The organism is Desulfonatronovibrio hydrogenovorans DSM 9292, assembly GCF_000686525.1.
Classification (GTDB): Bacteria; Desulfobacterota; Desulfovibrionia; order Desulfovibrionales; family Desulfonatronovibrionaceae; genus Desulfonatronovibrio; species Desulfonatronovibrio hydrogenovorans.
The window spans coordinates 9,995-234,784 of sequence record NZ_KK365986.1 but is presented as its reverse complement, the minus strand read 5'-3'; the positions used below and the strand labels follow the sequence as shown (position 1 = coordinate 234,784).

Here is a 224,790-nt window from a genome sequence, read left to right as displayed (position 1 = left end):
CTGTTCACCTGCTCACTGGCTGAAGACTGTTCCTCAGTTCCAGTGGCAATGTTTCTGACCTGGTCCGCCACATCCTCCACCAGTTCAACAATCTTTTTCAGGGCGTCACCGGAATTATCAGCCAGGGAAATGGCTTCATCAACTGCAGCCACAGCCCGGTCCATGCCGTCAATATTGGCCTTGGCTCCGTTCTGAATGGAAGCAATTACTTGGTCTACTTCCTGAGTGGCATTCATGGTCTTTTCAGCCAGCTTCCGCACTTCATCAGCCACCACAGCAAAGCCCCGGCCTGCATCACCAGCCCTGGCAGCCTCAATGGCAGCGTTCAAGGCCAGGAGGTTGGTCTGGTCAGCAATATCTTCAATCACATCCATGATTCTGTCGATCTGGGTGGCCTGGCTGCCAAGTTCATCCAGACTGTTTTTGACTGATCGGGACATTTCCTGGACCCTGGCAATGGATTTTATGGAATCGTCCACTATTCTTGCCCCTTCCTTGGCCTCGTCCCTGGCTTTGTCTGCTCCACTGGCTGCACTGGAAGAGTTCTGGGCCACCTCCAGAATGGTGGCATTCATCTGTTCCATGGCGGTTGCTGTCTCGGTTGTCCTGCTTTTCTGTTCCTCAGCTCCCCGGCTGGACTGCTCCACCTGGGCTGAAAGCTCTTCTGAAGCCGAGCTGACCCGACTGACGATTTCCTCAAGCTGGGAAGCAGCATCCAGCATCCCTTCCCTTTTGGCCTTTTCCGCCTGGTCCTTGGCCTGTCTGGCCTGGTCCGTGGCCACCCTGGCCCTTTCCGACTCCTGCTGAGCCTGGCTGGACTCGGATTCAGCCTCCTCTATTTTGGCCTTCAGATTGCCCACCAGGGTATTCAATGCCTCAGACAGCACCCCCAGTTCATCTTTGTTTTTCAGGCTCAGTTCCTGGTCAAAGTCTCCCCTGGCCACGCTGGTGGCAAAGACAGTGGCCTTGGTGATGGGTCGACTCAGGGCCCTGGAAAAGAAGTATCCGGCCAGGATCATCAATCCGCCTATCAGAACTGATACCACCAGGATGGAACTAAGCACTTCGGATTGAGTGCCCTCGATAACTGTCCTTGGCTGTCCCAGAAAGAACATACCGGCCTGATCACCCTGAGCATCAATTATTGGCCAGTAAATCGTATCATACATATCGCCCAGGATGGGGCTTCTGTCCACAAACACCCCTCCTTGCTCAAGTACGGTCTGAATCACCTGCTGGTTCTCCATACTGGTTCCCACAACCCGCTGTCCATCCCTGCGGATGGTGGTGGAAAGCCTGGTGTCACCTTCAAAAATAGTGGCCTCCACTCCCAGTTTGTCCCTGATCTGATCAACAAAGGCGTGACTGCTGAAATTTGCCCCCAAAACAAGGCTGCCAGCGATGTTATCCCTATCCCCTACAGGGTGTCCGGAGCGGATGGACAGGGACAGGTGCTCCCCTGATTCAACTCCAGACACTGACCTGCCCTGCAAAGCCTGCTGGACAACGTACTGGTTCCTGATATTATCACCTGCCCGGTCTATATGCCCCCTGGCCAGGACATTTCCCTGAGCATCAGTAAAGGATATGAACTCCACGTCAGTTGAATTGATGATCTCCTGTCCGATACTGCCCAGGAAATCCCGGTCACCCTGTTCCAGGGCGGTTTTCACATCCGGATTAGCCGAAACCAGGCTGCCGATGGAATTCATAAAACTCTCCACTTCCTCCAGCTCCAGGTCAAAAGCCACCCTGTAGTTTTCCAGTCTGTCCAGAGAATCCTGATCCAGGTTCCGGGTGACAAAATAGTTGGTGGTTAGAAATATTGCCGCACTTACCAGTAAAACTGTCCCGCCTACCATGGTCAGGATTTTCCAGAATATTGAAAGTCTCATATTTGCCCCCCCCGGGGGTAGTCTTGTTAATATATTTATGAATAAACCGCAGCCTGCTAGACCTGCTTTAAAACACTCTTTTCATCTGCAGCCAGAAGCTTGTCCAGATCAAGCATGATCAGCAGCCTGCTTTCCAGCTTCCCCACTCCGCTAATATATTCCGCATCAATTCCAGCCACCACCGGAGGAGGAGGCTCCACCGTGTCCGCTGGAATGCGCAAGACCTCAGAAACCGCATCCACCACAAAACCCACGGACATGCCTTCCATTTCTATAACCACAATCCTGGTGTTTTTGTCCCGCTCAGCAGGCTCCAGGCCAAACCTTCTGCGCAGATCTATGATGGGAATGACCCTGCCCCTGAGATTTACCACACCTTCCACAAAATCCGGCGCTCTTGGCACCTTGGTGATATCCAGCATCCGGATAATTTCCTTGACACTGAAAATCTCTATGCCGAATTCCTCTTCCCCCACCTTAAAGGTGACCAGCTGAAGAATCCCGGTTTTGCCGACCTGTTCATGATTTGTCATTTCAATCCTCCTGTCTGATTCAATGTCTTTATCCAAAACATGTTCCTGAATCAGGTAGTTCTAACCTAAACCAAGGGATTTTCCATGTAACTTTCTGACATTACTGTCATTATCAGCACCAGGAAGACGCGTGGCAATCTCATGGATAACTAGCTGAGATTGCTTTGCTCACAATGACCAGGAAAAATCCCTCAGCTTAGGCCTAAATTATTTATGGCCTCACCCTCCCCGGCTCTGAATCATAGCCCTGGACAGTCCCAGGCCACCCCAGGATAAAGGTATAACCATTTTTTTCTCCAGAAACACCTGCACCTCAACCAGCTTCAAACCTAAAAGCCGAGCTTTGGTACATAAAAATCTTTTTTTCTTCTGGCAGCTTAAACCCAAAAAACCAGGGCAATGGTATTACCATTACCCTGGTTTTTTGGGTTTTGTCAACTATGCTCAAAAAATTACATGCTGAAATTTAAGCAATCGCTTCAGCGAATATCTCTGAAACCAGACTGGATGGCTACAAAATCAGATGCCCCAGGAGTCCGCTGATCTCTCCCCAGATGATGGCTGCACCCAGGAAATCACCGTTGATTCCTTTCATTTTCCGGCCCAGTCTGTAGAAAAAAACAAGTCCTCCAGCCAAAAGCAGTCCGGATATCAGCACTGTCTTAATCGGAACCAGGACCAGGGCCAGACCCAGAGTCACCGCCAGATTAAGGACGATTGCCCGGGTCCTGGTTCCTCCCTTGATAAATAATGATCCAAGGCCTGGCCGGGACAGATCTTTTCCCACAAAGGCAAGTGCCCAGGCCCCGAACCGGCCCAGAACAACCGCCCAGACAATAACTGCCCACTGCTCCAGCCGGATGACTTCCCCCAGCAGAACCAGCTGCCCTCCCAGACCAAAAAAAATCCCAGCCACACCAAAGGCCCCTGTCCGGCTGTCCTTGACTATGGTCCAGAACCTCTCCCCGTCAGCCTGGCTGGCCCAGCCATCCCACAGATCAGCCCATCCGTCCCAGTGCAGCCCCCTGGTCAGATAAAAACCCAGTCCCAGGACCATCAGGGCCTGGACCAGAGGATAATTACCAGCCAGACCCAGCAGGCAGGGCAGGACCATGATCACCCCCAGAACCAGGCCCACCAGGGAAAACCAGGCCATGGATCCGGCCAGGGATTCTTCATCCCCTGATCTGGCCGGGACCATCCTGGTCAGAAAGGACATGGCCAGCATGAAACTGGAAGCCGCCTGCATCACTGCTCCTTGTTAAAACACCATTCGCTTGGAAAAGCCCTTGCCCAGGACGTTAAAAGTATTTTCAATAATCACAAAGGCATTGGGATCCTTGGTAAATATGATTTCTTCCAGTCTTTTGAGCTGAAAATTGTTTACCACGGTGAGCACTATTTTCTTGCGCTCCCCGCTGTAGGTCCCCCGGCCATACAAATAAGTGGACCCCCTCTGGACCTGCTGGCCGATGAGCCTGGACATGGATTCCGGAAATTCCGTAATGATAAGCACCATCTTGCGCTGGTTGAACATGGCCATGAAGTAGTCAGCCACCAGAGCTGTTACAAAAACACTGGTCAGAGAATAAAGCACCAGGTCGGTTTCCAGGAACATGAATCCAAAGCCGAACAGAATCAGGTTGAAGAAAAAACCGCTCTGTCCGATGCGGATATTAAACTTCTGAAACAGGATAACCCCGATGATATCCAGGCCTCCGGTTGATCCGAATGACCTGAGGCTGATGCCCATGCCCGCTCCCAGCAGAATACCATAGGTCAGGGCAGCCAGAAACGGATCTGTAATGGGCAATTCAAGGTGGACTGTCTCCAGAAAAAAGGCGGTTACCAGAAGCCCGTACAGACTGTAAAAAAAGAACCTCCGGCTGACCAGTAAAAGACCGGCCGCAAAAACCGGAATGTTCAGGACCAGCATCCATATGCCAGGACTCATCGACCCGGTGATATAATAAAGTAGAAGGCTCAAACCGGAAAATCCACCGGCTATGAACTCATGATGGATGGCTATGCCATTGATGCCCAGGGCAATAATCAGCCCGGCCAGGGTCAACAGGCTGAGACACCATACATGCCCGTAAACAATCTTGCGGACCAGAGCGGTCATTTTTTCCTCCTGCATTTTATTTTTGACCTGAGCAGGCGGCTCATCCTGCTTCCAGGCCGGCATGGCCCTGTTTCAAGGTCTGCCTGATATTCGGTCTGACAGGACCAAAGCTAAGTCCAGACCAGGCCAAAATGAGCCTTCTGGTCTCTGAGACCTGGCCACAGGCCCCTGCTGCAATGACCAGAAAAAAGCCTTCAATTCAGAGCTGGTTACCTGGAAAAAAACCATCAGGCAAATGCCAATGGCCCTCTATCCCCGGACCAGCCCTCTGGCAACCTTTTTTTGCAGGGTTGACCCCGGTCAAGGGCAGGTTTATTGGTATGTACACCTTTAAGGAGCCTGGATCTTTCTTGTTTTTCATGATCGGCCAGACCATGCTTTATTTTCACATCAGCCAACCCCAAAGGAATCTTTATCAAATGGATTTTCAACCTGTTCTCCTTGACCACCAGGACAGATTCAACTCCTTGCTGGCCAGGACCCCTCAGATCGCCTCGGATTTCAGCTTTGCCAATATCTATGGATGGGCCGAGGAATACGGCCTCAAGCTGGCCTTTACCCGGGATCACGCCTGGATCAGGCAGGACCGGCCTGCTCAGGCTTACTGGGCTCCAGTGGGCAATTGGGACCTGGACTGGGAACAGGCCTTTAAGGACCTGCCCAGCCGGGCCAGACTGGTCAGGGTGCCGGAAAAGCTGGCCCTGGTCTGGAAAAAGGATTTACCAAAACTTGACATCCGCTCTGACCGGGACCACTGGGATTATCTCTATTCCGTGCCTGAACTCATAGAACTCAAAGGTAACAGGTTTCACAAGAAGAAAAACCTGTATAACCAGTTCATCAAAAATTATGACTATGAGTATGTAGTGCTGGGAAAAAAATACATTGAAAAGGCCCTGACCCTGCAGACGGAATGGTGTCTGTGGAAGGAGTGCAACGACTCAGGTGCCCTGGAAGCGGAAAACCAGGCCATTGTAAGGGTTTTTTCCCAGTGGGAGAAAATCAGAGGGCTGTTCGGAGCCGGACTCATGGTCGGCCGGGATATGGTGGCCTATACAGTGGCTGAGGCCCTGCCGGACAGGACCATTGTCATTCACTTTGAAAAAGGCTGCCCCGGATACAAAGGGGTATACCAGGCCATTAACAAGCTCTTTCTGGAGAATTCAGCCCGAGATTTTGAAGTGGTCAACCGGGAGCAGGACCTTGGCGATCCAGGCCTGAAAAAAGCCAAAGAATCCTACAACCCCACAGGCTACCTCAAAAAGTATACTGTCAGACTCTGATCCTGAACTAAGGATTTCTTCATGTAACTGACCAGTATCAGAGTCATTGCCAGCACCCGGAGGGTGGGTGGCAATTTCATGAATAACTGCTCGCATGGATAACTGACTGAGATTGCTTAACTTGCAATGACCAGGAAAAACCCCTCAGCTCAGGCCTGGTGGCAAAAGCAGGTCCCCTGAACCCGTACCCATGGCTGATTTTCTTTTTGAGCGGTAAATCTATTCTTCTTCCAACTTGTCCCAGAACTTGCAAGTCTTTTCCGGACAGGCCACATGCTCACCCCGGGTCTTGGTGGACTTGCGGACCAGGATCTTGTGGCCGCATTTGGGGCATTCTTCCTGAACCGGATAATTCCACACAGCATAATCGCATTTGGGATACTGGTTACAGCCGTAAAACACCTTTCCCCGGCGGCTCCCCTTTTCCACCATCTCCCCTGGACAGTCCTCCACCGGACAGGGGATGTCCGTGGAAAAAGGAGCAGTGTATTTGCATTGGGGATAGTTGTCACAGGCAATAAACCGGCTTCCGGTCCGGGCCTTTTTCAGGACCAGATCACCCTGGCAGTCAGGGCAGGTTCCTACTTTTTCCCTGATCACTGGTTCAGCCTCCAGAACCTTTATTTTCCCGGAATCGTCCCTGGTGAAATTGGCCGTGCTTTTGCAGTCCGGATAGGCTGAACAGGCCAGAAAAGCACCGTTGCGTCCGAAACGGATGAGCATGATCTGTCCGCATTTTTCACATTTAATGTCGGTCTCTTTACCGGCCTTGACCGTGGCCATTTCTTTCTTGGCCTTTTCCAGGGTGGGATAAAATCCGCCGGTGAACTGTTTTAAAAGCTCGACCCAGTCCTTTCTGCCTTCAGCCACTGTATCCAGGTCTTCTTCCATCTGGGCGGTGAATCCGGCGTCCAGAAGAGAGGGAAAATGTTTGACCAAAAGATCGCACACTTCAGAGCCAAGCTCGGTAGGCCGGAAGTTTTTTTCTTCCAGGCTGACATACTCCCGGTCCAGCAGAGTGGAGATGATGGCTGCGTAGGTGGACGGTCTGCCTATCCCCAATTCTTCCAGCTTGCGGACCAGGGATGCCTCGGAATACCTGGCCGGGGGCTGGGTGAATTTCTGCTCCTTGCTCAGGGACTTAAGATCCAGGGCCTGATCCGGTTCAAGTTTGGGCAGGAAGATATCTTCTTTGGCACTTCCCCCGGAATAGACCTTTAAAAATCCGTCAAAAATCAGCCTTTCCCCTTTGCTTCGCCATAAGGTATTGGCCGCTGACACCGTGACCGTGGTGTCCCAGAACCTGGCCGGGGCCATCTGAGAGGCCATGAACCTCTCCCAGACCAGCTTGTAAAGCATGTATTCATCCCTGGGCAAATAGGACCTGATCTCTTCCGGGGTGATCCCGGGGTCCACCGGCCGGACAGCTTCATGGGCGTCCTGGGCCGAGCCCTTGGATTTGAAAAACCTGGTCTTGGCTGGATAGTAATCTTTGCCCAGGCTGGACAAAATCCATTTTTTGGCTGCTTTCTGGGAATCCTTTGATACCCGGACCGAATCAGTCCGCATATAGGTGATCAGGGCGGTGGTGCCTCTGTCACCCAGGTCCACACCCTCATAAAGACGCTGGGCAACGGACATGGTCCTCTTGGCTGTAAACCCCATCCTGTTGCTTGCTTCCTGCTGCAGGGTGGAAGTTATAAAGGGCGGCTTGGGATCCCTTTTGCGCTCCTTCTCTTCCACTGCTTCCACCTTGAACCGGGACTTCTGCAGGACTGCATCCAGGGCCATGGCCTCTTTTTCAGAACCCACCCTGGCCTTTTTATTGTCCACCTTCCACAGATGACTTTCAAAGGCCTCTGCCTTGTCCGGGGCCAGCATGGCTTTGAACACCCAGTATTCCTCAGGGATAAAGGCCTGACGCTCCCTTTCCCGTTCCACGATCATCCGCAGGGCCACTGACTGGACCCGGCCTGCTGACAATCCCCGCTTGACCTTGTTCCAGAGCAGAGGAGAAATCTTGTATCCCACCAGCCGGTCAAGGATCCGTCTGGCCTGCTGGGAATTAAAAAGGTTTTCGTTCAGATCCCTGGGATGGTCCAGGGCCTCTTTCACTGCCCTGGAAGTAATCTCGTTGAACTGAATCCGCTTGATATTGGTGTTCTGTTTTTTGATCAGCTGGGCTATGTGCCAGGCAATGGCCTCTCCTTCCCGGTCCGGGTCAGGGGCCAGGAAAACCCGCTCAGATTTTTTGGCGCTTTGCTGCAGCTGATTGACCACTTTTTTCTTGCCGTAGATAATTTCATACTCCGGCTCAAAATCTCCGTCCTCACTTACCCCCAGAGTCTTTTTGGGCAGATCCCGGATATGGCCCACTGAAGCCTCCACCAGGTAGTCCTTGCCTAGAAATTTTTTAATGGTCTTTACCTTGGCCGGTGACTCAACAATAATTAAATCCTTACTCATAATGGTGCTGCGTATAAGCACTGGCTTTTTCTTTGGCAAGCAAAAATTTATCCACCCCTTTTTCTTGCCATGGATGTTTTTTTTCTTTATGCCCCAAAAACCGTTCCAGCCCGGACCTGACCCAAAGCGCCTGATGACTCAAAAAGATGCCGGGCACAATTTAAAAATTACCGGGCATTAACGGCCGGGTCAGGCATCATCCGGCCGGGAACAGAAACTTAAGCAAGAATCCTTGGAGCAGATATGAAAACAGCACTCATCGGCTTTGCCGGAAGCGGCAAAACCGAACTTTTCCGGGCCCTGGCCGGGCCTGGAGCGGCCGGGGTGTCCAGGGCCATGGTCAAAGTGCCCGAACCAAGACTGACCCCCCTGGCCAAAGTCTTTAACCCCAAAAAGATCACCCAGACTGAAATTGAATACCAGGACCTGCCTGGCAGCGGAGGCTCAAAATCTCTGGGCAATAAAGTCCTTGGTGAGATCAGAGGCTGCGACTGCCTGCTGGCAGTACTGGACGCCTTTTCCGGGGCTGTTGATCCCCGGGAGCAGCTCCAGGCCGTGGAAGCTGAATTCATTGTCTCGGACCTGGCAGTCATAGAAAAGAAGCTGGAAAGGCTGGCCCAGGACAAACAAAAGGCCAAACACCTCTATGATCCCCGGGTGGAGGAACTTCTGCAGCAGGCCATGGCCATCCTGGAACAGGAAAAACCCCTGCGCCGGGACAAAGACCTGTGCTCCCAGCCAGGACTCAAGGGCTTTGCCTTTCTCTCGGCCAAACCCATCCTTTATGCCTGGAACATTTCTGAGTCCAAAATGGATGGCTTTACTCCTCCGCCGGATGAACCGGGAACCATGCACATTGCTGTCTCAGCCATGCTGGAAAGAGAGATGTCCGAGCTGGACGATCCAGAAGAACTGGCCATGTTCATGCAGGATCTGGGAGTCCAGCAGTCAGCCCTGGACAGGGTAATTGCCAGGACCTACAGTCTGCTGAGCCTGATCACTTTTCTGACTGCCGGAGAAAAGGAGGTCCGTTCCTGGGCCCTCAGCCGGGGATCAACCGCAGCCCAGGCTGCCGGAACCATCCACTCCGACATCCAGAAGGGATTCATCCGGGCCGAGGTCCTTGGATGGGAGGATTTCCTGGAGTGCCTGGACATGAAAAAGGCCAAAGAAAAAGGAGTCCTCCGCCTTGAAGGCAAGGACTACATCGTCAAAGACGGAGACATCATCACCTTCAGGTTCAATGTCTGAGAAAAATGCTCGATAATGTATCTGTAATCCTTGTCAGACCCAAATACCCGGAAAACATCGGGTCTGTAGCCAGGGCCTGCATTAATATGGACTGCCCCGGCCTTATCCTGGTCAGCCCCAGGGATTTCGACCTGGACAGGGCTGCCCCTCTGGCCACGGCCAGGGGCAAAAAACTCCTGGAGCAGGCCCTGGTTGTTGATAATCTGAAACAGGCCCTGACTGGATTTCACAGGGCCTATGCCACCACTGCCAGGCTGGGCAAGTGGCGCAAGGGAATCCTCACTCCCTGGGAAGCAGGAGCCCAGATCATGGATCTGGAATCCGGACCGGCCAGATCAGCCCTGGTCTTCGGCCCTGAAGACACCGGCCTTTTGAACGAAGAGGTTGAACTCTGCTCCCATATCCTGTCCATCCCCACTTCCAGAGATGCCTGGTCCCTGAACCTGGCCCAGGCAGTGCTCATCGTGCTTTACGAGTGCTTCAAACAGGTCCCTGTGACCGATTCCCGCAGGATCAAACCCGGAGACTCGCGCCTCATCACCATGGAGGAAAACCGGGTCCTGCACCAGAACATCCAGGAAGCCCTCCTGGAAATCAACTTTCTCCAGCCTGACAACCCGGATTATTTCATGATGCCCTTGAAAAGATTCATGTCCAGGGCAGACCTGAGGCTGCATGAATTCAATCTGCTCATGGGAATCTGCAGACAGATCAGATGGATGGCCGGGAAATAACTTTTTTTTGCTCTATTCCCCCTGGCCCTCACTTTTTTGTTCCTGACCCTGCCCCCCTTGCAGTTTGAAAAAGTCCTTATCAGGCAGGCTGTTCAAAAATTCCAAGGGCAAGAAACAAAAAAAGTTCAAGGTCGCAGCGTAGTTATCCATACGTAAGGGTTTGAACTTTTTGGAACGACCCAGCAATTGGGAGATTTTCAACAGCTTGCTAAGAAACCTTCATGCCCTGGACGTATCTTTCAGAGCTTTTTCCAGACCAGCCCTGGTAAAGGGCTTGAAGGTGATCCCGCTGACTCCGGCCTTCAGGGCATCCTCTTTGTCCTGGGCCTCGTTCTGGGTGGTAACCATGATAATAGGCAGGTCCGGGCCAGGAAAAATCTGCCTGAGGGCAGTGGTCAGTTCTATTCCGGTCATTCCGGGCATGTTCAGATCGGTGAATACCGCCCTGGGCCGGTTATCCCTGATCCATTCCAGGGCCTGGTCCGGGTATTCAAAGAGTACCGGCTCAAAGCCCATTTCGTACAGGGTGGCCTTGTAGATATTCAGGATCATCCTGGAATCATCCACAGCAACAGCCACTGGCCTCTTGTCCTCCTGGTCTTCCTGAATGCCGATCCTTTGGGCCAGATCAGGATATCCGTATTTCTGGAGGAGCTCATGGAAAAAGGCCCGCCGGTCAGGCGGACAGTTTCTGGACAGGTGGGTCATGGCCATTTCCTGGAACGCAGCCACCTCAATCAGACTCATAAACAGGTTTTTGGCCTGGGCATTGATAACCGCCCTGACCGTTTTGATGGCATCATGATCCTTTTGTCTGACCATGTTCCTGACCCCGGCCACCAGGATCTCACTCAGGTTCCGGTCAATGGCTGAAGCTGCAGCCACGCAGACGTGTTCTTCCTGATCAGTCAGCCCTCTGGCCAGGATGTAGGCCCCCTTGTCCAAAGGAAGCATGCCCAGGGCTTCAAAGGCTGCAAACCTGACATTGGGGTCACCGGGCTGGCGGCTGATGAGTTTTCTGATGAACACCAGGGCAGAGACATCGCCGATGGCTCCTAAGACATTGAGGGTGTGGATCTGCAGATCAGGATCATCAGTTGACAGGTTCTCACCCAGCATGGGTACGGCCTTGGGTCCGATGCGGACCAGCCTTTCCTTGGCATAGGTCCTTAGATGGGCGAAATGTGAGCCTATGGCCTGGTTCAGCCTCTCCAGGGATGTCCGGTCCTGAATCCGGGAAAACACGTCCAGGATCAGAATGTCCATCTGGTGGTCATGACCGGTTTTTTCAGCCAGCCTGTGCATGGCCGTAGGTGTGCCCATGCCCTCCAGGGCCTTGATGGCCCTGATGATCAAATGCTTGCTGTTGGAATAAAGATATTCGCTGACCGGATTCACCGCTTTGGAATGGCCCAGGACGCCCAGCCCGGTTATGGCCGGGCCAAGGATTTCTTCATCCAGCTCACTATCCAGGATTTCCAGGAGCACTTCTCCGGCCCCATCGATCCTGGCTTCAGCCGCCAGGCTGATGAACAGTTCCCTGGGTTCAATACCGTCCCTGATCATGGTCAAAAGCAGCTCAGGATCTTCCAGGGATTTCATGGTCAGGATCTCCCTTACCCTTGGCAGTTCCCGGCTGATCCCGGTTTTTTTATGGATCAGACCGGCCAGCAGGGGAACGCAGAATCCGGGTTCTGCCTGTTCCAGAATGGACAAAAGCCCGTCCTGGGTGCTCCTGTCCACCTGATCCAGATATGAAAGGACTATTCCAGCCTTGATGGAATCTTTTTTCAGGGTATTGTCCTTAAGTTCGGACAGCAGATGCCTGGGATCAACCTGGCTCACGTTTTAACCCTTCCTATCCGGGCTTGAACTACTGCCCAGCTTTTTTAGGACATCCAGAAGCAGCCTTGAGAGCAGCTGGTTGGTCTTTGCTGCCACCTCCAGGATCTCCTGATGGGACGTCTCTGCCATGCAGTCCGGCAGGTTCTTGTTGGTCAAACAGGACAGGCCCAGGACCCGCATATTCATATGCCTGGCGCAGATGACCTCCAGAACCGTGGACATGCCGATGGCATCCCCGCCCAGAATCCTGAAGGCCCTGGTTTCTGCCGGAGTCTCCAGAGACGGACCTTTGATGCCCACATAAACCCCCATTTTGAGGGGGATACCGAGACTAAGAGCCCTGTCCTGGATCAGATTCAGCAAATCCGGACAATAGACCCGGCTCATGTCCGGGAACCTTGGTCCCCACTCCGGCACGTTCTCCCCGGCCAGGGGGTTTTCTCCGGTCAGATTGATATGATCGGAAAAAACCATGATCTGCCCGCTGTCAAAAAGCGGATTCAGGGACCCGGCTGCGTTGGTCACAATGGCTGTCCCGGCCCCCATAACCCCCAGCACCCTCATGGGCAGAACCACATCCCCGGGACTGTAGCCTTCATACAGATGGGCTCTTCCACTCAGCACGGCTAAGTTAAACCCGTTGACTTGACAAAAATGAAGACTTCCGGAATGACCGGCAACAGTTGACTGGGGAAAATTGGGAATCTGATCATAGCCAATGCTTTCCAGAGGGTTTAAAGCTGTCACCAGATCGCCCAGGCCGCTGCCAAGGACCAGTACGCCACCTGGCTTGATCCTGGAAAATTCTTTTTTGAGAAAATTATGGGTTTCAAGGACTTTTGTTTTTGCCGACATAATGCTATCCATTCCTGGTTGACAGTTTTCATTAACAGCCAGAATCCGCTGACAGACCTGAAAAGGCCAGGCATATCCGCCTGTGGGGCTGTCTTCCGGCTGAGCAGCGTGAGACCATTGATCTTTGTATTCCGGGATAGATGGGCATTGCTGAACATCCCCTTGCCCGCTAAAGTTACTGCATGAATTAGACGAACAGTACACTGGACAAATGACCCATGCTAACCATTCTTCCTAAGGATATTTAATGGATATTGCAACTTTTTTCGGAATCATTGTCGGGTTTTCCCTGGTCATCGGGGCCATTTTCCTGGGCGGAGCCCTGGATACCTTCATCAATATTCCCGGAATGATGATTGTTATGGGGGGGACCTTTGCCGCCACCAGCATCAACTTTCCGGTCAACCAGATTATCAAGGCCTTCAGGGCTGCTTTTTACATCTTTTCCGGGAAGATGGTCACCCCCAACGACGTGGTCAACACCATGGTCAGGATCGCTGAGATCAGCCGCAGGGACGGACTGCTGGCCCTGGAAAATATCAAGACTGAGAATGCCGTTTTAAAAAAGGCCTGCCAGCTCATTGCCGACAACACCGATCCCATGATGATCTCCCAGACCCTGCGCATTGAAATATCCTCTCTGCGCAACCGGCACGCCATAATCCAGGACGTTTTCAAAAAAATGGGCACCTTTGCCCCCAGTTTCGGAATGATCGGAACCCTTATCGGACTGGTCCAGATGCTGACCAGACTGGATGACCCGGCCAGTATCGGCCCGGCCATGGCCGTGGCCATTCTGACCACTTTTTACGGAGCCCTTCTGGCCACCCTGCTCTTCCTGCCCATAGCAGGCAAGCTTAAAAGCAGGACCCAGCAGGAAACCCTGCATCTGGAGATCATCTTTCAGGGTGCCCAGTCCATCCTGGAAAATAACAATCCCAGGATAGTCTACGAAAAACTGTCCTCCTTTGTCCCTCCTGTGGAGAGAAGAAATGAACGAGGCTAATCTGCCTGTCCAGGATCTTGAAGAAGAAGACGACACCAGGGCCTGGGTGACCATCTTTGCCGATATCGCCCTTCTTTTACTGGTCTTTTTCATCCTGTTGTTTTCTTTTTCCACCCTGAGCGACCAGAAGTTTGAAGAGACCATCCTGTCTGTGCGCCGGTCTCTGGGCCAGCAGGACACTGAAGAGTGGGGATTGCGCATCCGGACTGACACGGCCGGGGTGCTCATGGATCAGGCTGCCCAGTACCGGCAGATGGTGGAATCCCAGAAACGGGTCTTTTCCGATATCCGCTACTACCAGAACCAGAAAGGTCTGGAAGGGGTTGTGGGAGCCCATCTGGATGCGGGCACCATTACCCTTCGCCTTCCGGCCAGTGCCCTGTTTGATCTGGGCCAGGTTGAACTCAAACCCGAGGGTAAAAAACTCTTGCAGGACTTAAAAGATGTGTTTATTCGCCATCACGACCAGCGGATAAACATCCAGGGACATACCGACAATATTCTGCCCAGACCCGGAGGAAGATTTCAGGACAACTGGGAGATTTCAGCCCTGCGGGCTCTGAACACCCTGCGTTATCTCATGGAGATAGGCATTGACCCCAAACGGATGACCGCCACCGGTTTTGCTGATCTCCAGCCCTTATATCCCAATACCACAGATGAAAACAGGGCCAGGAACAGGCGGGTTGAATTTGTCCTGGAAAAGCATATCGGAGGTTAAATGGCTGACTTTTTTGATCAGCTGGATCTCGAATATCAGAGTACAACCCAGCGCAAGGCATACCGGGTGAACATACCTGATCTTAAGATCAGCTTTGGAAACGATCCTGAACTCTATCCAGCCCTGGATATCAGTGCCAGGGGGGTGGCCTTTTCCATTGGCAAAGATCAGAAACCTGCCCTTTCTCCGGGCGGGCAGGCTGAACTCTCTCTGGTCATCAGGGACAAGGTTTACCTGAAAGACCTCCAGGCCAGAGTGGTCAAGCTCAAAGACAATTTCGGGGCCTGCGAATTCCAGGATCTGCCCCTGCGCCAGGAAGCCCTGCTGGACAAGCTGGTGCTGGAGGTCCAGAAAAAAATGATTGAACTGCAGAGAAAACAAAAAGAACAAGAAAAAGAAGAAGATGAAGAGAAATAAAGTACTTATTGCCAACAGAGGCGAAATCGCCCTGAGAATCATGAAGGCCTGCCAGGACCTCGGCCTGGAGTTCGCTTGCGTCTATACCAAGGAGGACGCCGGTTCCGAACACTGCACCCAAGCCCTCAAAACAGGGGGGGACAAGGCCCTGTACAGGATCAGTTCCTACCAGGACCCCAATGAAATCTTTGCTGTGGCTGATGCCTCGGGATGTACAGCCGTCCATCCTGGCTACGGCTTTTTTGCCGAGGACTACCGCTTTGCCAGGCGGGTGGAACAGCGATCCAGAAAGCTGAGTTTCATAGGCCCGTCCTGGAAAGTAATCCAGGAACTTGGAGACAAGATCAACACCAAACGCCTGGCTAGAAAACTTGATGTACCCACTGTACCCGGTTCAGACAGGCCCATTGTGGACGACCTGGAAGCTGAAGAACTGGCAACTTCCCTTTTTGCCTTTCAAAAGGAAATGGGAGTGGAACAGCCCGTCATCCTGGTCAAGGCCTCGGCCGGGGGCGGGGGCATGGGCATTGAAGAAGTGGGCGATCCGGACCGGTTCAGGACTGTGCTGCGCAGGATCAAGAACTACGCCAAGCGCCAGTTCAGGGATGAGGGCGTGCTCATTGAACAGCGGATTTTTGATTTCAACCATCTTGAGGTCCAGATCCTGGGCGACCGCCACGGCAACCACGTCCATTTCGGCACCAGAAACTGCACTGTCCAGAGTGTGGGCCGCCAGAAAAGAATTGAGGTGGCCCCTGGCTTTGATCCTGAAAACATCAGCTATGCCTTTGACGCTTCCAAGGTCCTGAAGGACATCACGGAGTACTCCCTGCGCATGGCCAGGGAGGTGGGCTACGACAGTGTGGGGACCTGGGAATGGATAGTCAGTCCCACCGGGCAGCCCTTTTTGATGGAGGTCAACACCAGGATCCAGGTGGAAAACGGTGTGTCGGCCATCATTTCCCGGATCAGGGACAAAGAGGTGGATCTGATCCGGGAACAGATCAGGGTCGGCCTGGGTGAAAAGCTGGGCTTTGACCAGAAGGGAATCGTGTTCAGCGGAACCGGAATTGAATACCGGATTCTGGCTGAAGATCCGGACAACAATTTCATCCCCTGGGTGGGCCGGATTGAAAAGTTCTCCTGGTCTCCCCAGCCGTGGCTGCGCATGCACACCCATGTGCCCACGGACAGGCCCTATGACATCCCCACGGAGTTTGATCCCAACCTGGCCCTGGGCATCATCTGGGGCCAGGACCTGGAGCAGGCCAAAGAACGCGGCCTCAGGTTTCTGGAAGACCTGGTCCTTGAAGGCAGGACCCCTTCTGGAGAATCTCTGAAATCAAATATTGATTTTTTGAAGAAAAAAACCGATAAACTCCTTGTTTTTTAGTAAGGCTAACAATCATCCAGGCAGAAGCTCCCTGTGACCTGCCTTCTGATCAAGGATTCTGTTGAAACAGGATTTATTTTTTGCTGCTGCAATCTGCCCCAGGGTGGAATCGCGGTCTCATGATAACTGGCTTGAGACTGCCGGCTGGCAGACCAAAGTTAAGAAGACCCGCCAGGATCAGATATCCGGGCGGTCCTGGTTCATTAAAGTCATGAGCCTGGATATTCAGAGAGAATTAAAGCTGGCCTTTCAAGGGTACCTTGAGAAAACCCATCCAGGGCCGGGCGGTCGGACTGAAATCTTGATAACCACCAGTAAAAACAAAAATTCAATATGACTGAAATAGAAAAACAGATCCAGGATCTCACTGAACGCCTGAGGTACATCCAGGATATTTTCGGCAACCGGGAAAATGCCAATATCGCCCTTTTGGGTTCCAAGCTGAACGACTTCACCAAAAACCGCCAGTCCCTGGACCAGGCCCAGGTCAAGAGACACCTTTCCTCCCTGAGTGACCTGTTCAATTTCCTGGAAAGCAAGCTGGAAAAGGAACTCACTCCCATGGACCGGGTCAGAATTGTCAGGCATCCCCAGCGGATCAGCCTGGGGGACATCCTGGAAAATGTCTATGACAACTACACTGAGATCGGGGGCAAGGACGAATACAGTATTGACCCGTCCATGATCATTGCCAGGGCCTATATCACCCGCAAGGTGGGGAAAAAGGTCTACAAGCAGCCGGTCATGGTCATCGGCCAGGAAAAAGGGCATGGTCAGGAATTCAGGAACGGCGGCTCGGTCAAGCCCTGGGGCAATGCCAAGGCCATGGAATACATGAAGGTCGCTGAAACTGAAAACATCCCCATCCACACCTATATTTTCACGCCTGGCGCCTTTCCGGTTGAGGACTACCCAGGGGCTGCCCAGCAGATCGCCAAAAACATCTACGCCATGGCCGGGCTCAAGGTTCCGGTGGTGGCGGTTATCTCCGAAGGAGGTTCAGGCGGGGCTGAAGCCATTGGTCTGGCTGACACCAGGATCATGCTTTCCCATGGGTATTATTCAGTTATTTCCCCTGAAGGCGCCGCAGCCATTGAAGGACGGATCAAAGGTGAAATGAGGGCCACCCCTGAACTGGTGGACCGCTGCGCCAGACAGCTCAAGATCACGGCCAGGGACAACCTGAAAATGGGATATGTGGACCGGATCCTGGACGAACCAGCCCTGGGAGCCAGACCGGAACACTTTGATTTTTTCAAGAAGCTCCGCCAGGAAGTCATCATGGCCACTGACGAGATCGTGCTTTCAGTCCGGGGGTTCAAGCTCTTCCGGGCCATTGCCCTGAAGAAGCTGAACAACCCCAATATATATGTCCGGTGGAGTCTGTCCCCCAAATCCAAGGAACGCCTGTCCTGGCAGAGATACCAGAAGTTCAGGAACCTGAGCAGGCAGTTTCTCATAGACAAAACCCCGGCCTGGCAAAAGGCCCTGTCCACTGTCAGTCACGGCGGATCATCTGTTTATTCTTTTCTGCGCTATGAATTTCTGGGCCGGCACCAGAGAAAGATCACCCATCTGGCTGAAGACGTCCAGGGCGAAGTCCAGGCCCTGTTCGGCCGGATCATGAACAAAGGCTCGGAAATCATCCAGAAGATTCCAGTCCTGAAAAAGGAAAAGGAAGAGACCTGCAACCTGACCACCCTGTCCTCCTGGGAATCAGGCATGTCCTGGGATGAGCACTGCCGGTACATCAGCCCCCAGGCCAACCAGGACCGGACCATCACCTGCCCCAACAGCTCCAAGTTCGGCTGCCTTGATCTCTGGGCTCCGGACCTGTTCGGTGACTTTGCCGGGGTGTGCAGCTATTGCGGACACCATTTTTCCATGGAATATGAATGGTACCTCTTTAATGTGTTTGATTCCAGGTCCATCCGGGAGTTCAACTCCAAGGTGGAGAGTTCCAATCCCCTTGGCTTTGACGGCCTTGATCTCAAACTGGAACAGGCCAAGAAAAAGACCGGTCACAAAAGCGCCTGTATGACCTTTGAAGCCGAGATCAAGGGAGTGCGGATGGTGGTGGCCATGCTCATGGCCGGGTTCAGGGGAGGCAGCGTAGGAGTGGCTGAAGGTGAAAAATTCATCCAGGCTGCTGAGCTGGCCAGGACCAAGCACCTGCCCTTTTTCGCCTATGTCCACGGCACAGCAGGCATCAGGATCCAGGAAGGGACCAACGGAGTCATCCAGATGCCCAGGTGTACCCTGGCTGTACGCAGATATCTTGAATCCGGGGGATTGTACCTGGTTTTGTACGACACCAACTCCTATGCCGGACCAGTGGCCAGTTTCCTGGGCTGCTCACCCTACCAGTTTGCAGTCCGTTCAGCCAATATCGGCTTTGCCGGTCCAGGGGTCATCCGGGAGACTACCGGCCAGGATATTCCTCCGGACTATCACAAGGCCTTTATGACCCTGTCCCGCGGCCACATCCAGGGAATCTGGGACCGCCGGGAGATCCGCACCAACCTTTACCACGCCCTGATGACCATGGGCGGCGAATTTCTGTATTACAGGTAGACGCCAGAAGGAGTCCCCCTTGATCGATATAATATCCCTGCTCGATGAAATAAAAAAAGCTCCCTTTAAGGAGATCACCGTGACAACCCCCCATTCCGGGGAGATTGAATTCATGGTCCGCCAGGCCGGAGAAAAGGTCATGGGCGCATCCGGGACCTGGAAGCACAAGCCCGGCACCCTGCTGGCCTACCTGACCAGAGAGGGCAATAAAAAGCCGGTTTATGCCCCGGAAAAAGGTGAAGTGGTCATGTTCCATGACATCAAGGATCATGAATTTGTCCAGGCCGGAACCCCCCTGCTTCAGATCAGACACTATCTGACCAAGCAGGAGGTCAAGGACATCATCCTTAAAAAGGCCCTGCACCTGTTTACTGCTCCGGAAAAGGGCAAGTACTATTTTGTCTCCGCAGTGGACCTCAAGCTCAAGGCCAAGGGCCTGGGCCAGGTCAACATCAAGGACGGTGAGGAAGTATTGATCCTGTCCCGGATGAAAAGAGAAACCACCCTGACCTACACCGGACCGTCAGGCTACATCTATACAGTCTATTTTGACTCCAGCGAAAGTGTTGAGGCCGGGGCTCCCCTCATCGGGGTCTGCCCCAGAGATCAAATCGAGAACATCAAGGAAGTCGTGGCCAGGATTCAGAGCGGCTGGGAGGAAAAGGAATAATGGGTGAGATGATTCAGGTCCGGGTGTCAGCCGGAATTTTCGACCAGGACAAGGCCTTGAAAAAATGGTCTGCAGCAGCCAAACTGGCCTTTGGGCCGGACTGGGACAGGGATTTTTCAGGACGCAACCTCTTGACCGAACTGGTGGATGCCCTTTACGATAAACATAGACTGGGCATGCTGCCCAAAAATATGGCGGATATCCTGGCTGATGACATTGCCCAGGCCCATCAGCTCCACCACAAACTCCAGCACTATCTGGCTGAACGCGCTCCCCAGGATGCAGACCGGATAACCTATGACCTGGAGGAAGTGCTGGACCGGATTCAGGAAAAAGCAGACTGAAAACTGGGCTGAGGGATTTTCCTGGTCATTGCCAAGCCGGGAACCGGCTTATACCCCGGGGCCACTTTTCAACCCTGGAAGGCACAGGCTCCAGAGGTTTTACATAGCCCCCGGACCAACCAGTTCTTAATTCTAGACTGCTTTCAAAATGATTTTAATCAGCGTAAATCAGTGAGATCAGCGGCTGAAAATCTTCTTTCTTCTTGCATCTGATAAGATTCAAAGACAAAGAATATCAGCCGCTGATTGCGCAGATCTTCGCAGATAAGAAAAGCGTTGCCAAAGAGTTGATAATAGAGAACATAAAGATCATCTTGATTGCAAATTGGAATTAACTATGTGTTGAAAAAGTCCTTATCAGGCAGGCTGTTCAAAAATTCCAGGTGCAAGGAGCAAAAAAAGCTCACGGTCGCAGCGTAGTTATCCATAAGTAAGAGTTTGAACTTTTTGGAGCGACCCGGCAATTGGGAGATTTTCAACAGCCTGTTAATCATAACCAAAACTTCAGGAGGTATCATGGCTGGTTCCATGAATAAAGTAATCCTGGTGGGCAGACTGGGACAGGACCCCAAGCTGGCCTATTCAGCCAGCGGTCTGGCTGTGGCCAATTTCAGCCTGGCCACTGATGAGTCCTATACCGACCGGGACGGAAACAAGGTGGACAAAACCGAATGGCACCGCATCGTGGTCTTTGGCAAGCAGGCTGAACTCTGCTCCAACTATCTTTCCAAGGGCAGTCTGGCTCTGGTGGAAGGGAGCCTGCAGACCAAAAAATGGCAGGACCAGCAGGGCCAGGACCGTTACACCACTGAGATCAAGGCCCAGCGGGTCCAGTTCATGGATTCCAGAGGCCAGGGCTCCTATGTTCCAGCCCCGGACCAGGACAATAAGAAACAGTCCTCCCAGGACCGGGAGCAGATGGGTCCGGCTTTTCCCTCGGAAGCAGGCGGCATGGATGATGCCCCGTTCTAATCCCTGCAACCAGATCCTGATATCATCTCCTGGGTTAACCGGATACCCTTTTGCCACTTAACCCTTGCACCTTGAAAACCAGCTTCATCCTGGCAGCCTTGCCCTGGCTGCCAGGGTGAAGGATAAAGGGACAGAGTCTTTTGAGGCCAAAGACTCATGACCCGGCCTGTTTGTCATTTTGCCAAAGGCGCAGCCCATCCCCAGGCTCTACTTGGGACAAACAAAGCATTATATCATTTTATCTTCATTCTTGACCCTCAGCCCTTTTTCCCGGTGCCAGGCACCCCCTTGCATTGATTACCAATCAAATATAGATTGAATGATATTAAGGAGGAGGCAACATGCAAAATACCAGAACACTATCCCCGGAAACCATGACTGCGGTTGAAATGCTTGAAAGCATTACTCCTGGTCAAAGAAGCCAGGCCCTTGAAATACTCAGAAATTTTGTGGATGAAATCAATAATGAGCAAAAATGGCAGAAACTGTATGCAGAATCATCCGAACCAATGATCCGCATGTCCAGGCAGGCCCTTGAAGAGCATCAAAGTGGTAACAGCCGGAAAATGCAGCCTTAATGGATTCCTTTACAGTTAAATCCTACTGGAAGGCTTACAATGAGCTGCCTGAAGAAATCAGACAGCTGGCCGACAAAAAATTTGCCGTATTGGTTTGCCTGGAGGCCGCCAAGCAATCCCCCAAGCTCCCCTTGGGGCAGGCGAAGCATTATATCATTGCCAGGCCCGGAATCAGCTGAAGCAATCCCTGACTTTTTCCTCTTTTCCCTTCCCCTTCCCCTCTTAGCTCTTAGACCTCCCCAAAGGTTCAAAAATCTGTACAGTAAAAAAATTTTTACTTTTGACCATTTTTTTGACAAAAAACCCTTGCATTTTGTTTTCAGGCCATATAGACAAAGGCTCAACACTTGGAAACGAGTGTCCGGCGTCAGGAGTTTGTTTTCAAATTTTATTTTTCTCAAGCAAAAGGAGAAAGTTTTATGAAACGTTTTATCGTGATGGCCGTCATGGCTGCCTTTATCCTGGGCACCGTTGGCATGGCTCAGGCCGTGCAGATCAACGCCAAGGGTGACTGGCAGATGAGCGGTAACTATGTTAAAAATCCTAACTTTGACAAAGACGAAAAAGACGACAGGTTTCAGGCTGTTCAGCGCCTGCGTACCGCTTTTGAGTTCGTGGCCAATGAAAACCTGAAAGCAGTGTTCCGTTTTCACGTGGAAAACAGATGGGGTGAAGAAGGACATACGACAGGCGTCAGTGGCCGCGACAAGCTTGGCTATGACTTGGCGTATCTTGATTTCATGATCCCCAACACTGATGTTAACCTCAAGGTTGGTAAGCAGGCCGTTGCTCTGCCCAACACCTTGGGCTCCCACATCCTGGATGAGTTTGTTTACGGTGTAACCGCTGGTACTCAGTTCAATGACATGGTTGGTCTGACACTGGGTTGGTCCAGATTTATGGACGAAGAAGGAAGCGGGTATGATCAGAGCGGCAACAGAAGATATTCAAAAGACGAACTGGATGTATTCTTTGCCATTGTTCCGGTAACCATGGACGGATTCCAGGTTAACCCCTTTGTAGCTTACGGCTACTCAGGCAAAAATGCTTTTGCAGATATAGATGCTGATGAAACTTATGCTGACTGGAACGGCGAAAGCGCCAACCACTACTGGCTGGGCATCAATGCAACTGTAGATATGTTCGACCCCATCGTGGTCATGGCTGACTTAAACTATGGCGGCAGAGGCGAAATAGCCAGAAATGCTGATGACGAAAAAATGGGTGAAACCCGCGGCTGGATCGCCAACTTGGCTGTCCAGTACAATATGGACCTGTTCACTCCTCAGGTATTCTTCCTTTACGAATCTGGTGAATCCAGATCCAGCATGGAAGATGGCAAAAAGGGCAAGCGGATGCCCACTCTTATTCCGGACGTGAACTTCACCTCCTTCGGCTTCAACGGCTCCAACTTCCGTGGTGTTGGCCGCAACCGCATCGCCGGCCTGGCTGACGATGACCACATGGCCACCCTGGGCGTAATGGGCGCTGGTTTCAAACTCATGGACATCTCTTTTGTCGAAAACCTGACCCACGAATTCCAGTTTGCTTACTATCGGGGTACCAACCATAAGGACTACAGAAATGTAGACCCTGATGAGTACATCCTGATGACCAGCAAGGACAAGGCCTGGGAAGTAAATTTCAACACTCAATACCAGATGTATGAAAACCTGGCTGCCATTCTCGAACTTGGCTACATCAACGCCGACTTTGCTGATCGTCGCGATGGCGATAACAAAGTTAAGGTGCTTGACGACGACGCCTGGAAAGCTGCCTTTGGTTTCCGCTACCGCTTCTAGTACACCTAAGTACTTATCCTGACGCCACAAAGGCCGGGGGCTCACGCCTCCGGCCTTTTTTATGCTATGCCCCCGCAGGGTGGGCAGCAATCCATGCTGCAAATCCAGCCAAGAAATCCTTTTAGCAGAAAGCGACAGCGATTACCGCACTTCGCTCAAGACAGGCGGAGCAGCGGAGCAGCAGTTCACGAGCTAAGTCCGGCAATACTTATGTTGCCAGGAGCCATAGCGACCCTCACACTGCGCCTGGGAGGGCATATAATCATGCTTATTACCAGGCCGTCAATCGGCTGAAGAGATCTCAACCTATTCGCTAAATTTTCTATCTGCCCGTCTGACAGCCTAAGACAGCTCCCCACCATGTCATTGTCAGAAAGACACAAAACCCAAGCCTCACTCCTTGCCCAAGACAAATGACTTTTTTCGACCAGAGCATTCAAATCTCTTGCTATGTTAGCAAAACTTATCTAAGAAAAATCACCAACAATTTTCTGATAATTATCCACCATTTTCTAATTATATTTTATGCAAAAGGAGGAAATTGCATGAAGCGTCTAATGATCATGGCTCTGCTGGTCGCCTTTGTCCTGGGCCTGACAGCCCCGGCCCAGGCTGCACTGGTCCGGGCCAAAGGCGACTGGCAGATGAGCGGAAATTACGTTAAAAATCCACAACTTGACAGTGATCTGAAAGACGACAAATTCCAGGCAGTTCAGAGGATCAGAACCACTTTTGAGTTCATTGCCAATGAAAACCTCAGGGCTGTTTTCCGCCTGCACATCGAAAACAGGTGGGGTCAGGAAAATCATCAGGTTGGAACAAGCGGCAGAGGGACCCTGGGCTACGACCAGGCCTATCTTGATTACTTCATTCCCAACACTGAAATCAACATCCGGGCTGGAAAGCAGACCGTGGTCCTGCCCAATACCTTGGGTTCCCACATCCTGGATGAGGAAGTCTACGGCCTGACCGCTTCCATGCCCTTTAACGATACCTTTGGCCTGACCCTTGGCTGGACCAGACTGTTTGACGGATATGATCAGGGACTGGATACCAACAGCAGCGGGTTTATCAATTCATATTCCAAGGACGAAGTAGACACCTTTTTCGCCATCCTCCCGGTCACTCTTGACGGGGTACAGCTTAATCCCTTTGCAGTGTATTCCAGGGAAGGCAAATTTGCCAGGGCTCTTGACGGGGCAACCGATATGGATGTTACCGCTGACCCTGCTACCATGGACAATGCAGACCGGTACCGGTCCAGGGACCGCTACTGGCTGGGTCTTAACATGACCCTGGATATGTTTGATCCCATCGTAATCATGGCTGACTTCAACTATGGCTCTTCAGGCAAGTACTTTACTGGAATAAATCCCGGCGGAACTCCAGGCGGCGACTTTGATTTCAGCAAGCATGGGGAAACAGCCGGCTGGATAGCCAATCTGGCAGTTCAGTACAACATGGACCTTATGAAGCCCATGGCTTTTTTCCTGTACGAATCCGGAGAGTCCAGATCCAGCGCCTACCCCCACACCAAGGGCAAGCGCATGCCTTCTTTTGTGTATAACGGCAACTTCATGTCCAGCCTGAACTTCTCATCCTTTGGTTTTGAAGGCTCCAACTTCCGGGGCAATGCCGAGAACGCCCTGTGGGGCCTGAACTGGCCGTCAGGCAAGTGGGCTCTGGGTATCAAGCTTCAGGAGATCAGCTTTGTGGACAAGCTCAGCCACGACTTTCTGGTGGCTTACTATCAGGGAACCAACCACAAGAGCCTAGTCAATTTCAGAGATTATGCCGGGGGCAACGACCCCAATAGCCCGGATGATCCAGAAATCTTCATGACTACCAAGGACAGTGCCTGGGAAGTAAATTTTGACACCAGGTACCAGATGTATGAAAATCTGGCTGTAATCCTTGAGCTGGGCTATATCAATGCTGACTTCAAGAAAAGATACGGTGAAAAATTCCTGGACGATCCGGCCTGGAAAGCAGCCTTTGGCTTCAGATACATGTTCTAAAGTTACTGTACATCCAGACCTGAAAAAGGCCGGCAGGTTGAACCTGGCCGGCCTTTTTCATTACAATAACGCTCTTCTTATCTGCAGAGATCTGCGTTATCAGCGGCTGATATGCTTTATTTTTTGATATTTTCGGACGTACAAAAAAAGAAGATTTTAAGCCGCTGATCTGGTTGATTTCCGCTGATTGAAGTTTGACTTCAGCCTACCAGCCATTAACTTCCTTTCTCTGTTTACCTTTTGAAATACCTTGATTTTTATTGATAAAAAAACTAATTTAAGGTCACTAAAGCCATTCATCTTAATTTAGTCTTCTTCACAAAATTTTTCTCGCAGGGGGAGAAATCTGCATGAAACGCTTTCTGATTCTGGCAATGATTATTGGGTTTGTCTTCAGCTTTGTAGCCCAGGCCGCAGCTGTCACTTTTCAGGCCAGGGGGGACTGGAGAGTTCATTTTAACTACGTGGAAAACCCGAGGTTCAACAAAGATTTCAAGGATGACAAATTCCAGGCCATGCAACGGATGCGAACCAGCTTTGAGTTCATTGCCAGTGAAAACCTGCGCGGAGTACTCCGGATTACTACTGATAATGTTCGGTGGGGAGAACGCGCTGCAACCGGCCAGTTTGATGTTGGAGAAACTGTAAGTCTGGGCTTTGATCAGGCCTACATCGAGTACTATGTCCCCAGCACAAAAATCAATGTCAAAGCCGGCCTGCAGACTGTTGTTCTGCCCAACACCCTGGGCTCCCACATCCTGGATTCTGAAGAATATGGTGTGGTGGCTTCCACCCCTGTAAACCAAAAACTCGGACTGACTCTGGGTTGGCTGAGGGTCAACGACAAGCGGGAAAGATGGGACCTTGGAGGAGGCAACTTTGAAAAATCCAGGGATGAAGTTGACCTTCTCTTCACAGTTGCCCCCTTTACCCTGGAGGGATTGCAGATCAATCCCTTTCTGGCCTATGCCCGGGCTGGAAAGTACGCACCGATATCCTACACTGATTTTTACGGAAACAATCCATTCTGGGTGGATGCTTCGGGGTTTAACTGGAAACAGATGAACGTATTCTGGGCCGGAATCAACATGACCCTGAACCGGTTTGATCCATGGGTGGTCAATGCGGATTTCAATTATGGACAATCCAGCAGATACCTGAGTTATACAGAACCGGATAATATATATCTGGTGGGCGATAAAATCGGAGAAACAGCCGGCTGGATAGCCAGCCTCTCAGTGGCCTGCAAAATGGACATGATGACTCCTGAACTCTTCTTTCTTTATGAGTCAGGCGAGTCCAGGACCAGTCTCAGGGGCGACAAAAAAGGTCGGCGCATGCCTGCTTTGACCCCCAGACTGACCATGTCTTCTTTTGCCTTTAACGGGTCCAATTTCGGATCTGACCCTGGACATGCTGCCGGACAGGTTCCTGCTTTCACCCAGAGATCAGCCATGAACATGCTTCGAACCACGGGCATGTGGGCCGCAGGCTTCAGGCTGGGTGACATCAGCCTCATGGACAGGGTATCCCACGATTTTCTGCTAGCTTACTACCGGGGCACCAACCACAAGGATTATCTTGATGAGGAGGTTGGAAACCAGGTTTTCACTACCCGGGATTACCTGTGGGAAATCAACTTCGACACAACCTACCAGATGTATGACAACCTGGCCGCCATCCTGGAGCTGGGCTACATCAACGTCAATCGAGCCAGCCGCACGAATAACGGAGATCCTGTTGACGTACCTGGAGATAATTCCTGGAAAGCAGCCTTTGGCTTCAGATACCAGTTCTAAGCTTACTGGTGTATTCCAGACCTTACAAAGGCCGGCCAGGTTGAACCTGGCCGGCCTTTTTCATTATATAATGCTCTTCTTATCTGCAGAGATCTGCGTTATCAGCGGCTGATATGCTTTGCTTTTTGATCTTATCGGATGCACAAAGAAAGAAGATTTTAACCCCCTGATCCCCTTGATTTCCGCTGGTTAAAATCATTTTGCCGGCAATCCAGAACAAAAGCTGCAACCAATCCCCACTCTCTGCCCTGGACAGACACGGCCCAGTGTCATTGCCAGGCCGGGAACCGGCTGAACCAGTACTTGTTACCAAAAGCCATGGCAACAAAGTAATCTATGCCCATCTTCCCTTTCCCCTTGGCCCTTGCTTCTAACTATCGACCCTGCCGCCAAGCGCCCAACCCCTGCCAGTTCAAACCAATAAACAAATCCCAGCCCGGAATAAACCTGATCTCTGTTCCCTGGACATCCATTGAATAATCAAGTTCATTGTTGACCACATAAACCATATCCGGCCCATAAGCCTGGATAAAACTTCTCAGGGATCTGCTTATCCTGGGCTTTTTCATTGCCCCGGACTTGACCTCCACTGCCACCAGCCGGTTATCATGCTTCAGGACAAAATCCACTTCAGCCCCTGAAGTGCTCCTCCAGTAATATAGCTGATCCTTGAGCAGGTTCAGCCTCTTGCAGAGTTCAGAGAAAACAAGATTTTCCGTAAGCGCTCCCCTGTCTGCCCGGTTTCCTAGGTCATCAAATCCTCCAAAAAGATAATTTCTTATCCCGTTGTCCAAAAAGAAAATTTTAGGCCTTGAAGTTATTTCCGCCCTTTTGCCGCCCACAAAGGGAGGCAAAAGTCTGATAATATGACTCTGTTCAAGGATGCTTAAGTACTGGGCTACTGTGTTCACGCTGATGCCCAGATTATCAGCAAAGCTGGAATAATTGGTCAGATTGGCGGTCTGAGAAGCAGCCAGCTCCATGAGTTTCCTGAATGATGAAGGATTTTTGATCTGGTACAGGTCTGATGCATCTCTAAGCACAAAGGCTTCGGTTAATCGTCCCAGAACATCCTGCCTGTTTCTGCTCAGCCAGGCTTCAGGATATCCTCCGTAAAGGGCAAGTTCATGCCAGATCTCCCTGGCTTTTATTCTGGCTACTGTTTCAGATTTATTACCAGGAACAAGTTCCCTGAGTCCAAAGGGGTGCAGAACATGCCTGATGGCCCGGCCGGCCAGGGATTCCCTGGTTTTAGATTTAAGATGATAGCTGGATGAACCAGTAGCCAGTATTTTTTTCTCAGGCTTGAGATCAACCAGACCCTTTAAAAACAGGCCTGCCTCTTCAAGGTGCTGTGCTTCCTCAAAAAAATATCCAGCTGCATCAGGAGCCAGCCTGTCCAGCTCATCCAGAAACAGGGCCGGTGATGAGCAGAGTTCTTTCAGAAGCTGTTCTTCGCAATTAATAAAAACAAATGGGCTTAATGAACTGCTGATAGTTTTCCAGGCCAGGGTGGATTTGCCGGCCTGCCGGGGTCCAATGATCAGGCTCACCTTGTCCCTGCTTAGTTCAGGACTGAATGATCTTGGAATATAATTTTCCGGAAGATGACGGGCCGCATGCCCCGGCCAGACAGACTGATCCTCTATCCAGGGGTTCAGATGCAGCATTACCCTGTAGGTGCTTAGATCCATGTCAATCCCTCCAATGGTTGACATAAAATTAAGCCTGATAGATTCATTCGTCAATGAAAATTATCAGGCTTAATTTTATGTCCAACTCGAAATAAGGGCTGTCATATTAATCCTGGCATGACGGTCACTGTCAGCAGGGCATAAGCTGATCCCCAGGCTCTGTGCTTCCTTCCCCCCTTTTCTCATACCACCTGCTGTTTAGAATCAATTGCATCATTTTTCGACTTTTCAATCATTCTGACAATTGCTATGTTTTGATTATGAACATCAATGACCAGTTAAACTACTGGCTGGAAAGCGCTGAGCACGACCTGGACACTGCTGACAGCCTGTTTTATTCTGAAAAATATGACTGGTGTCTGTTCATGGGTCACCTGGTGCTGGAAAAAGCCCTGAAGGCTGTATACGTACTTGAACATAATGCTCATACTGCCTCCAAGGACCCACAACCTGGTCAGGCTTGTCCATGAATCCAGCCTGGAAATGGATCAGGAGACCCTTGTCTGGCTGGACCGGGTTAATGATTTCCATATCGAAGCCAGGTATCCGGATTATAAGCGCGAATTTTACAAAATATGCACCAGGGATTTTGCACTGCATCATCTCGAAAAAATCAAGGAGATGTTTTCATGGTTGAAATCCCATCTGAAATCAGGTCCATTGTAGAAAATTATATCCAGTCCCTTGAAAGCAGCAGAATTCGCATCCGTCATGCAATATTGTTTGGAAGCCGGACTGCAGGCAGGGCAGATGAATGGAGCGACATTGATATCGCCATTGTTTCAGACGACTTTGAAGGAATAAGATTCAAGGACAAGGAAAAAATCAGGAAAACCACCCTGGCAACAAGCTTTCTTCTCTCACCATTGCCTTTTAAAACATCCGACTTTTCAGATGATAATCCATTGGTCCGCCACATCAAGGCAACCGGACTGACTATCAAGTGAACTCGCTCCAGTCGGGACAGGTCGCTATGGTCTAAAACTCCCTGACAATGACAGGCAGGGTCTGTTGTCATTGCCAGGCCGGGAACCGGCTGAACCAGCCCTTGCTATCAGGAGCCATGGCAACAAAGTAATCTATGCCCATCTTCCCTTTCCCCTTGGCCCTTTTTTTCCATCCTTTCCCTACTCTGCCCGGGGCGGGTTTCTGTGGGCCGGGACTATCCTGACAAACCGCTCCCCGGCCTGTTCCAGGATCTTTTCCACTTCCCTGGCCTCCTCATCCTGAAAGGTTGACCTCAGACCCTGGACATATCCCCTTAAAAGCTCCCTGATCCCGGCCAGGTCGGATGAATCAACCTTTTCCACAGCCACATCCGCCCCTGCGGCCAGCCGCCTGGTTATGGACTCCACCCTAAAGCCCCATTCCGGATAAAGGCATTGATAAACCACCCCGCCGGTCATGCCTGAACAGATCCAGGGTCCAGGATCACCCAGAACCACCACCCGTCCACCAGTCATGTATTCAAAGGCAAAACCCTTCAAATGAGCCCTGGCAGCCAGGTTGCCCAGTTGGTCCCGGACCCTGGAGGTGATCCTGGCTCCGAACACCGCATCAGCTCCGGACATGCGGATACAGGCCCTGGAATCGGCATAATTCTGGACCATGAGCAGCCCTTCAATGGCTCCATAGGCAAAGCTCTTGCCGGTTGATCCGTCCACCCTGCGCCCCATGAGATTGGCTCCCTTGAATACCTTGCAGGTTCCGCCCAGACTGCTCTTGGCAGTACCGTCCTGAGCGCCTCCATCCACGGTCAGATCAATCCCCCGGATATTGAAGGCGCAAAGCCCATTGCCCGGAACCGAGGAATCCAGCCTGATCCTGAACCTGCGCTTGCCCGCATCCCCGAACTGGCGGACCACTTCTCCAGCCAAATAGGTCCCCATGGCCCGGTCCACGCTGCGCACGTACCGGTCGGTAAACCGGACCTCTGATGTTTCCTCATCCCTGAATTCAGCCATGGAAATATCCGAAACCAGCCTGGTCAGATAATTAAGAGGCTTGCGGACCATGCGCAGGGCCCCCAGTACGCAGGACGGACCGAACATGGCCGGTCGGGTCAGCATCTCTTCAAGACAGATCTCCTGCTTGTGGGAGATCTGGGTCAGAAGGTCGGTCCGGCCCACAGCATCTCTGACCCTGGCAATGCCCAGCCCGGCCAGAATGCTGCGCATCTCCTCTCCAAAACAGGTGAACAGGCGGACCAGGTTATTGGTTTCTACGGCCTGGTCCATGGGTGTAAACCCCTTGACCCCCCGCTGGCTGGCCTCATCCTTGGTCCTGACCTGGGTGGAAATACCCCTGGGACAGGTATCCAGGTGGCAGCGCATGCAGCTGATGCAGCCTATGCCCATGAGGGCAGCCGTGCCCATGGCAGCCCGGTCTGCCCCCAGAAGGATCATCTTCAGGGCATCAGCCCCGCTTCTAAGACCTCCATCGCACCAGATCTCCACCTCATGGCGCAGACCGCATTCCACCAGAGCTTTATGGGCCTGGCTCACTCCAATCTCCACAGGCAGACCCACGTACTTTTTGCTGTGCTCCCTGGCTGCGCCAGTACCGCCGTCAAATCCGGAAATATTGACAATATCAGCCCCGGCCTTGGCCACGCCCACGGCAATGGTGCCCACCCCGCTGGTTACCGGGATCTTAACCGAAATCCGGGCCAGGGGGCTGGCTGTCTTGAGTTCAGTGATAATCTGGGCCAGGTCCTCAATGGAATAGATATCATGATGGTTGGAAGGGGAGATAAGGGCAATACCCGGCTTGCAGTGCCTGGCCCTGGCCACCATTTCCGTGACCTTCTGTCCGGGCAGATGTCCGCCTTCGCCGGGCTTGGCCCCTTGGCCGATCTTGATCTCCAGAAAGTCCGCAGAATTGAGAAACCCCATGTGCACCCCGAACCGGCCCGAAGCAATCTGCTGGCCCCTGTTGCTACGGTACCTGCCCAGCATGTCCGGGATCTCACCCCCTTCGCCGTTTAAACAGACAATATTCAGGGCTTTACCAGCCTGGGCATAGGTCCTGAAGGAGCTTTCTCCCTGGGAACCGAAACTCATGGCCGGAATGACCAGGGGCATGGAATGGCCGTTAATGCTGATATCCACATCCTGCATGGTCAGGGGGCTGGTTCTGGCAGAAGGGGCAAAATCCAGGACATGGCGCAGGGCAACTGGATTTTCCCGGTCCAGGTCCTGCAGTTCCCTGGCCAGCTCTTTGAAGCCGGTTTTGCCAGTGGCTGCTCTGCGCATGACCCGGCCCACCCTGGGATTTCTGGCCGGGTCTTTCCATAGCCCGGGATCACTGGAAGCAGCCCTTAAAAGGCGCATCCGGCCCATTTCTTCCAGACCGGAAAAGCCAAGACCAGCCTGAGCTGATCCGCAGAAATTCGGACACCTGAATATCTTCTCCAGCTCAGCTGCCAGACCCATGGAGGAGAAAATCCGGCCATAGCCGCAAAGCTCGTGGATGCCCATGGTGGACATGACCTTTTCCATGCCCTTCTGCAGCACGTCCATGGTGTTCTGCAAAGCCTGCTCCGGGAGAAGGCCTTCATCCAGATACTCCAGGGCCACCTTCCAGATCATGTACGGGTTTATCGCGTCAGCTCCCATGCCCAGCAGGCACATGATGTCGTGCAGATTACGCACAGCCCCGGACCTGACAATTATGGAGCAGGACCGGCGCAGGCCCTTTTCCTCCAGATAGTTGCCCACAAAGGCCGTGCCAAGCAGGGGATCAATCTGCACCCTGCCCCTGGAAAAACTTCCAGAATCATCCAGCACCACCAGGACCCCGCCTTTTTGCACTGCTTCCCCGGCCCTGGCTGCCAGAGTCTGAAGACTTGTTTTCAGACCTTCTTCCGGATCAAAGGTGGCATCCAGCACCTTCAGCCGCTTAAGGTCCCGGCCCTGGCCAGTGAAAAAACCGGCCACCTCTTCCAGGATTCCAGCCCGGTAAGAAGCTTTAATTCTGGAGATGGCTTCCAGACCGATCCCATCAACCCTGAACCCTCCCAGGAGCAGGGGAGTGCCCAGCTCCAGGCCCACTGGCCTGGACGTCCCGGTCAGACCCGACCTTGGCCGGTCGCCCAGAATGACATGGGTGGAAAAATGATCAGCCTCCCGTTCCCGGTCAATGGCCGGGTTGGTGACTACAGCCACGTTTTCCTTGAAGTACTCCGAAACATTGGGCAGGCCCTGAGCATTAAACCAGGCCAAAGGCCCCTGATAACCCATGGACCCGATAACCGCCCTGCCGGTCCGGGCGGTCTTTTTGCGGATGTCCAGGTCGTACCTGTGCCATCCCAGGGCAGCCAGGAGATTTTCCCGGACCGGCTCATCCTGGTCCGCCCACTGGTCATTCAATCCGGTCAGCTTGGTGGCCCGGGCATTGTCCTGCTCTATCCCGGGGATCTCCCGGTACAGAAACCTGGCCTGGCCCGAGAGATCCTTGCGGCTTTGCATCAGCCTGACCAGCTGGTCCTGATAGGCCTGGTAATCAAACACAATGGCCCGCCTGGCCGGAGCCGAGAAAATGGCTATTTTCTCGCCCGGAGCCAGAGGCCTGGGGTCCCTGGCTGTATCTTCCAGATCCACCACCCCTTTTTCCGAAGACAGGTAATAATTGTAGTCGCTCTCTCCAAACCAGAGGGGCCTGAGTCCCAGGGCATCCACACTGCCCAGGCAGACATCCCCGTGCCTGGCAATTATGGCTGCCGGACCCTGGGCCGAGGGTGGAAAGAACCAGCGGTAAAAATCATAAACCCGGCCCAGGTCTTCGGGATACTGCCCCACCTCACTGGACACGGCTGGAAAAACCATGGCAAAGGCCTCCACCGGATCAAACCCGTGGCTGTTGATCAGCCCTTCAACAGCCCGGTTCAGGTCCTGGGAATCGCTGCCACCGGGCACCGGTTCAATGCCCAGGTTGCGGGAGGCCCCTCTGAGCCTTTCAATGGTATTGATCTCTCCGTTATGGGCCAGCAGGGAAAAAGGCTGGGTCCGCTCCACCGTGGGCAGGGTATTGGTGGAGTAGCGGCTGTGGCCCAGGCAGATCCTGGAGCCGGCAGCCGGATCACGCAGATCCGGAAACACCCGCTGCAAAAGGTCTGGACCGCCTCGGACCTTGTAAACCGAACTCTGCCTGGACAAAGACGCAATATGCAGCTCAGGCACTGAACTTTCCAGTTCCAGCTGGACCCTGAAAAGGAGCTTTTCAGCCGGAGACTTGAGATCCTGACCAACCAGCCCGGCAACCTGCCAGAACAGGGGAGCCTCGGCCCTGGCCATGGGGCCCAGCTCCTGGTCATTGGTGTTGCCCCTGACTTCCAGGAGAATATCCAGGCCGCGTTCTTCAAACACTTTTCTAACCCGGTCCAGGACATGGTCTGCCTTTGATCTGATCTTGTGGGGCAGCATAAAGTGTCCCACAAAAAAACCGCTGGAATCAGCCAGATGAGGGGAAAGACCGGCCCTGTGCAGCCTGCGGCTCCAGAGTTCGCGGGGAACGTCCACCATAATGCCGCATCCGTCCCCTTCGTCGTTTATGTCCCCGGAACGATGGGCCATTTTTTTCAAAGCCTCAATGGTCCGGACGATATTAGCGTGATTGGCCTTACCCCGCTTGTCAATAAAGGCAATAATGGCACAGGCGTCCTGTTCCTGGCAGATGGGCTTGGCTGATATGCTCTGCAAATGATCCTCCCTGGCTGATTTCTGGTTTGCCCCGGCCCGAAGCTTGTTATTCATAGCTCCCAGCCTGGGGGATGTACATATTAAGTATTTTCCTCATGTTTTTTCCTTCTCATGCCCTGCTCCTCAAGCTCAAGGGTGGCTTTGGTCCGGGGGTGAAACAATCTTGATTCTTTCTGCCCGGAACACCTCAATTTTCAAAAGTATGCTTCACCCCACTGAACCAAAGTGTTTACCCTTTTCCGGACACGAAAAAAACTATGTGAATTTTTTCTGTTTTCCCAGACCAGTCCAGCCTGCATCCCTTACCGGCCCGGATCTGATCAGTCCAGGATCTGCCACTGCCTTCTTGATTAAAGTCGGAAAATTCCTTAACCATAAACCTGCAGTTGATTCTGACTTGATAATATCCGGTGGACATGACAAGGATCAAAATAAATGGCTGAGATACATGGAAAAGTGCTCATCGTGGATGATGAGCAGGATATCCGCCTGTCCCTGCGGGGCATTCTGGAGGATGAAGGTTACCAGGTGGTGGAAGCAGAAAGCGGGGAACACGGCCTGGCTGCAGTGGAACCAAGCATCGACCTGATCCTCCTGGACATCTGGCTGCCGGGAATGGACGGCCTCCAGGTTCTGACCCGGCTTCATGAAAAGCATCCCGACATCCCGGTGATCATGATTTCAGGCCACGGCAATATCCAGACCGCAGTCCAGGCCATCAAGAACGGGGCCTTTGACTTTATTGAAAAACCTTTGTCCCTGGAAAAGGTGCTCATCACCTCCCAGAAGGCCCTGGAATTTTCCAGCCTCAGAAGGGAAAACCGCAACCTCAGGCTGAACACCAAAGGCATTACTGTCCGGGACATCACCGGCCAGTCCGGGGTCATCAGGGAACTCCGCCAGGCCATCGATCAGGTGGCCCCCACCGAGGCCTGGGTCCTCATCACCGGAGAAAACGGAACAGGCAAGGAGATTGTGGCCCGTTCCATCCACATCAAAAGCAAACGGGCCGACCAGACCCTGGTGGCGGTCAATTGTGCGGCCATCCCGGAAGAACTGATCGAATCTGAGCTGTTCGGCCATGAAAAAGGGTCCTTTACCGGAGCTTCCGGGTCCAGGCAGGGCAAATTCGAGCTGGCCCACCAGGGAACCCTGTTTCTTGATGAAATAGGAGACATGAGCCTCAAGACCCAGGCCAAGATCCTGCGCATCCTCCAGGAACAGAGTTTTGAACGGGTGGGTGGCCACCGGACCATCAGCGTCAATGTCCGGGTCATTGCAGCCACCAACAAGGACCTGCTCCAGGAAATAAAAAAAGGGAATTTCCGGGAAGATCTGTACTACCGCCTGAATGTCTTCCCCCTGAACCTTCCTCCCCTGCGGGAAAGAAAAGAGGACATTCCAATCCTGCTGGAGGAGTTCATCCATCAGCTCAGCCAGGAGCACAACTTCAAGCCCCTGTCCTTTACCAGGGAAGCCGTTGCTGTCCTCCAGAACCACTCCTGGCCGGGCAATGTCCGGGAACTCAAGAATTTTGTGGAACGCCTGTACATCCTCTACCAGGGCCAGGAAGTTACTCCAGCCATGCTCCCCGGTGAGATCAGCTGTGCCCGGATGCAGTCCGGACTTGAACCGGCAGGATTCCAGGACGGCCAGGAACTGCCCGGTGATTTCAAGCAGGCCAGGTCCCGGTTTGAAGCCTGGTTCCTGGACTGCAAGCTCAAAGAGTACGACGGGAACATCTCCAGGCTGGCCGAGGCCATCGGCCTGGAACGGAGCTATTTGTACCGCAAGCTCAAAAGCTACGACATCAGCACTGATTAGGGAGCCGGCACCTCAAACCTTTCCGCTCCGGGCCGGGCAGAGCTGTATCCGGACCAGGACCAGCCGGCAACCCCGGCCCTGCGCCTTGGGAATGCTATTCCACCACCCACACGCTGCAGTTCTTGATATGGTGAATGATCTTGGTGGACACGCTGCCGAACAGAAACTCCTCAGCCTTGGAAACACCTCTCCGGCCCACAACAACAGTTCCAAAACCGCCCTCTTTCTGGGCATGCATGATCTGATCGGCCACACTCCGTCCGGCCTTCCGGCCAGAGGGACAGGTGAATTCAGCACCAGGCAGATAATTGACTGTGATCCGTTCAGACTTGACTCCGTGTTTCAGCAGAATCTCCCTGGCCTTGTCCAGGAACACCCTGATCTTTTCCTGCTCTTCCTGACAGGCCGCGCACCACGACTCTTCATCCGGATAAATATCCCGTTCAGGCAGGCGTTCAGCGTAAAACAAATGAATATCGCAATCCCCTGCCTTGCCGGTCATAACTCCGGTGTATTCAACCGCCCGGGCTGAGTTATCCGAGGCATCGACAGCCACAAGGATTTTCTTGAAGTTCATCTGCACCTCCCTGGTTAAAGGTCAGCAAAAAAAGAAAACTGGCCGTTAAGCCGGGACTCATCCTTTTGCAAGATCCCTGCTGGCTTTGGCCAGATCTCCCAGCAGCTCGTCAACGCTCTCATAGGTAACGTAGGTCCCTTTGGAAAAATGCATCAGGACATGATTAAGGGACCTGGGGATGTAGGGAAAAAGCTTTTTCAGGTTAATGAGCCGGTTGGGAAAAAGCACAGAAAAATCATCAGGAGAAAGCCCATTGAAAAACTCCCGGCCGGACCGGGTCGAAGGAAGGCTGACATTGTCATGGACCCCTTTTCCGGTGATAAAAAGCAGGATACTGCCCAAGCCGAACAGGTCCAGGCCAAAGGGGTTTTCCACGCTTTCATAGGCATAGTCAAAATCAATCCACCTGTAATGGCCTGATCCGTATTCGACAAAGATATGGTCCCGCCGCACATCCCCGTGTTTTTCACCGTGGTGATGCATGAAGCCGAGGGCCTCGCAGGCCCCCATGAATTTTTCCAGGATCTCAGGAAATTTCTCCTGAAAATAGGTTTCATGGTCCATGTCCAGGTCTTCCACAATATTGTCCAGGCTCTTCCCCCAGACTATGTCCAGGATCCGGACCGGATTTCCAGCATCATCCAGAAGAGTCCGGCCCTGCATGAACCTTAAGTCCCCCCTGACCAGATCCAGAATCCTGGATTCCTTCCTGGGGCTGCGAAAACAATTGATGGTCAGCTGTCCGATTTTCTGATCAAATTTTTCATGAAAGACCAGTTTGAGGATGTGCCTCTCACCAGTATCAAGATCCCGGCACCGTTTGACCCAGAACTTGGGATCCTCCATACCGAACCGCCGTTCAGCCTCATCCCGGAGCACCAGAAAACGCCTGTCTTCCAGGCTGATGACGTCTCCGTAGGAGATATCCATGAACTCGGTGGTGTCAGTATATATTTTTCCACAATGCCTGGTGGGAAAGGAAGGCATGAGTTCCTTGAGCAGTTCTCTGGCCGAATTATCCAAGTCCTCACCTCCTTTGTTCTGGGAAGTTCATCAGCCTGTGGCTGGCTGTCCAGGAGCACCTGACCGGGCAGAGGCAAGCCGGGCCGGCTCAAGCCATCGCAGTCAGGATACTCATGAAATTGCCCCGCCCTGGCTCCAGTCTGAACTGAATAAAGGGAATTAACTTGCAAGGGTATTTTGCCCAGACAAATGCAGGGCTTTCAATGACAGTCAGCCGGACTGTTCATTTGAAAATCGCTCAGTAAAGGTAAATATAAGACAGTCCGGAATATTAGTCAAAAAATCATGATCAGGCTGCCCTGCCGACCGCAGGTCTTTGCTTTGCGATAGGAAAAAAACAGGTCCTCCCGGCATCTGGTACACAGATCAAGGGAAAATATTTTTTCAGGCCTTACCCCTGCCTCCAGGAGCTGATCCCTGGTCAAAGACCATAAATCCATGGTTCCTAGCCGGGGATCATAGTATCTGGAATAATCACTGGTCCAATGCTCATCCAGCCGGTCAAATCTGGCACAGCACGGTCCCAGGCTGGGGCCGCGCACAGCTGTCAGTTCCCCGGGACTCAGCCGGTAACGGGCGCAGAAATCAGCAACCCCTGTTCCAGGAAATCCAGCCCTGTTTCCCCGCCAGCCCACATGCAGGCCGCAGACGAATTTCCCGGATTCATGGGCCAGAAAAATCGGCTGGCAATCAGCTGTCTTGATCAGTACAGCAGCCCCAGGACAGGAGGTCCCGGCTCCGTCCCCCCTGAGATCTGATCCCTGGAGGAAATCCCCGGACAGGTCAAAATGGATCTTTGTGCCATGAACCTGGTTAAGTTCAACCAGTCTTTCAAAGCCCAGCTCCTTCTGCAGGGCCTGACGATTATTCAGAACATTGTTTTCTTCATCCCCGACCTCAAAAGAAATATTGCCTGAGCTGAAGTTGCCGGAACTGATCCCGCCCAGCCTGGTTCCGAATACACATCTGATCCTGTCCATCCCTGGAAAACTAAACTGCAGATACTTCAATATTGCCCCCAGTCCGGAGGATGTGAATATAAAATCTCCTCCTCATGCTTTGTCTTTATCATGCCTTGCTCAACAAGGGCCGTTTAAGCCCGGATGTGAGAAATTTTAACCTGAACTGAACGATTTTTAATGTAGCTGTCCAGTATTGGTGCCATTGCGGGCACCCGGAGGGTGCGTGGCAATCTTATGGATAGATATCCTGACCGAGGTTACTTCTGCCGGTTCCCGGCTTGGCAATGACCAAAAAAACCTCAGTCCGGGAAAGATTTGCCCCTGGATCACTTCAGCTCAGCCCGTTTCCAGAACTCCCTGCTCAGCAACAATCATATCCACCGGCACATCCCATTCATCCCTGGGCAGCTGATCTGTTACTTGAAAATCATACCCAAAACCAATAAGTAAAGGTTTGGGACCGGTCAGACCGGACAGGTAGCGGTCAAAAAATCCCCGGCCATAGCCCAGGCGGACCCCGCAGCGGTCAAAGGCCAGGCCGGGAAGAATGCACATGGCCTTACTTTTGTTGATAAATTTTTGGGCTGAATCCGGACATGGCTCGTCAATGCCGAAAGAACCCGGTTCAAGGCTGTCAAGACCTGTGACCCGGTAATAGTCCATGGTGCAGGAAGTGCAGTCGCATTTGGGAGCATAGACTTCTTTGGACCTGGCAACCATCTCCAGGATCAAAGACCTAGTGTCAACCTCGTTTCTGACAGGCAGATAAACCAGACAGGCCGGGTATTGACCCATCAGAGGCAGATCAAGAAAATTCCTGATGATCCTGCGGCTTTTCCGGGCCACTTCATCCCTGGTAAGTCCGGCCCTGGCCAGAAGCATTTTCTGTCTGATGTCCTGTTTGGTCATGATCTTTATCCCAAGAACATTGGCCGGTTTTAACTGTGATAACTGGTCTGCATTACTAAATCAGGAAGATAAACCAAGGCCTGACTCCAACCGGGACCGGCTGAAGAACTTATAACTCAGGAGAAAACAATGAACAATCCATATATCAGGGGGATCGTGCTGGGCGGATCAGTAGGCCTCATTGCCACCTGGTTCGGCATGGAACCTATCCGGGCCCTCTTTTTAGGCATCCTCTGCGGCCTTCTGGCCGTGCTGACCCGGATGGCAGCCCAGAAAGGAAAGAACAGAAAACTATAGTTCCAGATACCGGCCTGTGACTGAATCCGGGTTATCCCGGATCTCCTCTGGAGTGCCCCGGGCCACTATCCGGCCACCGTTTTCACCCCCTCCCGGACCCAGGTCCACAACATAGTCAGCGCAGGCCACAACATCAAGGTTGTGCTCAATGACCACGATGCTTGCCCCCTTGTCCACCAGCCTGTTCAGGACCTGAATCAGCTTGCCCACCTCGTGGGTGTGCAGGCCTGTGGTGGGCTCATCCAGGATGTACAGGGTCCCGGGCAGGCTCTTTTTGCTCAATTCCCTGGAAATCTTGATCCTTTGAGCCTCCCCCCCGGACAGGGTGGTGGCTGGCTGGCCCAGTCTCAGGTACTCCAGGCCGACCTCCTCCAGAATGCCCAGTTTCCTCTCCAGGATGGAGTAACTCTTGAAGAATTCCCTGGCCTGCCGCACTGACAGATCCAGGACCTGGGAAATATTCAACCCCTTGTACTCCACATCCAGGGTCTCCCGGTTGTATCTCTTGCCTTCGCACACCTCGCAGGTCACATAGATATCAGGCAGAAAATGCATCTCCACCTGGATCTGACCGTCTCCCCGGCAGGATTCACACCGCCCCCCCCGGACATTAAAGCTGAACCGGCCGGGCTTGTATCCCCGTTTTCTGGATTCCACGGTCTGGGCAAAGATCTTCCTTATTTCATCAAAGACCTTGGTATAGGTGGCTGGATTGGATCTGGGGGTCCGGCCGATGGGAGACTGGTCAATGGCAACAATCTTCTCTATCTGCCCGGCTCCGCTGATGGAGCTGATGAGCCCGGGATTATCCACTTTGAGCCCCCTGGCCAGGGCCAGGTGTTTGTACAAAGAATCAACCACCAGAGAACTTTTACCTGAGCCGGACACCCCGGTGACCACCACCAGACCTTTCAGGGGAAGCTCAAAGTCAATATTCTGGAGGTTATTGGTCCTTATTCCGGTCAGGATTATGGACTGGGCAAGCTTTCTTCTGCTGACCGGTCTGGGGATGGTCAGATCCTTGCGCAGGTACTTTCCGGTCAGGGAGCTGTCCGCCTGGAGCATCCCGGCCACGTCCCCCTGAAAAACAATCTCACCCCCCAGGGCCCCGGACCCCGGGCCAAGCTCCAGGACATGATCAGCCGACCTGATGGTGGCTTCGTCATGTTCCACCACCAAAACCGTATTTCCCCTGCTCTGCAGCTGGCGCAGGGTGCTAATCAGCCGGTCATTATCCCTGGGATGAAGACCGATGCTGGGTTCGTCCAGGACATACGTCACACCCACCAGGCCCGATCCCAGCTGTCCAGCCAGCCTGATCCTCTGAGCCTCTCCTCCGGACAGGGTGGACATGTTCCTGGCCAGACTGATGTAGTCAAGACCCACATTAACCAGGAACTTCAGTCTGTGGCTCAGCTCCCGGACAAGAGGACCAGCGATCTTTTTTTCCAGCTCTCTGAATTTCAATTTCTCCAGCCACTCCAGGGCCCTGGCAATAGGCAGACTGGTAAAATCCCGGATATTCATATCCCGGACATAGACGGCCAGAGACTCAGGTCTGAGCCTGGCTCCCTGACATTGAGGGCAGGGTCTGGCCTGCCTGAACCTGGACAGTTCATCGCGCCAGATATGGCCGAACCCGTAGCCTTGCTCAAGCAGAGCCAGGACTCCGCTGAAACCCAGGTCTTCATCTCCAGCAAAAAGTGCCTCCAACCCCTGGGGAGAATATTCAGCTAATGGAGTATTCAGATTAAAGCCGAACTTTTGGCCCAGCTTTTTCAGATCCCTTTCATATCTGGACAGGATTTTGGGATTTTTCCAGGGAATAACCGCCCCCTGATTCAGGGACAGACCCTTGTTGGGAGCTATGAGTTCCGGTTCAAAGTAGTCCACACTGCCGATACCCGAGCATTGGGCACAGGCTCCCTGGGGGCTGTTAAAGGAAAAAAGCTGAGGGCTGGGCCTGGGCATGGATATCCTGCATTCCGGGCAGACCGCCTCAGTGCTGAAAAAGATCTCTTCTCCATCAATGACCGAGACCTTTAGAATTCCGGATGACAGACTCAGGGCCAGTTCAACCGAATCAGCCAGCCTCTTGCGGATCCCGGATTTAAGAATGAGCCGGTCCACCACAAGATCCATGGAATGGCGCCGGTTCTTGTCCAGCTCAGGCAACGGCTCCAGGGGAGTGACCTGTCCATTGATCCTGACCCGGGCAAAACCCTGGGCCTTGAGCTTTTTCAACAGCTCAAGATGGGTGCCTTTTTTGTTCTCCACTAAGGGGCTGAGGATCATAAACCTGGTTCCTGGTTCCAGGTTGATGATATCGTCAATAATCCTGGAGGAGGACTGGGCTGTGATCTCCCGTTGGCATTCAGGGCAGATGGGCTGGCCCAGTCTGGCAAAGAACACCCGGAGAAAATCATATATTTCGGTCACTGTGCCCACAGTGGAGCGCGGATTGCGGGACATGGAGTGCTGCTCAATGGAAATGGCCGGAGAAAGTCCTTCGATCTTGTCCACCTGAGGCTTGTCCAGCTGGGGCAGAAACTGCCTGGCATAGGCTGACAGGGACTCAACATAGCGCCTCTGACCCTCGGCATAGATGATGTCAAAGGCCAGGGTGGACTTGCCAGAGCCGGATGGTCCGCAGATGACCACCAGACTGTGCCTTGGTATGTCCAGGGAAATGGACTTCAGGTTGTGATGCCTGGCTCCTGTTACTGATATGTATTCTTTCATGGCTGGATCAACTGTCCGGTAAAAGGTTAACCTGGTCTTGTCCGGGCAGGTTGCCCCGGTCCCTGCAGGGAATGGCCCACCCTGTCTTTTTTGCTTGCTTCATGACCGGGCCATGACTTAGGCTGGGTCTGGCGGACTGGGAGATGGTCCTCAATTCAAACATTATGCTCAAACAATATAGAATGAAACGAATAAAATTCATTGTCAACGGCCGGGTCCAGGGAGTAGGATTCAGACCCTTTGTCTTTCGTCTGGCCACGGAACACGGGCTTGCCGGCCAGGTCTCCAACAATGAACTGGGGGTTGTCATCGAAGTCCAGGGACCAGGTCCGAGTCTGGAAAAATTCCGGTCCAGCCTGACCACCAGACAGCCTCCCCTGGCTGAAATCACCCATGTCAGGACCATTGACCTGGAACCCGCAGCCGGTGCAGAAGGTTTCTTTATCACCCCCAGCTCTGGTCAGGGTGAGCATCAGGTCCTCATCAGTCCTGACGCAGCCATCTGTCCTGACTGTGAACAGGAGCTGCTGAATCCCCGGGACAGAAGGTTTCTTTATCCATTCATCAATTGCACCAATTGCGGCCCCAGACTGACCATAACCAGGTCCATACCCTATGATCGGCCCATGACCTCCATGGCCTGTTTTGCCATGTGCCAGGATTGTCTGGCCGAATACAACGACCCCATGGACCGGCGCTTTCATGCCCAGCCCAATGCCTGTGTCCGGTGCGGGCCTGAAGTGTGGCTTACTGATAAGCAGGGAAACCAGCTTGTCAAAGGGGATCAGGCCATTAGTATGGCTGCCCGGGCCATCCAGGCCGGGAAAATAGTGGCAGCCAAAGGCCTGGGGGGATTTCATCTCATCTGTGATGCCTGCCAGGACCACAGCGTTCAGGAGCTGCGCACAAGAAAAAACCGGCCGGATAAATCCCTGGCCGTGATGGTGGCTGACCTGGATACTGCCCGGAAAGTTGGACACATAGATCAGGAACAGGAAAAACTTCTGACCAGCCCGGCCCGGCCCATAATAATCCTGACCCGGAAGTTCGAAACTGTCCTGAGTTCCAGTTTGTCTCCGGACACCAGCACCCTGGGGATCATGCTTCCCTATACCCCTTTGCACATGATCCTTTTTTACCACCTGAAAGAATTGGCCCCCAGTGACCTGATCCAGGCTCTGGTCATGACCTCGGGCAATTTCAGTTCAGAACCCATCAGCCTGGGCAACCGGGAGGCCCTGAACCGGCTGGAGCCCATTGCCGACCTGTTTCTCCTGCACAACCGGGATATACTGATCCGCTGTGATGATTCTGTTTTGAGCGCATCCCAAGCTGGAACCCATTTCTTTCGCCGGGCCAGAGGGTACACTCCTTCTCCGGTCTTTTTGTCCAGCCAGGGACCTTCCATCCTGGGAACCGGACCGGAGCTCAAAAACACCATCTGCCTGACCAAAAAAGACCAGGCTTTTGTATCCCAGCACATCGGTGACCTGAAAAATCTTGAAACCTATGATTTTTTCCTGGAAACCATCAGCCATTTCCAGGATATCCTTAAAACCAGGCCCCAGGCAGTGGTCTGTGATCTCCATCCGGATTACCTGAGCTCCAGATATGCCCGGGATGAGTCCGGACTTCCGGTTTTCACCCTGCAGCACCACTTTGCCCATATTTTTTCAGTTATGGCTGAAAACCGGCATGACGGGCCTTGTCTGGGCCTGGCCATTGACGGCACAGGACTAGGCCCGGACCGGACCCTGTGGGGAGGAGAGCTGCTTGTGGTGGATAACACTCTGCCCTCCATGGAAAGACTGGGGTCTTTCTCTCCGGTGGCCCTGCCCGGTGGAGAAAAGGCCATTGAAGAGCCTTGGCGCATCGCCTTGAGTTTTTTGCATCAGCTGGGAGCCCTGGACCAGGATTTTCTGCCCTGGCAGAAAAAATTTAAAAACCAGGAGATTATTGTCCGCAAGATGCTCAACCAGAACATCAACGCGCCCCTGTCCACAGGCTGCGGCCGGCTGTTTGATGCAGTCAGCGCTCTTCTTGGGCTGGTGGAATCCATAAATTATGAAGGCCAGGGAGCCATCATCCTGGAAAAGATCCAGGACTTTAGTGATCAAACCGTCTATCCGGTGGAAGTCTCGGACCAGGACGGCCTGCTGGTCCTGGACACCCTGGGACTTTTCTCCAGAGTCCTTGATGACCTGCGTTCGGGAACCAGTCCGGAGAAAATCAGCCGGCGCTTTCACCTTTCCCTTGCGCACGGGATTTGCAAATGGGCTTCCATGGCAGCCCGGCAGACCGGCATCAAAACCCTGGGCTTAAGTGGCGGGGTCCTGCAGAACATCACCCTGCACAACCTGTTATGGACCGGTCTCCAGTCCAGGGGGTTCAAGGTCCTGACCCACAGGCTGCTTCCGCCCAGCGACGCCTGCATTTCCCTGGGCCAGGCCGTATACGGCCGGATAATGCTGAAAAAATAAACCAGAGGCTGTCCGGCCTGTCAGACAGTATTTAACCGGCCCGGACAATATTTTAAAAAGCTGTACCAGGAATCCAGACCTGAGATGAATCAACCCTGCCCCAGAAAAGCCCTTATTCTAAACCTGACCAGATTCGGGGACCTCATCCAGAGCCAGCCGGTTTTGACCTGGCTTAAAAAACAGGGATACACCACCCACCTTGTCTGTCTGGAAAATTTTGCTGCTGCAGCCAGGCTCCTTAAAGATGCAGACTACATCCGCCCCCTGCCCGGAGCTAAGATCCTGGCCCTTACCGACGCATCCTGGATCAAGGCGGTGGCCGAACTTGAAAGGTGGGCCCAGGGGATGATCTCCAGCCAAAAATTTGACGTGGCCGTCAACCTGACCCCCTCAGTCAGCTCCAGGCTCCTGACCAGTCTTGTCCGGTCCGGCGAATTACGGGGGTTTTTCCTGGATGAAATGGGCTATGGCTGCTATTCCGGCAATTGGGCCGCTTTTCTCCAGGCATCTTCAGCCCACAGAGGATGCAGCCCCTTTAATGTCACTGACATGTTTGTCCGGGCTGCCCATCTCAGCCCGGACCGGATCAGACTCAGGGTCAAAAAGCCTGACCCGGGCCTGGTCAATGCCATGGCCGAAAATCTTGCCAGGGCATCGGGCAGCCGCTCTTTTTCCGGGTACATGGCTTTTCAGCTGGGAGCCAGCGACAGCAGGCGGCGCTGGCCAGTAAAAAATTTCGCCCGGCTGGGAGACAGGCTGGTAAAGGAGCTGAACATCTGTCCGGTTCTTCTGGGTTCGGAAAATGAACAGGATCTTGGCCGCAGATACCAGGATCTTTCAAAGCAGTCTCTGGTCAATCTCATCGGACGCACCGATCTGGATGAGCTGTCTGCCGCCCTGGTCTGCACAGGGCTTTTGGTAACCAACGACACCGGGACCCTGCACCTGGCAGCCGGACTTGGCATCAAAAGCATCTCTTTTTTCCTGGCCACTGCCCAGCCCTGGGATACCGGACCTTATCTGGACGGCTGTCTGTGTCTGGAGCCGGAGATTAAATGCCATCCCTGCTCTTTTTCCCACCAGTGCCAGAATGACCTGGCCTGCAGACAGACCATCTCAGCGGATCTGGTTTTCAGGATACTGAACCGGTTCAGGCTGGAAAAAAAATGGCCATGCCTTGCAACAGATCAGGCCAGGATCCGGGAAACCTCCATCAAAGATGGCTGGTTCAGGCTAAAGCCCATGAACGATTCCGCCTGGAATGATTATTCCAGATGGATGGCTGTCCAGAGCCACTTCTACCGCCTCTTTCTGGATGGTCACCCCCTGACCTTCCCGGATCAGACCATGAGACCCGGACCGGATTTCTGCCAGGAGGTCACCACCCGGATCAGTGAGCTGCTTCCCCTGCTCAACCTGGCCATGGAACAGGCCTCTGTCCTGAAAAAAACGGCTGTCTCCCTGCTCAAAAAAAGATTTCTGACCACCTGGCAGAAGCTGAGCCGCGAACTGGCCCAAAGCCCTCACTTTCCGGTTCTGGGCATGCTCTGGACTTATCAGAGCCAGGCCGCATCAACCGACCTGGACCAGATAGCCGACCTCTGCCGCGCTTACCATCTGCTCCTGGAAAATATGCAAAGTTTTCTGAACCATTCATAACAACCATTTTCTTTTGCTGTTCATCCCGGTCCCAGCCTTACCCGGGACTGCTGCCATCCTGCCCTGCATCCGGCTGAAAGTCTTTTCCCTGTTCAAACATGTTCAGGATGTCTGGCTAAATAATCCTGGCACACATATTGTATAAAACCCTTCAAACCCTGTTGGATAGACAAAATTTTCCCATATCAAATTTAAGCCCAATGACTACAGGAGGTCAGAATGATCGTAATAGACGGTAAAACAAGCGATCTCAGCATCAAGAACTTTAACAACCTTGAGGATCTGCTCGTCAATGTCATGGAAGAGGACCAGATGAACAAGCGCATAGTCACCGACGTCCTGGTCGATGACGAGGCCTTTTCAGAAATTTATCCGCACCAGGCAGAAGACCTTGAAACCGGGGAGATAAACAAGGTGGAAATCCGGACCATGGACACCACGGACATGGCCATCAACATCACCCGTGAACTTTACAAGGTCATAACCCTCATGTCCAAAGGCGGAAAGCAGGTTGCTGAATTCTTCCGCCAGGCCGACGACGCTGAAGCCCTGGACATGTACCAGGATCTTCTTGAGGTCACCAGGGACTTCATGGGCATGGTCAGCGTACTCAAAGAGGAATTTCAGCTGAAAAATAACCAGCGTATGGAAAAAGGCGTGGAAAGGCTTTCCGAGCTGTTCACCGAAATGATCGAGGTCCAGGAAAACGAGGACTGGATCCTCCTGTCCGATCTCATTGAGTATGAATTCCTGCCCCTGGTTGAAAACTGGAAAAAAATCGTTTCTGAAATAAGGGAAGAACTGCGGGGGGTAGCCTGAAAAAAACAGGACCAGCCCTTAAGCAAAAGGGACTCAAACCCACTGGTCCGGGTCCTGTCCTGCCAGGACAGCCCAACTACTCAGCCACCCATTAAGAAATCCCTGGAAGGAGATCCCATGAACAACGCATCAGCCCGACTCGACCTGGCCTATGATTTAAGCTGCAGAGAACTGGCCAGCCTTGAGGAGGAAGACATTGAACAGGCCCATGAACTGGCTGAAGAACGGGCAAAAATATTTGACGAGCTTTTTTCTTCCAGCTCCTCGGCCCGGCCTGAGCAGTTTACTGAAAAACTGAAGAAGCTGCAGAAAATGCAGTTTCAGCTGACTGACTCAGCCAGAAAACTGCACGGAACCCTCAGGGAAGAATTAAAAAGGGTCAAAGGCGAAAACCAGAGATTGACCGGCTACAAAAAATGCTCATCCATCACCCCCATGTTCAGTTCATACCTCAATAAAAAAGGCTGACCTTTAGTGCCGGGGGAACCATTGGCTTCCCCCGGATTTCATCCCCCTTATATCCCTGCTTAAATTTTTTACCTGTCAGGTCTTGATTAACAGACCTGTCTTCTTTACAATAACCTCTTGACAAAAATGTGTCTTGTCCGGCTTCTTAATTCTTTTTAAGTACAACTTTTTCTCAGGAGGTTGAAATGAGTGGTAAAAATTGGTTCAAGGCTGTGACGGCCTTTTTGCTTGTGCTTTTTTTGAGCTCGCCGTCCATGGCCCAGACCATCAGGATTGCGGTGGCTTCACCGTTTACAGGTGCCCTGGCCGCCTACGGCGACAACGTAAGAGCCGGAGTCACCCTTAAAGTCGAGGAAATCAACGCCCAGGGCGGAATCAACGGTCAGCAGATCCAGGTGGAGTGGATGGACGAACAGTGTGAGCCCAGGGAGGCTGCCACTGTTTCCTCGCGCATTGCCCAGAACAGGAATATTGTCGGCGTGGTAGGCCATCTCTGCTCATCTGCCCATCTGGCTGCCCTGCCCACATATCTGCGTCAGGGCGTTCCGGTCATCTCCCCCACTGCCACCAGCGTGGCCATCAGTGACCAGAGCAAGGACCGCAACGGCAATACCTGGGCCTTCCGGGTTGTCTACCGTGACGACTACCAGGGAGAATTCCTGGCCAGGTACGTCAATGAAGTCCTTGAACTGCAGAACATTGCTGTATTTTATGAAAACAACGACTATGGCATCGGACTCAAGGACGCCTTTGTCAACAAGGCCAGGGAACTGGGCCTGAATATCGTGGGCCAGGAAGCATATATCAAGGGAGCTTCAGACTTTAATCCTCAGCTGACCAGACTTCGCGGCAGCAATCCCGATGGCCTGTTCATCTCCGGATACTACCCTGAAGGCGCTCTCATTGCCGGGCAGGCCGACAACCTGGGCATGAAAGTGGCCAAATTCGGAGCCGACGGCTTTGACAATGCCGATTACATCAGCCTGGCCGGATCATCCGCTGAAAACACCTACCTGACTGTACCATTTTTGCCTGACGTGGCTGAAGGCGAAGCTGAGGCCTTTCTCCAGAACTTCAGGGAACGCTTTGACCGTGAAGTGGACTGGATGAGCGCCAATGCCTACGATGCAGCAGGGATTCTTCTGCAGGCCATTGCCGAGGCCGGGGCAGACCGGGCCAAGATCAGGGAGTACCTGGCTTCCATGAACTCTCCTGAAAAGGGATACCACGGCATCGCCGGGCTGACCTATTTCAATGAAAAAGGAGACTCCCTCAAGCCCGCTTTTGTCAAAAAAGTCCAGGATGGACAGTTTGTTGCTGCGCCGATTCAGCTTGATTAAGCATTGAACTCATTACTACTTGACAAACAAGGCAGACTGGACAAAAGTCCGGCCTGCCTTGTTTTATGGATGTACTGACCATTGTCGACTGATTCGGCGGACCTGGCTGCCGGACTTGAAGATAGCTGTGGCTGAATCATTTTTTCTAAACCTTCATCAATACCATATCGGCTCACCTGACCAAGGATGATCCCTTGCTTGAACAACAACTCATCAACGGCCTGACCCTGGGCATGATCTATGCCCTCATTGCTGTGGGCTACACCATGGTTTACGGTGTGATCCAGCTCATCAACTTTGCCCACGGGGAAATATTCATGCTGGCCGCCTTTCTGGCCGTCACCTTTATTACTGTCTTTGGCTTGCCCCTCTATGTGGTCATTGTTCTGACCATGGCCTGCTGCGCCCTGATCGGAGTCCTTTTAGACATCTTTGCCTATCGCCCCTTGCGCCAGTCACCCAGGCTGGCCGCCCTGATAACCGCCATAGGCATGTCCATCTTTCTCCAGAATCTGGCCATGATAATCTGGGGCAGCAGACCCAGGCCCTTTGTCCAGGATGCTCTGCCCTCGTTTCTGCGCACCACCGCCTTCAGTATAGGCAATGCCAATGTGAGCTGGATGCAGCTGTCCATATTTGTTCTGGCTTCCACCCTGATGCTGGTCCTATTTTTCATCATCAACAAAACCAGGGTCGGTACGGCCATGCGGGCCCTGTCCCAGAACAGGACCGGTGCCGCCCTCATGGGAATCAATGTCAACCGGGTCATTTCCTTCACCTTTGCCTTGGGATCAAGCATGGGTGCTGTGGCTGGGATCATGGTGGCCATCTATTACAATACCCTCTATCCTACCATGGGCTATGTAGCCGGGGTAAAAGCCTTTGCCGCAGCTGTCCTGGGCGGCATTGGATCGGTCCCCGGGGCCATGATCGGAGGGATAGTCCTGGGAATAGCCGAAGCCCTGGGGGCCGGCTATATCTCCTCCCTTTACCGGGACGGCATAGCCTATGCTGTAATGATCGCCGTGATAATTTTCAGGCCATCGGGTATTCTTGGGAAATCAACAGTGGAAAAGGTCTGATCCATGAACATCAACCTTAAAACCGCCATCAAATACCTGGTTCTGGCTGCTGTCCTCTCCTATCCGCTCTTTGCCTTTGCCAGCGAGTATGTTCTGCACGTAATGGTCCTGATCATGGTCTACATGGTCCTGGCCATGGGTCTGAACATCGTTCCGGGCTTTTGCGGGCTTCTGGACCTGGGCTATGTGGGCTTTTACGGTATAGGGGCCTATACAGCCGGATTACTGACTATTCATTTCGGCCTGTCCTTCTGGGTCATTGTCCCCCTGGCCGCCCTCAACGGGGCCATATGGGGAGTTCTGCTGGGCGCACCCACCCTGCGTCTCACCGGTGACTATTTCGCCATAGTCACATTCGGTTTTTCAGAACTTGTGGTTTTATTCCTGACCAATGAAATCTGGCTGACCCGGGGACCTCTGGGACTTCCAGGTATTGCTCCGGTCAGTATCGACCTCTCATGGCTGTCCAGGCTCATCAACCCTGAATGGGACTGGTACTGGGAATTTTTCGGACTCAGGCCTTATTTCTATCTGGGCATATTCATGGTCCTTCTGGTCTACATCATCATGGGACGCATGGAAGACTCCCGGCTGGGCAGGGCCTGGTTCGCCATCAGGGAAGACCCCATTGCTGCCTCCAGCTGCGGCGTCAACCTCCTGACCTACAAGGTCATCGGCTTTGCCATCTCCGCTGCCATTGGGGCTGTAGGCGGAGCATTTCTGGCCAGGTGGACCATGTTCCTCTCTCCAGACATGTTTAAATTCTGGGAGTCGTTTCTGGTCCTGTGCATGGTGGTCCTGGGAGGCCTGGGCAACTTCAAAGGCAGTCTGGTGGGAGCGGCCGTGCTCATCGCTCTGGGTGAAGTGCTCAGGATGGTCCTGCCCACCCTTGGCCTGCCGGCTGAGACCAGGTTTCTGGCCTACGGACTGATCATGGTCCTGATGATGCGCTTCAAGCCGGCCGGATTCTTTCCGAGCATTGCAACAACTTCTTTGAAAAACCCCATGCTGATAAAACTTAAAAAAGAGCTTGGTTCTTCCTGATAATGAATATTCTGGATATTGACAGTCTGACCATGCGCTTTGGCGGGCTCCTGGCCCTGGCCGACGTGAGCTTTCATGTAAAACACCGTGAAATCCTGGGTCTTATCGGTCCCAACGGGGCCGGTAAAAGCACCATGTTCAACTGCATTTCCGGGGTGCTCAAACCCACTTCCGGGAACATGCACTTCCAGGTGGAAGATAAGAACATCCGGATAAACGGCTATAAACCGGAAAAAATGACTTATCTGGGCGTAGCCAGAACTTTTCAGAATATCCGGCTCTTTTCAGCCCTGACTGTGCTGGACAATGTGCGCATCGGTCGCCACTGCCGGACCAAGGCCAATTTTTTCGGTTCAGTGTTCCGGACCAGATCCCAGAAGCAGGAAGAACAGGAAATTGTTGATCAGTCCATGGAGTGGCTCAAGTTTGTCGGTCTGGAAAAATTTGCTTTTTATCCGGCTGCCAGTCTGTCCTACGGGTTCCAGCGCAAGCTGGAAATTGCCAGATCCCTGGCCACCGAGCCAAGACTTCTCCTTCTGGATGAACCGGCCGCCGGGATGAACCCCAAAGAAACCAGGGCTCTGACAGAACTGATCCACCGGATTTCTGATCTTGGAATAACCGTCATCCTTATTGAACATGATATGAAACTGGTGATGACCATCTGTAAACGGCTGGTGGTTCTGGATCACGGGATAAAGATCGCCCAGGGGGGTCCCAGGGAAATCAGGGAAAACCCCAAGGTCATTGAGGCCTATCTGGGCCGGGGAGCTGCTGATGCTTAAGGTTGAAGACATTCACACTTATTATGGGAACATTCACGCCATCAAGGGCCTGAGCCTGGAGGTAAAACAGGGTGAAATCGTTACTCTCATCGGGTCCAACGGGGCAGGCAAGTCCACCACCCTTATGAGCATCAGCGGAATCACCAGACCCAGGCAGGGCAGGATCTTTTTCCAGGGTCAGGAGATTACCAATGCACCCACCGATGGTATAGTTTCCATGGGCATCACCCAGGTCCCTGAAGGAAGAATGATTTTTCCCAGACTCACTGTTTATGAAAACCTGCTTATGGGCGCTTATCTGAGAAAAGACCGCAAAGGCATAAAGCTGGACGAAAAACACGCCTTTGAACTCTTCCCCATTCTGGGGGAACGCAGAAAACAGGCCGGAGGAACCCTTTCCGGCGGCGAGCAGCAGATGCTGGCCATTGCCAGGGCCCTCATGGCCAGGCCAAAGCTCCTGCTGCTGGATGAGCCGTCTCTGGGCCTGGCTCCCATTGTGGTGGAAAATATCTTTGAAGTCATAACCAGGATCAATTCCCAGGGCACCACCATCCTTCTGGTGGAGCAGAACGCCCAGATGGCCCTGCAGACCGCCCACAAAGGCTATGTTCTGGAAACCGGAAAAATCATCTTGCAGGGAACTGCAAAGGAACTCATGGAAAACCCCAGTGTCCAGGAGGCTTACCTGGGGATGGATTAGCTGCCTTTCCTGAAAAACCGGCCTGACCCGGTCAAGGCTGTTTTAGAACCGGCTTTTCTGAAGATTCAGTAATTCCTCATTTCTTTTTGTCCTCAACAGCCCTCATTTCTTCGGCTGACTCGTCCAGGTCAAGAATCTGGGTGTCCAGATATTTCTGCATCCGGACCTGAGTTATATTCTGAAGCTTTCTATATATTCCAAACAGCCTCTCACCCTGTTCATTAATAATTTTTTGATGTCTCCTGGCCCGCTCCACATCCTCAGGCTTTGTTCTGGACAGCAGTTGAGACGAATTAATAATGGCTGTCAGGGGCTGAGACAGTTCGTGGCTGATGGTTCCGACCATGGCCAGAGCTGTATTCAGCTGGGACTCTCTTTCCTTATGGGAAACATTGCGGATGATCCAGATCAGTTCACTGCTCTGGCCGGGCGGACTGAGACAGGTCACATCCAGGCTGGATCCTTCTCTGTAGATGATCTTGCTGTGCTGCCTTTCCTGATGATAAAGGTCATCTTTTTCCTTAGCCAGTCCCCTTAGAAATGATGAAAACTCATTCTCCAGCTCAGGATAGACCTTGAAGATATTCAGAGGCAAATCCTGAGGGTCGGCTCCGGACATTTCACCCAGAAAATCCAGGGCGGTCTTGTTGATAAAGATCACACTTCCCTGCAATGTGGTCTGGACCATGGGAAATGGCAGGTGATTGACTATGCTGTGCAGGGCTGCCTGCTTCCTGGCGGCTTCTTCCTGCAGAAATGTCAGGGCGTTGAGATCCTGGATAAGTTCTATTGCTCCGATGACCTGCCCATCCAGCACGATCTTCTGGGCGGTCACCTGGTAGTATCCCTGGATCTTGCCCCTGTATCCCATGAAACCTTTGACCACCACTGATCCTTGATCAAGGTCGATGTCCAGATCAGGGGATGGGAAAAAACGCCTGTACTGGGAGGATGAGTAATCCTTTAACAGCATCTGACCGATCAATGGCCGTTCATGGTCGTAAAAGGCCCTGCCGACATCCTGACTGCCAACCACATCTTCAGCTTTTACCCCGGTCAGGTCCTCACACCCGCTGTTCCAGTGCGAGACCACTCCGAACCTGTTGAAGATGACGGCTGCAAAGGGAAAAGCCTCCACCATGCTTGTCAAAAAGCGTTTCTTCTTCTCGACCTTTTTTTTCAACACTGCCATGGTAATCATGTTCACTGTTCCCAGCTTGCCCGGAAGTTCCTCAGCCAGGTCAATGTGGCCAGGCAGGTTTTGCCGGATATCCGCCCTCAGTTCCTGATCCCTGGTTAAAACCATCACATAATCCGGGCTGATGTTTTTTACCAGGTCCCTCCACTGAGAATAAGCAGGAACCCCATGCTCAAAAACCTCCTGGTCGGTTATGCACACCCCGGTCACCTTTCCGGAAGATTCCGGCATGCTTCTGCCCAGTTTTCCAACTACATGGCTGAGGAGTTTGCCCGGCCCGATAAGGCCAATTTTATACTTCACGTTAAACACCCTGCAAATCAATTGATGTAAATTTGCAGATAGTAAAAGATTCGACTTAGAGCAAGAATTTGTGACCATGGAATCATCTGCTTTAAGCTATCACCCTGGAAATGCAGCTTTTAATGTCCTAACTCAACCTGAAAACAATTTTCTGAAAATAAACATTGACATGGAATAGACAGAGTACTATGAATACAAATTCCTTGATGCGGGGTGGAGCAGTATGGTAGCTCGTCGGGCTCATAACCCGAAGGTCATCGGTTCAAATCCGGTCCCCGCTACCAATAAAAATAAAGGCTTAGAAGAAACTACTTCTAAGCCTTTTTTGTTTTGACAGCCTGCTGTCCAGGGGGTGACCTGAAAAAACACCCGGGAGAAAAAGAACATTTCTCCCGGGTGAATGAATAGGAGGGTGAGCTAGTTGGCTCCAACAAAAAGAGTGGAGCGGAACCGGACCTCAGTAATGGCCATGCCGGTACCGGATATTTCCCTGGCCGGGACCCTGTGGTCGGTTTCAAAGACGTATTTGCGGGACGGATCAAGAACCAGGCTGACCGTGCCGGTAGCCGGTACATCAAGTTCGGCAATCTCCTCATATAAAAATGAGGTCGGATCAACGGATTTAAAGACCTCTATTTCACCACCACCTACAGGATTTCCATTATACAGTACCTGGACGGTCATTTCCACCTGGCCGTTGTCCAGTTCCACAACTTCCACAGGATTGATTTCCAGGGGAATCCCGACCGGATCATGAAGGATTGAGCCCTGCTGGCCAGCCCAGGTCACAGCCTTGCTGAAATCCCTGATTTCCGTCAATCTGTGTCTGTTGGGATCCCGCTCCAGCACGAACAAGTGCTGCCCGGCATTGGTCAGCTTGGCCACTGCCTCATAATGGGCGGCTTTCTCTTCCAGGGGAATTTCTACGGTCTGACCATTGGGTTTGAATACATAAAGATTAAGATTGGTCAGATCCCTTTCATCCAGGGGATCATCAGGATCTGCATAAAAAGCGGTTATCCCGAATTCCTGCCCCACATCCACCCTGGTCGGGACCTCGGCCCAGATGCAATGGGCCAGGGCGCTGACAGCACTCATCAATACCAGATTGGCGGCCAGGGCCAGAACAATAATACCTTTTTTCATCAAAAACCTCCTTTTTAGGGAAGAAAAGACAGCAAAGCTCTTTCCCTCCAATTTTCAAATAAATGCCTTAAAAAAACATGAAACACAGAATCATTTTCAATGCCCCTGCTGAAACAGATAAAAAATCTGGGCTGCCCCGAGGAACATTTGAATTTGAGAACGACAATCAGGTAGCTGAAAAAGTGCATCTCTGTCAATAATTATTTTGAAAATAATTTTCAGCATCATGGCATGTTTTTATTTTCTGCAGATCCAGCTGAAAGATTCTGACCCTGACCCGGCCATGGATGATATGCCTCTTTACAAACCGATGAAAGTCTTAAAGCACATTGCTCAGTGCTCCTCAGATATTTTTCAGCCATCCTTGCCTGAAGGAAGCTTTTACAGGGCCTTTCCAGTTTACTGGCTGAAGACAGCCCGGAGCTTTAGCTGCAAAATTAAGACTGCTAAAGATAACACTGGACCGGCCATGACTGGCAAGCTGAGCTGTTCAGGATAATGCTGGTCTTCTGAGGGTGTCACAGCCAGTAACCATTACTTCTGAGTATAACCCAACCCAGAATTATGGATTAGTCCTGGCAGTTGCCTCTGCTGCTGGATCGTCCCTCCATGGCAGAATGTTTTCTGAATATCAATTGACAAACACCCCGTGCAAGAGATAATGATAATGAAGTTCATCTAATTTATTGAAAAATGGAGGTTGATCATGAGTGAATTCGGTCGAGGAGCAATCTGGTTTGGTGCAGGCCTTGTCCTGGGCTATCTTGGTTCTAAACTGATGGAAGACCCTCAGGGCAAGGTCCGCAGGGCTGCAGTTGAAGCTGTATCCCAGGGCATGACCTTTAAGGACCGGGTCATGACTTCTGTTGAGCGGGCCAGGGAAAATGTCGAAGACATGGTGGCTGAAGCCAGGCATTCCCGGGAAGGAATCAAGGAAGCAGGCTCAGCTGATCCTGCTTCAGAAAAGTAATCCAGGAGCATGCCCTTGTCGTCCAGTCTACGCATAGTCCACCAGCTGCCGGGCAGAATCAGGTTCAGGGCCGACCCCATGGACAAGGATTTTGAGCGCATTGTCCACGCAGTCCAAAACCAGGCCGGGGTACATAAAGTCGTCTTCTCCAGACGCACCGGAAGCATTCTGGTTTTTTACCGGGATTCCAGCGTGTCTGGAAAAGATACAAGCCCGGAGTGCGCAGTTCAGGGCTCAGAGACCGCAGCCAGGGATAGCAAAGCCGGATCCAGGCCTAAGTCTATTGTTTCTCTTTTCTTTCTTTTCAGAAGGTTCCTGCCTCCCTGGGTTCGCTTTCTCATGTCCTTTAACCGGGCCCGGCCTTTTCTGGTCCGGGGTCTTGAATCCCTGCGCAAAGGGCGGGCCGACCTTAACCTGCTTGATTCCCTGGCCATAGGCATATCCCTGTTCAGAAGGGACTACCGGTCTGTAATGATCATCACCACCCTCCTGGGACTGGGAGAATACCTGGAACAATGGACCCGCAAGCGTTCCATGGAAAACCTGGCCAGGGATCTTATGTACTGCACCGACCGGGTCTGGATCAGGCAGAACGGAACAGAACAGGAAGTGAGCATCAAGGAAGTCCGCCCTGGAGACCTGGTGGTGGTTCGCAGCGGACTGCATATCCCTGTTGACGGGACAGTTGCTTCCGGGCAGGCAATGGTCAACCAGTCGACCATGACTGGTGAACCCCTGGCAGTTTCCAAGAAACAGGGGGCAAGTGTTTATGCAGGCACGGTCCTGGAAGAAGGTGAAATCACCGTCAAGGTCACCAAGGCCGGAGACCAGACCAGGGTGTTTCAGCTGATGAAGATTATTGAGGAATCGGAAAGGCTCAAATCCGGCCTTCAGGCCCGGGCTGAGTACCTGGCCGACAAGATCGTTCCGGCCACCCTTTTTCTCAGTCTGTTCACCTTCATCCTGACCAGGAATATCAACCGGGCTGTATCAGTTCTTCTGGTGGACTATTCCTGCGCCATAAAACTCTCCACACCATTGACCATGCTTTCAGCCATGCGCGAATCCTCAACCAGAGGGGTGGCGGTCAAAGGGGGGAAGTATCTGGAATTAATGAACCGGGTGGATACCTTTGTGTTCGACAAAACCGGCACCCTGACCAGGGCCAGACCGAAAGCCCTGGAGGTTGTGGCCTTCAATGGTTTTGAACGCAGAGAGGTGCTTAGAATAGCAGCCTGTCTGGAAGAACACTTTCCCCATCCTGTGGCTTCGGCTGTGGTGGCCCTGGCTGACCGGGAAAATATCATTCACCATGAAAACCACTCCACTGTGCATAATATCCTGGCTCACGGGATTCATTCGGCCATGGAAGGCCGGGAAGTCATGGTGGGCAGCAGACACTTCATTGAGAAGCACGGGCAAGTGGATCTTGGTAAATACCAGGATGATATAGACGGGCATCTTAAAAGCGGTCTCTCGGTACTTTACGTATCCGTCGGTCAAAAGCTGGCCGGCCTGATCCTTTTGGACGACCCTTTACGGGATGGAGCCCAAGCCTTTATTCAGAAACTGAAACAGAAGACCGGGGCCAGGATATATCTTCTCACCGGTGACGGAGAACAGACCGCCCAGAGAATAAACCGGACCCTGGACCTGGACGGATACCAGGCCAGCCTTCTGCCCGAGGACAAGGCTCAGTTCATCCGGAAGCTCAAAGCTCAGGGCAGGACCGTAGCCATGGTTGGGGACGGGATGAACGATTCCCTGGCCCTGTCCGAGGCTGACGTGGGCATATCCATGAAGCACGGGGCAGACCTGAGCAGGGAGGTCTGCGACATCCTGCTCACCAACTCCAGCCTGGAAGGGATAATAACTGCCCGCAACATGTCTGCCAGGGCCATGTCCAGGATAAAACAAAACTACGGTCTGATCATCGGGGTAAATTCATCCCTGATCTTCCTGGGGCTGGCCGGAAGGATATCTCCCCTTGTTTCTGCCATGCTGCATAATCTGACTACAGTACTGGTCAGCCTGAACAGCATCAGACCTCTGGAAAAGACGCCGTTGCAAAGCCGCATTCTGAGATGGATGCCCGGATTGCGGAACTGATCTGGACAATATGCTTTTTTTGACCTGCAAACCAACAGGAGGACCACATGATAGTCAGTTCCATCCCTGGAAGAATAAGAATCAGGCATGACTCTCTGAAGGATCTGGAAACCAGCACCAGCTTGAGTGAATCTCTCCGGAAAAGGGACGGTATTTCCTCAATCAAGCCAAATATCACCACCGGAAGCATGCTGATCTGCTTCAGACCTGAGATAATTTCCCTTTCCAGCCTCAGAGCCTTGATCAAGGACTTTTCCCTTGACCAGGGCAAGAGCGGTTCGGCTTCCAGACCCTGGAACAGATCCAGAACAGCCAAGCGCGGAATGCTGACCTGTCTGGGTATGGCCCTGGCCATGGCCGGCCTGGACCAGGAAGACGCCCATGTCCTTTTTGGCCTTGGCTTCCTTGGCTTCCTGGGCCTTCACCTGAATATCCATAAAAACAGGGTATTAAAATAGCATCATGCCCACTTCGACCATCAGCATCCCGACCATCCTGACTGAAAAAACCGCCCTGAACAGGATAAAATACCTTGCTGAAGACCTCTTGGAAGAGCATGGGCATCACGTACTCCATATCAGCCAGAATCTGGACAACAGCCATTCTGACATAGTTCTGAACCTGGGAGGATATACCCTGACCGGCAATCTGATCATTTTCCCCGGACAGGTTCGACTGGAAATTACCTACCCCTGGACTGCCCTGCCCTATAAAAAAAGGGTGGAACAGGAAATCAGGGAAATCCTTTCCACCCTGCTCAGCTGAGTCTTTCCTGCCAGAACACGGCCTGCTTGAATTGCCGCCACCAGGCTTCTTTAAACTCCAGCCGGCTGTGACCTGCCGGCATGACTGTACTTCGGATTAACTGCTGCCGACCAGCTTTTTTTACCAGCAGCTAAAACCAGTCCCCACCTTTGCTGATCCCTGTTCATCCATCCCGCTGACTGCATAGAATCAAGATAAGCACTTTTTTGAGCCAGGATATTTTTCTCTGCCACTCCATTAAGCTGACCAGCTCAACCCTTGCTGGAGCTGAATAAAAGAAAATTAGCCAATACATTTTGCACAGACATATGCCGGGCTCGTATAGACAGTAATCTTGGCCTGTTAAGTTGAGAAGCTTTTGGCTCAGGATTTTTTAAAACAAATGTTTTTTTGTTGACAAAACCCTTTCAACACGATATTGATACTGAAAATCAGTTGCATATAATTAACAACCAAGGAGAAGACCATGAACATGAAAGTCAGCCTGGGTGGACTCAAAAATTCTGCCGGACAGGATCTGGCCAGGCGGATCAACCAGTCATCCAACAGCCAGGAGGAAAGCCTGGAAGAATATTTAAGGCTTATCCGGCTGGTCCAGCAGAGTTTTTTAAAAAAACACAGAATTACTTCAGACAAAACATAGGAGGAAACCATGACCGCAGCAATTATCGGCGGGATGGACCGGCTGCAGCCCCATTACCAGAAGACAGCCAAAAAGGCCGGATACAAACTGAAGATGTTTACCGGCACGGAAAATACCATCAATGAACGCATAGGCAACATCGACCTGATGATTATCTTTACCAACAAAGTATCCCACAGCGCCCGCAAATGTGCCCTGAACGCGGCCAAGGCTGAGAACATACCCGTGATGATGTGTCATTCATGCGGAGTATCAACCCTTAAGGAATGCCTGGAAAAGCGGGATTGCCCCTTGCGGGGAAAATGATTCGGAAAAGTTCCTGTAAAGGGAGAGACAGGCAGCCCGGAAAAGGACAGCCCTTGCTGTCCTCTGGATGGGGTTACCGCAGCTTAAGCTGCTGGACGGTCTGGAATAGAACCCGGTCTGATTTGAGAGATAATTTTTTTTCTGGTCCTAATGCCGAAAGCTCCGAACTTGTCGGTCTTGACTTCATCCTGATCTTTTTCGTCCGATCCTATCCTTAAATAGTAGACCATCTTGTCTCTGTCTGCCAGCGCCCGGATCCAGATCATTATCTCAGCCACACCAGGGTTCAGATCCTCATTCCACCAGGCATTGAGGTAGAGAATCGTCATCTCCCCTTTTGTACTGCTGGACAGCCGGAATCGCCGAACCGCACCGATGCTCATCTCCCTGATCAAGGTCCTGGCCTCATAGCTGCACTTCTCCAGAAAAAGCACAAGCTCGTCAGTGCTTACAGCGATTCCAATTTCACTTCTGCCGTCCATGATATGCTGTCCTTAAATCTGCCAAGGGCAAACCAGAAAAAATCCTGCGGCCTGGCTTCTTGCCCTGAATCAGGATTTCAACCGGTTACGTCTTTGAAAACCTTGCCTGGCTTAAACTTGGGAAAATTACGGGCTGGAATGGATATCTGACCTCCGGTCCGGGGGTTGTAGCCATTGCGGGCCTGTCTTTTGCTCAGGGAAAAGGCCCCGAACCCGGTGATATTGACCTTTTCTCCTTTCTGGACTTCTTCAATTATCACACTGATCATTTCTCTGATGGACTTTTTGACCTGGGACTTGGACATCCCTGTCCTCTCGGCCACTCTTTCAATAAGCTCAGTCTTGTTCACTGTACATCTCCTTTTTTTCTATTCCCAGTCCAGAGCTGAAAAAGCTCCCTCTCTAAATTATGAAATTCATTTTCATAATCATAAATTTCCAGTTTTTTATATAAAATGGGCTGGATTGTCAAAGCATACTTAATGAAAGCCTGGCTGTTTGACCTGAACCATTTTATTCCAGCTGCCCGGAGTCCTGAAGATATGATCCTGCCTTGGCCCCAGTTTTCCACGCAGCCCAATGTTTTTCTTTTTCCTGAACTGATCTGCTTCCTGGAAACTCTGTATGTCTGCCGCTGCAGGCATTATAAAGGGCTGAACACTCTTATCCAGTCCAGTCAGGATTGTTTCTGTTCTGCTTGCATTGGCATAAAAGTGCTCAGTTCAGGTTTCAATAATAAACTCAACTGGCCGGAAACAAGTTGTATTTTAATCCTCAGGACTTGGAAGGGTTGTCTGTCCGGACCCATCTTGACCTGTTATTTCAGGAAAAGAAGCCGCCTTTTCCAGGACCTCTGAAATCTTATCCATAGTCATGCTTCCTTCATATCTGTAAAACACAGTCCCGTCTGGCCCGTAAAAGACCAGGGCCGGAACAACCCTTATGCCGTAGGCCCTGATGGTTCCCGGTCTGGCTTGAACATCGATTTTATGGATAAACACCTGCTCTTTATAAGTGTCTTTGACCTGACTTAGGACAGGCTCCATTTCCTGGCAGGCAGAACACATCCGGGCCATCAGGTATTGAATGCTGATCCGGCCATGTGCTTCATCCGGCAATTTGACTGGACCTGGACCTCGGACTCCTGTGCCAAAAGCAAAATATGCTCCTGCTGTAATGACCAGAATAATTACCAGTATCAACGGTCTTGAATTCATCAAAAAACCTGCTCCCAAGCTGTATTCAACCGCCTGCTACCGATTCTTTGCCGGTCAGACTCCCCCTTTTTCTACGCACCCGCAACACCACAAGCAGGGCCAGCAGCAGAGGCAGTCCGACCATGGCTGCCGGACGAAGGTAGGTCTGGACAACGTAAAGCCAGGTTGGCAAATAGGAAAAAACATCCCGGATATTTCCGTCCGGCTCCATTAACTGCCAGTTACCATTGCCGGCGCGGGTAAAATCCATGCGTTCCTGAAAACGGCTGTTGTACTTGACATCCAGGACTTCAAACAAAACCGATGCCCGGCGTCCCTGCTTGTCAAGGCTATGGAAGTCAACCGCATAAAACCGGCTCTGATGATTATCAAAGCGGTGCTGGTATTTTTCATGGGTAACATATGATTCAATAAAATAGGAGAAGTCCTTAAGTGATGGATCGCTCCAGCTGAGGACAGTCCGGATCATGCCGGGCGGGCAGGCCTGCGCCGGCTGGGGAGCAGAAACATAAACTCCGGCAAGAAATATCAGAGCCAGCAGAACCAGTCTGCGGCAAAGAACTGAAACCTTTGCAACAAAGAACCGGGATACCGGCAGGTTAGTGTCTGGGTGTGGGACCATTTTATTCGGAAAAGTCCTTGAGGCCTGCAGAGTCATTTCATACCTCCATCAAAACCTGTTTCTGAAAATGGGGCAATCACTGTCCATTTCCAGAAACAAATGCGTTTATAAATCTTTCAGTCTCTTCCTTTTCCACCGATATATTGTGTTTTTCCCGGAGCTGAGCAAACTCATTCTTCCAGGCCTGGTTGTACCGGGAATAAAGAAGGTCATTGCGAATATATTCCTTGCGCTGTTCAAAGTCCTGAACCCTGTCCTTTTCAATTGAGTCCAGCCTCAAAACCACATATCCCTGACCATGCTCCAGGACCCCGGACATTTCCCCAGGTTCAAGCTTTTCCAGGACTTCATGCCATTCCTGGGGATATCTGGTCAGGGGCATGGACTTAAGGGCCTGCAGTTCTCCATCACGCATCTCTGCCTGGTCCTCTAGGGACTGTTCCTGCTGAACTGCGCTCAAAAACTCTTCCGCCGCCTGCCTGCTTTCCCCTGACATAATCGTCACAGAATACAGATCGGGCAGACTGTAAGTACTGATATTCTCTTCAAAAAAGGCCCTGACTTCTTCATCGCTGATACTTTCCCTGGAGATTTCCGGGACAAGGTCCGGCTGGAGCACCCTGTGCATAAGCTCGGCCTTGAACTGATGAACCGCCTGACGAAAGTGCGGCATTTCCTCAAATCCCCTGGCCCGGCCCTCGGCAATAAGTGCCTCCATGTTCTGGACATGCTCCAGAATGCTCTCCGGGCTGAGATTACCCCTGGTTTTTTCAGAGCTGGACAGCCTTTCCGCGTAAGCCTTGAGCAGTGCAGCATCCAAGTGCTCGCCATTAATTGATGCCTGTGGTTCAAAGGATTCCTGACCGGAGCAGCCTGGTCCAAAAAACAGGATAAGGATTACTGCCAGTGTTAAATAAATTTTTTGCATTATTTCTCCTGTAATTAAAAATGGTTTGGGTTTACACAGCTCCCTGGTACATGGCCAGCATACCGGAAATAAGTCCCCAGACCACAAAGCCTACCAATGCCCCCAGGGTCAGGATCAGGGCAGGCTCCACCATGGCGCTCATCCGGGCAACCTTATCCTCAAGCAGTTTTTCATGGACTTCAGCCACAGTGATCATGGACTCGCTCATAAGGCCCGAATGTTCACCAATGCCGGCCAGAGCGCTGGTCATGGGAGTAAAGGCCCATCCATCCTTCAGGGTTGTGGACATTGGCTCTCCAGCCATGATCCGGTCCACCACCTGATCCAGAAAACCCTGTACTGCCGTATTGGTCAGAGTGGCGCTGGTCGCCCTCAGGGCCTCTACCAGTGGAATCCGGCTTTCCAGGAGCAGCCCCAAGGTCCGGGCAAAAGATACAACAATGCCCAGCCGGACAACCGGACCCACCACCGGCAGATAAACCTTGTACCTGTCCAGAAACAGCCGGGTTGCCGGCAGGGAGTGCATCAGCGCCAGCAGGCCGGCCAGTCCGGCGAATCCAATAAGTATATTCTGTCCATAGGTCTGCAGAAAACTGGTGGCATCCATGAGCAGCTGGGTGGCTGGAGGCAGGCGGCCAGTAATCAGCCCCATGAATCTGGGAATAACAAAAATGACCATAAAGGCTATTACAGCAACGCCCACCAGAAGGACAATGCCTGGATAGAAAAAGGACATGAACATTTTTTTACGCAGGGCAGACCTTCTTTCCATATAATCTGCGATCCGTTGAAATACGATGTCCAGAATGCCGCCCATTTCACCGGCCCGGACCAGATTGACCACCATCTCCGGAAAGACCCTGGCCTGACTGGACATGGCTTCACTCAAGGGAACCCCGCCTTCAACCCTGGTCAATACATCTCCCAGAACATGTTTCATGTTTGCCTTCTGGGCCTGGTCGTGCAGAATGCGAACAGCTGCAGTTACTGTAACTTCGGATTTGATAAGGGTGGCCAGCATCCTGAAAAGCAGGACCTTGTCCTTGGTGGATATGGGCAGAAACCTGGTCGGAGACAGAGCTGACAGGCCTGCGCCAGAGGCAGACTCCTCAACAGAAATCAGGGTTACTCCCCTGGCTCTGGCCTCGGCTGCAGCTGAAGCCACACTGTCCGCCTCAATATGCAGATTTATAATGCTTCCGCCTGGGTCCATGGCCCGGCAAAGGTAAAATGGCATGCTCTCTTACTCCATGGTCACCCTGAGGACTTCCTCAGGTGTGGTCAGGCCCAGTTTAATTTTCTGAATTCCATCCTCCAGCAGGGTGTTGTAATTGCCGTCTTTCTTTGCTGCCCGGCCAATCTCCGCCACCAGGGCACCCTGCATGATCTTGTTCTTCAGGGCTTCACTCACTGTAAGCAGCTCAAACAGGCCCACCCTGCCGGAATAACCCTTGTGGTTGCAAAGGTCACAAGGATTTACAGATCTATGGACCATGAAATCCCCTTCCTGGGTCTCCTTGAGCCCCAGCAGGTCCAGTTCAGCCCTGGTTACTGGCTGGGCTTCCCGGCAATGGGGACAGACCAGGCGGACCAGGCGCTGGGCCAGGACAGCCCGGACTGAAACCGCTACCAGAAAAGGCTCTCCGCCCATGTCGTGCAGCCGGGAAAATGAACTGGGCGCATCATTGGTGTGCAGGGTGGACAGGACCAGATGCCCGGTAATGGAAGCCCGCAATGAAGTTCGCAATGTGTCCGCATCCCTGGTTTCTCCAACCATTATGATATCCGGATCCTGGCGCAGGATGGCTCTGAGGCCTTTAGCAAAGCCCAGGCGTTCTCCACTGTCTACCTGGGTCTGGTTGACCATGCGCAAAGTCAGCTCCACCGGATCTTCCAAAGTGGTGATATTGGCAGTTTCCGACCGCAGCATCTGCAAAGCCCCGTAAAGCGTGGTTGACTTGCCCGAGCCAGTGGGGCCGGTGACCAGGATCAGCCCGTGCGGAGACCTGAGGGCCTTTTTGAATCTATCAAGAGTTTTTTCATTCATGCCCAGGGCGTTCAGGCTGACTTCATCATCATGGGGCGGAAGAATCCTGAGCACAGCCTTTTCACCGTAAATCACCGGCAGGACCGACACCCTGATGTTGACCGGCTCAATTTCCACTTCCAGTCTGGTGGGACTGAAGGCAAAAGCACCGTCCTGGGGGGCCCTGCGCTCGGCAATGTCCAGATTGGCCAGGACCTTGATCCTTGAAATCAGCTTCTGGCCCATAGCCCTGGGAAAAGACTCCACCCGCCTGAGCATCCCGTCCTCCCTGAAACGGATCAGGAAGCCGTCTATCTCCGGCTCAAAATGGATGTCAGATACATTCCCATGGGATACCGCCCTGACCAGCATCTTTTCCAGGAGTTCGATGACCAGGTTGATATCTTCAGCTTCCATGGGCTGAGTCCGAAAATCTATCCTGGTGTCGAACTCCCGGGCATAGGCCTTCTGCTGAAGCTTTCTGAGCTGACGTTCCGTGACCAGGACCAGGCGCACCGGTCTTTTGGCCAGGCGGGAAATATTCTGAAGCATGGCCCTGGGCACCGGACCGTTGCAGGCCATGAGCAGTTCATTGCCTTGACTGTAGAACAAGGGCATGATCCCTGCTCGGCGGGCCATTTTTTCCGGAACCAGGCGAACTACCCTCGGATCAATGGACCCGTTTCCATCATACAGGGGTATCCTGGAGTACTCGGACAGGGCCTGCATGATCACATCCTCTTTGAGGATACCCTCCCGGATGAGCAGCTGACCGATCTTTTCCGGAACCACCCGCTGAATGGACAGAACCCGTTCCAGGTTGTCCTGGGTGATCAGTCCTTTCTGGACCAGAAATCCGCCGAAACGGTCTCCCCTGACCCGCATCAGTTCCGGCCTTTTCCTGGCAAAGTGCTGTTAGAGCCGTTTCTGCCGGCTGCCAGCCCTGGACTCTTTCTGCTGTTTCCGTTTCTGCTCAGCTCACAGGTCTGGCCCAGACCCCTCAAAGTCAGGCGGTTGTTCATCATATCCTTGTTTCTGGCTGCAGACAGGGCTGTTTCTCTGGAAATGCGCCCAGCTTCCAGAAGAGATAAAAGTGATTGCTCCATAGTCTGCATGCCCTGGCAATGACCTGTTTCAATGGCCGAATATATCATGTCGTCCTTGCCCAGGCGGATAAGGTTGGCAATTCCGGTGGTGGCGAACATAACCTCCACAGCCGGAACCCGGCCGTTTTGGTCTGAATTGAGAAGCAGCCTCTGACTGATGACCGCCCGCAGAGTGGATGAAAGCTGCTGTCTGATCTGGGCTTGTTCACCAGCAGGAAAGGCCCCCACCATGCGGTTGACACTGGACATGGCATCCTTGGAATGCAGGGTCGAAAACACCAGATGCCCGGTTTCCGCTGCCATTATGGCCGTACGCATGGTATCCAGATCCCTGATTTCCCCCACCAGGATCACATCCGGATCAGCCCGCAGGGCATCGCGCAGGGCATCTGGAAAGGAATGCACATCTGTATGCAGCTCCCTCTGATTGATGATGCATCTGCAGTTCTGATGGACATATTCAATGGGATCCTCCACAGTGATGATATTCTTCCGTTCATTATTATTAATGGTATCAATTATGGCTGCCAGGGTGGTGGATTTTCCCGAACCAGTCACCCCGGTCACCAGAACCAGGCCGTCCCGGTAAGTGGCCAGCCTGGCCATGCTGGAAGGCAGATTCAGGCTTTGAAAGTCCGGAATGCCCTTGGCCAGAAGACGGATGGCCACTGACAGGGCTCCGCGCTGGTAATAAGCGGCAAAACGGAACCGGCCCACCTCAGGACTGCTCACTGCAAAATCCACTGACCGCCTTTCCTCCAGAACAGTCTTGTATCTGGGCGGCATGACCTGGTCCAGCAGGACGCTGATATCGTCGTGAGTCAGGGCTTCGCAGTCCAGGACCGAAAGATCCCCGCCCACCCGGAAAACCGGAGGTTCGGAATAGGTCAGGTGCAGGTCCGAGGCGTCTTTGTCCACGGTCATTTTGAGCAGTTCATCCATGCTCTCGGGCCTGGGTGTTTTGATTTTATGGCGTCGAAAAATAGTCATAAATATGAGTTTTAAGTGTTAACTGCTGTGCGCTAAGTCCAAAATCCTAAAAAGCTAAATTCTGAACATCCCAGTATTTTCAATTCCTTATTCCTTGAATCTTCAGATTAATCCAGGGGATCAAATCTCATGTCTTCCGGAATAACCCGGCCATGGGCTTTGTCTGTTTCCTCCTGAATTCTGCTATTCCGATCCAAAAAAGAGCGGGTGGCATCAGTCCCTTCCCCGGGATGGCCAATTATGTGCGGTGTAATGAGGATTACGGTTTCAGTCCGGGAAGCTCTGCGTTCCACCCTTTTGAACAGGTTGCCCAGGACCGGGATGTCTCCGAGAAAGGGAACCTTCTGCTCAAAATCCTGATCCTCCAGGCGGATGAAACCGGCCAGAGCTACAGTATTGCCTGATGGTACAGCCAGGACCGAATGGACCTCATTCTTGTCCACCCCGTCCAGGGGAAAGGTCACAGGCTGACCAGTCAGGTCATTTATCAGAATAATACTGTTGACTCCCAGGTTAGGAGACTGAATATCAGCCTCGATCTCCATGGTGATGGTCCGATCAGCATTGATGAAGCTCTTGATTTGCAGCTCCGTTCCCAGCTCCCTTTGCTGAACCTGGGGGATAAACAGGACTCTTTCACCGATATCAGATATGGGCACAGTTTCCTTGGTCACTCCTGTCCGCAATGGAATCTGCTGCCCCACAAAAAAACGGACCTCAGCATTGTCCGCAGCCATGAGAAAAGGAGAGGAGATAGTATTCAGGCGCTGCTCCTCAGCAAAAACCTGCAGCCTGGCCTGGAGAATGTCAGTGGAAAAAACATAGGACAGGGTATCGACTGACAAAGAAGATACACCTCCCAGGGTGCTCAGAAAAGTTTCATAGGTGCCATCCCGACTGATCCGCCGGTTGGAGATACTCCCGGAGTCCTGGTAGGAAAAGTCAAAAAATGATTCAAAACCGTCGCCCAGCTCCAGCCGGACGATCCTGGTTTCCAGGAGAACCTGGCGGACCGGGGTGTCCAGTTCCCGGATCAATCCGGTGATATGTCTGAGAACTGCCTCGTCAGTAGATCGGACCACAATGGCGTTGTTTTTTTTGAACACCGTCATCACCGAAGGCACCCTTTTCCCCAGCAGGTTTATGGCCTTTTCCATTTCCAGAATATCCCCGGCCTCTCCTGCCTGAACCAGCCTGCGCCGTTCCTCTGCTGTCATCACCTCGGTATCGTCCGCATCTTCTGAACTGCCCCCGGTCAGACTGGTTTCCAGATGCCCGTAGACTGACTGACCGCTGACTTCCAGAAGCTCCACATCCGGGTCCAGAATCGTGCCGATAAGGGCGGCCATGTCCTGGGCATTGGTGTAGCGCATGAAAAAAACCTGGACCTTTTCCGAATGATTGAAAAGGATCCTGTCAGCGTAAGCCTCCTCGGTCATAACAGAGGTAACCTGCCCCTGGGTGCGGAACCACAGTTCATTGCGGCGGAGCATTCCCTCCACTGCCTGGGCCATGGTCACGTCCTTCAGATAGAGCCGGACTCTCTCATCTGCCACCTCCCTCTGAATGATCAGATTGACTCCCCCCACTTCGTTGAACAGTTCAGCAGCAATCTCCAGGGGAATATCCTGAAAAAAGACCTCCTTTACATTTCTTGCGGCCTGTGGATGGCGTAAACCCTCCCGCTGCAGTCTGTCCTGAGGCCGGTCCGGGGTGTGCTGGCTGACCAGGCGGGCATCCGGATCAGCCTGGGGGATACGGACATAAGGACCAGGCTCCTGCTCCAGCACTGGAAAAGGCGGTGCATACTGGACTTTGGATGCAGGCCTGGTTGTCTGGTAACATCCGCTCAAAGCCATAACCGCTGTCAGCAACAAAAGAAAAAACTGGATCTTGATCGGTATCCTGGCCAATCCCATAGGTTTTAGCTGTATATCCGGCTTATCAGTCACGCTGTTCCACCCCGATCTCATACCTGAAGCTATCTGCCCCGCTAAGGACAAGGCGGCGCCCGCCCATGCCTGTAACCCTGAATTCATGACGCAGATCATCAATGGTCACTTCTATAAAATCCATGGGTTGAACTACCTTGAAATTCCGCTGATTCTGGATATAAACCACCGCCCTGTACACGTCTTCGCTGATCAGCAGTCCCCTGAGCTTGATCTGTTCGGCTGCCCTGGGAAAGTCATAAACCTCCATAGGTGGAACCGGAGCAAAAAAAGGCTCTCTGGCCTGACCCGGCCTCACACCCACCGCCAGGATCAGCAGGCCCGTCACCAGGGCCAGGATCAGCCCGGCCCTACGTTCTGAAATATGCATCTGCCCTTTCCTTATTCATCATTTTTTTCATTCATTATTTCATCACCCAGATTTCCAGGCTGATCTTCAGGGGCCAGCCTGCTCCTTCTCCGTTGATGTGCACTCTGTGGACCTGCGTGGGATATGGATATTCCCGAAGCTCACTCAAAAACTCCAGAAAACCTGAGTAGCCACCTTCCAGGTTCAACCTGAAGACCTGCCAGGTAAAATCCCGCAGTGTTTTTTCTCCCAGGGATGCGCTATTGGTGATCCTGAGATTCCGACTTTCAAGCTGCCTGTAGAGATGGTGCTGGGTCCTGATTAGTTCCTCTGCAAGGCCGGGCCTGATATCAAGCCCGGCCATTTCCTCTTCCAGACCGACCAGCTCCTGCCTCCTGCTTTCCAGGGTCTGACGGAGCTGAAACAGCGGCTCAATGGCCTGTAACTGGTTGTAGTCCCGTATGGTCCGGTTCAACTGGTCCCTGGACCTCTCCAATGAGGCCTGCTGCGGATCGTAGACATTCTTCAGATAGAAGAAGAGCATGCCTGTGATCACGGCTGCAATGAGTCCGAATTTTTCAAGCTTGGTCAGCTTTCGTGCCATGGGGGTCTGCCTCCAGCTGGATTAAAAACCTGTGATTTGCTCCCCTGCCCCGGCTCCCGGACTGGACTTCAAGCCGCCGGATCTCTACTGAGACAGCTATTCCGCTCTTTTTAAGCCTAAAGACGTAATCCATTACCTCCGAAGCTGACACCGCTTCCCCTGCAAGGACATAAACATCCGGCGTTTCTGGAACCTGGCGAATGCTTTTCAAGGATACGGTTTCCGGCAAGTGCCGAACCAGGCTTTCAAACACCACAATTTTAGCACGCAGATCCCGATCCCGGTCCTCAAGGACAAACTCCTTTTTTTTACGCAGACTGCTGATCTGATCTGTGACTTCAGTGATCTGTTTCCGCAATCGTTCAACCTGTTCCTGCTCCTGTCTGCGCTCGGCGATCTGAGCCTGCAGCTCGGCCCGCTGGACCTGATAGCTGTTTTCCTGAAAGCGCATTAACAGGTTATGCCCCAGAAGGAGGACAAAGAGCAGAGAAGCTGCAGCAATGGGTACCAGATAGAAGCTCTGTCTTATTTTCACTGGCAGAGGCACGGCATCTGTAATGCCAATGACCGCCATACGGCCTGCGGACAGCTCGCGCATGGCTGCTCCGGCTGCCGAGGCAAACAAAGGCCCTTCTTCTGAACCTGAAGCGGTCAGTCCTGAGGCCCGGACCAGTTTCAGGGGCTCAACACCAGTGGGTGAAAGAAACCGGAGATAATCCAGAACCTGTTTATCCAGGGCTCCTGGCCCGGTCACGGCCACAGGCAGGGGAGCCGGGGCTTGCCCAAGGTTGAAGCGCAGGGTGTCCTCCAGATCAGCCACAACTTTCCCGGCCAGATGCTCCCTGATCATGGCGGTGCTGATGTTCATGGTGTTGATGGACAGGGTCTGACCGCCACTGAGCAGGGCAAATCCTGATGATTCTGCTCCCATGTCCAGTACCCCCCGGTCAGTGTCGGCATGCATCTTCAATAAGGGCACCTGAAAGCAGACCTCGGAAGGGTAGACCCTGACCAGCTTAAGCCCTGCCAGGCGGAAGCGCTCCTTCAGAGCCCGGAAAATATTCTGCTCCAGGATGGAGACATGGACAAAGACCTCTTCTGTCTCCTCCATGACCTGTCCCGGCTCCTGTCTGACCTTTTCCACCTCCACCCCGGCCAGGGCCTGGCTGGCCGGTACGCCGGTATATGACTCAGCCTCCCACTTGACCGCTTCTGTCAAAAGATGATGCTTCATGCTTTTGACCCGGTCCCGGTTCATGGGCAGGGTGACCAGCCTGGCCATGGGAGAGGCAAGCACGGCCCCTGTCCCGGGCTTGCAGTTCAGACGGCCGGCCATTTCCCTGAGCTGGGCTATTCCAGGCAGATCATCCCCGCTGTCCGGGACCTTCAGGGCCACAAAGTCCAGGATCTCCATCTTTTTGCCTCTGGCCTGGACCAGTGTTGCCCGGATCTCGCCATCAATATACTCTACTCCCAGACAATGCCTGGCCGGCATGGACAGCGGAATTCGGGGCAGCAGGTTAAAGGCTTTTTTCAGGGGCATATTATTGTTCAATATTCAAAGTTAAACGTTCAAGGTTCAAGATTCAGTATTCAAGGTAAAAAATTGTAAACCATGAAGACCATGAAGAGCAGGAAGTCTAAGACAGAAAGATTTGTTTTTTTTCTTCCCTTCATGTCCTTCATGGTTAATAGTTCTTACTTTATAAATTCTTGTATCAGCGTGAATCTGCGCAATCAGCGGATAAAAATTCTTTTTTCCGGACTTAAAAATTACTTACCTTGAGCAGGATCTCCCGGTCCACGATGCGGGCCGGACTGGCGAACACGCTGAAGATTCGATTCCAGTCGTCAGTATCAGGTTCCAGTTTTTCAGCTCCTGGATTCCTCTGATTGCTGTCCCAGCAGACCAGATAGCGGCCGCCGGACATGATGATCCTGGTGACTGTTTTGTCATCAAACTTGAAGTGCAGACTGTCCACCCGGCATAGGTCTTCCTCTTCGTCCCACCTGGTCTGAAAAGATTCCTCTGCAAAAACCGGTGACCCATCCAGGCCATAGACCCGGCAGCTGAAATCATTTGACTCATGGACATGACTATTGCAGTCAACCTGGCTAACCCCATTAAGGTCCGCATCCAGACTGACCAGCAGGTTCATGAAGCCGGGTTTCCAGTCATCCAGGCGCACCAGGCGGACGATATTGTCGGTATTGTCATGGCTTATCCCGTCAATCTCACCTGTAAAACCGGGCTGATACTCAGCAAGGTTAAATGGTTCAGTCCGCTTTTCCAGGTAATCACTGAATCCCGTTACAGGGTCATCTGCGAATTCCGGCTGTGGGAAAATGAACTCATTCCCATTGATGTGAAACACCCCGCTGCCAGACTCCCCGGTGGAGACGATCATCAGGTGCTCTTTGCCGTTTTCCTCCACCTTGAAGAAGTGCAGGGGTCTGTCCCAGGCATCCCTGAGAACTTCATTCCTGTCTCTGACATCAGAACTTCCTGAGCTGTTTTCCGGTTTGGGGTGATAGGCATGCCGCCAGCCCACTCCGAATTCGCTGCCGTCCAGATCATCCTGGTCCCAGAGTCCGCGCGGCTGCCCATAGGTGTAGTCGCTGTTACCGCCAAAATCTGGATCTTCCCATTTATTTTCCCACCAGCCCTGGGCCTCATGTACTGCTTCCAGGGTGCCGCAGACAACTGTCTCTCCTTCCTCATTCCGGCAGGTTCCGCAGGGAACCGGGCCTGGATCTCCTGGAACACCGCTTTCAAACCGGCACACATAATTCCACAAATCCGGCCAGGCCAGCATGTCCCCGGTGTATCCTGTATTGGGTCCGGCCGGGGAGTCGCCCACCAGGGCCTGAACCAGGCGGTCCATATAATCCCCGGTCATGACGATCAGCCGTTCCACTGTTCTGCTGCGGACCCGCTGAGAGGCAAGGATGTTTTGCCACTCGCTTCTGTCAAACCTGAGAGAGTGGACAATATTGTCCCTATTCAGGGGAAGGTCAGGATCATAATTTTTAAAATCAGCCGGAAAATCGGCCTGACCATCAGGTCCCAGGGAAACTATCCAGAAGGTTTCCCCCTGGTTGGTTAAAAAAAACCGAAAGGCCCGGTTCCAGCCGTCCACAAGCTGATCCTGTCCCTGGAGCAGGTGGAAATATTCCCGGTCATGCACATACAGATCCGCGTATTGATCCTGATTATCTGCAAAATGCCGGCCCAGGGCCGGGTTTGTGGTAACCGGGGCCTTGATGTAGGGGCCCTGCCACCGCTGAGATGAAATGGATTCGGTATTGAGCTGTCTGGTCCACAAGCCCCTGGGCTGACCCATGGATTCTTTTCCAGGGTCAGCCACCTTTTTAAATGAATTCCAAGTGAAGCGGCCATTATCAAAGAATCCGCGTATCCCGCCCAGATCTTCCTCCCCTTCCGGTTCCCACAGCCCGGGCCAGTCGCACCACTCATCAGGCTGACTCAGGTTCTGGCCCTGGCACATGTCCCTGACGTAACCACCCACGCTCCTGTCCAGATCGTAGCTGTCCACAATTTCACTGTGGCCCAGTATGGCGTCTTCGATTTCCTGGATCTTCTTCATGGTGATTTTGTAACGCTGGGTGTCGTCCAGGGTTTTATGCATGGGCCAGATCATGGCCGCCACCAGAATCATGATTCCCATGACAATGAGCAGCTCCAGAAAAGTAAAGCCGTTGGGTTTCATTCCCTTTCCACCTTTCTTAATCCGGATCCTTAATCTCCCACATCAGATTATTCTCCGGATCATTCCCAAGGAGTCCTGCGGGGGAGTAGACGCTGAAGCGGTAGCGCGGCTGAGCATTCAGCAGGTTGAATTCCCGTTCCGGACCGTTTTCTGGCTTGGCGGTGATTGTTGCCAGGTGGGCAAGACCTCCAGAATGAGTGGCTTCATTCATCCGGTTGACTGTGGCCTGCAGCCTTGGCAAAAGCAGACTGTAGTGATTCCAGGCGGTCCGGATATTGGATATGCCGTCCGGGCACAGTCCGGCTGAGGAAATAATGTCTTTCTTGACCAGTTCGGTTTCCGGTCCCAGGCCCAGGATGATCCGGCCAATGGATTCCGGATGGGTCCAGCCGGTGGTCTTGATGCCAGTACCATTAGCATCTGTCGCAGCCTGACCGGACCAGCTTGCGGCAGTTGCCGAGGTGCTCGCGCCCAGCCCTACCATGAGTACGCCCAGCCCGGCCCGGATACGAGGATCATTGTCGGTAATTCCCCTTCCAGCCTGGCGCATGCGGTCTTCTCTACCAGCTGAACCTACTGGAGTAACGACGCTCTCATTGATCCCGTCATAGTCATAGCTGTTCAGGTTATAGAGGGTCATGATCCCCATCCGTCTCAAGGCACTGGCTTCCTCGCTGTCCAGGATATGCACTTCCGGCTTGAGCCGGGTGAAAAAGCTCTGGTCAAAGGTCACCTTGCCTTCATGGATCAGATTGCCTTCATGGGTGGGCCGGATGTAGCGGCCTGCTGTGTATTCATCCTCAGTACCGTCCTCATAGACCAGATTGACCAGACCTGAGGGAAAAACTTCGTTGCTCTCCCAGTATGAGGCCACGGCCGCGGTCATGCGCTGCTGGTTGCTGTCCCGGATGGTTTGGCTGGCTGTATCCCTGAGCCCTCCGAACCGCGGGGCAACCATGGCTGCAATGAATCCCATGATGCCGATGACTACCAGCACCTCCAGAAGGGTGAAGCCGGATTGCCTGTTCATGACCCTGTCCTTAAAGACAAACAAGATTGCCTTTGGTTTGATTGCAAAAAAATCCCTACCTGAAAACCGCACAGGCCAGGAACCTGGTTTAACTGTGCACACATTTCAGCAACGTAGAATTACAGTTGTTTTTCATCTCTTCACGCCGCCCAGGAAGGAGAAATCGCCTGGAGGTTACCCGTTGGAGGCCGAGCAGGACAAGGGCTCCCCCTCCTGGGCGGCATGCGAAGATGCGGCAGAACTGCTTTTCAAAAGTATTGAGAGGGGCCATACAGCCCCTCCCTTTTGCTGTTGATTGCGAAGGGCCGAGCAGCCCTTCGCAATCTGGTTATTGTTACGGTCTTTCCCAAGTACTTGTATCGTCATCATAGTCCGCTGCAGTGTGAATCACCCAAGCATCAAACCCGTCGGTTTCCGGCCAGGAATGACCTTCAGGGCAAGCAGTGGCGAAGTTCCAGCGCTCGGTTTCCGTCAGTTCGATCTGGGTCCGGATGATGCCATCGCCTTCTTCGGCCCTGGCCGAGACAGTCCGAGCCCAATCAGGCATCCGCTCAACAGTCGCCTCAAGGCGGGGCAGAATGATGCTGTAGTGGTTCCAGGTGAACAGATCATCGCTCAGGTCAGCAGGGCACAACCCGGCAGTGCTGATCATGCCTTCGCGGATCAGGCTGTTCTCAGGGCCGACACCCATGACGATGCGGCCGATGGAGTCGTTCAGACCCAGATGGTCGGCATGGGTAAATTCATCCGCAGCAACAGCTCCGCCCACGTTGTCGATATCAGACGTGGTATCAACAGCACCCATGCCCACCATGAGCACGCCCAGGCCTTCAGCAACATTAATCTGCTGCATAAAGGACTGCTGGTCTGCTTCATCTACGACTGCCTGCAAGCCGGCATTTCCGCGGCCATCTCCACGATAGCCTTCAGTTTCATACTCAGTCTCAAATTCATCAAGAAGCCCTTCATAGTTATAGGCGTTCAGGTTGAAGACCGTTACAATGCCCAGGCTGCGACGCAGCTCGTCGGCTTCATCTTCACTCAGGATGTGAATCTGGAACCAATGGTGCTCATCAAACTCCTCAGAGAAAGTGGCTGGTCCGCGGTCCGGGTCGGTGGCCCTGGTGGTAACGGGCATCCGGTACTCGTCAATATCGCCGGTGGTCTCCTCACCAGCCTTGTCCACCAGGTTGACCAGGCGGTTGGGATAGCGGTTGTTCTGTTCATAGAAAGTGGAAATGGCCGCCACCATCCGCTGCTGGTTGGAGTCGCACACGACTTCTTCGGTGGTGCCGACAATACCTGCAAAGCGCGGGGCAACCATGGCCACCAGAAAGCCCATGATGGCTACAACAACCAGGATTTCCAGAAGAGTAAAACCTTGCTGGTTCTTTTTGGGTTTTTGTTGCTTGTTCAACATTGAATTGTCTCCATAAAATTTTCAGGTTTTCAATGCAGCAGCAACTCACCCCCAGAGTCTGCCACCACCAGCCAATTTCTGCAGTCTTCAATCGTCACAGCGGTCAATCTCGCCTGCTTCAGGTAACTCGCTTGCACAGGCAATCTGATCCGCCATCCCCTTTTCGGTACCACACCGAACCAAGAGACAGATCGTTCAATAAATCTTCAGCTGCAGCATCACCTCCTTTAAAAAAAATATGATTAAAAGTTTCAAGTTAAGCTCAAGTATCAGGTTAACAGCGGTCTGCAGTTTTTGGAGCGAACAGCGCACTGGCGAAACCAAAGGCGGACCTTTGCTTCCTGGGCAAATTCAGCTGTCCCCCATCAACAGCCTGGCAAGGAAGGACTGTATCCAGGCCAGTGAAAAAGCCCACAAGGGATGCGGCCTGGGTTGACTTGCTTTTTCCTGTTACTATTCTGGATCTGTTCATTCTTTTTCCGCCGGCTCCGGCCAGTCCACAACAAACCGGTAGTCCTTGCCGCTGCTGATGATGATTTCTTTCTGACCTTTTTTCAAAAATTTCATTTCTATGCTGATGCTTCCAAAACCATCGTGCAGAAAAAGGTCGGCATACAGCTCCAGAATTTTTTCCATGACCTGGTCATGCTCCCTGGACAGCCTGACCTCCCTGCTCCTGGAACCGGCTCCACTTTCAACATTGTTCCGGATCATGCGGGCCTCCACCAGGAGCACAGCCGGGGCATGCAAAACTGACCCGACCCCGGTTCCATGCAGTTTGTTTTTGTCTGAATTCTGCATCTTCATATGATTTAGAATCTAATTATCATTACCATAATTAAGCCGTTTCTCTCCTGTATCAGCCTGATCAGAAAAATAAAAGGCGCAACAATAAACTCCTGTCCGGTAAGGGATCAGGCCATTATTGTCACGCCCTCACTTTCCCCAGCCCACTGAGAAGTGCCTGGAGACCGTAAAACGTTCCGCAATCAGAATAAGTAATTCCCTATTCAGCATTTTCCAGGATGTCAAGATAATTTTGATATTAATTTTCAAAATCCTCTCAAGCCGGAAAAACACCTATGGCAGTTCACTCACATTAAAGACCAGGCTCCAGCGCTGATCCTGCTCTGTGGGCATGGATACGAAGTCCCAGGTTGCGTGGGGTTCCAGCAGGTTGACCACTCTTTTGGTGTACTGGGCCACACCGTCTTGCAGCTCACCTGCACCATTTACGATCTGTCCGGGCTGCAACTGCGTTCCTGCAGGATAACCCACAGCCACGATCTGCCCGCGGTTGGGGTTGGCTTCGGCGTTGAAGTTGGCCGGAAGGTCTCGGGCCGAACCGCCGGTGGCGATGTTGTTAAAGGCTGTGGCCGCCATAAGCCGTTCAGAGGTGGCTTCCAGCCGGGGCATGAGCATGTAGTACCCGTCCCAGGTGTAGTTCTCCGTGGTGGTAGCCACCGGGGTGCGGCCGGCATTGGAAGCCATGCCTGTGGTAACCAGCTCTGTCTCAGGTCCCAGACCGAACACGATTCGGCCAAAGCTGTCAGCCCTTGGAGCAGACGGAGGACGAACAGCACCAACATAGAAGAATTCCGTAGCATCATGCGCAGCAGCACCCACCACAGCCATGGCCACGCCCACACCTTCCGCAGGAACGACTGCTTCCATCATGGGCCGCTTGTCGCCCTCAGCGACAACAGTCACGTTGGCCCAGTTGCTGGTCCTGTCGATGTGGTCGGCATCATCTCTCCTGCCCACTGTCTGACCGGCGCTCACGGCCGGATCTTTCAGAACCTCCCCGTAGTGATTCAGGTTGTACATCCGGTTGATGCCCAGCCTGCGCAGTTCCCGCGCCTCAGATTCGTTCAAATGATGAATGACGAATTTGTGATTGTTATTGTGGTTGAAGCGGATCACCTCGGCCCCGTCATCCGGATCTTCGTTGTCTGCATAGGGGATCTGATACCGGGCTGTTGCCAGATCCGCGCCGTCGGTCATGACCAGGTTGACCAGACCGCTGGGATAACGATTGTTCTGCTCAAAAAAGGTTGCAATCATCTGTTCGCCTCTGTTCTTACTGGTATCACCGACCACTTGGATAGTCCCGCTTACGACCCCGGCAAACCTCGGGGCGACCATGGCTACCAGGAAACCCATGATGGCCACGACCACCAGGATTTCCAGGAGGGTGAAGCCCTGCTGCTGTTTTGGTTTCTGTCTCATTTCCATTGCCATATCAAACCTCCAGTTAGGTGCTCCCAGATCTGATCACCCCCAGACCCTGCCTGGTCGCTTGCATTATTTTACTATGCATTGCCGGCCCCGCGCCGGCCAATAACTCTATCTCGATTTATCCGGTCCGGGCTACTCAGCACCTCTACGGGCCCTGCGCTGCTCTCTGATCATCTTGTCCATTTCGCCCTTTTCAATATGTCCCCAGGCGATGAAGGTGTATTGATCAGGGGTTTCAAAAAGCTCCGTCAAAGCCATGGCCGGATAATTCTCCAGTATAAACCTGCGGTCCTGGCTGCGCTTTTTTCTCTGGGCCTCGGTAATGGTCCCGGCCTGCTGCTTTTCCCGCAGTTCAAACCAGTCACTGGGCCACATTTCATGTTTCAGCCGGATGGTCACGGCCTGCATGGTGGATTTGCGCAGGAACTGGTAAACAAAATTATCTGCACTGTTTTCCACACCATGCGGAGGCCAGGTCTTGTCCCGGGGATTATCACCCTTGAATATAAAGTCCAAAGCACCCATGGACCCGCCAGGGGCAAGACTGATAGCTACGACATCCTCAATAACCGGAGTTTCTTCGCCAAAAAGCAGCTTAAGGCCGTACCTGGCTGCCAGAAAGGAAACTGTGCCTGTAAGGCAGGGATGTTCAAGAAAGTCGTAGGCTTCTACCAGGCTCAGATTCCGGGGCTCACCACCCCTGATGACTTTGACGGGTGCCAGATCCCTGGCAGCCTGGGTGTAGCCTCCATCTCCGGCACCGCAGTCTGCTGCGGCCGGCAGGGCTGATCCCATGGCCAGAACCAGGAACATCAAGAGACCGGACAGGGCTTTTAATTGCAGATTCATTTATATCTCCTGAAGTTGGGAGTAAAAAGTTAAAGGTAAAAGCTTAAGACAAGGAAGTCGGAATAAACCGTTATTCATCCCTTTGCTGGCGTCTCAAATCCCGGCCCAGCCTGTCCATTTCACCCTGTTCCATGTGTCCCCAGGCAATAAAGGTGTAAACCCTGGGCGTACCGAACAGCTCCTGAAAGGTTTTGTCCGGGAACCGGCTGATGACGTACTGCCTGTCCGCCATCCTTTTTTCAGTTTCTTTCTCGGTAATGGTCCCGGCCTGGTGTTTGTCGCGCAGCTCAAACCAGTCATCCGGCCAGAGTCCGTCCTGAAGACTGATATCTACGGCCTGCATGGTGGATTTGCGCAGAAACTGAAATTGAAAGTTTCCAGCCCCCCTTGTGATGCCTGGAGGAGGCCAGGTCCTGCTGGCATGGCCGCCGCCCTTCATGACTACGTCGAGCATATCCAGAGGCCCTCCGGGTGCCCGGCCGAAGACCACAAGCTCCCCGGGGTCGGGTATTTCTCCATCCTCATAAAGCAGCTCAAAGGCGTACCTGACCGCCATGTAGGCCATGGTAGCCCCTGGGCAGGCCCCGCCGTGATAGTCAAAGACCTCGCACAGGGTTATTTCCCGGACCTCCCCGTTTTGAGCTGTCTTGATCGGCGAAACATTCTGGACTGATGCTGGATAATTCTGGTCCGCCAGGACAGGACCACCCATAAGCAAGATTGACCCAATAAGAGCCATGACTGTAAGGCTTACTGATTTTCTGGTACTAAACATCTTAAATATTCCTCCACCAGGGGCTACTCAATAATCTCGGAGCTGAGCAGCTCCAGGGTGTGGCCTTGGCCGCCATCAAAAAGGACCACAAAAGCACCCCCGGGTTTGTCAAATTCAAAAAAACCGGCCCTGTCCAGCATGCCGCAGGCAACCATGCTGCCTGTTTCCTGATCTATGACGTAAACAGGCGTACACGAAGCACATGACCCATCAGACCACCCGCCTTCACATAAGATAGTTCCATCCCCCTCGTCATAGCACATCAGCAAGGGAGAGTGGGAGAACACCGGACCTGACAGGACCGCAAAGAACACCACCCATCCCAGAATAAAAACTCTAAAAATCACAATCCACCTCCAGTAAACGGTTTGCAGTTTGAGTAAGGATATCTCCACCATAATAGTTAAGAAGCCAGCTAGGAGTAACTGCATCTTCTGAACAGCCGCCCAAAAGCTGCCCTGGCACACCGGTGAAAGCCCCCCAGAAAAGGTTCACTGGTGAATACCGGAACCAAGGCAGTATAATGCTGAACAAGGACTGGGCATGCTAAGACCAAGACGGTTTTAGTTCTCTGGGCCATGACAGGTCGCTATCAAAGTCTAAATTAGATTCAGCTGCAAAAGATTAGGAATTTAATTTTCATTACCATTTCAAACAGACTGATTCTCAAGCATGCACCGCTAAATTTGAGTGGCTAATAGGAGAAACTGGCTGTGTCAACATTTTTTTGAAAATAATTTTCAAACTCACCTTGACCGAGATCTTGACAACCACTCCAGCACGTGCTTGATTTCGAATTTCAAAATCAAAATGCCCTGGTGGCTGGAAATTAATCATGGAAGGAAACCATATCCTGCTGATGGGTCCACCCAACGTTGGCAAAAGCGTCATTTTCAACCTGCTCACAGGCCTAGATGCGGCTTGTGCCAATTATTCCGGAACCACCATTGACTTCATGGTCGGGCGGATCAAAAAAAGAACGGACGGACTTTTTCTGGTGGATGTCCCTGGCACTTATACCCTGAATGCAGCCAATCAGGCCGAACTGGTGGCAGTGAACATGCTCCGGGGAAAACACGGCCCTGGTTTTCAGCCGGGATTCATGCACTGCAGTGACGGGTCAGGCGACTACTCCTGCGCCCTTTCCCCGGCCCCGGTTGCAGTGGTCTGCATTCTGGATGCCAACAACCTGGAAAGCAGCCTCTATCTGCTTCTCCAGGTTCTGGAGTTCGGTCTGCCCACAGTGGCTGTCCTGAACCGGATGGATCTGGCCCGGGACCGGAATCTGGTCCTTGACACAAAGAAGCTTTCCCGGGAGCTGGGTATCCCGGTTATCCCCATGGTAGCTGTCAGAGGCATTGGTCTGTCCGGACTTGAAGACCGCCTGAACCGGGTCATTTCTGATTCATCCTCTGAAAGGACTCAGTCTTTTGACGTTTCAGGCAGGTGGCGGAGAGCTGAGGACTTGACCAGACAGGTCAGCAGGCACGGTCCGGAAAAAAGCATGTCCAAGCGCCGCCTCTGGGGGCAGAGACTGATCCGGCCCTGGCCCGGCCTTCCTCTGGCCCTGCTCATCCTGGTCCTGTCCTTTGGGCTGGTAGTGGGTCTGGGCATGCAGCTGCGTCAACTCGTGCTCCTGCCTCTGTTCAGGCAAGGCATTATCCCGGTCATTGTCCTGGGCGTTGAGGCCCTGAATCTTCCTCTCCTGCCCAGAAACATTCTGGTGGGCGAATACGGTTTTCTGGTCAAAGGCATTGAATGGCCCTTTACCCTGGTCATGCCTTATGTGCTTTCCTTTTACGGGGTCATGGCCTTGCTTGAGGACAGCGGATATCTGCCCAGACTGGGCATGCTCCTGGACGGACTGCTGAACCGGATCGGCCTGCAGGGATCAAGCATTATCCCTCTCCTGCTGGGGTATGGATGCGGCATACCCGGCATCCTGGCCTCAAGGTCCATGTCCTCGGACCGGGAAAGACTGACTGTAGCCGCCATGATCTGCCTGGCCATCCCTTGCATTTCCCAGACCGGGGCCTTTATTGCCATGCTTTCGGAACGCTCGGTTACTGTGGTGGCAGGAGTTTTCCTGATCTCCGTGCTGGCCCTGATTCTGGCCGGAATAATCGCTGACAGGGTGCTGAAAGGACCAAGGCCATTGACCATAATGGAAATACCAGAGCTATTGATTCCCAGAGGGGATGTCCTGTTAAAGAAGATCTGGGTCCAGCTCAAGCGTTACCTGACCAAGGGAGCCCTGCCCATGATCCTGGCTGTGGGTGTTGCATCAATACTTTATGAGACGGGAATAATGGCCATGATGGGCAGCTTGATGAGCCCTCTGGTGGTGCACTGGCTGAGAATGCCTGAAGAGGCCGCAGTCCCCCTCATTCTGGGAATAATGCGCAGAGAACTGGCGGTTCTGCCCCTGATCGAAATGGAGATGACCACCATGCAGCTGTTTGTGGGAGCAGTGGTTGGCCTGTTCTATGTCCCGTGCATCGCCATCGTGGCTACCCTGGCCAGGGAATTCAGCGCAAAAACAGCTTTGGCCATGCTGCTTTTGACCAGTATGGTCGCTTTTCTGGCTGGGGGGATAATTGCCCGGATGGAATTCCTGGTCAACCTCATCAGCCTGTAGAACATCCCGGATTACCAGATCAAGGTTTTCTAATGATAAACTTAACTTGTTTAAGCTTTAAGTTCAGCTCAAAACAGACTTGCGTATAGATTGCCTGGATCGCCTGACTTCCCGCAGTGCCGAACGGCCAGATCAGGATGTAACCAGCAGGTATCACTGCAAACAAGTCCTGGAGTCAGGGAATCTCTAAACTATTACGACCAGTCCACCTCAGGATTCGGTTCCGGTTCCGCCCAATGACTGTTAGTTAAGCATCCTGGATGATAAAACTCAGGCATGACCTGATAACCAGACTGAATGATTCAAACACTTCCCTGAGGCCTGGCTGTTGACATATCCCCAGTAAAAATGATATTGATAATAAATTCCAAAAACATTAAAATGCTTTCGCGGCCTGGAGAAAACCATGAAGAAATTGATCCTGCTTATTTTGAGTACTGCTTTAGTCTTTACAGTTGCAAATGTTTCAGCAGCTGAAACCAATTATGAGAACGGCACTTACAGGGGGATATTTGCTGATCGTGGCGATATTCAGGTCGCCATTCAGCTGACTCTTGAAAACAATATGGTAACAGACATAAGCTTCAGACAGCTCTATCATTCGGGCATAGACTACAGGACATCCAAGCGTTACTCCACTGTCAACGGGATACGCGATCAACACCAGCAGCTTATCAACTACCTTCTGGGCAAAGACATCAGGATTTCCCTGGCTGACCTTTATCATCCGGGCAGCATCGTGACAACCGAGATCGACGGCTTTACTGGAGCCACCCTCAGGTCCGGCAAGATCATCTCCGCCATCAACGACGCCCTCAACCGCGGGGTTTACAGGTACTGATCCGCCACAGCCTGCAGGCAGCAATGGTCAATAGAGGAAATGTGCCCAAAGCCCCAAGGGAGGCCAGGACCACCGGATCTGCCAGGTCCTGCAATCCTTCCAGCTGAGCCAGCCTGCTTCCGGCGTTGGTAAAGATCATGATCCCGGGAAGAAATCCGGCCAGGCTGACCAGATAATAAGTCCCGACCTTCATGGAGGTCAGACCGAAGATCATGTTTACGGCAAAGGAAGGGAATACCTCTATCATGCGCAGCATGAACAGAAAACCGGGTCCGTACCTTTGGACCCCCTGATCAAAAAAGGGCAGATAATGACCCATCCTGGCCCGGACAAAGTCCTGCAGGGCATGGCGGGTCACGAGAAAGGCCACGGTCACCCCGGCAGACACAGCCAGGGCTGTGAGCAGAGACCCAAGCCAAAAACCGAAAAAAGCCCCTCCAGCCAGAGTCAGGATGCCTGTCCCTGGAATGGACACCACTGCAAAAAGAAAGCGCAGCCCCAGAAAAATCAGGACTGAAACCAGAAAGTGCTCCCGGCTCAGCTCTTTCAGGGCCAGGTGATTTTCCTGAAGCCATTCCAGAGTGATCAGGTCCAGACCCAGGGCAAAGCAGAGGTTCACCACCACCAGCCCGATCACAAAAATCAACAGGATTTTTCTCTTATTCTCTGCCAGCATGTTCATTGAAAGCTCCAGCCGGGACAGTCAGGACGCCCCAAAGCTTGGCCAATGTCTGCGGCCCTGTCCTGGAAGCCAGGGCCAGGAGGGCATGCCTCGCTCCAGGACAGGGCCGCAGATAATCAGCCGGACCTGAGCATTCTGGCTGCAGCCACCATGTTGACCAGGGCTGGTCTGACCTCTTCCCATCTTCTGGTCTTAAGACCGCAATCAGGATTTATCCAGACCTGTTCCGCCGGCAGGACCTCAAGTATGGCCCTGATCTGTCCGGACAGCTCCTCCATGGAAGGAACCCGGGGGGAATGGATGTCATAGACCCCTGGTCCGATCTCCTTGTCATACCCGGTCTCTTTAAAGACCTGGAGTAGATCATTGTTGCTCCGGGACATCTCCACGGTAATGACATCGGCGTCCATGGCCTGGATGGTCTTTATGATATCACCGAACTCGCTGTAGCACATGTGAGTGTGGATCTGGGTCTTTATGTCGGCTGCACTGACCGCCAGCTTGAAATTTTCCACTGCCCATTCTTCATATTCCGGTATATCTGCCTTGCGCAGAGGATAGCCTTCTTTAAAGGCGGCCTCGTCAACCTGAATGATCCTGATCCCGGCTGTCTGAAGATCCCGGATCTCCTCCTGCAGGGCCAGGGCTATCTGTCTGGCCACCTCCCGGGCTGGCCGGTCATTGCGTACAAAGGACCAGTTAAGGATGGTGACCGGCCCGGTGAGCATCCCTTTTACCGGCCTGGATGTCCTGGACTGGGCATGGGTTATCCACTTGACAGTCATGGGTCCCGGCCTGGAAACACGACCGTGAATGACCGGAGGCTTGACGCATCTGCTGCCGTAACTCTGGACCCAGCCGTTGGCCGTGATGTAAAATCCTTCCAGCATTTCCCCGAAGTACTCCACCATATCGTTGCGTTCAGGTTCACCGTGGACCAGAACGTCCAGGCCAGCTTCCTCCTGAAAGGCCACGCACTGGTCAATGTACTCCATTATACCGGCCTCATACCGGCTAAGGGAGATCTGTCCTTTTTTGAAATCCCGCCTCAGGGCTCTGATTTCACTGGTCTGGGGAAAACTTCCAATGGTGGTGGTGGGCAGCAGGGGCAGATCCAGTTCTTTTTTCTGGACAGCAATCCTCTGGGCAAAGCAGTGCTCACGGGATGTTCTTTCAGAAAATGGCCTCGAGCCTGAACATCCCGGGTCTGAATCTTCCGGATCCACCCTGGTGATCAGGCAGCGCCTGCTTTTCACCAGCAGATGTTCCTGCTCCAGGGTCAAGGGCTGATTGTGGAACATGCTGGATATCAGGGCTATCTCCCTGACCTTTTCCCTGGCAAAGCTGAACCGGTCAGTCACTGGTCCGGGAAGCTCATTATCAACGGTATACGGGACATGAACCAGGGAACAGCTGGAAGATACAATGATGTCCTCCTTGGGCAGATGTCTGGATATTTTACCCAGAATTCCAAGGGCCTGGTCAATATCGGCCGACCAGATGTTTTTCCCATCGACCACTCCGGCCAGAAGTTTCTTGCCCCTTAACAGCGATACTGCTTCAAGGTTTTCTGGGCCATGGACGAGATCCAGACCCATGCCCCAGATCCCGGTCTCTGCCAGGATCGGCAATGCTTCCAGAGCATGTTCAAAATAAGTTGCCACAATGATCCTGATGTTGTCACCGGCCTGAGCCAGGGTGTCATACACCCCGGGCAGGACCTGGAGAAGAGGCTTGTCCGGGTCCCGGACCAGGATCGGCTCATCCAGCTGAACATGGACCACATCATCCAGCTGGGATATCTCTTCAAGAATCCGGACATAAACCGGAATCAGCCGGTCCAGGTGATCAAGAGGATCCCTGTTGTCCATATCTCTGGACAGCCTCAGAAAGCTCAAAGGACCCATCAGATTGATCTTGGGGAACCGGATGCCCAGGGAAGAAGCCTCTCTGTACCGGGCCAGAACTGTTTCAGGATGGGGAGAAAACAGGGTGCTCCGGCTCAGTTCCGGAACCAGATAATGGTAGTTGGTGTTGAACCACTTGGTCATTTCAAGGGCCCGGACAGCCGTGCTGCCCCTGGCCATGGCAAAGTATCTGTCCCGTTCATGAGAAAAATCACTGAATCTGGGGGGGATTGCGCCCAGCATCAGGGCGCTGTCAAGCATATTATCATAAAAACTGAAGTCATTGACACTGATCAGATCGATCCGGCTTTCCTTCTGAAAAGTCAGATCTCCTGCCCTGACCTGGGCTCCGGTTTGTTCCAGGTCCTGGTCTTGAATACTGCCGGTCCAGTATCCTTCAAGGGCTTTTTTCAGCTCTCTGTTTTCCCCGATTCTGGGAAAACCAGTTACAGATGTTCTAATGGTCACGGTAAAACTCCTTTTGCTTGCGCGACAAAATTTGTTTGGCCACTATCATGGTCTTCGGACTCAGAGCCTGCCAGCAGACCGGCGTCTCAATACCGTAGCGCGACTGTGCCTGATTCTCACAGGACTTCCCCATTTTTGACAGCGGCAACATGGACTTAAATCACATCAGTCATCAAATAGTTTTCCTTTAACACCTCCTTAGCTGCAGCAGTATTGTGCTTGTTTCAGCCAGCAGCCCTGCTCATACAGGGCCAAAAAACTGACAAAGATGGGATAGCTAACTCCTTTATCCCGTCTTGGCAATCTTTTTCGGGACACTGACCTGGAAAATAAACTTCCACTCTCTTTTCACTGTTCAGGGGTTTTCCCAGCAAACGGACAAAGGTGTCCTGAGCCAGGTCATTGGCATCGTGGATGCTGCCCAGACGTCGGCGTAGCCAGTTCACCAGCCAGGAATGGTGTTCACAATAAAAATCACTGAACCGGGTCTGAGCTGATTTAATGGACATATTATTGAAGAAGCTTTCTTTATGGTGATGATTCAAGGCTTGATCAGGGAGTTCAGGCCGCGCTCTTTTTGGTGACGGACAGGGCTTCCAAAAACCTGGCTGCTGCTGTGCGGGGGGCAATAATCTTCTTGGTCTCCAGGGACATGTCCAGGCGGCCGGACTGTTCATAAGAGCTGTTTTCATAGGCAGCCACCAGGACCTCTTCATAGGCCCGGCGAAGATTCAGGAAAGATTCCTCCACCTCAGGGTATTGTCTGTCCGTTTGCATGGGCAGGATCAGGACTTCCTGAAGCTCCCGGGTCTTATGGGAGGGGGTAAAAATATCATAGTATTCCGGCACATATCCTGACCCCAGTTCATTAGTTCCTGGCCAGACATGACCCTGCCAGTGTTCAGGGGGCTTGGGTATTGTGCTGGTTATCCTGACCATGGGTACGGCCAGATCCCTTTCAAAATCCTCCAGCCGGACCAGGTAATGCAGCTTGGGACGCAGATGTCCGGCTTTTTTGGTTATCTTCCATTCAAGGATCATACTTCCTCCTCAGGTCAAAAGAATGGTTACCTAAAGTAAGCGTTTTTGCTCTGTTTTTGCCAGCAAAGCGAGGCAGTCTCAGTTAATTATATTCAGTAGTGATCAGTATGAGGATCAATAAAAATTCAGACCATGTCGGGCGGCAACTGGCTTAATTCACTGAAACCACACGGCCAAACGGTGGTTTGCTGTCCAGGCCTCCAGTACAGGCCCAGAGCACCGGGAAGGCGGGCCGGGCAGGAAACCGGTTGCAGGCCAGGTCGGTCAGGTAAATCAGACACATGGGCCTGACCCCACGCTTTTCCATCCAGTCAAAGACAGGTCTGAAATCTGTACCCCCTCCACCTCCGGCCTCAAGCTTCAAAGGAAGATCCTCTCTATGGATCAGTACTGAACTGGTCACCCTGGAATCGCAGTATATGACCCGCACCCCTGATGCGCAGGCATCCAGGATTGCTGACAGTTCAGCACTGAACCGGGACAGTTCCGGACCGGATATGCTGCCGGACGTATCCACAGCCACCACCACCTCCCTGGGATCCTGGCTGCGCATGGAAGGCAGGTAAATATCCTGATGCAGGAACCTTCGATTGGGAGGAACCCAGGAATAGTCAAACCTGGCTGCATCCCGGATAAACCGGCTCAGGATCTCTCTCCAATTCAAAACAGGGCTGAGCACTGTCTCGATCATCCGGGCCAGGCTTCCGGGCATTTCTCCTGCTGACCGGGCTGCATTTACAGCCCGGGCCAGATTTATCCTCCACCGCTCTTCAGAAGACTGATCCTGGCCAATACCATCTGACCCCCCTTGCTGCCCCGGCTCCAGGTCTCTGACTTCGCCGGCCCTTCCCGGATCATTGTCCCGGTCTTTGTCATTCCCCTGCCTTGCCTTGACCTTTTCATTCTCTCCCGCAGACATATCCTGATCATTCGTGGCCCGGTCATCAGGTCTGCCTCCTCTGGCCTGTAAATCTCCCGGGTCAGTCTTTTCTCCTTGAGGCGGGGCCTTTTTCTGATAAAGCTTTTCTGAGGTTTGAAGAGCCTGGGAACGCTCCTCCAGCAGGCCGGTATAAATCTTTTCCGCTGTCATCCCCCTGAGTCCAGGATCGTCCAGAAAGCCCGGGGGCAGATCCAACCCCGCTTCCACCAAAATCCAGTTTATGGCATAATCGCAGGCCATGTTCCAGAGTCTGGCTTCCCGGTGGTTTCTTCGCAGGTGATGCCCGCAGGCCGGATGGGTGACCACGTGAGCCAAAAGCCCCTTCAATTTTTCCTTAGGCAGCATATTCACGTAAACAGGATTGTAACCCAGAGTGATTCCATCAGACCAGGCAGTATCACAGCAGGCGTCTTCCACCAGTTTCATGCCCAGGGCCAGGTGTCCGAAAAATGGATGGTCCAGGACCAGACTGGTCCTGGCCTGAACTATCCTGGTGCGAGCTTCAGCTTCTCTGGCCATGGCTACAGCAGAACGTCCGCGTTGGCCGTGGCCCACCGGCTGAATTCCGGGGTATGCACTATCTCTCTGTTGACCCTGGCAGCGTCCCGCACCAGCAATACGCTGAATTCCGGTGGCAAACGCCTGGCATAGGCCATCACCTGGGGCAGGTTGTCCAGGTCGGTCCTGACTGACAGAAGTTCGCACACTGCATACAGGGTGGCAGGGTCTTCCGGCACCTCGGCTGTCTCAGGAGTTTCAAGCAGTTCATCAGGATCAGGCAGGTTCCTGAATATCTTCAGGAAACCGCAGAATTCAGTGGCTGCTCCCTGCCCAACCATCCCGGATATCAATTCCAGGTCCGGCTCCTGAAAAAAACCGTCTCCCTTCGTTACTGCCGAGACAAAAGACCAGGAACGCGGCGTGGGAAAGGCCCGGTCTTCTCTGGCCGGATCAAAGGAATGGAGCAGATTTGGCCTGAAGCGCAGAAAAGAAGTCACTTCAGGGGCGATATCATTTTCCTGGGCCCATTCCAGCCATTCCAGGGTGTCCACCTCGAAATCCAGATGGGCAAAGCGATTGGCCAGAGCAGAGGGTATCCGATGGGTTACGGCCCGGTCCGTGTCCCGGTTGCCTGCAGCCACAATGCTCCAGTCCCTGGGCAGAACGTATTCGCCCAGGCGCCGGTCCAGAATCAGCTGGTAGCAGGCAGCCTGGACCAGGGGCGGGGCAGCGTTTAACTCATCCAGAAACAGGACTCCCCGGCCCTGGTCCGGCAGAAAATCCGGCGGGCACCAGGCTGCCCGGTTTCCATCGATTCTGGGGAGACCTCGCAGGTCCACCGGGTCCAGAAGAACCGCCCGGATATCAATCAGTTCCAGACCTTCGTCCCTGGCAGTCCTGGCCACCACCTGGCTCTTGCCTATTCCAGGCGGCCCCCAGATGAACACAGGCTGTTTTACAGCAATAAGCCTTTTCAAAGCTTGAACAATTTTAGAAGGTTTCATTTTTCTCCCGTTTCTTGTGTCTGATGCCTGAGTTCATGGATGACCCAGGCATTAAAAAAAATCATGTTCATAATCATAAAATGGTCCCTGCCCAATCCTGCCCTCCAGCATTTCCTGGCACTGAGCGCAATGCCTGGCTGTGGGGCGGACTTCCAGCCGACGAAGAGCTATGTCTTCCCCGCATGCTTCGCAAAAACCATACTCTCCACTGTCCAGCCTTCTGAGAGCCCCGTGAATTTCCCTGATCAGCCTTGCTTCCCGGTCAGCCTGGGCCAGAAGGATGTTCCTTTCAGCCTCCAGAGAACCCTGATCATTCTCATCAGCGCAGCCATTGATATTCCGGCTCAACTCATGTCCAACCCGCTCCACGCTGGCAGTAGTCTCCAGCAAAAGGGTTTCAAGCAGCAGACGAAAGCCCTGAAGATGTTCTTTAGTCATATCATCCTCCCTGTATTCCTGCGGTGCAGGCCTGGATGCAGCCAGAACATTTGTTTTTATGGCCTACTATTCGACTGCATATTATCTTGGTAATCAGAGAATCCAGGCTGCACATTTCAAATCCGGGACCTGCATCTTCAAGCATGTTCAGCATGACCACGCTCAGTTCCGGATCAAACTGAGTACCAGCCCCTCGCTGGATCTCAGCCAGGGCCTGAGACAGAGTCAGCCTGGCCCGGTAGGGTCTGTCCTCAAGCATGGCGGAAAGGCTGTCAGCCAGAGCCAGGATGCGTGCCCCTGCCGGTATCCGGTCAGCTTTGAGTTTTAGAGGATATCCATTTCCATCCCAGCGCTCGTGGTGATGTAAAATCATCTCGCATATTCCGGTAGAGCCGTTCATTGCCTTAACAGGGGCCACTATTTTGGCTCCCATCACCGGGTGAGTACACATCAGTTTCCATTCCCGGGAGGTCAGCGGACCTGTTTTGCGCAGAACAGTGTCAGGGATACCGATCTTGCCGATATCATGAACATGACCGGCAATATGGATGAATTCTACTTCAGACCGGGAAAAGCCTGCTTTCAGGGCAAGGCATCGACTCAAGTCAGCCACATGCTTTGAATGACACATGGTAAACTTATCCCTGGCATCAATTGCATTTCCCAGGGACTCGGCAATCTGGTGGATGGTGCCGAGCAGCTCATGCCTGGAGTCATGGTTTTCGCCGGTGGTTGATGAAAATGTATCCTGAAACATGAACATTTACTGCTCCACCTGACTGTCATGGATGAAGACCCGGTTTCCGCCCATCTGCTTGGCCATGTACGCAGCCTGATCCGCTGCCCTGAGCATTCCATGCAGGTCCGGCTCAAGCCTCTGACCAGCTCCTGACAACCCTGCGATTCCTATGCTCAAAGTGGTCTGCCCCACCCTGGATTCATTATAAGCCGTCAATATCCTCTGGCCGATCTCAGCGGCCTTGCCAGAGCCTATCCCCCAAAAAAGGATTCCGAACTCATCTCCTCCAAACCGAAAGGGAACATCAGTCTCTTCCCGGACATTGTTGCGCATGATCTCAGCAAGAACCTTTAGCAGCTCATCCCCGGCCTGATGGCCGAACTCATCATTAACGCTCTTGAACTTGTCTGCATCAAGGAACATCAGGGTCAGAGTCTGCCCCCGGGGCAGGGCCTGCCTGCCCACCTGCTCGAGCCTGGCCTCCAGCCCCCGACGGTTGAAAAGACCTGTAAGGGGATCAAGCATGGACATGTCTCTGTACCTGCTCCGGTCCTGATTGATTTCCTGGAGCTCCTGGTGCAGTTTCCTCTCTCTTTTGGAGATGACATGGGCCATCCAGTTCAGGTTGCGCTTGAGCACCATTATTTCATGCTCCCCCTCCTTCTGGGACGGAAGACTGAGCCTGGCGCTATAGTCCCCGGATTTGAGCTGCAGGCAGAATCTTTCAATATCCTGCAAGTCCTTGAGCACCAGGTAACGACTAATCACAGAAGACAGGGGAGAAAGCAGAATTATCCCGGCCACCAGGACCACGGCCAGATAAGGCTGCAGATCCCCTGGACCGGTTTCCAGGATTATCAGTCCGACCAGGCTGGGAATAATGATCAGACAGACCAAAAGCAGCCTGACCCGGGCAATGATGCTCAGACCGTACTTATTGTTTGACAAGATTGCTGGCTTTTTCCCTTTCAATGCAGCCCATGACTTTCCCTGCTCAATCATTCTTCAAACCCGGCCAGAGACTTGACCAGCTTCACCCTGAGGACCTCCAGCTGCTTGGAACGAAAAGATTTCCTGGTCTGCTCCAGAACGCAGATAGCCTCCTGAACCGCCCTGGACAACCGTTCCTCCCGGGCGCAAACAACTCCCAGCCTGCCGTGATCGCAAAATGCATCAGCAAAGGAGTCCTTAAGGTCCAGAAGCCTGGCCAGCAGTTCCTGCTGGGTGTCAAGCCTGTGGTTCAGGTCGGTGACTTTTTTGCTTAACCTGATCAAGAGTTCAGCCTGCTCTCGGCCTGAACTGTCTGGAAATTCGGATAAGGACATAAAAATCTACTGCCTCATTCAATTAGTGATTTTAATATTCATTACCATCCAGGCCAAGTAAGCATTTTCACAACTCAGCCAGTCAAAAAACATGTAAAATCAGAGCGATGGGTGTATGGCTGGATACAAAGTTGAGAACGCCTATCAACTATCTAAAACGACTGACCCTTGTCAAGCTTTTTATGAAAACAATTCTCATATTCAAAATTGCCTTACTAATCCTAATAACAGCCTGCCCCACAACTTCAAGCCTGTCCCTTAACCATATTTCAATCTTACTTTTCATCTTATGATTTTTTCCCAGGTTACCTGCCTTTTCAATCTTATTTCGCTATTTTTTCAAAAAAATCTCTTTTTATAGTTTACAAAAATTAAAAATAATCCTAACTAGTGTTACTAATTTTCTGATCATAACAAACAGGAGGCGTTGTGAACCTGAAAAAAAAGATTCAAGGCATCGCTGTCATGGCCGCGCTGAGCCTGCACTCAGTCCTGCCGGCTGCTGTACATCAAAATGTGGCCATGCAGGAAATGGTGGTCACTGCCACCAGGTTTCCCGAGCCCAGGGAAAGAATTCCCGGACCCATCCAGGTCATTGACAGTCAGCAGCTTGCTGAACTTCCCTATGAAAGGGTGGATGAGATCCTGAACTGGATATCTGGAGTCAGTTCAGACCGGACTCTGGGAATCTATGAACTTTCTCCCAGGGTGACCATACGCGGTCTGGGTGAAAATGAACCTGACCGGACAATCATTGGGGAGATAAGCTATGCTTGGTAAAAAAGAAGCTCCAAAGATCATTTGGTTGAGCATCTGCTCCTTTTTGCTCATCTGTTTGGCTTGGACTCCGGCCCTCTCAGGCGCTGCCACCAAAAATCAGAGTATTAATAAAACCAGCGAATACGAGATATGGCAGACTCTGGGCAGAGCAGCCGGAGAAAAAGCATTGTCCATGCTGGAGTCCGAATCTGATTCCCAGTTAATAGTTCTGACCAGCGCAGGCTCTTCAATCATCAGCGGCTTTGACACCCTGGGCTGCCTGGACGGTCTGAGCAAATCCACCGGAAGCACCATGGGCCGGGCAACTCTTTTGCCTGTGACCACCCGTTTTGACGCTCCTTTGTGGTTTGCCTTTTTTCACCGCTCCACTGGACAAACTGCATACTTTGAACTGAATCCAAAACAGCTGTTTATGGATGAAACAGGCCAGTTCATGAAACCAGAGAAGTCCCTGTTCACCAATGATCAACTCGTTGGGCTCATGGCTGAGGAGCTGTTTGAAAAAGCCAGGCAGGGAGAACTGCCTGACATGCAGGCCATGTCCGGCAACCTCTTCCGGATAACCACCCTGGCCAATGCCCTGCACAAAGGACTTCCCGGAAGAATGGCCAAAGCCCTGTCTCTGCATGACCATTACTGTCCCGGCCTGACATCCGGAGTTCTGTTTGCCGAATACATGCGCCTGCATCACCACCTGGACCCCAGCCAGGAAATTTTCGTGCTTACCACCCAGCCCTGGTGCAAGGAGGATGCACTGATCAATCTTCTGGCCGCCACTCCAGGCAAAAAGGCCTACGCAACAATTTATCCGGACAGGCAGGATGAAGAACAGATGAGTGAAACTGAAAAGCGTATTTCAACCATTGTTTTCACCACCAATCCTCACGGTCTGTGGAGGGGAGCTGCCCTGGAATTTCTTTGGGGACACAATCAGGCAGTGGAAAGCTTTGATTCCCCTCTTCTGGACAGGCTGGCTGCTGTTCTCTGGTATCTGGACCACCTGGATGAGCCCGAGCGATTTGTTAACCTGGTCCAGTGGATCGAACTGCCTCAGGGCAGTCATCCCAGGGACTGGATGCGACCAGGGAAAAACCCTTTGCAATTGATCCAGCAGTAAAAACTCAAAACTTTGAATCCAGCATCTGATTCCGATTTTGAAAAAAACACCATGCGTATCTGGCCCAGCATTGTGCTTGCCCTGTCCCTGCACGGACTTCTGTTTGCTCTTCCGTTCAAAGAGCCCTCCAGGGACAGGCTAGAACCAGACCAGATCAGCTTTGTCCTGGTTAACCCCATTGATGCCCCAGCAGATAATCATGGGCCAGCACCCTTTTCAGAGCCACTGCCTGAACCGGAGAAAATCCTTGATCCAGAACCCATACCTGAGCCAGAACCAGTCCCGGCACCAGAACCTGAGTCAAGGCCTGAACCAGAACCAAAACCCAGGCCAGTACCCCTGCCAGAACCCAAGCCTGAAGTTAAAACTGAACCAGAGCCAGGACCTGATCAGACTGAGCTGCCCCAAGTGGCTGCTCCCGATCCTGAGCCGACTCCCATATCTCCATCCCTGGGCAGAATCACCCCTCCTGAACAGCCCGGCCCTGTGCAAAAGGACCCATTACCCGCAGGGCCGGTGCAAACAGCCTTTGGTGAGCCTGAAGGCCCCAGGTTCAAGCAGCGGGTCATCCCGGAATATCCCATGCGGGCTAGGCGCATGGGACGGGAAGGAGTGGTGGGGCTTAAGCTGCACATAGATGAGCTGGGCAATCTTGTGGAAGCTGAAATCATTGAAAAAGCAGGTTACGGACTTGATGAAGCGGCATTAAAGGCGGTTCAGCAGTCAACCTATTATCCGGCCAGCCGTAACGGACAGCCAGTAGAGAGCCGGGCCAGGCTGAACATACGGTTTGAACTGAGGTGATTGTCTGCTGCTGACGGTTAAATTTAGCAATAACCAAAAGACATAATAAAGGAGGAAAAAGTGTCAAAAAAATCGACCGTAACAGGAGCAGCAGTCATCTGGATGGTTTGCCTTGTGTGGACTGCCCTTCCAGGCCATGCTCAAGATTCTATGTCAATAACTGACAGTATGGGAAGAGAGCTGACTATACCAGCTCAGGTGGACAGGGTGATCTGTTCCAACTCTGGATGTTTGAGGCTTCTTACCTATCTTCAGGCCCATGATCGGGTAGTTGCTGTTGACAGCATTGAGGTCAAAGGATCACCCATTGATGTCAGGCCTTATGCCATCGCAAATCCTCAGTTTAAGAATTATCCCATTTTCGGAGAGTTCCGGGGGCATGACAGTCCAGAGCTTATTGCCGGTCTTGATCCACAACCCCAAGTCATGTTCAAGACTTATGCGGCCCGTTCTGGTGGCATTGATACTTTGCAGGATAAAATTAATATTCCGATCATCGGCCTTGGTTACGGCAATTTGACCCATAGCCGGGAAGAACTCAATGAAAGCCTGCGCATCATGGGAAAAGCCCTGGGGGTTGAGGATAGAGCTGAGGAAGTCATTGCCTACTTTAATGATTTGCAAAAAGATCTGGAACAAAGAGCTGCAGCCATTCCAGAAGATCAGCGCATCTCCTGTTATATTGGAGGCTTAGGTCAGCGAGGCCCTCACGGATTCCAGTCAACAGAGCCCTCCTATGCCCCTTTTGAATTTCTCGGAGCAAACAATGTTGCCGGAGTACTTTCTACCCCTGAAAAAAGAGTTTCCCACGCCAATGTAGCAAAGGAAAAAATCCTCTTCTGGGACCCTGAGATAATCTTTATAGATATATCCACCATGCGCCTGGACCAGGGAGCCAACGCTCTGGATCAACTGCGCACCGATATGGCTTACCAGAGCCTGAGTGCTGCTCATAATGGACTAATTTATGGGGTATTCCCATACAACTCCTACACACAAAATTTTGAATCCATTTTTGCAAATGCTTACTTCATCGGTAAAATTCTTTATCCTGAACAATTCGCCGACATCGACCCCATGAAAAAAGCAGAGGATATTTCAAGCTTTCTCAATGGTGGGCCTGCTTTTGAAGAAATCAATACTCAGTTTGACAGTATGGGATTCAGCAATATCAACCTTCATTAGACAATAATTGAAATAATTAAATCAAAAGGAGAACTTGTGAAACTTTTTAAAAGTAAAATAGTTGTTTTGGTGCTTTTCATAATGTGGACTGCCCATGTGCATGCTGAGGAAGATGTTCATCGGATTGACTCCATTGTAGTGTCTACAACCAGAACCGAAATCTCTGTATTTGATGCTGCCCAGGATGTTTCCGTCATAACCAGAGAAGAAATTGAAGCCTCACCTTTTGAAAGGGTTGAGGATATCCTTAGAAGCGTTCCCGGTATATTCAATTTCAGGCATTACGGCATGCAGACCAACGGTATTGTCAGTCCGCTCATAATGCGCGGAGTAGGTAAAAACAGGGTACTGGTGCTTGTAGATGGTGTACCTCAAAACGACAACTTTAACAACGGCATAGCCTGGATTGGATGGGGTCATATCCCAAAAGATACCATCGAAAGGATTGAGATTGTCAGAGGCCCTACTTCAGCTCTCTATGGCTCTGAAGGACTTGGCGGTGTCATTCATATCATCACGAAAAAGCCCGGTGACCAGAGGCAGACATCCATTCAAGGGCAGGGCGGATCTGCCAATACTTATGGTGGTTCGGCTTTTCACAGTCAGAAATTTAATAATTTTGGCCTGATGCTTGCCGGAAGCTATGAGGAAAGCGACGGATTTTACATGGTTAGTGATCGAGAAGACTATGAAATAAAACGTCATCGGGATTTAGGCAGGCTGCTTGGTAAGACCACTTATGACATTGGTCCTGAATCTGAAATATCCCTTGCTGCCTTGTATTATGATTATACAGCCGGTCAGGGCAGAAAGTACTTCTACAACGAAATGACCATGGATCAATACTGGCTTAATTTCAGCCATCAGGGGGGATACGTTGGATTAAGGGCCATCGCATACTTAAACCGGGTAGACAAGACCGCTTTTCAAGATACTGCAAATGACAACTTCAGCAGCCCATTTCGTAATGAAAAAATGAAAGGAACCTATACTTGGGGAGCGGATTTACAGACTACATTCTCAAAAATTGAATGGGCTCCAATAACCTTGGGTATGGCATTCAAAGAGGCAGTCTGGAAGTATGATGAGGATTACCCGGGGAGCGCCCGGGATGCCGGCGCCGAAGCCAGACAGAAGACAATCTCTCCTTTTGTCAACATGGACCTTCGTTTTCTTGATGATGACCTTATAGTAAACATCGGAGGTCGCTACGATTGGATTGAAACATCCGGTGGGAAAAACTGGGATACGCAAGGAAGTGCCGGGAGACCACCATACGACAACAGATATGGAAAAAGCCGGGACAAAAACTTTTCACCGAAAATGGGTATTGCCTATCACCCTGATGACCGGACAACCCTGAGGGCATCCGGAGGTAAAGGATTTCGCGCTCCCAGCCTGTTTGAACTGTACAAAGTTCATATTCGAGGCGGAGGCACCATGTACAGAGAAGCCAATCCTGACCTGAAGCCGGAATATATATGGTCTTATGATCTTGGAGCTGAAAGATTCCTGACTGATAATCTTTGGGGCAAATTCACATTTTATCAGTCCTGGGCAAAAGACTATATTGGCAGCCGTCTGACAGGCAGCTATCCCTTTGCAGGTGGAACAAGAACCAGAAACGAATACGTGCTTGATAACATCAGCGAAGTCGATATCTATGGCTTCCATGCTGAGCTTCAATGGGAACCAGTTGACTTCACCACCTTTTTTGCCAACTACACATACAATATCTCCAAGGTTGGTAAAGATAGTGAAAACAGGGAGCTTGAAGGAAACTATCTGCCCCATGATCCACAGCATGCCTTACATTTTGGTGTTCGTTACTCCAACCCGTCCATAGTCAACCTGACCTTGATGGCTAATGTTTACGACAGAATATACTATGATGACCAGAATTCCATTAGTCCTGGCAGTTATTGGACAGTAGATGCTTCTGTTTCGAGAAAATTCTTTGACCATGTCACACTTTTTCTGAACGTGGAGAACATATTCAATAATAAATACAAGATGTTTCGTTCAGCAACCAGTTCTGACACAGTTGCTCCAGGAATAGTTGCTCTTGGAGGAGTAAAATTTGAATTCTAATAATAGGCCCAGTCATTGGCTTTGCAGGCTGGGCCTTAAGCAATAATGAAAAATATGACATAAAAGATTAGTTGCATTTCTGTCTGACGTCAGAGGCGGGGAACTTAAGCGGCTCTTCTTTAATCCCCCATGCCTTACTTATAATAGCTACGATCTGCTGCAACGACAAAAGGTTAAATAAGATGTTGAATATAATTAGAATAATATTTGTTTCCACACTATTTTTTATGACTTTTACAGGCTTTGTCCATGCTCATCACTTATGGGTTGAAACCGTTGATGATGGATACGCAGTCAGGCGTGGCTTTTTACCTGACGATGTTCACAACTATAATCCAGCCTTTGCAACTGACATCAGGATGCTTGACAGTAATGCCCGCAAGATGACTTTTCAAAGGATTGATGGTCCACAAGGGGTTATACTCAAAACAGAAGAAAAGCCTGAGGTTGTGATAGTCACCTGTAAGTGGGGAGACAGGGTAAACACTCCAGAAGGCAAAAAGTTCATGTCCAGAGAGGGAGCCTTGGCCAAAGGAATCCATGTGGAATCAAGCTTCACCTCAACCCAGTTCTCCAAGACTTATTTTCCGCCTTATAAAACCTGGACCAGAGCCACGGGACTGCCCCTTGAAATCCTCCCACTGGAAGAATTCCATCATCAAAAAGATAATGATCTTTTGACGGTCAAAATTCTTTTTCAGAACACTGCACTTTCAGACTCCATGGTCAGGCTCAGACCTGGTGATGTCAATATCAGAACCAATAAGCATGGAATCGCTCAAATTCCCATCAGCGGAAAAGGACCTTACACAATAATCGCCCTGCATACTGTTTCTGCTGATGCCCACCCAGACATTGATTACCGACAGTTCATGAGCTTTATTATGTTTGATCTGCCATAACCTTCAATTATCAGGGATACTCAATATGCATTGCACTTTAACCCCTGACCAGATCAATAAAGCCATCGAGTTCCACGGCCATGAATGCCCAGGATTATGGATAGGCTTAAGAGCGGCAGAACTTTGTCTGAACAAGCTGGGGCACAACGACCAGAGTCCCATCACTGCAGTGGTGGAAACAGACATGTGCGGGGTGGACGCTATTCAGGTTCTAACCGGATGCACCCTTGGCAAGGGCAACCTGATTCATAAAGATTTGGGCAAAATGGCTTTTTCTTTTTATCGCAGAGCCGATGGCAAATCCCTGCGGGCTGTTTTCCAGCGTCGGGCCATGGGTGAAGAAGGCGAAGAAATGAGGACCCTGACCAAAAAAATATTTTCCGGCCAGGCTACGGATGAAGAAAAGTCCAGGGCGGCAAAGCTTAAGCAAAAAGCAAGGGAACGTATATTTGAAGCTCAATTAAGTGAACTTTTCACCACAAAAGAACCAGAAGAATCTGTTCCGCGTCCGGCCAAGATCCTGGACAGTCTGGAGTGCTCATCCTGCAGAGAACACACCATGGAATCCAGGACCAGACGCTTTGACGGCCAAGTATACTGCATACCCTGCTTTGATCGAGTAGAGCAGAAAATTTAACTGCTTTATCAACAACACCTTAACATGACAGGAGGCCCACTATCCATGGCTGATCTCTTTTTCAAAGGCGGAATTCTCATGTGGCCCATCCTGGCCTGCTCCATTACAGCCCTGGCCGTTATCCTGCACAAGACCATGCAGTACAGAAGCATCATGGGTCAATTGAACATGTCTTTGAAGGAAGTCCAGCAGCAAAGGCCGCCTGTGCTGGAACCGCTGATAAGTGGTCTGGAAAGACACCTGGGAGAAAAGGAAATTGGAATAATCGGCACCAGGTTGATCCGCAGGCTGGAGCGGGGTCTGGGGACCCTGTCTCTCATCTCAGTTATCAGCCCTCTTCTGGGGCTGACCGGAACAGTGCTGGGCATGATCAAGGCCTTTCAGTCCATGGCTGAAGTCGGAACCAGAGTTGAACCGGCCATCCTGGCCACAGGTATCTGGGAGGCTCTCATCACTACTGCCTCGGGCCTGCTGGTGGCCATAGCAGCTCATGTGGCCTTTCACTATCTGGACAGCCGCATGGGAGAAATAACCCTGGGCATGAAGGAAATCACCCTGGCCCTGAGCACTAAGGCCTGTGAGCAGGAAGGTTGAATATGGAGTTTGAACGCATCAGGCACAGGCACACCCATATCAACATTGCCCCTCTGGTGGATATGGTCTTTCTGCTGCTTCTTTTTTTCATGCTGACCTATCAGGCTGTGGCTGACCACGGCATAGAAATCAGCCTGCCCAAGGCTGAAAGCTCCACTCTTCAGGAAAAAAGTGAAGTGGAAATCCTGGTGGATGCTGGTGGTGAACTGTACATCGAGCAGTCCCTGATCATGATGGATGATCTTCCGGAAATCCTTGACGCCCTGTTTGTCTCAAAAGACCAGCCCTTGATCATCCGGGCCGACAAACAGGCCAGCGTAGGAATACTTGTGAACGTAATGGATGCAGGCCGGTCATCCGGATTTTCCAGGATCAGCGTAATAACTGAGAAACATTAGCCTGGTTTTCAGTTATCCTTACGGGCTGTCATACCGGGAGAGACCTGCTCCTTTGGTGCTACCAAATTAAATTTATGACTAAATAATCAGCCAGCTATTTTTTTTCATATTACTATTAGTCTGCAAAAGGAGGAAAAATGTCAGAAAAACCGGGTTTAACAGGAGCAATTCTTTTCTGGATGATTTGTCTTATCTGGGCGGCCTTTCCAGCCCATGCCCAGGAAATGGAGGATATTGTCGTTATATCCACACCCATCATTGACGGCATTGTAGTGGATTCCTACGGCTCTACCACAACTGTGGTCACTGAAGAACAGATCAGAAACCTCAATGCCCAGGATCTGGGCACGGCTCTCAGACGCACTCCAGGGGTAAACATCTCCCGTCATAACCAGATCGGCTCACATGGAGGGGCTGAAGGTGGGGCTGTGTTTATCCGGGGCATGGGCTCCAGCCGTCCCGGGGCTGAGATCAAGACCTATATAGATGGTGTGCCCATGTATCAGGGCTTCTGGAACCATCCCCTGCTGGACCTTTTGTCCATTGATACGGCCCAGGCCATTGAAGTCTACAAGAGCCCCCAGCCTCAGTACTTTGGCAACGCCTTCGGGGCCATCAATATTGTTCCTAAAAGAAAGACCGAGGAAGGATTTAAGACCAACCTGCACCTGGCCGGGGGAAGCTATGATACCATTATCCAGCGCGCCGAGCATGCCGGAAAAATCAACAGAACTGATTACTATATCGGCCAGAGTTTTAAAAAGTCCGGCGGCCACAGGACCAAAGCCGATGGGCAGCTGACCAATTATTTTGCCCGGATAGGCACAGAGCTTGGAGAAAACTGGTATATCTCGGGACTGGGCCTGCGCACTGATAATCATGCCTGGGATCCTGGAGCCAAAGGGGCTGACCCCATTGAGCGGGATGGTAAATACGGAACTGAGTCCTGGCTGGGTTCGGTCAAGCTGGAGCATGATTATGATCAGGCCAGGGGAAGCTTGCAGTTTTATGCCAATAACGGAGAGGGACAACAGCTGGACAGGCCGGACGGAAGTCCTGATGCCATCTGGAAGTTTAAATTCCATGGCATAAAGGCCAGGGAGGAACTCAACCTGTGGCCTGGCGGTGAAATCCTTATGGGACTTGATTACGACGTCTTTTCAGCCAAAGATACCAGGACGGACAATAAATGGGACAGTCCTACCCACAGGATCACTTCGCCCTACCTGGCCATAAACCAGCTCATTGGCGATGAGTCAGGGTTTTATGCTATTCCTTCGGCCGGGCTCAGATACTACGACCATAACCGTTTTTCTTCGGAAACCGCTCCTCACGCCGGGTTAATCCTTGGTTATCAGAATACCCAGATCCATTTTGGTTATTCCCGGGGAGTGCTTTTTCCCGGAGTGGAGGTAGCCCATATCACCAGGGCCTGGCCTGATCCTGACAATTGGAAAGACCTTAAGGCTGAAACCATGGATCACTATGAACTGGGCATCAGCCATACATGGGAAAGAGTCCGGGCCGACCTTACTTTTTTCCGGGATAAAGGCAAGAACCGTTACCTGGTCATCCTTCCACCTCCTCCGCCACCGACCTACGCCAATATTGGAGACTACAGGACCCAGGGAGTTGAAGCAACTGTCAGCTACAATCCTCTAAACAATCTTTCATTGTTTGCAGGGTTGACCCTGCTTGATACTGATCCCAGCGATCTGCCTTATGCACCCAAAAGAACTTTCAGTGCAGGTCTTAACTGGAGATTCTTGAAGAACTTCCAGCTAAGTCTGGATGGTCAATACATCTCGGAAATGCATGCCAGCCCTGAAACCAGGAATACCGGAAACACCAGAGACAGAAAGGTCAGCAGTTTTTACCTGCTCAACGGTAAGCTCAGTTATATGTTTCAGGTCGGCTCCGGCAAAATGGACGTTGAGCTTTTTGTGGCCGGTGAAAACCTGACTGATGTCAATTATGAATACAAACCAGACTACCCCATGCCCGGAATCAACGGCATGGCAGGCATAAGTGTAAGATTCTAGGAACCTGCAGGCTGTCCAGAGCATAAGCGGCAGCCGGGCTTCGGCCTGAATGCCGCTTATGCTCTATTATCTGCGGTTGGGCAGAACAGTACCCGGCCAAGCCGGACCGGTCGGACCAGTTAAATCCACTTATAAGAAACAAGACAGAGATTATGAAAAAACTGCTGATCATTTCTACCATAATGTACTGCCTGACTTTGCCTTTTCAGGCCTCAGCCCGGGAAATAACTGTTCAGGATGTGACAGGACGGACCATCACCGTTCCCCATGATCCAAAACGAATAGTATGTCTTGCTCCAGGCACCCTGCGGCTCATTGTCTATCTCCAGGCCCAGGACAGGGTTATCGCAGTGGAAAACATGGAAAAAATAAACCCCAGGGGCCGACCCTACTGGCTGGCACACCCCGATCTTCATTACCTGCCCATTGCCGGACCAGGGGGGCCAGCCAGCATCAATCAGAAACCGAATATGGAGCAGATTATCAGCCTTGATCCGGATGTAATTTTCATCACCTACATGGAACCTGCTCTGGCAGATGAGGTTCAGGCGGTTCTGGGCATTCCGGTCATTGTTCTTGGGTATGGTCCATTTGCCACTTTTGATGAGACTGTATTTGATTCCCTTTTGCTGGCCGGAAAGATACTTAACAAGCAGCAAAGGGCCAGGGAAGTGACTGACTACATCAAAGCATCCATTGATGATTTAAGACAAAGAGCAGCCAATTCTCAAATTCGGGAAACTCCAGGGGTCTATATCGGCGGAATCGGCTACCGGGGTTCTCAGGGCCTGGAAAGCACTGACCAGGATTATCCGCCGTTTGAATGGCTTCAGGCCAGAAATCTGGCTGGAAAGATCCAGGCTCTGGAACGCAGCCATATCTATACCAATCTGGAAAACCTGCTCAAGATCGACCCTGAAATCATCTTCATTGACGGAGGCGGACTGCGGCATACAGCACAGGCCTTTCACAAAAAACCAGAAATATATAAGATGCTTAGTTCGGTCAAAAATAAAAGAACTTATGTTCTGCATCCATATAACTGGTACCTGACCAATATTGATACAGCCCTGATTAATGGCTATGCCATCGGAAAAATCATTTATCCTCATACTTTTCAAGGTGTTGATATCAAGGAACAGGCCGATGAAATATACGAATTTCTGGTGGGCAAGCCAGTGCACCGGGAAATGGAAAAAGACTATGGAGAGCTGGGTCGGATGCCTGCTTTTCTACAATAGGAGGATGAAATGATTTTGCTTTGTAGCCCCAGTGGTTCAGACCCAACCAACAGATCCAAGGCTGATTTCTTTGATGCCCAGGCCAACGCTCCCTGGGCCAATGACCACTATACTCAAGTGGAGATGCAGAAGATAGAAAAGGTTCTGGCCAGTCTTCCTGACTTAGAGGGAATGACTATTCTGGAGCCAGGCTGCGGCACTGGTCGGCTGACCAGAATCCTGGCCTCAAGGGTGGGCAGCCGGGGTCGGATCCTGGCCGTGGACATCAGTGCTAAAATGATAAAAAATGCCAAAAGAAATCTCCAGGACCTGGACAATGTGCTCCTTTCCCGGGCAGGGCTTGAATCCATTGACCTTGAACCGGGACAAATCGACATTGCTTTCTGCCACCAGGTCTTTCCCCATTTTGACTGCAAAAAAACCGCCCTTAAAATCCTGACCAGGAGCCTCAAGCCGGGCGGACTTCTGGTGATTCTTCATCTAATAGGACTGCAAAAAATTAATGATACCCACCGAAAGGCAGGTACTGCTGTTGCCCACGACCTCATGCCAGGCAGCAGGGAATTGAAAGGGATGCTGACCGAGCACTTTTTTGAACTGGAATACATGGAAGACCTGGAAGATCTCTTTTTTGTCCTGGCCAGGAAAAACTGACCGATCATGCCAGTCAGCACCAAATATCCATGATCATAAAGGAGAATCAGTCTTGTCAGCCGGACTGAATTCTACATATCAGTGAGACCGTACCTTAATAATAATGGCCACCCTCTGATTTTTTCTCGATCAGTAACACCGAAAAGCTATTTTTTACTATCTTCTGCTTTTTTGTTGACACAAAATCTGATGCTGTAATACAGAGTAGGGTAGCATTTAAAAAGGTATGAAATTAACCCTGTATGTCATCCGGAGGCTCTTTATGAAAAAGATCATTGTTCCCTGGACCATCTTATTTTTGCTGGCCTTACTGACCCATATACCTGCCTCCAAAGCTCAGGCCAGGACCCTGCAGTTCTTTGCCAATGGTGAGGAACTGATCACCGAGGGTTTCCTGGCCCCCAAGCTGACCAAGGACGGCTGGAAACTGACTTTCAGCCACGCCTTTGTTTCCCTTAGCAACATCACTGCTTATCAGGCTGACTCGCCCTATGATGCCCGTTCAGGCCAGCCTGTTAAAGCCAAAGAAAAGGTTATGCTGGAAGGGATATACGTAATTGATCTGGCAGCTGGAGCTGAAGATGACCCACCGGTATTTGTGGGTGAGGTCAAGAATGCACCAACCGGGCATTACAACGCTATTTCCTGGAAAATGGCCCGGGATAAACAAGGGCTTCTGGCCGGATACACCATGCTTTTGACAGGTGTGGCTGAAAAAGACGGCACAAAAGTGGACTTCCAGATCAGGACTGCAGAAGAATCAACCTACACCTGTGGCGAATTCGTCGGGGACGAGCGCAAGGGTTTTCTACAGGCAGGCGGCATGGCTGATCTGGAAATGACCTTTCACTTTGACCACATTTTTGGCCGGGCTGACAAGGATGCCGATGACCCCATGAACCTGGAAGCGGTTGGATTCGAACCATTTGCCCACGGGTCCAAAGTCCATGAGATAACCCTTAAGGGAATGCATATCGGCCACGCTGGTGAAGGCCATTGCTCAGTCATGTGGCATTAATTCTTTATTCATCCGGCTGGCTGATGAACCAAACCTCAACCAGTCGGATGACTCCTGACCCACCAGCATGAAAAACCATGAATAAATACTTTTCCGCCCTGATTACTGCTTTGCTGTCCATCCTGGTCTGGCATTCAGGTGCATGCGCCCACGGAGTCGTGGCCGGATACTCCAATGTATCCGGGATAGAAGTAAAAGCGGTCTACGACACTGGTCAGCCCATGGCCCTGGGCCAGGTGACGGTCTTTGCCCCGGATAACCCGGCCCAGCCATGGTTAAGGGGAAGTATGAATGAGCAGGGTAAATTCAGTTTCATTCCTGATGAATCCATTCCCGGAACCTGGAGTGTTCAAGTCCGTCAGGCCGGACACGGGGCCATGGTTCACATTCCAGTCAAGCCTTCCGGACTTGTAGAATCTCCAGGAGTACCAGCCAGGCCATTCTCAAACCTCCAACTGGCTTTGATGATCCTTAGCATTGCCTGGGGCTTTGTCGGGACTGCCCTTTATTTCTCCAAAAGGAAAACCTGATGCACATTCCTGACGGCATTCTGCCTGTCCCGGTGACCCTTGGCGGGTACGCCCTGACTGCTGGCGCAGTCTGGTTCTGCCTGCATAAAATCAAACAGAAGGACGATCCCAGAGAGGCCATACCCAGGGCATCTCTACTCACTGCTGTTTTCTTTGTGGCCTCCCTTATTCACTTCCCTGTCCCCCCAATAAGCGTCCACCTGATGCTCAGCGGTCTTCTGGGCGCACTGCTGGGCTTCTTTGCCATTCCTGCCATCCTTATCGGTCTTTTTTTCCAGGCAGTCATGTTCGGCCACGGCGGACTGACAACCCTCGGGATCAACACTGTAATAATAGGTTTTCCCACCCTGGCGGCCCACTTTATTTTCCGGCTCAGAAACCTGGGCCCAACAGGGCTTCAAAAAACAGGACTGTACGGGTTCGCAGCCGGAGCATCCGCCACAGGGCTTTCAGTGGTTCTGTTCGCTGTGATCCTGCTTTTCACCATTCCAGCTGACCTGAGCCGTTCTGTGGAGCAGTCAGCCATCATGATCCTGATGGCGGCTCACATTCCCATGATCATAATTGAAGGGTTGATCACGGCAATGACAGCTGTATTCCTTTTAAGAGTCAGCCCAAAGCTTCTGCAGGGGATCTAGCCTTTGTCAGAAAGGGCATTTACTTCTCGGGCCGGAGTACTGCACCACCTGGACCCCAGGATTAAGCTGGTCAGCCTGATGATCCTGGCCTTTTCCTACTCATATTTAAGCAATCTGATGCTTCTGGGTGTCATGGGAATTGCCACCATCCTTTTGTGGACTATTTCCGGGTTGTCCGCCTCCTTTGTTCTGAAAAAGCTAAAATTCCCGTCTTTGATCATTATAGGCCTTGTACTCTCTTTGCCATTCATCAGTGGAGAAACCATCCTCATGGATCTGGGAGTGATAACTCTTAAGCAGGAAGGACTGGTTTCAGCCATTATTATCGGGACAAGATTTCTGTGCATCATCTCCACGGCCCTGATTGTTTTTAACACCACCCCTGTTCTGGACTACATCAAAGCCATGAGAGCCATGAAACTACCCTGGATACTGGCTGACATGATTTTTCTGGTATTCAGGTACCTTCAGGTCATTGGCGATGATTTCAAAAGAATGAAGGCATCCATGCAGGTCAGAGGATTTGACGGAAACAGATTTTCTCTGCAGACCTTAAGGACCATTGCCTGGCTGAGCGGCGGACTTCTGGTTCGAAGTTTTGAACGCTCAGACTGGATTTACCGGTCCATGCGCACCAGAGGCTACGGCAATAGAAAAGTTTCCAATCATGATTTCCAGGCCGGAAGAATTGACCTGATATCTTTGGCAGGTGTTATCCTGCTGGCCTCGGGTCTGGTTATTTTTCAATTATTACTGGGAAATTAAATGACAGGTACCTTCAAAGCATTGACCATCTCGGGTTTAAGTTTTTCCTATCAGGAAAAGATCCCGGCCCTGGAAAACATTGAACTGGAAGTCCATCCAGGTGAAAGACTCGGTATTATCGGTCCCAACGGCGCCGGCAAGACCACCCTTTTCCTGATGATCTGCGGTCTGCTCAAGCCGGAAACAGGCCGGATTGTGCTTCTGAATGAACCAGTTGAAAGCGGCCGGTTTAACCCTTCGGCTGCCATGGTCTTTCAAAAATCAGATGACCAGCTCTTTTGCCCCTCGGTCTGGGATGATGTTGCCTTTGGTCCGGAAAATATGGGTCTGGAACCTGAAGAGATTAAAGAAAGAACCACCAGAGCCCTGGCAGCAGTGGGAGGCCTTGAACTGGCTCAAAGACCGGTTCATCATTTGTCTGAAGGGGAGAAACGGATGGTCTCCATTGCCGGGGTGCTGGCCATGCACCCCAGACTGATCATCTACGATGAACCCAGCGCTTCATTGGATATCCGCTCCAGACGGCGTCTCATCTCCATCCTCAAGGAGTCGGTCCAGACTTCAATCATCGCTTCCCATGACCTGGAACTCATCCTGGAGGTCTGCACCAGGGTGATCATCATGGACAGGGGCATGATCATGGCTGACGGAGACCCTGTAGAAATCATGGGCAATGAACAGCTCATGCTGGCCCACGGCCAGGAAAAACCCCATTCCCTCATCCCCCATCAGGTAAATCATAAGTATTAACCCTCTGATAATAGAATTTTTTATTATTATAATGGTCCAGGCAGACCATTCAGGACCCAAAAATCCGTTTCCTGTTGACACAATCCATAAATTACGCTTATATTTAATGTAACTTAAAATCAGTAATTTTTTAGCGTCATCCGCATCAACCTTTACTCACCAAGGAGGGGTTTTATGAAAATGTGCATATTATCGGCCCCTGCCAGCCGCACCAGATTCAGGGGCCCTTTCAATCTGGGTGCGTAAGCCCGGCATAAGCCTGGTCCTGTTTTTCACCGCCTTTTCTTCCTGATCTCCTGTATCGCTGACTGAACTGCCAGTTCCTTCAGGCGGACAAATAATCATTCCTTCTGGTCTACCTGCCAAAATGTGCCGGGGATATTCTCAAATCCTTAACCGAATGAGGAGGATAACATGAGTCGCCTGATTACCAAACTGAACAAGGTGTTTCTGGGCATTTTTGCCTTTGTCGGCACCATTGCCGCCACAGGAATTCAGAACCTCGGGGCTACTACCATTCAATGGCACTTTCATGACATGCATGGTGAAGTAGAAGGGGCAACACGCCTCATCGACCCCATAAACATGCTGGTTCCTTTTTTGATTATGGTCATTATCGGACTGGCATTCTGGAGGGTGAACAAGAAAGAAAAGCAGGAAAAGGTGGATCAGAATGACAACAGCACGGCCTGTCGAACATCCAATTAACTCAGGCATCAGCACCGGCCAGACATGGCCGTCTTTCTGCCGCTTCTGTCCATCAGGCTCATCAGGCCCGGCTCAATCCAGCAGCCGGGCCTTTTATTTCCTGCTGCTGGGCTCAATATATATCTTGACATTGAGTTTACTTTTGTTAATCATGCTGATCAGAGGACAGGTATGAATTTTGATGTTTTTTTTCAACGGATAGCTAAAGTCACGGACATAAGCACGCAAAGACAGCTGGCTGATGTCCTGGGAGTAGGTCCGGCAGCCATAACCCTGGCCAAAACCAGGGGAATACCCAAAGGCTGGGGCCTGAAGATAGCATCCATCTTCGGACTGAATCCAGTCTGGATCAGCACTGGCCAGGGTCCTGTATATCAGGCTGGTCGCGAACAGACTTTTTTTGTGCCCAAAGTTTCAGCCAGAGCCTGCGCCGGATCGGGATCCCTGGAAGTCCAGGATAATATCTTGGAAGAAATCCCTTTTTCATCCCAATGGATCAATAAGAAAGGCCGTCCAGGCAGTATGGTGGTCATGGAGGTTACAGGAGACAGCATGTCTCCCGAACTGGAACAGGGCGACAACATCCTCATCGATCAGAGCTGCAGACAACTGTCCAACCAGGCTTTATTCGTAGTCGGACTGGGTGACTCCATTCAGGTCAAAAGGATCCAGTCCGCCCCCGGCCTGGTAATACTTCTCAGCACTAATCGCAGGTACAGCCCGGTCACTCTTCAGGGCGATGAAATCGAAACCTTGAGGATCATCGGCCAGGTGATCTGGAGCAGCCGGGAATACTGACACCCCCTTTTTTTAGCTGTTCTATTTACATAAGTAAAAAGGAGAACATCATGCAGGAAAGATTTTGCACATGCGGACACAAAGTACTAGTGGCCTACATCGTTACTTCCAGAGGCATCCATCACCTTTTCAAGCCCCTGGCCAGGATGAAAAAACTCATGCGCTGCCCTTCCTGCGGAAGGCACATACATATTGACGAGCTCTGCTAGGACATGGAGATGGACCATGCCTTGCCAGCCAGATAGGACCACCCAGGGCCAGGTATGAATAGTACAGATTATTTTAAGGTCAGGAAAATTATCAGAACCAAAGACCCTGGAGAAGATCACCCAAGAACTTGCCTGCCAGAACTCATGTGCCCGGTTCCGGCAGGGTTCCCCTCTCCAGCCGAAGATTATGTTCAAGGGGAGCTGGATCTCAATGAATACCTGATCCGAAACCGACCCAGCTCTTTTTTTGTCCGCGTATCCGGTGATTCCATGACCAGGGCCGGCATCCTGTGCGGAGACATCCTCCTGGTGGACAGATCAGCAGAGCCTGGCCACAACAAGATCGTAGTGGCCGTAGTCAACGGCGAGATGACCGTAAAAAGGCTTCACTGCACCAGCCAACGAGTCCTGCTGAAAGCCGAAAACCCGGATTTCAAAGCCATTGAATTGACCAACTGCGCGGAAGTCCGGATCTGGGGCGTGGTCACTGCGGTCATCAGAAGATTCTTCTGACACTGACCCAGGCACATTACTTACAGGACCGCCTGAACCAGGCTCACCTGAAAAACCTTCTCAGGCTTTCACCCATGGAGTCCAGGGTCCCACCGATACCCTCACGGTCTGTTTCTGGTTCAGGGGACTGTCTTTCCAGGATCTGAATGCAGGCCTCTCCAGCGTCGGTGCTCCCCAAAAGAGATGCTGCCGCCCCTATGGGTCCCAGAAGAACAGTTCCGGCCACTCCCCGGCCAAAAGTTACCAGGCTCCTGCCAGGATCAACGGCCAGCCTTGGCTGGGCAAGTGTTCCAGATACCCGAAGTGCACGGGCCAGTTCGCTCAGACTGAGGCTCCACTTTCCAAACAGTCCGGTATCAAGACCTTCCTTTGGCCTGGGCTGCAGACCTATGTCCAGGGTTTCATCCCTGAGATCAATGCTTCCCCTTCCCCTGACCGTCATCCGGGCGGTATCCAGAATAAGGGCTTCAACTTCTGCCAGCCCCTGGCGGGACTCGATAAGAAGCACCCCGCAGTTAATGACAGTCACAGACCCCCTGTCCTCAGCCGGATTGAAAAGCCTGAACAGGTTGGCCCGCAAGTCCGCCCCAAGCCCTTCAATGGAACTGTTCTTCAATACTGAAGGTCCAAGTCCGGCCTGGACCCGGCCATTCAACCCGGCCATGATTTCCGCAACAGAACGTCCATGGCCGTACAGATCAATGTCCGCATCCACCAGGGCTTCCTGGAAAAAGTCGTGGTCCAGAGCCTCAAAAGTGGAGGCCAAATCCCAACCCGACAGCCTGGCATTCAGATGTATGTCGGGCAGCTGAGAACCAGCGTTAAAAGTGAATCCTGCGGTCATTATGCCGGGTCCTGAGACTGCCTTTGCCTCACTGATGTTCAGCGATCCATTATCAAGACTGGCAATCATCTCAAAATCGGCAAGAACCAGACTAGGCAGGACAAGCTCTTCAACCCTCAAGTCCAGGTCCAAGTCAATCTTTTTCAGGATATCCACAGGCAGAGGAGCTGGAGAAAAAAGCTTCTGACCGGATTGACCGGCAGCTCCTTGCCTGTGAGTCATAAAAGGACTCATGTCCAGGGTCCGGGAGTGAAACACAGCCTGCACAGAAGGCCGATCAGTGTTCAAATCAACTGCGAACCGGCCCTGCATATGGCTTTGCCCCAGGGATACATCTAATCCGGATACATCAAGCACATTTTTCTGGCTGGAAACCAGGCTGGCTGTCAAAGAAAAAGGACCGGACAAAAATGAAACAGCCTCAAAAAACCCACTTAGGTGAGAGATGTCCCGGGCCTGGGCCATGATCTCAAGTTCAACACCGGTAAGTTCAAGAACATCCTGGAGCCTGCCCTGGACCACAAACTCTGTCTCCGCCGCCATGACCTTCAAGTCAGCCATCCAGGAAACTTCCGGGTCAAGGATGGCCGTCAATGAGCCGCATGTTCCCCTGGCTTTCACAGGCAGTCCATTGATACTCATCTCCAGGTAAATATCCTGGAAATCCCGGGAGGAGGATCTGGTTTCAAACTGGTCCACCTGAAAAATCCACCTGGAATCCAGACCATGATTCCGGATCTCCAGCCGGGCGTCCCGGAACAGGACATGAGTGGTGGTTATTCCGGGAAAGACCAGGTCCTGTCCTGTCTCAGGTATTGAACCATCCTTGCTGGCATCAGCTTCAACCGGAGTCAAATCCAGGTTGGACCTGCCCTGAGAATCGGTTTCCAGGATAAAATGGGGCTGATCCAGGATAAGTCTGCGGACATTGACTTCCCGACGCAGCAGCGACCACAGCGAGACCTGCAGCTCAAACCTCCTGACCTGAACCATGAACGGCTCCTGGCTCCACCCGGCATTGGATAGGGAGACATCCTCCACCTGCAAAATCGGGCTGAGCCCGGGAGCAAAGGAAATATCCCCGTGGATAATCAGTTCCCGTCCGGTTCTTTCCTGCACCTCCTGAACAAGCCTGGGCTTGAGGGAGTTATAGTCATAGCCGGAAACAATATGGTAGATCAGACCCAAAAACAGGATTAGAACTACTCCCAGGACGATCATAATCATTTTCCAGGGCATTCTTTTCTCCAATGACTTAAAGAGCCTATGCTCTGGCAAGAGGTGAATGCAAAAAACAATTCCCCTGGAAAAGAGGCAGCATCAGGGCAGAGGGAAAGCTGCAGGACATCAGGTCATCGGCTCAGGATCAGTCCGGTAAGCTGCCTGGCCCTGGTCCCGGCAATCAGGCCCGGGCAATGCTGCGCTCATTGGCTTCCAGCATCCAGGATTTCCCTTATCTTTTCCAGGATCCTTCTGAACTGGTAGGGTTTGCCGATGTATCCTGCAGCACCGGATTCCAGGATACCGCTCCCCTGGCCAGCAGCTGAGTAACCGCTGGCCACCAGAACCCTGGCTTTGGGGTCAAGACTGAGGATTTGCTCCAGACATTGATGTCCGCCCATGCCGGGCATGTTCAGATCAAGAATAACCAGGTCAATATTCTGTTTCCGGTCCGAGTAGATCTGCAAAGCCTCTTCTCCACCTTCGGCTGTAATCACCCGGTATCCTGAACCAAGCAGAGCTTCAGCAGTCAGACTTCTGATATCCTTTTCATCGTCGACAACAAGGATAGTCTCTTTTCCACCCTGAACCGGGCCCGGCTCATCTGCATCAACTCTAACTTCCTTGGCTTGGGTCTCTGCCGGGAGGTAGATCTTGAAGCTTGTTCCTCTGCCCGGCTCACTGTAGCAGAAAACATAGCCTTTATGGCCTTTGACGATTCCGTAAACAGAAGCCAGGCCAAGCCCGGTTCCCTTGCCCACTTCCTTGGTAGTAAAAAATGGATCAAAAATATGTTCTAGGGTATGTTTATCCATTCCACTGCCAGTATCCGTGACATTAATTTGCACATACCGGCCCGGCTGAACTTTGAAATGAGCCTGGACAAACCGGGCATCCAGGACCTGGTTGCGGGTCTCAATAAGCAGCTGCCCTCCTTCAGGCATGGCATCAGCAGCATTAAGACCCAGGTTGAACATGACCTGCTCGATTTGAACCGGATCAGCATTAATCAGCCAAAGATCATCTGCCAGATCAAGATCAATCCTGATCATCCTGGGTATTGTTCTTTGCAGGACCTTGACCGACTCCCTGATCTCATTATTCAGATCCATGATCTCCCTCTTGGGTTCGGCCTTGCGGCTGAACACCAGAAGGTGGCGGACCAGCTGGGCAGCCCTGTCAATGGATCTCTGCACCGCCTTCAGGCGGACCAGGTCCGGGTGATCTCTGAACTTTCCCATCATCAGAAACTGGATATTACCACCCATGGCCTGGAGAAGGTTGTTGAAGTCATGGGCGACCCCGCCGGCCAGAATACCCATGGATTCAATCTTCTGGGATTGAAAAAGCTGATTCCTGAGGTTTTCCTTTTCCTGCTCGGCCATTTTGCGCTGGGTTTCATCATAGATCATGGAGAGCATGACCCTTTTTCCACCCAGGGTTATGGCTTCAGCCGACCAAAGCGCATAAATGCTTTTCCCCGACTTGGTCCTGAACTCTATGGGTTCTTCTTTCAAAAAATCCTGATGGTCCAGATTCCTGATTATCCTGTCCCGGTCAGCTGGATCAGCCCAGATCCCGACTTCCTTGGAAGTTCGGCCGATCTGTTCTTCCCTGGAATATTCCAGCATTTCCACCCACCGGTCATTAACATCAATAACCCGGCCAGTCCTGATTTCAGAGATAATCTGAGGAGCAGGGCTGGACATGAATGCTTTGGAAAAACGTTCCTCGCTTTCGCGCAGGGCCTGTTCTGCCATATAAGAAGCAGTGATGTCCTGATTTATGATTATGGCCCCTTCAAGCTCACCATCTTCTGTCAGGACAGGCACTGTTGAGTTGAGAATCACCCGTTTTTCATTGTCAAAAGCTTCAATCTCCAGGAGTTCGTCAGTAATGGTTTTCCTGTGTTTTACAGTATGGGCCAGAGCCCAGTTTTCTGGAGTTACCTCTTCTCCTGAGGGCAGTTTTACGGCTTTGAAGATAACGTATTGGTCAGGCCCGACTTTGGGACTTGCCCCCCAGATTTTTGTTCCAGCAGGATTGCCCTGGACAAGTTTGCCGTTTTTATCCGCAATCCACAATCCCACCGGCAGAATCTCAAATACCTTTCTGAACAGGCTTTCACTTTTGCGCAGGGCTTCTTCAATCCGCATTTGGTCGGTAATATCAGTGTGTGTGCCCACCAGTCGGGTGGCCCGGCCGGATTCGTCCCGTTCCACCGCCTTTCCTCTACCCAGTATCCAGCGCCACTCACCGTTTCTGGCCTGCATTCGAAACCTGACCTGGAATTCACTCTGACGGTTTTCTATGCAGGCCTTGTTGGCCTGAAGGGAAGCATCCCGGTCTTCCGGATGGACAAGTCTCAACCAGGTGCTAAAATGAGGCTCGATTTCATCACTGGCATACCCCAGCATTCCGGCATAACCCGGACTGTAATAGACCTGGTCTGTCTGCAGATCCCAGTCCCAGATGCCGTCCCTGGTCACCTCCATGGCCAGAGCAAATCGCTCCTGGCTTTTCATTAAGCTCTCTTCAGCCCTTCTCTGGTCTGTGACGTCACTTATAAAACCATTAAATCGGGTTATGCGCCCGTCATCTCCCCCTACTGCCCGGACATTTATGGAAGCCCAGAACATGGAACCATCCTGACGGACCAAGCGGCACTCATAATTAACCAGTTCTCCATGGGAACTGAGGACCTCCAGGATCTTTTCCCTTTCCCCCGGGTCATGATAAAGTTGCGATCCTATGTCTGTAACCGAACTGATCAGCCGCTCAGGACTGTCATACCCGCACATCCGGGCCATGGCCGGGTTGGCGGACAAAAAGCGTCCGTCTGGTGTGGAGGTGAATATTCCCAAAGGCGCGTTCATGAAGAACTCCTGATAGTCTTTAAAGGCATCCAGGTGCAGGCAACTGCTGTTTTTTTGGGAAGCCAGCTCATCAGACATAAAACACTCCACTGATATTGAATATTCCTGACCCGGTATCTCCACAAACATTTACACACAGATAATCTGGATTCTCCGGCCAAAACGCAAAACAGTTTGATCTTATTTTACTAATCAGTTGCAGATTTTTGCAAAAACATCAACCTGGAAATGGATTGGGCAGGAGACAGTCCGACCGCAATGGCAACCTTCCGGGGCAAAAGTGCTTTCCTGCCAACCGGCCAAACACCGGGCACGTGACAAGTTCTAGCCTGAGTTGTCGGAGCTGCATCTGAGCCTGGCAGCCCCAAAACCTTCATTATAATCAAATTCAGTCTTTTTCTTGACAACCACTTAAAAATAATCCAGCAAAGGAAACCGCTGCATCAACTCATTAATCCTGCACTACAAAACACTCGACCTGCGCAGCCTGACCCCTTCCCGACACTCATGAAGGACAAACAGTCCTCAGAACTCTTCAGTTTTTATAAAAAAGTCCGAATACATTTTTTAGTACCAGTCATGCGCCTGCGGCGCCAAATCACCAGGAGGCTCTTACTTATGAAAAATTTAAAAATCAGCATTAAACTACTGGGGGGGATCTGCATCCTTTTGATCCTGGCCTGTGGAGGCATGGGCTTTATCGGCTACTATTCAGCTTCATCAGCCCTTGAAAAGAATATCCATGAAGCCTTGCCCACCATGGCTGAAGACTCTGCCAAGCTGATCAGGTCCACCCTGGACTTTCACCTTATGGCCATTGAAAGCGTGGCTTTCAGAGAAAGCATCCGGAGCATGGACTGGAATCAGCAACTGCCTGTTCTGACCGAAGAGCTCGAGCGGCTGGATTATCTGGGCATTGGCGTGGTCACTCCAGATGGTGAGGCCCGTTACAGCGACGGTTCAACTGCCTCCCTGGGTGACAGAAATTACGTGCAAAGAGCCTTTCAAGGCCGGACCAACATGTCTGATGTCATCATCAGCCGGGTTACTAATGAGCCTGTAATCATGCTGGCCTCTCCCATCAAGTCAGGCAACAGGACTGTCGGCGTACTCATCGCCAGGGTGGACGGAGGGTTTTTGAGCAGGATCACTGATGAGATCAGCTACGGCGGACAGGGATATTCCTATATTGTTAATCAGCGAGGCACAGTAATAGCTCACCCCAACCGGGACTTTGTTAATGACCAGAGAAATTTCATTGAAGAAGCCCGGAACAACCCTGAATTCTCCGGTGTCAGCCGGGTACTGCAGCGGATGATCCGGAATGGAACCGGGTTTGATCAGTACCGGTTCAACAACAATGACTATATGTTCGGTTTTGCCCCGGTTCAGGATACTGGCTGGTCCTTTGCAGTAGGCGCCCGGTCCGATGAAATTTTTGCCGAGGTCAGGGCCATGCGTATCAATTTTATTTTGTTCTCTCTGCTGTTCCTGGGCATAGGAGTGGCTCTGGCCATGGTCCTGGCTAGATCGGTAACAGTCCCGGTCAGACAGCTCATGGAGTCTTCAGTTGCCATTTCCAAAGGAGACCTTGATTCTGACTCAGGCATCAAACAGCGCGATGAAATCGGTATCCTGGCTGACGCCATCAGGACCATGGTTGGAAAACTGGTAACCAAGATGCAGGAAGCTGAGGAGCAGACAAACCTGGCCAAACAGGAGTCAGAAAGGGCCAGGCTGGCCACGGATGAGGCCAATCTGGCCAAGGAAAAAGCTGAAACCGCCAAACGCGACGGCATGCTCCAGGCCGCTTCCCAGCTGGAAGGTATTGTCAGCCGGGTCAGCTCTGCTTCTGAAGAACTCTCCGCCCAGGTGGAGCAGTCCAGCCGGGGGGCTGAAGAGCAGAAAAACAGAACAACTGAGACAGCCACAGCCATGGAAGAGATGAACGCCACTGTCCTGGAAGTGGCCAAAAACGCCTCCAGCGCTGCCGGAGGTGCAGACAAGGCCAGACAGGACGCCCAGGAAGGTGCCAGAATCGTGTCCGACTCCATCCAGGCCATCCGCCAGGTCCAGGAGACATCTGAATCAGTCAAGCAAAGCCTTGACAATCTTGGAGTTCAGGCTGAGGAAATCACCAGCATCATGAACGTCATTGACGATATTGCTGATCAGACCAACCTCCTGGCCTTAAACGCAGCCATTGAAGCGGCCCGGGCCGGGGATGCCGGACGGGGTTTCGCAGTGGTGGCCGATGAAGTCAGAAAACTGGCTGAAAAGACCATGAACGCCACCAAGGAAGTGGGACAGGCCATCACCTCCATCCAGGACGGGGCAAAGACCAATATTCAGGGAATGGACAAGGCTGTAGCTGCTGTGGAGCAGGCCACGGAACTGGCCAACCGGTCAGGCCAGGCCCTGCAGGGTATCGTTGATCTGGCCGAGGAAGTGGCTGACCAGGTCCGGTCCATTGCCACAGCCACAGAAGAACAGTCATCTGCCAGTGAAGAGGTTAACAGAAGCATTGAGGATATTAACCGCATTGCAGCTGAAACCGCTGATGTCATGGAGCAGTCGTCCAAGGCCATCAGCGAACTGGCCCAGCAGGCCGGTGAACTGCAGAACCTCATCCAGGAGCTCAAGAACACCAGGTAGCCTTCAGATCAGAAAACAAGCATGTCGTAAAAAGCCGGGCGATCAACCCCTATGGTTGATCGCCCGGCTTTATTACTGAAGCGCAGTCCTTGAAAATAGATCAATCATGCATCAAAAAAGGTTAACATCAGGTTGAAACCTGATTGGCAATTGATTAAACTGACCAGAGACTTCCGGACCATAAAAATCTTTTTCATTTTTTCACCATGGCCGGACTCAGGCTTTTAATGCCTTGACCAGTTCCGGAAAGGAACATAAAGAGCCTTCTGTTTATTAAACATACCAGCACCAAATCATAATGAACTTCACAGACAGCTTAGAAAACTCACCTTTCAGTGCAAAAAACAACAGCCTTAACCAATGTCTGCCAGGCTTTGTGCAGACTTTTCCGGCCCTTCTCTGGAGAACAGAGATTGCAAAATGGCGGATTGAATTCTTCAACGATTTCTGCATTAAGGGCCTGGATGAAAACACCAGACTTTTTTTGAAAAACAAGTCCTTCCGGGACCGTCTGATCCTTGAAGAAGATCTGCATAAAGTGGATTTTTTTGCCGAGAAAATGAAGTCAGGGATCCAGGCCTTTGTCCTGTTCAGAATCAAGGTTAATGATAAGATTAGCTGGCTCAAACTGTCCGGATGGGTAACACCTGAGGATCCGCTTTACTACTACGGTCTTTTTCAGGATGTGACCATGGCAGTGGATGCTGCCAGGTCCATGCTCGAAAACGACGTGGAGCGGCTGGTGTCCATTGACAAAACGCGTCATCCCGCCATGCTGGTGGACTACGACAGCCAAAGGATACTTGAGATCAACACCCCGGCTAGAAACCTTTTCGGATACACCACGGCTGAATACAAAAATCTGTCCTTCAGCCAGATCCATCCCAGAGAATTGACTGGAAGCTTTCAAAAATTGCTGGAAGATATACTCTTTGAGCGAAAATGGGCCGGTCGGCTTAGCTTTAAGAGAAAGGGACAAACTCCTCTCAACGCCCTCACGAATTTCCACTTTCTGTCTCTTAGAGGAAAAGGGATTTTGCGAATTGTCTTAACTGAGATAGAAAAGCCAACTGAAGTGCCTTTTTCAAGTACCGGCGAATCAAAAAAGAAAATCCTGGCAGAGTTTGAAAGCAACCTGTTCAAAAGATTGAACGGGAAAAATAAGCTTAATGAAATCCTTGAAACTTTTGTCGAGTACCAGCCCCCAAAATGTAGTTTTGATGGGATCCTTTTCTCTGACATCCATTCAAAAAAAAACAAAGTCTTTGTCTACGGTGCAGGAGAACCTTTTCTGTCCATGGAACCGGGAGAGATGTTTTCTTACCAGGGAACAATCGCCCAGCAAATTGAATTTTTCAAGCTGGATTACCTTATTGTAGACGAAACCATGGACAGTATTAAGGCCATTGACTGGGCCCTGTTCATCCCCAAGGGAATCCGTTCCTACTTTGCCAAACCTTTCTATATCCGAGGGACGTTAAGGTCAGTGATGATTCTTTGTTCCTGCAAGCCCCAAAACTTTTCTCCTGACCATCTTGAAAATTATTCCGCTCTTTTTCGCCCCTTCAAAAAAAGTATAGAAGCTTGGCGCAGAATGGTCCGCAGAAACAAATAACTGCCTCATTCTTTTTTACACCTCCTTACTGCCGTCAAAACAGATCTATTTCTGTCGCTGTCACGTGCCGTCATGGTACATGACAATCTCCCGAACAAGCTTGCAATAACTGCCTGGATCAGTCCTGGGCGGATCAAGAGGACTTAAGAAAGACACAAAATTTCCCTGTTTAGTTTCTAAGCCCTATTTTTTTTGGTGCTATGACATCTCTAGCCGCCAGGCTGCTGATGAATTTCCTGCCTTAAAGAATACCCCTCTTTCCCCATTAAAAACACCACACCCCCTTCACAGCATTTACGAAAATTGGACCCACCAATTATGGCCATAAATATGAATTTTTTCATTTTATCTTTTTCTTCTTGCCTATTAAAAGCCATAGTGTTAATTTGGCGAAAAATTGGATCAACCAATTTACAAAATGCATTCGGGGGAGTGAATGGGACAGCAAAAAAAATTAACAACATCCAAAAAAGGAGCGGAGGTCAGTGTCCTGGATGGACTCTGGAAGATGCTTTCCAGCGACAAGTTTCGGGTAGGTCAAAGACTTCCGGCTGAACGAAACCTGAGTTCAGCTTTCAGTGTCAGCAGAAATACTGTCCGGTCTGCCCTCAGATCTCTCCAGGCAAAAGGAATCATTGAAATCAGGAAAGGAAGCGGAGCCTACCTGGTATCCAAGTCGTTTTCCAGCTGCAACCAGGACCAGATAAGCCTCCAAGATACCTCGTTCTGGTCTGAAACTCTTGAAGCGTGCTACATAATTCTGCCTTCGCTGGCTCTTCTTGCTGCAAAACGGATCGACAGAAATATGCTCCAAAAAGTAAAGGACTGTGCCATCAGAATGAGCAGGGCCATTCTTGCCACTGATGAAAACAACCTGGGAGCTGAACTGTCCAACTTCTCGCAAATCATTGCTGAATGCTCTGGAAACAGAGCACTGATCAATGCTTCCCGAAATGTGTGTCCAGAGGAAAGTTTTCTGAAAGATGTCTTCTTCACTCTGCCTTTGGACAAGAGGGAAATGATATTTTCCGATTGCATAAATGTCCTCAACGCCTTGAAAAACAGGGCTCCCCGTGAAGCATTTGATCTTATGCAGGTCAGGATACTCAGGATGAGTCTGGTCCTGAATCGGTATAAACAAGTCAGCTTAGCTGACCACCTTCAACAAGCCATCAAGGACAAAAACATAAAACTGTAAATCCCCGTTCCGGGAAAAAAGGAGGGGTGAAATGTAAAGATTGTACATCCATGCATAGTATTTTGTTGATAACATTTACTCACTTAAATTTCAGGAGTTACTGACATGAACCAAACTGAACCTAAGGCAAGCTACCTGGAAAGCCGCAAACTGGTGAAAAGATGGTCCGGACCGATGCCGGCTCTGGTGACCCTCCTGTTCACTCTGGTGATCTTTTATGCAACGTGGTGGATATTCCAGGACCCGAGAGGACTCATGAGGCTTTACACGCCTTATGTCGGCTACATGTACACCAGATGGTTTTTGATCATCTTGATCTGGGTGGCATACATTTTTGATTTCTGGCCGTTTAGGCGATCATGGGTTGAAAAAGCACACCCTCTTCAAAAGGGTTTAATTTTGACCCTGCTTTCCGTGGGAACAATGCTCCTTTTGATCAAGGGCTTTTTTGAAGGTATTCTGGGCAACATGGCCATGGCTTACTTCAACCCAAACAGATTGATGGAGCTTGGGTTGACTGAGTTCTTTTCTATCGAATACGCTGCCCTGGCCTGCCTCATGTTTGCAGCCATTGCTTCCTGGCTCAGCCCGGCCTGGGTGGTGGCTATGGAAGAAGCGCCCTGGAAAAAGCTCCCCCAGCCGGCCAGAGGATTCAGCATCCTCATGGTCACTTTTTTTCTGAGTACCATAATCTACTTCATAACCATGCATCCCCACATGGGTATCCTATATTATCCCTGGCAGTACTTCGCCTCCATTGCCCCCCCTTACTGGGAGCAGTTCGCCAATACTGTATCAGGCAATTTCCATGTGGCCTGGATCATGTGCTGCACCGTATCAGTCTGGCTGGTGGAAACCATATGGGAACGATATCCCTTTTCCATGATCAAACATGATTGGGCCAGGAGACTGGCGACTTTTTTTGGAATCATCCTGGTGGCATGGGCCATGTTCTTCTTTTTTCATTTTGCCATAGAACTGGTCTGGGGAGAGGCAATCCGAGGAACCCGCCGAGATGCTTCACCAGACTGGCGCTGGCTCCACGTGGGTGAACTGGCAATCTTTTTTCTGCTGCCAGCCCTGTTTTTATTCATGTACTGCGACAACTGGCCCAAAAAATATTCAGTTCCTGTTAACATATTGATCAGGACTGGCATAGTCATCGTGGCCGGAATAGCAATTTACGTCCTGTATTATAAAACCTCACACCTGTTCCTGGGAACCCAGAAAGGCTTTTCCCATCCTCAGCAGTTCCCGATGATTCCGACCATCTGGCTGATAAATATCTGGCTGGTCAACCACTGGTTCATGGACAACTGGCCGGGTTGGAAGCTTGAAATGAAAACTGCTGAAGAGATTGCCGCAGAAAAAGCAAGAATCGAAGCCGAACACCGCTGGTCGCCCAGAATGGTTCCCGGCCTGGCAACTGGGGCAGTCATCGGTGTTGCCTTATACTTCGTTATCATCTGGGCCTTGCCCTTAATGTCTTTTACAGTAATTAAATAAACAGGGAGTAACCTCATGAGTAATCAAAAAAAATCCCTTAATCGCAGGGACTTTATCAAGGGTGCCTCAGTAGGAGCCCTGGGAGGACTATTTGCAACCATGGGTGTTTATTCGTACTCGCCCTGGCGGAAAAACCACCTGCCCGAAATTCAGAGGAGCATGACCGATATCGGGACCTGCAGGAGGGTTAAAATTACCAACATCTCTGAAACGAGCTGGTTCGACAATGCCAAGCTCATGGGAGACATCCACGGAGCAGGGGGACTGCTGGTTAACCAATATCTCTTCAATTGGCCGCCTTTTGGAGATGGGGGTCCCTTAGCCAGAGGGTCCTACCAAAAGGGCATTGAAAAGATAAAGCACCTCTTACCCCACGACCTGGATAAAGCCTGGTCCATAGCAGAGAAAAATTCCATCCACCCGGAAAATGCCGGTGGTTTTGCCGCCTTGATAGAAGTGGAAGGCATGGACGGATCCATCACTAAATATCTCCTCGATTCGGGCTGGTCATTCAAATGGATGGACGACTGCTTTAAGCGTGAAGGAGTAGACCAAATGCTGGAGGCAGGAGAGATTCAAGCCCTGTTCATTTCCCATGAACACTTTGACCACTTCTGGGGCCTGCCTGTAACCTACAAGTATGATCCTGGGATAACCACTTATATTCCTGCTGGATTTTATCCTGAGGGCCTCCAGTACATTAAAGACAGCGGACACAAAGGGGAACTCAAGACCATTCCCGCTGGGCTGCACCGAGTTCAACCGGGCATGGCCCTTTACTCCTTTGGTGTCCCCATCATCTGCCGTGTTTTCGGAGAACAGTCCCTGTACTTTAATGTCAAGGACCTGGGACTTGTTTCAGTAACCGGCTGCTGCCATCAGGGAATCATTCAGTTTGCTGATACCGCATACCGCGAACTGAAATATGAAAACGACCAGCTTCACGGAATTTACGGCGGACTGCACATATCTCCGTTTGAAGACTGGGATCCCAAATACGATGACCTGGTAATTGCCATGGAAGACTGGGGGTTTGAGAAAATCGGTTGCAACCATTGCACTGGAATAGTTACTGCCAGGAAATTTCTGGATATGGGCTATAACGTTGTGGAAGGTTCAGCCAGACACGGATCAGTAGACCCAGCCTATCTCGGCAACGGTGATGTCATTGAATTCAAGGCGTAATTAAGCCCAAAACATCCACCCTCCTGCAGGGTGTTTTTTCAATGCGATGACTTAATAATTACAATAAAGACTAAACAAAAACCCGGTCAGCCATAGGCTGGCCGGGTCTGACAAAACAATGTTAGACAACTACCCGCTATTTACCGGTAACAGACCACATCTGCCAGGTTTGCTTGAAACTTTGATCCGACAATACCATTTGACCAGATCTCGATGTGCTGAGGCTCAATGGCAGGGCATTCGTCACACCTCAAGCCATGGATACTGTTGGACTGCCAGGATAAAAGGTTACCAGGGCGTATTCGGCATAATGTTTGACCATGAAAACCCAAGACATAAATCCCATGAAGGTACCTTTTCCCTGTATTACTTTCCAAACGATGAGGATAACCTTCTGGAATTATTCCCCTTAGGCATCCTGGCCCTGGTCAAGGATACTGCTTACCAAAAAAAAATCGGCCGGTTCCCCCTGTTCAAGGATAATCTTTTTCTATTTTACATCGGGGAGCTAGCCGTTAAAGTAGAGGATTCCCTGTCTTGCCTGGAAATCACCCTTTCTTCCCTCACCCGCAGGCAGGTCCGATCAGTTGACGGCGTGGCCGTACCCGGTGGATGGCTTGTCCCTCCGAACGGCAATGAAAGTAATGTCCCTTCCTGGAGGTTAAGCTTCCGCCTGTTCAAATCCCTGGCCGCAACCGTAAGTAATGCTCTGGGAATAAGCCCTGCAATGACCAGACTATCCAACGAGCCTGGTTTCTACATGGAAATGAATCGTAAAGGAATAAAGCCTGTTCGGTCGGATCAAATACGTCAATTGTCTATAAAGCTTAATTACGGCCACAAGAAGACCGGCTCATCTGAAGATAAGAGCTGCTTCTACATACCGGCAAATTTTCAGAATCAACCCTGGAACCTCAATTTGACCGGATCCACAGTAAGTTCAGAGAAAGAGCAGGGCCAGACTGACTTCATTATCTTCAGTGGATTTCTGGGGGCTGGCAAAACCACACTGATCAAAGGCCTGCTGGAGCTGGAACAACAGAAGAATCGTCTGGTGGCGGTTATCCAGAATGAAATTGGTCAGGAGGGACTTGATGGAAAACTGATCAAGGGTGAATGCGTTGTCGAAGAGATGGACGAAGGATGCATCTGTTGCACCCTGACCGGGCAGCTCAGGCGGGGATTGAAAAAGATTATTTCTGAGCATGCTCCAAATTTGATCATCCTGGAAACTAGCGGACTGGCCAATCCAGAAAACATCATCTGTAACTTTTCCGATATAGCCGACCTGGTCAAATCTGCCCCAGTCGTTGCCGTTGTGGACGGGCTGAACTTCTGTGCAGTGACCGGTTCCAGCCGTCTTCCTTTAATGCAAATCCGGGCAGCGGACATCATAATAGTCAACAAATCAGAACTGGTGGATCACCATCAACTGGCTGACATCAAAGGTCAAATAAACCGAATAAATGCCAATGCGGAAGTTATTCTAACCGTCAAAGGGCATGCACCATGGAGAGAAATATTAAAAAAAATCAACAAAATAGCCCCGAGAGAGCAGGCCAGCCAAAAAGACATCTCCAAAAGTTCAAACATTATGCTGCCAGTATTCGGGAAAGCTACAGGTCTGGACCATCAGAAGGAAGGCTTTAAAAGCAAAACCTTCGAACTTGACCAGGCTTTGAGCAGAAAAAAAATTATGGACATCCTCACCAGTACGGCCCAACTGGCCTTTAGAGTCAAGGGAATAGTCGACCTGGAGAGCCCCCAGGGACCTCACCTGGTCCAAAAAACCGGAACACAAATCAAGGTCGAACCCTTGCCCTTTCCAAAAACACAAAAGAGGTTTCTTGTCTTCATTGGTTTCGAGGTTGATAAAATCGAGACCCTGGCTTGAATTACAAGGCACAGCACTCATGGCAACCGGATCAGACCAGGCCCGGGGTCTACGAGCAGTTCAGGCTTTTGGTACGCACAAAATCCAAAAAAACATCAAACTTCAACAAGCTGCAAAAAGAGCCATAAGGAGGCTTAAGAATAATGTATGATTTCCTGAAAAATCACTTGGCTTTTCGGTATATCGGCTGTGTTGTGATCATTCTGTTCATTTTTTTTACCGGGTTCGGGATATACCTGCACAAAACCCAGGAACAGCGAGAACTGGAAAACAACACTGCCATCAGTAAAGCATCCCTGGAAAACATCTCTCTTGCCCTCAGGGACTGGATCGAATTCCAGGTGAATCTGGTTTCGATAATTGCCAAATCCGAAGAGGTGATTAGTGCGTGCAAAAACCCGACTGATCAATTCATTGTAGCCAGAGCTCAGCAATACCTCCAGACTATTCACGACACCTACGGTTTCTACGAAAACATTCCTCTTGCTGCCCACATTCCCGGTGGTGGATCTTTTGATCTGGAGGTGGGTGGTCAGACTAGGACCATCAAAGACGGAACTTTTTTCACTGACACTGTAAATGGCAACACATTGGGCAGGGGCGGAACCCAAATGAGCTTTATCCAGGCCACCCGGCAAGGTCAGGAATACTTTATAAGTGAAGTTTACCCCAGTCTGCTCAGGGGCAATCCCATATTTGTCATAGCTGCACCGGTAGTGGACAATGGCAAGTATGTTGGAACAGCCATTCTGGCCCCTCAGATGGACTACTTTACCGACATATTCATCAGCAAGACCGGCATCGGGGAAACCGGCCATCTTTTTTTCATTGATGACCGGGGGCAATTCATCGCCCACCAGGACCAACAGATGATTTTAAACCAAGATGCCAGAACCAAGGCCGGTTTTGTAGACCGAATTCTCAAGGGGGAATACGACTTTCTTTCCGATCAAGGTACTGATCAAACCTACAGGTATCTTTCCCTGGACATCGACATCCCGCAAGAACACATCAAGCATGGGTGGACTCTCATTGCTTCACAGGCTCTTGAAGAAATCATGTCTCATGCTGACGAATCAAGAAAAAAACTGTTCTACGCAGGTATTTTTTTACTTTTGACTCTCACTGCTCTGCTCTATTTTTTGACTGATATACTTGTCACCAGACCCCTCTCCAAGGTGGTAGGTCATGCACGTGAAATAGAGCAGGGCAACCTCAACGCCCAGATGGATTTACAGCGCAGCGACGAAATCGGACTTCTGGCAGACAACCTTAAAAAAATGACCGCTCGGATCATGGAAAAGATGCAGGAGGCTGAGGAGCAGACAAACCTGGCCAAACAGGAATCAGAAAGGGCCAGGGTGGCCACGGACCAGGCCAGACAAGCCAAAGACCAGGCGGAAAAGGCCAAAAGGGAAGGGATGCTGGATGCTGCTTCCCAGCTTGAGGAAATCGTCAGTCGGGTCAGCTCGGCTTCAGAAGAGCTTTCAGCCCAGGTGGAGCAGTCCAGCCGGGGAGCTGAGGAACAGAAAAGCAGGACAACCGAGACAGCAACTGCCATGGAACAGATGAATGCCACCATTCTGGAGGTGGCCCAGAGCTCTTCCAGTGCAGCCAGTGGAGCAGACAAAGCCAGGGACGAGGCCAAGGAAGGGGCAAGAATTGTGGACGATTCCATAAAGTCCATTGCCAGGGTCCAGGAAATGTCCCGTTCAGTCAAAAACAGTCTGGATGAACTTGGCAGCCAGGCCACCCAGATCGACAGAATCATGGATGTGATTGAAGATATTGCTGACCAGACCAACCTTCTGGCCTTGAACGCTGCCATTGAGGCTGCCAGGGCTGGTGATGCAGGCCGGGGCTTTGCTGTGGTGGCTGATGAAGTGCGGAAGCTGGCTGAAAAGACCATGAATGCCACCCAGGAAGTAGACCAAGTCATTGCTTCCATTCAGAACGGAGCCAAGGCCAATATTGACGGCATGGACCGGGCTGTGGCTGCAGTTGATGAAGCCATTTCCCTGGCTGATAATTCCGGTGATGCCCTGAAAAAGATTGTTGAACTGGTGGAGGATGTGGCGGACCAGGTCAGAAACATTGCCACAGCCACAGAAGAACAGTCATCTGCCAGTGAAGAGGTTAACAGGAGCATTGAGGATATTAACCGCATTGCAGCTGAAACCGCTGATGTCATGGAGCAGTCGTCCAAAGCCATCAGCGAACTGGCCCAGCAGGCCGGTGAACTGCAGAACCTCATCCAGGAGCTCAAGAACACCAGGTAGCCTTCAGATCAGAAAACAAGCATGTCGTAAAAAGCCGGGCGATCAACCATAGGGGTTGATCGCCCGGCTTTATTGACTTGGCTGGAGCCGGGAACGGGATTTGAACCCGCTGCCTGCTGATTACGAATCAGCTGCTCTACCAACTGAGCTATCCCGGCTTATTATTCGGAAAATTCGATTATAGCCAACCATCCCGGCTGTCAAGAAGCAGCCTCTTCAACAGCCAGGTAAATCTTGTCCAGGGTAAAGGGCTTTTCCAGGATACTGACCGGCTTGATGCTTGCCGCCCATCCTGGAACCTGCTTTTTATATTCAGAAAGCCAGATACAGGGGATATCTTTGTAATTATCCAAGGCTCTCAAATAATCCGTGTCAGGCTTGCCCATGGAGCAAAGCAGGATGTCCGGAATCAGACCGTCCTGGAACCCCTTTTCCCCAGGGAGCTGAGGAAGGTGCCCTTTTTCCCTTAATATCTCTTCCAGCATGCTCCGCAGGGACTCATCCGGACACAAAAGACCAACTCTAAGCTGTTTTAGGCCAGGGTTCTCAGATGGAGTTGTCTGGACAGGATCAAGGACGATCTCGTCCAGGACTTTCTTAAATTTTCTGACTTTTTCCAGGGCTCCGGGCACTGCAGACAGCTTTCTGATCCCCTTTTCCTCAATGGTCCTGACAAGTTTTTCCGCATGTGCCAGAAGTGCTTCCAGAGATTCGCTTCCACCTGGGGAATTGCGGCGAGCAGGCGGATCAGGAGAAGCCCTTTGAATAATATTTACCAGTGACTTTTCCCAGAAGTCCCTGGGATCCACTTTAAATGTCCTGGCCCTGGGGTGGGTCACCATCAGTCCGGCTGTCCTGGAGATGGCCATTGCTCCAGGAGATACTGGATTCAATGAGACCAGGGTTTTTAATTGAGCCGAAGCTGATCTGAAGGCAGGATCATCCGGAATCCCGCCCAAAAAGGCAAGCTCCAGGTTTAAAAACTTTTTACAAGTACCGGCAAAACGGTTCATCAGCCGGTGAACGTCAAGACCTTCGGGCACCCGGTTGAACAGGAGCATGGGAACCTGATGCATGTTGTTTTGTTTGAGCACTTTGAGCAGGGCATACCCGTCGGTGACAGAAGACGGCTCAGGATTGATCACCATGATGATCTCCCGGGCAGCCAGACAGAAGGAGACAACCTGCCTGTTTATGCCCGGGGAATTATCCAGCAGGATGAAGTCATAACCTGAAAGTCCGGATAATTTTTCCAGAAAAGACTTTCTCTTTTCGACCGGAAGGTCTGCCAGAGCTGAAACTCCTGAGCCACCGGAGATCACATCAAAGCCGGGCCGGACAACGGTAATGGCTGACGAAAGGGGCTGGTTCTTGAGGACGACATCCTCCAGGGTTGCCCCGGGCTCAAGACCCAGGACCACATCAACATTGGACAGTCCAAGATCAGCATCAACAAGACAGACTTTGCCGCCCTTGCTCCACAGGCTCCAGGCCAGGTTAACCGCCAGGGTTGTCTTGCCTGCCCCGCCTTTGCCGCTGGCAATGGATATTATTCTGGTTTTTCTTCTGGTCATGACAGAACCGGTCTGATCCGGAACAAAAAAGATTGGGCTGGATGGACCCTGATCAGCCCTGCCCGGTCAGGCTGTCATTTATCTGGGCCATCAGCGTCTTGATGTGGAAAGGCTTACGCATGCATTTACAATTGCCGTGTCCCAAAGCTTCACTCATTTCTTCGTGAGAGGCCATGCCTGTGATCACAATGACTGGAAGTCGTTCATCAGCCTTCCTTATTTCCCGCAAAAGGGACAGGCCGTCCCGCATGGGCATTTTGATATCCAGCAGAAGCAGGTCAAAACGCCTGCTCAACAGTTTTTCCAGCCCCTTCTGCCCATTGTCCGCAGTTTCAACAATCATGTCCCTGTCTTCAAGGGCTTCTTTTAATACTTCCCTGATATGTTCCTCATCATCCACCACCAGCACTCTGGGCCTCATCTGCTCATTTGCGCCTGGTCCGGCAACCCGGTCCCCGGAAAAAGCCGGTCTGAGGTCAGCAATATTTACCGGAAGTTCAATATTGACCGTGGTTCCTTTACCCTGTTCACTGAAGATATCAATGCTTCCAAAATGACTGTTGATGATCCCGTAAGAAGTGGACAGTCCAAGCCCGGTCCCTTTGCCTTCCTCTTTGGTGGTAAAAAATGGATCGAAAATTTTTTTCAGGTTGTCTCTGGATATGCCCTCTCCCTGGTCCTGAACGCTGATAATCACATTTTTGCGGTCACTGGACAGGCTTGTTTTAATTTTCAGGACACCACCTTTTTTTTCCATGGCATGCTGGGCGTTTATCAACAGATTCAGAAAAACCTGCTCCAGCTGTCCTGAATCAGCTTTGAGGTGACCCACCTCCTGTTCGTAATTCTTGGCCACCTTGATGCCATGCTTTTTAAACCCGCTTTCAGTAAGTTCCAGGACCCGGTCCAGAACCTGATGAACATGGGTGTCCTGCAAAGTCGGGGGGGTGGGCCTGGCAAAATCCATTAGGTTGGAAAGTATCTTGCTGATCCTGTCGATCTGGTCGGAAATAAGTGCCAGTTCCTTTTTTCTTTTTTCATCCTTTTCCTTGAGCTGCAGAAGTTGGGCTCTGGCAGAAATAATGGCCAGAGGGTTATTGATCTCATGGGCTGCCCCGGCTGCCAGCTGACCCACTGCAGCAAGACGTTCAGTCTGCATGAGCTGAAGGTTCATCTGCCGGTTTTTCCACACGGCCTGGCTCAGTTCTTCAGACCTTCTTTCCAGCTGTTCATAAAGGGCGATCCTTTCCAGGGTGGAACCCAGGATCTGGCTCATCTGAAAAAAGACCTTGCCCTGCTGCTCATGGATGTCCTGAAAGTCCTGTCCGGGAAATACGCATAACTCTCCGAACATTCCCTCTTTAGTCCGGAAACTGAAGACATGAAACGGTGGTTGGGCATTGTAGGACTGTGATCCCTTGAATCCGCACCTTGACCTGTAACTGGAAAGAATCTTCTTGAGGTCCGCTGGAATTCTCTGGTCATCATGCTCCCAGACCGGCTGGCCCTCCTTATTCAAAAAGCAGAGGAGCCTTCTTTTACGCCCCCCTTCCATCCAGGCTACCCCTTCCAGCTCCCTTGGCTCTGGTTCCATCACATAAAAACATCCGGCCTTAATGGGTTGGAATTCGCTGAATAACCCGGCAACCTCGTCAAAAAGGGTCTGTCGATCCAGAACAGGGTTCAGCCGGAGGCTCAAGTTTCCGGCCATATCCAGAAGCTGGTTGCTCCTGGCAAGGCACCTGTTCTTGCTTTCCAGCTCCAGTCCCATATTGGAAAGCTTTTTATTTGCCTTCTGGACGACGCCCTGAAAAACAAGACTCATATCATCCTCAAGGTTAAAAAAAGCAGCTTTTTCCGAATACTCCTTTGTGGCTTCATCCATCAGCCTTTCAATATCCTGGTCTTTGAGTCCTGCCTGGGACAGAGTTCTGGCCCCGGACGAGAAGTATCCGTTACCTGAAGGACAATCACAGAATATATCGTGGGCCAGCCTGTTGGCGGCCATCACCAGACTGAGGAGTCTTTTGTTTCCAGTGGGCACGTCACTGGCTTCAAAGTGATGATGAAACCAGATGCAGTCAATGATAAATCCGGGTAAATTCCACTGTCTGGCCAGGGTCATGCCTACCAGGCAGTGGTTGGTGTCCAGGATCTCCTGTTCAGCCTCCATCCAGCTGATGTCCCTTTTTTTTCTTTCCTGCTCAATACTCAGATGACTGTCTGGAAAGACCTCCATTATCACAGCCTTGCCGATATCATGTAAAAGGGCCGCCACAAAAGCTGCTTCCTGAAGATGGGGATAAGTCACCCTGGATGCGCTTCTTGCAATCACAGCAGCAAGCAGACTATGAGCCCAGAGCTGACTGGCGTCTTTGTTGATTTCCTGACTGTTGGCGGACAGGTGGTCCCTGAACATCACTCCCAGAAGTGCACACCGGACCTGGTTAAGCCCGGCCAGGGCCATGGCCTGCCTCACAGTGGCTACTTTTTCCATAAGTCCAGTGCGGGCATTGTTGACCAGTCTGAGAATGCTGGCGGTAAGGACCGGATCTGACTCAATGATCCTGCCCAAATTTTCCAGGTCAGCATCATCCCTGAGAGAAAGGGTCAGGGCCTTGACTCCTACCGGCGGAATCACGGGCAGATCTTCAATTTTTTTAATCAAGTCCCGCATGCCGGAGCCAGTGACCACCTGTGTCAGCCCTGAACCAGAACTGTCTTCAAACATCTGAGCTCTCCCGGATTGATCATCCATCCAAGACGGTTAGGCAACAGATCATTGCCAAAAGAATTCCTTGATTTATGATTGAAAATCAGGCTTTGATTTTTTTGCCCCGTAAAACAAATTCAAGACAAAGTAAATACAACCCAAGCAACATGAACTGGTGCCTCTACGACCATATGGCCGACATGGGTATTCAAGGCCAGGGGGCAAATCCGGAAACAGCTTTTGCCAATGCTGTCCTGGCTTTGAATGCCATAGTTACGGATCTGGACGTGATATCTCCAGATATGGTCCTGACCGTTACCTGCCAGGAACAGGACCTGGAGCTCCTTTTCTTTGATTTCATCAATGAGGTAATTTTTCTCATATCCTCCCGGAAGATGCTCTTTTCCCGGGCCAGGGTCCGGATCAATGGTCCCCATCTCAAAGCCTGGCTTTACGGCCAGCGGATTGATCCGGATAAACATGATCCAGCTGTTGAAATCAAAGGGGCCAGTTTCAACGGTCTTATGGTTCAACCCAATGAGCAGGGGGTCTGGGTTGCCAGATGCATTGTTGATGTTTAGTGTTTGACTTTGTTTGGACTGAAAACTAGGTATAAGTATCCAGGAATAGATCAGCCATGAACACAAGCCGCTTGCAGAAAATCGCACCCCATATCTTTCAGGTGGAGCCTGAAGGTCGAATGCGGGTTCCGGCTCTTTTTTTCGCAGATAAAGACCTGCTTGAGGGTATGGATGACAAAGTTCTGGACCAGCTGACCAATGTCGCCTCTCTTCCTGGAATTTCTGTCCCGGCCATGGCCATGCCCGATGCGCACTGGGGTTACGGTTTTCCCATTGGAGGAGTTGGAGCCTTTGATCCGGAACTGGACGGGGTAATCTCTGCAGGAGGTGTTGGTTTTGATATTGCCTGCGGAGTGAGGACGATCGTTACAGGAATCCATAAGCAGGAAATCCTGAACAATCAAAAAACGCTGGCTGATCGGCTCTTTCAAAGCATTCCAGCAGGCCTGGGATCAACCGGAAGCATAAAAATTGCCGGAAAAGAAATGGACCGCATGCTTTCCAGAGGGGCTGAATGGGCGATAAAAAAAGGCTTTGGCCGAAAAAAAGACCTGGAAAGGATGGAGGACCGCGGTACTGCTCCAGGAGCCAGACCGGAATTTGTTTCAGACAAGGCCAGAAAAAGACAGGAAAATGAAATGGGCACACTGGGTTCGGGCAACCACTACCTGGAAGTCCAGAGTATTGACGAGATATTTGACAGACAAAAGGCTGACCTTTTCGGCCTGAAAAAAGACGATGTGGTAATCAGTATTCATTGCGGTTCCAGGGGACTCGGCCATCAGGTGGCAACTGATTATATGCGGACCATGGTTGCTGAGGCAGCCAGGAATAAAATTCACCTTCCGGACAGGGATCTTGCCTGGGCCAGGATCAATTCCAGGGTAGGTCAGGAATATCTGGGAGCCATGCGAGCGGCCATGAACTGCGCCATGGCCAACAGACAGATTATCACCCACCTGGTCAGGGAGACCATTACCCCTATCTTCCCGGATGCCTGCCTTGATCTTTTGTACGATGTTTCCCACAATACCTGTCGTGAAGAATATCATACTGTAGACAATAAAAAGACAAGACTCTTTGTCCACCGGAAAGGGGCCACCAGAGCCCTGGGTCCTGGCAACCCTGAACTGCCTCTGGACTTTATGGAGGCTGGCCAGCCTGTGCTCATTGGCGGGAGCATGGGAACATCTTCTTTCATCCTGGTGGGCACGGCCAGAGGTATGGAGCTGAGCCTTGGCTCTGCCTGCCATGGCGCCGGACGGTCCATGAGCAGAAAGCAGGCCGAAAAGAGATTCAGACGAGCTGGAATCATTGATCAACTGATGGCCCAGGGCATTGAAATTCGGGGACACTCATTCCGGGGACTGGCTGAGGAAGCTCCTCAAGCCTACAAGGATGTTAACCGGGTTGTCCAGGTCACCCATGATGCCGGGCTGGCCGCCCAGGTCGCCCGTTTAAGTCCGCTCATCTGCATAAAAGGGTAAGGGACATCGCTGTGGATGTTTACGCCTGCATTGCTGAGGAAAAAATCCGACAAGCCATGGCCGAAGGAGCCTTTGAGCATCTTTGCGGCCACGGAAGGCCACTGGACCTCAAAGATGAAAGTCACATTCCTGAAGATCTGCGCATGGCTTACAAGATCTTAAAGAATGCCGGCTACCTGCCCAGGGAGGTCGAGCTGCAAAAGCAGATCAGTTCAACCCGGGATCTTTTGAAAAGCTGCCGGGATGAACAGGAGAAAATCAAGCAGCTGCAAAAGCTGAATCTGCTGGTGACCAGGATGAACATGCAAAGAAAGGTTCCGGTCAACCTGGAGGAAAACCAGGCTTATTTTGAAAAGGTCGTCAACAGGGTTAAAATTAAGTCAAAATAATTTTTTCTTTAAACTAAGCTAAACCGTCCCGGTCCTCTGGGCCGGGGCATAAAAAACAAGGAGTATTATTGATGTCAAAGGTTAGTGACGGAAGCAAGGTCAAGGTTCATTACACCGGGAAGCTGAACGACGGAACGGTTTTTGATACATCCAAAGACAGGGAACCCCTGGAATTCACCGTTGGCCAGGGACAGGTCATCCAGGGATTTGAGGAAGCCGTGCGGGGAATGGAGACAGGCGACAGTAAAAGCGTGACCATTAATTGCGATCAGGCTTACGGCCAGCGCAGAGAAGACATGGTGCTTGAAGTGCCCAGGGACAAGTTTCCCTCTGAAATACCCCAGAATGTTGGGCAGCAGCTGATGCTCAGACACCCTGAAGGTCAAGAATTCCCGGCTTTTATTGTTGAAGTCAAGGATGAGACCATCACCCTGGACGCCAACCATCCCCTGGCTGGTGAAGACTTGAACTTTGAAATAGAGCTGGTTCAGCAGTAAGACACATCACAGATCAGGCTGCAGGGCTAATCCGCAGGAGTATCTGCGTCAGATGCCTGCAGCCTGAGCTGCTTTTTGAGGTAATCCAGCTGCCCTGAAAACTTCAGCATGTCCCACAGCCCACCCAGAAGGACTATTCATTTATTCTGGTTACCTCGACCACTTCCTTAAGTTTGCGCACCCTTCCTATACTGGAATAAAGATGAGCAGAGTCATTGACCATGATGGTGAAGACGAGTTCGCTCTTGCCATCAACATTGGACTTGAAAGTGCCTGAATCAATGTTCACGTCCTCCTTGGTCAATAAGGTGCTTATCTTGGCCAGGACTCCCTTCTTATTTTGACAGATGATCTTGATCTTGGCCGGGAAAGACTTGTCCATCTCACTTTCCCAGAAGACCTCGATCTTCCTTTCCGGCTCCATTTCATGGACATTGTGACAATTGGCCGTGTGAATGGTCACTCCTCTGCCCCTGCTGATGTAGCCGATGATGGGATCTCCCGGCAGGGGATTGCAGCACTGGGCAAAACGGACCAGGACATCTCCCACTCCCTTGATCCTGACTCCCTCTTTTTTGGCTGCGGCCTGCTGGATTTTTTCTTCGGCCCGGACCTGTTCAGCCTGAATTTCTTCCTGCTGCCTGGCTTCATCTTCCTTGGGAAGGAGACGGTTCAATACCTGCCTGGGAGTAATCCGGGCATACCCGATGGCGGACAGGAGATCATCCTCTGAATGAAATGAATACTCAGCAGCTATATCCTTTAAAAGCCCCTGCTTGAAGACCTGGTTTATGTTTACACCCAGCTTGCGGCCTTCCTTTTCCAGGACCTCCCTGGCCAGGCCTATGCTCTGCTGACGCTCCTCGTTGCGGATCCAGTGTTTGATCCTGGTCCTGGCTTTGGCAGTCTTGACCAGCTTGAGCCAGTCCCGACTGGGATGTCGGTTGGGGTCTGTGATGATCTCAACAGTATCACCGTTTTTGAGCTTGGTATTCAGGGGAACCAGTTTGCCGTTGACCCTGGCTCCGGAACAGCGGTCTCCAACTTCAGAATGAATCAGATAGGCAAAATCAATGGGCGTGGCACCTTCAGGCAGCTCCTTGACCTGTCCCCTGGGTGTAAACACATAAACTTCGTCCTCAAACAGATCAAAACGAAGAGAGGCCATGAATTCCCTGGGATCTTTCAGTTCCTCCTGCCAGTCCAGGATCTGCCGCAGCCAGCTGAACCTCTCGGCATCCTTTTCATTGAGCTTGCCGTCTTCCTTATATTTCCAATGTGAGGCCACCCCGAATTCAGCCATTTTGTGCATCTCATCGGTCCGGATCTGGATCTCGATCCTTTCACCGTCCGGGCCGATGACCGTGGTATGCAGGCTCTGATACATATTGGCCTTGGGCATGGAAATATAATCCTTGAACCGGCCCGGAACCGGTTTCCAGATGGAATGAACCAGACCCAGTACAGCATAGCAGCTCTTGATGCTGTCAACTATGACTCTGAAGGCGATGACATCGTGGACCTGATCCAGGGTCAGACCCTGCTGAAGCATTTTGTGATATACGCTGTAGATATGTTTGAGTCTGCCGTATACCTTGCCATCAATGGTATTTTTCTCCAGGACCTCGCTGATGAGTTTGCAGACCTTCTGAATATACCGGTCTCCCACGAATTCATGCTTTTTCAGCCCGTCCTGAATCTGATAGTATACATCCGGCTTCAGATATTTGAGGCTCAGGTCCTCCAGCCTGATCTTGATCCTGTAAAGCCCCAGCCGGTTGGCCAGAGGAGCATAAATGTCCATGGTTTCCTGGGCCACCATCTTCTGCTTGATGGTTTTCTGAAAATCCAGGGTATTCATGTTGTGCAGCCGGTCAGCCAGCTTGACCATGATCACCCGGATATCGTCGGCCATGGCCAGGATCATCTTGCGGATGTTTTCCGCCTGGGCCTCCTCCTTGGACTCAAAACTCATCTTGCCGATTTTGGTCACCCCATCCACGATCTTGGTGACATCAGCCCCAAACTGCTCATTGATTTCTTCAAGACTGGCCCTGGTATCCTCAACAGTGTCGTGGAGCAGGCCGGCAGCAATGGTTGAAGCGTCCAGATGCATGTCTGTCAGGATGTTGGCCACTTCCAGGGGATGGGAAAGGTAGGGTTCGCCACTCAGACGGATTTGTCCGGCATGAGCGGCAGCAGAAAAGACATACGCCTTCTGAATCAGGGCCTGATCAGGCCCTGACAGATACAGCGAGGCCTTGTCCAGTATCTCATTAATCCTGATCATTTTTCCTGACCATGAGGTAGACATTGGCCCGGTCTTTCATTCTTCCTGCCAGGGATTCGGCCTTTGGCCCGAATCCACAGAAGAGATCGAGGTGCCTGCCCCGGATGGCTCCTCCGGTGTCCTGGGCCAGGACCGGGCCGGTAACCTGAGTCTCCTGCTCCAGGTATTCCGGCAAAACTGCATCCAGGATCATAACCGATCCCCAGGGAATGACTGCAGGATCACTGGCTACACTGACATATGGAGTCAGGATCTGCCCGGTGGAACCCTTGGGGCCGTGATCTTCAAGCCGGAAAAAAATATAACTGGGATTCTCAGCCATCAGAACAGGGGCGATGTCAGGGTGTTCGCCAAGGACCCTGCGGATGGACTGCATGGTTACTTCTTCAGGCTCCAGGTATCCCCTGTCAGCCAGGACCCGCCCCAGAGCCACATATTGCAGCCCGTTTCTACCCGCATAAAGGACGTGTTCATAGCGGCCATCACCATACCGGAGACGGCCTGATCCCTGGATGTGCAGAAAGAATAGATCCACCATTTCCCTGACCCAGGCGATTTCAAGATCCCTGTCTTTCAAGGCTCCAAGAAGATCTATGTCTTTCCGGTCATGATAGGGCTCAACCGTTCCGTTTTCCAGACGATAGACCAGGGTCTGGCCCTGCCATCTGGGATGAAACCGGCCCAGGTTCAAGGTCTTGAGATCATCGGGCAGAGCATAGACCGGATAAGGATATTCAGGGTGGGCCTCCCTGGAGGCCTCAAGCAATGGTTCGTAATACCCGGTCAGCAGGATATCCGGATCCAGTGCATAAAAATCAAAAAAATACTCCAGTATCCCGGGATTGCGGTCAATGTCAGGCAGCAGAAACAGCAGTGTTTCCAGAGTCTCATTGATGTCTTTCCATTTGAGGCACAAGCCAGGAACACAGACTGCCCGGGCATCCATATCCCTGGTCCGGACATATCGAAGACTGCGCTTCAAAGGCGTTTCCAGCTCCTTCCAGCTGTCAAGACCCTGGGCCGTCAGCCCCTTTTCCAGGACCTCCATCACTTTGGCTGGATCCGCTGGAACAAAGATATCCATTACCGGTTCAGGCTCAGGCTCTGGAATCATGACCGGTTCTCTGGGAGCGCAGCTTAAAATAGCTGAAAGACTTAAACCAATAATCAGCCCAAAAAGATGGTTCTTCATGGTGGAAGGTTCAAATACCATAGCTGGTCACCCTGCCGTTTTCTCTTTCAATATTGGCGTCAAAAAACTTTCCAACACCATATTCCCTGCGCCGGAAAAACTTTTCCGGGCTGGGGCCAATGATCTGCATCTCAGGATTTTTTGTCTGCACTTCCAGGGCGATATGCATTTCCTTGGTGCAGCCGGTGGAATAGGTGGCATCTTTTCCAGCCCAGATGGGCGGAACTTTTTTACCCATCAACTCGAAACTCTTTTCAATATCGGCTACACTCTGGAAGCGCCAGACATCTATGAGTCCGCTGCGCTGGACCATCTCCCACATGAACATCAGATCATCCCCGTCCATGCCGTGCTCAAAGTGCTCAGCCGGATTAACAATGAAGGTCTGATCCATGCGTTCCCGCATATAACTGACAAACTGATTGATCACCTCAATGGCCGTGCTGGTTTGTCCTGGAATGCTCCCGATGATGGCACTGTAGAACAGAACTCTTTGTCCTTCCATCCTGGCTCGGAGCATGCTCTTTTTGATCTCTTCAGCCTTGATAACAATCTCCTTTTCAATGAACTTGCGGACCTCAGGGCTTTTTTTCTTGAAACGGAAATGGACCTCTCCCTGCTCATCCCGGTAAAAAGCCAGAATATCCCTTGTAAACAGGTAGCTGTTCTGAATAAGTCTTCTGAAGTTGCCGTTTCCCTTGGCAATGACCAGATCAGACTCTTTCCAGGCTCTGGCAAAGGTTATGCTGGTCCGGTAGAGGTTCATCCTCTCCCTGGTCCCGTCGGAGATGACCAGCAGTCTGTTCTCTCTTTGCTTTTTTAAAAAATCCTTTTTGGATATCTGGCTGTCCTGAACCAGGCTGGCCTCATTGAGCGCTCCGGCCAGGACCGGATCACCATCCAGATCCCACAAAGTAGGATACTTGAAGTAAAAGCCTTCCTTAAGGGCCAAAACGACTTTATGACCAAGTCTTATCAAAGCCTGGATGATCTTAAGGTCAAACATTATTCCACCGGCGCTGTCCGGCAGATACAGGATTTTATAGCTGTAGACGTTGTCCGGACCGAAAAGATCGGTCATGACTGTCTCGAACCCGTCCCACTGTCTGCCAATCTCCTTTTCCACCAGGGTTGATCCCGGAGAAAAGTCATCCTGATTCCAGATTTCGGACCAGGTGGAAAGACAGAAAAAGCGTCTCAACTCCATGAGATCCAGTTCCCACCGCAGGTCCTGAATTTTTTCGCAGCCCATGGTGGAATCCGGGCAGGAACTGATGAACCTGTAAAATACATGGGTATTCATGAACTCAAGGGCTCTGCGATTGCACCTGGACTTTTCCTCCAGATAAGGATCCTGAAGGGCGTTCTGACTGAGAAAAATATCCAGCATCCTTTTCAGGAGCCTCGAAGGAATCATAAAAGGAGAGTAAAGGGCCTTTTGAAAAAGATGTTTGCACAGGGACACGACCTTTTTGCGGACGTATGTTTCTCCTGAAGAGGAGTGGATAAGGCTGACCACTCTTTTCCAGTTTTCTATATACTCATCTTTGAGTTCCCTGGTCATCCTGCCCTTGAGGAGATTGTCGAACATCCAGTCCGTACACGGGGCAAAAACCTGATTTTCCTTGAGATCGACCATAAATCTGAGTTGTTCTGCAGAAGCGTTGACCTTGGGATTGACCAAGTGTTCAATATTATTCTCCAGCATAAAATGCAAAAGCCAGGCATCCAGATACGGATCACGACCTGTGTGGATGCCTGAAGAAGAGGAAATGTTGGGGAGCTTGCTCAATTGCTATCTCCTTTTAATAAATCTCTTGGCCACCAGCTTGGACATAAAGGTGTGGCCGGAATAACTCAACAGCTTGAAATCCTTGTTGTAACGTGAGATCCTGAGCCTGTCGCCCTGCTTAAACCTGAATCCAGCCTGACCGTCCACAGTCACATATGCATCAGCCTCTGCCCCTGAAACCCAGGTCAGCACAGGCTCGGAACACGGCAGAACCACCGGCTTGAAGTCGTGCAGAAAAGGACAGATGGGAGTAATGATCATGGCATCCAGATCCGGATGGACCAAAGGCCCTCCAGCTGAAACAGAGTAAGCAGTGGAACCGGTCGGCGTGGAAAAAATCATCCCGTCGGATCTGATACTCTGCCTGACTTTTCCGGGCAGATCCAGCTCAACACATATCAGCCTGGCCATTTCGCCCCTGTTCACCACTATCTCGTTTATGGCGCAACCCCTGGCTGCAACCTTGTCATCACTAATCAGTTCATAGCCCAGGACCACCCTTTCCGACACATGGGAAGATCCTGACAGGACTTCAGCCAGCTGCTCCTTCCAGGAAACAGGAGAAATCTCGGCCAGGAAACCAACCTTGCCCAGGTTGACCCCGATAAAGGGAATATCCATGTCCAGCATAGTCCGGGCCTGGCTAAGTATGGTTCCATCTCCCCCCAGAACGATTATCAGATCAGCCCTCTGCCGGCTTTGGTCCGAACAGGACTCCAGTTCTTTTGAAGGAAGATCCACCCGGATCCCGTTTTCCTCAAGCCAGGCCCTGATTTTTAATGAAAGGGCAAAGGCTTCCCTGCTTCTGTTTTTGGTGGTAAGAATTACTGAAGTTATGGTCATAAAAGCCCGGACAGCTATTTGTTATTAATGAATAATCAGACCCTGGCCGGAATTGATCCAGACCAGGGTTGAGCCCTGTTCAATAAAAAAAGAGGAATCCACCTGCAGATACTCCTCAAAATCCCCGGAAAAACCTCAGCATCCGGGCATTTCATTTGTTTAGCCAAGAACACACCTTGATTCAAGAAGAAGTTTAAACAGGAAAATTCAGGTCATGAAAAAATACGGCTAAAGTATTTTTAGTAATCATCCGATAAGTTCGACTGAAGAGGCTTAAAATGACCATAAATCCCACCCTGGTTAAAAACGTGCTTAAAACTTATGACCGCCAACTGGTCAATGGACGCAGGCTTGCCCGGCTGTCCAGGTATATTAGTGTAAGCACCGGGGAGACGGCTGATGCTGACTCCAGAGAAACCAAGAGAAGAAGACTGGTGGAGAGGGTCGCCCGGGAAATAGTTGAAAACCTCATCACTTCAGACAGCAGAAATCCCATGGTCGAGGAGATCAAGACGGACTTGAACCAGGAGCTGGATACAGAGCTGATATTTCATTATCCACCATCGGGTGAAGAAATGAAGATACTGAAGACGGGCAAGGATGGCCCAGAAGAATTGACCTCCAGGCAACGGGAGGCGGTCATGGGCAAGCTATGGGAAATGACATTGAAAAAAGTTAATGATACAATGCTTTGACAATATGACCTTCTAAAAGTTTTTTTCTTTTTTATCCTCGGGATAAGAGCTTATTTTCCTTGATCATTTACAAAAGGATGCATATTTTGCACTACAAATTGCTGGCAGTATCTGGCATTAAGACCTTAAGATCAGGTCCAGATGTCCGATATAAAGGGTACAAAGCAATGAGTTTTGGAGGCTCTGATGCAGATTAAAGGATTACTCACCGGACTGCAGACATACGAACAGTCAAAAATAGATAAGAATAAGACCGGCAAAGGTTCTGACGGTTCCAGGACCGGTTCCTCATCGGACAAAGTAACCCTTTCAGAAGGGGCAAAGCTTTACCGGTCAGGACTTGAACAGGCCCTGACCGCCGACGAAGTAAGGTCGGAAAAAATCGAGGAACTCAAGGCCCAGATCAAGGATGGAACTTATCAACCGGATTCCCGGAGGATAGCTGAAAAGATGATTCGGGAAGACATGGAAGGCTGGTTCTCCAGGTCATGACTTTTTTCCTATCCCGCCGTTGATTTGATGCAATTCTGACAGGACAATCTTTGTCTTCATTTCCGGATCGCTCTGGGCGATCTGCATTCCCATTCTTCTGGATATATTGATGACTATGGGGCCGGTCATGTTCAGGGTGGCCTTTTCCGGACAACCCTGGGGAATGGTCATGGTGACCATGATGGCCAGATCAGAGGCCTTGGGATTCTGCAGTATCCGCTCTTCAGTTCTGCCCAGATGGACCTGGTAGTCGGATATAAAGGCAAAGGGATCAGCCACCAGCAAACCCAGCCTTGAATTTTCCAGATTCTGGAGCAGATAGAATGGAGAATCGGGCTTGATCTGCAGCAGAACAAAATCCTTGGCCCGCTCCATACCGATGAGTCCCCGGGGAAAGTGGATCGATTTTTGTTCATCCACAAGGATCTGACCCAGCCTTGAATTTATCTTTCTTTGTTCTTTCTTGTCCATATATTTGCCGCAGCTACGAGATCCTGGGTACATGTCCTGACGGCCATCTCGTTTTCCTGTTGAATTCTCTTAAATACCTCTTCCCGGTACACAGGGATGTCGTCAGGGACTTCAATCCCCACCTTGACCTGTTTTCCCCTGATTCCCAGAATGGATATGACAATATCGTCGCCCAGATGTATGCTTTCACCCAGGCGGCGTGACAATATGAGCATCAGCTTGATCTGTTCCTTAGTTTATTATATAAGCTGAAAACCTTGTCTTCAGCCCTCTGCCGGTCAGTCTGAGCCGGGTTTAAATATGATTTACCAGGCTCATGCGCATGATGGTCGAAGATGACCTGAGGACTGCTTCGTAGACTATCTGCTGGTTGGCCAGCTTGGTCATGAGCTCAGGCACGTCAATATCTTCAATCTTACTTTTGCGCTCCCTTTCATTAATCACCAGACCGGACAGCACGCTTTCCGAGATGAACAGCCTGTTCTCCCTTGCCCCCACACTCGCAAGCTGACTGTTTATATGCTTGAGGCATTCATCAATATCTTCCAGGGACTGCTGGATCCCGGCCTGATTATTTGTTTCCAGGTAGCCGATGAGTTCTCCCAGGGTTTCAAAGACATTGCCCGGACCTTCCACCCCCTTGTCTCCTGGTCCAGAGTATATTCCCCCGAACACATCCTTTCCCACATGGTTGACCTGGATGCTTTCACCAGGGGAAATCTCTATATTGATGGCTGCCCGGTGGGGACGGACAAGCAGCTGATCCCCCGCGCTCAGTTCACCACCTGCCACGTCCACTTCCACCCTGCCCCCAGGGACCAGAAACCTTGCCTCGTCTCCGTCCATTACGGTGGAATTACCTGTATTCCAGGTGTAACCACCGTCAAGGCTGTAGGAATAGGTGACATCACTGCCGTCCACAGCATCGATCCTGACAGTGACATCCTTGGCAAAGGAACCTATGGCCTGGACATCACCCTGAATATCCTGGGCGTACAGGGAAACCGTGTTTACATCCTGATCATCGCCCAGGTATTTTGCTGTGGGTCTGACCCAGAGCCAGGTCCCGGATGTGTCGTTGGTGTCGTCTCCATCATTGGCTTCTACAGAGTATCCACTGGCCAGCTGAACAACTACTCCGTCCAGATCCAGTTCATCATCTCCTGCGGCAAGGGTGGTCTGGGTCCAGGTCTTGCCGCCATCTGTTGAATAACGATAGTCCAGATCATCTGTACCCACTGCCCCGTCATCCAGAAACTGGACAAGGACAGTGCCTCCGGTTTTGCCGGTTACGGAAACCACATCCCCGTCATTCAGATCCTTGTTGCTGGAAACTCCCATGGCCGGTTCAAAGGCTGATCCGTCAACCTTGTGTCCGGCAAAAATAGCCTTGCCTTCGTACTTGGTATTGGACAGGGTCATCATCTGATCATAGAGCTGCCACGCCTCATAGGACAGGATCTCCCGCTGTTCCTCACTGAGGGTTCCGGTTGCTCCCTGCTCAGCCAGTTCCTTGGCCCTGATCAGGACATTATTGACCTGCATCAGGGTTTCATCAGCCAGGCCCAGCCAGCCCTTGGCAGTATCCACATTGTCCTGGTACTGATTCAAAGACGATATGGAATCCCGGTATCCAAGAATCCTGGCCGTTCCTATGGGATCGTCCGACGGCCTGTTCACTTTCTTCTGGCTGGAGGCCTGCATGTTGAGCTGCATCAGCTTGTATGTAGCATTATTCATATTGCTGACAAAATTTCCATACAGCATGTTCTGGGTGACTCGCATGTCCTTTTCCTCTTGGTTAGCTCTTCATGCCTATAAGGGTCTGCATCATCATCTGGGCCGTTGAAATCAACTTGGCAGCAGCCTGGTAAGAGTGCTGGAACTTGATCAGGGACGACATCTCTTCATCCAGATTTACTCCGGATATCTCTTCCTGCCTGCGATTGAGATCGTCGGCCAGGGCCTTGTTGTACTGGGCGTTGAACATGGACATGTTGGTATCCGCACCAACATTGCCCACCAGGGAGTTGTAATATTCCTGAATGGTCTGGGTGGTGGTTCCTTCAAAGCTGGTGGTGATGGAGACCTTCTTGTACTGAAGACCTGCTATGTCCAGGGCCATCTGGTTGTCTCCCGAATTAATCTCACCTGCACCGTTAACATGACCGGCATTGATATGGGCGATATTATTGCCCACAAAATCATTGACTGCCAAGTCTCTAGCCCCTTCACCCTGGAAGAAGGTGTTTATCCCCAGCCCGGCCAGCAGGCCTGAGGTGTCGTTGCCAAATGCGATTTCATTCCCATCGTCGGCCTCTATGACCAGCTGGCTATTGAATATTCTGGCGCTTAAACCGTTTATAGCGTCTATGGCTGCCCTGACATCCTCCAGGCTGTGTTCTTCAGGGTTAAAGCCTCCCGGCCCAAAATCAGGCACTTCAGCAGTATGCTCCCCTGTATCCTTGTCATAAATATGGATGGTGAAATTGCCCCTTTGAAGCATGTCTCCGAAAAACAGGCCTGAAGAAGCAGACCCCAGGGCCTCATTGGGATTGGTTACCTGATAAGTGCCAGTGGCTTCCGTAAAATTTGCCAGGCCGGCTCCCTGAGTGTGAATCCTGTTCACCTCCCAGATCAGGGCCTTTGCTGTAGCGTCAAGCTTTTCCTGGTACTTTCCTGCGTAATGGTCCCGGAAGATGAAGTGGCCGGCCAGAGACCCCCCAGTGACCCGACGATCATTCATCTGGCCGCTGTTCAGGACCTGGGGAGTTATGTTCATGGGTGATGAGCTGTTTTCATACCAGTAGAGTCCAGTCTTGGGAATGATCTGAAATTCGTCATTCTGTTTCAAGGCACTGGCAGGAGGCTGGGTCGGGTCATCTTTTGAACCGAACCAGATACTGACTCCGTCCACAGGCAGAGTGACCCGGTTATCATAACCCTGAGCCTCAAAAGTTTCATTTCCATTGGCATCTTTGATCCAGGTCAGGCCACCGTCAAGCGAGACCTTAAAAAGGGTCGGGTCATCAGCGTGTCCAATACCCATTCCTTCATGGACCACCTTTATGGTGTATTCGTAGCTGGAGCTTCCCTCAAAATATATCTGGTCAGTAAAAGTTGACCCTGGAGTCAGGTTATTGAAAATCTTACGGTTTTCAAACTTTATCTCATAAGAGTGACCTGATTCCACCAGGGTGTGCCCGGCCTTGGTGGTAATGGTCACGTTGCCGCCGCCATTATCGATGTAGTTGATATCAATGATTTCAGCCAGTTCCCTAACCAAAAGATCCCTTTTGTCGCGCATCTCATTCAGATTGTTCCGGCCCGGAACTTCCTGGGCATTGATGTGCCTGTTTATCTCGGCGATCTCTTTGACTATCTCGTTAAGCCTGTCCACATCCTGTTGAATAAAGTCATCGGCCTGGGACTGGATCCTGGCCAAGTCATTATTAAGCTGATTGATGGCATTGGTAAGATTATTGGTGTTGGCGATGAGAACCGAACGGGCATTCATGTCTTCAGGACGGTTGGACAGGTTCTGCCAGTCGCTCCAGAACCCGGCCATTAGTTCATTCACACCAGTACCCATGCTTTCATTAAAGAGGATTTCCACGTTGGACAGGTTGTAATGCATGGTCATCCACATTTCCCGTTGAGAGGCCTTGGTGTTGTACTGATCTTCTATAAAAGCATCAAAATACCGGTATACCTCCTTGGCGCTGACGCCGGTGCCCATCTGGCCCGGGGCATAGTCAATGGCCATGGACTCCTCTAGACGAACGGCCTGCCGCCTGTACCCCGGTGTATTGGCGTTGGCAACATTATTACTGACAACCCGGATGGCACTCTGGTTGACCAAAAGGGCTTTCTTGCCCATGTCCAGGACTGAACCGATACCGGACATTACAGCCTCCCCCTCAGCAGACCGGTGGATTTTGCACCACTGTCGTTCCACCTGCCTTTGGATGAGTAGACATTCTCATCTCTGGGAGCCAGCTGATCGTAAAAGAAATTGACCATTCCGGCACTCTGTTCGGCCAGGGCCCTGGCTATCTCATTGTTCTTCATGGCCTGGACAGCACATTTATCCTCCAGAGCCCGAATGCCCTTTAAAATCTCATTAATCTTAAGGGCGTCATCATCCTTTAAGCCTTCAATATAGTCCGCAAGTTTGGAAAAAGCATTCCGGTCAAGTTCCGACCTGATTTCCTCCTTCTCATCCATAAGCTGACGGACCAGTTCCTGAATGGAAAATTCCAGCGAAGCCACTTCACCAGGGGTATTGGCCATGAGAGCTGAGAATTCCTCTTCCAGCAGGGAAAAAAGAACCGCCATCCCCTGCTTCTGTCTGGTCAATCCTGATTCAATAGTCATGATTTTCTCCTGTGCTCATCAGCAGCTGCTTCCAGCCGGCAGACCGATTCTGGTCTGAATCCTTCCAACACCCCTTCCTGAATACCTTGCCCTAAAATAATTGGCCATAGGCAGGTCATGCCATCAGGTATCTTCCTTGCCGGCATGGCCTATGCTTAATCCAGCCAGGAGGCGATCTTTGATCATCTTGGGGTTCCAGGCCAGATCCCCCTGCCTCAGTTCAAAGTGAAGATGCGGTCCTGTGGACCTTCCTGTATTGCCTGACTTTGCAATTTTCTGACCAGCCTCAACCCGGTCTCCAACCTGAACCAGGTTTTCGCTGTTATGGGCATACACACTCTTCCATCCACCGGCATGTTCAATGATCACCTTGTTCCCGAATCCCCCCTTTTCACCGGAAAAAGTTACCCGGCCCGGCCAGCATGATTCAACCGGTGTACCCTGGGGAACCGCAAAATCCAGACCTGCGTGCCAGGCCTGTTTTCCTGTGAAGGGATCCTCCCTCCATCCAAAACCCGAAGACACTGATCCGGGAACAGGCCAGTGCAGCGGTGGAAGATCCATTCCGTCACCAAGTCCGTTCTCCACCTCGTCAAGCTTTTTCTCCAGTTCCGGCAGGTCATCATTTTTGTCGCCCAGTGAAGCCTTGATCTGCCGGGCCAGCAAATCCATTCTTTCCTCAGGGGAAGAATTCATGCCCAGGATCCGGTTTACCTGGTCGGTGTTCAGTTCTTTTGCAGGAATTGCTTCGTCCTGAACCTTTTTTGAGGGAAAATTTTGCCTGGATGGGACTGGATTCAGATCAACGGCCTCAGAAGCTGCTTCTGCTCCAGATCGCTCCAGACGCTCCTTAAGCTGACCATAGAGCAGGTCGGCCAGTCCTATTCCGCCGCCTCTGGCCATCTCCATGGACATTTCCTGGTCAAACATGGAAGTGTACATGTCCTGCTCCCTGCTGTGCAGGTATCCCTCTTTAGGCACAGTGGCCCGCATCTGTTCCCATATCCTCTGGATGAAAATAGCTTCAAACTGAGTACAGGCCTCACGAAGCTCCTGTTTCTGATCCTTGCCTGAGCCGAACCTGTCTCTCAACCGTTTCATCTCAAGTTCTCTGCCGGCGGCAAGACTCTGGTCCAGCTGACCGGCCAGACTATTGCTGAATGAATCACTCATGCTATATCACCTCAAGGTCTGCATAAAGGGCGCCGGCTGCCTTTATAGTCCGCAAAATAGTGATCAGATCCCGGGGGGTGGCTCCGATGGAATTAAGGCCTTCCACCAGCTCGTTGATGGTAGCCCCCTCAATGACCACCAGCTGCCTTTCCTCTTCTATCACTGCTATATCCGTGTCCGGAACAACAACCGGATCAGCCTCGGTAAAAGGAGCAGGCATGAACACCTGGGGCTGTTCCCGGACAATGATGTTTAAATCTCCATGGGATACCGCTACCCTGGAAATACGCACATTTTCGCCAATAACCACAGTGCCGGTCTTCTCATCCACCACCACTTTGGCCGGACTGTCCGGGGAGACCTGGATATTTTCCAGGGCAGCCATGAAGGGTATCAAATTGCCCCTGAACTGACTCGGGATATTCACCCTGATGGTTGAAATATCCTTGGCTGCCGCCAGGTTCTGGCCGAAACTGGCATTTATGCTCTCCATGACCTGAGAAGTTGTGGAAAAATCATGAACATTGAGGTTGACTTGAATGCTCTCCTGGGAATTAAACCTGAAGGGAATTTCCCGTTCCACCATGGCTCCATTGGGTATCCGGCCAACAGTGGTGATATTGGTGGTGACCTGAGCCGCCTGCCCCTCCACAGAAAACCCACCCAGGGTCAGAGGACCCTGGGCCAGAGCATATATTTCACCGTCTATCCCCTTGAGAGGAGTCTGAATCAGTACTCCCCCCTGAAGGCTGTTGGCATCACCTATGGAGGAGATGGTCACGTCCAGCCTGCTCCCGGATCTGGCCGATGCAGGCATGTCTGCGGTGACAATCACCGCAGCCACGTTTCTGAACTGGAGGTTGCCCCGGTCCACGCTTACTCCCATGCTTTCCAGCATATTGACCACCGACCGGACCGTTGCCTGATCGCTCCTGCGATCACCAGTGCCCGAGAGGCCGACCACCAGTCCGTATCCAACCAATTGGTTGGTCCGCACTCCGCCGAAGTTTGCGATGTCTTTAAGCCTGACTGAGTGGGCCTGTTCCGGAAAGAAGAATCCCAGAATCAGGAAAGCCAGGGTCAGGATAAGGGTGTTATTCGCAGATTTCATAATTATTGGCTCCTAAAACGGCCATACCTTGTCCAGCAGCCTGGCCAGCCAGCCTGGTTTTTGCTTGTCAGCCAGGATACCCTGGCCGTAAACCTCGATATGGGCATCGGCCAGCTGGGTGGAGTCTATGGAGTTGTTTGGTCCCACATCCCTGGATCTGGCCAGCCCCCTGACCACGATGATCTGATTTTCACCGTTGACCTTGATATTTCTTGCCCCTTCAATCTGCAGGACTCCACCGTCAAGTACCCTGACCACTCTGGCCGAGATGATCGCCCGGACAAAGGACTCCCTGTTGGTCTCGCCGGTTCCCTGGAAATTGCTGGTTGATCCGGCCTGGATCATCGGATCCTCGCCTACTGTACCCCTGGGCCCCAAACCTGGAAGCAGGCCGCCAGTGGCGGTATCCAGGGGAATTGCATGCATGGAATTCCGATTCATGAAATGCTCTACTCCGAGATTTACGCTGGATCTTCTGTTGGCTGTAGTGTCTGCCTCATTTTTGGCTTCAGTGTCTTCAAGGATATTGACCATAACCAGATCGCCTACGTTTCTGGCCCGGTTGTCACTGAACAGGAATTCTGATCTGTTCCGGTTGAACAGGGAGGGCGAGTCCATTTCAACGGTTTCCATAGAATCAATGTACGGCTCCGGAGAGTAAGACGGCATTGGCGTTGGTTTGTGTTGAGCCGGTGCACATGCTGCCAGCATAATCCCGGCAGCAATTATAATATAAATTCTCATCCCTTTCATATCAGCCTCTCATTTTGATTTCCATGATCCGTGATTCAATCTTCATCATCCCGGCTCAGCGGACAAGAATGGTGCTGCTGTCCTCCACCACTCCCTGAATATCCTTCCTGGTCTGCAGGTTCCTGACCATGACCCGGTCTCCGCGTTGACCGTCTTCCAGCACCCTCACGGGAACGGACAAAGTGACATAACGCCCCTCAAAAACCAGGTTGGCCTGATCACCCCTACTCACAACCGGGACAGACTCCAGAGACCTCTGCAGAATTGGCTGGCCCTGGCCAATGGCCGACCTGATCCGCCATGGACCTGTTTTCCCGTCCCAGATTTCATTTCTGACATAAGCCAGGTTCTTCCTTTCAAACCGGACATCCCCGGGATAAAGAATCTCCCCCCGGTTCAAGGGACGCTGGGCACAGGCTACTGTTGCCCAGACATCAACAAAAACATTGCCTGAAAGTCTTCTTACCATATTATCATGTCCGTCCAGGACATTGATCCTCAGGGTCACCCTTCCCGGAGCAGGCTCGTTGGCGGTCTGAATCTCTATCCGTTCAAATGCGTTTTCCAGAAAAACCGGGACAGGCAGACGAAAATCCCGAAAATCCACCTCATCCCCCATGTCCCTCATCACCGGGATCAGGTGGTCCATAACAATGGAAATGAGTTCTTCTTCAGAATAAACCTTTGCTCCCCGTTGAAAGATGATCTCCCTAGGGACAATGCTTTTTTCAGCCAGATCCCGGTCAATGGATCCCAGCCTCTGCAGGACCTGATTTCTCTGCAGTACAATCCTCTGCCCGGCCTGAGGAGCCCTCCACAGCTGAATACTTTTGACTTCAGCCCAGCTTTCCCCGGCAGTTCCGGTCCTGGGTTCGGCAATATCCCCGAAGGTTATGACTTCGCCTTTAACAGCCACATGTTCTTTTATCCAGTAGTGATGGGCTGCTGCCTGGGCATTGACCTGCAAGCAGGTGATCATTATGACCACCAGGCACAAGAATGAGATATTTCCGGATATTTTGCTGCAGTTTTTCATGGGGTTTTCTCCATTCCATAAAATCCAGGACAACAACACTTGAATGGCCATCTTGCCTTCAGGATTCATCCTTATCCTTTCAGGCCCTTTACCTCTTCATCTGATTGGCGATCTGAAGCATCTGGTCCGATGTTGTTATGGCCTTGGAATTGATCTCATAGGCCCTTTGTCCCACGATCATGTTCACCATCTCTTCCACAAGTTCAACATTTGACATTTCCAGGACACCCTGGGCTATGGTTCCAAAGTTTTCTTCACCCGGGACCCCTTCCACAGCCGGACCAGAAGCCTCGGTTTCCAGGTACAGATTTCGGCCCATGCTCTTCATTCCGGCAGGATTGATGAATGAAAACAAAGGTATATCAACTCCGGCCAGTTCATCCCCTGCCCTGTCCAGGCAGGACAGCCTGCCCTGTTCTGTGACCACTATGTTTACCGTTTCCATGGGGACCTCGAATTCGGGCTGCAAAGGATAACCATTGGCAGTAACGATCCTTCCATCCTGATCCAGCTTGAAGGCCCCGGCCCTGGTATAGGCTACTTCGTCATTGGCCAGGACCTGGAAGAACCCGTCCCCTTCAATGGTCAGGTCCAGGGGATTGTCCGTACGCTGGAAATCGCCCTGGGAAAAAAATTTGTGCACCGTCAGAGGCCTTGTTCCCATACCAACCTGCAGACCCGTCGGAATTCTGTCTCCAGTCAAACTTTCCGTACCCGCAATCTTCAGATTCTGATAGACTAAATCCTCAAACTCTGCCCGGCTCTTCTTGAATCCGGTGGTGTTGACGTTAGCCAAATTATTGGCAATGACGTCTATACTCAGTTGCTGGGCAGCCATCCCGGATGCAGCGGTCCAGAGTGAGCGCATCATAATATTAACTCCTTGTCCTTTTATATTTATAAATAAAATCAACCAGATCAGGCATGGGCCTGTCCATAAGATCTCTGCCAGTCCCTACCTGGTAGTGCCTACATCCCTGATCAGCTGCTGATCTTTTTCATGAGTCGTGGTCATGGCCTTTTGCAAGGCCTCAAAATTACGCATGGTACTGATCATATTAACCATTTCATAAACAACCTCTACATTGGAATCCTCCAGAAAGCCCTGCTGGATCAAGGCATTTTCTGCAGGCTCAGCCTGGATGTCTGTTCCTTCCTTGACCCGGAAAAGCTGGCGTCCCATCTTTTCCAGACCGTTGAGGTTGTCAAAGGTGGTCAGATTGATGATGTCAATCACTTCACCGTCGGCCACCACCTGTCCGTCCTGGGTAATAACTATATCCGCCGCATCCTCGGGAATGAGGATCGGACCGTTTTCACCCAGGAGCTGAAATCTCTGACCGGTAATCATGGCCCCGGTTTCAGGGTCGCGGTAAAAAGCTCCGTTCCTGGTATAGGCAACATCACCTTCCAGGGTTTCCACTTCAAAAAAACCTTCTCCTGATATGGCCAGATCCAGGCGGTTGCCAGTACTTTTCAGGCCGCCCTGCTCGAAGACCACATGAGTGGGGCTGGACCTTGTCTGACTCCTGAGTTTGGCCTCCGGCCAGAGAATCCGGTCTTCCAGACTCTCATTGGGATCAGCGTAATCCGACGCGTAGCGTACAAAAACATCCTCAAAGGCCAGTTTTTCCCGTTTGTAGCCAGTGGTATTCACATTGGCCAGATTATTGGATATGATATTCATCCTGGATTCCTGGGTCATGGCCCCGTAAAAGGCACTGTACATGCTGTCACGCATAAAAATTTTCCTCCTGACCACTGGCAAGCAATTTACAGGCCAAAACCCAAACAGCCTTGACCAGGAACTGCTTTCTTGGTTAATGTGTTCTCCAAAGTCAAAAAAACATTGGTTCAAGATCCAGAAATAATAAATATGCTGAACAAGAAAGCTGCAACAGCCACCTTGCTGGGACTTTTCATTTTGTTTTTTGTCCCTTGGATAAGTCAGGAGAAAAGTGGAGAAATGAGAAAGGCCAACGCATCTTCCGGACAGGAAATACTTTTGCCCCAGCCAGTCAGGGATGGTGGGATGTCAGTGGAAAAGGCTCTCTCCCAGAGAAGATCTTTCAGAGACTTCCAGGGTCTGACCCTGACCCTGGATCAGGCCGGCCAGCTGCTGTGGGCTGCCCAGGGAGTGACCGATGACAGAAGAAAATTCCGGTCAGCCCCATCAGCCGGGGCCACCTTCCCTCTGGAGGTGATCCTGGTGGCAGGAAACGTGGAAGGAATAGAACCTGGGACCTACAGATATCTGCCAGGAAAAAATGCATTGCAAAGGATAAGGCAGGGAGACCTGAGACAAGACCTTTACGGGGCGGCCCTGGGCCAGTCACCGGTAAGGGATGCTCCTGCAGCGATAATCATTTCCGGAATCCATGAAAGGACCACCAGCAGATACGGCCCAAGGGGTCAAAGATACGTTTACATGGAGGCTGGACACGCAGGCCAGAACATTCATCTCCAGGCCGAATCACTGGGCCTTGGCACCGTTGTCATAGGAGCCTTTGATGACCTGAGGGTCCAGGACGTCCTGGGGCTCTCCAGGGAAGAAGTTCCCCTGTACATCATGCCTGTGGGAAAATAGATCAGCCTTCCCGGCTGTATTCGGCTGCCACATCTATGGCTATGCCGCCCCTGGCCTTGAACCTGCCAGTCACCTTCATCTGTCTGGGGCTGCATCTGGCCACCAGATCATCCAGAATCCTGTTGACCACGGTTTCCATGAATGTAGGCTCCTGGCGATAGCTGAAAAGATAGATCTTCAGGGACTTGGATTCAATACACTGCTGGTCAGGAACATATCGAACCTCAATAGTTCCATAATCTGGCTGCCCTGTAACCGGGCAAAGAGAGGTGAACTCGTCGGTGGCCATTACCACCTGATAATCTCTTTGAGGAAACCGGTTGGGAAAAGTTTCAAGGATGTCCGAATCCACCCTAGAAGGATAATCGGCTTTTGTCCTGCCCAAAAGGGTCAGGGATGAAGTATCGTCGTGCATATTTTGCCTCTGCTTTCAATTGGCTGCTGTGAACAGGTAGTTACTGCAGGCTGTTGAGGATTTTTTTGATCTCATTTTTTTTGTGGTCAAAGATCCGACCAGCCACTTCTGCAATTATTTTCCGGATCTTTTTGTCCCTGGAAAGTTCAGGGTATTCCTTAAGTTCGAGGGAATCAAAATCCACGGGCTTGAAGCACAGCTCCTGGTTAAAGCGGTACTCCAGTCCTGATCCGACACTCTCCCGTTTAGAGCTTTCCTCAATGTCCATCCTGCGGGTAAAAGCCAGGACATCGTCGGGCCGGTTGGAACAATTGACCTTCTCAATTTCCTGGTTAAGGTCCTTTGACCATTTTTTAAGGGCTGCAAGGTTGGGGGTAAGGGTCTTTTTCCCCTTGATTTCCGGATGATCAATATATCGGCCGAACAGGTAGTCATCAACTTTCAGCCTGAGCTCTTCATAAAGCTGAACCAGGGTCTTCTCATACCTGCCCCTTAAAGTCAGGGATACAGGCCTGGATACTTGCTCTGAACACTCAGCCAGGGCTTTGGCATACAAGCTTTTCTCCAGACCCAGGGCCTGCCAGAAATCAAACCTTGAATCTTGTCCAGGAAGGGCCTGATTGAGGCAGGCAGCCCTGGATTCCACTTCCCTGGCTTTTTTTCTGACCTGCTCAACCTGCTGGGAAAAGAGCTCCAGCTCCTGATCTATCTTTTTTCTCCGGCCAAAAAAAGTGTCTGCAGCTTCTTTAAGAGTTTCGTCAGCCAGTTCTCCTGAGAAATATCCAAACTTATCCATGGATCCACGCCTTGACAAACGCTTTAAATTTACTGAGCATGCGGCCATTAAAACAACTTTGAAAATATCATTAACACATCCAGCCAGTACTGACAATCACCATGAATCAGACATCAACTGCAATCCATTCTTCCCCGGTCTGTCCCCACGACCAGCGGGAACTGAAAGTCATCAGAACCTGAAAAAACGTATATCTGTATTGCAGGTCCTGCAACAGGAAGTTTTCAGTCAACGAGTTGAGCGAGTCCATGACCGAGTATCTGGAAGATTGTCTTGCATCCATCCCCTGTGACCGGTTCTGATTAGAACAGTTCAATACAGACCCGGTCAAAACCCAGGATAGCATTCCCCAACACATTAAACAGGCAGGCCGGACCGATTTCATCCGACTCGGTCCGGCCTTTGAGAAAAGCCCCTGCGATGCGTTAAGCCTTCGCCCTAGAGAATGGGCAGGTATTTCTTTATTTCATACTCTGTGACCTGAGTCCGGTAGTTGTCCCATTCAATCTTTTTGTTGGCAATGAAATTCCTGAAAATGTGATCGCCCAGGGCTTCTTTGACCACATTGCTCTCTTCCAGTGCCTCCACAGCTTCAAAAAGGCTGCCCGGAAGGCTTGGAATTCCATGCTTTCTTCTTTCTTCCTGGTTCATCTCAAAGATGTCTGCCTCCACTGCATCAGGCAGAACGTACTTTTCCTCCATTCCCTTGAGGCCGGCTGCCAGCATGCAGGCAAAGGCCAGATAGGGATTGCAGGCTGGATCAGGAGAGCGCAACTCGATCCTGGTGGCAGTCTCCTTGCCCGGTTTGTACATGGGTACCCGAACCAGAGAAGTCCTGTTTCTCCTGGCCCAGGCAACATAAACAGGAGCTTCATATCCTGGGACGAGCCTTTTGTATGAATTCACCCACTGGTTGCAGACTGCAGTAATCTCATTGGCATGCCTGAGAAGTCCGGCAATATAGTGTTTGCACTCCTTGCTCAGAGAATCCGGGGCAGAAGCATCGTAAAACACATTTCTCCCGTTCCTGAATAGTGACTGGTGCACGTGCATGCCGCTGCCGTTTTCCCCGAACAGGGGTTTGGGCATAAAACTGGCGTAGCACCCGTGCCTTCTGGCCACTTCTTTGGCTATGACCCTGTAAGTCACCGCTGTATCGGCCATTTTAAGGGCCTCCTGATACCTCAGGTCTATCTCATGCTGGCTTGGGGCAACCTCGTGATGGCTGTACTCCACCACAATGCCCATGCTGTTCAGTCCGTGAATGATGTCTCTCCGGATGTCATTGGCCAGATCAAGGGGCGGAGCATCAAAATAACCACCGAAATCAAGGGTCTTGGGCTCTCGAGAACTCTCAAACAGAAAGAATTCCAGCTCAGGGCCGACATAAAAACTGTATCCGTCTTCAGCAGCCTTGTTCAGGATCCTCTTGAGCACGTAACGGCTGTCCCCTTCATAAGGAGTGCCGTCAGGATTCTTTATATCGCAGAACATTCTGGCCACAGGCCTTTCCATGGGACGCCAGGAAACAAGCTGAAATGTGGTTGGATCGGGAAAAGCCACCATATCACTTTCATGAATTCTGGCAAATCCTTCAATGGAGGAACCGTCAAAACCCATTCCTTCCTCAAAGGCCTCTTCCAGTTCACTGGGCGTCACCTGGAAGCTTTTCAAAGTTCCCAGAACATCAACAAACCAGAACTGGACAAAACTGATATTATACTCTTTCACCGCCTTGGTCACATCATCGGCATTCCGGCAGTTGAATACCACTGGCTCCTGCATTCTTTACCTCCAGTTTTCCTTATTTCCCTGGATCAGGGAAGATACAATCCTGTATTTAAACTAGAACACCCGGGCCTGGATCAAACCCATGCCCGTCAGTCAGCTACGAAAATGTAGCACCAAGCCTTGGTCTTTACAACCCCCTCAAATCTGGTCCAAAGTGTCTTGCAGTCTGGAGTTGTGAATTCTTGACCTTTTTTTTATACTCATTTTCTAGAATCACCCAAGGACACGAAGATGAAACCCCTTTTTATTGCCAAACTCATAAAACCGTCCACCCGAGCCTTTTTCACAGAACAGGCCAGCAAAGATTGCCGCCTGTCTTCAAGGGTTCACGGATACATCTATGCCAGATGGCCCTATCTATATATTGGGATCGGGACCGGAAGACATCCCCTGGCCAGCATATTAAAATCCCTGTGGAAAATAATTGTCCATGGTCCCGGGGCGAAACCCCGGAGGAGCACCAGCCAGGCCAAAATCAACTTCGCCCAGGAATATCATGGCAAGGCCCTGCCTCTGAATGAAGCCAGGAAACTGGTCAAGGTAAGCAAGAGCATAAATTTGGGAGACCTGGAACAGGTCATTCCCTATACCAAGGCCAGGGATCTAGTCCTGAAAAACCCGGACCACATCGTGGCCCTGGAATGTCCCTGCAGGGCCACCAGTCCTGATCCATGCCTGCCCTTGGATGTGTGCCTTATTATTGGGGAACCCTTTGCAAGCTTCATTGCCGAACACCACCCCAGAAAATCCAGAAGGATCAGCCAGGCAGAGGCAACTGCAATCCTTGAACAGGAGCACGACAGAGGGCACGTCCATCATGCCTTTTTCAAGGAAGCCATGCTGGGCCGGTTTTATGCCATATGCAATTGCTGCTCCTGCTGCTGCGGAGCCATCCAGGCTCACCAAAAGGGCGTACCCATGCTGGCTTCATCTGGATTCACCGCCAGAGTGCAAGGGGACGAATGTGTTGCCTGCAGGGAATGCGTCCGTTCATGCCAGTTCAGGGCCATCTCCTTGACCGGCCACGGACCGGTTGTCAACACAGAACTATGTATGGGATGCGGAGTCTGTACCGCCAAGTGCGTCAATCAGTGCCTGAGCCTGGTCCGCAACACCGGTAAATGCCCTCCCCTGGAACTGACCCGACTGATTGAAGGACAGAAAAATAGATCCTGTTCAGTAACCATTGACAACCAGATCCAAAGACCATGAACCGACGGGAATTCTTGCTGGGCTTCAGTGTATCAGCCCTTGTCCTGGGAACGGGCTGCAAAGCCACCGACGTACACAGGGCAGTAAGTCTTGGAGAGCAGGTGGCAAGGGGAACTGTTCCTGGATTCAGCTCAGCAGTTCCATCTACTGGAGTCGGAGCCTTGGACAGCCTCATCAGGCAGCAGCTCCAGAGCATGCTTGAAAAGCTGATCAAGGAATGGGGAGATGAAAAGATCCCAACTCCGAAAGAATACGTCAAGTATACTGATGACTATCAAACCAGAGCTGTGGTCAATTTTGAAACCGGAGTCATCAGGGTAGAGACTGTGGACCGGAGAAATCCCCAGGAGAAACTCAGAACAGCCATCATCAACACCCTTCTGACACCCGAAGACCCTGGCCAGGTGGACCTTCTATCAGACAGGGAGGTAAATGTCGGGGGCGAACCGTTTTTGCTAAACGTAGTCAGGGATCATGAAAACCAGCCAGTGCGCTGGGAATGGCGAGCCGGACGGTTCGCTGACCATCTGATGCGAACCGCCTCCAAAACTGACACCTATAATAACCGGAGAAGACACTTCGTCACCTTCAACATGATCAGGGAACACAACCAGGGTCAGCAGCGGCGCTTCCAGAACCATGTCATGTCTCAGTCCAGGCGCTTCAACCTGGAACCAGCCCTTGTCTATGCCATTATTGAGGCTGAAAGCAGCTTTAATCCTTACGCAGTCAGCCATGTCCCGGCTTACGGTCTGATGCAGATCGTTCCTGAGACAGGAGGCAGAGATGCGCACCGACTGATCTACAACCGGGACGGAATTCCCACCAGGGATTATTTATTTGTACCGGAAAACAACATCAGGATGGGGTCGGCCTATCTGCACATCTTGTTCACCCGTTATCTGGCCCGGGTCAGCAATGCCCGGTCCAGGGAGTACTGCGTCATCGCCGGGTACAATACAGGCAGCGGAAATGTCTTAAGGGCTTTTGATCGGAACAGGGACCAGGCCTTCAACCGGATCAACAGCATGAACAGCACCCAGGTTTACAACCACCTTGTCCGCAACCTGCCCTATCAGGAGACCCGCGACTATCTTCCCAAGGTAGTCAGGTTTAAGGCTGGATACAGATAAATTTCCAAGCCTTTGAAAAGGATTTTAATCAACCGTCTCTGCTGGGATGATTCCTCTGATGGAGGCCCAGGCCAGGCCCAGCCGCTCGTAAAAGACCCTCTCCATCTTTTCCAGACCCCTGGCACTGGGAAAGTAACTCCAGGGCGTGTACTGCTTTTCCCTGGCCAGGTAATCCGCAGGAGAAGGAACAGGATTCATGCCGTGATACCTGAATATCTGCATGGCCCTGGGCATATGTGAAGCCGAAGTCACCAGAATAAAAGGTTTTCCTGAGACCATCTCTTTAACAGCCCTGGCCTCGTCTTCAGTATCAAGGGCTTCTGATTCGGTAAGGATTCTGTGTGGTTCAACACCAAGCTGAAGGGCAGCAAGGGCTGCCACCTGGGAATGGGGAACCGGATCATTAATCCTTCCCCCACTGAAAATCAGCTGAGCTTCCGGATGAAGCCCGGCCATCCGGACCCCTTCCACCACTCTGGACAGGGAAGATGAACCCAGCTGGGAAGTCGGCGGAAAATTATCCTGAGAGTCATGGCCACCTCCAAGAACCACCACATATGGCACGTTATGGCCCAGCCGTTCATTTATTGGCTGATACTGCTGCTCAATGGACTGTAAAAACCTGTCTGCCACGGGTTCCACTGCCATGCCCCCCAGAAGACCGGCCCCCAGGAAAACAAAAAAAAAGCCTGCTTTTCTTTTGCCGAAAACCAGCAGGACCAGGCCCAGAAGCACCATCTGCAGGGTCAGCGGCAGAGGAAAGATCAACCTGGAGATGAGCTTTTTAAACAGAAAAACCGGTTCCATTCACCATTGCCTCTGTCTGGTTATTCAGCAGGGACCACCGGCCCTCTGAATTCAAGAGATATTATCTCGTACTCGATTTTACCCTTGGGAGCATTGACCACCACCTCATCTCCCACTTCCTTGCCCAGCAGGGCCTTAGCCACAGGAGAAAAAACCGAGATTGCCCCTTTGACGTAATCCGTCTCATCCGGTCCCAGCAGAGTGTATTCCCTGACTTCTTCGGTATCAATGTTCTCAATCTTTACCGTGGCCCCATAGCAGACTTTTTGGCCATCCATTGTATTCAGATCAATGACGTTAAACTGGGGAATTCTTGATTTGATATAGGAGATCTTGGCCTCTAACATGCCCTGCCTTTCCCGGGCCGCATCATATCCGGCGTTTTCCCGCAGGTCTCCTTCTTCCCTGGCCTCTTTTATGGCCTGAATCACTTCAGGTCTCTCTGCCTCCAGCTTCTCCAGTTCGCGCTTAACCCTTTCAAATCCCTCAATGGATATTGGTATGCTGCTCATTTTCCTTCCTTGGTTGTTTTCGGCAAAACCGTTTCAATTAAAAAAAGCCCAGGACCATGCATGGCGCATCACTGCCAGTCCTGAACTTTGATTGAAGCAGACTTTCCAAGCGTCCATGACCCGGCAAGCCTGACATAAATTTCCTATAGGACATAACTCCAGGCCAGGTCAAGCCTGCCGCAGCCCTCCAGATCGAGACCCTCCTCCTCGCTGCTGGGCTTGTTCTCACGATACAAGAAAGACTCAAGGACTGGATGAAATTGTCAGCACCCACCATGGACTTTGCCGACCGGATTTAGGTGAGATGACCAATAAAACTCCTCCAGTAAAAGGGCATGCTCATAAATCTCACTTGCTTTATGGAGATAAAAAGTTAAAACTGATTTCAAAAGATGGTACAGATCCAACCCGGTCAGGTCCGGGCCAGAAACAAATTCGGCCACTTCTCTGAAACAGCCGGGCATCATCCGCCCAAGTCTTGTAGAGTTAAAGTCCTGATTAGGGTTGACATGTTTTTTACACTTACCTTAATATTGATTGTCAGATGCAACAATCTGGCACTTATAACTTCCACAATAAAAGGAGACGAAAATGGCAAATCAAGTTACTGACAATACTTTTGAAGCAGAAGTTCTCAAATGCGATCTGCCGGTATTGGTGGATTTCTGGGCTCCATGGTGTGGACCCTGCAGGGCCATTGCTCCAGTGGTTGAAGAGTTGGCTCAGGAATACAGCGGTCAGGTCAAAGTCCTGAAGATGAATGTTGACGAAAACCCCAACACCCCTGGGAAATATGGCATCCGGGCCATACCAACCCTTATCCTGTTCAAGGGCGGAGAGGTTGTTGAACAGGTTACCGGAGCTGTATCCAAGGCCAATCTCAAGCAGATGATCTCGGATAAGGTGCTGTAGGGAAATGAAGGAATACGAATCACTGGTGATAGGGGGCGGGCCGGCAGGAATAACAGCCGCCCTCTACCTGTTAAGAGCCGGGATAAAAATGGCCTGGGTGGAAAAACTGGCCCCAGGAGGGCAGGTCCTTCTGACCGAGGGCATTGACAACTATCCCGGATTTCCCGATGGAATCAAAGGATACGAGCTCATTGACCGGTTCACAGCTCACCTTGATCCCTTTGAACTCGAAAAAATCCGGGATGAAGTCACAGGAATCAATATCCAGCCTGGAAGACACAAGGTCATCCTTGCAGAAGGTGAAATATTTGCCAAGACACTCATCATCTGTTCCGGGGCCAAGTGGAAAAAGCTGGGTGTTCCCGGAGAAAGCAAGTTCACCGGACGAGGGGTATCCTACTGCGCTGTATGTGACGGAAATTTCTTCAGAGGCCAGGACGTGGCCTGCATTGGCGGCGGGGACACTGCCCTTGAGGAGTCCCTTTACCTGTCCAAGCTGGTCAACAAGATCCATCTGATCCACCGGCGTGATGCTTTCCGCGGGGCCAAGCTGTATCAGGACAAAGTTTTAAAGGATCCCAAGATAAACGTCATCTACGACACCATTGCCACGGAATTCATTGGACAGGACGATCTGAGCGGGATCAAGCTCAAGAATGTCAAAACCAGTGCCGAATCTCTGCTCAACGTCCAAGGGGCCTTTATCTTTATTGGACTCAACCCGGCCGGAGGATTCATTCCTGAGGACATTGAAACCGATGCTCTGGGATTCATCAAGACCGACCCGGAAATGATGACCAATATTCCAGGAATATATGCAGCCGGGGACATCCGGTCAAAGAACTGCCGCCAGGTATCCACAGCAGTGGGAGATGGCGCCACAGCGGCTTATAACGCCCAGGTCTACCTTGAACAAAACAGCTGATGCTGCCAAACCAGAACAGCTCCTTTCAAAAAGTCCTTTATAACCAACCCGTGTCCAAAAAATCAGCAATAATGAAAAAACTTTTGATCCAGACCATATCCATCCTGACCATGCTCAGCCTCTGGGGCTGCGCCTTTTTTGACCGAGGCCCGCGTCCTCTTGAAGACAGTCCCTGGGAACTGGCCCAGGCCGGAACATCGGCCATGGAGGAAGAGCGATACCGCCAGGCCATCAGGTATTTTTCCGAACTCAAGGACAGATATCCGTTCTCTCCACACACCCCTGTGGCTGAGGTAGCCCTGGGGGACGCTTATTTCCAGTCCGGCAATTACACTGCTGCCGTAAACGCCTACAGGGAATTTCTGGAGATGAATCCCAGACATGAGCTGGTTCCCTATACCCTGTTCCGGACCGGCTTAGCCAATTTCAGCAAGTTCAAGACAGTGGACCGCCCCCAGACCCATATGGTTGATGCCCTGGAATATTTTCACCGGGTCAGGGAGTCTTACCCTGACTCTGAATATGCCGAATACGCAGGATACTATATTGTCCAGGCCAGGACAAAGATGGCTGAACACGAACTTTTTGTGGCTGATTTTTACTGGCGGACCAAAAGGTATGGCTCAGCCTGGCAGAGATACAGGTATGTGGTGGAAAACTTCAAAGACCTTCCTGAAATTGCTGAATACGCCAGCCAGAGGTCCAAGGTGAGCTATTATAAATTTCAAAAAGACCAGTCCAGGCAAAAACGGGATGAAGACCAGGGATCCTGGAGAGACTGGTTTGAATGGCTTTAAATTCATCCCTTAAACCGGGACCATGAAAATAAAAAAAGCACCCCAAGGGGTGCTTTTTTTGATTTAAATAATTTCTTTCCTACCGCACATAGACCCTGAGGCTGTCTCCAGGCCTGATGATCTGGTTGCCGGAAATATTGTTCCACCTCTGCAAATCACTGGCCCGGACTCCGAAACGCTGGGCTATTCCCCAGATGGTATCTCCCCTGCGCACCTGGTAGTTGACCAGCCGGCCTGAGCCTTCCTGGGCAGAGGCCTGGGTCGGACCCGGGATGTACAGTGTCTGTCCCGCCCTTAATGACCTGGCATTACTTATGCCGTTGGCAGCCATCAGCGTGTCCATATTCACGTTAAATTTTCTGGAAATATTCCACAGGGTGTCCCCTCGCTGCACAATATAAGAACCTCGCCTCTGGGCATGGTCCTGGGTGGTTGTCCCCTGGGAAGCCAAGGCCTGCCCGCCGGTGGAGCCTGAAGCAGGAACAATCACGTACTGACCGGTCCTGAGCAGATTGGAGTTGGTGTTGTTCACCGCCTTAAGCACATTGACCGGGACTCCAAAGCGGTTTGATATCCTCCACCAGGAATCACCATTTCTGACCTGGTATCTCTGGTACCCTGCATAGGGTGCTGAATCAGGACTTTCCAGAAAATTCCTGGCCAGCTCCAGCTTCTCTTCTGGCAGCACAACTCTGGCCTTGGAGTCAGAAGGGCTGACCTGTCTTCTAAAGGCCGGGTTCAGATTCTTGAACTCATCCCAGCTCATGTTGCAGGCCCTGGCAAGGGCCAGCAGATCGGTTCCAGGCCTGACTTCGGTTTTCTGCAGGGCCGGAGCTGCTTCCCAGTTGATGGGTTCAAATCCCAGTTCTTCAAGATTATGGACTATCTTAAGAATAGCAAGAAATTTAGGCACATAGTTCCTGGTTTCCCGGGCCAGATAAGGACCTTTGATCAGATCAAAGTAATTATCATGACCGCTCTGCCTGAGTGCCCTTGCCACCCGGCCTTCTCCAGCATTATAAGCAGCCAGGGCAAGATACCAGTCGTCAAAGTCGCCATAAAGCTTTTCCAGGTAGTCGGCAGCCTTATGGGTTGATATGTAAGGGTCTCTGCGCTGATCCAGCCACCAGTCCACCCGCATGCCGTAGTGTCTTCCGGTAGCCGGCATGAACTGCCAGAGCCCGGCTGCTCCAGCCCTGGAGTATGCCCAGGCATTGAACCCGCTCTCAGCAAAAGGCAGATAGATCAGATCCAGGGGCAGTCCCCTTTCTTCAAAAACATCCCTGATATAAGGAAGAAACTGTTCAGACCTTCTCAACCAGTTCTCAAAGGTGGTCCGGTGGGTATGCGTGAACATCTTGAAGTAATTTTCCATGGCCTGGGTTTCCTGGGCATCAAGAAAAAAATCAAAACCCACCTCGGTTTCAAGAGCCTTTTCCTCGGCTTCGGTCAAGGGTTCATCAGCCAGTTCCCTGACCTTGTCGGGAGTAAGATCCAACCCCTCAGCTTCCAGAGTCTGCTGGGCCAGATCAGCCTCAAAGGACAAATCATCTTCCCCAAGAACACGGTCTTTTTGTGCAACCGGAGATAGATCAAGGGAGGCGGATTTGTCAGGCTTGGCAGTGGCACAGGCTGTCAGTAAAAAAGCACTGACCGCCACCAGAAAAAAACGATATGCCATAATTATGTTACTCCTTATTAGTGAACACGATGGGATGAGAGACAGTACAATGATCTGGAAACCAGGCACAACCTCAACAACCAGCTAATACTGGGTATTAAAAACCCATATCTTTGGCAATATATAATTTAACCCGGATCAGCCTGCTCATGGCAGGAATTCGAATCCCTGCCATCCGTCCCTGTCAGGCTGACCGGCCTTGTCCGGATACGTCCAGGACCCGGCGGATCTTTTGCGAAAGCTCTTCAGCAGAAAAGGGTTTTTGAAGAAAAAGGGTCTCATTGCAAAGCAAATCCTGATGACGCATCAGGTCCGATGTATAGCCGGACATGAACAACACCCTTATATCAGGTCTCACGGTCCTGATCTTCCGGGCCAGTTCAGGACCGTTCATAACAGGCATGTTTACGTCGGTAACAAGAAGGTCAATTTCTCCCTGATACTCTTTTGCCTTTTCCAGGGCCAGAGTCGGGCTGGAAGAAGAAAGCACGGTATACCCAAGTTGCTCCAGCACCTCGGATGTCAATTCAAGGACCATCTCTTCATCCTCCACCAGCAGGACGGTTCCGGAGCCCCTGGCCAGATCCTGCTGAGCCTGTTTCCGACCGAAAAAAGAGGCCTGTTCACCCTGGATGCCCGGGAAATATACGCTGAAGACTGTTCCATGTCCTGGCCGGCTATGGGCATAGATGTACCCATTGTTCTGTTTGACTATGCCGTATACAGTGGCCAGCCCCAGACCGGTGCCCACGCCCAGGCCTTTGGTGGTAAAAAAGGGTTCAAACATTTTCGAAAGGACATGTTCATCCATACCGCACCCGCTGTCTGCAACCTCCAGCAGGACATAGTCTCCAGCCAGACATTCCGGATGCTCCCTGCAAAAGGATTCATCCATTTCAAAATTTTTTGTTGCAATTGAGATAGAACCTTGCCCGGAAATGGCGTCCCTGGCATTGATAACCAGGTTGACCAGTATCTGGTCGATCTGGGAAGGGTCCACCCTGGTCAGAAGGAGATCCGGGGCAGGGGTCCACTCAAGGATCAGGTGTTCACCGATCAGACTTTGCAGCATGCCCATCATATCGGAAATGGTATCGTTGAGATTAAGAACTTTGGGTCTGATGGTCTGCTTACGGGCAAAGGCCAGGAGCTGACGGGCCAGATCCACTGAACGGTCGGCTGCTTTCTGAATTTCCTCCAGGGGGTGGACCAGGGGACTGTCAGAAGATGTCCTGGCCATGGCCATCCTGGAGTAACCCAGAATGACCTGGAGCATGTTGTTGAAATCATGGGCCACCCCTCCGGCCAGTCTGCCTATGGATTCCATCTTCTGAGCCTGATTGAGCTGATTCTGGAGTTTTTCCCTTTCCTGCTCAGCCCGGTATCTTTGCTGCTCATTTTCCTTGAATGCGGTGATATCCCTGAGAAATCCGTCAATGAACAGAATGTTTCCCTGCTCGTTCAGGACGGTCCGGCTGTTAATGGAGACCCAGACCAGCCCTCCATCCTGACGCTTCAGCCTTGTCTCAAAGCCGTCAACCATTCCTTTTTCCCGAAGCTGACGGACATACTCGATTCTCTCTGCTGGATCATGATAAAGCTGGGTTCCGATGTCATTGACAGATCGGATCATTTCCTGGGGAGAGCCAAAACCGAGCATTGTCGAATAAGCAGGATTGACCATTAAGAACCGTCCATCAGGAGTGGTTCTGAAAATTGCCACCGGCGCCAGCTCAAATATCTCCCTGTATCTTTTTTCAGCTTCCAGCAGGGCTTTCTCCTGATTCCGCCGGTCAGTTGTATCATGGACAACCACAATATAGCTGTCCGGTCTGCCTGAATCGTCCAGCGAAATGCTCACTGAAACCAGGGCATGTATGAGTGCACTTCCCTTATGGAGCCTAGCCTGAATTTCCCCTTCAAAGGAGCCCTTTGCTCTGACCTGCTGGATTATCTTTTTCAACTCTCCATTGATGCGCAGCCATTTCAGGAGGTCAACAAAGGTCCGGTTGATGATCTTGTCCCTGCTTTGCCTGATCATTGAACAAAAGGCTGGATTGGCCTCCAGAATAAGGCCGGAAGAATCAATGATGAGCATCCCTTCCAGAGAATTGATAAAAGCCTGGGCGAGAATTTCCAGACGGGCCTGAACAGCCTTGCGGTTGACTATCTCCCTTTTCAGCTGGCTCTCTCTGGCAGCCAGCTGCTGCATCTGCTCCTTGAGGTCCCTGTTTTTGTCCTTCAAGAGCCCATAAAGTTCCAGTGCTTCCAGGGATGAGGCGCAGTTCTGAGCGGTAATCATGAGCAGAGGAGAGGCCGCTTCTGAAAGCACTTTGCCTGTTTCCAGCCGGCCGATTAGAAGACCTCTTACCCTGGAAGACGTGGCCAGAACCTGGATCACATGCCTGTAACCAGGTTTGGAGCCAGCGGCATATATAGGATTTTCTCCCATCAGGGCCAGAGCGACCATTCCCTCGTCGGTCAGCCGGTCAAACTCCTTTGTCATGAAATCCTCGGCCTCCACAGGGGTAAAGTAGCCTAGAGAAAAATCCGAAGTTTCCTCATCAACTACCCAGAATCCTACGGACTCAAAAGGAGCCAGCCGCATGACCCTGAGGGCACAGTCTTTCAGTACATCCACCTGATCATGAAATTGACCGGCTGACGGGCGGAAATCACCGCCTTCAGCCGCTGTCTGCAGTGATTGCAACACGGATCTGTATGCATCTTCCAGATATGAAACACGCTCAGTGAGCCATGTTGTCAGGTCTTGCTCATGGGGCGGCATTGGATTGATCCTGGACAATAATGCGCATGAGATCGCGCAGCTGATTTTCAGCCTGGGCAGCCACCGCAGGCAGGACAGTTACTGGTAGTCCGGTTCTTTTCCAAGTCTTGTCAGTAATGGGAGGGACCCTTCTGGCGCCGCTGTGGCCCAGTCCAAGGGCATGAGAGATGATATCAGCTATATGAATCAGACAGGCTTCCTGTGAATCCAGGGCCTTTTCCGGGCAATGGTGAAATCCGACCATATCAGCCAGGCTTTCGGGTATTTCCCATTCTTTGAGCAGTCTGCCTCCAAGGCCGGCGTGGGAAAACCCCATGCTTTTCTTTTCCAGCTGGTAAAGAGTGGCAGGTCGAACCGATGTTGCCAGGATCATCCTGCCAGATAGTCTTGGATAGTTTTTCAGGAGCACCAGACGACCAATATCATGGAGCAGACCACCAACAAAAAGCCTTTCCAGACCAGGACATTTGGTCTGGGCAGCCATGATCCTGGCCAGCACCCCAACTGCCAAGCTGTGTTCCCAGAAATCCGGCATATCCACAATTTCCGGAGGGATGTCCGTAAACGTGGAGGTGACTGCGATACCCATGGCCAGATTGGTTATTTCAACGGTTCCCACTATGGCCACTGCCCTAGTCAGGGTGTCCACCCTGGCCATAAATCCATAAAACGAGCTGTTCACCAGCCTCAGTATCCTGGACGACAGACTGGGATCCCTGCTGATCACCTCAGCAATATGCCCGGCCGAACTGGTGGGACTCCTGACCACTTCCACTATTTCGTGAAACACCTCTGGCAGAGAAACAAGCCCCACTTCCTTCTGGACTATATCTTCACACCGGGGTTTTTCTGTTTCCTGGTCAAATAATTTTATTCTTTCCTGCAGGTTGCCTGGACCGCGATATTTACCAACCAGTTCCCTGACTTTATTCCTGGTTAACCCCCTGGCCACCCTCTTCCTGAATAACCGGACAAGCTGTCGGACAACGGCCTGTTCATGATCGCAGCAGGCGAATCTCCAGCTGGCCAGTGCATCCAGGACTCTTTGTATCTCTGGATCAAACTCTGTTGAGGAGTCCTTCTCATGGAACTGGTCGTCAGTAATCTTTGCCTCGGTAATCCCCCATATCCTGGCAATTTTGAGATGTTCCTCAGTGATCTCGGACCCGGAAGGCAAAAGAAGTCTTCCGTGCCTGGTCCTCAGATCCGTAGCCAGGATCATGCCCGGCTTTATCTCATCAATGCTGATGGTGTTCATTAAAATGAAAATCCTTTCAAGGCTTCAAACAGGCCCTTAGGCACTCTGACCAAAATCCAGCCGCATTTGAACCAGGCTCAAAAAGAAAAGGCTTGCCGCAATGATATTAAAGTCTACCAACATAAAAACATTTTTCTGTCAACTATTGGCCCAGGGAGGTCTTTCGTACTGATCTGTAAAACAGAAATCATTTCAAATAGTAATCACCCCTGAAGGGCTGGTCAGGTCCTGTCAAGACAAGTCAGATCCACACTCAGAACCATTCCTGAAAAGTATCCGGCTGAACTGTGGAACAGGACCACTCCCAACAGGCCGATTTACTTTTCCGGCTGATCCTGGTAAATTTTACAGATGGATACCAGCTACATTCTAGGTCGAAAGCCGGTTCTTGAGGCTTTGTCCCTCCAGAGGGGCAAGGTTGAACAGGTGCTTATCAAAAAACCCGTGCCCAGAAATCTTGAGCAGGTCATAGAGACGTGCAGAAAACTTGGAATCAGGTTCCGGCTGGTGGCAGGCGCCGAACTGGACAAGGCAGGCAGATGCCATCAGGGTGTGGCTGCCATAATCCGGGCTGTATCTCCAGTTGCATGGGAGGATGTCCTGTCAGGCACTCCTGATTCAGCCTTTCCGGTAATCCTGGCCCTTGATCAGGTACAGGACCCGGGCAACCTGGGGACTCTGGCCAGAACCATGGCTGCTTTTGGTGGTTCCGGTATTGTCATCCCCAAAGACAGGAGCGCTCTCCCGGGAACAGGAGCCATGAAATCATCGGCCGGAGCCCTGGCCAGAATAAACATGGTCCAAGTCACAAACATGGCCAGGGCTCTGGATCTGGCTGATGAGCAGGGCTTCACCATTTACGGAGCTGTGCCGGATCAAGGTTTGAGCGTATTTGATGCAGACTTTTCTTTTCCTGCAGTCCTTGTGCTCGGGGGGGAACAAAAAGGGATCAGGCCCAATGTCCTGAAACGTTGCCAGGAAAAAATACACATTCCCATGCCCGGAGGATTTGATTCTCTCAACGTGGCCCAGGCAGGGGCTGTCATTCTGGGGCAGATGTTAAAGATCGCCAGACCTTAAAAAAGAAAGTCTGCAGTCCATCCCGGCGGAAAAAACACCCCTAGAGGACTTCAGGGCCTGGACCGGTGCAGCAGGCTGGTTTTCAGCCCTGTTCTGCACTCAGGCGCAACATCCCTGATTTCAAATTCCTTCCATTTCCCTGTGCAACACTTCTTCAGCCCAGTCCGGATCAAATACCTCACCCGTCCAGGTCCTGAACTGCTCTCTGGCCTGATGGACAAACATGGACAATCCGGAAACAACCGTGACACCTTTTTGTTCTGCAGAGCGCAGCAACCTGGTCTTAACCGGATTATAGACAAGATCATAGACCACTTTAAAAGGATAAGCATCCAGGTCCCAGGGGCTCAAATCCTGATTGTCCCCTTTAGTGCCCAGGGGAGTAGTGTTGACCAGGATTCCGGCCCTGATGTATCTGCGCTTGGACCAGTCAACCCGCTCCACGTCAAATTCCTTTGCTGACTGATCTGCTTTTTCCCGATTCCTGTTGCACAGATAAATTTCCTTTACCCCAAGCTTTTTCAGACCATACAAGACAGAGCGTGAGGCACCGCCTGCTCCAAGAACAAGGGCAGATGTGATTTTCATCTCCCTGATGGGGGCCATGAACCCCAGGTAGTCCGTATTTGTTCCCCAAAGCCTGTCCTTATCCCAGTACAAGGTGTTTACCGCTCCGATCTCCCGGGCCTCTGGACTGATTTCATCCAGAAAAGGCATGATTTTTTCCTTATAGGGGATGGTGACGCTTACCCCGGACAGGGGAAGGATCCGCACCGCCTTCATGAAAAAAGGCAGATCCTCGGATTTAATCTGCCACCTGAAATAGGACCTTTTCATGCCCAGTTGCTCAAAAGCCAAGTTGTGCAGTAATGGGCTCAGGGAGTGTCCCAGAGGATGACCCAGGACACCATAGGCTTGATACATTTCCAGGGCTCCTTGTCATCTTTCCAGTAAAGGCAACTGGACTCCCCATAGACTTTTTCTGAGGGTTTGTGGCGCCTTTACCGGACTTGATGTTCTTATTTTATCACAGCCGCTCCTGCTTCCAGGGCTTCGGCGTTTTTGGGGATGAGGTGACTGTAGTGGGCTGCAATGACATTGACCAGGCTTTTCTGAACAACCTCCAGAGGAATCACTCCTGTAGCCTGGACATAAGCGCCTAGGGCAACCATATTGGCCATGCGGGTGTTGCCGAGCTTATCAGCGATCTCATTGGCTGGTACCGGATGAACCTGAAGTCTCTTCCTGTCGGCCAGTTCCATATCCACCAGGGATGAATTGACAATCACAATGCCCTGATCCTGGACCATGGGCTGGAACTTGTCCAGAGAAGGCCTGTTCAGAGCAATCAGCCCCAGAGGATTTTTGATAATAGGCGAACCAATATCCTCCTGGGAGATAACCACCGTGCAATTAGCGGTTCCACCACGCATTTCTGGGCCGTACACAGGGATATAGGTGACATTGAGTCCGTTTTCCATGGCCGAGTATGCCAGGAGGTTACCAATGAGCATGACCCCCTGGCCGCCGAACCCGGCAATTATTGCGTCGTTGTATACTCCCATTATGAATCTCCTTGTTCATCCTTGAAAACACCGAGGGGGAAATAGGGGATCATTTCCTTTTCCACCCTCTCATTGGCGGCCAAAGAAGTCATTCTCCAGTTGGTGGGACATGAGGCCAGAAATTCCACAAAACCAAATCCCTTTCCAGCAAGCTGGATCTCAAAGGCCTTTTTCAGGACCTTCCGGGCCTTTTTCAGGTTTTTGATATTATTGACCGCCACTCTGGCCGAATACCTGACTCCACCGAGTCCAGCAATTATTTCAGCCATTTTCATGGGCAGTCCTTCCCGGTCAGCACACCTCCCTCCTGGGCAGGTAGTGGTCTTCTGACCGATCATGGTCGTGGGAGCCATCTGTCCGCCGGTCATCCCGTAAACAGTATTATTAACAAAAACTACTGATATCCTTTCTCCGCGATTGGCAGCATGCATTATTTCGGCCAGACCGATGGAGGCCAGGTCCCCATCGCCCTGGTAGGTAAATACAAACTTGTCCGGCCTGCTTCTCTTGACCCCGGTGGCTACGGCCGGAGCCCGTCCATGAGGGGCTTCCACAGTATCCAGGGTCAAATAATTGTAAATGAAAACCGAACAGCCGATGGACCCCACGCAGACAGTGTTATCACCAACACCCAGTTCTTCAAGACACCCGGCCACAAGCTTGTGCACTGTTCCGTGATGGCACCCGGGACAATAGTGGCTGAGCCGGTCATCCAAAAGCAAAGGTGATTTATATGCCAAAACTTCTTCCATATTCATCAGCTCCTTACCGCATCAATAATCGGCTGTTCAAAATCGTTGGGAGTTGGCAGGTTTCCTGGAAGCTGTCCGTAAAACCTGCTTTCAGCTTTGCCGCAGATGGCCAGGCGGACATCCTCCACCATCTGACCCATATTATGCTCAATGGTCAAAAATTTCTTCCCCTGATCTGCCAGGTCAAAAAGTACTCTGGAAGGGAATGGAAACAGGGTAATGGGCCTGATCAGGCCGACCCTTACTCCCTCTTTTCTCAACTTGCGGATGGTCGACTTTACGATGCGCCCTATGGATCCATAGGCCACTACGATCAGTTCGGCATCCTGGGTCAAAAATTCTTCATGGCGGCATTCCTTTCCGGCCCGCTGATATTTTTCCTGAAGCTTCAGGTTGTGCCCGGCCAGGGCTCCATCGGTCAGGTGCAGGGACTTTATCACCCTGGGCTCTCTTTGTCCGGCCCCCTCAAGACGCCATGAGCCTCCCTCAAAGGGATCTACAGCAACCGGCTTCTGAGGAGTAATGGGTTCCTGCATCTGTCCGATGATAGCATCGCCCAGAATCAGGACAGGATTGCGATAGGCAAAGGCCAGTTCAAAGGCCAGGATGGTCAGGTCATAAGCCTCCTGAACAGTCCCGGGGGCAAGAACCAGCAGACGGTAGTCTCCGTGTCCGCCTCCCTTGACCGACTGAAAATAGTCTCCCTGGGACGGGCCAATATCTCCAAGCCCAGGTCCTCCCCGGTTCATATTAACCACAACCCCGGGCAGCTCACTTCCAGCCATATAAGAAAGAGCTTCCTGTTTCAGGGACATGCCAGGGCTGGAAGAAGAGGTCATGGCCCTTATTCCGCAGGCTGCAGCTCCCAGGAGCATATTGGCCGCTGCCACCTCGCTCTCGGCCTGGACAAATTCGCCACCAGCCTCGGGCATGGCTTTGGACATGAACTCAGGGATATCGTTCTGGGGAGTGATGGGGTAGCCGAAATAACACCTGCAGCCAGCATCCAATGCTCCTCTGGCAATGGCCACATTGCCCTTGATAAAGATCCTAGACATCAGCATCCTCCATCACTTTCCCGTCCTGGGAATCTTTTTTGCTCCGATAGACGATTATGGCCTCATCCGGACATATTTCCGCGCAAAAGGCGCATCCCTTGCATCCGGACATATCTCCGTTTTTCACGCAGACAACTTTGTACCCCTGCTTATTGAATCTGTCCGACTGAACCAGGATCTCCGTGGGACAGACATGGGTACAGAGAAGGCAACCCTTGCATCTCTCTTCCCTAAATTCTACTCGCGACATTAAAACACCTCTGCCTGTTTCCTGTTATCAATTATTGATCATGCCCACCGTCAATGCCCGCTCCATACCATAAATGCCGTCTGTCTTTTCTTCGGACCGGCAACCTGCGGGCCACATCCCCTTCTATTTGATGAACATTGCGTCCCCATAGGAAAAAAATCTGAACCCCTGTCTTCCGGCCTCATTGTAGGCATTGAGGATGCATTCCCTTCCAGCCAGGGCTGAAACCATCATCAACAGGGAAGACCTGGGCAGGTGAAAATTCGTGACCAACTGGTCAATCACCTTGAATTTGTAACCGGGATAGATGAAAAGATCGGTCCATCCCTGGTGAGCGGTCATTTTTTCACCAGGAACGCCCACGCTCTCCAAAGTCCTGGCTGTGGTCGTACCTATGCCGACTATTTTGGCGCCTGCTTTCCGGGCCTCTCTTATTCTGGAGGCAGCTTCCGGTGAAACTTCTATGTATTCTGGATGCATCGGGTGCTCCCTGATGTCCCGGCATCTGACCGGACTGAAAGTGCCGTATCCCACGTACAGAGTAACTTCGGCCCATCCGAATCCCGAGGCTTCAAGTTCGTCTTTGAACTCTGGACTGAAATGCAGGCCGGCTGTCGGGGCCGCTACTGACCCGATTTTATCCTCTGAGGCATAAACCGTCTGATACCGGTCATGATCATTTTGATCATCTTTTCTTTGAATGTACGGCGGCAGGGGCACCCTTCCGTTTTCAATGAAAAAACGGACCAAATCCCCCTTCCAGCGCAGCTCCCCCCTGGCCCTGCCCATTTCACCTCTTTCCAGGATCTTGAACCGGGTGTCTGTTGAAAACTCAATCCACTGTCCTGGCCTGGGGTGTTTGGAAGCCTTGAGCAGGCAGTCGACTAAAGCAGTCTTTTCCAGACCATCCCTTTGAGGGGTAATGAGAGGCAGAGGGGTTAGAAGGAGAAACTCGACTTTTCCGCCGCTTGCCTTCTTCCCTGTCAGCCGGGCTGGAAGAACCCGGGTGTTGTTGGCCACCAGAAGGGAGCCCGGGACCAGATGTTCTTTGATGTCCAGGAACCTGCAGGAAGTTGATTTTCCGGTTGCCCTGTCCAGGACCATCAGCCTTGAATCAGGTCTGTCCGGACAGGGATACTGGGCAATAAGATCCGGGGGCAGCTCATAATCATAGCTTTCCAGATCGTAATCCATAAATTCAGGCATAACCCGAATTTATAAGCCAACATTGGAAAAAAATCCATAGAATTTATCTGGTAAATTTAGCAAGAAAGCCCGGGCATGAGATTGCCCGGGCTTTGTGGATTATTTGCTGAGCCAAGTCAGTTTGGAAGAGTGAGGTGCAACTGCCCATTACCAGGCAGATATCTTCAGCCGGGCCCCAAGGGAAGGCCCAACGCCCTGATCAGGCCTGGTCCTTCATTTCCTGGACCAGACTCTGCAGCTCAGTCGCCCTCCTGGCCAGGTCACTGATGGCCTGAGCCGACTGGGCCATGACATCAGCTGTTTCTCCGGCAACCCTGTTGATGTCGTCAATGGAACGGTTAATCTCCTCGCTGGCTGAAGACTGTTCTTCTGAAGCCGTGGCTATGGCCCGGACCTGATCCGAAGCCTTTTCTGCCAGAGTCACGATCTCATCAAGTTCTTTGCCTGAGCGACCGGACAGTTCAGTGGCGGCCTTGACCGAGTCAACAGTGGTATCCACGCTTCTGGCGTTGTTTTTGACATCCTCCTGGATGGCATGGATGGAATCACCCACTTCTTTAGTGGCACTCATGGTCTTTTCAGCCAGCTTGCGCACCTCGTCAGCCACCACAGCAAACCCGCGGCCGGCATCACCGGCCCTGGCCGCCTCAATGGCTGCATTCAAGGCCAGCAGATTGGTCTGGTCGGCAATATCTTCAATTACAGTCATGATCTTTCCTATGCCTTCTGCCCGTTCTCCCAGACCGGCGATCTTACTCTTGAGTTCTTCAGCTGATTTTTGCACATTCATAATGGCTTTAATGGCCTCCTGAACGGTCTGAGATCCTCTTAGCGCCGTGTTCTGGGCTTCTTCGGAGAAATCTGCTGCCTTGGAAGCGTTTTTGGCTACTTCAAGCACGGTTGCATTCATCTCCTCCATGGCTGTGGCTGTTTCCTGGGTCCTTTGCTGCTGCTCTTCAGATCCACGGCTGGCCTGTTCAACCTGGGCTGACAGCTCTTCCGAGGCTGAAGAAAGACTTTCCGTAATATCCTCAATCCTGGAGGCTGCACTGAGCATGCCTTCTTTCTGGGCCTGACCAGCTTTTTTCATGGCCTCTTCCGCCTTGAGCCTGAATCCTTCTGCCCGTTCAGCCTCTTCTCTGGCATGGTTAGTCTTTTCCTCGGCCTCGGCTATTTTTTCTTTGAGATTGTCCACCATGGACTGAAGGCTGCCTGCCAGATTTTCCATTTCATCCTTTGAAGCTATTTCAAGCTGCTGCTCAAGGTCGCCCTGAGCAACTTGACGGGCAAAACCCATGATCCTTCTCAAAGGCTTTATCACTGCATAATTGGTCGAAATCTGACCCACCACCATCAGCAGAATCAAAAGCCCGGCCATGATCAGCAAAAGAGTGAGGCTCAGATTGCGAATAAGACCCTGGATGTCTGAGGTATCCAGAACATAAGCCATGACCCCTACCTGCTCCCCGGTAAAGTCGACCACAGGAAAGACCGCCAGAGAGTAGTTACCGGCGGTTTCAACCGTCAGCCCCTGTCTGCCCTGGTCAAGGAGCTGGGAAGTGACCAGGCTGTTGATCCTCGGATCATCCGTGCCTGAAACCTTGACAAACCTGTTATCAAGGACTGGATGTCTGGAGGGATCCTGCAATCTCTGGGCAATCTGCAGCAAGTCATGGTTCATGTAGAGCAGCAGCTCCTGACCATCTCCGGCTGCTGCTGCCTCTACAATGGGTTCGAACTCGATAAGCATTTCCACCGATCCCAGATGCTCTCCCCTGGCTGAAGACACAGGCAGAACACTGCGCACTGTAAAGCCCCCCCTGCCGACTTCAAGACCCTGGGCTGGTCTCCCGGTCCGGTTGACGTGCATGACAGTTTCCCGGAAACCGGAAATATCATCCGATATATCAATCCATTCCCCGTCCCGGATAAAATTCTTCTCCCGCCATAGACGTACCAGACTGCGACCATTGGGCAGATGAAAATGAAGCATCAGGGGTTCTCCCCGAACACTTTCAAAGCTGTCCAGCAGACCGGCCAGTTCACTCCTGAGCATTCCTCTGGCCTCCATGGACTGAGGTGATGTCTCGTCATCTATGTTACCGGACAAGGCCACACGGTAGGCTTGTTCAACTTCTGCCATCCGGACAAAAAGTGCTGATACAGATTCGGCCTCTCTGAATGACAAAGCCATGGAAGAATCAATTTCCTCCATTTTGCTGAGACCGATTTCCCGGATAAATTCACTGCTTACCCGGTTCAACTGGGAATTTAGAATAACAAAAACTACAACAATCAGAGCCACCAGGGCCAATGCCATAGGGATAAAAATCTTTCCTCTGATCCTGAAACGCATACAGACCTCCTGAGTAATATAGCAGAATATCGTCCATAATCAGGCTGAACTGGACAGTTAAGCCAACTGATATTTCCCGCTTTATTTGGGTGAAATTTATCCCAAAGGATATTTTTTGGAATTGGCTTATCCCAATCCTACATTTATGTCCATACTAATCCTTTTTTGCACAATCCTTTCTGATAGACAGCAGGCAGCCCTTAAACCCAGCCCGGTCAACTTGCCAGCCGAGATTCAACATAGTAATCAATTGCCCGTATGAAAAAGATGACCCGGGCCGGACATGGCCGAATCAATCGTCAACATGCTGCATTCGTCTCGGGATGGGCAGGGTACAACTGTTTTTTCCCATTTTTTTCCACAAACACCACCTTTGTGCCGGCAACAACCCTTTTATCAGCCGGACAGTGGAACATCTTGGAAAAAAAAGAATGGCACACGCTCCTGGCCTGGTCTTTGGGGGCCCATCTGTGTCTGAAGAACCTGCACAGGATCAGGGCCCGCAGGCTGATTCTTATGGCCCCGTTCCTGGATTTCTGCGCTTATACCCCCAGACAGAGAGTGCTGAAGATGAAGGCGGGTCTGGAAAAGAATCCAAGAGCCCTGGTCCGCTGGTTCTGGAGGATGAGCAGCACCGGGCCTGGAGACGACAGGCTCATTGAAGAAACCGGGCTGCTCAGGGCTGGACTTGACTTCCTGCTGGAGTCCAGAGTGGATTTAAAAGGTGTGCACTGCCGGATCCCGATAATCCTGATCCACGGCGTCCATGACCGGATCGTCCCGGCCCGGGCTTCGGAAAAAATACTGGAATATCTTCCCCATGCCTGTTACTTCCCGGTTCCCTGGGGACATTACATTCCTGAAGATGAAATCATGAAAATAGGTTATGAAGAAAAGGATAAAGACCAGCTTTGACCGGTCCACCAGGACATACAGGGCTTCGGCCCTGGTCCAGAAAAGGATCGCCCTGGAGTGTTGCCAAAGGATCCCGGTAAAGCCTTTTTCAAGGATACTGGAGATCGGAGCCGGCGGAGGACTTTTAACTCAAGCCTGTTTTGAAAGGCTGCCAGGTCCGCATACTTACGCTGCCCTGGATATATCAGGAGCCATGCTCTCCCTGATCCGGGACAGACAGGCCCGAAAAATCCAAGGAGACGGCGAAGCTCCTCCCTTTCGCAAAGAAACCTTTGACCTTTTGATCAGTTCTTCAGCCATGCAGTGGTATGCTGATCCTCCGGCATCCATGGCCCGCAATCTGCATCTTTTAAAAAAGACAGGGTTTTTTTCCCTGGCCCTGTTTGTCCGGGGCACTTTCAAGGAAATGGAGGAGGTTGGGGCTCTGACCGGATTCGGCAATCTCTACCCCCTGCCAGAGGCCCAAAACTGCATCTGCTCATTGTCCGGCCTGAACCTGGATCTTAAGACCTGTACCAGGGAGTATACAGAATACTTCCCGGATGTTCCTGAGTTCCTGAAAAGTCATAAGCAGACTGGAGCGACCTATACCGGATCCAGAGCTTCAACAGGCAAAAAGGCCTATCATGATTTCTGCCGGACCTACCAGGAACTTTTTCTGGAAAAAAAAGGAATCCGGGTCAGCTACAATATCCTCTATTTATGGGGAAATAAGACATAAAGGGACCACCTTATGTCAGGTAATAATTCATTCCTGGACCAGAACCTTCATTTCCGGAGGACGGGTCAGGTGTTTTTTAACTGTGCAGGCATCCACAGCCCGGATCAGGGCTTTACGATACTTTTCCGGAAAACCCTCGGGCAGGGTGATCTCAAAATCCATTTTTGTGATCCGCCCTTCCTTTTTTGTCCAAGTATATACCAGGTTCAGGGATAACCCTTTAGTACTGATTTCTCTTTTCCTGCAGAAACTCAAAGCGTAGTATCCTGCACACGTGGCCAGAGAAGCCAGGAAAAACTGAAATGGATTAGGGGCCGAGTCCTGGCCTCCATCTTTTTCAGGCTGATCAGTAACTATTTTCCACCTGTCCACTTCTGCGCTGATCTTAGCGCCTTGGTGAAAGACCACCTTAATCTGCCCGTTCATTGTTCTGCTCCTTTTGCTCATCCATTCTGAGAAAAGTACTACCATAAAAGCTTTGGTCAGGCCCCAAGGTCCAGGCTGGACTGGAATACCTGGAACCAGCTGTGTAACCTGAATTAAATCTTTTTGTGACCTGAATGTAACATTTGAACACTAAAAGATAAAAATGTTTTATTGTAATAAAAAATCAGGTATGAAGCTGTCTCAATCTCATCGGGCCCAATCAGGAGGTTCCATGCCCTTTTTCCACCAAACCAGACTCAGTCGAGCCATTAATGGATATTTATAACATTTTCCTGGTACTTTCCATGGCAGCCGGCTTTTTTATGGCCTTCAGCCTTGGAGCCAACGACGTAGCCAACTCCATGGCTTCGGCTGTGGGAGCCAAGGCCATTACCGTCAGACAGGCCGTAATCATAGCCGGAACTCTGACTTTTGTGGGAGCGGTTTTTCTGGGATCCCATGTTACAGCCACCATAACCAGGGGGATCATAAATCCAGATCAGATCACTGACCCCCGAATTATGATGCTGGGCATGTTTTCCGCCCTGGTGGCAGCCTCACTCTGGGTCCTTATAGCCAGCCTGACCGCCCTGCCGGTTTCCTCCACCCACTCCATTGTGGGAAGCATCCTGGGGTTTGGGATAGTAGCCGGAGGACCCCAGGTGGTAAACTGGTGGATACTTTCCGGAGTTGTGCTGTCCTGGATTATTTCACCCCTTTTTGCCGGAACTATCGCCTTTCTGATATTCTCCCACATCAGAAAGTATATATTCTATAAAAAGCATTTTCTGCAGCAGGCCAGAAGCTGGGCTCCCAGGTGGATAGGATTGACCGCTCTTATTCTCGGCTATTCCTTCATCTACAAAACACCTGTGGGCCAAGACCTGGAGATGACCAGGATCACCGCTCTGATCTTCACCTCTCTTCTGGCCGGGTGTGCATGGTTTGCCGGCAGGATGATCATCAACAGGATTACCAGAGAAAAGGAACAGACCGTTGAAGAGGTCGAGGGTATCTTCCGGAAGATGCAGATCATGACCTCGTCTTATGTGGCCCTGTCCCACGGAGCCAACGATGTTGCCAATGCCATCGGCCCGGTGGCTGCCATCTATATCCTGGCCAGGCATCACCAGCTGGTTCAGGCTGCGGAAATTCCAATATTCATGCTGGTCCTTGGCGGGCTGGGACTTTCCGCGGGCATTGCTCTTCTGGGGAAAAAGGTTATCGCCACCGTGGGCAGCAGAATCACCACCCTGACCAATACAAGGGGATTTGCAGTGGATTTCAGCGCAGCTACAACTGTGCTCATTGCATCTAATATGGGAATGCCTGTCTCCACCACCCATGCCTGTGTCGGAGGAGTAACAGGGGTTGGCCTGGCCAGAGGGTTCAGTTCCATCAATTTCAGCGTCCTGCTCAGGATAGTAGGATACTGGGTGCTTACGGTTCCCATTGCCGCTTTTACATCCATCGTGATCTTCCAGATCCTCAAGTGGATCTTTATTTAGGAGATGAGGCTGGACTGGGCCAGACCAGCCCATATGGTCAAAAACCGGATGAAATGCCTTGAAAACCGGACAGCAAGACCAAGAGGAAGCCAAAATGAAATTCAGCTTTTTTAAATCATTGATCCGCAGATCCCCCATGGAAAAACTCCTGGATCACTACCAGGCAATTCAAGATTCAGTGGGAGTAATAAATGATGCCCTGCAATGCTATATTCAAAACGGTCAGTGCGTTGAATTCAAGAGTCTGCAGCACCAGTTGAATGATCTGGAATCCGGGGCCGATGCCATAATCAGGGACATCCGCAACAATCTGCCCCACAGCATCCTGCTGCCGGTAAACAAGGTCCTTCTGTTGAACTACACTACTGCCCAGGACAATATTCTGGATTCAGCCCAGGAGGCCTTGAACTGGCTTTCCCTGAAGGTCATCCCGGTTCCTGAACAATTTATAAAGGATCTGACACTACTGGTGGATGAAGTGGGAGAGGCTGTGCATCAACTTGGTCCGGCCCTCAAGGATACGGTAGCCCTGCTCCACCTGGAAGATCTTGACCGGGAAAACGCCAGGGAGCAATTTAGGCGGATTAGAATCAAAAAGGACTTGGTCTTTAAGCGCAAACACACTTTGAACAAAGAAATATTCAATTCAGATCTGGAATTTTCTGAAACTTATCTGCTGCATCATTTCATTGAGAGAATGTACTCCATGTCTCAAAGCTGCGGCAAGTGCGCAGAAATTCTGCGTTCCATGATCACCCGCTAGCTGGTGGCCTGAGTTGTTTCAACTGAACCACCCGGGTATAATTATATTGACCAGTAACTGAAGACTTGGGGGTCAGGGGTTCAGGTCAAATCCCTCAATCGGTGCCTGAAAAGGCAGTGTACCGATGAGAGAATAATGATACTGACCAGGACGGTAAGCAGTATTTTTACTGAAAATCCGGCTATAGCCACGCCCAGGGCGGTTCCGGCTGCAGGCGGATGCTCTGTATCGATTACTACCATAATAAATATCGATATTCCCACTGCCAGGGCATAAAGAAGCGAAAGGGCAACGCTGCTGGGAAGCAAATGCTGCAGAGGAACAAGGGAGGCCAGAAAGCCGCAGGACATGCCCACCAGATGACCGCCGACTAGATTCCTTGGCTGGGCTGTAATATAGCCGGGCATGGCAAAAACAATAAAAGTGCTGGCACCTATGGAGGCCACGATTACTGGTTTCTCCTGGATGCTGACCACCAGCAGGAGAACAAAAATGGTCACTGTGGCGGCAATACTTTGAAATACATAATACTGCCAGTAAGTTTTAAACTCATTCATCATTTTAGAATATTGTCCGGCCAAAAATCCTCCCATAAAAAGCAGCAGCCAAAAAACTCAGTCCCTTGGTCTGGCGGATGGATCGACAGATTATTACCAGGGACTCTTGCCTCTGATCTTTATCTGAATACGCCTGTGCAGCCTGTTAACCGGACTTGCTGCCCAGGTCAACAGACAGAAGATGGCCCGTGGGTCCTGGGCCGGATTCCTTGTTACATCCAGAAGCTCAGCACATACCTTCCTCCGGTAAAAACCAGGATGGAGGCCAGCATCCATTTGATAAGCCCGGCAGGTATGTACTTCTGAGTCATGGCTCCTGCGTACATGCCCAGCATTCCTCCAACCCCCATGAGTGTGCCCAGCATCCAGTCAGGGGCCACAGCCATTTCCGGATAAAACGGGGCCAGGACCTGGAAAAAAATGGCAGCCACCACAGAAGTGATGAAAGTGCCCATCAGACACGCTCCAGCAATGGTATACACCGGGAGGCGGAACACAGCCACAAAGAAGGGAGCAATAATGGCCCCGCCTCCAATGCCGTACATTCCCCCGACAACACCCACAATGGCGCTTAGAATGAATATCCCCAGGGTGGGAGCTGATATTTTCTCCCCGTAAAATGTATATTCCACGCTTCTAACCCCGAAATGATTCAACTCAACCCTTGGAAGAGGTTCCCGGGTGGCGGCATCTTTCTGCTTGAAGCTTTGAACCAGCTGTTGAAACCGTTTTTCCGACGAGGTCTTGTCGGCCCCGGGAGGGGGGGCCTTTATCAGGGAACGGACCAGGATGAATCCGATATAAAGAAGGACCAGACCGGCAAAAATTCGAAAATGGGTTGGATCTGGCAGATACTGGACCCGGAAAAAAACCCCCAGAAATACCCCGGGAACTGTCCCGGCAATAACTATCCAGGTCAGAGGCCAGACCATGCGCCCTTCTTTTATAAACTTATAGACACCGCTTGGAATGGCCACGATATTGAACAGATGATTGGTGGCACTGACAGCCGGAGTGGTAAAGCCCAGCACACTGACCTGGAAAGGCAAAAGAAGGTTGGCTCCGGACACCCCTCCCATGGAACAGACAAATGCAACAAAAAAGCCTGCCACAAAGGGGAGCCAGGGGGCCACATGAATTTCTGCTACTGGAAAGTACATCGGACCGCCTCCACGGTTTGATGTTTTTACTGCACACTCAACTCAAAACACATCTAAATCAGAAATAACCCTGCAGACATCCTGTCCGTCAAAATCATTGACACGAAAAAAAATATTTCTGTGTCATTAATTTTTAAACCCTGGCCACCTCCATGTCAATCTGAAAACTCACAAAATAGTTATCTTCCGGTTTTTTAATTGAGAATCTCCTTTTTTTTATATAAAATTATAAATGAATTTCCGACAAATACCCGGCTATAAACGGCCTGAACTGCTGGGCAACTGCTGACCCAAGACCAGGCACAACCCTCATCCCCAAGAAAATGCCCAAGATTGATATCTTTTCTCTTACTCCAGGAGCCAAAGTCCTGGACCCGGTCCAGATGGCGGAAATGGAAAGATCCTTCCGGTCCTGGGCTGCTGACTCGCCAAGACAAGACGTAATCCGGTCAAGACAAAGGATACTTCATATTTTCCTGCTCATCCGACACACCGGGGCAAAGCTGCACGAAGTTCTCAGCCTGAGGCCTTCGGACATCAGCCTCAAGGACAGGATCATCAGATTCGGAGCCCGAGGCACGGAAAGGTTCAGATCTGTTGAAATTCCCAATGACCTGGCAAGGGACTTGGAATCATTTTTATCCCAGCACCTCCTCAGTAAGGATGAGGCATTGTTCCGGATTGATCCGGCCCATGTCCGGAAGAAATTCTATGAGCGGGCAAAGGAATGCGGTCTGCCAAAGGATTTCGGCAACCCCAGCACCCTGCGCCGTTCAAGGACCGTGGAATTGATGCGTGGCAATCTGCCTCTTCCCATAGTTCAGAAGCTGCTGGGCCGGACCTCTTCAAATCCGGCTGAAGATTTGGTGGAATTTTCCGATGAAGATCTTCATTACCTGGTAAGGCAGCACATTGACCTGGAAGCCACACGCAGGACCAGTGCCCGCAACACCTTTTTCGGTAAAATCATCAGGATAGAAAAAGGGGACATTCAATCTCTGATAGTACTGCTCACCCTGGGAGGGATCCGCCTTTACTCAGTAATTACCAATGGAAGTCTGGAAAGAATGCGGCTGAAAACAGGGACATTGACCACTGCTGAGATCAAAGCTCCTTCTGTCTTCATCGGGAACTCCAGAACCAATCAACAGATCAGTGCTGAAAACAGGCTCAGGGGCCGGGTGGAAAGTATTGTTCCAGGCAAAGTGAATTCCGAAGTTTTGCTGTCCCTGGAAGACGGCACAAAGCTCTGCGCCGTGGTCACCTCAAAAAGCCTGACCAGGCTGGGGCTTAAGGTCATGGATCCTGCCTGGGCCATGTTCGGGGCCTATTCAGTGGTTCTTAACTATCAATGATTTCTGAGCAGCCAGCTAAGAGTAGCTGGCTGCTCCCTTAGACGGACTATGCTGTTTTACCATGCAGGCCAAAGGCCGGCCGGATCAGGCCGGTTCCAGACCCATGTCCCGGATGAGCCTCAGGTCTTCTTCCAGGGACCGTCCCTCCCTGGTCAGGTAGTTGCCGGTCATTATTCCACTGGCCCCGGCCATGAAGATCAGGGGGTGCAGGTCCCGAAGGTTCTGCATCCGTCCGCCGCAAACAATGATCTCTTTGTCCGGCAGCAGAAAGCGGAGGATAGAGATTATCTTGAGACACCTTAAGGGGGTTAGTCCTGGAACATTTTCCAAAGGGGTTCCAGGAATGGGAATAAGAAAATTTACCGGCACAGCATCAACATCCAGGTCCTTCAATACCATAGCAAGTTCAGCCACCTGGGCATCAGTCTCCCCGATTCCGAAAACTCCGCCGCTGCAGACTGACAGCCCGGCCCTTCTTGCATAAGCCACAGTATCAACCCTCTGGGCAAAGTCATGGGTGGTGCATATCCGGGGGAACAGGCTTGGAGCGGTTTCAAGGTTATGATGGTATCTTTCCAGACCGGATTGTTTCAGATAATCCAGGTCAACGGACTTTAGCACCCCCAGGGAGGCACAGGTTCTGATCCCGCTGGCATTCAGATCCCTCACTGCCCGGCCCACGGTCTGAATCTCATGGGAACTCAACCCCTTTCCAGAGGTCACCATGGAAAACCTGTTGATTCCCGACCCTCTCAGGGCCTTGCCGGTCTCAGCCAGTTCTCCGGCCTTCTTGAGGGGATACTCATCCACCACGCACCCGTGATGAGCCGATTGAGCACAAAACGAACAATCTTCAGAACATTTTCCAGACTTGGCATTGGTTATAGTACACAGACTGACCTTCCGCCCGAAATAGGTCTGCCTGATCAGGTCGGTACCCGGTAAAAGAGAGATGGTTTCAGTATAGGGCAGACAGAGGATCCTTTCAATTTCCTTCTTGTCCGGGCTATGGCCGGACGCAGCCCTCTTGGCCAGTTCATAAAAATAGTTCATTGAATCTTTTTTGCAGTATCTCCGGGTTGATGGTCTCAAAATGTCCCAGCTGGGCCAGGACCTTAACCTGGCCAAAGTGTTCAATGGCCTCTTTATGGTCCGGATTAATCCCCTTGTTCAGAACCACGCCCAAAATATCGGCCTTTGCTGAAGCCAGGGCCTTCACAGTCAGCAGGGTATGGTTTATGGTCCCCAGCCTGTTGCTGGCCACCACCAGGACCGGGATGTCCAGCTCCCGGATAAGATCAATCATCAAAAAATCATTGTTCAGGGGAACCATCAGTCCCCCGGCTCCTTCTACAATCAGCCGCCCGGGATTTCCTGGAATGCACAGCCGTTCCGGATCAATCCAGCCCCCCTCGTTCCTGGCGGCCAGGTGCGGTGACAGCGGGTCACGAAACACGTACCTCTCAGGCAGGACCCTCTCCTTTCCTAGGCCGGACATCCTGCTGACCATTGTGCTGTCCAGGCCTTCAACTGAACCACTCTGAACAGGCTTCCAATAGTCAGCCCCCAGTCCAAGGCATAACATGGCGCTGACCAGGGTTTTGCCCACCCCGGTATCAGTGCCTGCCACAAAAAACCTGTCTGGAAATCTGAATCTCACCTAATTCTTTGTTCCCACTACAAGCTTCTGACCCGGATAAATGGAGTCGTTGGGAGAAAGATTGTTCAGCTGCCTGAGCCGGTCAACCGAGATATTGTACTGCAGGCCGATGCGAAACAGATTGTCCCCTGGCTGGACCTCATGAACGATCCTGTCCTCTGCCCCAGGCTGATCCTGTCTGGCCGGAGCTGGAGCAGGGGCTGGAGCAGGCCTTGGAGCAGGCTGCTGCCTGACCTTTTCCAGTTCAGCAATCTTCTGTCTCAGATCATCAAGGTTTTCTCGTTGAGTCTCAAGATCGGTCCTCAAATCCTGAGAAGACATGACCACCTGGGAAATAATTCTTTGCCGCTCCTCTTCCTGTCCTTCCATCCGACCCATCTGCCTTTCAATACCTTCCAGCCTGGTCATGACTTCATCCATCCCGGCAGGCGAAGAATCCCTGCCTCCCCTGGCAATCAGGGAGATCAACAGGATCACCATGACCACTCCCGCTCCAGCCAGGACATATTTAAGCATGTTCTCCTGGCCAGAGCCAAAATTAAAGGACATATTTTTTTTCTGTTTGGGGGGAGCAGGCTTATCTCCTTCCAGCTCATCCAGCTTGTTAATCCAGTTTTTACGTTCCATCTTCAAAACCCCTCGGCATTCCTGTTTGATTGTTAAAACACCTTTGGATCATTATTTTCAGTTCCTAGCCCCTTAAGCCCGGCTCAGTCAAGGATTAATAGAATGGAGAGCCTCTTTCATGGCTCTGGTCAGCAGACTGAGATCCTGGGGCTCAATAATATATGGCGGCATTATATAAATCAGGTTCAGAAATGGCCTAATCCACACCCCCATTTCCACAAACAGCTCCTGGGCAGCGCGCACATCTACTTTTCTGGTTGTCTCAACCACCCCAATGGCTCCCAGAACCCTAACATCCCGGACTCCTGGAAAGTTTTTCAACGGATAAAGTTCCTTCTTCAGCTGAGCCTCGATGGAATCAACCCGGTCCTTCCAGTTCATGTCCAGCAGCAGCCCCAGACTTGCCAGGGCAGCTGAGCAGGCCAGGGGATTGCCCATAAAAGTCGGTCCATGCATGAAAACCCCGGGAGAACCAGAACAGATGGTCCTGGCAATGTCTTCAGTACAGACCGTTGCGGCAAGGCTCATGTAGCCTCCGGTCAAGGCCTTGCCCAGGCACATCACGTCCGGGCTTATCTCTGCATATTCACAGGCAAACATTTTGCCTGTGCGGCCAAAACCAGTGGCTATCTCGTCGGCCACCAGCAGCACCTCGTGTTCATGGCAAAGCTCCCTGACCCTTTTCAGATAGTCCGGGGAATAGATACGCATGCCTCCGGCACCCTGAACCACTGGCTCCAGAATAAAGGCGGCAGTCTCTGGCCCGTGGGTCTTTAAGGCCTGGTCGATTTTTTCCAGATCCCTGTTCAGACACTTTTCACCAAAGCTGGACTCTGGGGATGGAACAAAAATACTGCTGGGCAGAAATCCGGAAAAAAGAGTATGCATTCCAGTTACAGGGTCGCAGACCGACATGGCTCCAAAGGTATCCCCGTGATAACCCTTTTCCAGACTCATGAAGCGTATCTTTTCCGGCCTGGACCTTGACCTCCAGTATTGTAGAGCCATTTTCAGGGCCACTTCCACTGAAACCGATCCTGAATCAGAAAAAAAGAACTTGGTCAGCCCTTTTGGAAGCAGCTTTTCAAGTTTCATGGCCAGGTTGACCGCTGGTTTGTGGGTCAGCCCGCCGAACATGACGTGGGAAGTCTTGTCCAGCTGGCGTTTGACAGCCCTGTTCATGACAGGATGGTTATAGCCGTGGATGGCCGCCCACCATGAAGACATGCCGTCCACCAGTTCCCTTCCATTGGCAAGTTTGATGCGCACTCCTCTGGCCGAATCCACCGGATATACAGGCAGCGGTTCAGTAAGGGATGTATACGGATGCCAGATATTCTCACGGTCATAATCCAGAAGTTCACTCCAAGACATGAACATTTTCCCTTTATTCCTGGTTAGCGGTAAGCATAAGTTCCACCTTCGACTTCCAGGTCTTGAATCTATGATGCCGGGACATGGATGTCAAAAACTCCGCCAGGCCATAAATCATCAGCAAACAAAACCCTGACCGGTTGCTGGGGCCTTGCCCAGGAAGCAGGGACCAAAGCCCTGCCTTTCCCATCATCCTCAGCCCTTCATTCACTCTTCTTTATTTTTTCTGTAACTTGGCGTAAGATTTCAACCAGCAGCATCTCCTCCACCAAAGAGCAAAACAATCCATGGCAAATCATACCCCGAATGACTACCTTCAGCGTGAACAGGCCCTTGATCCGGCAAGATCCTTTATTGTCCAGGCCCCGGCCGGTTCAGGCAAGACCGAACTCCTTACTCAGAGATTTTTGCGGCTATTGTCCCGGGTAAATGATCCTGAAGAAATCCTGGCCATCACCTTCACCAGAAAAGCTGCAGCTGAAATGCGCAACCGGGTCGTCAACTCCCTGATTCGAGCCGGATCAGAACCTGAGCCTTCCCAGCCCCATGCAGCAAAGACATGGCAGCTTGCAGCCGGTGCCCTTTCCAGGGATCAAAAAATGGGCTGGAATATCCTGGATAATCCAGCCCGCCTCAAGATCAGGACCATAGACTCCTTTTGCCTCCATCTGGCAGGCAGGATGCCTCTTTTTTCTGGCGCAGGCACTGACCTCAAAGTGGCTGAAAAACCTGAAACGCTTTATGAAGAAGCAGCCAGGAACACCCTACTTGAGCTGAAAAAGGACTCTCCCTGGCACGAATCCCTTTCCCGGGTCCTGCTCCACCTGGATAATGACTGGAACAAGACCAGGGAACTGATCATTACCATGCTGAAACTCAGGGAGCACTGGCTCAGGCTTCTCAGCCCCATCTCCTCTGATCAGGACCTGAGAACACTTCTGGAAGGACACTTAAAGCTTGAGATCCAGCGCAGGCTGGAACAGGCAAAGAGACTTCTGGCAGCCCGCCTGAGCCCGGAGCTGCAGTCCGGGCTTCTTGAATGCGCCCGCTATGCAGCTTCCAATCTGATCCAGGAAATGCCGGATTCTCCAATCATTGCCCTGGCCGATATGGATTGCCTCCCCCAGGGCCACCTGAGGGATCTGGGCAAGTGGCTGGGACTGCAGGAACTGCTGACCACCCGCTCCAGCCGGACCTGGCGGAGAACGGTTAACAAAAACACCGGCTTTCCATCTGGCGCCAGCTTTAAGGATGCCTCCCTGAAAAAAAGGGCTGCCCAAAATAAAGAAATGATATGTTCCATTTTGGAAACCCTCAGCCAGGACCCCGGGCTGGAACAGTCCATTGCCTGGCTGTCTGACCTGCCTGAAACCGGATATTCAGATCAGACCTGGCTGACTGTTTCGGCCCTGCTGAGAGTCCTGAAAATGGCAGCAGCCCAGCTTCATCTGGTCATGCACCAAAATGGAACCGTTGATTATCCAGAAGTTTCCAGGGCAGCCCTCAATGCCCTGGGCCATGCCGATGCCCCCTCTGAGCTGCTTCTGCGCCTGGACTTTCAGGTTAAGCATGTTTTGTTTGATGAATTCCAGGACACCAGCATAACCCAGCACCAGATGCTGACCATGCTCACCTCCGGCTGGACCAGGGATGATGGCCGAACCCTGTTTGCTGTTGGAGATCCCATGCAGTCCATTTACGCCTTCAGGGATGCCGATGTGGGTGTTTTTCTCAACACCAGACAAAACAGCATCGGCGAAATCTTACTGGAACCGATCCAGCTGAAGGTAAATTTCCGGTCATCTCCAGCAGTGGTGGAATGGGTCAACCAGGTCTTTCCCGCTGTTTTCCAGGATCTGGAGGATCATGTCAGAGGATCTGTGACATACTCTGCCATGTCTGCAGCCAAGGACGATGGCGGACTGGTCCAGGTACACCCCTTTGTGGACCCCCGGACTGGAGACGAAGCCGCAAAAGTCCTGGAAATCATCAGACAAACCAGCAAGGCCCATCCAGACGAAGACATCGCTGTCCTGGTCAGGACCAGGAACCATCTCCAGGAAATCGTCCGGGAACTTCGCCAAAGAAGGATACCCTTCCAGGCAGTGGAAATAGAATCCCTTGGAGACAAAAGGATCGTGGCTGACCTGCTGGCCCTGACCAGAGCCCTTTTAAGACCCAACGACAGATTATCCTGGCTGGCTGTATTAAGAGCCCCCTGGGCCGGGCTGGATCTCAAGGACCTGTCCAGACTTTCACAGCCGCATGACCAGACGGCCATCCTGGAAAGGATCATCCGTCTGGATGAAGTCAGGAAGTTGAGCCCGGATGGACTGGACCGGCTGGACAGGGTCAGAAAGGTACTCATTCCTGCCTGGGAAAACCGGCTGCGAAAACCTCTATCCACCCTTGTCCAGGGAATCTGGCACGCTCTGGGAGGACCGGCCTGCATCAGAACCGACCAGGAACTGGAAAACGCTGAATCGTTTTTTAATCACCTTGAATGGTTCCAGGAAAATTATACCATCGAAGACCTGTCTGCCCTTGAAAATTCCCTGCAGGGCCTTTACTCCCTGCCTGATCCGCAGGCAGGGGACCGGCTCAAAGTCATGACCATTCATAAGGCCAAAGGTCTGGAATTTGATACAGTAATCATCCCGGGGCTGGAAAAGACCACTGGCAGTTCGGGCAAGCTGCTCCTGCAGTTCATGGAGGTTGCCGGACAGAATGATGGAGATCTGCCAAGACTTTTTCTGGCTCCCATTGCTGCCCCGGGTGGAGAGCACCTCCCCACCTACAGATTCATCGAAGGCCTGAAAAAAGACCGGGACCAGAACGAGACCGGACGCCTCATGTACGTAGCCGCAACCAGGGCAGTAAAAAGACTGCACCTGCTGGGATCGGTTGCAACAGGGAGCTCTGCCCGGGCCAAAACAGCCATTCGGACCCCGCCAAAAAGCTCCATGCTGTGGACCATGTGGGACAGTCTGCAGGACCTGTTTCAGAATGAACTGCCATCCAGGACCGGGGAGGAAGCTTTGCCCGGAACAGACAGTCCTGCCAAACACAACAGGCTGACCAGACTGGCTTCCAGCTGGGTCATGCCGGAAGTGCCGGGATTTGGATATCCTCATGCCCAGCCGGTCCGCCTTGACAACCCTGAGGAGCCTGTGACCTACCATTGGGCCGGGGATACTGCCAGACACATAGGAACTGCTGTCCATAACCTGCTGAGAATCATATCAGAACAGGGACTGGATGCCTGGCCCCTTAAAGGGATTGAAGCCCAAATGACCTTTATTGAGAGGCTTCTTTTGGATCTGGGAGTCAGCAATCAGGACCTGGAGCTGGCATCAGGCAAGGTATTGCAGGCTGTGAAAAACACCCTCACCCACCCCCTGGGCCGGTGGATACTGGACAGCCATAACCATGCCCGATCTGAATACGATATAAGTGCCTTCATTGACGGACAAAATACCAGAGTAATCCTGGACCGTACTTTTATCGATCAGGATGATGTCCGATGGATCATTGACTTCAAGACCAGCATCCACGAAGGTGGAGGCCTGGATGAATTTCTGGACCGGGAGATGGATAGATACCGGCCCCAGATCTTGAAGTACATGCGGATCATGAAGGTGATGGATCACAGACCGGTCAGGGCGGGACTGTTTTTTCCTCTGCTGACATCATGGCGTGAAATCAGGGAATAAAGTCATGTTCAGAAAAATTATTGAATTTTTGCAGACAACCATCTGGCGCATAGACATCAGCAATCTGTCCGGCTTCAGGGCTTTTCTGGTCCACCATCTGCGGGTGATCCTGGTGGCTGTCCGGGAATTTGCCAAGGACGACTGCATGCGCAGGGCCTCTGCCCTGACCTATTACACCCTCTTGTCCATTGTTCCGGTCCTGGCCATGGCCTTTGGAATTGCCAAAGGCTTTGGCCTGGAAGATGCCTTAAACAGACAGATCGAATATTACCTGGGCTCACATGAGGAAATACTGGAACAGGTCATAGGGTTTTCCTATTCCCTGCTGGAAGAAACAAGGGGCGGCCTCATAGCGGGCATCGGCTTCTTATTTCTGCTATGGTCCGTCCTTAAAGTCCTGACCAATATCGAATACTCATTCAACGCCATCTGGGGGGTGAACCAGGGACGGGGCTGGGTAAAAAAAATCACCGAGTACATGTCCATCATGCTTATTGCACCCGTGGTCGTAGTCCTGTCCGGCAGCATGACCCTGTATATATCCACGGAACTCAGCCAAATCGTTTCAGAATCCAGGTGGCTGAGCTTCATGTCTTTTGTGGCTGACCTGGCACCCAGGGTCCTGCCCTACATGTTGATCTGGATGCTTTTCACTTTTTTGCTCATGGCCATGCCCAACACCAGAGTCAGGCTGAAACCGGCCCTTGCCGCCGGAATCATTTCCGGAACCCTTTTTCAGCTCATGCAGTGGGCCTACATCTCCCTGCAGGTGGGAGCGGTCAAATACAACGCTGTCTATGGAAGCTTTGCAGCCCTGCCCATGTTTCTCATCTGGCTCCAGCTCAGCTGGATGATCGTGCTTCTGGGAGCTGAACTCTCATTTGCATATGAAAACGTAAAACGCTATATTTTTGCCTCGGAAATCAAAAAAATAAGCTTGAGGTACAAGCAAAAGATTTCCCTGCTGGTCCTGCACCAGGTCATAACCAGATTTATGAACCATGGGGAGGCCACATCCCTGGAGGAAATTTGCCAAAGTCTGGGTCTTCCCCCCAGACTGGTGAATCAGGTCACCCGAGAACTGCTGGCAGCCGGACTCATGGTGGAAATTTCCAGTCAGCATGATGCAGACCCATTGTACCAGCCCGGGCTGGACATCAACACCATTACTCTGGGCCTGGCCCTCAAGAAAATGGACCAGAGCGGGACCACTGACATTCCCGTGGCTGACACCAAGGCCTGGGAAAAAATATCGGAAACCCTGGATGGATTCCAGGAACTGGTTGAAAAATCACCAGGAAATATCCTGCTCAAGGACCTGTAGAGATCTGCCGGTTAACCTGCTGACCTTCTGAGGCTGCCAGGCTGGCATTACTCTGGTTTCATCATGGCCGAAGAGATTTCTGGCCGCAAAATAATAAGGAAGTACAGATGGATAAAGACAAAATAGCTCAGACTCTGACCCCCGAGGCACTGGAAGATCTTTTTCCCATTGAACGAAGCAATGATTTCTTTGAGGCTTTTTACGGTGACCAGGAGGACAGTCACTTTGACATCAGGCTGGGCTTTGAAGGCATCAGGGACAACCGCATTTTTTTTAGCTTCAGACTAATTCAGAGGCCGGGCAAGTGTCTGGCCTGCAATATGACCTACGGCCTGCCCCATGTCCTGGGCAGGCATCCCCTAATAAATCTGTCCGGGCTGGTGGACGACATTGCCAGACTTCTGGGACTGAACCACGGCAGCATCAATTGGAGTCTGGGCAGCACTGCAGAGGAATCCCGGGACCTGCACAAAATACCCTTAATCATTTCGACTGGTTGAAATCCGGTTTTTCCGGGGAAAAAGTCCGGACCACACCTTTGCCGGACAGGGAGGGCTGATCAATGTTCCAACTGAGCGACGGCCTGTTCAAGACCAGCATGTACTATGCTGCCATGTCCCTGGAGATCCTTGGGGTGACCGTCATCTGCGCTGGAGTAGTGGCCACCACCGGGCTTTTTCTTTACAGGGCCTGGATTTACAGGGACATGAACCGGTTTTACGGAAAATACCGCAAGGGTATGGGCAAGGCCATCCTCCTGGGTCTTGAACTCCTGGTGGCCGGAGATATTATAATGACCACCACCCACGGCTTTGAACTGCACCACCTGACTGTGCTGGGTATTCTGGTTTTGATCCGGACTTTTCTCAGCTTTTCCCTGGAGATTGAAATCAACGGCCATCTGCCCTGGAAAAGACCGCCTGAGGCTGAGAAAGACTGAGCTAAACCCAGGCCGCCATAAATTCTCCGGCCTTTTTTCCCTCTTCCAGGTGCCTTATCAACGCGCTGCCAAAGACTACTGCGTCCACCTGGCCGGCCAGAGGCTTCAGCTGCTCCCTTGAACTTAGACCAAAGCCCAGGGCTGCAGGGCAGGCAAACACTTCCCTGACCTCTGCCAGCTTGTTCTTCAACAGCCCATCAGCATCCAGCCTGGTCCCGGTAATTCCCAGAACCGAGACCAGATAAACAAAGGCCGGATTCAGTCCGGCATATTTCTGCATGCGTTCCCTGGGCGTATTCAACCCCACCAAAGGCACCAGGGACAGGTTGCCTTGCTCAAATGTATCCAGGTAAGGCTCTGCCTCTTCAAAGATCAGGTCCGGAATGATCAGCCCGTTTACTCCAGCCAGATCCGCTTCTGAGGCCAGCCTCTCCAGCCCGTACTGCAGAAAAGGATTAAAGTAGCCCATGAGCACAATGCCGGCCTTTATCCTTGTCCGGTATGACTTCAGCTTTTCAATGATCCAGGTCAGATTCACACCCTGCTCCAGGCACCTGATGGAGGCTTTTTCCACAACAGGACCGTCAGCCACAGGATCAGAAAAAGGGACCCCGATCTCGATGATGTCCGCTCCAGATCTGTCCAGTTCCATGATAGTCTCCCGGAAGGTATCCTTGTCAGGAAATCCTGCCGGCACAAAGGGAATCAGAGCGCTCCGGCCCTGGTTTAGGGCCTGCTGAATCTTCAAGGTCAGTATATTGTCGGTTTTCATTTTCACTCCTTTCATGCTGTTTTTTGCTGTCCCAACATCCAATATTCCATGCTCAAGGCAGATAGACAGTCCAGGGATAATCTTTCCAGGTTAATGGTCAGGGGCCGGAATGATTCTCTGAAACTCCTTCAGAAACCTTGGTCTGGCCTGATCTTGCCAGAAGAGCCCTGGCAGCTTTTCTGCTGTATCTGTTTGGGCAGGACCTAATGTTTCTGACTCTCAACTTCCCGGACAATATCCAGGTCCTTGTCCCCGCGGCCGGACAGGTTGACCAGGACTACGCTCCCAGGCTTGATCCCGTCTTTATTGACCAGCACCCAGGCCAGGGCATGGGAGCTTTCCAGGGCCGGAATAATGCCTTCTCTGCGGCACAGCAGGTAAAATGCCTCCAGGGCCTGATCATCGTAAATCACTTGGTATTCGGCCCGGCCACTGTCTTTTAAATAGGCGTGTTCAGGACCGACCCCGGGGTAATCCAGGCCCGGCGCAACCGAATGGGAGGGCATGATCTGGCCGTCACTGGTCTGGAGCAGATAAGTATGGGTCCCGTGCAGTACGCCGTAGCTTCCCTTGGACAGGGTAGCTGAGTGGTGACAATCTGGAGTGCCCTGGCCTCCAGCCTCCACTCCTACCAGGCGTACTCCCTTGTCCCCGGTAAAAGGATGAAAAACCCCTATGGCGTTGGACCCGCCGCCCACGCAAGCCACAACAATGTCCGGCAGTTTTCCGGTCTGCCGGGTGAATTGCTCTCTGGCCTCTTCACCAATAACGGACTGCAGCTTCCTGACCAGCAAAGGGAAAGGATGGGGCCCCACAGCGGAACCAAGGCAGTAGTGGGTGTCCTGCTGATGGGCAATCCAGTACCTCAGGGCTGCGTTAATGGCGTCCTTAAGGGTCCTGGTCCCGCTCTCCACCGCCTCTACCCTGGCTCCCAGAAGTTCCATGCGCCGGACATTGTGGCTCTGGCGTTTAACATCCACCGCACCCATGAATACGATGCACTTCAGCCCCAGGGCGGCTGCTGCAGTAGCTGTGGCTACGCCATGCTGCCCGGCCCCGGTTTCAGCCAGCAGACAGGCCTTGCCCATGTGCCTGGCCAGCAGAGCCTGGCCCACGGTATTATTGATCTTATGAGCCCCGGTATGGGCCAGATCTTCTCTTTTGAGCCACAGATCAAAGCCCAGGTCCCGGGACAGGTTGGCGCACCTGGAGATAGGCGTCGGCCGCCCCACAAACTCGGCAAAGACCTGCTCCAGGTCCTTTTTAAACTCCTGCTGGTCCATGATATCCTGCATGGCCCTTTCCAGTTCGGCCAGGGGCGGCACCAGAAGCTCCGGCACAAACTGTCCTCCGAAATTACCGAAATATCCTTTTCTCATCTTTATCTCCTGTTAGGTTGTCTCAAGCAAAAAACTGTTCAACACTGTTATTTTTTCCACAGGCCAGGCCGTGATTACCAAAAGTTACTTTTAAACAAAAATACTGGTTTGAAACAGGTGGTAGCAGCTTACCATGCAGTCATTTTTTTACCTGACCAGTTTCAATACCTGCCTGATTTTTTCCGGGTCCTTTATTCCCGGACTGGACTCAACCCCGGAGTTAAGATCTAGTCCGGTCAGGCCAAGCTCCAGTACATTCCCGACATTGTCCGGCCCCAGGCCTCCGGCCAGAAAATACAGCCTGGGGCTTGTGACCCTTTCCAGCCATGGGCAGGATATGGACCGGCCATGCCCGCCCAGGCTCCTGCCGGCATCAAAAAGAAAATACCTGCATGCCTGGCTGAAACCTTCAAGCTCTTCCTGGAAATCCTGAAGATCTGTAAAGCCCTCCGGCCAGAAGGTCCTGATGACCCGGTCAGGCCCGATGGCCCGGCAAAAATTAATGTCCTGGTTTCCATGGAGCTGGACCAGATCCAGCCGGGCCAGGTCAATGGTTTTCAAGATCTCATCCACTCCCTGGTCAACAAAAACTCCCACCCTTAGTTCATTTTTCTTTTCCATTAAACCGACCTGCTCCGGTTCCATAAACCTGGGGCTGGGACCATGAAAAATAAACCCTGTCAGGTCAACTCCCGTGTTCTGGCAGAACTCAAGGTCATCAGCCCGGGTCAGGCCGCAGACCTTGATCAGCAGCCCGGTCATGAGGTCAGATCCCTAAGTTTTGCACCAGGATCATCCGCTGCCATGATACTGGTGCCGATGAGAAACGCGTCAAAGCCCAGGCCTGCAAACTCGGCGATCTGGTCTTTATGCTCCAGCCCACTGGCACAGATCCAGGCCTGGTCGGGTGACTTATCCTGGACAAGATTTCTGGATACGTTCAGATCCACCTCCAGCCTGTCCAGATCCCGGTTGTTGACCAGGATGACTCTGGCTCCGGCTTCCACTGCCAGATCCAGTTCCTTCCTGTTAAAGACCTCCACCACCGGCTCCAGACCCAGCTCAAGACTGAGTTCTGTCAGGGCCTTCAACTCCAAAGGACTTTGGATCACCCGGACAATGAGCAGCAGGGCCGAAGCCCTGGTAGCCGCAGTTTGCCTTATCTGCAGAGGGTGGAAGATAAAGTCCTTACGCAGCACCGGCAGACCGGTCCTGACAAAGGGGTCAATATAGTCCAGACTGCCCTGAAAATATTTTTCCTCGGTCAGGACTGAAACAGCACCGGCCTGGTTTTGGAAAAACATGGCTGCGGCATCTCTGGCTGATATCTTTGAGTTGATCACCCCTCTGGAAGGAGAAGCCTTTTTATATTCTGCGATTATGACCGGCCCCGACTTTTTAAGCTCCTTGATCAGATCAGGCCGCTCACCCTTGAAGATATCAGGCAGCCCGTTCCGGATCTTGAGTTTCTCCAAAAACTTGATTTCTGTCTCTTTGGCAGCCATGAATTTGTTCAGCATTTGATTTTTCATGTCAGCAGACCCTGAGGTTTTTGAGTCCGGCCCTGACCAGGACCCTGGCCTGATCCATACACTCCGGCATGCTCACTTTAGAATCAAGAAGATGAATGGCCAGACCCAGGTTCAGGGCCACCATATCCTGCATGGCCCCAGGACCTGTTCCCCTTAAGATCTCCTTTTGCCGGACAAGGGCTTCCTCCCTGTCTTTGCAGACCATATCTCGGGGGCGGCACAGCCTGAAGCCCAGGGCCTCAGGATCAATTGTCTCCCCTTTTAGGCCTTTATCCCGGATAAATATCACCCTGTTCAGCCCGCACGGGGTGAGTTCATCAAATCCCTCAGCCCCATGGACCACAGCTGCTGACTGAACATTGTTTTTCTTAAGGACCTCAGCCATGATGGGCATGAAAGATTCCAAGGGAACCCCCAGGATCTGATGGGTGGGTCTGGCCGGATTAAGCAGGGGCCCCATAAGGTTGAAGATGCTTCTTATACCCAGCTCCTTTCTTAAGGGTGCAATACCGGCAAAGCTGGGATGAAAATGGGGCGCAAACAAAAAAGCAAAATTTGTCCTGGACAGTTCCTGCTCCACCTTGGCTGGATCATCAAGCAGGGGAAGGCCCAGGGCCTCCACCACATCTGCGCTGCCGCATGAGCTGGATACTGCCCGGTTGCCATGCTTGACCACCTTGATTCCCATATCAGCCAGGAAAAAGGCTACTGCAGTGGAGCAGTTAAAGCTGCTCCTGCCGTCCCCCCCGGTTCCGCAGGTATCAATACGCACCCCCTTTACTCCCTGAACCAGCCTGGCCCGCTCCAAAGCCACCTGAACTGCAGCGCCCAGCTCATCCCCGGTTTCGCCCTTGAGCCTGAGCCCCATCAGCAGAGCTCCGCTTTGAGCCTGGGACAGATGACCCTCAAACATGGCCCGGAACAGGTCCAGACCTTCTTCATAGTCAAGGTGCTGTTTTTCGCAGATCTTATTAAGCGCTTTCTGAATATTCATGGCTGGCCTCCTGGTACAGCTGTCGGGTCTTAACACCGGCTATTCTCATAAAATTTTCCACTATCTTCGGGCCTAAAGGAGTCAGAATGGACTCGGGGTGAAACTGAACCCCCATCCAGGGACGGTCCAGATATTCCAGGGCCATGACCTCATTCTCCCTGGTCCTGGCACCAACCTTGAATCCCAGACCCTGTCCCGGCTCCACTACCAGGGAATGATAACGGCAGACCTCAAAGGGGCTGGGAACATTCTCAAACATCCCCTGTTGATCATGAACAACCAAACTGGTCTTACCGTGCATGATCCGGTCTGCCACCCGGACCTCTGCCCCGGCAAAATATCCCAGGATCTGATGCCCCAGACACACCCCCAGCACAGGCGTTTCCGGTCTCAATCTGGTCAGAAAATCCAGGCAGAGCCCGGCATTTTCCGGCCTGCTGGGTCCGGGAGATATGATCACCGCCTCCAGCTTCCCTTCCAGGGCCTCAAAAACAAATGGATCATCGTTTCTAACCACAACCGGTTCCACAGCCATTTTTTGAAGCACCTGAACCAGGTTGAAAGTAAAGGAATCAAAGTTGTCTATGAGCAAAATCATCTGTGCCTCCGGTATAGGTTAATGCTTTGCGTATGGCCTTGGCCTTGTTGAAACACTCCTGCCACTCCTTATCCGGGACCGAGTCATAAACCACCCCTGCCCCGGCCTGCCAGTGGATCCTGTTGTTCCTGATCCACAGGCTTCTGATGGTTATGCCTGTATCCAGATTCACCTCTCCCTTGTCCAGCCCGATCCAGCCGATGGCCCCGGCATACGGTCCACGCGGTGCATCCTCCATTTCACCAATAATTTCCATGGCCCTGATCTTGGGAGCTCCGGAAACCGTGCCTGCCGGAAAAGAAGCCTTGAGGATGTCCACTGCATCAAGGTCCTTTTTCAGTTTGGCTGATAAGTATGAGGTCAGATGCATGACATGGGAAAAGCGCTCCACCTGCATGAATTTTTCCACCTCAACAGTACCTGGATCAGCCATCCGGCCCAGATCATTACGGCCCAGGTCAACCAGCATGACGTGTTCGGCCCGTTCCTTTTCATCAGCCACAAGTTCATCAGCCAGGGCCTGGTCTTCCTTTTCAGTCTCCCCCCTGGGTCTGGTCCCGGCAATGGGTCTCAATTGGAGCTGGTTCCGGCCGCATTTGACCATGAGCTCAGGCGAAGAGCCCATCAGGGTGATGTCCTCAAGCTTGAGGTAAAAGGTATAGGGCGAGGGGTTGATCCGGCGCAGGTGGCGATAGACCAGGAATGGGTCACCCTTGAAAGACGCCTGGAACCTGGTGGACAGAACAACCTGAATGGCCTCTCCCTGCCTTATGAGCTCCTTGGTTTTCAAGACCCGGTCCTGGTAGGTTTCCTGATCAGGCACAGTGGAGATCCTGCCCACCTTAAACTGGGATCCGGTTCTGGAAGGCTTGGGCCGGGGCAGGGACAGGTCACTGTCCAGGCCAAGAAAATAACAATGGTGGTGCAGGTGATCCATGAGCAGTATCCGACCGGGCAGAACCAGCTGGGCTTCAGTTTCTTCAGCCGGCAGAACTCTGGCCAGCTTAGGCTCCAGCAGGCCACTCAACCCGTAGCCCAGATACCCGTACAAGGCCCTGGTCATGGGCGGCAGATCAAATTCTGGGTCCGCCGCCACTTCAATCCTGGACAGAACCTTGCGCAGGCCCGGAATGAACTCCATGCCGTCCAGCCCCAGCAGGCTTTCCAGCCGGTGATCCAAGACCTTGACCCTCAGCTTGCCATTCAGACACCAAAGTTGAAGCCGAAAATCCCAGGCAAGCAGGCTATACCGGCCAAGACGACCATCCACTTCAGAGCTTTCCAGAAGAATTCCCTTTTCCCGGCCCACCAGCCCCAGGTAAAGCGATACCGGAGTCTGGGTATCAGCCGGCAGGCAACTTGTTTTTTGCTTGAGTCTGATCATGCGTTCGTCCCCTTTTCCATGTTTATGATTCAAGGTTAGTATCAATCCACCACCCAGGCTTTAATCTCTGAAGTCTGGGCTGCATCAGTAAAATAACTGCTGCCCCAAAATTTCCTTTACCGTTCTGAAGAAGTTAATGAGTCTCCAGCATCCTGCTGACCTGTACGGTTTCTTTTACTGAACTGTTCAGTCCAGAGCACACCGCCCAAACCAAAAAGACCGCTTTTCCGGGAGGAGAAGCGGTCTTTTTGGTTGCACTAAATCAGACTTTCAAGACGCTATGGTCCTCCCTTTTCAGTTTCATCACGCCACCACCACAGGGCCTTGTCTTGAAGAAGCTCCAGCTCTCCAGCCGCGCTCAGATTCAGAAAGGATTTGAACCTCCTGATCATCTGACCGGTATAGGGGTTGTCCTCGGCCAGGGAGGAAAAAAGAAGGCCGTCCTCGTTCAACATCTTACGGGCCGAATCAAGCCTGCGTTTAAAGGACGGAGTAGCAAATCTCTCCAGATCCAGTTCCGGGGGCAGGCTGGCAAAATAGGACACCGTGGTTACAAAATTAAGCCCCTGAATGCAGGCCATGGCCTGATCATGCTCCCTGGGAGTGGTTTTAAAGGTTTCCATTCCCGAGGATCTGAAAACAGCCTCAACCATGCTCAAGTGACCTGCATCAGCATTGCCTCCCGGACACAGGGCCACTCTGAGTTTTTCCCCTGCCTCAGGCTCAGGTCCAAAAAGAGGATGCGTGCCCACCACTGGCCCTGGATATGCTTTTTCCATTTTCATCATGGGCAGGACTTTGACCGAACAGATGTCCACCAGGATAGTGCCAGGGGCCAGCCCGGGAACGATGATGTCCACCACCTTAGTGAAAGCAGAAATGGGCACAGCTAAAACCGCCAGGTCCACCGGGGCCAGGAGACTTTCCAGATCCTTCACTGGCAGGGGCTGATCCAGGCCCAGGACCTGTGCCCCGGCCCTGGAAAAACGTTTTCCCAGCATCCGGCCCATACGGCCCTGACCTCCAATTATGGCTATATTCTTAACAGACTTCATTGGTATACTTCAAAATTCTCAATCTCAGGCAACCTTTCATCCTGATCCAGGTCAACCTTTACGTCTGGATCACAACTATTTCAGGCCAATCTGACCTTGTCTGATCTTTTCCCATTCATCCCAGAAACCTGGGAAAGACTTGTTCACGCACCCAGGATTGTCCAGGATCACCTGAACCCCTGCCAGCTCATAAAGAGACAGGCCCATGGCCATGCGGTGATCATCATAAGTTGCAAACTCAATTCTTTTTCCGGGCTCAATCGGGACCGGATCAATCTCCAGTCCATCATCCAGCAGTCTGCACCTGCACCCTGTTCTGACGATCTCCTGGTACACTCCGTTCAACCGGTCACTTTCCTTGATCTTCAGATGGGCCACATTGGTAATCCTGCTAGAGTCCGAAGCCAGAGAAGCCAGCACTGCCACAGTTGGCACCAGATCAGGGCATGACCCCATATCCAGGTCAACCCCTCTCAACTCCTGCTTCTGAACCAGGATACCCTTGTCCTTTTTTTCCACCCCGGCTCCCATTTCCAGCAGAATACCCAGGATACGCTTGTCACCCTGGAGGGAGTCCCAGTCCAGGCCCTGGACCAGGACCGGCCTGTCACCGATTGCTCCTGCAGCCAGAAGATACGATCCATTGCTGAAATCTCCCTCCACCTGATAACTTCTGGCCGTCAAGGTTCCGGGATGAACAATGAACCTGATCCGACCCGGCTCCACCCTGGTGACCATATCCTTATCAACATCCTGCCAGCTGCCATGTTCAAGGACCTGGATCCGGACCAAACTGCCGAACTCCTCCATTATCTGCAGAGTCAGATTGACATAGGGCCAGGAAACGATCTTTTGCCCGGTAACATTTATGGTCATTGGTCCCTGGGCCATAGTCGCACCCAGCAGAACACCGGACAGATACTGACTGCTTTCATCAAGACAAATCCCTATTTCACCGCCGGTCAGACCTCTGGAGATGATCTTCACTGGGGGACATCCGTCCTGGCCGGTATAAAAAAAATCCACCCCCAGGGGCCCCAGGGCCTTATCCAGACTGCTGATGGGCCTCTGATGCATCCTGCCCCGGCCAGATATCTCGAATTCGCCCTGGCCGGCAGCAACAATCCCGGCCAGGAGCCTGCAGGTTGTTCCTGACTCTCCTACATCAAGGCGGACAACCTTTTCAGCTCCTGAACAAATCTTTCCACCAATTCCTTTGACCAGTAACTCCTGACCTGAAACAGAAAACTCTACCCCCAGGGCCTGGAGGCACAACCTGGTGTGTTTCAGATCGTCACTTTCCAGGACATTCCTCAGCCTTGAGACCCCCTTGGCCAGCCCGGCAGCCAAAACGGCCCGATGGGACATGGACTTGGATGAGGGGGCATTGAGCATAATGGGTTCAACCGGTTTGTTCATAACTGTGTCCATGGATTACCTATTGTAAAACAATTCAAACTTTGCACCGCCTATGCCCCGATCTGCGGGCCATGGGGATAGCTGCCCAGGATCCTCAGAAAATGGCAGCTGCTTTCAAGCTCTGTCAAAACTTCCCGGTACTCTTCAGAGGTCAGGTCGCACTCAACATCCGTGAAAAAAACATACCTCCACTTTTCCAAGCGCATGGGTCTGGATTCCAGCTTCTTCATGTTTATCCCCTTTCTGGACAGGACCTGCAGAGCTGTGACCAGGGATCCGGGCTTGTCCGTGACCGTAAAAAGCAGAGAGGTTTTTTCCTTGTTTCCGGTTTCCGGAGGCAGACTGCTTATGACCAGAAATCTGGTCCAGTTGTCCGGAGTGTCTTCCAGACCCTGCTCAAGCAGGTTCAAATGGAATATCCGGGCCAGGTCTCTGTGTCCCAGGGCTGCAGCACCTTTTTCTTTGGCAGCCCTCCTGGCAGCCTGGGCCGTGCTTTCATCCGGAATCACCGGGATACCCGGCAGGTTGGCCCTGAGCCATATCGAACATTGCTGCAGAGCCTGGGGATGAGAATAAACCTTGTTTATTGCGGCAAGATCACTTTCCCGGCTCAACAGGGCATGACTGATCCGGCAGAAAATCTCAGCGTGGATGAAGACCTCGAACTTGAGAAACAGATCCAGACTCTGCCCCACACTGCCCTGCAAAGAATTTTCCAGGGGGATAATGCCCAGTTCAGCCTCCCTGGCATCCACAGCCCTGAACACGTCTTCCAGGTTGTCTTTGGGAAAGAAATCTGCACTCTGACCCAGGTATTCAACTCCGGCAAAGTAGGAAAATGTTCCTTCAGGCCCCAGATAAGCAACCCGCTGCTTTTGCTGCAGGCTCCTGGAGGAGGAAAATATCTCCCGGTAAATTGCTCGCAGATGCTCATCAGGCAACGGACCCTGGTTCTTTCCAGCCAGTCCGTTCAGCACTTCTTTTTCCCTGAATGGTTTGAAAATGCTGTCCCTGGCCTGAGACTTGATCTGCCCCACCTGCAGGCTCAAGGCCGCTCTTCTGTTCAAAAGCTGCAGAATCTTCTCATCCAGGTTGCTTATCCTGGTCCTGATTTCTTTCAGACTCTGTTCCTGGTCCATGATCTACTCTTCCCTGATGTCTTCCTGAATGCGCATTCCAAAATGACGGCCGGCTGCATCAACCCGACAGAGGACTTCATCCCCGTTTTTCAGGTTGACCACGCTTATGGGTTTGCCCTTGGCATTGACCAGCCTGATGGTCTCCGCATTCTGAAGGATAACGCTGCCTTTTTTATCTTCAAACTCAGCACTGATCAGAAGCATCGGCCTGACCTCTGTCTTGACCCTGCCCACAACCGCAGACATGGAACTGCCATCGCTGGCTACGATGAGCACTTCATTTCCGGGTGCCAGTTCTTCAAGATAGGTGGTCTTGTCGTCTGGAAGACAGGTATACGAATGCACGGCACCAGCGTTGATTCTGAAAGGCCGGGCAGCGACATACGGATTAGCCTCGGTTTCAGCATTCACCAGAAAAGTGAATGCGCTGGAATTACCCACCAGCATTCCCTGGCCGGTATTCAAAAGGGAGATGGTGTCTACACACACCCTGTGTCCCAGTCCAATGGGTCGAATTTCTGTGATCCTGCCCGGTATAAGATCCAGCCTTCCCTGATCCTGCTTGATTTTTTTTACCATATCCTTGAGCCGGGACACGCCTTTCTCATCCACCACAACAAAGTCCACCCCTTTTTCCAGGATGCCCAGGGCTGTTTCAAGACCTTCTACTGAATCCACTTCCATGCCCACGTCCGGGGCCTGGGCCAGGATATTTTCCACAGGAATGATTTCCACTTCCCTGGACAGAACTATTTTTTGCCCGGACTTGAGCAGCCTGACCACTTCCTCCTCGTCCTTTTTCTCTCTGATTTTTTTAAACGTGAAATCCTTTACATCCAGGACTTCGGTCCTGCCCAGGGCAGATATCTTCTCCATATCCTTTTTCTCGGTCAAAAGGGCGTCCACCCCGGACTCCAGGGCCAGAGTCACCAGAGACTTGTCAAAGGGAACCGCCTTAAAATATATTTTTCTGCTCATGGGTTGTGCTATCCTCTGGAATAGGTTTCAGGTGCTTCTTGTTTTCCAGGACCAGGCTGCCTGAAAAGTCAGATAAAAAAAATGCTGGATCAGGAATTATCCCTGATCCAGCATTTCCATGGCATCATCAATCTCCATGTCATTATGGACTACCTGGTTTAATGTCTTTATGAGCAAAGACGGATTGTCATGCTGGAACACGTTGCGACCCACTGAAAGGCCGGCTCCCCCGGCTTCAACCGCATCATGGACCATTTGAACCAGGTCCCGGCCATTATCCAGCTTTGCTCCACCGGCAATTACCACTGGAATGCAGCAGGCTTCAACAACCCTGGAAAAACTGTCCACGTCACCGGTATAGGGGACTTTGACCACATCGGCTCCCAGCTCTTCCCCCACTCTGGCGCAATGACATACAACATCCATGTCATACTCATCCCTGACCTTGGGACCTCTGGCGTAAACCATGGCCAGAAGAGGCATTCCCCATTCATTGGCCCTGGATGCCATCAGGCCCAGGTCCCTGAGCATGTCCTTTTCAGTTTCATCGCCCAGATTGACATGGACTGAGACAGCGTCAGCTCCCAGTTTGATGGCATCTTCCACTGAACCCACCAGGGTCTTGGCATTTGGATAGGGAGAAATGGACGTACTGGCTGACAAATGGATAATCAGACCGACATCGCTGCCTTCACCCCTGTGTCCGCACCTGGCCAGTCCCTTGTGCATGACCACTGCATTGGCCCCGCCTTCGGCTATCTTGCCCACTGTGGTTCGAAGATCCACCAAGCCCGGGATAGGTCCTACAGTCACCCCATGATCCAGGGGAACTATGATGGTCCGGCCCGTGTTCCGGTTGAAAATCCTTTCCAGTCTGATAGCTTTTCCCAAGTGCATGTTCTCTTCCTCCTCAGGTTTTGGAGGCCCAGGGCTTGCCGCGGCCCGGTCTGGTGATACAAAAAAAGGGCCGCCGGCTTTTGCCTGCGGCCCTTTGGATTGTAAGTTTAAACGGTGTGCTAGACTAAACTTCTCCCTCCAGACCACAGGCCCTGTTAAAATAAAAATACCAAAAATAAAAGTTTGCATAGGTCTGGTTGAAGGAGTTGTCTAACATGAGAAAGGACATAATTTTAAACTGCAGGTAATGTCAACAGAAAATTATAAAAAATCAAAAATTTGTGCATAGATATTTTTTATCGTTTAAATTCTAGGGTGTTATCAGTCAATGCCCACCTGAATTCCTGTGGATGAATCATACAGGTTAAAGGATTCAACCCAGGTCCGCTGGGCCCTGGCCCGAATGAAACCGATATACTGGCCCTGGTCCTGGTCAAGGGCATGGGCGTCCGAAGGAAAAATATTCTTGCCCGAGAGTTCAAGGGCTGCTTCAAAGTCCCGCCAGTGTCTCCAGCCATCCTTCAGTACGTCGGTCCTGACCTCAGTCACACTAGGATCGTCAACCCAATGTCTCATCCACCACTCAGCTGTTTTAAAACTTCGACAGGCATCCTCCCAGAAAATTTTACCGCTGGGCTGAGGCTCGGCCAGATGCCGGGGTATTGTATCCATTTCCCGGGTCAGGCCAGGGACAACAATACCCACAAAACCTCCTGGCCGGACAAATCGGCTCAAATAGCTCAGGTAAAGGACATCAGTTCCAAAATACTGGTATGCGTCCACTGACACCACCCCGTCAAAAAAACCCTGGGCAAAGGGCAGGGCGTGGGCTTCAGCCCGGATCGGAAAAACAAGATCATCCACTCCGGATTCAACCACCCGCTTATAATTGTTTTCCGGAGAAATCCAGAGGTCAGCTGCCCAGACCCGGGCTTTGAACTCTCTGGCCAGAAATATGCTGGTCATGGCTCTGCCGCAGCCCAGGTCAAGAATCCGGCAACCGGGCTCCAGGGGCAGATCCCTGGCCAGCCACTCCATGAGCCACAGGGCATTGGGACCCATCTGATTGTCCATTACCCACTGGGGATCGTATTTATTTGACCTGGGAAAAGCAGGATTGTTAAGGATCTTTGCCATACCTGTCATTTTACGTCTCCAAAATCAGTTCAATACATTGGAAAAAACTCAATCCTCTCCACCTAAAGGACAGGTTTTCAATGGGCTAATACCGGACAACCATCCAAAAGCCCTGGATATCCATCAGCTGACCTTCGCATAATCTTACAGGTTAACTGGCAGACCTTTGTCCTTAAGATATTCCTTGACCTGTCTGATGCTGAAGGTCCGGTAATGAAAAACTGAGGCAGCCAGAAGAATTTCAGCTCCCCCTTCAACTGCTCCTTCATAAAAATGTTCCAGTTCTCCGGCTCCGCCTGAAGCCACCACCGGAATGCTCACCCGCTGGGAAATGGCCCTGATGAATTCCAGGTCATAGCCCTTTTTGGTTCCATCTCCGTCCATGCTGGTGGGCAGAAGCACTCCAGCCCCCAGATCCTGGCATTCCTGAGCCCAGGCAATGGCATCCCTGCCTGTGGCTCTGGTTCCTCCGGCCACCACCAGCTCAAAACCTGACGGCATCTCAGGATTCCTTTTGCCGTCCAGGGCCACGGTTATTCGGTCTGAACCATGGACAGATGCAGCCTCCCTGACCAGATTGGGGTTCCTGACTGCTGCGCTGTTCATGAGAATCCTGTCCGCACCGGCTTCCAGGGCAGCATCAATGTCCTCAAGGCCCGAAATTCCGCCGCCTACTGTCAGGGGAATGGATATAACCGAAGATACGTTCCTGACCCATTCCAGCCTGGTCTTGCGATTTTCCAGAGTAGCAGAGATATCCAGAACAGCCAGCTCATCTGCTCCTTCCTGCTGATAAAAACCGGCATGCTCAACAGGATCTCCCACGTCCTTGATGTCAACAAAATTTATCCCCTTGACCACTCTGCCGTCCCTCATGTCCAGGCAGGGCATTATCTTTATAGTCTTCATGCTCAATCTTCCTTTAGGCAAAATGTTTTCGGACTTCCTGGATAACCTGATCGTGTCTTTCAGAATACTGCTTATTAAATACTGCTCAAGCAGGTCATATCCTTTTTTTCTACCCTTTCCCGGACTTTCTTTCAACAAAAAGCCTGTCCCTGCTCTGGCCTGAAACAAGCAAGAAGATTATATCCTGTTGAATATAAAAATGGTTTACTCTGGTTGCTAAATTGGGGGTCATCCAGTATAAATGAACTGGCTGTGATCCACCCTCAAGTGATTTCAGCTCTGAGTAATCTGGCTGCCTCCATGGATGGAGCAAAATAACGATGCAAAGGAGGAACTGATGATTTTCTTTAAAAACCTGGTAGCCTTGTTAAGTACACTATTCCTGGTAATGGTCCTTGGCTGTTCAGACCCAGGACCGGCTGAACAGGCAGGAGAAAAGGTAGATGAAGCTGTCGAGTCTGTTGAAGAGGCTTTGGACCCGGCAGGTCCTGCTGAGAGAGCAGGAAGGACAATTGATGAAACAATTGAAGACTTGGGTGAAGCTTTGGAAGCTGAAACTGATGATTAACCCCAGCGGATATCATGACAAGCATCTCTAACAGAAAATAATCATTTTCTTGATTTTGCTTGATATTTCATTGCTGGCTAATGGTCTGAGAGGAAAACCCCCTCTTTAGCAAGGTCTTTTAAGGTGGGCAAAAACAACTTTTAAGGCATTACAGGAATCTGCCAGCCACAGGGTGGTGGCTGGCAGAAAAGTAATGAACAAATGAGCACAGAAAAAAGTCCTTCAATGCCAGAGTCACTTCTGGAACTGACCCTGGCCGCTGCATTCCAGCTGAGACTAAGGGGATAAACAATAGCAAAGCTTTCATGACCGCCCCATTTTTCTCAGTACGGATTAATGGTTAAAATCCCTCCCTGCCCTCCTTAAAACTGGACCGGGCATAACCCTTTCATAGCACAGGCATTTTTCAGCCCCCAGCTCCTAAAAATATCAGGCAGAATAACCCGGGGTGGATCAAAAAAAGCCGTTTGCAGTGAACAGGCAACAGCCTGGGTGTCCACTGCAAACGGTCTTTAGCTGGCATCAAGTTTATCAAAAGATATCACCAGGATTCCGGGGTCAGCCCTCTTGCACGCCCCTGGCAATACGGTCCCCGATTTCCTGGTCAATATTGCGCCAGTATTCCAGTGCCCGCTCCAGCACCGGTTCAGACACCCCGTTTTTAAGATGCCCAACCACGTTGGATACCAGGCGGTCACGCTGAGCATCGTCCATGACTTTACGGACCAGGGTTCCCGGCTGTACCCAGTCGTCATCGTCCTTGCGTTTGGCATAGGCCGCACGGACAAAGTCTCCACTGGCACTCCACACGGCCTGCTCAGGATACCGCTCTGAATCTGCCTTGGGTCCACCCTTGGAGTTGGGGGCATAAACCGGATCGCTGACGTTCTGGACACGCATGGCACCGCCCTTGCTGTAGCTGTGCACCGGGCACTTGGGCCGGTTCACCGGGATCTGCTTAAAGTTGACTCCAAGACGGGCCCGATGGGCATCGGCATAGGAAAACAGGCGGGCCTGAAGCATCTTGTCCGGGCTGGGACCGATTCCGGGGACAAAACTGTTGGGCTCAAAAGCTGCCTGTTCAACCTCAGTATGAAAATCGTCTGGATTACGGTTCAGGGTCAGCCGTCCAACCTCATGCAGCGGATAATCACCCTGGGGCCAGACTTTGGTCAGATCAAAAGGATTAAAGCGGTAATTCTCAGCCTCGGCAAAAGGCATGATCTGTACCTTAAGAGTCCAGCTGGGATAATCCCCACGCTTGATGGCTTCAAACAGATCCCTGCGGTGGTAGTCGGCATCTTCACCAGCAATCCGGTCAGCCTCTTCCTGGCCAATAAACTCAATGCCCTGGTCGGTCTTGAAATGGTATTTGACCCAGAAGCGCTCGCCCTTGGCATTGACCCACATGTAAGTGTGGCTGGTATAGCCGTTCATATGCCGGTAACTTCTGGGAACCCCCCGGTCGCCCATGAGAATGGTCACCTGATGAGCAGTCTCCGGAGACAGGGTCCAGAAGTCCCATTGCATGTCATTGTCCCGGAGTCCGTTATCTGCACGGCGCTTCTGTGAATGAATAAAATGCTGGAATTTCATGGGGTCGCGGACAAAAAACACCGGAGTATTGTTCCCCACCATGTCATAGTTGCCCTGACTGGTGTAGAATTTCAGCGCAAAACCGCGCACATCACGCCAGGTATCTGGGCTGCCGCTCTCACCAGCCACCGTGGAAAACCGGGCCAAGACATCGGTCTTTGCCCCGGGCTGAAAAAGAACCGCCTTGGTGTAGGCGCTCACGTCCTGAGTGACCTCAAAAGATCCAAATGCCCCTGAACCCTTGGCATGAGGCTGGCGGTCCGGAATCATCTCCCGGTTGAAGTTGGCCATCTGCTCAAGGAGGTAATGGTCCTGGAGCAGGATAGGGCCGTCCGGTCCCACTGTCAGAGAAAATTCATCACTGGATACTGGCATGCCGGCATCATTGGTTGTGGGTTTCAGCTTGTTGTCTTTCATGTTGATTGCTCCTTTCATTTTTTTGACCTGCAGACAATTGCCTCTTTAAAGAATGGGCAACTAAGCCACCAGGACCTGCAAGTTACCCTGAAGAAAACCTGCCTGCCCCGAGAACTTGCCTGCTGGCTCATGAAGTTATAAATGATCCTCTTCTACTGCTTATATTTATAAGTCATTTCATCAGAAAAAGGCAAGGGCTTTTAAATACAGGCCCGGAAGGCAGGTCCAGTATACCAGCGGCCTGGATTAATCTAGCCTGAACAGGCCCGGCCAAGTATGCTGTGGGCCATACGGATATGAGGAATGTCCTTCCAGGAAAGACCAAGGAGTCCGGCACCGTACGAGTCCACGGCTACCGGGTCCAGTCCGGCCACCATCCTCTGCACCGGGGGATCACAGGTTCTGCCGCCAAGGTGGTATTCAGCCATACCCACTGAAGCATCTATTATGGACAGGTGGTGCTTTGATCAAGTTTGCCTCATTCCTGTAACTCCTGAACATTAGTTTAATATTAAATAAACCTGGGTTTATATTTCAGGAACTAGTTTTAGTGTTCATAGTTCATCTGTGACAGGATTATCATTACATCTTCCATACATCTATCTGATTTTATGAGATTAATTATCCAGAGCAATGCAAGCATTATTGCTGGCACACCACTTGCCTATGCCTTCAGCAGCAACACAACAACACGCACAGGAGGAAGGCATGCATACAACAAGCAAAATAATTATTCTCTTGATTCTTATAGTATTTATTGTCCTTGCCATATCAGGTTGTGGAGGCATGCATGCAGCCAGGACAGCCATTGAAAACAGGGAAATGTCCCTGGAAGTGGTCAATGAAGATCCGCTCATGATCCAGGGGGAACAAGGCAGATCCGTACATGTCATAATCAATGATCAGGACCTTGGAGTCGCTGATGAAATCCGGAGGGGAATGGAACAGCAGCTTATTAAAAAAGGCTATGTTGTTTCTGACGTTGAACAGGCTGATATGATCTGCATGTATATGCTGCATCCGGACCAGGACAGTAAAACAGCCAGGGAGATTCACGGTCCTGGTGACATGGGTGCCATAGCCGGAGCCACCGGCGGGTTCTGGGCTGGAGCCAGAAGAGGCAAAGTGGGGGAAGCCCTGGCAGGTGGCCTGATCGGTGCGCTTGTCGGCGGGGCAACTGACCTGACCAGTTCCATGGTCAGTGTGGACAGTATCAGCATCAGAGTTGATTATCAGGTTGTTCAGGCCGACTTGGTTGAGAGCAGGCCTGAATCAGACGAAGTTGGTGAAAGGACTTCCCTTGATTCCAGGAGTGATAGCGGAACCTTTTATGTGCAGGCCAGAAAAAGAGGACTGACCTGGGAAGAAGCCAGAAAAGATCTGGTCAAAAGCATCATCAGCACTGCAGGAGGGATGTTTTTCTGATTAGGCAGGAACGCCTGTTCATAAAAACAGCCTGGTTTTTATTGATATATTTTAAAAATATTATTATTCACTCAGTATTTTATTATTTTTTCATCCAGAACCTGGGATATTTCAAGTTTGAATCCATAATATGATCCAGACCATATTGGAGAAGTCATGCCCTATTATCTGTCCTTCCAGTATTCAGCCATTCAAAAGACCATTCTGCGTCATCACCGTTTGTGGTGGATGGCTGGAACCAGTCTGACCTTATCCAGGTTGAATGAAATTGATCTGCCGGATATTGCCGGGAAAAACCGGGGTAAGGTGCTTGTTGCCGGAGGCGGAAAGTTTACGGTCAAGTTTGAGGCGCAGCAGGATGCCCAGCAATGTCTTGAAGAGACAAAAAAGCTGGTTGCTACCACCCTTCCCATGCTTGAATTTCAGGCCTGCCTGGGAGAGGGTGATAATTTGAAACAGGCCTGGGAAAAGGGTAAAAACGATTCTCCTGGACTGCGCGAGCAAATCCAGAGCCAGAAGGCCGGCTTCAGGGGATATGGACTGACTTTCAATCCTCATCTTCAAAGATGTGATGAGTGCGGAGAATATCCGGCTGTTGCAGGAAAAGGCATTTCTCAAGGAGAAAAAAAGCCCGAAATCTGTTCATTATGTTATGAAATGGGGTCAGCTTCTAGAATTGACAAAAACAGCCTGACTGGGAACATGACCACCCTGGAAAAAATATACTCCAGGTATTTTGAGAAAAAGCAAGAGCACCTGCCTGCAGAGATTCCCGCCAATTTTGAAGATCTCTTTCAAAAGAGCGATAATGAAGATAAGGGCCGCAAGCGCATGGCAGTCTGGGCCTCGGACATCAACAACATGAATGACAAGGTTCCGGTCTGGCTGGCTCAGGATGAAGATAAGATCAAAGAGACCTTTGATGAGGTTAAGCAGATTTTTATTGATAGTACGGTTAACGCACTGATAAACACCGGCTTTTCTCCAGTCTCCAGGGATAATGGGAAGAAATACCTGCCATTCAGGATAATAGTGGCTGGAGGCGATGATCTCTGCCTGGTCATGGATGAAAAATATGTCCTGGACTTTGCAACAAACCTTTCAAAGGCGGTCAATGAAGCATTGGCTGGTTTGGCTGATGATCATCCTTTGAATATATCTTGGATTGAAGCTCGCAAGTCTGATATCAGAAAGAGAGATCCTCAAAGAATGATCAAACCAACAGAACCTTACGGATTCGGAGCCTCTTTTGTTGTTACTCCGGTGCATTCCCCTTTTTCCAGGCTACACGCCCTGGGCGAGCTGCTGATGAACGAAGCCAAAGAAAAAACCGGGCGCAAGGCCAACAGTGTCAATTGGAGAATTATCGGGGATGAGGCGGATGTCAGCTCCGAGCTGCTCAAGTTTGAAAAACCGGTGTTTATTGAGCCTGGGAGTGAGCGGCCTGCGGACTGGTCAGGGCTGGATCTTTCTGATTACCAGGCATTGTGCGCCAGGCACAAATTGAGCAACTCTCAGGTTCAACAGCTTGCAGCCTGGCTTTTTGCGTACTCTGGTCAGCCCGATGCACTTGAAAAACAGATCATAAAGCGGGCCTCGTCCGAACATGACAAGAACTACTCCTGTCTGCTTCTGGAAGAAAAGTTCAGGGAAAAATCAGCAGATAATGGGCCGGGCAAGTTAATTCCGGCCAGACTGGCCACATTTCTGGAACTTATGAGCCTGCCGGGGAGTAAAAGAAATGAATAGCAAACTATTTTATATTCAGGGGAAGCTTAAGGTCCGGGCCAGGGGATACTGGTTCACCGGAGGCGGAGCCAAAGGCCCTTTTGGGTATTATCCTCATTTAAAGGATGAAAACGGGCTGCCGGTTTATCCGGACACCCAGGTCAAAGGTGACCTGCGCATGGCTGCCGAGTGGTTGAAAAGTCTTGGGCACTGCACTGACAAGGACCTGGTTACCAGGGTTTTCGGACGAGAAAATGATTCAGCTTCGTCTCTGCTGTACCTGAGCGACCTTGAGTTGACCAGTCAGGACAGGACAGTCCATCCTGCGGATATTTTCCAGGTCAAGCCCAGGATCAAAATTGATGAAAACACAGGAACTGTTCAGAAAAATATGCTGGTCAACAGGGAGATGGCTTTTTTAGAAGGCAGGGTCCTTGAATCTGAGCTTTTCCTGGGACTTTTCCGGGAACCGGAAGAAATGGAAAAAGCTAAAGACCTGCTTGACAGGGCAGTCAAGCTTTTAAGCGGGTTCGGGGCCTTCAGGTCCAGAGGATATGGCATGGGCAGGCTCAGAATTGAATGGAGTGATCCAGAAGAAATATCCTTTTCTTCATTTGAACAGGACATACCTGACAAGCTGAATGTTGTTTATCAGACCAGGACCCATTTAAGGAGCAAGCCCATTGGCCAGGGCTCAGCCCAGACAGTGGAGGGTCTTGATTATATTACCCCGGAACAGTTCAGGGCCTGGTTTGTTAAGGCGTATTATCAGCTCTTCGGATCATGGCCTTCCCTGGAAGACATGGGCATGCTCAGTTTTTCCGCCCTTTGTCCGGCCTGGTTTGATGAGCAGTCCAAATCAGCGCCTCAGGCGGGCTTTATCCCTCCCATGACCACCCTGCGCAGGCAGAAAGTTGATGTGGACAGCTGGGAGGTTAAGGATGTTTTTAACCACAAGCAGGACCATAAGGACATGGTAGCTGATCCTGACGATGACAGCGGGCTGTATTATGGAAAGCAAAAGACCATGGCCAGGGGATGGTATGTGACCGGAGAAGAAAAACCATCGGCCTACAGAATCAGAATAATGGCCAGATCCAGAAACAGCATGGATGACAAGTTTACAACAACAGAAAACGGGCTCTTTGTGCAGGAATATATCAGCCGGGGAACCAGGTTCAGCTGCACTGTCTCCATAACCAGGCCGGAGTCTGATTTTGGGGGCAAAGCATATTTTATAATTAAAAACATCCCTGTCCTGATCAAGGGATGTGTCTTTGAAGCTGGAAAAATTACTCCTGATAAACAGACAGATGCAGCTTCTGAACAGCCAGGCCCTTTCCTGGTAACCAGGCCCATTGCCTTTAATGATAATTTTATGAGCCAGAATTCAAATTCAATAAAATTGTCCAGTGTTGCCGGTTATAATTCCACCCTGAAAAGAGCAAGACGCAACAGGATATCCATAATGCCCGGATCGGTTTTGAATAGAGAAGAGTCAGGGCATACCATGGCTTGGGCCGGTTTTGGGAATCAAGTTGAATACAACAAGCCTGAACCTCCGCCCAACAATGGCAGAGACCATGGCAGGCAGCCATCCGAAAATAAATATTTTCTCTCTGGATTGGAAAAAACACTCACTGTCAAGAGCATGTCCAGATCCCAGGCAGGCTTTCTGCGCAGCCTGCTGGAACTGGATAATGAAAGGATCAACAATATCCTTAATGAGCGCGGTGAAAAGTTTCAGGACAAGGATAACGACCTGAAAATCATCTACAAAAGCATTACTGACAAAAAAACTTTTGAAGAGAAAAAAGCTCATATCCAGGCCATTTTAGAACATATGCAGGTTCTTTGGTGGAAAGATAAACAAAAAAGGATGCAGGATGAATGTAATAAATAACGCATTTTACGCCCTGAAGATCAGAGTTCAGTTCAGGCTGCAGACTCCTCTAAGCCTTAAGTCCGGCTATGAAGGAGATCTGGCTGATTCCAGCATTGAGAAAACACCTGACAATAAAATGCTGCATATCAACGGTTATGTCTGGGCCTCTCTCATGCGCAGGTCGCTTATGCAAAGCGGGCAAGAAGAACTTGCCAGGCTGGTCGGCTCTTATCCGGATGATGAAGCAAACGAAACTGGCGTGTCTCCGGTATGGTGCAGTCCCGGCTTTTGTGATCTAAAGGCACTGGACATCAGGCCCGGCAACAGGATTGACCGCAAATACGGCACAGTGGCTGCAAAGGCTTTGTATTCTGAAGAACTGGTTTCGCCAGGCATTGAACCTTGTCTGAATGCGGTTATTTTCTGTGAAGACAAAAATAAGGCAGAAGAATGGGCAAGGTCTCTGCCGGATGCTCTGGCAATAATAGATGCCGGCCTGGAAACCATCGGCGGAAACTGGTCCTATGGCCTGGGCCGTCTTGCTCCCCTGAATTTCATGACCAGGACATTGAACCTCACAAATGAACATGATCTTGACCTGCTGTGGAGTCAGGATGTTGAAAAATGGGATGAGAATAAAGCCTGGGAAGAGCTGTCCAGCAAGTCCAGACTGGTCAAAGGCAAATGGAGCAGACTTAGAGTTAAAGCCAGGGTAGCGGATGGTCAGCTTCTGGCTGTATCCACTCAGGCTCCGCCTCTGGAGTTTGATCTGGAAAAATATGGACTGGCAAAAAACTCCAAACTGCCGGATACCTTTGTGTACCAGGAAAAACAGGTCATAAGCGGCAGACCTGAATCCAGGTACATAATTCCGGGTAAGGCCTTTCGTCAGGCAGTTCTGTCCAGGGAACTGGAGCGAAGGCTGCGCAGCCAGGGAGAACAGATCTGTTATGGTGATCAAAAGTCCTCAAATAATGATCAAGAGTCCTCAAAAAGATGCGACTGCACAAGGTGCCGGTGGTTCGGCAATACTGAATGGAGGGGTCTGGTATCAGTGTCAGACGCGGAAGTTATTGACCCTGATATTGCCATACTCAACAGGATTCAGCTCTGCGAACACTCCATGCAGAACATGAATCTCTTTTCCGGAGCATATCTGAAGCAGGGGGAGTTTGAACTGGACATAATTGTGGATATGAGCCGGAATCAAGCAGAAGGAAGAGAAGCCTACCAGGCCATAAAGGCTTTATGTGAAGAAATGAAGCCTGAAGGTTCAGCCCCACCCGGCTGGTATCGCCTGGGCAAAACATCCACATGTACTGGCCAGATTGAGATATTTGAAATTATTGAGGAAAAACCGGAGCAAAGCCATGAGTAATCAGTACAGGCAGGGATATTTTAATTTCATCTCCCGGGAAATACCTGTGCAGGACTATTCTTTTCCTGATCCTGCCGGCTGGGATGACGGATTTGTTGCCTATTCAGCCCGGGAGGAAAGGCTGGGCGATTTTTTAAAAAATAATGCTGTTCTCAGCTGCGGTCATGTCAGTCAGAAAGATGGGTACATAATGGAAGTGAACTTCTGGAGAGAAAAAAACAGCGTCCTGGAGGAAGTATGCATTGAACGCCTGGATGGTTCTGTTCTGGAGCAGAGATGGACACTGGAGATTGAGCCTGCTCCGGAAAAGGCAAACTGTTTTTTCAGAGATGTTGAAACAATGGTTCGCAACGGTACAGAATCAGGCATATTTTCAGGCGCTATGGATTGCGTCGAGGTTATCCAGCCGGATATCAGGATGCATGTATTCATGAGCAGGAGGACTGAGCATGGCTAAGAAGGGTTTAGATCTCGGACCCCTGGGGTCAATGGGGGCTAAGGTTAAAGACAGCAAGGGTAAAGTCATCAATACTCCCAGCCAGAACAACAAATCAGGCAAAAAAAAATCTGGTAAGGGGCCTGGGAAAAAACCATTTAAGGCTCATGGCGGGCCTAATAAAAGCAACAAGACTACGCCTTATTCCTTTATTCCCAGACCTGGATACAAGACTGCTGAACCTGCAAGTCACGCAAGATTATTCAAAGACAGATGTGATATTGCTTTTGAGGTTGAATGGACTCTTGTAACACCGGCAGCACTTAACCCTTGCACTGACAATTCTGAGTATTCATCCATGCCCAGTGACAACAAAGATGAATATTGCGGTTATAACAAGCGCTGGCTTATGCTGGGCGGCAGGTTCGCCATCAGCCCGTTCACGGTCAAGTCTGCTGTTGCCAATGGTTTTGTCAACCTCATGGGCGGGTGCTACCGGGTTATAACAAAAGAAGAAGGCCATCCTGAAAAGCTTAAGTTGTCAGGAAATTATCCATATAATGGAGGATGGAAAAGATACAGGGTTAATATGGATCATTCCAGGCCTGGAATAATAACAGCAATTAAAGAAGCTGAAGATGGATCCAGAAAAATTTCTGTGCAGCCTGTGCAGGAATTTTACATGGATTATCCCAATCCGGGCATTCCCCTGGAAAAGAATGGAACCTGCTACGCCTCTTTGGAGGACAGAGGTCCGTATAGACCTGCCCTCATCAAGTCTCTGGCAGCTTCCAGGGATGCGGTGCATACTAGTAAAGTTCAATATCATGGACCATATCGCTACGGTATGGATCTGCAAAAAGGTCCTGGAGAGGGCAAAAAGCATCATCACCGTTTCTTTAATGAAAAAGGGGCAACCCTCGAAGGGATCATACCCAGGGAAAACTTTTTTTCCTATAGAAAGATGAAGAAAATGGTTTATATGGGCGGCATGAAGCCGGAAAAAACCAATTTCCCTGCTCATGATCCCTGGTATGAAGACCTTGGCGTTCTTAAGCCGGGTGATTTTGTTTATTATCAGGATTTTGGCGGCAGAATCACCAATGTGGGTAAAAACTTTCAGTTCAAGGCCCTGTTTTTTCATGAAGATGCTGTCCCTGATAGTCAGAAGCTCTGCAGAAATGTAGAATCCCTTTGTCCCAGATGCTCTCTGTTTGGAATGAATGACGAAACCGAATCAGATAGGTCTGGAAAAGATCGTGCTGTGGGTCTGAAGGGCCGGTTTAAAGCTGCAGCCCTGATTAGTAATCAAAAGGTATTCCTTTCAGACAAACCAATGTATATCAATCAGCCGGTCAAGGCCAAACTCAATAAATGGATTGAAGAGCATGGCAATGAAGTGGCTTCGCAGGCTCTCCTGCCCATACTAGGGCCGCCCAAACCCAACAAGCGGGATAAAGACGGCTATTTCAGCAAGGAATCCGGGAAAATTAAAGGAGCCAAGATTTATAAGCATTTCAATTTGTCAGGATATGATGAAAATACCTTCAGGGCATCAAATCACAGGATGGAAAAACTGGATTACAGCAATAAACTGCGCAATTACGCTCAGGTCTGCAACCCTGGTCTTATTTTTTCCGGGGTGCTGGGAGTGGAAAACTGTTCAGTTAAGGAAGCCGCCGCCCTGATGATCCTTCTGGAGCACTCCATTGCCAAACATGGCTTCAAACTTGGTCTTGGAAAAGCTCTGGGCATGGGCAGTGCTACTTCCAGAATCAAGGCCGTCTGGATAAGAAAGCCTGACGATTATACCTGGCAAAAGATTGAAGTTGATCACACTAATCTTGTTGAAGAAGCTGGAAAACTTTTGTCCGGCCTTAAAAAAGAAGTGCATGATATGCGCACAAAACATAACAAGCTTCACCAGTTGGACACCAATAAGCTTCCAGATGCAAAACATTTTGGTTTCCCGAAGGAAGGATCGCATTACTGGAAAAACTGCAGACCTTGATCTGACAGCTTTGATCATGTCCACTTTCATTCCCTTTTTCAACCTTAAGCTTACTTTCAGGCTTGATGGCCGGGTCATTCTTCCAGTATTTACCGGCCCGGCCTGGAGCGCGGTTATCCGGCGCGGGCTGAAAAGATATCTGCCGCCGGACTTTTCCCAGGCCAATGCCGGGGTCATGCCTGTACCGTTCAGTCCCGGTCCTGGTCCAAATACCATTCACCTGGGCCTAATATTACCTGAAGTGCTGGCCAGGCCGGTCCTGGAGATGCTCTGGGATTTCAATTCTCTCGGCGGTTCAGGATATCTCCGGCCAGGCATAAATATCCATCTGGTCCAGGCTCAGTGCCAGGTTAGCTCGGCTGTAATCCTTGAGCATAGCAAACACGATATTTTATGGCAGCCTGAGCTGGCCAGACCTGTAACCCCGGAGGTTCTGGAACCTAGAATTGCTGAACTTCAGCATTGGAAAGGTTTGAACCTGAAACTTATTACTCCCCTAAGAACACCAAGGCCTGCTGGAGCAAAAGAAGATGGACACCGCTACTGCGATCCGGATTATTTTCATGATCCAACTAATGATCTCTGTCTGGGCCATCTGGCAGGCAAGGTCAGATACCTGGACCTGGAGCAGGAATTGCTGCAGGTAATTGAAAGCGGACCTGTATTATCCGGGTCTGAGCTGAACTGGACAGACATTCCTTATGGCCGGGGAATCCCCAAAACTTTGGGCGGGGTAACAGGAAAACTCACGTTCACAGGCCGTCTATCCAGACGTCAGGCCCTGGCTCTGGCCCTGGGAGAACATACAGGACTGGGTAAAAACGGATCGTTCGGACTTGGTTTTTATAGACTGCAGCCCTATTCATAAACTTTATGCCTGGTCCAGCCGGAAAGGAGAATAACATGCCTGGCTCCAAAGCTGCTCACAATGCTCAAAAAGCCTGTCCCAGACACCCTGTATCTGGTAGAACCGGACCAGGCATGCGCACTGGCATAGTGTTTGTTCTGGGAGGCTTTTTTCTGGCCTCTCTGGTTATGGCTCTGCCTGAACTGGCAGTGATTTCTTTTCTGCTGTTCGGAGCATCTGTCATCTGGTTGCATGGCCCGGAATCAGAACAGGGCCAGGGTTCTTGTTCTTCAGTCGGTCATTATTTTGAAAGCCTGAACAGCAGTATTCATGACAACTGTTACTCGTTTGAGCAAAGAAGCCTGGCTGGAAGTGTGCATGGTGCATGGCCGCCGGGCTTTAGGATCATACCTGGGCATGACCTTGACCACATGAGGCTCACTGACTCTTTTGCTGACTCCACCAGGGTTGATTCCCTTGATCATGATGACTGCATGCAGGCAGGGGTTAATCCGGCTACAGGCCTGCCCATGATGGGCTGTGTTGATGTTCACGGCAACCCTTACGGAACAGGTGAGTCCTTTCACAGCTCTTTTTCGACCAGCCAGGCCGGCTTTGATGACATGTTCAGCAATGACTTTATCCATGATGATCCTTTTGATAGTTTCAGCAATTCATTTTCAGATTCATGTGGTTTTGAATCAAGCCTGAGTAATGACTGGCACAATCCTTTTGACGACTGAACCACAATGATTTGATCCTGAATCCATTAAAACAGGATTCAGGATTAGACCATCCAGCCCCAAAAATCAGATCTTCGGACCAGCATCATAAGCACAACCCTGTCTCCAACTTTCAGGCAGAATCTGTCCTCTCAAGCTGTCAACCATGGTTTGTTTCTACTACAACTTTGGTTGAAAAATGGCTGACTGCAGCAACAGGTGCTCATCACTCATCTATCCTCAACATATTGTAATGATAACAAATAAATTATATATTACGTCCTGGCGCGCCCTTTGCAACTGATGCATCCAGCCTGACAAACAATCTACCTGATCAGGGAGGAAGGATGCAGAGAACTTATGTGCTTGAATATGGGACTTATCTGCGCAAGGTCTCAGACAGTCTTGAGTTGCGTAAAAAAGACAAGGTCTTATGCCAGATCCCACTGAACGGCCTGAAGCAGCTTACCCTGGTCGGGGGCGTGTCTCTGAGCTCTCCAGTCATGGATCTTCTGGCCAGAAACAGGATTGAAACCATCATTTTAGGCCGAAACTGGGATTTCAAGGCCAGGTTCATGGTTGATGAGCACAAGCATGTTGCCCGGCGCATGGCCCAGTACTACAAAATGGGCAATCCTGACTTTGCGCTCAGAGCGGCCAGGGTCCTGGTCCGCTCCAAGCTTGAAAACGCATCCTCGTTTTTGTCCATCAGGGGCAGGAATTATCAGGATGAGGAACTGCATGCTGCCGGGGCAAAGATCAGCTCACTGGCAGAGGCTCTGGAGTCGAGAAAGAGCATTGAGCAAGTCCGGGCCGTTGAAGGACAGGCCAGTAAAGTGTATTTTGCCATGTTTCCCAGGTTGCTCAGGAATAAAAGTTTTTCATTCAACGGCAGAAATAGAAGACCTCCCCTTGACCCGGTCAATGCTATGCTCTCCTATGTGTACACTATGCTGATCATGGAAACTCTGACCATGATTACAGCTGCCGGACTTGATCCATATCTCGGTTCTCTGCATGCTTTGGAAAGGGGCAGACCTTCTCTGGCCTGTGACCTGGTGGAGGAATGGCGGACTTTTCTGGGCGATCGTATGGTCCTGGGCCTGATCAACAGGCGCCAGCTCAAAAAATCCGACTTTACCATTCGCAGCGCAAATCAGCCAGGCAAGTATCAGAAGGAGGATAGATCCCTGCCTGTTGAAATGAAGAAGCATGCCACCAGGAAATTGATTGACCGATATGAAAAATGGATGGCCACCAGGGCCATTTGTCCAGTCACTAGTGAAGAAACCGATTACCGGGGACTGATGCGCCGGCGGATCTGGAAGTTCTGCCGCTGGATTGAGGGGCGGGAACGCAGTTTTGAGCCTGGCTTGTGGTTTGTGGAGAAATAACATGTTCTACCTGGTCTGCTTTGACATATCCGATGACAGGGCAAGGTACAAAGCCGGGAGAATGTTAAAAGGCTTTGGCTACCGGGTCCAGAAATCGGTTTATGAATGTCCAAATATGAACAAAAGCAAGTTGATCAAGCTGAAGCACAAACTTGAAGAACTTATTGATCAGGAGAAAGATACAGTCAGGTTTTACCAGTTATGTAAAGAGTGTCTGGGTGTGTTTGATTCTTCCGGAAATGGTGAACAGCCGAGAATCAAAGACTTTTTTGTGGTTTGAGCCGTGCCTGTATCATCGGACAGAGGTTTTATCATTTTACCTGTTTTATGCGCAAGACATTGAAATAAGATGGGATGCAGACAAGCAGGTCTGACGAATTATTTTACCTGATATTATGAGGTGTTGCAGGGTAGTGCTTTTTCAAAACTTCATTTCCGGGTGTTACCGGGTCAGGATCTGCCGGGAAAGCCTGATCAGGGCTTGC

203 protein-coding genes and 2 tRNA genes are annotated in these 224,790 nt (G+C 51.3%); 100 read left to right on the top strand and 105 right to left on the bottom strand.

What is annotated here, in order from left to right; translation table 11 throughout:
- The 4 genes from P771_RS0115875 to P771_RS0115855 form a co-directional block, all read right to left on the bottom strand.
- On the bottom strand, positions 1-1,895 hold a 1,895-nt coding region (locus P771_RS0115875), incomplete at its 3' end, for a methyl-accepting chemotaxis protein (protein ID WP_035244820.1).
- Positions 1,896-1,951: 56 nt separating this feature from the next.
- Positions 1,952-2,428 carry a chemotaxis protein CheW gene (locus P771_RS0115870; RefSeq protein WP_028575893.1) on the bottom strand — a complete coding sequence of 159 codons (477 nt, stop codon included), beginning with the start codon at positions 2,426-2,428 and terminating at the stop codon, positions 1,952-1,954.
- 511 nt (positions 2,429-2,939) lie between these two features.
- Positions 2,940-3,677 carry an adenosylcobinamide-GDP ribazoletransferase gene (locus P771_RS0115860; protein ID WP_028575892.1) on the bottom strand — a complete coding sequence of 246 codons (738 nt, stop codon included), beginning with the start codon at positions 3,675-3,677 and terminating at the stop codon, positions 2,940-2,942.
- 12 nt (positions 3,678-3,689) lie between these two features.
- A complete protein-coding gene (locus P771_RS0115855) occupies positions 3,690-4,553 on the bottom strand; it encodes a YitT family protein (protein WP_051617512.1) in 864 nt (287 codons plus the stop codon).
- A gap of 419 nt (positions 4,554-4,972) precedes the next feature.
- Between P771_RS0115855 and P771_RS0115840 the strand changes: the two genes are divergently transcribed.
- Positions 4,973-5,836, top strand: coding sequence for a DUF2156 domain-containing protein (locus tag P771_RS0115840; protein WP_028575889.1), 864 nt, complete (start codon positions 4,973-4,975; stop codon positions 5,834-5,836).
- A gap of 219 nt (positions 5,837-6,055) precedes the next feature.
- Here P771_RS0115840 and topA read toward each other — a convergent pair whose 3' ends face one another.
- Complete coding sequence (topA, locus tag P771_RS0115835) at positions 6,056-8,302, bottom strand: type I DNA topoisomerase (protein WP_028575888.1); 2,247 nt, start codon at positions 8,300-8,302, stop codon at positions 6,056-6,058.
- A 243-nt stretch (positions 8,303-8,545) separates the two neighbouring features.
- On the opposite strand from topA, the gene P771_RS0115825 reads away from it, so the two are divergent.
- A complete protein-coding gene (locus P771_RS0115825; RefSeq protein ID WP_028575887.1) occupies positions 8,546-9,553 on the top strand; it encodes a DUF933 domain-containing protein in 1,008 nt (335 codons plus the stop codon).
- A gap of 5 nt (positions 9,554-9,558) precedes the next feature.
- The gene (locus P771_RS0115820; RefSeq protein WP_028575886.1) at positions 9,559-10,287 is read left to right on the top strand and encodes an RNA methyltransferase; all 729 of its coding nucleotides are present in this window, start codon (positions 9,559-9,561) and stop codon (positions 10,285-10,287) included.
- A 219-nt stretch (positions 10,288-10,506) separates the two neighbouring features.
- Here P771_RS0115820 and P771_RS0115810 read toward each other — a convergent pair whose 3' ends face one another.
- Positions 10,507-12,132: a response regulator gene (locus P771_RS0115810; protein ID WP_028575885.1), complete on the bottom strand. Its 1,626-nt coding sequence runs from the start codon at positions 12,130-12,132 to the stop codon at positions 10,507-10,509.
- A gap of 3 nt (positions 12,133-12,135) precedes the next feature.
- Positions 12,136-12,987 carry a purine-nucleoside phosphorylase gene (locus tag P771_RS0115805; protein ID WP_035244818.1) on the bottom strand — a complete coding sequence of 284 codons (852 nt, stop codon included), beginning with the start codon at positions 12,985-12,987 and terminating at the stop codon, positions 12,136-12,138.
- A 247-nt stretch (positions 12,988-13,234) separates the two neighbouring features.
- Here P771_RS0115805 and P771_RS0115795 point away from each other — a divergent pair, with 247 nt between their 5' ends.
- The 9 genes from P771_RS0115795 (at position 13,235) to P771_RS0115730 (ending at position 21,662) form a co-directional block, all read left to right on the top strand.
- Positions 13,235-13,993: a motility protein A gene (locus P771_RS0115795; protein WP_028575883.1), complete on the top strand. Its 759-nt coding sequence runs from the start codon at positions 13,235-13,237 to the stop codon at positions 13,991-13,993.
- Positions 13,980-14,714 carry an OmpA/MotB family protein gene (locus P771_RS0115790; RefSeq protein WP_028575882.1) on the top strand — a complete coding sequence of 245 codons (735 nt, stop codon included), beginning with the start codon at positions 13,980-13,982 and terminating at the stop codon, positions 14,712-14,714. Before P771_RS0115795 ends, P771_RS0115790 begins: the two co-directional genes overlap by 14 nt.
- Positions 14,715-15,131: a PilZ domain-containing protein gene (locus P771_RS18030; RefSeq protein WP_051617492.1), complete on the top strand. Its 417-nt coding sequence runs from the start codon at positions 14,715-14,717 to the stop codon at positions 15,129-15,131.
- Positions 15,118-16,524 (top strand): ATP-binding protein, encoded by a 1,407-nt coding sequence (locus P771_RS0115780; protein WP_028575881.1) that lies wholly within the window; start codon positions 15,118-15,120, stop codon positions 16,522-16,524. Before P771_RS18030 ends, P771_RS0115780 begins: the two co-directional genes overlap by 14 nt.
- Positions 16,525-16,857: 333 nt before the next feature.
- Entirely contained in the window at positions 16,858-19,098 is a 2,241-nt protein-coding gene (locus tag P771_RS0115770) for a carboxyl transferase domain-containing protein (RefSeq protein WP_028575879.1), read from the top strand.
- 19 nt (positions 19,099-19,117) lie between these two features.
- Positions 19,118-19,768, top strand: a complete 651-nt coding sequence (locus P771_RS0115765; protein WP_028575878.1) for a hypothetical protein — start codon at positions 19,118-19,120, stop codon at positions 19,766-19,768.
- Positions 19,768-20,112, top strand: coding sequence for a hypothetical protein (locus tag P771_RS0115760; RefSeq protein WP_028575877.1), 345 nt, complete (start codon positions 19,768-19,770; stop codon positions 20,110-20,112). The genes P771_RS0115765 and P771_RS0115760 overlap by 1 nt, the downstream gene beginning before the upstream one ends.
- A gap of 516 nt (positions 20,113-20,628) precedes the next feature.
- Positions 20,629-21,084 (top strand): single-stranded DNA-binding protein, encoded by a 456-nt coding sequence (locus P771_RS0115745; RefSeq protein WP_028575875.1) that lies wholly within the window; start codon positions 20,629-20,631, stop codon positions 21,082-21,084.
- Between the two features lie 341 nt (positions 21,085-21,425).
- The gene (locus P771_RS0115730; protein WP_028575874.1) at positions 21,426-21,662 is read left to right on the top strand and encodes a hypothetical protein; all 237 of its coding nucleotides are present in this window, start codon (positions 21,426-21,428) and stop codon (positions 21,660-21,662) included.
- On the opposite strand, the gene P771_RS18850 is transcribed toward P771_RS0115730, so the two are convergent.
- Positions 21,659-22,063, bottom strand: coding sequence for a hypothetical protein (locus P771_RS18850; protein ID WP_150112228.1), 405 nt, complete (start codon positions 22,061-22,063; stop codon positions 21,659-21,661). The two genes, P771_RS0115730 and P771_RS18850, sit on opposite strands and share 4 nt — an antisense overlap.
- Positions 22,064-22,081: 18 nt before the next feature.
- Between P771_RS18850 and P771_RS0115715 the strand changes: the two genes are divergently transcribed.
- From P771_RS0115715 to P771_RS0115700, 3 genes are all read left to right on the top strand, one after another.
- The gene (locus P771_RS0115715; RefSeq protein ID WP_028575871.1) at positions 22,082-23,464 is read left to right on the top strand and encodes an outer membrane homotrimeric porin; all 1,383 of its coding nucleotides are present in this window, start codon (positions 22,082-22,084) and stop codon (positions 23,462-23,464) included.
- 545 nt (positions 23,465-24,009) lie between these two features.
- Entirely contained in the window at positions 24,010-25,482 is a 1,473-nt protein-coding gene (locus tag P771_RS0115710) for an outer membrane homotrimeric porin (protein ID WP_084302009.1), read from the top strand.
- Between the two features lie 350 nt (positions 25,483-25,832).
- Positions 25,833-27,281, top strand: coding sequence for an outer membrane homotrimeric porin (locus P771_RS0115700; protein WP_028575869.1), 1,449 nt, complete (start codon positions 25,833-25,835; stop codon positions 27,279-27,281).
- 374 nt (positions 27,282-27,655) lie between these two features.
- Here P771_RS0115700 and P771_RS0115690 read toward each other — a convergent pair whose 3' ends face one another.
- Positions 27,656-28,975: an ATP-binding protein gene (locus tag P771_RS0115690; RefSeq protein ID WP_161635997.1), complete on the bottom strand. Its 1,320-nt coding sequence runs from the start codon at positions 28,973-28,975 to the stop codon at positions 27,656-27,658.
- 260 nt (positions 28,976-29,235) lie between these two features.
- On the opposite strand from P771_RS0115690, the gene P771_RS19175 reads away from it, so the two are divergent.
- Genes P771_RS19175 through P771_RS0115680 form a run of 3 tightly spaced genes read left to right on the top strand, consistent with a single transcriptional unit; the run spans position 29,236 to position 29,922 of the window.
- Positions 29,236-29,445, top strand: a complete 210-nt coding sequence (locus tag P771_RS19175; RefSeq protein ID WP_150112227.1) for a HEPN domain-containing protein — start codon at positions 29,236-29,238, stop codon at positions 29,443-29,445.
- Positions 29,396-29,641 carry a HEPN domain-containing protein gene (locus P771_RS19170; RefSeq protein ID WP_051617491.1) on the top strand — a complete coding sequence of 82 codons (246 nt, stop codon included), beginning with the start codon at positions 29,396-29,398 and terminating at the stop codon, positions 29,639-29,641. The genes P771_RS19175 and P771_RS19170 overlap by 50 nt, the downstream gene beginning before the upstream one ends.
- On the top strand, positions 29,605-29,922 hold the full coding sequence (locus tag P771_RS0115680; protein ID WP_028575866.1) for a nucleotidyltransferase domain-containing protein: 318 nt from the start codon (positions 29,605-29,607) through the stop codon (positions 29,920-29,922). Before P771_RS19170 ends, P771_RS0115680 begins: the two co-directional genes overlap by 37 nt.
- A gap of 180 nt (positions 29,923-30,102) precedes the next feature.
- Here P771_RS0115680 and P771_RS0115675 read toward each other — a convergent pair whose 3' ends face one another.
- On the bottom strand, positions 30,103-34,728 hold the full coding sequence (locus P771_RS0115675; RefSeq protein ID WP_051617488.1) for a glutamate synthase-related protein: 4,626 nt from the start codon (positions 34,726-34,728) through the stop codon (positions 30,103-30,105).
- A gap of 390 nt (positions 34,729-35,118) precedes the next feature.
- On the opposite strand from P771_RS0115675, the gene P771_RS0115660 reads away from it, so the two are divergent.
- The gene (locus P771_RS0115660; protein WP_028575863.1) at positions 35,119-36,498 is read left to right on the top strand and encodes a sigma-54-dependent transcriptional regulator; all 1,380 of its coding nucleotides are present in this window, start codon (positions 35,119-35,121) and stop codon (positions 36,496-36,498) included.
- Between the two features lie 94 nt (positions 36,499-36,592).
- Here P771_RS0115660 and P771_RS0115655 read toward each other — a convergent pair whose 3' ends face one another.
- From P771_RS0115655 to P771_RS18020, 4 genes are all read right to left on the bottom strand, one after another.
- A complete protein-coding gene (locus P771_RS0115655; RefSeq protein ID WP_028575862.1) occupies positions 36,593-37,075 on the bottom strand; it encodes a universal stress protein in 483 nt (160 codons plus the stop codon).
- Between the two features lie 57 nt (positions 37,076-37,132).
- Entirely contained in the window at positions 37,133-38,098 is a 966-nt protein-coding gene (locus tag P771_RS0115650; RefSeq protein WP_028575861.1) for a protein kinase family protein, read from the bottom strand.
- Positions 38,099-38,373: 275 nt separating this feature from the next.
- Positions 38,374-39,108, bottom strand: coding sequence for a purine nucleoside phosphorylase YfiH/LACC1 family protein (locus P771_RS0115640; RefSeq protein WP_244147345.1), 735 nt, complete (start codon positions 39,106-39,108; stop codon positions 38,374-38,376).
- A 288-nt stretch (positions 39,109-39,396) separates the two neighbouring features.
- On the bottom strand, positions 39,397-39,969 hold the full coding sequence (locus P771_RS18020; RefSeq protein ID WP_051617485.1) for a 5-formyltetrahydrofolate cyclo-ligase: 573 nt from the start codon (positions 39,967-39,969) through the stop codon (positions 39,397-39,399).
- A gap of 129 nt (positions 39,970-40,098) precedes the next feature.
- Here P771_RS18020 and P771_RS19025 point away from each other — a divergent pair, with 129 nt between their 5' ends.
- A complete protein-coding gene (locus P771_RS19025; RefSeq protein WP_162832167.1) occupies positions 40,099-40,266 on the top strand; it encodes a hypothetical protein in 168 nt (55 codons plus the stop codon).
- Here the strand turns inward: P771_RS19025 and uvrA are convergent.
- The gene (uvrA, locus tag P771_RS0115625) at positions 40,261-43,008 is read right to left on the bottom strand and encodes an excinuclease ABC subunit UvrA (RefSeq protein ID WP_028575858.1); all 2,748 of its coding nucleotides are present in this window, start codon (positions 43,006-43,008) and stop codon (positions 40,261-40,263) included. The two genes, P771_RS19025 and uvrA, sit on opposite strands and share 6 nt — an antisense overlap.
- 182 nt (positions 43,009-43,190) lie before the next feature.
- Between uvrA and hypF the strand changes: the two genes are divergently transcribed.
- From hypF to P771_RS0115570, 9 genes are all read left to right on the top strand, one after another.
- Positions 43,191-45,488 (top strand): carbamoyltransferase HypF, encoded by a 2,298-nt coding sequence (gene hypF, locus P771_RS0115615; RefSeq protein WP_028575857.1) that lies wholly within the window; start codon positions 43,191-43,193, stop codon positions 45,486-45,488.
- Between the two features lie 84 nt (positions 45,489-45,572).
- Positions 45,573-47,147, top strand: coding sequence for a glycosyltransferase family 9 protein (locus P771_RS0115610; protein WP_028575856.1), 1,575 nt, complete (start codon positions 45,573-45,575; stop codon positions 47,145-47,147).
- Positions 47,148-47,366: 219 nt separating this feature from the next.
- Positions 47,367-47,966, top strand: coding sequence for a DUF8043 domain-containing protein (locus P771_RS0115600; RefSeq protein ID WP_028575855.1), 600 nt, complete (start codon positions 47,367-47,369; stop codon positions 47,964-47,966).
- Positions 47,967-48,083: 117 nt separating this feature from the next.
- On the top strand, positions 48,084-48,434 hold the full coding sequence (locus P771_RS0115595; protein ID WP_028575854.1) for a hypothetical protein: 351 nt from the start codon (positions 48,084-48,086) through the stop codon (positions 48,432-48,434).
- A gap of 185 nt (positions 48,435-48,619) precedes the next feature.
- Positions 48,620-49,774: an ABC transporter substrate-binding protein gene (locus tag P771_RS0115590; protein WP_028575853.1), complete on the top strand. Its 1,155-nt coding sequence runs from the start codon at positions 48,620-48,622 to the stop codon at positions 49,772-49,774.
- Between the two features lie 194 nt (positions 49,775-49,968).
- Positions 49,969-50,856 carry a branched-chain amino acid ABC transporter permease gene (locus P771_RS0115585; protein WP_028575852.1) on the top strand — a complete coding sequence of 296 codons (888 nt, stop codon included), beginning with the start codon at positions 49,969-49,971 and terminating at the stop codon, positions 50,854-50,856.
- A gap of 3 nt (positions 50,857-50,859) precedes the next feature.
- Positions 50,860-51,900 carry a branched-chain amino acid ABC transporter permease gene (locus P771_RS0115580; RefSeq protein ID WP_028575851.1) on the top strand — a complete coding sequence of 347 codons (1,041 nt, stop codon included), beginning with the start codon at positions 50,860-50,862 and terminating at the stop codon, positions 51,898-51,900.
- 2 nt (positions 51,901-51,902) lie between these two features.
- Positions 51,903-52,685 carry an ABC transporter ATP-binding protein gene (locus P771_RS0115575; RefSeq protein WP_028575850.1) on the top strand — a complete coding sequence of 261 codons (783 nt, stop codon included), beginning with the start codon at positions 51,903-51,905 and terminating at the stop codon, positions 52,683-52,685.
- Complete coding sequence (locus P771_RS0115570; RefSeq protein ID WP_028575849.1) at positions 52,678-53,385, top strand: ABC transporter ATP-binding protein; 708 nt, start codon at positions 52,678-52,680, stop codon at positions 53,383-53,385. Before P771_RS0115575 ends, P771_RS0115570 begins: the two co-directional genes overlap by 8 nt.
- Before the next feature lie 76 nt (positions 53,386-53,461).
- Here P771_RS0115570 and P771_RS0115565 read toward each other — a convergent pair whose 3' ends face one another.
- Positions 53,462-54,886 (bottom strand): histidine kinase dimerization/phospho-acceptor domain-containing protein, encoded by a 1,425-nt coding sequence (locus P771_RS0115565; RefSeq protein WP_028575848.1) that lies wholly within the window; start codon positions 54,884-54,886, stop codon positions 53,462-53,464.
- 207 nt (positions 54,887-55,093) lie between these two features.
- On the opposite strand from P771_RS0115565, the gene P771_RS0115560 reads away from it, so the two are divergent.
- Positions 55,094-55,170 (top strand) — tRNA-Met (locus tag P771_RS0115560).
- Between the two features lie 133 nt (positions 55,171-55,303).
- On the opposite strand, the gene P771_RS0115555 is transcribed toward P771_RS0115560, so the two are convergent.
- Positions 55,304-56,032 (bottom strand): DUF4198 domain-containing protein, encoded by a 729-nt coding sequence (locus P771_RS0115555; RefSeq protein ID WP_028575847.1) that lies wholly within the window; start codon positions 56,030-56,032, stop codon positions 55,304-55,306.
- A 706-nt stretch (positions 56,033-56,738) separates the two neighbouring features.
- Between P771_RS0115555 and P771_RS18015 the strand changes: the two genes are divergently transcribed.
- The 6 genes from P771_RS18015 to P771_RS0115510 all read left to right on the top strand — a co-directional run bounded on the left by P771_RS18015 (position 56,739) and on the right by P771_RS0115510 (position 60,825).
- Positions 56,739-57,002, top strand: a complete 264-nt coding sequence (locus P771_RS18015; RefSeq protein ID WP_035244808.1) for a hypothetical protein — start codon at positions 56,739-56,741, stop codon at positions 57,000-57,002.
- A 15-nt stretch (positions 57,003-57,017) separates the two neighbouring features.
- Positions 57,018-59,111 (top strand): heavy metal translocating P-type ATPase, encoded by a 2,094-nt coding sequence (locus P771_RS18010; protein WP_051617483.1) that lies wholly within the window; start codon positions 57,018-57,020, stop codon positions 59,109-59,111.
- A gap of 47 nt (positions 59,112-59,158) precedes the next feature.
- Positions 59,159-59,569, top strand: coding sequence for an HMA2 domain-containing protein (locus P771_RS0115530; RefSeq protein ID WP_028575845.1), 411 nt, complete (start codon positions 59,159-59,161; stop codon positions 59,567-59,569).
- Positions 59,570-59,573: 4 nt separating this feature from the next.
- A complete protein-coding gene (locus tag P771_RS0115525) occupies positions 59,574-59,876 on the top strand; it encodes a polyhydroxyalkanoic acid system family protein (protein ID WP_028575844.1) in 303 nt (100 codons plus the stop codon).
- A gap of 466 nt (positions 59,877-60,342) precedes the next feature.
- Entirely contained in the window at positions 60,343-60,519 is a 177-nt protein-coding gene (locus P771_RS18935) for a hypothetical protein (RefSeq protein ID WP_153304084.1), read from the top strand.
- Between the two features lie 9 nt (positions 60,520-60,528).
- Positions 60,529-60,825, top strand: coding sequence for a DUF2325 domain-containing protein (locus P771_RS0115510; protein WP_028575842.1), 297 nt, complete (start codon positions 60,529-60,531; stop codon positions 60,823-60,825).
- An 83-nt stretch (positions 60,826-60,908) separates the two neighbouring features.
- On the opposite strand, the gene P771_RS0115505 is transcribed toward P771_RS0115510, so the two are convergent.
- The 20 genes from P771_RS0115505 to P771_RS0115390 all read right to left on the bottom strand — a co-directional run bounded on the left by P771_RS0115505 (position 60,909) and on the right by P771_RS0115390 (position 81,491).
- The gene (locus P771_RS0115505; RefSeq protein WP_028575841.1) at positions 60,909-61,307 is read right to left on the bottom strand and encodes a hypothetical protein; all 399 of its coding nucleotides are present in this window, start codon (positions 61,305-61,307) and stop codon (positions 60,909-60,911) included.
- A gap of 77 nt (positions 61,308-61,384) precedes the next feature.
- Entirely contained in the window at positions 61,385-61,657 is a 273-nt protein-coding gene (locus P771_RS0115500; RefSeq protein ID WP_028575840.1) for an HU family DNA-binding protein, read from the bottom strand.
- Between the two features lie 417 nt (positions 61,658-62,074).
- Positions 62,075-62,524 carry a thioredoxin family protein gene (locus P771_RS0115490; RefSeq protein WP_028575838.1) on the bottom strand — a complete coding sequence of 150 codons (450 nt, stop codon included), beginning with the start codon at positions 62,522-62,524 and terminating at the stop codon, positions 62,075-62,077.
- A 25-nt stretch (positions 62,525-62,549) separates the two neighbouring features.
- Entirely contained in the window at positions 62,550-63,182 is a 633-nt protein-coding gene (locus tag P771_RS0115485; protein ID WP_028575837.1) for a hypothetical protein, read from the bottom strand.
- 40 nt (positions 63,183-63,222) lie between these two features.
- A complete protein-coding gene (locus P771_RS0115480; RefSeq protein WP_028575836.1) occupies positions 63,223-64,074 on the bottom strand; it encodes a peptidyl-prolyl cis-trans isomerase in 852 nt (283 codons plus the stop codon).
- Positions 64,075-64,105: 31 nt separating this feature from the next.
- Complete coding sequence (locus P771_RS0115475) at positions 64,106-65,311, bottom strand: type II secretion system F family protein (protein ID WP_028575835.1); 1,206 nt, start codon at positions 65,309-65,311, stop codon at positions 64,106-64,108.
- A gap of 6 nt (positions 65,312-65,317) precedes the next feature.
- Positions 65,318-66,985, bottom strand: coding sequence for a GspE/PulE family protein (locus tag P771_RS0115470; protein WP_028575834.1), 1,668 nt, complete (start codon positions 66,983-66,985; stop codon positions 65,318-65,320).
- The gene (locus P771_RS18005) at positions 66,985-68,148 is read right to left on the bottom strand and encodes a type IV pilus twitching motility protein PilT (RefSeq protein WP_084302001.1); all 1,164 of its coding nucleotides are present in this window, start codon (positions 68,146-68,148) and stop codon (positions 66,985-66,987) included. Before P771_RS18005 ends, P771_RS0115470 begins: the two co-directional genes overlap by 1 nt.
- A 155-nt stretch (positions 68,149-68,303) precedes the next feature.
- The gene (locus P771_RS0115460; RefSeq protein WP_028575833.1) at positions 68,304-70,115 is read right to left on the bottom strand and encodes a type II secretion system protein GspD; all 1,812 of its coding nucleotides are present in this window, start codon (positions 70,113-70,115) and stop codon (positions 68,304-68,306) included.
- A 25-nt stretch (positions 70,116-70,140) separates the two neighbouring features.
- Positions 70,141-70,518 carry a hypothetical protein gene (locus P771_RS0115455; RefSeq protein WP_028575832.1) on the bottom strand — a complete coding sequence of 126 codons (378 nt, stop codon included), beginning with the start codon at positions 70,516-70,518 and terminating at the stop codon, positions 70,141-70,143.
- A 34-nt stretch (positions 70,519-70,552) separates the two neighbouring features.
- Positions 70,553-71,101 carry a hypothetical protein gene (locus P771_RS0115450; protein ID WP_028575831.1) on the bottom strand — a complete coding sequence of 183 codons (549 nt, stop codon included), beginning with the start codon at positions 71,099-71,101 and terminating at the stop codon, positions 70,553-70,555.
- Positions 71,076-72,644 carry a PilN domain-containing protein gene (locus P771_RS0115445; RefSeq protein ID WP_028575830.1) on the bottom strand — a complete coding sequence of 523 codons (1,569 nt, stop codon included), beginning with the start codon at positions 72,642-72,644 and terminating at the stop codon, positions 71,076-71,078. Before P771_RS0115445 ends, P771_RS0115450 begins: the two co-directional genes overlap by 26 nt.
- A 223-nt stretch (positions 72,645-72,867) precedes the next feature.
- Complete coding sequence (locus P771_RS0115440; RefSeq protein WP_028575829.1) at positions 72,868-74,832, bottom strand: type II secretion system protein; 1,965 nt, start codon at positions 74,830-74,832, stop codon at positions 72,868-72,870.
- A gap of 16 nt (positions 74,833-74,848) precedes the next feature.
- On the bottom strand, positions 74,849-75,862 hold the full coding sequence (locus P771_RS18580) for a type II secretion system protein (RefSeq protein WP_051617480.1): 1,014 nt from the start codon (positions 75,860-75,862) through the stop codon (positions 74,849-74,851).
- Between the two features lie 334 nt (positions 75,863-76,196).
- Entirely contained in the window at positions 76,197-77,282 is a 1,086-nt protein-coding gene (locus P771_RS18575; RefSeq protein ID WP_051617478.1) for a type II secretion system protein, read from the bottom strand.
- A gap of 468 nt (positions 77,283-77,750) precedes the next feature.
- Positions 77,751-78,083: a hypothetical protein gene (locus P771_RS18985; protein WP_150112223.1), complete on the bottom strand. Its 333-nt coding sequence runs from the start codon at positions 78,081-78,083 to the stop codon at positions 77,751-77,753.
- A gap of 279 nt (positions 78,084-78,362) precedes the next feature.
- The gene (locus tag P771_RS0115405; RefSeq protein WP_028575826.1) at positions 78,363-79,523 is read right to left on the bottom strand and encodes a type II secretion system protein; all 1,161 of its coding nucleotides are present in this window, start codon (positions 79,521-79,523) and stop codon (positions 78,363-78,365) included.
- A 129-nt stretch (positions 79,524-79,652) separates the two neighbouring features.
- On the bottom strand, positions 79,653-80,369 hold the full coding sequence (locus P771_RS0115400; protein ID WP_028575825.1) for a PH domain-containing protein: 717 nt from the start codon (positions 80,367-80,369) through the stop codon (positions 79,653-79,655).
- A 70-nt stretch (positions 80,370-80,439) separates the two neighbouring features.
- Complete coding sequence (locus tag P771_RS0115395) at positions 80,440-81,144, bottom strand: FmdE family protein (RefSeq protein WP_028575824.1); 705 nt, start codon at positions 81,142-81,144, stop codon at positions 80,440-80,442.
- Between the two features lie 23 nt (positions 81,145-81,167).
- Positions 81,168-81,491, bottom strand: a complete 324-nt coding sequence (locus P771_RS0115390) for a hypothetical protein (RefSeq protein ID WP_208595982.1) — start codon at positions 81,489-81,491, stop codon at positions 81,168-81,170.
- A gap of 488 nt (positions 81,492-81,979) precedes the next feature.
- On the opposite strand from P771_RS0115390, the gene P771_RS17985 reads away from it, so the two are divergent.
- Positions 81,980-83,782 carry a ferrous iron transporter B gene (locus P771_RS17985; protein WP_035244805.1) on the top strand — a complete coding sequence of 601 codons (1,803 nt, stop codon included), beginning with the start codon at positions 81,980-81,982 and terminating at the stop codon, positions 83,780-83,782.
- Positions 83,783-84,188: 406 nt separating this feature from the next.
- Positions 84,189-84,623 (top strand): FMN-binding protein, encoded by a 435-nt coding sequence (locus P771_RS17980; protein WP_051617475.1) that lies wholly within the window; start codon positions 84,189-84,191, stop codon positions 84,621-84,623.
- Here P771_RS17980 and P771_RS17975 read toward each other — a convergent pair.
- The 10 genes from P771_RS17975 to P771_RS18980 all read right to left on the bottom strand — a co-directional run bounded on the left by P771_RS17975 (position 84,598) and on the right by P771_RS18980 (position 93,668).
- Positions 84,598-85,305 carry a TVP38/TMEM64 family protein gene (locus P771_RS17975; protein WP_051617472.1) on the bottom strand — a complete coding sequence of 236 codons (708 nt, stop codon included), beginning with the start codon at positions 85,303-85,305 and terminating at the stop codon, positions 84,598-84,600. The genes P771_RS17980 and P771_RS17975 overlap by 26 nt on opposite strands.
- Positions 85,306-85,421: 116 nt before the next feature.
- The gene (metE, locus tag P771_RS0115350; protein WP_028575822.1) at positions 85,422-87,680 is read right to left on the bottom strand and encodes a 5-methyltetrahydropteroyltriglutamate--homocysteine S-methyltransferase; all 2,259 of its coding nucleotides are present in this window, start codon (positions 87,678-87,680) and stop codon (positions 85,422-85,424) included.
- Positions 87,681-87,904: 224 nt separating this feature from the next.
- On the bottom strand, positions 87,905-88,189 hold the full coding sequence (locus P771_RS0115340) for a sigma factor (protein WP_084302018.1): 285 nt from the start codon (positions 88,187-88,189) through the stop codon (positions 87,905-87,907).
- Positions 88,190-88,241: 52 nt separating this feature from the next.
- Entirely contained in the window at positions 88,242-88,721 is a 480-nt protein-coding gene (locus P771_RS0115335; RefSeq protein WP_028575820.1) for a hypothetical protein, read from the bottom strand.
- A gap of 151 nt (positions 88,722-88,872) precedes the next feature.
- Positions 88,873-90,216 (bottom strand): vWA domain-containing protein, encoded by a 1,344-nt coding sequence (locus P771_RS0115330; protein WP_150112222.1) that lies wholly within the window; start codon positions 90,214-90,216, stop codon positions 88,873-88,875.
- Complete coding sequence (locus tag P771_RS0115325; protein WP_028575818.1) at positions 90,183-91,166, bottom strand: AAA family ATPase; 984 nt, start codon at positions 91,164-91,166, stop codon at positions 90,183-90,185. Before P771_RS0115325 ends, P771_RS0115330 begins: the two co-directional genes overlap by 34 nt.
- Positions 91,167-91,217: 51 nt before the next feature.
- Positions 91,218-91,604 carry a TraR/DksA family transcriptional regulator gene (locus tag P771_RS17970; RefSeq protein WP_051617470.1) on the bottom strand — a complete coding sequence of 129 codons (387 nt, stop codon included), beginning with the start codon at positions 91,602-91,604 and terminating at the stop codon, positions 91,218-91,220.
- Between the two features lies 1 nt (position 91,605).
- Entirely contained in the window at positions 91,606-92,367 is a 762-nt protein-coding gene (locus tag P771_RS17965) for an HD-GYP domain-containing protein (RefSeq protein WP_051617467.1), read from the bottom strand.
- Positions 92,368-93,291 carry a sensor domain-containing diguanylate cyclase gene (locus P771_RS18570; protein ID WP_161635996.1) on the bottom strand — a complete coding sequence of 308 codons (924 nt, stop codon included), beginning with the start codon at positions 93,289-93,291 and terminating at the stop codon, positions 92,368-92,370.
- A gap of 50 nt (positions 93,292-93,341) precedes the next feature.
- Entirely contained in the window at positions 93,342-93,668 is a 327-nt protein-coding gene (locus tag P771_RS18980; protein ID WP_028575817.1) for a hypothetical protein, read from the bottom strand.
- 429 nt (positions 93,669-94,097) lie between these two features.
- Here P771_RS18980 and P771_RS0115300 point away from each other — a divergent pair, with 429 nt between their 5' ends.
- The 21 genes from P771_RS0115300 to P771_RS17945 all read left to right on the top strand — a co-directional run bounded on the left by P771_RS0115300 (position 94,098) and on the right by P771_RS17945 (position 112,042).
- On the top strand, positions 94,098-94,448 hold the full coding sequence (locus P771_RS0115300) for a TonB-dependent receptor plug domain-containing protein (protein WP_028575816.1): 351 nt from the start codon (positions 94,098-94,100) through the stop codon (positions 94,446-94,448).
- Positions 94,438-95,565 carry an FmdE family protein gene (locus P771_RS0115295; protein ID WP_028575815.1) on the top strand — a complete coding sequence of 376 codons (1,128 nt, stop codon included), beginning with the start codon at positions 94,438-94,440 and terminating at the stop codon, positions 95,563-95,565. Before P771_RS0115300 ends, P771_RS0115295 begins: the two co-directional genes overlap by 11 nt.
- Before the next feature lie 12 nt (positions 95,566-95,577).
- Positions 95,578-96,369: an energy transducer TonB gene (locus P771_RS18930; RefSeq protein ID WP_028575814.1), complete on the top strand. Its 792-nt coding sequence runs from the start codon at positions 95,578-95,580 to the stop codon at positions 96,367-96,369.
- A gap of 60 nt (positions 96,370-96,429) precedes the next feature.
- Complete coding sequence (locus P771_RS0115285; protein WP_244147344.1) at positions 96,430-97,554, top strand: iron ABC transporter substrate-binding protein; 1,125 nt, start codon at positions 96,430-96,432, stop codon at positions 97,552-97,554.
- 36 nt (positions 97,555-97,590) lie between these two features.
- Positions 97,591-99,645: a TonB-dependent receptor plug domain-containing protein gene (locus tag P771_RS0115280; protein ID WP_028575812.1), complete on the top strand. Its 2,055-nt coding sequence runs from the start codon at positions 97,591-97,593 to the stop codon at positions 99,643-99,645.
- Between the two features lie 182 nt (positions 99,646-99,827).
- Positions 99,828-100,547 (top strand): DUF4198 domain-containing protein, encoded by a 720-nt coding sequence (locus P771_RS0115275; RefSeq protein ID WP_028575811.1) that lies wholly within the window; start codon positions 99,828-99,830, stop codon positions 100,545-100,547.
- Between the two features lie 25 nt (positions 100,548-100,572).
- Complete coding sequence (locus tag P771_RS0115270; RefSeq protein WP_028575810.1) at positions 100,573-101,184, top strand: FmdE family protein; 612 nt, start codon at positions 100,573-100,575, stop codon at positions 101,182-101,184.
- A 45-nt stretch (positions 101,185-101,229) separates the two neighbouring features.
- A complete protein-coding gene (locus tag P771_RS0115265) occupies positions 101,230-101,778 on the top strand; it encodes a MotA/TolQ/ExbB proton channel family protein (protein WP_028575809.1) in 549 nt (182 codons plus the stop codon).
- 2 nt (positions 101,779-101,780) lie between these two features.
- Positions 101,781-102,176 (top strand): ExbD/TolR family protein, encoded by a 396-nt coding sequence (locus P771_RS0115260; protein ID WP_028575808.1) that lies wholly within the window; start codon positions 101,781-101,783, stop codon positions 102,174-102,176.
- A 137-nt stretch (positions 102,177-102,313) separates the two neighbouring features.
- Entirely contained in the window at positions 102,314-104,218 is a 1,905-nt protein-coding gene (locus P771_RS0115255) for a TonB-dependent receptor (RefSeq protein WP_035244802.1), read from the top strand.
- A gap of 152 nt (positions 104,219-104,370) precedes the next feature.
- Positions 104,371-105,459: an ABC transporter substrate-binding protein gene (locus P771_RS0115250; protein ID WP_028575806.1), complete on the top strand. Its 1,089-nt coding sequence runs from the start codon at positions 104,371-104,373 to the stop codon at positions 105,457-105,459.
- A 9-nt stretch (positions 105,460-105,468) separates the two neighbouring features.
- Entirely contained in the window at positions 105,469-106,113 is a 645-nt protein-coding gene (locus P771_RS0115245) for a class I SAM-dependent methyltransferase (protein WP_028575805.1), read from the top strand.
- Between the two features lie 262 nt (positions 106,114-106,375).
- A complete protein-coding gene (locus P771_RS17955; RefSeq protein ID WP_035244799.1) occupies positions 106,376-107,131 on the top strand; it encodes a hypothetical protein in 756 nt (251 codons plus the stop codon).
- Between the two features lie 77 nt (positions 107,132-107,208).
- Positions 107,209-107,661, top strand: coding sequence for a hypothetical protein (locus P771_RS0115235; protein WP_028575804.1), 453 nt, complete (start codon positions 107,209-107,211; stop codon positions 107,659-107,661).
- The gene (gene cbiM, locus P771_RS0115230; RefSeq protein ID WP_028575803.1) at positions 107,661-108,299 is read left to right on the top strand and encodes a cobalt transporter CbiM; all 639 of its coding nucleotides are present in this window, start codon (positions 107,661-107,663) and stop codon (positions 108,297-108,299) included. Before P771_RS0115235 ends, cbiM begins: the two co-directional genes overlap by 1 nt.
- A 3-nt stretch (positions 108,300-108,302) precedes the next feature.
- The gene (gene cbiQ / locus P771_RS17950; protein WP_051617462.1) at positions 108,303-109,064 is read left to right on the top strand and encodes a cobalt ECF transporter T component CbiQ; all 762 of its coding nucleotides are present in this window, start codon (positions 108,303-108,305) and stop codon (positions 109,062-109,064) included.
- On the top strand, positions 109,065-109,814 hold the full coding sequence (locus tag P771_RS0115220; protein ID WP_028575802.1) for an energy-coupling factor ABC transporter ATP-binding protein: 750 nt from the start codon (positions 109,065-109,067) through the stop codon (positions 109,812-109,814).
- Positions 109,815-110,228: 414 nt separating this feature from the next.
- The gene (locus tag P771_RS0115210) at positions 110,229-110,522 is read left to right on the top strand and encodes a hypothetical protein (protein WP_028575801.1); all 294 of its coding nucleotides are present in this window, start codon (positions 110,229-110,231) and stop codon (positions 110,520-110,522) included.
- Between the two features lie 171 nt (positions 110,523-110,693).
- Positions 110,694-111,320 (top strand): LexA family transcriptional regulator, encoded by a 627-nt coding sequence (locus P771_RS0115205; RefSeq protein ID WP_028575800.1) that lies wholly within the window; start codon positions 110,694-110,696, stop codon positions 111,318-111,320.
- 50 nt (positions 111,321-111,370) lie between these two features.
- A complete protein-coding gene (locus P771_RS19020; RefSeq protein WP_162832166.1) occupies positions 111,371-111,529 on the top strand; it encodes a hypothetical protein in 159 nt (52 codons plus the stop codon).
- A gap of 54 nt (positions 111,530-111,583) precedes the next feature.
- On the top strand, positions 111,584-112,042 hold the full coding sequence (locus P771_RS17945; RefSeq protein WP_084301994.1) for a LexA family protein: 459 nt from the start codon (positions 111,584-111,586) through the stop codon (positions 112,040-112,042).
- Positions 112,043-112,085: 43 nt separating this feature from the next.
- Here P771_RS17945 and P771_RS0115190 read toward each other — a convergent pair whose 3' ends face one another.
- Positions 112,086-114,125 carry an AsmA family protein gene (locus tag P771_RS0115190; RefSeq protein WP_084301992.1) on the bottom strand — a complete coding sequence of 680 codons (2,040 nt, stop codon included), beginning with the start codon at positions 114,123-114,125 and terminating at the stop codon, positions 112,086-112,088.
- A 185-nt stretch (positions 114,126-114,310) separates the two neighbouring features.
- Positions 114,311-117,061 (bottom strand): hybrid sensor histidine kinase/response regulator, encoded by a 2,751-nt coding sequence (locus P771_RS18565; RefSeq protein WP_161635995.1) that lies wholly within the window; start codon positions 117,059-117,061, stop codon positions 114,311-114,313.
- A 540-nt stretch (positions 117,062-117,601) separates the two neighbouring features.
- Here P771_RS18565 and P771_RS0115165 point away from each other — a divergent pair.
- From P771_RS0115165 to P771_RS17930, 7 genes are all read left to right on the top strand, one after another.
- Positions 117,602-119,638 (top strand): methyl-accepting chemotaxis protein, encoded by a 2,037-nt coding sequence (locus P771_RS0115165; RefSeq protein ID WP_028575798.1) that lies wholly within the window; start codon positions 117,602-117,604, stop codon positions 119,636-119,638.
- 298 nt (positions 119,639-119,936) lie between these two features.
- Positions 119,937-121,253: a PAS domain-containing protein gene (locus P771_RS18560; protein ID WP_028575797.1), complete on the top strand. Its 1,317-nt coding sequence runs from the start codon at positions 119,937-119,939 to the stop codon at positions 121,251-121,253.
- Positions 121,254-121,689: 436 nt separating this feature from the next.
- Complete coding sequence (locus tag P771_RS0115145) at positions 121,690-122,451, top strand: FadR/GntR family transcriptional regulator (RefSeq protein WP_084301988.1); 762 nt, start codon at positions 121,690-121,692, stop codon at positions 122,449-122,451.
- 105 nt (positions 122,452-122,556) lie between these two features.
- The gene (locus tag P771_RS0115140) at positions 122,557-123,957 is read left to right on the top strand and encodes a hypothetical protein (RefSeq protein ID WP_028575794.1); all 1,401 of its coding nucleotides are present in this window, start codon (positions 122,557-122,559) and stop codon (positions 123,955-123,957) included.
- 15 nt (positions 123,958-123,972) lie between these two features.
- Positions 123,973-125,142 carry a twin-arginine translocation signal domain-containing protein gene (locus tag P771_RS0115135; protein ID WP_028575793.1) on the top strand — a complete coding sequence of 390 codons (1,170 nt, stop codon included), beginning with the start codon at positions 123,973-123,975 and terminating at the stop codon, positions 125,140-125,142.
- Positions 125,143-125,452: 310 nt separating this feature from the next.
- Positions 125,453-127,036, top strand: a complete 1,584-nt coding sequence (locus P771_RS0115130) for a CobW family GTP-binding protein (protein ID WP_028575792.1) — start codon at positions 125,453-125,455, stop codon at positions 127,034-127,036.
- 143 nt (positions 127,037-127,179) lie between these two features.
- Positions 127,180-129,315: a methyl-accepting chemotaxis protein gene (locus P771_RS17930; RefSeq protein ID WP_051617454.1), complete on the top strand. Its 2,136-nt coding sequence runs from the start codon at positions 127,180-127,182 to the stop codon at positions 129,313-129,315.
- Between the two features lie 82 nt (positions 129,316-129,397).
- On the opposite strand, the gene P771_RS0115115 is transcribed toward P771_RS17930, so the two are convergent.
- The 3 genes from P771_RS0115115 to P771_RS0115105 form a co-directional block, all read right to left on the bottom strand.
- Positions 129,398-129,473 (bottom strand) — tRNA-Thr (locus P771_RS0115115).
- Between the two features lie 42 nt (positions 129,474-129,515).
- A complete protein-coding gene (locus tag P771_RS18555; protein ID WP_051617451.1) occupies positions 129,516-130,889 on the bottom strand; it encodes an AAA family ATPase in 1,374 nt (457 codons plus the stop codon).
- A 52-nt stretch (positions 130,890-130,941) separates the two neighbouring features.
- Positions 130,942-133,620 (bottom strand): HDOD domain-containing protein, encoded by a 2,679-nt coding sequence (locus tag P771_RS0115105; RefSeq protein WP_028575791.1) that lies wholly within the window; start codon positions 133,618-133,620, stop codon positions 130,942-130,944.
- A gap of 149 nt (positions 133,621-133,769) precedes the next feature.
- Here P771_RS0115105 and P771_RS0115100 point away from each other — a divergent pair, with 149 nt between their 5' ends.
- The 4 genes from P771_RS0115100 to P771_RS0115085 all read left to right on the top strand — a co-directional run bounded on the left by P771_RS0115100 (position 133,770) and on the right by P771_RS0115085 (position 136,556).
- Positions 133,770-134,183 (top strand): archease, encoded by a 414-nt coding sequence (locus P771_RS0115100; protein WP_028575790.1) that lies wholly within the window; start codon positions 133,770-133,772, stop codon positions 134,181-134,183.
- A 56-nt stretch (positions 134,184-134,239) separates the two neighbouring features.
- A complete protein-coding gene (locus tag P771_RS0115095; protein ID WP_028575789.1) occupies positions 134,240-135,670 on the top strand; it encodes an RtcB family protein in 1,431 nt (476 codons plus the stop codon).
- Positions 135,671-135,681: 11 nt separating this feature from the next.
- Positions 135,682-136,059: a DnaJ family domain-containing protein gene (locus P771_RS0115090; RefSeq protein ID WP_028575788.1), complete on the top strand. Its 378-nt coding sequence runs from the start codon at positions 135,682-135,684 to the stop codon at positions 136,057-136,059.
- Positions 136,060-136,130: 71 nt separating this feature from the next.
- A complete protein-coding gene (locus tag P771_RS0115085; protein WP_028575787.1) occupies positions 136,131-136,556 on the top strand; it encodes an FKBP-type peptidyl-prolyl cis-trans isomerase in 426 nt (141 codons plus the stop codon).
- A gap of 133 nt (positions 136,557-136,689) precedes the next feature.
- Here the strand turns inward: P771_RS0115085 and P771_RS0115075 are convergent, their stop codons facing one another.
- From P771_RS0115075 to P771_RS17920, 4 genes are read right to left on the bottom strand one after another with little or no spacing between them, the layout of a single operon-like run.
- Complete coding sequence (locus P771_RS0115075) at positions 136,690-138,846, bottom strand: RelA/SpoT family protein (RefSeq protein ID WP_028575786.1); 2,157 nt, start codon at positions 138,844-138,846, stop codon at positions 136,690-136,692.
- Positions 138,833-140,059 (bottom strand): MltA domain-containing protein, encoded by a 1,227-nt coding sequence (locus P771_RS0115070; protein WP_028575785.1) that lies wholly within the window; start codon positions 140,057-140,059, stop codon positions 138,833-138,835. Before P771_RS0115070 ends, P771_RS0115075 begins: the two co-directional genes overlap by 14 nt.
- Entirely contained in the window at positions 140,049-141,830 is a 1,782-nt protein-coding gene (locus P771_RS0115065; RefSeq protein ID WP_028575784.1) for an ARMT1-like domain-containing protein, read from the bottom strand. Before P771_RS0115065 ends, P771_RS0115070 begins: the two co-directional genes overlap by 11 nt.
- A 3-nt stretch (positions 141,831-141,833) precedes the next feature.
- Positions 141,834-142,673 (bottom strand): NAD(+)/NADH kinase, encoded by an 840-nt coding sequence (locus P771_RS17920; RefSeq protein WP_051617445.1) that lies wholly within the window; start codon positions 142,671-142,673, stop codon positions 141,834-141,836.
- 278 nt (positions 142,674-142,951) lie between these two features.
- On the opposite strand from P771_RS17920, the gene P771_RS0115050 reads away from it, so the two are divergent.
- Both P771_RS0115050 and flgM read left to right on the top strand, forming a co-directional pair.
- The gene (locus tag P771_RS0115050; RefSeq protein ID WP_028575783.1) at positions 142,952-143,368 is read left to right on the top strand and encodes a DVU0524 family FlgM-associated protein; all 417 of its coding nucleotides are present in this window, start codon (positions 142,952-142,954) and stop codon (positions 143,366-143,368) included.
- 186 nt (positions 143,369-143,554) lie between these two features.
- The gene (flgM, locus tag P771_RS0115045) at positions 143,555-143,860 is read left to right on the top strand and encodes a flagellar biosynthesis anti-sigma factor FlgM (protein ID WP_028575782.1); all 306 of its coding nucleotides are present in this window, start codon (positions 143,555-143,557) and stop codon (positions 143,858-143,860) included.
- Here the strand turns inward: flgM and fliW are convergent.
- The 11 genes from fliW to P771_RS0114985 all read right to left on the bottom strand — a co-directional run bounded on the left by fliW (position 143,855) and on the right by P771_RS0114985 (position 154,522).
- Positions 143,855-144,331: a flagellar assembly protein FliW gene (fliW, locus tag P771_RS17915; protein ID WP_035244796.1), complete on the bottom strand. Its 477-nt coding sequence runs from the start codon at positions 144,329-144,331 to the stop codon at positions 143,855-143,857. The two genes, flgM and fliW, sit on opposite strands and share 6 nt — an antisense overlap.
- Positions 144,304-144,546, bottom strand: coding sequence for a carbon storage regulator CsrA (csrA, locus tag P771_RS0115035; protein ID WP_028575781.1), 243 nt, complete (start codon positions 144,544-144,546; stop codon positions 144,304-144,306). Before csrA ends, fliW begins: the two co-directional genes overlap by 28 nt.
- A 79-nt stretch (positions 144,547-144,625) precedes the next feature.
- Positions 144,626-146,116: a flagellar hook-associated protein FlgL gene (gene flgL, locus P771_RS0115030; RefSeq protein WP_028575780.1), complete on the bottom strand. Its 1,491-nt coding sequence runs from the start codon at positions 146,114-146,116 to the stop codon at positions 144,626-144,628.
- A gap of 16 nt (positions 146,117-146,132) precedes the next feature.
- A complete protein-coding gene (gene flgK, locus P771_RS0115025) occupies positions 146,133-148,238 on the bottom strand; it encodes a flagellar hook-associated protein FlgK (protein WP_028575779.1) in 2,106 nt (701 codons plus the stop codon).
- Entirely contained in the window at positions 148,238-148,708 is a 471-nt protein-coding gene (gene flgN, locus P771_RS0115020; RefSeq protein ID WP_028575778.1) for a flagellar export chaperone FlgN, read from the bottom strand. Before flgN ends, flgK begins: the two co-directional genes overlap by 1 nt.
- Before the next feature lie 123 nt (positions 148,709-148,831).
- The gene (locus tag P771_RS17910; RefSeq protein ID WP_051617443.1) at positions 148,832-149,881 is read right to left on the bottom strand and encodes a peptidoglycan DD-metalloendopeptidase family protein; all 1,050 of its coding nucleotides are present in this window, start codon (positions 149,879-149,881) and stop codon (positions 148,832-148,834) included.
- Position 149,882: 1 nt separating this feature from the next.
- A complete protein-coding gene (locus tag P771_RS0115005; RefSeq protein ID WP_028575777.1) occupies positions 149,883-150,992 on the bottom strand; it encodes a flagellar basal body P-ring protein FlgI in 1,110 nt (369 codons plus the stop codon).
- A gap of 12 nt (positions 150,993-151,004) precedes the next feature.
- Positions 151,005-151,736: a flagellar basal body L-ring protein FlgH gene (locus P771_RS0115000; protein WP_084302014.1), complete on the bottom strand. Its 732-nt coding sequence runs from the start codon at positions 151,734-151,736 to the stop codon at positions 151,005-151,007.
- A 64-nt stretch (positions 151,737-151,800) separates the two neighbouring features.
- Positions 151,801-152,781 carry a flagellar basal body P-ring formation chaperone FlgA gene (gene flgA / locus P771_RS0114995; protein WP_161635994.1) on the bottom strand — a complete coding sequence of 327 codons (981 nt, stop codon included), beginning with the start codon at positions 152,779-152,781 and terminating at the stop codon, positions 151,801-151,803.
- Between the two features lie 88 nt (positions 152,782-152,869).
- Positions 152,870-153,652, bottom strand: coding sequence for a flagellar basal-body rod protein FlgG (gene flgG / locus P771_RS0114990; protein WP_028575774.1), 783 nt, complete (start codon positions 153,650-153,652; stop codon positions 152,870-152,872).
- An 84-nt stretch (positions 153,653-153,736) separates the two neighbouring features.
- Positions 153,737-154,522, bottom strand: a complete 786-nt coding sequence (locus P771_RS0114985; protein WP_028575773.1) for a flagellar hook-basal body protein — start codon at positions 154,520-154,522, stop codon at positions 153,737-153,739.
- Between the two features lie 225 nt (positions 154,523-154,747).
- Here P771_RS0114985 and P771_RS0114980 point away from each other — a divergent pair, with 225 nt between their 5' ends.
- A complete protein-coding gene (locus P771_RS0114980; protein WP_244147343.1) occupies positions 154,748-155,368 on the top strand; it encodes a SagB/ThcOx family dehydrogenase in 621 nt (206 codons plus the stop codon).
- Between the two features lies 1 nt (position 155,369).
- Here P771_RS0114980 and queF read toward each other — a convergent pair whose 3' ends face one another.
- Entirely contained in the window at positions 155,370-155,783 is a 414-nt protein-coding gene (gene queF / locus P771_RS0114975; protein WP_028575771.1) for a preQ(1) synthase, read from the bottom strand.
- Positions 155,784-155,823: 40 nt separating this feature from the next.
- Complete coding sequence (locus tag P771_RS0114970; RefSeq protein WP_028575770.1) at positions 155,824-156,579, bottom strand: hypothetical protein; 756 nt, start codon at positions 156,577-156,579, stop codon at positions 155,824-155,826.
- Between the two features lie 194 nt (positions 156,580-156,773).
- Between P771_RS0114970 and P771_RS19260 the strand changes: the two genes are divergently transcribed.
- A complete protein-coding gene (locus P771_RS19260) occupies positions 156,774-156,881 on the top strand; it encodes a hypothetical protein (protein ID WP_353740018.1) in 108 nt (35 codons plus the stop codon).
- Positions 156,882-157,017: 136 nt separating this feature from the next.
- On the opposite strand, the gene P771_RS0114960 is transcribed toward P771_RS19260, so the two are convergent.
- Positions 157,018-158,364, bottom strand: coding sequence for a glutamine synthetase family protein (locus P771_RS0114960; RefSeq protein ID WP_028575769.1), 1,347 nt, complete (start codon positions 158,362-158,364; stop codon positions 157,018-157,020).
- A gap of 237 nt (positions 158,365-158,601) precedes the next feature.
- On the opposite strand from P771_RS0114960, the gene P771_RS0114955 reads away from it, so the two are divergent.
- Both P771_RS0114955 and P771_RS0114950 read left to right on the top strand, forming a co-directional pair.
- The gene (locus tag P771_RS0114955; protein WP_028575768.1) at positions 158,602-159,582 is read left to right on the top strand and encodes a 4Fe-4S dicluster domain-containing protein; all 981 of its coding nucleotides are present in this window, start codon (positions 158,602-158,604) and stop codon (positions 159,580-159,582) included.
- Positions 159,579-160,715 (top strand): murein transglycosylase domain-containing protein, encoded by a 1,137-nt coding sequence (locus P771_RS0114950; protein WP_028575767.1) that lies wholly within the window; start codon positions 159,579-159,581, stop codon positions 160,713-160,715. Before P771_RS0114955 ends, P771_RS0114950 begins: the two co-directional genes overlap by 4 nt.
- Positions 160,716-160,739: 24 nt before the next feature.
- On the opposite strand, the gene elyC is transcribed toward P771_RS0114950, so the two are convergent.
- Entirely contained in the window at positions 160,740-161,522 is a 783-nt protein-coding gene (elyC, locus tag P771_RS0114945) for an envelope biogenesis factor ElyC (RefSeq protein WP_028575766.1), read from the bottom strand.
- A 20-nt stretch (positions 161,523-161,542) separates the two neighbouring features.
- Positions 161,543-162,034: a transcription elongation factor GreA gene (gene greA, locus P771_RS0114940; RefSeq protein ID WP_028575765.1), complete on the bottom strand. Its 492-nt coding sequence runs from the start codon at positions 162,032-162,034 to the stop codon at positions 161,543-161,545.
- 591 nt (positions 162,035-162,625) lie between these two features.
- Here greA and trxA point away from each other — a divergent pair.
- The 3 genes from trxA (at position 162,626) to P771_RS0114915 (ending at position 164,668) form a co-directional block, all read left to right on the top strand.
- Positions 162,626-162,946: a thioredoxin gene (trxA, locus tag P771_RS0114925; protein ID WP_028575763.1), complete on the top strand. Its 321-nt coding sequence runs from the start codon at positions 162,626-162,628 to the stop codon at positions 162,944-162,946.
- A gap of 4 nt (positions 162,947-162,950) precedes the next feature.
- Complete coding sequence (trxB, locus tag P771_RS0114920; protein WP_028575762.1) at positions 162,951-163,871, top strand: thioredoxin-disulfide reductase; 921 nt, start codon at positions 162,951-162,953, stop codon at positions 163,869-163,871.
- Between the two features lie 71 nt (positions 163,872-163,942).
- Positions 163,943-164,668 (top strand): outer membrane protein assembly factor BamD, encoded by a 726-nt coding sequence (locus P771_RS0114915; RefSeq protein ID WP_028575761.1) that lies wholly within the window; start codon positions 163,943-163,945, stop codon positions 164,666-164,668.
- 79 nt (positions 164,669-164,747) lie between these two features.
- On the opposite strand, the gene P771_RS0114910 is transcribed toward P771_RS0114915, so the two are convergent.
- The 3 genes from P771_RS0114910 to P771_RS17900 all read right to left on the bottom strand — a co-directional run bounded on the left by P771_RS0114910 (position 164,748) and on the right by P771_RS17900 (position 170,395).
- A complete protein-coding gene (locus tag P771_RS0114910; protein WP_051617440.1) occupies positions 164,748-166,349 on the bottom strand; it encodes a lytic transglycosylase in 1,602 nt (533 codons plus the stop codon).
- 184 nt (positions 166,350-166,533) lie between these two features.
- Complete coding sequence (locus P771_RS18550; RefSeq protein WP_051617437.1) at positions 166,534-169,137, bottom strand: hybrid sensor histidine kinase/response regulator; 2,604 nt, start codon at positions 169,135-169,137, stop codon at positions 166,534-166,536.
- Positions 169,124-170,395 (bottom strand): HDOD domain-containing protein, encoded by a 1,272-nt coding sequence (locus tag P771_RS17900; protein ID WP_035244794.1) that lies wholly within the window; start codon positions 170,393-170,395, stop codon positions 169,124-169,126. The genes P771_RS18550 and P771_RS17900 overlap by 14 nt, the downstream gene beginning before the upstream one ends.
- Before the next feature lie 351 nt (positions 170,396-170,746).
- Between P771_RS17900 and P771_RS0114890 the strand changes: the two genes are divergently transcribed.
- A complete protein-coding gene (locus P771_RS0114890; RefSeq protein ID WP_035244792.1) occupies positions 170,747-171,475 on the top strand; it encodes a TrmH family RNA methyltransferase in 729 nt (242 codons plus the stop codon).
- 120 nt (positions 171,476-171,595) lie between these two features.
- Here the strand turns inward: P771_RS0114890 and aroE are convergent, their stop codons facing one another.
- From aroE to P771_RS18545, 7 genes are all read right to left on the bottom strand, one after another.
- Positions 171,596-172,399: a shikimate dehydrogenase gene (gene aroE, locus P771_RS0114880; RefSeq protein WP_028575758.1), complete on the bottom strand. Its 804-nt coding sequence runs from the start codon at positions 172,397-172,399 to the stop codon at positions 171,596-171,598.
- A 95-nt stretch (positions 172,400-172,494) separates the two neighbouring features.
- Entirely contained in the window at positions 172,495-173,040 is a 546-nt protein-coding gene (locus P771_RS0114875) for a 2-oxoacid:ferredoxin oxidoreductase subunit gamma family protein (protein ID WP_028575757.1), read from the bottom strand.
- Positions 173,040-173,792, bottom strand: coding sequence for a thiamine pyrophosphate-dependent enzyme (locus P771_RS0114870; protein ID WP_084302012.1), 753 nt, complete (start codon positions 173,790-173,792; stop codon positions 173,040-173,042). Before P771_RS0114870 ends, P771_RS0114875 begins: the two co-directional genes overlap by 1 nt.
- Before the next feature lie 5 nt (positions 173,793-173,797).
- Entirely contained in the window at positions 173,798-174,856 is a 1,059-nt protein-coding gene (locus tag P771_RS0114865; RefSeq protein WP_028575755.1) for a 3-methyl-2-oxobutanoate dehydrogenase subunit VorB, read from the bottom strand.
- Positions 174,843-175,100, bottom strand: coding sequence for a 4Fe-4S dicluster domain-containing protein (locus P771_RS17895; RefSeq protein WP_035244790.1), 258 nt, complete (start codon positions 175,098-175,100; stop codon positions 174,843-174,845). Before P771_RS17895 ends, P771_RS0114865 begins: the two co-directional genes overlap by 14 nt.
- A 123-nt stretch (positions 175,101-175,223) precedes the next feature.
- Positions 175,224-176,294 (bottom strand): tRNA preQ1(34) S-adenosylmethionine ribosyltransferase-isomerase QueA, encoded by a 1,071-nt coding sequence (queA, locus tag P771_RS0114855; protein ID WP_244147342.1) that lies wholly within the window; start codon positions 176,292-176,294, stop codon positions 175,224-175,226.
- Positions 176,295-176,505: 211 nt separating this feature from the next.
- The gene (locus P771_RS18545) at positions 176,506-178,662 is read right to left on the bottom strand and encodes a methyl-accepting chemotaxis protein (RefSeq protein WP_051617434.1); all 2,157 of its coding nucleotides are present in this window, start codon (positions 178,660-178,662) and stop codon (positions 176,506-176,508) included.
- A gap of 258 nt (positions 178,663-178,920) precedes the next feature.
- Here P771_RS18545 and P771_RS0114845 point away from each other — a divergent pair, with 258 nt between their 5' ends.
- The gene (locus P771_RS0114845; RefSeq protein ID WP_028575753.1) at positions 178,921-179,577 is read left to right on the top strand and encodes an alpha/beta fold hydrolase; all 657 of its coding nucleotides are present in this window, start codon (positions 178,921-178,923) and stop codon (positions 179,575-179,577) included.
- A complete protein-coding gene (locus P771_RS0114840; RefSeq protein ID WP_028575752.1) occupies positions 179,549-180,298 on the top strand; it encodes a methyltransferase domain-containing protein in 750 nt (249 codons plus the stop codon). The genes P771_RS0114845 and P771_RS0114840 overlap by 29 nt, the downstream gene beginning before the upstream one ends.
- A 27-nt stretch (positions 180,299-180,325) precedes the next feature.
- Here P771_RS0114840 and P771_RS0114835 read toward each other — a convergent pair whose 3' ends face one another.
- Positions 180,326-180,724 (bottom strand): OsmC family protein, encoded by a 399-nt coding sequence (locus P771_RS0114835; RefSeq protein ID WP_028575751.1) that lies wholly within the window; start codon positions 180,722-180,724, stop codon positions 180,326-180,328.
- Positions 180,725-180,996: 272 nt separating this feature from the next.
- Here P771_RS0114835 and P771_RS0114825 point away from each other — a divergent pair, with 272 nt between their 5' ends.
- On the top strand, positions 180,997-182,232 hold the full coding sequence (locus P771_RS0114825; RefSeq protein WP_028575750.1) for an inorganic phosphate transporter: 1,236 nt from the start codon (positions 180,997-180,999) through the stop codon (positions 182,230-182,232).
- 94 nt (positions 182,233-182,326) lie between these two features.
- Complete coding sequence (locus P771_RS0114815) at positions 182,327-182,995, top strand: DUF47 domain-containing protein (RefSeq protein ID WP_028575749.1); 669 nt, start codon at positions 182,327-182,329, stop codon at positions 182,993-182,995.
- Positions 182,996-183,075: 80 nt separating this feature from the next.
- Here P771_RS0114815 and P771_RS0114810 read toward each other — a convergent pair whose 3' ends face one another.
- Positions 183,076-183,576, bottom strand: a complete 501-nt coding sequence (locus tag P771_RS0114810; RefSeq protein ID WP_028575748.1) for an HPP family protein — start codon at positions 183,574-183,576, stop codon at positions 183,076-183,078.
- A gap of 188 nt (positions 183,577-183,764) precedes the next feature.
- Positions 183,765-184,712, bottom strand: coding sequence for a sulfite exporter TauE/SafE family protein (locus P771_RS0114805; protein ID WP_028575747.1), 948 nt, complete (start codon positions 184,710-184,712; stop codon positions 183,765-183,767).
- A 323-nt stretch (positions 184,713-185,035) separates the two neighbouring features.
- Between P771_RS0114805 and P771_RS0114800 the strand changes: the two genes are divergently transcribed.
- Positions 185,036-186,067 carry a TOBE domain-containing protein gene (locus tag P771_RS0114800; protein WP_035244786.1) on the top strand — a complete coding sequence of 344 codons (1,032 nt, stop codon included), beginning with the start codon at positions 185,036-185,038 and terminating at the stop codon, positions 186,065-186,067.
- Positions 186,068-186,151: 84 nt separating this feature from the next.
- Here P771_RS0114800 and bioB read toward each other — a convergent pair whose 3' ends face one another.
- The 4 genes from bioB to bioA all read right to left on the bottom strand — a co-directional run bounded on the left by bioB (position 186,152) and on the right by bioA (position 189,728).
- A complete protein-coding gene (bioB, locus tag P771_RS0114795) occupies positions 186,152-187,120 on the bottom strand; it encodes a biotin synthase BioB (protein WP_028575745.1) in 969 nt (322 codons plus the stop codon).
- A complete protein-coding gene (gene bioD, locus P771_RS0114790; protein WP_028575744.1) occupies positions 187,104-187,727 on the bottom strand; it encodes a dethiobiotin synthase in 624 nt (207 codons plus the stop codon). Before bioD ends, bioB begins: the two co-directional genes overlap by 17 nt.
- On the bottom strand, positions 187,728-188,354 hold the full coding sequence (locus P771_RS0114785; protein WP_028575743.1) for a LysM peptidoglycan-binding domain-containing protein: 627 nt from the start codon (positions 188,352-188,354) through the stop codon (positions 187,728-187,730).
- Positions 188,355-188,441: 87 nt separating this feature from the next.
- On the bottom strand, positions 188,442-189,728 hold the full coding sequence (gene bioA, locus P771_RS0114780; RefSeq protein ID WP_028575742.1) for an adenosylmethionine--8-amino-7-oxononanoate transaminase: 1,287 nt from the start codon (positions 189,726-189,728) through the stop codon (positions 188,442-188,444).
- Between the two features lie 287 nt (positions 189,729-190,015).
- Between bioA and P771_RS0114770 the strand changes: the two genes are divergently transcribed.
- The 4 genes from P771_RS0114770 (at position 190,016) to P771_RS0114755 (ending at position 195,705) form a co-directional block, all read left to right on the top strand.
- The gene (locus P771_RS0114770) at positions 190,016-193,441 is read left to right on the top strand and encodes a UvrD-helicase domain-containing protein (RefSeq protein WP_028575740.1); all 3,426 of its coding nucleotides are present in this window, start codon (positions 190,016-190,018) and stop codon (positions 193,439-193,441) included.
- A gap of 4 nt (positions 193,442-193,445) precedes the next feature.
- Positions 193,446-194,765 (top strand): YihY/virulence factor BrkB family protein, encoded by a 1,320-nt coding sequence (locus P771_RS0114765; RefSeq protein WP_051617431.1) that lies wholly within the window; start codon positions 193,446-193,448, stop codon positions 194,763-194,765.
- Between the two features lie 107 nt (positions 194,766-194,872).
- Positions 194,873-195,265 carry a hypothetical protein gene (locus P771_RS0114760; protein ID WP_028575738.1) on the top strand — a complete coding sequence of 131 codons (393 nt, stop codon included), beginning with the start codon at positions 194,873-194,875 and terminating at the stop codon, positions 195,263-195,265.
- Between the two features lie 62 nt (positions 195,266-195,327).
- Positions 195,328-195,705 carry a DUF1622 domain-containing protein gene (locus P771_RS0114755; RefSeq protein ID WP_244147341.1) on the top strand — a complete coding sequence of 126 codons (378 nt, stop codon included), beginning with the start codon at positions 195,328-195,330 and terminating at the stop codon, positions 195,703-195,705.
- A 1-nt stretch (position 195,706) separates the two neighbouring features.
- Here P771_RS0114755 and trpA read toward each other — a convergent pair whose 3' ends face one another.
- The 14 genes from trpA to hisF all read right to left on the bottom strand — a co-directional run bounded on the left by trpA (position 195,707) and on the right by hisF (position 209,898).
- Positions 195,707-196,477, bottom strand: coding sequence for a tryptophan synthase subunit alpha (gene trpA, locus P771_RS0114750; protein ID WP_028575736.1), 771 nt, complete (start codon positions 196,475-196,477; stop codon positions 195,707-195,709).
- A 203-nt stretch (positions 196,478-196,680) separates the two neighbouring features.
- Positions 196,681-197,856, bottom strand: a complete 1,176-nt coding sequence (trpB, locus tag P771_RS0114740; protein ID WP_028575735.1) for a tryptophan synthase subunit beta — start codon at positions 197,854-197,856, stop codon at positions 196,681-196,683.
- 147 nt (positions 197,857-198,003) lie between these two features.
- A complete protein-coding gene (locus P771_RS0114735; protein ID WP_028575734.1) occupies positions 198,004-198,618 on the bottom strand; it encodes a phosphoribosylanthranilate isomerase in 615 nt (204 codons plus the stop codon).
- Positions 198,615-199,388: an indole-3-glycerol-phosphate synthase gene (locus P771_RS0114730; RefSeq protein ID WP_244147340.1), complete on the bottom strand. Its 774-nt coding sequence runs from the start codon at positions 199,386-199,388 to the stop codon at positions 198,615-198,617. The genes P771_RS0114735 and P771_RS0114730 overlap by 4 nt, the downstream gene beginning before the upstream one ends.
- A 1-nt stretch (position 199,389) precedes the next feature.
- Complete coding sequence (gene trpD / locus P771_RS0114725) at positions 199,390-200,382, bottom strand: anthranilate phosphoribosyltransferase (protein ID WP_028575732.1); 993 nt, start codon at positions 200,380-200,382, stop codon at positions 199,390-199,392.
- Positions 200,360-200,980, bottom strand: coding sequence for an anthranilate synthase component II (locus P771_RS17885; RefSeq protein WP_051617428.1), 621 nt, complete (start codon positions 200,978-200,980; stop codon positions 200,360-200,362). Before P771_RS17885 ends, trpD begins: the two co-directional genes overlap by 23 nt.
- Positions 200,955-202,364: an anthranilate synthase component I family protein gene (locus P771_RS0114715; RefSeq protein WP_028575731.1), complete on the bottom strand. Its 1,410-nt coding sequence runs from the start codon at positions 202,362-202,364 to the stop codon at positions 200,955-200,957. The genes P771_RS17885 and P771_RS0114715 overlap by 26 nt, the downstream gene beginning before the upstream one ends.
- Positions 202,365-202,642: 278 nt before the next feature.
- Positions 202,643-203,419 carry a prephenate dehydrogenase gene (locus P771_RS0114710; protein WP_028575730.1) on the bottom strand — a complete coding sequence of 259 codons (777 nt, stop codon included), beginning with the start codon at positions 203,417-203,419 and terminating at the stop codon, positions 202,643-202,645.
- Between the two features lie 75 nt (positions 203,420-203,494).
- A complete protein-coding gene (gene aroA, locus P771_RS0114705; RefSeq protein WP_028575729.1) occupies positions 203,495-204,838 on the bottom strand; it encodes a 3-phosphoshikimate 1-carboxyvinyltransferase in 1,344 nt (447 codons plus the stop codon).
- 50 nt (positions 204,839-204,888) lie between these two features.
- Positions 204,889-205,977 (bottom strand): prephenate dehydratase, encoded by a 1,089-nt coding sequence (gene pheA, locus P771_RS0114700; RefSeq protein WP_028575728.1) that lies wholly within the window; start codon positions 205,975-205,977, stop codon positions 204,889-204,891.
- A gap of 3 nt (positions 205,978-205,980) precedes the next feature.
- A complete protein-coding gene (locus tag P771_RS0114695; protein ID WP_028575727.1) occupies positions 205,981-206,955 on the bottom strand; it encodes a 3-dehydroquinate synthase II in 975 nt (324 codons plus the stop codon).
- A 96-nt stretch (positions 206,956-207,051) separates the two neighbouring features.
- Positions 207,052-207,852: a 2-amino-3,7-dideoxy-D-threo-hept-6-ulosonate synthase gene (locus P771_RS0114690; protein WP_028575726.1), complete on the bottom strand. Its 801-nt coding sequence runs from the start codon at positions 207,850-207,852 to the stop codon at positions 207,052-207,054.
- A 321-nt stretch (positions 207,853-208,173) separates the two neighbouring features.
- Positions 208,174-208,998, bottom strand: a complete 825-nt coding sequence (locus P771_RS17880; RefSeq protein ID WP_084301980.1) for an SAM-dependent methyltransferase — start codon at positions 208,996-208,998, stop codon at positions 208,174-208,176.
- A gap of 135 nt (positions 208,999-209,133) precedes the next feature.
- On the bottom strand, positions 209,134-209,898 hold the full coding sequence (gene hisF / locus P771_RS0114675; RefSeq protein WP_028575725.1) for an imidazole glycerol phosphate synthase subunit HisF: 765 nt from the start codon (positions 209,896-209,898) through the stop codon (positions 209,134-209,136).
- A 337-nt stretch (positions 209,899-210,235) separates the two neighbouring features.
- On the opposite strand from hisF, the gene P771_RS0114665 reads away from it, so the two are divergent.
- Entirely contained in the window at positions 210,236-210,466 is a 231-nt protein-coding gene (locus tag P771_RS0114665) for a hypothetical protein (RefSeq protein WP_035244783.1), read from the top strand.
- 558 nt (positions 210,467-211,024) lie between these two features.
- Here the strand turns inward: P771_RS0114665 and P771_RS0114655 are convergent.
- Positions 211,025-212,479, bottom strand: coding sequence for a catalase (locus P771_RS0114655; protein ID WP_028575723.1), 1,455 nt, complete (start codon positions 212,477-212,479; stop codon positions 211,025-211,027).
- Between the two features lie 251 nt (positions 212,480-212,730).
- Complete coding sequence (locus tag P771_RS18925; protein ID WP_153304083.1) at positions 212,731-212,907, bottom strand: hypothetical protein; 177 nt, start codon at positions 212,905-212,907, stop codon at positions 212,731-212,733.
- A 280-nt stretch (positions 212,908-213,187) separates the two neighbouring features.
- On the opposite strand from P771_RS18925, the gene traT reads away from it, so the two are divergent.
- From traT to cas2, 10 genes are all read left to right on the top strand, one after another.
- Complete coding sequence (gene traT, locus P771_RS0114645) at positions 213,188-213,904, top strand: complement resistance protein TraT (RefSeq protein ID WP_028575722.1); 717 nt, start codon at positions 213,188-213,190, stop codon at positions 213,902-213,904.
- A 156-nt stretch (positions 213,905-214,060) separates the two neighbouring features.
- Positions 214,061-215,653, top strand: a complete 1,593-nt coding sequence (locus tag P771_RS0114635) for a hypothetical protein (RefSeq protein WP_028575721.1) — start codon at positions 214,061-214,063, stop codon at positions 215,651-215,653.
- On the top strand, positions 215,646-217,535 hold the full coding sequence (locus P771_RS0114630) for an RAMP superfamily CRISPR-associated protein (RefSeq protein WP_028575720.1): 1,890 nt from the start codon (positions 215,646-215,648) through the stop codon (positions 217,533-217,535). Before P771_RS0114635 ends, P771_RS0114630 begins: the two co-directional genes overlap by 8 nt.
- Positions 217,519-218,895 carry an RAMP superfamily CRISPR-associated protein gene (locus tag P771_RS0114625; RefSeq protein WP_028575719.1) on the top strand — a complete coding sequence of 459 codons (1,377 nt, stop codon included), beginning with the start codon at positions 217,519-217,521 and terminating at the stop codon, positions 218,893-218,895. The genes P771_RS0114630 and P771_RS0114625 overlap by 17 nt, the downstream gene beginning before the upstream one ends.
- Entirely contained in the window at positions 218,888-219,352 is a 465-nt protein-coding gene (locus P771_RS0114620; protein WP_028575718.1) for a hypothetical protein, read from the top strand. Before P771_RS0114625 ends, P771_RS0114620 begins: the two co-directional genes overlap by 8 nt.
- Positions 219,345-221,342, top strand: a complete 1,998-nt coding sequence (locus P771_RS0114615; RefSeq protein WP_028575717.1) for a hypothetical protein — start codon at positions 219,345-219,347, stop codon at positions 221,340-221,342. Before P771_RS0114620 ends, P771_RS0114615 begins: the two co-directional genes overlap by 8 nt.
- Positions 221,343-221,358: 16 nt before the next feature.
- On the top strand, positions 221,359-222,210 hold the full coding sequence (locus tag P771_RS0114610; RefSeq protein WP_028575716.1) for a hypothetical protein: 852 nt from the start codon (positions 221,359-221,361) through the stop codon (positions 222,208-222,210).
- Between the two features lie 35 nt (positions 222,211-222,245).
- On the top strand, positions 222,246-222,932 hold the full coding sequence (locus tag P771_RS0114605) for a hypothetical protein (protein WP_028575715.1): 687 nt from the start codon (positions 222,246-222,248) through the stop codon (positions 222,930-222,932).
- 326 nt (positions 222,933-223,258) lie between these two features.
- Positions 223,259-224,305 carry a CRISPR-associated endonuclease Cas1 gene (gene cas1 / locus P771_RS0114600; protein ID WP_028575714.1) on the top strand — a complete coding sequence of 349 codons (1,047 nt, stop codon included), beginning with the start codon at positions 223,259-223,261 and terminating at the stop codon, positions 224,303-224,305.
- A 1-nt stretch (position 224,306) separates the two neighbouring features.
- Positions 224,307-224,585 (top strand): CRISPR-associated endonuclease Cas2, encoded by a 279-nt coding sequence (cas2, locus tag P771_RS0114595; RefSeq protein ID WP_028575713.1) that lies wholly within the window; start codon positions 224,307-224,309, stop codon positions 224,583-224,585.
- Positions 224,586-224,790 lie beyond the last annotated feature (205 nt).

Bases quoted from the DNA above. Each gene is read 5' to 3' on its own strand.
- P771_RS0115870 (WP_028575893.1), bottom strand. From the start codon at position 2,428: ATGACAAATCATGAACAGGTCGGCAAAACCGGGATTCTTCAGCTGGTC.
- P771_RS0115860 (WP_028575892.1), bottom strand. From the start codon at position 3,677: ATGCAGGCGGCTTCCAGTTTCATGCTGGCCATGTCCTTTCTGACCAGG.
- P771_RS0115855 (WP_051617512.1), bottom strand. From the start codon at position 4,553: ATGACCGCTCTGGTCCGCAAGATTGTTTACGGGCATGTATGGTGTCTC.
- P771_RS0115840 (WP_028575889.1), top strand. From the start codon at position 4,973: ATGGATTTTCAACCTGTTCTCCTTGACCACCAGGACAGATTCAACTCC.
- topA (WP_028575888.1), bottom strand. From the start codon at position 8,302: ATGAGTAAGGATTTAATTATTGTTGAGTCACCGGCCAAGGTAAAGACC.
- P771_RS0115825 (WP_028575887.1), top strand. From the start codon at position 8,546: ATGAAAACAGCACTCATCGGCTTTGCCGGAAGCGGCAAAACCGAACTT.
- P771_RS0115820 (WP_028575886.1), top strand. From the start codon at position 9,559: ATGCTCGATAATGTATCTGTAATCCTTGTCAGACCCAAATACCCGGAA.
- P771_RS0115805 (WP_035244818.1), bottom strand. From the start codon at position 12,987: ATGTCGGCAAAAACAAAAGTCCTTGAAACCCATAATTTTCTCAAAAAA.
- P771_RS0115795 (WP_028575883.1), top strand. From the start codon at position 13,235: ATGGATATTGCAACTTTTTTCGGAATCATTGTCGGGTTTTCCCTGGTC.
- P771_RS0115790 (WP_028575882.1), top strand. From the start codon at position 13,980: ATGAACGAGGCTAATCTGCCTGTCCAGGATCTTGAAGAAGAAGACGAC.
- P771_RS18030 (WP_051617492.1), top strand. From the start codon at position 14,715: ATGGCTGACTTTTTTGATCAGCTGGATCTCGAATATCAGAGTACAACC.
- P771_RS0115780 (WP_028575881.1), top strand. From the start codon at position 15,118: ATGAAGAGAAATAAAGTACTTATTGCCAACAGAGGCGAAATCGCCCTG.
- P771_RS0115770 (WP_028575879.1), top strand. From the start codon at position 16,858: ATGACTGAAATAGAAAAACAGATCCAGGATCTCACTGAACGCCTGAGG.
- P771_RS0115760 (WP_028575877.1), top strand. From the start codon at position 19,768: ATGGGTGAGATGATTCAGGTCCGGGTGTCAGCCGGAATTTTCGACCAG.
- P771_RS0115745 (WP_028575875.1), top strand. From the start codon at position 20,629: ATGGCTGGTTCCATGAATAAAGTAATCCTGGTGGGCAGACTGGGACAG.
- P771_RS0115730 (WP_028575874.1), top strand. From the start codon at position 21,426: ATGCAAAATACCAGAACACTATCCCCGGAAACCATGACTGCGGTTGAA.
- P771_RS0115715 (WP_028575871.1), top strand. From the start codon at position 22,082: ATGAAACGTTTTATCGTGATGGCCGTCATGGCTGCCTTTATCCTGGGC.
- P771_RS0115710 (WP_084302009.1), top strand. From the start codon at position 24,010: ATGAAGCGTCTAATGATCATGGCTCTGCTGGTCGCCTTTGTCCTGGGC.
- P771_RS0115700 (WP_028575869.1), top strand. From the start codon at position 25,833: ATGAAACGCTTTCTGATTCTGGCAATGATTATTGGGTTTGTCTTCAGC.
- P771_RS0115690 (WP_161635997.1), bottom strand. From the start codon at position 28,975: ATGGATCTAAGCACCTACAGGGTAATGCTGCATCTGAACCCCTGGATA.
- P771_RS19175 (WP_150112227.1), top strand. From the start codon at position 29,236: ATGAACATCAATGACCAGTTAAACTACTGGCTGGAAAGCGCTGAGCAC.
- P771_RS19170 (WP_051617491.1), top strand. From the start codon at position 29,396: ATGCTCATACTGCCTCCAAGGACCCACAACCTGGTCAGGCTTGTCCAT.
- P771_RS0115680 (WP_028575866.1), top strand. From the start codon at position 29,605: ATGGTTGAAATCCCATCTGAAATCAGGTCCATTGTAGAAAATTATATC.
- P771_RS0115675 (WP_051617488.1), bottom strand. From the start codon at position 34,728: ATGAATAACAAGCTTCGGGCCGGGGCAAACCAGAAATCAGCCAGGGAG.
- P771_RS0115655 (WP_028575862.1), bottom strand. From the start codon at position 37,075: ATGAACTTCAAGAAAATCCTTGTGGCTGTCGATGCCTCGGATAACTCA.
- P771_RS18020 (WP_051617485.1), bottom strand. From the start codon at position 39,969: ATGACCAAACAGGACATCAGACAGAAAATGCTTCTGGCCAGGGCCGGA.
- P771_RS19025 (WP_162832167.1), top strand. From the start codon at position 40,099: ATGAACAATCCATATATCAGGGGGATCGTGCTGGGCGGATCAGTAGGC.
- uvrA (WP_028575858.1), bottom strand. From the start codon at position 43,008: ATGAAAGAATACATATCAGTAACAGGAGCCAGGCATCACAACCTGAAG.
- hypF (WP_028575857.1), top strand. From the start codon at position 43,191: ATGAAACGAATAAAATTCATTGTCAACGGCCGGGTCCAGGGAGTAGGA.
- P771_RS0115610 (WP_028575856.1), top strand. From the start codon at position 45,573: ATGAATCAACCCTGCCCCAGAAAAGCCCTTATTCTAAACCTGACCAGA.
- P771_RS0115600 (WP_028575855.1), top strand. From the start codon at position 47,367: ATGATCGTAATAGACGGTAAAACAAGCGATCTCAGCATCAAGAACTTT.
- P771_RS0115595 (WP_028575854.1), top strand. From the start codon at position 48,084: ATGAACAACGCATCAGCCCGACTCGACCTGGCCTATGATTTAAGCTGC.
- P771_RS0115590 (WP_028575853.1), top strand. From the start codon at position 48,620: ATGAGTGGTAAAAATTGGTTCAAGGCTGTGACGGCCTTTTTGCTTGTG.
- P771_RS0115580 (WP_028575851.1), top strand. From the start codon at position 50,860: ATGAACATCAACCTTAAAACCGCCATCAAATACCTGGTTCTGGCTGCT.
- P771_RS0115575 (WP_028575850.1), top strand. From the start codon at position 51,903: ATGAATATTCTGGATATTGACAGTCTGACCATGCGCTTTGGCGGGCTC.
- P771_RS0115570 (WP_028575849.1), top strand. From the start codon at position 52,678: ATGCTTAAGGTTGAAGACATTCACACTTATTATGGGAACATTCACGCC.
- P771_RS0115555 (WP_028575847.1), bottom strand. From the start codon at position 56,032: ATGAAAAAAGGTATTATTGTTCTGGCCCTGGCCGCCAATCTGGTATTG.
- P771_RS18015 (WP_035244808.1), top strand. From the start codon at position 56,739: ATGAGTGAATTCGGTCGAGGAGCAATCTGGTTTGGTGCAGGCCTTGTC.
- P771_RS0115530 (WP_028575845.1), top strand. From the start codon at position 59,159: ATGATAGTCAGTTCCATCCCTGGAAGAATAAGAATCAGGCATGACTCT.
- P771_RS0115525 (WP_028575844.1), top strand. From the start codon at position 59,574: ATGCCCACTTCGACCATCAGCATCCCGACCATCCTGACTGAAAAAACC.
- P771_RS18935 (WP_153304084.1), top strand. From the start codon at position 60,343: ATGAACATGAAAGTCAGCCTGGGTGGACTCAAAAATTCTGCCGGACAG.
- P771_RS0115510 (WP_028575842.1), top strand. From the start codon at position 60,529: ATGACCGCAGCAATTATCGGCGGGATGGACCGGCTGCAGCCCCATTAC.
- P771_RS0115505 (WP_028575841.1), bottom strand. From the start codon at position 61,307: ATGGACGGCAGAAGTGAAATTGGAATCGCTGTAAGCACTGACGAGCTT.
- P771_RS0115490 (WP_028575838.1), bottom strand. From the start codon at position 62,524: ATGAATTCAAGACCGTTGATACTGGTAATTATTCTGGTCATTACAGCA.
- P771_RS0115485 (WP_028575837.1), bottom strand. From the start codon at position 63,182: ATGACTCTGCAGGCCTCAAGGACTTTTCCGAATAAAATGGTCCCACAC.
- P771_RS0115480 (WP_028575836.1), bottom strand. From the start codon at position 64,074: ATGCAAAAAATTTATTTAACACTGGCAGTAATCCTTATCCTGTTTTTT.
- P771_RS0115475 (WP_028575835.1), bottom strand. From the start codon at position 65,311: ATGCCATTTTACCTTTGCCGGGCCATGGACCCAGGCGGAAGCATTATA.
- P771_RS0115470 (WP_028575834.1), bottom strand. From the start codon at position 66,985: ATGCGGGTCAGGGGAGACCGTTTCGGCGGATTTCTGGTCCAGAAAGGA.
- P771_RS18005 (WP_084302001.1), bottom strand. From the start codon at position 68,148: ATGGATGAACTGCTCAAAATGACCGTGGACAAAGACGCCTCGGACCTG.
- P771_RS0115460 (WP_028575833.1), bottom strand. From the start codon at position 70,115: ATGGGATTGGCCAGGATACCGATCAAGATCCAGTTTTTTCTTTTGTTG.
- P771_RS0115455 (WP_028575832.1), bottom strand. From the start codon at position 70,518: ATGCATATTTCAGAACGTAGGGCCGGGCTGATCCTGGCCCTGGTGACG.
- P771_RS0115450 (WP_028575831.1), bottom strand. From the start codon at position 71,101: ATGGCACGAAAGCTGACCAAGCTTGAAAAATTCGGACTCATTGCAGCC.
- P771_RS0115445 (WP_028575830.1), bottom strand. From the start codon at position 72,644: ATGCCCCTGAAAAAAGCCTTTAACCTGCTGCCCCGAATTCCGCTGTCC.
- P771_RS0115440 (WP_028575829.1), bottom strand. From the start codon at position 74,832: ATGAAACCCAACGGCTTTACTTTTCTGGAGCTGCTCATTGTCATGGGA.
- P771_RS18580 (WP_051617480.1), bottom strand. From the start codon at position 75,862: ATGAACAGGCAATCCGGCTTCACCCTTCTGGAGGTGCTGGTAGTCATC.
- P771_RS18575 (WP_051617478.1), bottom strand. From the start codon at position 77,282: ATGTTGAACAAGCAACAAAAACCCAAAAAGAACCAGCAAGGTTTTACT.
- P771_RS18985 (WP_150112223.1), bottom strand. From the start codon at position 78,083: ATGCAGAATTCAGACAAAAACAAACTGCATGGAACCGGGGTCGGGTCA.
- P771_RS0115405 (WP_028575826.1), bottom strand. From the start codon at position 79,523: ATGGCAATGGAAATGAGACAGAAACCAAAACAGCAGCAGGGCTTCACC.
- P771_RS0115400 (WP_028575825.1), bottom strand. From the start codon at position 80,369: ATGAATCTGCAATTAAAAGCCCTGTCCGGTCTCTTGATGTTCCTGGTT.
- P771_RS0115395 (WP_028575824.1), bottom strand. From the start codon at position 81,144: ATGTTTAGTACCAGAAAATCAGTAAGCCTTACAGTCATGGCTCTTATT.
- P771_RS17985 (WP_035244805.1), top strand. From the start codon at position 81,980: ATGGAAGGAAACCATATCCTGCTGATGGGTCCACCCAACGTTGGCAAA.
- P771_RS17980 (WP_051617475.1), top strand. From the start codon at position 84,189: ATGAAGAAATTGATCCTGCTTATTTTGAGTACTGCTTTAGTCTTTACA.
- P771_RS17975 (WP_051617472.1), bottom strand. From the start codon at position 85,305: ATGAACATGCTGGCAGAGAATAAGAGAAAAATCCTGTTGATTTTTGTG.
- P771_RS0115340 (WP_084302018.1), bottom strand. From the start codon at position 88,189: ATGTCCATTAAATCAGCTCAGACCCGGTTCAGTGATTTTTATTGTGAA.
- P771_RS0115335 (WP_028575820.1), bottom strand. From the start codon at position 88,721: ATGATCCTTGAATGGAAGATAACCAAAAAAGCCGGACATCTGCGTCCC.
- P771_RS0115325 (WP_028575818.1), bottom strand. From the start codon at position 91,166: ATGAAACCTTCTAAAATTGTTCAAGCTTTGAAAAGGCTTATTGCTGTA.
- P771_RS17970 (WP_051617470.1), bottom strand. From the start codon at position 91,604: ATGACTAAAGAACATCTTCAGGGCTTTCGTCTGCTGCTTGAAACCCTT.
- P771_RS17965 (WP_051617467.1), bottom strand. From the start codon at position 92,367: ATGTTCATGTTTCAGGATACATTTTCATCAACCACCGGCGAAAACCAT.
- P771_RS18980 (WP_028575817.1), bottom strand. From the start codon at position 93,668: ATGTCCTTATCCGAATTTCCAGACAGTTCAGGCCGAGAGCAGGCTGAA.
- P771_RS0115295 (WP_028575815.1), top strand. From the start codon at position 94,438: ATGCTTGGTAAAAAAGAAGCTCCAAAGATCATTTGGTTGAGCATCTGC.
- P771_RS0115275 (WP_028575811.1), top strand. From the start codon at position 99,828: ATGTTGAATATAATTAGAATAATATTTGTTTCCACACTATTTTTTATG.
- P771_RS0115270 (WP_028575810.1), top strand. From the start codon at position 100,573: ATGCATTGCACTTTAACCCCTGACCAGATCAATAAAGCCATCGAGTTC.
- P771_RS0115265 (WP_028575809.1), top strand. From the start codon at position 101,230: ATGGCTGATCTCTTTTTCAAAGGCGGAATTCTCATGTGGCCCATCCTG.
- P771_RS0115260 (WP_028575808.1), top strand. From the start codon at position 101,781: ATGGAGTTTGAACGCATCAGGCACAGGCACACCCATATCAACATTGCC.
- P771_RS0115255 (WP_035244802.1), top strand. From the start codon at position 102,314: ATGTCAGAAAAACCGGGTTTAACAGGAGCAATTCTTTTCTGGATGATT.
- P771_RS0115250 (WP_028575806.1), top strand. From the start codon at position 104,371: ATGAAAAAACTGCTGATCATTTCTACCATAATGTACTGCCTGACTTTG.
- P771_RS0115245 (WP_028575805.1), top strand. From the start codon at position 105,469: ATGATTTTGCTTTGTAGCCCCAGTGGTTCAGACCCAACCAACAGATCC.
- P771_RS17955 (WP_035244799.1), top strand. From the start codon at position 106,376: ATGAAAAAGATCATTGTTCCCTGGACCATCTTATTTTTGCTGGCCTTA.
- P771_RS0115235 (WP_028575804.1), top strand. From the start codon at position 107,209: ATGAATAAATACTTTTCCGCCCTGATTACTGCTTTGCTGTCCATCCTG.
- cbiM (WP_028575803.1), top strand. From the start codon at position 107,661: ATGCACATTCCTGACGGCATTCTGCCTGTCCCGGTGACCCTTGGCGGG.
- P771_RS0115220 (WP_028575802.1), top strand. From the start codon at position 109,065: ATGACAGGTACCTTCAAAGCATTGACCATCTCGGGTTTAAGTTTTTCC.
- P771_RS0115210 (WP_028575801.1), top strand. From the start codon at position 110,229: ATGAGTCGCCTGATTACCAAACTGAACAAGGTGTTTCTGGGCATTTTT.
- P771_RS0115205 (WP_028575800.1), top strand. From the start codon at position 110,694: ATGAATTTTGATGTTTTTTTTCAACGGATAGCTAAAGTCACGGACATA.
- P771_RS19020 (WP_162832166.1), top strand. From the start codon at position 111,371: ATGCAGGAAAGATTTTGCACATGCGGACACAAAGTACTAGTGGCCTAC.
- P771_RS17945 (WP_084301994.1), top strand. From the start codon at position 111,584: ATGAATAGTACAGATTATTTTAAGGTCAGGAAAATTATCAGAACCAAA.
- P771_RS0115190 (WP_084301992.1), bottom strand. From the start codon at position 114,125: ATGCCCTGGAAAATGATTATGATCGTCCTGGGAGTAGTTCTAATCCTG.
- P771_RS18565 (WP_161635995.1), bottom strand. From the start codon at position 117,061: ATGTCTGATGAGCTGGCTTCCCAAAAAAACAGCAGTTGCCTGCACCTG.
- P771_RS0115165 (WP_028575798.1), top strand. From the start codon at position 117,602: ATGAAAAATTTAAAAATCAGCATTAAACTACTGGGGGGGATCTGCATC.
- P771_RS18560 (WP_028575797.1), top strand. From the start codon at position 119,937: ATGAACTTCACAGACAGCTTAGAAAACTCACCTTTCAGTGCAAAAAAC.
- P771_RS0115145 (WP_084301988.1), top strand. From the start codon at position 121,690: ATGGGACAGCAAAAAAAATTAACAACATCCAAAAAAGGAGCGGAGGTC.
- P771_RS0115140 (WP_028575794.1), top strand. From the start codon at position 122,557: ATGAACCAAACTGAACCTAAGGCAAGCTACCTGGAAAGCCGCAAACTG.
- P771_RS0115135 (WP_028575793.1), top strand. From the start codon at position 123,973: ATGAGTAATCAAAAAAAATCCCTTAATCGCAGGGACTTTATCAAGGGT.
- P771_RS0115130 (WP_028575792.1), top strand. From the start codon at position 125,453: ATGTTTGACCATGAAAACCCAAGACATAAATCCCATGAAGGTACCTTT.
- P771_RS17930 (WP_051617454.1), top strand. From the start codon at position 127,180: ATGTATGATTTCCTGAAAAATCACTTGGCTTTTCGGTATATCGGCTGT.
- P771_RS18555 (WP_051617451.1), bottom strand. From the start codon at position 130,889: ATGACCAGAAGAAAAACCAGAATAATATCCATTGCCAGCGGCAAAGGC.
- P771_RS0115105 (WP_028575791.1), bottom strand. From the start codon at position 133,620: ATGTTTGAAGACAGTTCTGGTTCAGGGCTGACACAGGTGGTCACTGGC.
- P771_RS0115100 (WP_028575790.1), top strand. From the start codon at position 133,770: ATGAACTGGTGCCTCTACGACCATATGGCCGACATGGGTATTCAAGGC.
- P771_RS0115095 (WP_028575789.1), top strand. From the start codon at position 134,240: ATGAACACAAGCCGCTTGCAGAAAATCGCACCCCATATCTTTCAGGTG.
- P771_RS0115085 (WP_028575787.1), top strand. From the start codon at position 136,131: ATGTCAAAGGTTAGTGACGGAAGCAAGGTCAAGGTTCATTACACCGGG.
- P771_RS0115075 (WP_028575786.1), bottom strand. From the start codon at position 138,846: ATGATCAGGATTAATGAGATACTGGACAAGGCCTCGCTGTATCTGTCA.
- P771_RS0115070 (WP_028575785.1), bottom strand. From the start codon at position 140,059: ATGGTATTTGAACCTTCCACCATGAAGAACCATCTTTTTGGGCTGATT.
- P771_RS17920 (WP_051617445.1), bottom strand. From the start codon at position 142,673: ATGACCATAACTTCAGTAATTCTTACCACCAAAAACAGAAGCAGGGAA.
- P771_RS0115050 (WP_028575783.1), top strand. From the start codon at position 142,952: ATGACCATAAATCCCACCCTGGTTAAAAACGTGCTTAAAACTTATGAC.
- flgM (WP_028575782.1), top strand. From the start codon at position 143,555: ATGCAGATTAAAGGATTACTCACCGGACTGCAGACATACGAACAGTCA.
- fliW (WP_035244796.1), bottom strand. From the start codon at position 144,331: ATGGACAAGAAAGAACAAAGAAAGATAAATTCAAGGCTGGGTCAGATC.
- csrA (WP_028575781.1), bottom strand. From the start codon at position 144,546: ATGCTCATATTGTCACGCCGCCTGGGTGAAAGCATACATCTGGGCGAC.
- flgL (WP_028575780.1), bottom strand. From the start codon at position 146,116: ATGCGAGTCACCCAGAACATGCTGTATGGAAATTTTGTCAGCAATATG.
- flgK (WP_028575779.1), bottom strand. From the start codon at position 148,238: ATGTCCGGTATCGGTTCAGTCCTGGACATGGGCAAGAAAGCCCTTTTG.
- flgN (WP_028575778.1), bottom strand. From the start codon at position 148,708: ATGACTATTGAATCAGGATTGACCAGACAGAAGCAGGGGATGGCGGTT.
- P771_RS17910 (WP_051617443.1), bottom strand. From the start codon at position 149,881: ATGAGTGATTCATTCAGCAATAGTCTGGCCGGTCAGCTGGACCAGAGT.
- P771_RS0115005 (WP_028575777.1), bottom strand. From the start codon at position 150,992: ATGAAATCTGCGAATAACACCCTTATCCTGACCCTGGCTTTCCTGATT.
- P771_RS0115000 (WP_084302014.1), bottom strand. From the start codon at position 151,736: ATGAGAATTTATATTATAATTGCTGCCGGGATTATGCTGGCAGCATGT.
- flgA (WP_161635994.1), bottom strand. From the start codon at position 152,781: ATGAAAAACTGCAGCAAAATATCCGGAAATATCTCATTCTTGTGCCTG.
- flgG (WP_028575774.1), bottom strand. From the start codon at position 153,652: ATGATGCGCTCACTCTGGACCGCTGCATCCGGGATGGCTGCCCAGCAA.
- P771_RS0114985 (WP_028575773.1), bottom strand. From the start codon at position 154,522: ATGCGTGACAGCATGTACAGTGCCTTTTACGGGGCCATGACCCAGGAA.
- P771_RS0114980 (WP_244147343.1), top strand. From the start codon at position 154,748: ATGAGAAAGGCCAACGCATCTTCCGGACAGGAAATACTTTTGCCCCAG.
- queF (WP_028575771.1), bottom strand. From the start codon at position 155,783: ATGCACGACGATACTTCATCCCTGACCCTTTTGGGCAGGACAAAAGCC.
- P771_RS0114970 (WP_028575770.1), bottom strand. From the start codon at position 156,579: ATGGATAAGTTTGGATATTTCTCAGGAGAACTGGCTGACGAAACTCTT.
- P771_RS0114960 (WP_028575769.1), bottom strand. From the start codon at position 158,364: ATGCAGGAGCCAGTGGTATTCAACTGCCGGAATGCCGATGATGTGACC.
- P771_RS0114955 (WP_028575768.1), top strand. From the start codon at position 158,602: ATGAAACCCCTTTTTATTGCCAAACTCATAAAACCGTCCACCCGAGCC.
- P771_RS0114950 (WP_028575767.1), top strand. From the start codon at position 159,579: ATGAACCGACGGGAATTCTTGCTGGGCTTCAGTGTATCAGCCCTTGTC.
- elyC (WP_028575766.1), bottom strand. From the start codon at position 161,522: ATGGAACCGGTTTTTCTGTTTAAAAAGCTCATCTCCAGGTTGATCTTT.
- greA (WP_028575765.1), bottom strand. From the start codon at position 162,034: ATGAGCAGCATACCAATATCCATTGAGGGATTTGAAAGGGTTAAGCGC.
- trxA (WP_028575763.1), top strand. From the start codon at position 162,626: ATGGCAAATCAAGTTACTGACAATACTTTTGAAGCAGAAGTTCTCAAA.
- trxB (WP_028575762.1), top strand. From the start codon at position 162,951: ATGAAGGAATACGAATCACTGGTGATAGGGGGCGGGCCGGCAGGAATA.
- P771_RS0114915 (WP_028575761.1), top strand. From the start codon at position 163,943: ATGAAAAAACTTTTGATCCAGACCATATCCATCCTGACCATGCTCAGC.
- P771_RS0114910 (WP_051617440.1), bottom strand. From the start codon at position 166,349: ATGGCATATCGTTTTTTTCTGGTGGCGGTCAGTGCTTTTTTACTGACA.
- P771_RS18550 (WP_051617437.1), bottom strand. From the start codon at position 169,137: ATGCCGCCCCATGAGCAAGACCTGACAACATGGCTCACTGAGCGTGTT.
- P771_RS17900 (WP_035244794.1), bottom strand. From the start codon at position 170,395: ATGAACACCATCAGCATTGATGAGATAAAGCCGGGCATGATCCTGGCT.
- P771_RS0114890 (WP_035244792.1), top strand. From the start codon at position 170,747: ATGGATACCAGCTACATTCTAGGTCGAAAGCCGGTTCTTGAGGCTTTG.
- aroE (WP_028575758.1), bottom strand. From the start codon at position 172,399: ATGTATCAAGCCTATGGTGTCCTGGGTCATCCTCTGGGACACTCCCTG.
- P771_RS0114875 (WP_028575757.1), bottom strand. From the start codon at position 173,040: ATGGGAGTATACAACGACGCAATAATTGCCGGGTTCGGCGGCCAGGGG.
- P771_RS0114870 (WP_084302012.1), bottom strand. From the start codon at position 173,792: ATGGAAGAAGTTTTGGCATATAAATCACCTTTGCTTTTGGATGACCGG.
- P771_RS0114865 (WP_028575755.1), bottom strand. From the start codon at position 174,856: ATGCTGATGTCTAGGATCTTTATCAAGGGCAATGTGGCCATTGCCAGA.
- P771_RS17895 (WP_035244790.1), bottom strand. From the start codon at position 175,100: ATGTCGCGAGTAGAATTTAGGGAAGAGAGATGCAAGGGTTGCCTTCTC.
- queA (WP_244147342.1), bottom strand. From the start codon at position 176,294: ATGGATTACGATCTGGAAAGCTATGATTATGAGCTGCCCCCGGATCTT.
- P771_RS18545 (WP_051617434.1), bottom strand. From the start codon at position 178,662: ATGCGTTTCAGGATCAGAGGAAAGATTTTTATCCCTATGGCATTGGCC.
- P771_RS0114845 (WP_028575753.1), top strand. From the start codon at position 178,921: ATGAAAAAGATGACCCGGGCCGGACATGGCCGAATCAATCGTCAACAT.
- P771_RS0114840 (WP_028575752.1), top strand. From the start codon at position 179,549: ATGAAGAAAAGGATAAAGACCAGCTTTGACCGGTCCACCAGGACATAC.
- P771_RS0114835 (WP_028575751.1), bottom strand. From the start codon at position 180,724: ATGAACGGGCAGATTAAGGTGGTCTTTCACCAAGGCGCTAAGATCAGC.
- P771_RS0114825 (WP_028575750.1), top strand. From the start codon at position 180,997: ATGGATATTTATAACATTTTCCTGGTACTTTCCATGGCAGCCGGCTTT.
- P771_RS0114815 (WP_028575749.1), top strand. From the start codon at position 182,327: ATGAAATTCAGCTTTTTTAAATCATTGATCCGCAGATCCCCCATGGAA.
- P771_RS0114805 (WP_028575747.1), bottom strand. From the start codon at position 184,712: ATGTACTTTCCAGTAGCAGAAATTCATGTGGCCCCCTGGCTCCCCTTT.
- P771_RS0114800 (WP_035244786.1), top strand. From the start codon at position 185,036: ATGCCCAAGATTGATATCTTTTCTCTTACTCCAGGAGCCAAAGTCCTG.
- bioB (WP_028575745.1), bottom strand. From the start codon at position 187,120: ATGAACTATTTTTATGAACTGGCCAAGAGGGCTGCGTCCGGCCATAGC.
- P771_RS0114785 (WP_028575743.1), bottom strand. From the start codon at position 188,354: ATGGAACGTAAAAACTGGATTAACAAGCTGGATGAGCTGGAAGGAGAT.
- bioA (WP_028575742.1), bottom strand. From the start codon at position 189,728: ATGTCTTGGAGTGAACTTCTGGATTATGACCGTGAGAATATCTGGCAT.
- P771_RS0114770 (WP_028575740.1), top strand. From the start codon at position 190,016: ATGGCAAATCATACCCCGAATGACTACCTTCAGCGTGAACAGGCCCTT.
- P771_RS0114765 (WP_051617431.1), top strand. From the start codon at position 193,446: ATGTTCAGAAAAATTATTGAATTTTTGCAGACAACCATCTGGCGCATA.
- P771_RS0114760 (WP_028575738.1), top strand. From the start codon at position 194,873: ATGGATAAAGACAAAATAGCTCAGACTCTGACCCCCGAGGCACTGGAA.
- P771_RS0114755 (WP_244147341.1), top strand. From the start codon at position 195,328: ATGTTCCAACTGAGCGACGGCCTGTTCAAGACCAGCATGTACTATGCT.
- trpA (WP_028575736.1), bottom strand. From the start codon at position 196,477: ATGAAAACCGACAATATACTGACCTTGAAGATTCAGCAGGCCCTAAAC.
- trpB (WP_028575735.1), bottom strand. From the start codon at position 197,856: ATGAGAAAAGGATATTTCGGTAATTTCGGAGGACAGTTTGTGCCGGAG.
- P771_RS0114735 (WP_028575734.1), bottom strand. From the start codon at position 198,618: ATGACCGGGCTGCTGATCAAGGTCTGCGGCCTGACCCGGGCTGATGAC.
- P771_RS0114730 (WP_244147340.1), bottom strand. From the start codon at position 199,388: ATGAAAAATCAAATGCTGAACAAATTCATGGCTGCCAAAGAGACAGAA.
- trpD (WP_028575732.1), bottom strand. From the start codon at position 200,382: ATGAATATTCAGAAAGCGCTTAATAAGATCTGCGAAAAACAGCACCTT.
- P771_RS17885 (WP_051617428.1), bottom strand. From the start codon at position 200,980: ATGATTTTGCTCATAGACAACTTTGATTCCTTTACTTTCAACCTGGTT.
- P771_RS0114715 (WP_028575731.1), bottom strand. From the start codon at position 202,364: ATGATCAGACTCAAGCAAAAAACAAGTTGCCTGCCGGCTGATACCCAG.
- P771_RS0114710 (WP_028575730.1), bottom strand. From the start codon at position 203,419: ATGAAGTCTGTTAAGAATATAGCCATAATTGGAGGTCAGGGCCGTATG.
- aroA (WP_028575729.1), bottom strand. From the start codon at position 204,838: ATGAACAAACCGGTTGAACCCATTATGCTCAATGCCCCCTCATCCAAG.
- pheA (WP_028575728.1), bottom strand. From the start codon at position 205,977: ATGGACCAGGAACAGAGTCTGAAAGAAATCAGGACCAGGATAAGCAAC.
- P771_RS0114695 (WP_028575727.1), bottom strand. From the start codon at position 206,955: ATGAGCAGAAAAATATATTTTAAGGCGGTTCCCTTTGACAAGTCTCTG.
- P771_RS0114690 (WP_028575726.1), bottom strand. From the start codon at position 207,852: ATGCACTTGGGAAAAGCTATCAGACTGGAAAGGATTTTCAACCGGAAC.
- P771_RS17880 (WP_084301980.1), bottom strand. From the start codon at position 208,998: ATGACAGGTATGGCAAAGATCCTTAACAATCCTGCTTTTCCCAGGTCA.
- hisF (WP_028575725.1), bottom strand. From the start codon at position 209,898: ATGAAGACTATAAAGATAATGCCCTGCCTGGACATGAGGGACGGCAGA.
- P771_RS0114665 (WP_035244783.1), top strand. From the start codon at position 210,236: ATGATTTTCTTTAAAAACCTGGTAGCCTTGTTAAGTACACTATTCCTG.
- P771_RS0114655 (WP_028575723.1), bottom strand. From the start codon at position 212,479: ATGAAAGACAACAAGCTGAAACCCACAACCAATGATGCCGGCATGCCA.
- P771_RS18925 (WP_153304083.1), bottom strand. From the start codon at position 212,907: ATGGCTGAATACCACCTTGGCGGCAGAACCTGTGATCCCCCGGTGCAG.
- traT (WP_028575722.1), top strand. From the start codon at position 213,188: ATGCATACAACAAGCAAAATAATTATTCTCTTGATTCTTATAGTATTT.
- P771_RS0114635 (WP_028575721.1), top strand. From the start codon at position 214,061: ATGCCCTATTATCTGTCCTTCCAGTATTCAGCCATTCAAAAGACCATT.
- P771_RS0114630 (WP_028575720.1), top strand. From the start codon at position 215,646: ATGAATAGCAAACTATTTTATATTCAGGGGAAGCTTAAGGTCCGGGCC.
- P771_RS0114625 (WP_028575719.1), top strand. From the start codon at position 217,519: ATGAATGTAATAAATAACGCATTTTACGCCCTGAAGATCAGAGTTCAG.
- P771_RS0114620 (WP_028575718.1), top strand. From the start codon at position 218,888: ATGAGTAATCAGTACAGGCAGGGATATTTTAATTTCATCTCCCGGGAA.
- P771_RS0114615 (WP_028575717.1), top strand. From the start codon at position 219,345: ATGGCTAAGAAGGGTTTAGATCTCGGACCCCTGGGGTCAATGGGGGCT.
- P771_RS0114610 (WP_028575716.1), top strand. From the start codon at position 221,359: ATGTCCACTTTCATTCCCTTTTTCAACCTTAAGCTTACTTTCAGGCTT.
- P771_RS0114605 (WP_028575715.1), top strand. From the start codon at position 222,246: ATGCCTGGCTCCAAAGCTGCTCACAATGCTCAAAAAGCCTGTCCCAGA.
- cas1 (WP_028575714.1), top strand. From the start codon at position 223,259: ATGCAGAGAACTTATGTGCTTGAATATGGGACTTATCTGCGCAAGGTC.
- cas2 (WP_028575713.1), top strand. From the start codon at position 224,307: ATGTTCTACCTGGTCTGCTTTGACATATCCGATGACAGGGCAAGGTAC.